A 226,089-nucleotide genomic window follows, 5' to 3' on the forward strand; every position below is an offset into this window, starting at 1 on the left:
CGCCTATGACACGTCGCTGCGCGATCTCAAGCGCTACCGGCTGTCGCTGGTGCTCTTGGCGCTCGGCGCCGTCGTCTTCACCACCGTGGTCGTCGCCTTCGTCGGCTGGAAGATGGCCGGCCTGCCGATCGCGGCGGCGATCGCGCTCGGCGCCATCGTCGCCCCACCGGACGCCGTGGCGGCGAGCGCCGTGCTCAATCAGTTCAAGGTGCCGCACCGGCTCACCGCCATCCTGCAGGGCGAGAGCCTGCTCAACGACGCCACGGCGCTGCTGATCTACCGGATCGCGGTTTCGGCCGCCATCGGCTCGGTCATGCTGAGGGACGCAGTGCCTGTGGTTCTCTTGTCGACGATTGGCAGCGTTGCCGCCGGCTATCTGTTCGGCCGCATCTCGCTGTTGGCGCTGACGCGCATCGAGGATGCGGCAAGCAGCACCGTGGTGCAGTTCGCCGGAACGTTCGCCGTCTGGATCATCGCCGACAGGATCGGCCTCTCCGCCATCATCACCATCGTCGTCTATGCCATCACCATCGCACGCACCGGCCCACGCCGCATGACGGCGAGACGCCGCGTCAGCACCTATTCGGTCTGGGAGTCGGCGGTGTTCGTGCTCAACGTGCTGGCTTTCGTGCTGATGGGCCTGCAGGCACGGTCGATTGTCGGCCGGCTCTCCGGCGACGGGCAGGGCGACGCTTTCCTCTTCGCCGCAACCGTGCTCGCCGCCGTTATCGTGGCGCGTCTCGTCTGGGTGCTGGCCTATGTCGCCATCATGAGACGATTTGCCCGCTTCGACAGCGAGGAGCAAAGGCGGGATGCGCCGACGTTTCGCGGCGCGGTGCTCGTCGGCTGGTGCGGCATGCGCGGGCTGGTGACGCTGGTCGCGGCTATTGCCTTGCCGGCCGGCTTTCCCGGCCGCGACCCGATCGTGCTTGCCGCCTTCGCGGTCGTGCTCGGCACGCTGGTGCTGCAAGGCGTCAGCCTGAAGCCTTTGCTGCGCCGGCTCAATTTCGAGCGGGATACGACGGTGGATCGCGAGGTGGCGCAGGCGCGTGTCGCCATCATGCAGGCCGCGCTCGACGTGCTGAGCCGCAAGACGACGGCCGCCGCGGCGGTAGTGCGCGAGCAGTACGAGGCTCAGCGCTTGATCGCGGAAAATCCGGAGGACGCCCAGGCTGCGACCGAATACGACCGGCTGCGCCTCTATGCCATCAACCGTCAGCGCGACACGCTCGAGGAGCTGCGGCGTAACGGCACGATCGGCGACGAGGCCTATCACCGGCTGGAAGAAGAGATCGACTGGGCCGAGCTGGCCGCGTCGCCGGCGGGACGGTTCCAGCCGCTGACCACTTATTAAGGGGCGGCTCGGGGTACTGGCTGGACCATCCCGAGCGTCGTCGCGGTCCATTGCCACGCCATCGCCGAGACGCTACTGGCGTGGCCATATATTAAGCCGGTTCATCAATGAAGCTGATCAGCTACAACATCCAGTACGGCTATGGCACCGACGGGCGCTACGATCTCACGCGCTGCGCGAAGCTGATTGACGGAGCCGACATCATAGCCTTGCAGGAAGTGGAGCGGCACTGGCAGCGCAGCAATGGCGAAGATCAGCCGGAAATGCTCTCGCGGCTGCTGCCCGACTATCATTGGGTCTATGGTCCGGCATTCGACATGGATGCCAGCGAAAGGCGCGACGGCCGTGTCGTGAACCGCAGGCGCCAGTTCGGCACGATGGTGCTGTCGAAGCTGCCGATCGTCTGGTCGCGACTGCACGCGTTGCCGCTGCGCCGCACGCTGAGGCCGCTCAATACCCGCAATGCCGCACTGGAATGCATGATCCGCACGCCGGCGGGACCGGTGCGGTTCTTTTCGCTGCACCTTGCGCATATCGCTGCGGAGGAGCGGCTGGAACAGATCGACTATCTGCTTGGCGAGCATCGGCGCGCGCCATCCGACGGTGGTCCGTGGAGCGGCGCCGACGATGAGGCGCAGCGCAACTGGAGCAATGGCGAGCCGGAGCCTGAAAGCCCGCTGGCCGCGATCTGGCTCGGCGATTTCAACATGGAACCGGGAAGCACCGAGTACCGACGCATAGTCGGCGGCACGCCTTATCACCGCGGGGCGGCCTATATCGACGGGTTCGTCGATGCCGCCGCTGTCGCCAGCGAGCCGGTGCCGGATTTCCACACGCATGAAAAGATCATCGACGGCAGGCTGGCGAAGCGCCGGCTCGACCATTGCTTCGTCGGCGGCATGCTGGCCGAGCGGGTGCGTAGGGTGAGCGCCGACATCGGCGAGGTCGCTTCCGACCATTTCCCGCTGCGGGTCGATATCGATCTGGAGACGCCAGGCATTGCCTCGGGCCTGGCGGGCAGGTGAACCGCGCATGACGCTGTTCGTTTTCCTCGCGGTGCTCACGGCGGCTGCCATGCATGCGATCTGGAACGCGCTGGTCAAGGTGCATCTCGACCGCTTCCTGTCGATCACGCTGATGACGCTCGGCATGGGGTTCGCGGCGCTGTTGGCGCTCCCTTTCGTCGAGGTGCCGAGGGCCGAAGTATGGCCATTCATTCTGGCGTCGGTGTTCTTCCACATGGGCTACCGGACCTTCCTGATCGGCGCCTACAAGGCCGGCGATTTCGCGCAGACTTATCCGCTGGCGCGCGGCACGGCGCCGCTCTTGTCCGCGCTCGGCGGCATCGTCCTGCTTGGAGAGGTGCCGGCGCCGCTCGCCATCTTCGGCATCGTGCTTCTGTCGGCCGGCACGCTGGTGATGTCGTTTCGTGGCGGCATGCATCTCGAGCGGTTCAATCCTCGCGCGGTCAGTCTCGCGCTCGGCACCTCGATCTTCATCGCCAGCTACACGCTCTCCGACGGCAGCGGGGCGCGGCTTGCGGCGACCGCGCAAAGCTATGCGGCCTGGCTGTTCGTCTGTGACGCGCTCTGGGCCTTGGTGTTGTGCGTCGCCTTTCGCGGGCCGCAGTCGCTGCCTGTGCTGGCGCGCGACTGGAAGGCGGGTCTTTTCACCGGCGTGCTCAGCGGCGCCGCCTACTGGATCGTGATGTGGGCGATGACCAAGGCGCCGATCGCCTCGGTCGCGTCGCTGCGCGAGACCTCGATCCTGTTCGCCATGGTGATCTCGGTGCTGGCGCTGGGCGAGAAGATGACGGCCTGGCGCGCCGCGGCCGCGCTCGGCATCGTCGCGGGCGTCGTCGCTCTCAGGCTGGGTTAGAGCAATTCCTGGAAAAGCCCTGTAACGGTTTCTCGTCAACCGAACACGGTCATCACCTCGCCGCGCTTCTCGGGGCTGAAGCGGATGACGACGATGATGCAGACGGCGACCACGCCGGCAAACAGCGCCAGCGCATGGCCGTAGCTGCTTCCGGGCGCCTCGGCGATACCTGCCTGATAGGGACCGCCATAGGACGCGGCGAGGTTGCCGGCCTGATAAATGAAGCCGGGCAGGGTCGCGCGTACCGAACCGGGCGACAGTTCGTTGAGATGTACCGGGATGACGCCCCAGGCGCCTTGCACCGCCACCTGCATGACAAAGGCGCCGATCGCCAGCATGAAAGGCGTCGTCGTATAGGCCCAGAGCGGAATTGCCGGCAAAGCGATCACGCAGGCGAGCGTGATGGCGTTGATGCGGCCAATCTTCTCCGACAGGGCGCCGAATGCCAGGCCGCCGGCAATGGCGCCGATATTGGCGACGATGGTGATCCAACTCACCGTGTGCGGATCAAAGCCATGCTCCTTCCTCAGGAAGGTCGGGTAGAGATCCTGCGTGCCGTGGCTGAAGAAATTGAAGAACATCATCAGCACCACCGCATAGAGCGCGATGCCCCAATGCCTCCGCAGCGTTTCGAGGAGGCCCGGCCGCACCTGGGCGCGGCCTTCGACGAAAGCCGGCGATTCCGGCACATGCGAGCGGATGAAGAGCACGATCAGCGCCGGCACGAAGCTGAGCAGGAACATGGCGCGCCAGCCGATGGTGAAGTCGCCGATCTTCTGTCCGTAGAGCAGCCCGTACACCACCGCCGCCAGCAAATAGCCGGCCGGATAACCGCATTGCAGGATGCCGGAGACCATGCCGCGGGCGCTCGGCGGAATGGACTCCATGGCAAGCGAACTGCCCAGCCCCCATTCGCCGCCCATGGCGATCCCGAACAAGGCGCGTAGGGCCAGGAATATGCCGAGATTGGGCGCGAAAGCGGCGAGCGCGCCGATCACCGAATAGCTGACGATGTTCAGCATCAGCATGGGCTTGCGCCCATATTTGTCGGCAAGCATGCCGAAGACGAACGCACCGATGAAGCGCGTCGCGAGCGTCAGGAACAGAGCTTTGGAGACCGCCGGGACGTCGGTCTTGAATTCAGCGGCAATATCGACGAGCAGGAATGTCAGAAGGAAGAAATCAAAAGCGTCCAGTGTCCAGCCCAGAAAAGATGCGACGACGGTCTTCTTCTGCTCTGCGGTGAGGCTCAAGGCGTTTCTCCTTTGCACCCCCAGGGGACGATATGTTCCATGCGGTGCAAAAGAGAACGGTCGTTTGCCGGTTTTCGGTCAACCAGCGGTCACATTTCCGTAAACTCGAGGTCGAAGACCAGCAGCCCGTCGGTGCCGCCGTCGAGCGCGGCAACCAGGCGAGCGCCGGCACGCTGGTGCGCTTCGTGGAGCAGATAGGCGTCGCGGGCAGCGGCATCGCGGAAATCGATGGTGAAACCATGCGTGAGGCCGCGCGCGAAGGGCTCCGGGCTGACATTGGCGCTGAAATGTACGCCGCCCATGCCGTCGATGACGGAGCGCAGCGCTTCGAGATCGGCATGGATCGCGGCGCGCTCGGCGGCGGGGACGTCGTCGCGGAAGCGGACAAGGACGCAGTGGCGGATCATCGTTCTTCCTTCAGGCCGCCCGGTTGCCCTTGAACACGGCCGGCGGCAGCGGCTCGCGGCCAAGGATCAGGTCGGCGCCCTTTTCGCCGACCATGATCGTCGGCGCATTGGTATTGGAGGAGGGGACACGCGGCATCACCGAGGCGTCGCAGACTCGCAGGCCTTCTATGCCACGCAGCCTGAGATCTGGCGAGACCACCGCCATTTCATCATGACCCATGCGGCAGGTGCCGACCGGATGGTGGTCGGTCTTCGAGGTTCGGCAGGCATAGTCGAAGAGGTCGGCGTCGCTTTGCAGGGCAGGGCCGGGCAGCACTTCGCGCAGCACGTAGGGGGCAAGCGCCTTCTGGCGCATGATCTCGCGCGCCAGCCGCAGGCCCTTGATCGACATGTCGCGGTCGTACGGATCGGACCAGTAGTTCGGGTCGATCAGCGGGTGGTCGGCCGGATCGGCGCTCTTCAGCCGCACCGTGCCGCGCGAGCGCGGCCGCAGGAAGGCGGAGTTGAGCGTCACGCCGGGGTTCTTCAGCTTCTCGACGCCGGCCTCGATGCCGGAGCCGAGGCCGAGATGAAACTGGATGTCGGGCGAGGCGGCGGTCGGGTCGGCATACCAGAAGCCACCGGTCTCGAAGAGGCTGGAGGCCACCGGCCCCTTCTTCAAAAGCAGATATTGCAGACCCGCCCATAGCGTGCGGTGCAGCTTGGCGTAGTTGTCATAGGTGTGGTCGCCGGTGCATTCGGCGATCACGAACAGGTCGAGATGGTCCTGCATGTTGGAGCCGACGCCCGGCAGGTCGTGGACAGGGGTCACGCCGACCGACTTCAGGTGATCGGCCGGTCCGATGCCGGACTGCATCAGGAGCTTCGGCGAGCCGATGGACCCGGAGGAGACGATTACCTCGCGTTCGGCGCGCAATATGGTCTTCTCGCCGCCCGGCTTGTCGACGATCTCGACGCCGCTGGCGCGGCCCTTCTCGATGACGACGCGGGTGACGAGCACGTCGGTCCTGACCGTCAGATTCTTGCGAGCGCGGATCGGCTTCAGATAGGCGACAGAAGCGGAGGAGCGCCGCGCGTCCTTCTGGGTGAGCTGGTAGTAACCGACGCCCTCTTGGGCAGCGCCGTTGAAATCCGGGTTGAAGGGCATGCCCATCTCCTGGCCGGCGCGGAAATAGGCCTCGCAGATCGGCAGCGGCGAGATCGGGTTGGAGACGCCGAGCGGGCCTTGGTCGCCATGGAAATCGTTGGCGAAGCGCTGGTTGTTCTCGGCGCGCTTGAAATAGGGAAGCACGTCGCGATAGCCCCAGCCGGCGAGCCCTTCTTCCTTCTCCCAGGCGTCATAGTCGCGGGCATTGCCGCGCGTGTAGATCTGGGCGTTGATCGACGAGCCGCCGCCCACCACCTTGGCCTGGGTGTACCAGAAGACGCGATCCTTCATGTTCTTCTGCGGCACGGTCGACCAGCCCCAGGAGGCGATGCCCTTGGTCATCTTGGCGAAACCCGCCGGCATGTGGATCAGCGGATGCCAATCCTTGCCGCCGGCTTCCAAAAGCAGCACGGAATGGGAAGGATCCTCGCTCAGCCGGTTGGCCAGCACGCAGCCGGCCGGACCGGCGCCAACAATGATATAGTCAGCCATTGTTCCACTCACTCACAAGCGAGGCACGGAAAGCGCGCCGTCGACATCGATCACCGACCCGGTCGAAAAGCCGAATTTTCCGCTGGCCAGCGCTGCCACCACCGCCCCGATATCGGCGGCCTCGCCCCAGCGTTTGGCCGGCACCAGGCCGCTATCGATCAGCGCGTCATATTTGGCGGAGACGCCCGCGGTCATGTCGGTGCGGATGATGCCAGGCCGAACCTCGAACACGCCGATGTTTTCCGCGGCGAGCCGCAGCGCGAGGTTCTTGACCCACATCGACAGACCGGCCTTGGACATGCAGTAATCCGCGCGCTCCGGCGAAGCCATCGTCGCGCTGACCGAGGTGATGGTGATGATCGATCTGGTCGAGCCGGCAGGCGTCGCAAGCATGGCTTTGGCGACCGCCTGGCTGAGGAACACCGTGCCGCGCAGGTTGACGGCAAGAGCGCGGTCGAAATTCTCCGGCTTCAGCTCCAGAAGATCGCCGCGCAGCACTGCGCCAATGCCGGCGTTGTTGACCAGGCAGTCGATGCTGCCGAAGGCGTCGATCGCGGTCTCGACAAGTTCGGCGTGGCCAGCGAGATCGGCAATATCGCATTGGGCGTAAGCGAACTTCGCGCCGCGCGCGGCGATGTTCTCGGCAAGCGCATCGGCCGGCTTCTTGGCAAGGTCGGCGACGAGGATGTCGAAGCCGGCGTCGGCCAACGCCTCGGCACAGGCAAGCCCGATGCCGCGCGCGCCGCCGGTGACTATGGCCGCCGGGCGGGTCATTTGAAGCCAGCCTTTCGGATGTCGGCGCTGCCCCTCACCCTTACCCTCTCCCCGTGAAGGACGGGGAGAGGGGGATCTCCGGCGTTACGGCCAACTCCCTTCTCCCCGTCCTTCACGGGGAGAAGGTGCCGGCAGGCGGATGAGGGGCGGCGCCGGCCTGTCATGCCGCAAGCTCCGTCTTGCGGATGTGGTCGGCGACGCGCAGCGCCTGGGCCGCGATCGACAGTGCCGGATTGACCGCGGCCGAAGTCGGCAGGAAGCTGGCGTCGACGACGAACAGGTTGTTGTGGTCGAAGGCACGGCAGAACGGGTCGAGCGGTGACGTTGCAGGGTCATTGCCCATTTTCACCGTTCCGCACTGGTGCGAGGGTGTGCGCTTGTCGAAGGGCCGCGACAGCACGATCGGATAGCCGCAGGCGCGGAAATTCTCGCGCATCACCTTGGTCAGGCCCTCGAGGGACTGCATGTTGGAGCGCCGCCACTGCATGACGATCTCCTTGCCGTCGACCATGATGCGGCTTTCGGGATCGGGCAGATCCTCGCACATCAGGTACCAGTCGACGGCGTGGCCGGCCATGAAGTCGAGCGCGAATTTCGGCGCCAGCTTCACATTGGCCCTCAACATATTGCCGTCGATCTTGCCGAGCAGTTGCACATTGCCGAGCGGCTTGCCGCCCTTGCCGTCCGACAGATAGTAGTCGTTGAGCATCAGCGTCTTCTGGTAGACGGCATCGTTGCGGCGGCGCGGGTCGATCGCGAGCATCGCGCTCGAATTGTGGTTCATGAAGTTGCGCCCGACCTGGTCGGAGCTGTTGGCGAGGCCCTTGCCGCCTGCCTTGCCATTGCCGGTGGAAGGCGAGCGCAGCAGGATGACGGCGGAATTGACCGCGCCAGCCGACAGGATGACCAGCTTCGGCGACAGCGTCTTTTGCGAACCGTTCTGGGTATAGTGGATGGCCACGATGGACTTTCCGTCGGGCGAGGCCTCGAGCCAGTCGACATGGGCGCTGGTCTCGAGGCGGATGTTCTTGTCAGTGAGCGCCGCCGTCAGAGGTCCGGTCTGGGCGTCGATCTTGCCCTGGCCGGTGTTGGGGAAAGCATCCCAGCCGGTCTTGCCTTCCTTCAGCCAGGCTTCGATGTCGACACCCAGCGGCAGCGAGGCCGGATGCAGGCCAAGGCTCTTCAGTTCGGCACGGGCGCGCGCGATCGACGGCTCGTCGGGCACCGGCTTGAAAGCGTAAGGGATCGAGTGGAACGGCTCGGTCGGGTCCTCGCCCAGCGTTCCGCGCACGCGAAAAAGCTGCTCGGCCTTCGAGTACCAGGGCTCGAACTCCTCATAGGAAAACGGCCAGGCGGGAGAGATGCCGCCGAAATGCTCGAGCTCGGAGAAATCCTCCTTGCGGTAACGGATGAGCACGGCGCCGAAGAATTTCGAATTGCCGCCGACATAATAGTAGTTGCCGGGGTTGAAGGCGGCTCCTCCGGCCTCGCGCCACATCTCCTTCGGCCGATAGTGCTCGTCAACGAAGATCGACCGCGTCGAGCGCGCATGCGGCGTCGCCGGCATCGGTTCGCCGCGCTCCAGGATCACGATCGAGGCGCCGCTGCCGGCCAAGCCGGAGGCGATCGTGGCGCCGCCGATGCCGGAGCCGATGATGACGATATCCGGGTTCATGGCCGTCAGAGAATGCGCTTCTCGGTCGCCGGGTCGAAGAACACCGCCTTGCTGAGGTTGAAGGCCAGCGGCGTGCTGGTGCCGGGCTGGATCCTCGCATCGGCGCGCAGCCGCGCCACCACGCCCTTGCCGCCGAGATTGGTGACCGCGAAAGTATCCGATCCCGCCGGCTCTACCACTTCGATGTGGCAGTCGGCGGTGGCGATCTCGGACCCGTTGCGTTCCGCCCCTTCCGGGTCGGTCAGCGCTTCCGGGCGGACGCCGAAGATGACCGGCTTGTCCTTGAAGGCCGCAAGGCCGGCCGGCGCGCCGGGAAGCGACAGCGTGATCGGCTGGCGCGCCTCGCGATCGAGCACGACGGCCAACCCGCTGCCATTGGCGCCGATCTTGGCCGGGATCAGGTTCATCGCCGGCGAGCCCATGAAGTCGGCGACGAACACGTTGGTGGGGTTGTTGTAGACTTCGGCCGGCGTGCCGAACTGCTGCACCTCGCCGTCGCGCATGACGGCGATCTTGGTCGCCAGCGTCATCGCCTCGATCTGGTCGTGGGTGACGTAGACGATCGTCGTGCCGGTCGTGGCGTGCAGGCGCTTGATTTCGATGCGCATGTCGACGCGCAGCTTGGCGTCGAGGTTGGAGAGCGGCTCGTCGAACAGAAAGAGTTTCGGATCGCGCACCAGCGCACGGCCCATGGCGACGCGCTGGCGCTGGCCGCCGGAGAGCTGGCTGGGCTTGCGCTGCAGGAGGTGGCCGATCTGCAGGATCTTGGCCACCTTGTCGATCGCCGCCTGCCGTTCCGCCGCCGGCACGCCGCGCATCTCCATGCCGAAGGCGATGTTTCCAGCCACCGTCATGTTCGGATAGAGCGCGTAGCTCTGGAAGACCATGGCGATGTCGCGCTTCGAGGGATGCAGATCGTTGATCGCGCGCCCGTCGACGCGGATCTGGCCCTCGGTGATGTTCTCCAGGCCGGCGATGGTGTTGAGCAGCGTGGACTTGCCGCAGCCTGACGGACCGACCAGCACGAGGAAGCCGCCCTTTTCGAGCTCGACATTGATGCCCTTCAGGATCTCGACATTCCCGAAGCGCTTCTTCAGCCCATCAATTTCCAAAAAAGCCATGGTCGTTCCTTCAAGAAAGAGGGTCAGCCCTTGACCGCGCCCGCCATCAGCCCGCGCACGAAATAGCGGCCGGCGACGACGTAGACGATCAGGGTGGGGAGTGCTGCGATCATCGCCGCCGCCATGTTGACGTTGTATTCGACGACGCCGGTCGAGGTGTTGACGACATTGTTCAGCGCCACCGTCATCGGCATCACGTCGCCGGTGCCGGCATAGGCCGAGGCGAACAGGAAGTCGTTCCAGATGTTGGTGAACTGGTAGATGACGGTGACGACGAAGATCGGCATCGAGTTGGGCAGCATGATGCGGCGGAAGATCTGGAAGAAGGAGGCGCCGTCGACCTGCGCCGCCTTGATCAGTTCGGTCGGGAAGGCCTCGTAGTAGTTGCGGAAGAACAGCGTGGTGAAGCCGAGGCCATAGACCACATGGACGAAGACCAGGTTCACCGTCGAATTGCCGAGGCCGAAGTTGAACCCGGTCGCGTTCCGCAGGCTGGCGCCGAAGCGGCCGATGCTGCCGAGAATCGTCGCCATCGGCAAAAGCACCGACTGGAACGGGATGAAGCAGGCGAACAGCATCATCGCGAAGACCAGCGTGTGGCCGCGGAAGCGCCATTTGGTCAGCACATAGCCGTTGAGCGCGCCGAGCAGCGTGGAGATCAGCACCGCCGGCACCACCATCTTGATGGAGTTCCAGAAGTAACCCTTGATGCCGGCGCAGGTAAGGCCGACGCAGGTCTGGCCCCAGGCCTTGAACCACGGCTCGATTGTGGGCGACTGCGGCAGCGCCAGCATGTTGCCGTTCTGGATCTCGTCCATGGTCTTGAACGAGGTGACCAGCATGACGAAGAGCGGCATCAGATAGAATAGCGCGAACAGCGCGAGCAGACCGTAGACGACGATGCGGTTTATCGTCCTGGCGCTGACGCCGCTCGAGGCCTGGCGGGCCGGTGAGGCAACAGTGCTCATCGCGGCTTCTCCCTGAGCTCGGAATAGAGGTAAGGCACGATGATCGCTGTCAGCGTCATCAGCATGATCACCGCGCTGGCCGAGCCGACCGCCATCTCGTTGCGCTTGAAGGTGAACTCATACATGAAGTTGGATGGCAGCCAGGCCGAGCCGCCCGGGCCGCCGCTGGTCAGCGCCACGACCAGGTCGTAGGACTTGATGGCGAGGTGGGCGAGCACGATGAAGGCCGAGAGGAACACCGGCCGCAGAAGCGGAATGACGATGCGGCGGTAGAGCTGGAAGGTGGAGGCGCCGTCGATCTGCGCAGCCTTCATGATCTCGCCGTCGATGCCGCGCAAACCGGCCAGGAACATCGCCATGATGAAGCCGGAAGCCTGCCAGACGCCGGCGATCACCACCGTGTAGATGACGAAATCCTTGTTCTTGATCCAGTCGAAATGGAAGCTCGTCCAGCCCCATTGATGCAGCGTCTGCTCGAGGCCGAGGCCGGGGTCGAGGAACCATTTCCAGGCGACGCCGGTGACGATGAAAGACAGTGCCATCGGGTAGAGGTAGATCGGCCGCAGCATGCCTTCGCCGCGGATCTTCTGGTCGAGCAGGATGGCCAGGAACAGGCCGAGCGCCAGGCAGATCAGGATATAGAGGAAGCCGAAAATGCCCATGTTGGTGATCGAGGTGTACCAGCTCGACGGCGGGTCGCTCTCGAAGGTCCAGCGCCACAGCCGCTGATAGGCGCGGGCGCCGGTTATGGCATAGGACGGGAAGGTCTTGGAGTTGGTGAACGACAGATAGATCGTCCACAGGATGAAGCCATAGACGAACACGATCGTCGCCGCGAAGCTCGGCGCAAGAACGATCTTCGGCAACAGATCCTGCAGCCGCGAGCGGACGGTCGCGTCAGGGCGGGCGTCATGCTCCGGTGTCAGCTTGATTTGGGTTTCGGCGACTGTGCTCATCGGCTCATCCAGTACCGGTTGGTCGGGAGCTCTCCGGCGCGAAGCGCGCCAGGATGCATCCCGCACCGTTTGTGACAGGGGACCTCCCCCGCCGAAGCGGGGGAGACCTGTTGGTTTGTTCGCGCAATTCCGGACGGAAAACCGCTTCCTGGAATTGCGCCGGCGAAAAGCCTTACTTGGCGTCGTCGATCGCCTTGACCAGCTCGGTCACGGCCTCGTCCGAGCTCTTGATCTGCCCATGGACGAACTTCGAGATGACGTCCTTGTATGCGTTGGCAACCGCCGGGGGCGCGCCGTAGCCCTGGGCGAGCGAGCCGAACAGCGTGCCGCCCTCATTGGCCTTCTTCAGGTCGGCGATGCCCTTCTTGCCGCAGGCGTCGAAGTCGGTGTCAGGCACGTCGGTGCGGGCAGGAACCGAGCCCTTCACGACGTTGAAGGCAGACTGGAAGCTCTTCGACAGGGTGGCGGTGGCCAGAGCGACCTGGGCGGCCTTGCGGTCGTCCGGAACGTTGAACATGCCGAACATGTCGGAGTTGTAGATCACCGAGCCGTCGGTGCCCGGGAAGCGGTAGCAGAGAAAGTCGGTGCCCGGGGTCTTTTTGGCGGCGTGGAACTCGCCCTTGGCCCAGTCGCCCATGACCTGAACCAGCGCGTCGCCCTTGATGACCATGGCGGTGGCGAGGTTCCAGTCGCGGCCCGAGAAGTTCGGATCTACATAGGTGACGAGCTTGGCGAGGTTGTCGAACGACTTCTTCATCGTGTCGGACTTGAGCGACTCCTCATCGAGGTCGTTCATCGCCTTCTTGTAGAACTCCGGTCCGCCGGTCGACAGCACGACGGAGTCGAACATGGTGGCTTCCTGCCAGTTCTGACCGCCGAGCGCCAACGGGATAACGCCCGCGGCCTTCGCCTTGTCGAGGAGGGCGATGAAGTCGTCGAAGGTCTTCGGCTCGGTGCCGCCGATCTTGTCCATCACCGCCTTGTTGATCCACAGCCAGTTGACGGAGTGGACGTTGACCGGAGCCGCGACCCACTTGCCGTCATAGACGGAGAACTTCTGCAGGGCGGCGGGAACCGATTTGTCCCAGCCTTCCTTCTGGGCCGTCTCGGTCAGGTCGCCCATGACGCCGGCGGCGGCATAGTCGAGCACGGTGTAGCCCAGCATCTGCGAGGCGGTCGGATAGTTGCCGGCCGCAACCATCGCCTTCAGCGCGGTCATGGCGGCGTCGCCGCCGCCGCCGGCCACCGGCACGTCCTTCCAGGCATAGCCTTCCTTGGCCAGATCCTGCTTCAGCACGTTCAGAGCGGCCGCTTCGCCGCCCGACGTCCACCAATGCAGCATCTGCACTTCCTTGACGTCCGCGGCATGCGCCGAGAACGCAAAGCTCGTCGCAAGAGCCGTTCCGATAAGCAGTTTGCGCAACATTTACTACCTCCCTTGTTGCAGTCACATAACCGGCGGGGTGACCGCCGGGGTCTCCCAACTCAGCCGACCCACCAACCGGTGCGCTGGCCGCGATGAAACTGGATGGTCTTTTCCTCGGTATAGTCCTCGACGGCGCGTTTGCCGAGTTCGCGTCCGAGACCGGACTGCTTGTAGCCGCCGAAGGGCAGTTCGGGATAACCTTCCATGAACGTATTTACCCAAACCGTCCCCGAACGCACTCCGCGCGCCACCGACATGCATGTGTCGATGCTGGCGCTCCACACACCCGCAGACAGACCATAGGGCGTGTTGTTGGCGATGTGCAATGCCTTTTCAATCGTTTCAAATGTGAGGACGGACAGCACCGGCCCGAATACTTCCTCGCGGGCGATGGCCATGTCCTCGGTGACGCCCCGCACGATGGTCGGATCGAGATACTGGCCGGCATTGGAGGCGAGCTGTCCGCCGCCGCTGAAGACGCTGCCGCCGTCGGTTTTCGCTGCCGTCACATAGCCGGCTACTTTTTCCATATGGTCGGCGGAGATCATGGCGCCGACCTTGGTGCGGTCGTCAAGCGGGTCGCCGACTTTCACCTTCTCGGCCAGCGCCTTGACGGTCCTGAGGAAGTCATCGGCGATCGCTTCATGCACGATCAGCCGGCTGCCGGCATTGCAGCATTCGCCGGCATTGAAGAAGCCGCCGAACACCGCCGCATCCGCCGCCGCCTCGAGGTCGGCGTCGGGGAAGACGATCTGGCCGTTCTTGCCGCCGAGTTCCATCGACACCTTCTTCAGCGAGTTCGAGGCCGCCGCCATGGTCATCTTGCCGACGCGGGTCGAGCCGGTGAAGGACACCATCTCGACCAGCGGATGGCTGACCATCGGCGCGCCGACATCAGCGCCGAAGCCGGCGAGGATGTTGACGACGCCGGCCGGCAGCCCGGCCTCCAGCAGGATGTCGCCGAGCACGAAGGTCGAGGCCGAGGTCATCTCGCTCGGCTTCACCACCGCCGTGCAGCCGGCGGCGAGCGCGAAGGGCAGTTTCTGGCTGATGATCAGGAAGGGGAAATTCCATGGCGTGATGATCGAGACGACGCCGATCGGTTCGCGCAGCACCACGCCCAGCATATCGTCGCCGAGATTGGCGTAGCTCTCGCCATGCAGCGTGCGGGCAAGCGAGGCGGCGTAGCGCCAGATGTCGACCGCACCGCCGATCTCGCCGCGCGCCTGCGCGATCGGCTTGCCGGATTCCAGCGCGTCAAGCCGCGCGATCTCCTCCAGCCGGGTCTCGATCAGGTCGGCCGCCTTGAGCAGCACGGCCGCGCGCTCGGCAGCCTTCATGCGCGGCCAGGGACCTGTCTCGAAGGCCCGGTGCGCGGCCTGCACGGCCGCCTCGACCTCCGCGGCGCCCGCCTGGGCGTAGCGCGACACGGCAAAACCGTGGCCGGGGCTCATGCGCTCGATGGTGCGGCCGTCGCGGGCGTCGACATGGCTGCCGTCGATCAGAAGCTTGTAGGCCTTCGGCGCCTGGGACGCCTCGGCCGGCATGGAAATCTTGAGTGGTGCGTTCATGGTGCTTTCTCTAGGATCTCGAAAAGGCCGGCTTCCGCTTGGCCTTGAAGGCGCCGACGCCGGCTTTCAGGTCGCCGGTGAGCGCAATGAAGCCGCTGGCCAGCGCCTCGGTCGCCGCGGCATTCTCCTCGCCCTCGGCGACGCCGATCATCAGCTTGGCGGCCTCGGTCGCCAGCGGGCCGCGTTCGGCGATTTTTTCGGCCCAGGCCCAGGCATCCTCCAACGCCTTGCCGGTCTCGACGACGCGGTCGACGATGCCAAGCGCGAGCGCATCGGCTGCCAGAAAAATCTCGCCGCCGAGCGCCATGCGCCGCACCGCCTGCGCGCCGAAGCGGCGCACGGCGCGCTGGGTGCCGGACCAGCCGGGGACCACGCCGATCGAAGTCTCGGGGAAGCCGAGCTTCACTTGCGTCTCGGCGACGCGGAAGTCACAGGCCGCTGCGAGCTCCAGCCCGCCGCCCAGCGCATGGCCGGAGAGCACCGCGATGGTCGGCTGCCTAAGCCGCGCCAGCCGGTCGAAGACGCGGTGGCCGAAGCGGACCCATTGCACCTGGAAATCGGCGGCACTCAACTGTGCCCAGGCCTCGACGTCGCCGCCGGCGCAGAAGCCCTTGCCTTCGCCGCGGATGAGCACGACGCGGACGCCTTCGGCCAGTTCCGCCTCGCCAAGTGCGGCTTCGAGCGCGCGCAGCATCGGGATGTCGAGCGCATTGAACTTTTCCGGACGACGCAGCGTGACGATGCCGACGGCGCCGTCTTGCTCGAAAGTGACGAGGCGTTCAGCCATGTGCGCCTCCGAGCGAGGCACCGCCATTGAGCGACAGGCCGATCGGCCGGTCGTGGTAGAGCGATGACGGCGTGACCCTCAGGTCGTTGGCGACGGCGAGCGGAATATCGGCCTGCGCCAGCACGTCGCGCTCGAGATCGATGCCGGGCGCCAGCTCCGTCACCATCAGCCCGTCGGGCGTCAGCTTCATCACGCAGCGCTCGGTGACATAGGTGATGTCCTGGCCTTGAGCGACGGCGCGTTTTCCCGAGAAGGAGATGTGCTCGACCTCCTCGACGATCTTCTTGACCTTGCCTTCCTGGTCGATGCGGATAGCGCCATCGGCCAACGAGAGCTTCGCGCCGGCGTTGAAGAAGCCGGAGAAGACGATCTTCTTCGCCCGCGCGGTGATGTCGACGAAGCCACCGGCGCCGGCCGTGACATGCGGGCGGGCCGAAAGCTTCGAGACGTTGACCGAGCCGTGGCGGTCGATCTGCAGGAAGGAGAGCAGCGAGGCGTCGAAACCGCCGGCCTGGAAATAGATGAACTGGTGCGGCGAAGGCATGATCGCCTCGGCGTTGGAAGCGCAACCGAACTTGAAGTCGAGCAGCGGCACGCCGCCGACCGCGCCCTGCTCGATCACCCAGGTGACCTTGCCGTGCTGGCCTTCCTCCAGAAGTATGCGCGGCACGTTGGCGGAGATGCCGAAGCCGATGTTGACGGCCATGCCGTCGCGCAACTCCATCGCAACGCGGCGCGCGATCACTTTCTGGATGTTCATCTCCGGCGTGCGGAAGGAAGACAGCGGTCGGAAAATCTCGCCGGAGATCGCCGGATCGTATGGCGTCTGCGTCGTCTGCAACTGGTCGGGCGCGACGACGATATGGTCGATCAGGACGCCGGGCACGCGCACATCATGCGGCTTCAGCGTGCCGTTCTCGACGACGCGCTTGACCTGCGCGATGACGATGCCGCCATTGTTGCGGGCCGCGAGCGCCTGTTCGAGGCCGCCGAGATAGGCGCCTTCATGCTCGTAGGTGAGGTTGCCGCGCTCGTCGGCGGAAGTGGCGCGGATGATCGAGATGTTGGGAACGATGGCGCGGAAATAGAGCCATTCCTCGCCGTCGAACTGCTCAACCGAAACGATCGGCTCGCTGGCCGCCGCGTTCATGGCGCAGCCCTGGTGGCGCGGGTCGGCAAAGGTGTCGAGGCCGACCTTGGTCAGCACGCCGGGCCGTTTGGCGGCCGCCTCGCGATGCATGTCGAACAGGATGCCGGAAGGCACATTGTAGGCGGCGACCGAATTGTCGCCGATCATCTGCCAGATCCGCGGCGGCTCGGCCGAGGAGGGGCCGGAAGGATAGGAGCCGCAGAGCGTGCGCTTCAACAGCCCCGGCTTGGCTAGATGATCGATGCCCTTAATGCCGTACATGTCGCCGGCCGCGATCGGGTGCAGCGTGGTGATGTCCCTCGGATGGCCTTCCGCATCGAAGCGCTCGCCGATCGCGGCAAGCACGGCGTCGGGGCAGCCGAGGCCGCTCGACGACGATACCGAGACGACCATGCCGTCCTTGATCAGGCCGGCGGCATAGGCCGCAGAGACGAGCTTGCTCACGCGAGGCTCCCGAGTTGCGGATCGATGGTCACAGCCTTGCCCGTTTTCGAGGATTGCAACGCGGCTTCGGCGCAAGCGAGCGACCAGATGCCGTCCTCGCCGGTCGCCGATGGATGGCCTTCGCCGCGGATCGCGGCATGGAACTGGCGCAGCGAGCGGGTGTAGAGGTCCTCGCGGTCGAAGCTCAGTTCTTCCTCGCCGCTCGCGGTGCGCAGCAGCACGGAGCCGACCGGCTTCTGCGTCATCACATTGGTGGCGAATAGCGAGCCTTCCGATCCATGCACCTCGAAGCCCGTGCCGGCGAATTTCGTCGTGAAGCCCTCATGCGACTGGGCGATGACGCCGGACTTGAAGCGCCAGACGCACATGGCGCCGTCCTCCAGCCCGCCGCCGGCCATGCCGGCGGCTTGCGTGAAGGCAGAGATCTCGACTGGATCGTCGCCGAGCACGAAGCGCAGCGTGTCGGCATCGTGCACCGTGATGTCGAGCACCACGCCGCCGCCGGCTTCGGGCCTGGCGATGCGCCAGCCCTGCAGGTTTTCCGGCAGGTAGACGGAATGAAAGACACGCGCTGCGATCGGCTTGCCGATACGGCCGGCGGCGATCGCCTCGCGCATCGCCCGATGCGCGCCGGCATTGCGCAGGTGGTGGTTGGTGCCGAACACGATGCCGGCTTGCCCGGCCGCGGCGACCATCCTGCGCGCATCGGCGCTGGTCAGCGCCAGCGGCTTTTCGCACAGCACATGCTTGCCGGCCTTGATCGCAGCCAGACCCTGTTCGAGATGCAATTCGTTGGTGGTCGAGATGTAGACGGCGTCGATGTCCGGGCCAAGCAGCGCGTCCAGCGTCGAGACGGCGGCCGGTATGCCGTTTTCCTTGGCGTAGGCTTCGGCGCGCTCCGGGCTGGAGCTCATCACGGCGGCAACCTCGCCATCACCTTGAGCGCGGATGGCGTTGATCATGAACTGCCTGGCGATCGTGCTCGCGCCGATCAGGCCCCATCTCACACTCATGCCGCGTCTCCCATTCCAGTGCTGCGCGCGTTGCGGCTCGGGCCGCAGCTTTCCCTGACAACGAGGCTGACAGCGCCGATATGGTCCTCGGCGCGCGTGGTGCGCGACTGGATCATCTTCAGCATGACGTGGGCAGCCCGCTCACCGAGGCCGGCGGTGTCGACGGCGACGCTGGTCAGCGCCGGCATGTAGTGCTCGGCCTCGGCCACGTCGTCGAAGCCGACGACGGCGAAGTCGGCTCCGGCTTCCAGGCCGCGCTTGCGCAGCGCGAGCATCACGCCGAAAGCGACGGCATCGTTGAAGCAAAGGGCGGCCGTCGGCGGCTTAGGCGCCGCAAGCGCGGTCTCCAGGCAGGTCATGCCGCCCTTGCGGCTGGTCTCGCCCTCGACGATCGTTCTGTCGGCGACGGGGATGTCCAGCGTTTCGCAAGCCTCCAGAAAACCGCCCAGCCTCTGTCGATAAACGACGAGGTCGGACGAGCCGCCGAAGAAGGCCAGCCGGCGATGGCCCTTGCGGATCAGATGCTCGGTGGCGATGAAGGCGCCGCGATGGTTGTCCGGCGCGATTACCGGAATGCGGCTCTCGGGCAGCCGGCGCATGGTGAAGACGATCGGCACGCCGGCGGTCTCGATGCGGCGGAAGGCGCCGGGCGTGGTGCCGCGCGCCGGCGAGACGATCAGGCCGGCGACGCCCTGCTCCATCAGCGACTTCAGCACCTCTTCCTGCCGCACGGGGTTCTCCGCGGTGTTGGCGATGAAAGGCACGATGCCGGCAGCCTGGAAGACGCGCTCCATGCCGACAGCCAGCTCGGCGAAGAAGGGATTGGTGAGATCGTTGATCACCATGCCGATGACGTTGGAATGGGCCTTGCGCAGATTGGCGGCGCCGCGGTTGTAGACATAGCCGACATCCTCGATCGCCTTGCGCACTTTGACCGCGGTCTCAGGCCGGATCAGCCCGCTGCCCTGCAGCACGAGCGATACCGTCGATTTGGACACGCCCGCCTCGCGGGCAATGTCCAGGATCGTCGCCTTGGCCCGGCTGGCCATATCCGTGACTTCCTCCGCGTCGATATCGAGATCTATTGGAACGTTCTAAACACCTCGGCAATCTGGAGTCAATCGGGATTCTCGTGAAATTCGGAAAAATTGATGGATGCCCCCGTAATGCAAGGGTCTTACACTGAAATTCGACATTGAATCGCTTCAGCCGGCAGAACCATAAAGATCCTTGATTTATTGGAACGTTCCATCTATAGCTGCCGCAAAGGGAGACTTCCATGGACATCATCCTGCCTGCGGAGAATGGCGACCGCGTCAGCTACAGGCTGGTCGGTCAGCCGGTAGAGCCCGTCATCGGCGCGGATTTCCCGCGCATCGCCTATGCCGCGGCCCATGTCGTCGCCAATCCATTCGCCATGACCGATCCCTGGTCTCAGGCTGCGGTCGACTGGGACAAGACCATGGCCTTTCGCCATCATCTGTGGCGGCTCGGTTTCCGCATCGCGGAAGCCATGGACACTTCGCAGCGCGGCATGGGTTTCGACTGGGCGAGCGCGAAGGAACTGATCCGGCGCTCGATCGCCGAGGCACACACGGTGAAGGGCGCCGATCTCGCTTCGGGCGCCGGCACCGACCACCTGGCGCCCTCGGCGGCAAAGTCGCTCGACGACGTGATCCGCGCCTATGAGGAGCAGTTCGCGTTCATCGAGGGCGAGGGCGGCAAGGCGATCATGATGGCGAGCCGCGCGCTGGCGGCGGTGGCCAAGGGGCCGGACGACTATGCGCGCGTCTACGACCGCATCCTCAGCCAAGCTTCCGGCAAGGTCATCCTGCACTGGCTCGGCGACATGTTCGACTCGGCGCTGAAAGGCTATTGGGGAAGCGACGATTTCGAGTCCGCGCTCGATACGGTCGTCGCCATCATCGAGCGGCATGCCGACAAGGTCGAAGGCATAAAGATATCGCTGCTCGACGCCGGCAAGGAGGTACGGCTGCGCGACCGCCTGCCCGAGGGCGTGGTGATGTTCACCGGCGACGATTTCAACTATCCGGAACTGATCGCCGGCGACGGCAAGAAGCATTCGCATGCGCTGCTCGGCATCTTCGACGCCATCGCGCCGGTTGCCAACGCCGCGCTGGCGAAGCTCGGCGCAGGAGACCGGGCCAGCTATGACGCGCTGATGGCGCCAACCGTGCCGCTGTCGCGGAAAATCTTCGAGGCACCGACCGAATATTATAAGGCCGGCATCGTCTTCATGGCGTGGCTGAACGACCACCAGGATCATTTCGCCATGGTCGGCGGCATGCAGTCGGCGCGCGGCATATGCCACTACGCCGACATCTTTCGCCTGGCCGATCAGGCCGGATTGCTGGCCGATCCCGAGCGCGCCATCACCAGGATGAAAGCCCTCTGCTCGGTCGCGGGCGTTTGAATCAGGCAGTCCTATCTTCTACGCGATGGCATCAGCCGCGCTCGACAGTGGAAGGCTGTCCTGGAGCGGCGAAAGAAATCAGGGCCGGCGCCATATCGAGCTCGAACGGGATCGTGTGAAAACTCTGACCGCGGCTTTGCAGCAGGTCGACGATGCGCGCTTCCTCGTCAGGGTCGACGATCCGGTTGACGATCCAGAATTTCTCGCAGTCCGGGAGTTCAGGTTCATTGTCCAGGACGAACCGGACATTGTCGTGTGACTGGCCCTTCCTGTGCCGTGGCTCCAAGTCATTGCCGATGATGCGGACGAGCATGAAGCTGTCCTTCGCGGGGCGGGTTGCGAGGTCTCATAAGCTCACGGGCGGCGTCGACGCGCTGCCGCGCCAGACGATCGCGGGCGGCTTGCTTTGCCGCCCGTTCGCGTATCCGGGCAAGGGTGGCAAGCGGCGCGCTCGCGCGTTTGAGTTCGCGATAGACGCGCAACCAGACCACTCATGTGCCCAGACTTGCGGCTGGACATCGCAGTCCGCGTGCGATTGCCGGCGGACGGAAGAGCGGAGTCTCTATTGGAATTAGGACAATCCTCCCGAAATCGGCTCTGCGTGCCTGTTATTCGGATTGTGTCACAGTTCTATTCAATCGATGCGCTCAAACAGATAGGCAAGGACGCTTGCCCCGCTACGACCGGCACTCCTCCGGTTCGCTAGACAAGCGCCCGGCTCCACGCTTAGCTGCCAGGGCAGTTCAGATCATCAGGGAGCGCTTCAGCGTGAAGGGATACTGGCTCATCGTCGGAACCGAGATTTCGGACCAGGAAGCGCAGGCGGAATACGGCCGGCTCTGGAAGCCGATCGGCGAAAAATACCAGGCGCGAACCAACACGACGAAGCAGCCGCCGCTGCTTGTCGAGGCGCGCGATGCCAAGCGCATGGTGCTTGTGGAGTTTCCGTCGCTGGAGATCGCCAAGGCCTGCTACGCCGACCCGGCCTATGAAGAAGCCATGCGCTTCGCGCTCAAGGCGTCGAGTCGCGTGCTGGTGATGTTCGAAGGGGACCTCGGGTAGCCGGCGGGCGTAGCGCCACTGGAGAACCGCTAACTTGCGCTCGATCCGAGACGGCCATCGCCATGGCCGTCCGCAACAATTCAAGGGACGTCAAAAGCGGTAGTTTAGGCTCAGAGAAACCGTATGGGTGCTGGGCTTGACGAACGTTGGGCCAACCAACGCACTGTCGTCCTCGAAATTATGGTCCGAGAAATGCGCGTAGGCGTAATCAACGCCAACAACCCATTTGTCATTGAGCGCGTAATCTGCGCCAACACCGATCGTCCAGCCGGTATAAGTCCGGTCAAACTTGGTATCCCCAAAACCGAGAATGCTATATCCGGTATCGTGCAGGTGCAGGAAGGCCACGCCGCCCTTAACGTAGGGGAGGAAGTTGCCCATCGCATATCCGGCCCTCGCGACGATATCGCCTTGCCAATCGGCAGCGGTCTCGAACGTTTCACCGTCGATCGTCGGCACTGTCTTCTTGTTGAACACCGCAACCAGACGAGCCTCCGCTCCGAGAACGAAATTGTTGTCGAATTGATACTGGTAGCCTACTTGGCCGCCAATCGATGCCGATGTGCTATCGCCATCATATCCGGTGGGATCATAATTCGGGATCGTCACATCGCCCTTGAGGAAATTGACGCCGGCCACCGCGCCAATATAGGCGCCTGTCCAATTGTAGGACGTGGGCTCGACTGACAATGCATCCGCAGCAAAGGCTGACGAACAAAACCCAACAAGCATTGCCGACGTGAGTAGAACCTTCCCCATAACTCGCCTGTCGCTCCGATCCGCCATTGCACCTAAGAGTTTGATAGCATGGTTTTCAGGAGTTGCGCTGTAACACAGCGGCAACAGTGGCGCTGGATGAGGCGTGGCGAGAGATTGCTTCCGACACCGCGAGCAAGGTTCGGACCCTACAAAAACCCGCAAGCCGGAGCCAGCGGGTGATAGGTTGGCTTTGTCTCGCCCCCGTAGGGAGCTAGCGAACTATAATGGCGCAGCAAGCCGCGTGCACTTTCGCTCATTCCAAGACGTCGCCTGCCCACGCCGCCGCTTGCGCCAGGCAGTGGCGGAAACCGCTGAGTTATTGGAAGGATGGTGGGCGTGACAAGGATTGAACTTGTGACCCCTGCAATGTCAATGCAGTGCTCTCCCGCTGAAGTCGCCTTCGCTCCTATTGAAAGACTGAATAAATTCAGCTGCTTACGCAGTCTACGATCTTTCCTAGCTACACGCAATCCCAAGCAAAGAGGAAGGTCTCCGGCCTTCGGTGTGACCGGAGTGTGACCAACATTGAGAACTTTACACAGCGCTTTAAGTGAGAACGTACATGAGATCGCCACACAGCCCTTCCTTTCCGGGTTGGAAACTTCCTTGAGGCCGGGGGCGACAGGTGACAGGCCCCGGGGGTATCCATGTGTATGTACCGACGACGTGGGCGCCAGTTTTGCAATCTGTAAACTTCTAGCTTGAACGCCCTATCGGGGGGCAGTCCGTTGTTTGGGTTTAGACAGACGTTCCTCAGGCCACAAACCGGTCCCACAGGCGTTTCGCTGAATCAAGCAACCAATTCCCACCAGAGTACGCTGTTCCGGCGCTGGGACCTATCTCTGGAATTGGCTCGTCAGGTGCGTTGCCTGTCCGGTCACCCAGTCTGATCTCAGTGTTCTTCCCTGAAGAATCTGTTTTGGCATGACCAAGCAGCTTCTCCCTCAGACGGTAGCCCTCGTATTCAGGTGCCTCCCGCTTTGCCAGGAAGAGCTTCATGCCAAGGCTATGTCGTTCGTCTCCGTGTAGCTCTTCCTGATCCGCCAGCAGGTCGTCAAAGAGGCTTCTTGAGTGTTTCAAGGATATCGTCCAGCCTCCCATTCTCTGCCGGTAGGCGTCTAGCATCGTAGCGGATAGTTCGTCGGCATAGCCCTCAGTTACGATGAAGCTGTCATGAACGGGAAGGACTGGAACCCCTGTGTCCATCATCGTCATGATCACGTCTTCCGCAATGTCAGAATCCTGCCGTTGAAGCCGAATGCCTTCTCCAGAGCGGAAGAACTTTGCAATTGGTTTGTGCTTCGCAAGGACCGCTTCCTGTAGGTCCTTCCATGACACGCCCTCTGGTAGCTTCGACCTGAGAGGAGCTTCGATGTGTCCCTGAGCGTTGATCATCTTAAGGGTAGTAGTTTTCACAAGGTCACGAAACTCCTGCCCGAAGCCATCGAGAATGTATGCGTCACCTTCAAGCTGTTGGCCCACCTTCGCGTAGAGCATTGCCAACTGCATGTTGGAGAAATCGACCTCGACAGTGGGCATGCCGTTGATCGTTATGAAACGACGATACGCCTTCGGAACATTCTGCCAAAATCCACCATAGAAGCGTCCACCCTGATCAAACCTTCTGTAATTGAAGATACGATGCAGGCTCTTCCCGGAAACTAGATCTATTAGGGGGGACGCCGAGCTGGGCCTACCGAATTCATCGAAGCCGGATTTTGTTTGGTCCGCTAGGGAAGCCATCTCCTTCTCGGAGACGAAGAGATTTAGACGGATGTCTGATATGAATGAATTGTACCTGTGCAAGGAGGCCTCCATGGCCAGAGTTTCAGTCGTATGCTGAAATTCCTCGAATTCGCTCCCGTCCTTTGACGATCCTTTTCGGAGGCGAATTATTGGGAGATTGGCTCTATCGAAAGCTATGTCCCGTATGGCAATGTATTTATTAGTCTCAAATGTGTTCCTATTAATGGGTATGTATTCATTACATATAGATTTATTTATATAGTCATCAATTGACGTAATTAATGAATCCGATGCCATTACTATGGTTGTATATCCTTTTCCTAGCTCTACACCGAAGTTCCCTCCTCGTTTATAAGCTAGCGATGGAGTGGAACCTGTCAGATAGTCAACAACCTTGCGAACGGCTCGAATGCCAAGTTGATATGGGTTGAATTGCCCTTTCTTATAGCCATTGTTGCCGAGATAAATCTGCACACAACGTGATGGATGTAAGGCGTGGGCTCTGAGAAGATTAAATAATATGACGCTGAGAGCCGTTTTAACGTTCTCGACCGCGTCTTTCTTTCGTCGCTTTCCGGCTTTTGCTACTATGCTCTCAGCAATGGGCCAAAGATATGGATCGAACAAGGAAGACAGCTTCTGAGAGCGATCTAGTCTCGGGCAGTTGCGGTCATAGATCATGACTCTACCCGGGCTGGCAGTTGAGCCAATTGGCCTTTGACCTCAGGAGATACGTCCCCGACCTTTTCCCTGATCGCGCGGCATAAACCCGCCTTTGACCTGCAATAGCTCCTTGCCCTCCAAGCTGGCCTTCCGTTGTAAGAACCCTTTCGTTTTTGAAGAATCCACTGGATCCCGTCGTTGCAGACTATAATTCTCCATTCAGCGTTTATTCGAATGACTACCTTAGAGTAATAGTCACTTTTCTATTTTTCACCTGAGCCATCTATATCGGCATTTGTTATTAATTCGATATCCTCCATATTTTTGAAATTTAGCGCAGTTTGCGTGGATCTGATTCCTCTTAAAGTTGAGCGGAAATCTTCCTTTCCGAATAAGCGGGAAAGAACGAAATGCAGCATATTGTTCTCCTGTTAACAGGCGCATGAGAGATGCTGACGAGCGCTTCGGGTGCTCATCGTCGTTTTGATTGGGATCGAACGGAGAACGTCACGTGCTTGACTTGCACGGAAACGCTGAAGAACTCAGCTAAAGCGGCTTCACCGCATCCTGTAGATCATCCCGCTCTAGGCTTTCTAGCCTTCTGCGCTACAGAATTCAGACGATAGATGGGAAGCGCTTTGCCCTGCGCAAGGCAAGCGGTCCAAAATTTTACGCCCGCACCGTATAAGCGCCCGTGTTGGCCAGCCGGAGGCGTTCCCATGATATTTTCCACGCCTCGAAACCGTGCCTGAGGCGCCTCGTAGACCGGTCCCGCACTGCCTTGGAGGGTTCGAGCCTATTTGGATGCGAAGGGTAGGATTGTCCCTCTGTGGGACCGCTCCCAAGGGGAGAGATACGAACGCATCATTGTAGGTATGGCAGCCAGAAGGGGGCGAGATATGCGACTAGTGCGGCCGCACCATACGCTACGGCTAGTGTGCCGGCGACCCATGCACAGACAACCAGAACCCGGGCGATAAAAACGGACAAGCGCCATTGAAACATTTCGTGGCGAGTCAAGGGAATGTTCCAGCCGGGTGGATAGAACAGCTCTTCCTTCTGGGCCTTCTCTGGACGCCTATTGCCAATGCGTAGGTATATGCGAATGGGAAAAAATGACCGGCGCGGTTCGGTTTTGTCGTCGCTCATCAATCTATCGTTGCTCATCGGTTACCCCTCCCGAGACGCGCGTTGGACGGCAGTTCGCTTTGTTCAATATATCGAGGTGCGAATTTTGAGCAACTGGGTTCGCTTCCGGCATGGACTTGCGGGAAGTGCTTGCTGCAAATTTGCGTCGGTTGAGGCACCTAAGGGGGCTGTCTCAAGACGATCTTGCGTACGATGCAGGTGTCAGCCGGAGCTACCTCAGTCAGATCGAAAAGGGCAAATACTACGCAAGCCTAAAGTTCATAGGCAAACTTTCGGTCGTGCTCCAGGTTGAGGCTTGGGAGCTTCTTAAGCCATCAGAGACCAGCCCTAGGGAGTAGCAAGGTGAATGACCTAAGCGATCCTGAATGGCTAAGCGCAATCCGGCCATGATGATGCTCTATGAGCTGGCTCATGCTATAGGCCTATTAAGAGGCTGAGCCCTGAATTATGCGGTCGCCGTACCGCTCTAGTAAAAGACGGATCACGTTAGCGCTTGCGAATGCTGCGTCCCTTTGATGTCCGTCATTCTTGTGTGGATCAGCGTAGTCACAAACGCCCTTGAGCACGAATGCAACAGGCGCTGGCCTGTCGGCCTGGTAGGCGGCGCTGTAGATAGCGTAGGACTCCATATCGATCGCACACGTTTCGCGGTGCTGTGCCTTGATCTCTGCCGTCACCTCCTCATCGGCTATGACGGCGGCACCGGAAGCCATGGGACCGATCGCGACCTTGAACAATCCCAATTTCTGGTCTGGCGCTTCTAAGGATATTTTCGCAAGGGACGCCCTGTCGGCCTTCAGCTGTTCAACATGGGCGCGTACGATGCTTGGCGGAACGTGTTGGTATGCTGCGCCGAGGAACTGGGTAGTATTCTTATCCGTAATATACTTGCCGCATTGCCAATCCCACGAGGGGTCAGCCAGGACTACATCCCCCAAGTTCACCTTTCCCTTGATACCTGCGCAGATGCCGGCCATCACTAGCACCTTGGGCCTCATGCGATCAATTACGCGGGCTGCGGTCAAAGCAGTCGGGACCATCCCCATTCGGCCTATCCCAAACGCCATTACCGAATGTGAAACGCCGCCAACTTCAAATCGCCCACGATGTCCAAACGTGACTTCGTCAATCGGCTCAGCCGCTACAAAAGACCAAGGTAGTCGAAGAACTTCGGAAAGCTCTGGCTCGGCCAGCGCGCAGATGATTGCGACATCAATTCTTGAGTCAGCTGTAGCCCTGTTCTTTGACTGGGCGATCATATATCGGACGCAATTGACTATTTGTGTATACCACTCGTCGGTTGTTTCATCATAGTCAATGATCGTCCACATATTCTTCCGAAATATATCCGACGCGCCCTCAGCAGCTTCCCTGTCCGCAGATATTCCCACGATCCGTTTAGGTCGCTGTATTTCTTCAGAGTCGCCAATCTCCATCAATAGTTGAATTGAATTATCAATAGACGCCTCCTGCTCCGGGAAGAATGGAAGTAGGATATCGATTATTAACAGATCATAAGTCGTAAGTTTCAGACGGTTTATTCCGTCAGACGCGGACGTCACGATGTCGATCGAACCGCGGTCAACACCAACGTCGATCACAGGGGGGAATAGTTTCTCATATTTTCGCGGATTGTCGTCGACAATGAGTATCTTCACGACTTTTCCCTCCTCAACAAAACGGTTCTAATCAGAGCCACTAGGGGGTCTTTCCAATCATCAAAAGCCGAATTGAAATACAAAACCCCCTCGACCATTTCGGGAAACTCTGCCTTCAACTCCGCCTCAAGTTCGCTGATGCCAACGAAGCCAGAGCCTTTCGGGAACGCCTCGTAGCCGGTAACGACTATGATAGGACACGCTATGCCAGAAAATTTCATATGACGGATGACTTCAATGCCACCGAAGCCTTGCGGCCGTCCTCCTCCTTCGCGCTCGCCAATATCAAAGGTGGGAAGGGACATGTCCAACAGCAGTACGTCTGGTATGCGCTCGTCAATTATATCAATAGCTGCGGTAACAGAACGGGCAGTTTCGATACAGGCTGACGGAAAGACCCCCTTCACGTACTGCTCGATGTGGCGCTGCTTAAACGGCTCGTCCTCAACCAACAGGATGACGCAGTCCATCATAACAACCTACTCAGCCAACCAAGAGTATTGCACAAACAGACGGAATCTTCTCTCAGGAATGAACCCGAATTCCAACCTTCCCATACTTGATTGTCGAATTATCGGCGATAACTTTATAAATCCGGAACCTTCGTCGTTTCTAGATCGTTTACCGGTTGCCCCTTTTTTGATCATCTCCCGGATTTCTTTCATCCGGGCTTCGTGCTCTTCTATGTTGAGCTTTGGGGACACGCTATTGATAATCTCAATTCGAAGCGCACTCTTATCGCTATTGAGCGAGCAATTGATGCTCACAAGCGGGTCTGTTAAACCCGCGTTATGCTTGCGCATGTTCCCGAAGGCGACCCATATCGCGTCATTTATAAAAATCAAATCCGACGCGCCAACCACAACATTGTCGCTTACGTTATAGACAATTCGCGGTTGGAGAACTCGGTTCGACTTCAATGCTGATTCCACTGCCACGTCGATTGCTACTCGCAAGGTGAAGCGGTGCTTTGAAGTTTCTGTTTCAGGACGCTCAAACCAGGCCTCCGTCTCTCCTAACGCCGCCTGTAGTTCGGTTGTCGCTTGGGAGATTGACAAGCTGAACTCCTGAAAGGCCGAGTCGTGTAAAACCAAATTCCCGATGTCGATCCGCAGCTTGTTCAGGGCCTCTGAAAGGCCCATCTTCAGATCCTCGGAAATGATTCTCTTAGCGGTCTCCAGACTTCCGGCCAGTACGCCCCAGAAAATGGCAAAAACCGTCCGCAGGAAATCGTCGATAGTCTCATCGCTCCTGGATAGCGCGCGGGTGACCACTAGGAGCGGTGACGAAATCACGATGTCAAAGATGCCATCGGGTTTTTCTGCTGATCGAGCATGGAACCGCCGGTCCTTGATGTCGTTTAGTTTCTCATCGAAGAATTTTGAGAAAGCTTGAAAATGTTCGTCGATCCGGCGGTTGTCCGATAGCGGCGTTAGGCGACCTAGCCAATATGCATTCGGGTTGTAATTTGAATGCCCTGTTGCACGGGTGGTAATTATATGACGGACCTCAAGGGGATCACGCACCCTTCCTACAAACGATTGATGCCGTATACGTTTGCTCACATAGTAATCGAGCCCATATGACGAATTATGCAGAAATTCCTCTTTAATCTCTCCAACCAGAGCTATCAAAAGGCCGTCGGCCTCCCCAACCGGAGTGAAGACTAGCTCACGAGAGACCTTCCCGGACTGAGATATTTCCTTAAGAAGCTGATCATACATGTCGCCATCGTCAACATCGATGTCGTTGAGATCGCGATAACGAAGAAACATTTGTCCTAGAGAACTTTTAGCCCATCGACCTATCGAGTCTGTATCAACATAAATACGATTCCTGTCGATGATCTCCAAGCCTTCATTGATTCGCATTCGGTGAGTGATACTAAATATCTCGCCATCGTATTGAGCAATATTCTTCTCATCAATAGAAGCAAGCACGCCGCAAATCGCTTGTCTCTCAACCATCACCTCTTTCGAATTTTGAAATAAGCCAGAGACGTCGATAGTGCTTGGTACGCAAACGTACCATAAAAAGTAAATCAATATGTCCAACGGGTATTCGCTAACGTGGTCAGCTACAGCAGACGGCTTTTTCCACGTTGTCGATTTTAGGAAGCGCGATGTTGCAAACCTCAAAATGGAGGCATGCAAATCGCTGTTGGAAATCTTGTGAAGATAAAAGATGGCTACGATCGTTTGCATCGTAAGCCCTAGTGCTCGATAGTCGGAAAATTGATACGCTCCAATGGCTTCTACAATCTGCTTTGGGGGCACTGATCCGGGTGCGATGGCCTCATTTGCAATAAGCTCTATGAGGGCTGTGCGATCACCCATGCCATATCGGCACCTGAACAGCAGCGCATCTGCAAAGTGTCGGATGGAGCCGGGAACATCCTGGCTATTGACCGTCGTCACTAGACAGTCGCTAGCCGCGTCGTGCTCCTGAAGCTTCTCTAGCCAAAAAGATTGCGCCCAACTGGACGTTATCGGATTGAGGAGCTTTGAATCGCTCGTTAAACCTGTATCTAAGATGCGCCAGGCGGCGGTCGTGGGACCGGCTTGTGTTGAAAGTCCCTCGCTTTGGAGAGTGACACTCTCGGGTCCCAACACTTCCGAATTCAGATCCACCAGATGTAATGCCGGTTGTGCCGTTATTGACTTTGTCTTCATCTCGGAAATGAAATCGCAGATCCCTTTGAATGGTGCCAAGCCAGAGAGGTTCAAAGCGATGCGCTCAGCGTCAGTCCCTTCCGAAGACGCAAGAAATCCGTTGATGAATGACGCGGATAAAGCCTTCGCAAAACTCAAAGCCCCCGCCTTGCGCCGAATGAACCGTCTATTTGGCAAAGATAGCGCCAGCGCGGCGTAGATAATTTGCCAAGGATCGCTAGCGCCAAACGTCTCCCGAAGGGCAGCTCGCGGGGCATTCTCCGGGGCTGTCCCGAATAGGATATCACCTATTTGTGATTCTCGTGTCTCAAATTGGCTAGTGTCAACCTTCAGGCCAAGGGCAAGACGAACCTTTTCTAGGCGGTAGTCATGGACTTTAAGTAAATCGACAGCAGAGGCGATATGCATCATCTGCTTTTTGTCGAACGACAAACGAATTGATTCTTGGATATACGATATGAAAGTCTCATATATATCGATGATGGGGCCTTTCTGCTCCATCATTAGTATTTTAGACACCTCTTTAGGATCCTCTGGCCATTCGTTAAATAGATGAAACCGAGTGTATGCTGATAATTGTGCGGTTACAAGTTTATCAAACCTCTTATCAACCTCACTTCTGAATGCGGATATAGACGTTCTGTCCTCATTGCGGACACTAATATAGTAAGCTACGTACTGCAAAAATCCACGTCGATGTTGCCGTCTAATATTTGCTACGTATCTCTTATGACCTTCCAGGCCATTGTGTAGATGTTCAAGCGCAATTCTAAGCTTAGTTGACCACAACGAATCGCCAATAAGATTGCTGATTTCATCGACGGCCTGGATCGCTTGGCCTATTTCACTCGTCATTACAAATCTAGTAGCAATGTTTTTTCGGCGAACAAAGTCATCGACAGCTTTTCGCTCGAGATTTATTCTTGAGACCAGCCATAGTAATTCTTTTCTAAGTGCAATTCTGGGACCGCCGGGGCGATGGTGCAAATAGTCTGTATTAATTGGCTTGTTGAAAAAAGACGGTGTCTTGAGGCGAATGTAGTTGTTGGCCCAGTCGAGAAAGTGCGAGAAGTCGCTTTCTCGCAAAAACTTTCGCGCCTCCAAATAGCAGTCGTTTATCGCTATTCGATAGTAACGAAGATCTTCCTCAGGATTTGGAGGTTTTTTAAGCTCTTTCTTGCCGGTTTTGTACCGGGTCTTGCCAACATAATCAGAGACAGCTCCGCGGATGCGATTCTGCATCTCTGCCATGCCATTATATGCCATTCGAATTTGCTCTGAGTCGAGAAATGATTGCACTTTGTTTAGGGCAGATTTGGATCCCCTTCAACACGTCGGTTTATTGCGCGAGTTGAGATGCTGAGACGCGATCAATTTCCCGTCCCATTTAATTGGATGCCGTCTCTTTGAGCCTATCCAACGCGGCAGGGGTCAGCTCGGTTTAATTTAGTTTTTGTGCGAGTTTGCCTCTGTCAGCGTGCGCATATCGCAGCAGCATTCGAATGTCCCGATGCCCACTGATTGACGCTACCTCTGGTACGGTAAGGCCTTTCTCGAAAAACCGGGAAATCGCCTCATGCCGTAGGTCGTGGAAGTGCAAATCGTCAACCTTTGCCCGCTTCGCCAGCTTGTCCCATGCAAGGCGTACTGCAACCGGGGTGATCGGAAAAATACGTGCATTCTGTACTCTGGCCTTGTCGTTCATCGCGGCAATCCTTGTCTCAAGGATTTCCACCGCCAGCAACGAAAGCGGAATGGTCCTTGAATGACCGTTCTTCGAATCCCGAATGGTTGCCGTGCAGCGCTCAATGTCCACGTCACGGAACCGCAGGGCAATAATCTCCCCCCTTCTCATGGCCGTTTCCAGCGCCAGCCTAACGATTGGGATCAGCAGGGGGTTTCTTGTCTTTCGCCCTGCTTCCAGTAGCTTTGCGAACTCGCCTTCCCTTAGCCGTCTATCCCTCTTGTTATCCGTGACCTTCAAGGCAAGGTCGGTAAGTGGATTGCTGCGGAGGGGGAGATTCCAATCCAGCCTTGCGATCTCAAACATGTTGCTGAGCGGAGCGATTTGGCGCTTTAGCGATTTTGTTGTGATCGTTTTCAGCCGCTCGTCTCGATAGGTGGCAAAGTCGGCTGTTGTCAGTTCCGAGAGACGCTTTTTGCAAATCTTGTGCCGCAGGAAGGCTTCGAGAACGATCCTCTCGATTTCGGCCCCTTTCTTAACGGGCACGATTTCGTCAATATATCGCTGGACAAGCTTGGCGAGGGTGATCCTCTCCAATTCCTTTCTGTCAGGTCCAAGCTCTGCCCTGTCTGCCAGTCTCTCTTGGTGCCTTGCCCATTCCTTGGCGTCTGCAAGGAGTGTGAATGTTTTGGTTGAGGGGGCAACGCCCGTCCTGCGAACCTGCACCTGGTATTTGTTGCGGTGCTTCCGAATTGTGGCCATGACGAACCCTTTGCTGTGACCAGAGTGTGACCAGCAGCCAAATCCAGGGTCTTTCGATGGAGTTTCTTGTGATAGCTAACCTTTTGAAAACGCTATCAGAAGAAGGATGGTGGGCGTGACAAGGATTGAACTTGTGACCCCTGCAATGTCAATGCAGTGCTCTCCCGCTGAGCTACACGCCCATCCGAAGCCGCGCATACACCATTTTTGGTCCGGCGCGTCAATAGCGGGAATAAGAAAAGAAAGCTCCGTTTTGCCGCAGCGGCGGGAGGCCGATGCCCGAAGCGCGTCGCGTCGAAAAGGATTTCGAGCGACGCGCCTCAGGTCTCTGTTTCATGCATGTCGTATCCCAAAACCGCGGCACGCTTTTGGGCGACATGCATTGGCCGGAAAATCTCTCAGGCGGCCTGCAACATCTTCTCGACCTCGTTGACGAGGTCGCGCAGGTGGAACGGCTTCGACAGCACCTTGGCGTCCTTGGGCGCCTTGGAATCCGGATTGAGCGCGACGGCGGCAAAGCCGGTGATGAACATCACCTTGAGGTCCGGATCGATCTCGGTGGCGCGGCGGGCAAGCTCGATGCCGTCCATCTCCGGCATGACGATGTCGGTCAGAAGCAGCGAGAAAGGCTCCTCGCGCAGCCGCTCATAGGCGCTGGCGCCATTGTCGAAATCGCTTACCTGGTAACCGGCTCGTTCGAGCGCCTTGACGAGGAAGCGGCGCATATCGTCGTCGTCTTCCGCCAGCAGAATGCGTGCCATCATATCCCGTCCGAATCACCCACCCCAAGCCTGCCGCCGGGCAAGGCCGTTAACCATCCTGTATATGAGGAGGAGACGGTAAACATCAAGTGAACGTTGGGTTGGTGCCTACCACCTCGCGCAGCCTTTTGGTGAGGCCGAAATGCTGGACATGCCGGACGCAAGATGGCAGTTTTGCGTAATGATGCAGTGCTTGATCCTGGTTCGTTCAAATTGAAGACGGCAGCCGAGGATTTTTCGGTCGTACCACCCTTCGAAATCCGATCGGGCGCCGAGCAGCGCGTACCTTTCCTGTTCAATTCGCCGCATAGCGGCCGCCACTATCCCGAGCGCTTCCTGGCCATGGCGCGGCTCGACCGCAACGCCATTCGCCGGTCGGAGGACTGCTATGTCGATGAGCTTTTCGGCGGCGCCGTCGCGCTCGGCGCGCCGATGCTGGCGGCGAACTTCCCGCGCGCCTACCTCGACGTCAACCGCGAGCCATGGGAGCTCGATCCGCGCATGTTCGCGGAGCCGGTGCCGTCCTTCTGCAACATCCGTTCGGCCCGCGTCGCGGGCGGCTTGGGCACGGTGCCGAAGCTGGTGGGGGAGGGGCTCGACATCTATCCCGGGCGCCTGCCTCTGGCCGAGGCCGTGGGACGCATCGAGGCCGTCTACAAGCCGTATCACGAGACGCTGAAGCGGCTATTGACCAGGACTCACGCCAGGTTCGGCTACGCCGTACTGATCGACTGCCATTCGATGCCGGCCAGCATCCGCGTCGGCGACAATGGCGCGCGGCCGGATTTCATCATCGGCGATCGCTTCGGCATTTCAGCGTCCGCGGCTCTGACCGAGACGGCGATCGGCCTGCTCACCGGCATGGGCTACGCGGTCGCGCACAACAAGCCTTATGCCGGCGGCTTCATCACCGAGCATTACGGGCGGCCGGCGCGTCATCTCCACGCGCTGCAGATCGAGGTCAATCGCGGACTTTACATGAACGAGCGGACGTTCCAGAAGTCGGCCGGCTTCGACACGCTGGCCGACAACTTGACGCGGTTTTCGGCCGAGCTGATGTCGATGCCCGACCACAATTTCGTCGACCTGCCGCTCGCCGCGGAATGATCGCAACCCGACGTTTCGCGGCTTAAAAAAAGACCGCATCGCTTTCACGACACGGTCGAAGTCTAGGGAGGAAACGCCCAAGGAGGGCATGGACAGGATAAGCTGTCCGAGAACAAAACTATTGTGCGATGCACAAATGTCAATCGACTTCGGGCTTTTTTAATTCAATATGATGTGCAAATTCCGTTTCGACGGCTGAGGTGTGACATTCGGGCAACAAATGCGCGATGCCTGACCGGCCTTTGCGCCTTTGCTCCGGGCAGAAAACGGCGGCCGCCGGCTGCCGCAAGGGGAGAGTGAGTTGGATATCAGCATCGACTTCATGCGGCGCATCGCGCGTGCCGCCGCCGCGGAGACCTTGCCGCGCTTCCGCAGCCAGGGCGCGGTCGCCAACAAACTGGCGGAAAGCTTCGATCCGGTGACCGAGGCCGACCGCGAGGCCGAGCGGGCGATCCGGGCGCTGATAGCGGCGGAATACCCCGATCATGGCATCCTCGGCGAGGAGCATGGCAGCGAAAACCTGTCGAGCCGGCATGTCTGGGTCATCGACCCGATCGACGGCACGCGCGCCTTCATCTCCGGCTTGCCGGTATGGGGAACGCTTGTCGGGCTGACGGTCGACGGCGATGCCGTCGCCGGCCTGATGTCGCAGCCTTTCACCGGCGAGCTGTTCTATGCCAATGCCTCCGGTTCGCACTACGAAGGCCCGGGCGGTCCGCGCGAGCTCACGACCCGCAAGACGACGGACCTCTCCAAGGCGACGCTGTTCACCACCACGCCGGCGCTGTTCAAGGGCGAGGCGCGAAGCCGCTACGACCAGTTCGAGAAGCAGGTGCAACTCGCCCGCTACGGCACGGACTGCTATGCCTTCGCGATGATCGCGGCGGGAAGCGTCGACATCGTCGCCGATCCGGGCTTGAAACCCTACGACATCGTGGCGCTGATCCCGATCATCGAGAAGGCGGGCGGCGTCGTCACCACCTTCGAGGGCGGGCCTGCGGAAAACGGCGGCGACATATTGGCGGCGGCGACGCCGGAATTGCACGCCGCGGCGATGGCGGCGCTGCGCGGCTGATCATCCGGCGTGCCTCAGTGTCTGTGCGCGGTGGAAACCACAGCGCGGAAGGAGCCGCTCTCTCAGCTGTCGGCGGGCCGGGCGTCGGTGCGACGCAGGCCCCACAAAATGAGCGCGAAGGCGGTGAGGCCGGTCGGCGCGGACGAATAACCGACGACCTTGATCACGGCTTCCTGAAACGCGCTCCCGTGGGAGGCTCCAGCCGCCAAAGGCATCGTCTCGTTGCCGGCTCCCCAGGCGCTGGCGATCACGTAGGCCGCCAGGATGGCCAAGGCCGAATAGATCAGGAGCCAGAACGCGACCCGCGACGTCGCCGCACCGAGATTGAGCCTGGACCATGTGAGACCCAGCGCCAGCAGGAGAACGCCTTGCAGGGCGCTAAGCGTGTGTGCGGACAGTCCGAGCCGCGGCGCGGCGAGGTAGGGTATCGCAAACCCTTCGAACGAGGAAAACAAGAGCAGGGCGACGCCAATCTGCAGCAGACGGTGCCCCTGACGTGACAGCGTGCTCGATGCGTCCATGGCCGTCTCTCCCATCTCCAATTGGCGTCTGACCTCTTTGGGCAGCAACTAGCGCTCGACGGCTGGACGGGAATAAGGCGCCGCGCCGCGCCGAGGGCATGACGGCGGGCTGGGCCAATCGGGTCGTGAAAACTCGCTCGCTGTCGTGACCCGCGGTGCGCCGGCGAAGCGGTCAAACAGCGTCGCCGGTTCCCGGAATGAACGCATCGAAGGCCGCGAGCAGTTGCTCGCGGAATAGATCCTTCTCCTGCAGTATCTCGTGATGCGCGCCGTCGATCATCAAAAGCGAGCCGACGCGCAGCCGCCGGGCATAGGATTCCACCGCCTTGGTCGAGACGACCTGGTCGGCGCCGGCCGCGACAATCAGCATCGGCACCTGGATCCTTGCCATGAAATCGGGATCGCTGACCGCCTCCGCAGCTTCGGCGGCAGCCTTCAGCCAGCGGATGGTCGGGCCACCGAGCGCGAGCTGCGGCCAAGCCCTGTAGATGTCGGTGTTGCGCCGATAACGCTCCGGATCGGACGTCACCTTGTTGGTTTCGAAGGGCGTCGGCAATTTCGGGCGCGGCCCCCAGGCGGCATAGAGGCGGCCGAGGCCCAGCGCGCAGAATACCGCGCAGATGCGCCGCACCGTGGTTATCGAAACCGACAGGTCGGGTACGGCCAGGAAGGGGGCGATCAGCACCATGCGGCGGACCCGGTTGACCATCGAGGGCGAAGCGAGCAGCGCGATCACCGCTCCGGTCGAGTGGGCGAGAATGTAATAGGGGCCGCGGCAATCCGGCAGCACGATCTCCTCGAAGAACTGCTCGAGGTCGCTCGTATAGTCGCGGAAGCTGCGAACATAGCCGCGCTGCCGGTTGCGCAGCAGGCGGCTGGAATCACCCTGACCGCGCCAGTCGAGGATGGCGACGCCGAAGCCGCGCTCCGCGAGGTCGCGGATGGTCTCGAAATATTTCTCGATGCATTCGTTGCGGCCAGTCAGCAGCACAACCGTGCCTTGCAGCGGGCGGGCGACCGCGGCGAAGACGCCGTAGCGAATCTTCCTGCCGTCTCGGGTGGTGAAGAAGCCACCGGCAGCGTTCTTTGGCGGCGGATTGCCTTCAGTCAGATAGAAAAGATCCGTCATTCGGCGCTTCGTGATTGTTCTTTGCCCGAACGGGCCAGGCGTTGCCATGGTGATAGACGGCCATGCGCCAAAAGCAAAGGCGTCGCGGGGATTTGCGCGGCTTTCACAAAACAGCGAGGGCGTGAAACGGTAAGGCCGGAAGCGCCTGCGGCGCGCTTCCGGCCTCTGTCGATCCGGGAGGAAGGGACGTTGCACCCGGTTCGGCCTGGTCGCGGCGTCCCGATCGAGGCGCCGCATGTCCGTAATCCTGGCTGCAGCTTAGCGTCACGTGGCTGAACGGATGCCGAAGCCTCGGTTCATCTGGCGTTCATCGGGCAGACGGATCGAAAGGAACTTGACCGCGCAAAGTTCTTGAAAAGGCCTTTTCCGCTTCCCAAATTGAGATTGCGGCCGCCGATCGTCGGGGCCGCTGGCCCATCCGGAACGCCTTTCGAGGGTTTCGCACCGGGTCAAACGCAAACCATGTTGCTCAACAGGAGAACACCTCATGCGTCACGTTGATTTTTCCCCGCTTTATCGCTCGACCGTCGGCTTCGACCGTCTGTTCACCATGCTCGACTCGCTCGGCCAGCCCGAGAGCGCGCAGACCTATCCGCCCTACAACATCGAGCGCACCGGCGAGAACGCCTATCGCATTTCGATGGCGGTTGCCGGCTTCTCGGAGGACGAGATCTCGATCGAGGCGCACCGTAACGTGCTGACCGTCAAGGGCGAGCGCAAGGAAGAGAACAACGGCGAGGTTTCCGAGCTGCTCTATCGCGGCATTGCCTCGCGGGCCTTTGAGCGCCGCTTCCAGCTCGCCGACCATGTCGAGGTCGAGGGCGCCACGCTGAAGAATGGCCTGCTCTTCGTCGACCTCAAGCGCAACATCCCCGAGGAGTTGAAGCCGCGCAAGATCGCGATCACCTCGTCTTCGGACAAGGCCAAGCAGATCGAGGCCAAGGCCGCCGCGTGATCCGCAGGCTCCATCTGGAATATGTCTCCCTCCCGAGACGGAAGCGGCGCCGAGAGGCGCCGCTTTTTTGTCGGGCCGGCTACGCTTTTTCGCCGAATCGCTCCGAATATGGATTTTCGCGCAATTCCGGACGGAAAACCGCTGCGCATTTTTCCTGGAATTGCTCCCTATTCAACCAGCAAGTGACCAAGCCGGTCGATCTCTTCCGTCGTGGTCGCGAAGCTCGCGACGAAGCGGTAGATCGCTTCATTGTCGCCGAGATGGCCGTCGAAAGCCAGCGGCACGCCCCACTCATAGAATTTGGCGCCGGCGGCCTGCAGCCTGTCGGCAAGAGCGCGGTCGAGGATCGCGAACACTTCGTTGGCCTGCGGCAGCCAGGCGAGCCTGCCTGCAGGGGCGTCCTCGATCGTCTCGGCCAGATGCGCCGCCATCGCATTGGCGTGGCGCGCCATCCGCAGCCACAAATCATCGGCGAGATAGGCTTCGAACTGGGCCGAGATGAAGCGCGCCTTGGAAAAGGTCTGCCCGGCGCGCTGGCGTAGGAGGCGCAGATCGCGGCCGACTTCCGGGTTGAGGATCACCACCGCATCGGCCATCCAGCAGCCATTCTTGGTGCCGCCGAAAGAGATGAGGTCGACGCCGCTCTTCCAGGTCATCTCCGCCGGCGTGACGTCGGTCGCGGCAATCGCATTGGCAAAGCGCGCGCCGTCCATATGCAGCGGCAGTTTGTGGCGATGGCTGACCTCGGCGATCGCCTTGATGTCGTCGACCGTATAGACGGTGCCGACCTCGGTCGCCTGGGTGATCGTCACCGCCATCGGCTGGCCGCCCGGAGCGAGGTCCTGCGAATAGCGTTTGATCGCCTTGTCCAGAGCCTGCGGGTTGATGCGGCCCAGGGGACCTGGAACGGGCGCGACGCGCGCGCCGCCGGTGTAAAAACCCATCGCGCCGAACTCGTCGACATTCATATGCGCTTCGGAATGGCAAAGCGCGATGCCGCCGATACGGTTCAGCGCCGCCATCGAGAGCGCGTTGGCTGCTGTGCCGGTGGCGACGAAAAAAACCTGAACTTCGCGTTCGAAGATCTCGCTGAAGCGGCGGTAGACGGCGCGGTCGAGATCGCCGTCGCCATAGGCGGTCGCGGTGCCGGCGGCATGACGCGACAGGTTCGCCGCAATGTCGGGATGGACGCCCGCCCAGTTGTCGGATGCAAAGAACATCGAAAGGTCCGTGTCGTGATTTGGCAAAAGCGGCGCGACTTGACTGCTTCGGCGCGAGATGCGCAAGGGCCAATCGTTCGCAAAGTGGTGAAGCCAGCCGGCGACCACACCGGCTGGGATCAAAGCTTACGTTTGGCGATGCCGTCACGAAATTTTGTGTCGCGGCGAGGCCAAGATTTTTGTGAATCGGTCTTGTGCGGGTTCCCGATTTCTGTCATAAAAAATTTAGGACAGTAGTGCTGTCTTATTTTGTCGCACAAAACAGGCTGGACTGGCGTATCATCGCTGCCATTCCGGCCATTGTCGCGAGCGGCGGGTAGACGGCTCCGCTCTGACCTGTACGATACCGGATGCGAACCGGGCGTATGGCCGCATGGTTCGGCAAGACTTTCGCGAGACGTGCAGCAAGGATGAAGGGAAGCATTCTCGCTTCCCAAGGCAAACCAGCGCCCTGAGGGAAATCACCGCGCAAGGGTGCGGAATGGAGGATAGGACGATGACGGAACTGACGCCATCTGCGATCAACGGCCAGGCCGCGCAGACGAAAGCGGCAGCCGTCAAAAATCCGACTCGCCCGACCAACCGCTTGACCGCGCAAGGGCTCTACGATCCGCGCAACGAGCACGATGCCTGCGGCGTCGGCTTCATCGCCAACATGAAGGGCGTGAAGTCGCACCGGATCGTCGAGGACGGTCTGGCGATGCTGGAAAACCTCACCCACCGCGGCGCCGTCGGCGCCGATCCGCTGGTCGGCGACGGCGCCGGCGTGCTGGTGCAGATTCCGGACCAGTTCTTCCGCGAGGAAATGGCGGCAAAGGGCGTCGAACTGCCGCCGGCCGGCCAGTACGGCGTCGGCCACTGGTTCATGCCGCAGGACGCGGCACTTCGCGCCCATATCGAAGACATCATCGCCGAATCGGCGCAGTCCGAAGGTCTGCCGCTCATCGGCTTCCGCGACGTGCCGGTCGACAATTCGTCGCTGTCGAAAGCGCCGGAGATCGTCGCGTCCGAGCCGTTCCATCGTCAGGTGTTCATCGGCCGCACGGCCGACATTCCGGACGACGAGGAATATGAGGCAAGGCTCTACCTGCTGCGCAAGGTGATCTCGGGCCGCATCTATGCCGAGAACGACAACAAGGACATCGGGGCCTATTGCGTGTCGCTGTCGGCGCGCACCATCGTCTACAAGGGCATGTTCCTCGCCTACCAGGTCGGGGCCTATTACAAGGACCTCAAGGATCCGGGCTTCGAGACGGCGCTGATCCTCGTCCATCAACGCTTCTCGACCAACACCTTCCCGTCGTGGAAGCTCGCGCATCCCTACCGCATGGTCGCGCATAACGGCGAGATCAACACGGTGCGCGGCAACAACAACTGGATGGCGGCGCGTCAGGCGTCCGTCGATTCCGAGCTGTTCGGCAACAACATCTCGAAGCTCTGGCCGATCTCCTACGAAGGCCAGTCGGACACGGCGTGCTTCGACAACGCGCTCGAGTTCCTGTTCCAGGGCGGCTACAGCTTAAGCCACGCCATGATGATGCTGATCCCGGAAGCCTGGGCCGGCAACAAGCTCATGGACGCCGACCGCAAGGCCTTCTACGAGTACCACGCCGCGCTGATGGAGCCGTGGGACGGCCCGGCTGCGGTCGTCTTCACCGACGGCCGCCAGATCGGCGCCACGCTCGACCGCAACGGCCTGCGCCCGGCGCGTTACATCGTCACCGATGACGATCGCGTCATCATGGCTTCGGAGGCCGGCGTGCTGCCGGTGCCGGAGGAGAGGATCGTGCAGAAGTGGCGGCTGCAGCCCGGCCGCATGCTCCTGATCGACCTCGCCAAGGGCCGCATCGTCTCCGACGAGGAGATCAAGTCGGAGATCGCGACCAGGCACCCCTACAAGACCTGGCTCGCCAACACGCAGCTCATCCTGGAGGATTTGAAGCCGGTCGAGCCGCGCGCCTTGCGCAAGGACGTCAGCCTGCTCGATCGCCAGCAGGCCTTCGGCTACACGCAGGAAGACACCAAGCTTCTGATGGCGCCGATGGCGACCACCGGCCAGGAAGCGGTCGGCTCGATGGGCACAGACACGCCGATCTCGGCGATGTCGGACAAGTCGAAGCTGCTCTACACCTATTTCAAGCAGAACTTCGCCCAGGTCACCAATCCGCCGATCGACCCGATCCGCGAGGAGCTGGTGATGAGCCTGGTATCCTTCATCGGGCCGCGGCCGAACATCTTCGACCTGGTCGGCACGTCGCGCCGCAAGCGGCTCGAAGTGCGCCAGCCGATCCTGACCAATGGCGATCTCGAGAAGATCCGCTCCATCGGCCACACCGAGGACCGTTTCGACACCAAGACGATCGACATCACCTACGGCTCGAACGAAGGCGCGGCAGGCATGCAGGGCGCCATCGACAGGCTCTGCGAGCGGGCCGAGGCGGCGGTCGCCGGCGGCTACAACATCATCATCCTGTCGGACCGTCAGGTCGGGCCGGACCGGATCGCCATTCCCGTGCTTCTCGCCACCGCGGCGGTGCATCACCACTTGATCCGCAAGGGCCTGCGCACCTCCGTTGGCCTGGTCGTGGAATCCGGCGAGCCGCGCGAGGTGCACCATTTCTGCTGCCTGGCCGGCTACGGCGCCGAGGCGATCAACCCCTATCTCGCCTTCGACACGTTGCTCGACATGCACAAGCGCGGCGAGCTGCCGGCGGAGGTCGACGAATATGAAGTCGTCTCCCGCTACATCAAGTCGATCGGCAAGGGCATCCTCAAGGTGATGTCCAAGATGGGCATCTCCACCTATCAGTCCTATTGCGGCGCGCAGATCTTCGACGCCATCGGGCTCAAGTCGGATTTCGTCGAGAAGTATTTCACCGGCACCGCGACGCTGATCGAAGGCGTCGGATTGGACGAGATCGCGACCGAGACGCTCAGCCGCCACACCGACGCCTTCGGCAACGACCCGGTGTTGCGCAACAACCTCGATGTCGGCGGCGAGTACATGTTCCGCATGCGCGGCGAGGCGCATATGTGGTCGCCGGACGCGGTGGCCACCCTGCAGCACGCCGTGCGCCAGGGCTCCTGGGACACGTTCAAGGAATATTCGGCGCAGATCGACAGCGCGACAGCCAGAGCACGGACCATTCGCGGTCTGTTCAAGATCAAGCTGGCCGAGGAAACCGGCCGCAAGAAGGTCGCGATCGACGACGTCATGCCGGCGGCCGAGATCGTCAAGCGTTTCTCGACCGGGGCGATGTCCTTCGGTTCGATTTCCAGGGAAGCGCACACAACGCTGGCGCGCGCCATGAACACCATCGGCGGCAAGTCGAACACCGGCGAGGGCGGCGAAGAGGCCGACCGTTATCTTCCGCTGCCCGGCGGCGGCAAGAACCCGGAACGCTCGGCGATCAAGCAGGTCGCTTCGGGCCGGTTCGGTGTGACGGCGGAATACCTGGTCAACTCCGACGTCATGCAGATCAAGGTCGCGCAGGGCGCCAAGCCGGGCGAGGGCGGGCAGCTGCCCGGACACAAGGTCGACGCCACCATCGCCAAGGTCAGGCATTCGACCCCCGGCGTCGGCCTGATCTCGCCGCCGCCGCACCACGACATCTACTCGATCGAGGATCTGGCGCAGCTGATCTACGACCTGAAGAACGTCAACCCGGCGGCCGATGTCTCGGTCAAGCTGGTGTCGGAGGTCGGCGTCGGCACGGTTGCCGCGGGCGTCGCCAAGGCGCGCGCCGACCACATCACCATCTCGGGCTACGACGGCGGCACCGGCGCTTCGCCGCTGACCTCGCTCAAGCATGCCGGCAGCCCGTGGGAAATGGGCCTCGCCGAGACGCATCAGACGCTGGTGCTCAACGGACTGCGCTCCCGTGTGGCGCTGCAGGTCGATGGCGGCCTGCGCACCGGGCGCGACGTCATCATCGGCGCGCTGCTCGGTGCCGACGAGTTCGGCTTCTCGACCGCGCCGCTCATCGCGGCCGGCTGCATCATGATGCGCAAGTGCCACTTGAACACCTGCCCGGTCGGCGTGGCGACGCAGGATCCGGTGCTGCGCAAGCGCTTCAAGGGCACGCCCGAGCACGTCATCAACTTCTTCTTCTACGTGGCGGAAGAGGTACGCGCGCTGCTCGCCGAAATGGGCTTCACCCACCTCGACCAGATCATCGGCGACACCGACCTGTTGGAGAAGCGCGACGTGATCCAGCACTGGAAGGCGCGCGGGCTCGACTTCTCGAAGATGTTCTTCAAGCCCGACGCGCCGCATGAGGCGCTGCACTGGACCGAGCGGCAGAAGCATCCGATCGACGACGTGCTCGACCGCAAGCTGATCGAGCTGGCGAAGCCGGCGCTGGAAGCCAAGCAGCCCGTCACCATCGAGCTGCCGATCCGCAATGTCGACCGTTCGACGGGCGCGATGCTGTCGGGCGAAGTCGCCAAGCGCTTCAAGCACAAGGGTCTGCGCGAGGATACGATCACCGTCAAGCTCACCGGCACGGCCGGCCAGTCCTTCGGCGCGTTCCTGGCACGTGGCGTCTCCTTCGATCTGGTCGGCGCCGGCAACGACTATGTCGGCAAGGGCCTGTCGGGCGGCCGCATCGTCATCCGTCCGCCGCAAGAGGCCAAGATCATAGCCGCTGAATCGATCATCGTCGGCAACACGGTGCTCTATGGCGCCACCGAGGGCGAGGCCTATTTCGCCGGCGTCGCCGGCGAGCGCTTCGCGGTGCGCAATTCCGGCGTCGTCACCGTCGTCGAAGGCGTCGGCGACCATGGCTGCGAATACATGACCGGCGGCATCGTCGTCGTCATCGGCAAAACGGGGCGCAACTTCGCCGCCGGCATGTCGGGCGGCGTCGCTTACGTGCTCGACGAGAAGGGCGATTTCGCCGAGCGCTGCAACATGGCGATGGTCGAGCTGGAGCCGGTTCCGGAAGAGGACGACCTGATGGAGAAGCTGCTCCATCACGGCGGCGACCTCGACCACAAGGGACGCGTCGACGTCTCCGGCGACATGACCAGCCACGATGAGGAGCGGCTCTACCAGCTGATCTCGAACCACGTCCACTACACGGGTTCGGTGCGCGGCCGCGAGATCCTCGACAACTGGCAGAGCTTCCGGCCGAAATTCCGGAAAATCATGCCGGTCGAGTATCGCCGCGCGCTGATCGAGATGGAACGCATGCGCATGAGCGTGGCGGCGGAGTAGGCTTCGGGCATGGCCGGGGAGACAATGCCCCGGCCGGCATCCTCACCAACAATCCTGACCTCGGAACCAAGGTTGCCATGGCGGCCTTATGAGGTTAACGGGTGCGCCGACAAGCTAGGCTTTCGAGCGTGCCTTCGGACAGCAGGGACTGGACTATGGGCAAGGTAACAGGGTTTCTCGAGATCGACCGGCAGGTGCATAAGTACCAGCCTGCCTCGGACCGCATCCGGCATTTTCGCGAATTCACGCTGCCGATGTCGGACAAGGAGGTCGAGAAACAGGCCGCGCGCTGCATGGATTGCGGCATTCCGTTCTGCCACGGGCCGACCGGCTGCCCGATCCACAACCAGATCCCGGACTGGAACGACCTCGTCTACAATGGCGACTGGGACAGCGCGATCCGCAACCTGCATTCGACCAACAATTTCCCGGAGTTCACCGGCCGCATCTGCCCGGCGCCCTGCGAGGAAGCCTGCACGCTCAACCTCGAGGACATTCCGGTCGCCATCAAGACCGTCGAGCAGGCGATCGCAGACAAGGCTTACGAGACCGGCCACATCCGGCCCTATCCGCCGGAGAAGAAGACCGGCAAGCGGGTCGCCATCATCGGCTCCGGGCCGGCGGGCATGTCGGCGGCGCAACAGCTCGGCCGTGCCGGCCACGACGTGCATGTCTATGAGCGCGAGAGCCGGCCGGGCGGATTGATGCGCTACGGCATTCCCGACTTCAAGATCGAGAAGCATTACATCGACCGCCGCATCGAACAGATGCAGGGCGAGGGCGTGACCTTCCATTGCGGCGTCAATGTCGGCGTCGACAAGCCCGTTGCCGAGCTGCTGGCCGAATACGATGCCGTGCTCTATTGCGGCGGCTCGGAAACGCCGCGCCCCGCCAACATCCCTGGCGACGATCTCAGCGGCGTCTACGATGCGATGCCCTATCTGGTGCAGCAGAACCGCCGCGTCGGCGGCGAGCCGATCCAATCGGTGGCCTGGCCCTCACATCCGATCATCGCCGGCGGCCAGCATGTCGTGGTGGTCGGCGGCGGCGACACCGCGTCCGACTGCATCGGCACCGCCTTCCGGCAAGGCGCGGTGCGCGTGACGCAGCTCGACATCCGCCCGCAGCCGCCGGAGAAGGAAGACAAGCTTGCCGTCTGGCCCTATTGGGCGACCAAGATGCGTACGTCCTCCTCGCAGGCCGAGGGCGCGGAGCGCGAATTCCAGGTGGCGACGCTCGAGTTCATCGGCGAGGACGGCCAGCTGACCGGCGTCCGCTGCTGCGAGGTCGACGAAAAGCGCAAGCCGATCGCCGGTACCGAATTCGTCATCCGCGCCGATCTCGCCTTCATCGCCATCGGCTTTGCCGGTCCCGCGAGCGACAGCGTGATGAGGGAGCTCGAGGGCGAGATAAGGACCGTCACCGACAGCCGCCGCTCGAAGAATGTCGAGGCCAACGACAGCGACTACAAGACCAGCATCGACAAGCTCTACGCAGCGGGCGACGTGCGCCGCGGCCAGTCGCTGGTGGTGTGGGCGATCCGCGAGGGCCGCCAGGCGGCGCGCGCGATCGACGAGGCGCTGATGGGGTCGACGGTACTGCCCCGTTAACGATTGATTGCGGTCGTCGTGTCGGAGGCGGCGGCCGCGGCCGCCGGTTTCGGCGGCCAGGAAAAATCGTCGGCGCGGCCAGGCGAAGCGGCCGGCGCCTTGCCCTCGACGGTCAGCTTTTCACCAGGCAGGTTCGGATCGGCCTTGGCAGGCGGAGCGGCACCTAAAAGTTCCGTGCCGCCGTCGAGCGCCGGATCGCTGAGCAGCATCGGCGGCGTACGGTCGACGATGACCGGAGTTGCGGCGGGCTTCGACGCCTCGACCGGGGCGCCGGCCGGCGCGGAAACCGTCGTGACGCTTCCCGGCGCCGCCAGTCCGAGGATCTTCGCCAGCGGCTTTTCGGTATAGAAGGCAAGCTTGCGCTTGCCGGCCTTGGTGACGTTGATGCCGTCGTCGGAGCGCAGGCGCACCGGTTGGCCGTTGATGTCGGGGCCGGAGGTGACGAAGGCGCCGTTCTCATCGACGAAGCCGTCCCAGACATCGACGAACTCGCCGCCATGAGCCTGGGCGGCCGAATGATAGATGTCGTTGAAGGCCAGCATGTCCGAGGTCATCTTCGCCACCCGGAACGCCGGCATGCCGACCCACAGGAACGGCACCTTGCTATCTTGAATGGCCTTGCCCAGTGCATCGGTGCGGCGCTCGTATTCCTTGGTCCAGTTCTCGGAGCGCGGCTGCTCGCGCACGTCGCCGACACGCATCTGCTGGCGGTCGTTGGAGCCGAGCATGACCACCACCACGGACGGTTTCTCCGTCTCGATAAGCGACTTGATCTCGGCTGGCCAATTGTAGAAATCGTCGCGCACGAAGCCGGACGAGCCGTTGCTGCGCGAAACGATCCTGACGGCCGGATTGTCGGCAAAGGCGGTGTCGAGGCCCTCGGCCAGTCCGCTCGCCAGGAAATCGCCGACCACCAGCACGACGCGGGCATCCGGCGTCTTTTCGACGATCGGCGTCTCCGGTTCGGCCGGCGGGCGCGGCTTGGGTTTCTTCTTTGGTTTCGGCCTTGCCTGCTGGATGTCGGCCGGGGGCTCGATGCGTTCGCTGCGGCGCGGGAACAGGAGGTCGCGCAGCGACCAGCCGCGGCTTTCCTCCTGTGCGAAAGCAGGCGAATGGAAGGCGCTGGAGCCGGCGACGGCAAGCACGGCCACGGCCAGGACGAGGATCGGCAGGCGGCGAACGATCAGCCAGATGCGCGCAACCGAAACCAATCGCTTCTCCATCCCTTGGCGCATGACCATGCAAAATGCGGGAAAGTCATGCGCAAGCCGAAGCGCTGCAGCATCCCTTGCGGTATCTCAAAGGATGCTTGACGCCACGGGCGGCTCTACTGCTTGCGGAGCCATTTCAGCACTTCCAAGCTCGGATAGCCATCCTGTGTCAAGCCGACCTTTGCCTGGTAAGCCATGATGGCGGCCTTCGATCCGTCGCCGATCTTGCCGTCGAACTTGCCGTCATAATAGCCGTGCTCGGAAAGCCGCTTCTGCAACTCCTGGCGTTGCTCGAAGGTGAGCTTGGTGAAGGGCCGCTGCCAGTCCTGCACAAGGCCTGTGCCGCCGGCGATCTCGTCGGCGAGAAGGCCGACGGCCAAAGCGTATTTGTCGGCATTGTTGTAGGCCTTGATGACCGAAAAATTCCTGATCATCAGGAAGGACGGTCCGCCCCTGCCGTCCGGCACCTTCAAAGTCGCCTTGTCCGTCAGGTTCCGGAACGGCTTGCCATTGGCCCTGACGACGCCGAGCGCCTGCCATTGCGCCAGCGTCTTCGATCCGGCGGGCAGCTTGCCGGGCGGAATGGTGACCTCATAGCCCCAGGTCTTGCCGGCCTGCCAGCCGTTCTTCTTCAAGAGATTGGCGGAGGTCGCCAGCGCGTCGGGGATCGAGTTCCAGATGTCGCGCCGGCCGTTGCCGTCCATGTCGACCGCGTAGCGCTGGTAGCTGGTCGGGATGAACTGGGTCTGGCCCATCGCGCCGGCCCAGGAACCCATCAGATGGCTTTCGTCGATGTCGCCGGTCTGCAGGATCTTCAGCGCGGCGATCAACTGGGTGCGGGCATATTTCGACCGCTTCGGGTCGCCATAGGCAAGGGTCGCCAGCGAGCGGATGACATTGCGCATGATGTCGTCGCGCTTGAGGGTCTCGCCATAGTTCGATTCCATCGACCAGATGGCGAGAAGGATGTTGCGGTCGACACCGAACCGCGCCTCGATGCGATCCAGCCACGGCTTCCATTTGCGCGCCATTGCCTGACCGTTGGCCACCGACTGGTCATGCACGCGGTTGTCGAAATAATCCCAGGCGGGAGCGGTGAACTCCGGCTGGGTGCGGGCCTTTTCCAGCACGACCGGGTCGGGCTCGATGCCCCTCATGGCCTGGTCATAGACAGCACCCGAAACGCCGCCCGAAACCGCAGCGGCGCGGAAGCCCGCGACCCACTGGCGGAACCCCGCATCGGCGAAAGCGGGTCCGGCAGGCATCAGCAAGGCAAGCGTCAGGCCGGCGGCCGTCACCATTGCCGTCAGGCGCCTTGCGGTGTTGCGAACGGACATCTTTTCCTCCTTCGTCAAATCAGGAAGGATCATTCAACGCCGAACCGGGTTAGTATTTAGTTTACCATAGGTGCCGCCGAGTACGAAAAGAGCGATCGCGGCTTTATGCCAGCACGTTCAACTCGGCGTTCGGTAGTTCAACATTCCGGCGCGAAAATGTCAGGGGGGATTGCGGAGCACCTCGCCGAGCGGATAATGGGCTCAAAACGGATGGGGTCGAGCATGAAGCGAGTTCGCAAGGCAGTTTTCCCGGTCGCCGGCCTCGGCACACGGTTCCTTCCGGCCACCAAAGCCATTCCGAAGGAGATGCTGACCGTCGTCGACCGGCCGGTCATCCAGTATGTGGTCGACGAGGCGCGCGAGGCCGGTATCGAGCATTTCATCTTCGTGACCGGGCGCAACAAGGCGGTCATCGAGGATCACTTCGACGTCCAGTTCGAGCTCTACGACACGCTGGCCCAGCGCGGCAAGGACGACCAGCTCGCGCGCCTGCAACGCCTGCAGCCGGCACCCGGCCAGACCAGCTTCACGCGCCAGCAAGTGCCGATGGGGCTTGGCCATGCCGTCTGGTGCGCGCGCGAGCTTGTCGGCAACGAACCGTTCGCGCTGCTGTTGCCGGACATGATCATGCAGTCGGAGAAAAGCTGCATGAAGGACATGGTCGAGCTTTACGCCGAGACCGGCAACAACATCATCGCGGTGCAGGAATGCGATCCGGCCGAGGCGCACAAATACGGCATCGTCGGCCGTGGCGAGGACACTCATCACGGCTTCCGCATCACCGGCATGGTGGAGAAGCCGAAGCCGGGCACCGCGCCCTCCAATCTCTTCATCAACGGGCGCTACATCCTGCAGCCGGAGATCTTCGGCATCCTCGAAAGCCAGGAGCGCGGCGCAGGCAACGAGATCCAGCTGACGGATGCGATGCTGAAGCTGGAGAAGCAGCAGCCCTTCTACGGCTATCATTACAAGGGACGCACCTTCGACTGCGGCTCGCCGGAAGGCTTCGTCGAGGCCAACGTCGCCTTCGCGCTCTGGCGCAACGATATGAACGAGAGCATGGCCGGCGTCATCCGCACCCTGCTGGATGAAGTGCGGCCGGCGGAGCGGCGCGGCGCGGCGTTTTAGGCTACACCCTCAGCCGCACAGCCTTCAGCGCTGCACCTTCAGGCCGAGATAGACGCTGTTGGCGACGTAGTCGCGACCGGGCAGGTTGCTGGTCAGCTTTTCCGTCCTCACCCGTGTGGTGAGGCCTGCATAGCGGTTCAGCCACCAAGTCATGCCCGCCTCGGCGCTCAAGATCAGGTCATGGCCGTCGGAGCCGGTGTAATCGCGCCAGTCGAGGCCAAGCGACGAATTCGCCGTCAGGTTGGCGCGGACCTGCCGCTCGCCGGTAAGGCGGCTCGAGTAGAGGACATCGCCGCTCTCGTTTGCCGCGGTCGTGCTCTCGACGGTGGTCCTTCCGGTGAGGCCGATAATGGTGCCGCGCTCGGGCGACCATTTGAGATCGGCATTGACGTATGGGCCGGCATTGGCCGGCAAGCGGTCATCATCGATGGCTTCGCGCAGCCATCCGACGGAAAATTCGCCGGACAGCTTGTCATCCATGTCGAGCTCGAGGCCGGCGCGGGCGCCGAGCCGCGTCGAGGAGCGCTCGAAACCGTTGCTGTCGAGGCGCAGATCATAGATCCGCCGGCCGGCCTCCGCCTCGACGAAGGGCGTGAGGGCCGGCGAGACCTGATAGCCGGTGCGCAAGGTCGCCGAATAGAGCGTGGAGTCGCGATCCTTCTGCGACAGGACGGTGCCGTCCGAGAGTTTGGCGTCGCCGTAGAAGTCGTGCGTGACCGCGCCGGTCAGCGTGTAGCGCATCTTGCCGACGTCCTTCTCGATGCCGAGGCTGCCGTCTACGGTCTGCCGCAGCGGCTGCGAGGTGACACCGGCAATCGCATCGGGCGAAGATGCCGATTCCGGCACCGCTTCATAGCCGAGCTTGGCGATGGCGCGCAGCTCGTTGTCGAGGTCGACATTGAGTTGGCCCTCGATCCGGCCCTGCGCGTCATTGATCTTCTGGCCCGAAAGCGTGTTGCGGAAGATGCCGTAGCCGTCGATGACGGCCGAGTTCTCGCGCCAGTCCGAGGTGGCGGAGAAACGCAGCGCCGTCTCGGACAGCACCGCCGACCTGCCGCCGCTGCTGCCGTCGGCATTGGACGTCGCGGTGAAGCCTTGCTCCAGCGTCGGCCGGAAGACAAAGGTTCCGAGCTTGATGCCGGGGGCGGCGAAGGGATCATCCTCCGGTTTCACCTTCTGGCCTTCGATCGATCCGGTGCGCTCAGCGCCGGGATCGAGCTTCTGCCGGTCGACGCTGTCGATGGTGAGGGCGCGGCGGTTCGTGTCGACATCCTCGGTGGCCGCGGTGTCGGCCCGGTCGTCGGCAGCGGTGGTCTTGGCCGTGCTGTCGTTGGCCTTGCCGGGTTTCTTTTTCACCTTTTTCTTGTCGGCGGCCTTGGTGTCGCCTTTCGTGCCGGCATCGGCTGCGCGCTGCCTGGCGGTCGAAGGCCGGCGCGGCCGGGCCGCGGTCAAATTGTCGGCGAAAGGGTCGTCGATCGCCTGCGGCTGGTCGAAGATGCTCCCCGTCGCGCCCGCTGTCTGGTCGTCGTCGGGCACCGCGCCCGGGCTTGCCGGCTCATATGGGTTAGCAGGTGTCTGGTCCTCGGCCGTCTGAGCTGCCGGAGCCGCCTGATCCGGCGATCCCTGCGCGCGCAACTGTCTCGCTTTGCGCTGCTGGTCGGCCAGAATCGCCGATTCCGAGACCTCGCCGCGCAGCTCGGTTTCCTGCGCGAAGACCGGCGCCGGGCGCAGCAAGGCAAGTACGCTCGCCGCCACCAGCAGCGTGCTGACGGCTATGCCCTTTCGACCTCTTCTCGTTTCAGGCTGGGGCCCCGACATCGTCACCACTGCTTGCGCGGCGCAGGCGCGCCATACTTACCGGACCGTAAATGCGGATGGTTAACGGAGGGTTGAAACGGGCCGGTTCCACCGCCCCCGACGCACGCGGGACGGGAATTCCGTTGGACAGGCGGGCGACATGGCGCTAATGGCTTCTGCCATGCATGCGGGGTCCCCAGGAAGGAAGCAGCCGGACAGGCAGGCTGCGATCGAATCGGCGCTGAGAACGGTGGCGACGGAGCAGACTGGCGTCGCGGCGCTTGCCGCTGCGCTCGGCGATGGCTTGGCCGAGCCGTTCGGGGCCGCGGTGGACATCATCTCGCGGATCGAAGGCCGCGTCATCGTCACCGGTGTCGGCAAGAGCGGCCATATCGGCTCCAAGATCGCCGCCACGCTCGCTTCGACCGGCACGCCTGCCTTCTTCGTCCATCCGGCCGAGGCCAATCATGGCGATCTCGGCATGATCGCCAAGGATGACGCCATCATCGCCATGTCCTGGTCCGGCGAAAGCAAGGAACTGATGGGCATCGTCGCCTATTCCAGGCGCTTTTCGATCCCGCTGATCGCCATCACCTCCGGCGAGACTTCGGCGCTGGCACGGGCCGCGGACGTGATGCTGCTCCTGCCGGTCGTGCCCGAGGCCTGCCCGCACGGGCTGGCGCCGACGACATCGACGCTTCTCCAACTGGTCATGGGCGATGCGCTGGCGATTGCGCTGCTCGAGGCGCGCGGCTTCACGCCGGATCACTTCCGGACCTTGCATCCGGGCGGGCAGCTTGGCGCCAATCTGACCTTGGTGTCAGAGATCATGAGGACCGGCGATCAGGTTCCGCTTGCCCTTCTCGGCACCAAGATGCCGGAAGCGGTGATGACGCTGTCACAGAAGAAAGTCGGTTGCGTCTGCATCGTCGATACGAACGGCAAACTGGTCGGGATCGTCACCGACGGCGACGTCGCGCGCAACCTGCATCGCAATCTGGCCAACGTCACCGTCGACGAGGTCATGACCCGCACCCCCAAGACGATCGATCCTCAGACGCTTGCGGGCACGGCGATCGCGATGCTCAACGAGCACAATATCGGCGCGTTGGTTGTGATCAAGAACAACATGCCGGTGGGCGTGGTTCACTTCCACGATCTTCTGCGCATCGGCGCCGCTTAGGATGCATCGATATTCGAGCGAGGCCGGCCTGCAAATGGCGGCTTTCTGCGCTTTTTGGTCAGACAGCTTCGACGGTCAGCTCCAGGTCGGTATCCGCCGCGCCTGTAACGCGCACTTGCGCGCCCGCCGGCAGGTCCGGGCCGGAGACGCGCCACAGCGTGTCTCCCAGCCTGATGCGGCCGCGGCCGTTCTGGATCGGTTCGGCCAGCGTTGCCGTGCGGCCGACCATCTGCGCGCCGCGACGGTTGAGCAGCGGCTGATCGACCTCGCCGGCGCGCGCTGCCGTCAGCCTCTTGCCGACGAAGGCCGAGATCACGGACAGGACGAGGAAGGCCAGAACCTGAACCTGCCACGTCCAAATGGCGCCGTTCAATTCGGCCTGCCACGGCCAGATGGCGGCATAGCCGATGAGCAGCGAGATCGCGCCGACGATCAGCGCCGCGAGGCCGATCCAGAGCATGAACACGCCAGGCGCCACGATTTCCATCACCAGGAGCACGAAGCCGAGAACCATCCAGTTCCAGGGGCCGAGCTCCGAAACGATGCGGTCGATCATTGACGTTCTCTCCAACCAGACAGCGTCACATCAGTTGTCGCTTGGCCGCACGACCGGCGGGCGCGAGACCTGCCGCTGCGTGCCGGAAGCGCCGTCACCCTTGAAGACCTCGCGGGCGATCTCGCCGATGCCGCCCAGAGAACCGATCAGCGACGAGGCTTCGAACGGCATCAGCACGATCTTGTTGTTGCTGGACGAGCCGATCTTGGCCAGCGCCTCGGTGTATTTCTGCGCGACGAAGTAGTTGATGGCCTGCACGTCGCCCTTGGCGATGGCTTCCGACACCACCTGCGTCGCCTTGGCCTCGGCCTCGGCCGAGCGCTCGCGCGCCTCGGCGTCGCGGAAGGCGGCTTCCCTGCGGCCCTCGGCCTCGAGGATCTGCGACTGCTTCAAGCCTTCGGCCGCGAGGATCTGGGCGCGCTTGTCGCGCTCGGCCATCATCTGGCGACCCATCGACTCCACCAGATTGGCCGGCGGGTTGATGTCCTTGATCTCGACGCGGGTGATCTTGATGCCCCACGGATGCGCCGCCTCGTCGACGACACGCAGCAGGCGCTCGTTGATGGCGTCGCGATTGGACAGCAGTTCGTCGAGGTCCATCGAACCCATGACGGTGCGGATGTTGGTCATGGTGAGGTTGAGGATGGCGTTCTGCAGCCCGGCCACCTGGTAAGCGGCCTGCGCGGCGTTCAGCACCTGGTAGAAGGCGACGCCATCGACGCCGACGATGGCGTTGTCGCGGGTGATGATCTCCTGCGTCGGGACATCGAGCACCTGCTCCATCATGTTCATCTTGGCGCCGACGCGCTCGAAGATCGGGTTGATGATGTTGAGGCCGGGCGTCAGCGTCTTGGTGTACCGCCCGAAACGCTCCACCGTGTAGTTGTAACCTTGCGGCACCGTCTTGATGCCCTTGAAAAGAAGGATGACGACGAGAAGGACAAGAACAATGATTGCAATATCGAAACCGCTGAAGCCCATTTCGTTTCTCCCTCAAAAGGCGGCGACCTCACGAAATCACTTAAGTGTGTTTCCGTAACGTTACAATCAGGTGATCATGAATATTGGTTAGCGGAGCTTTTGCACACCGGTTTCAAGGTCTGTCGGTGAAGACCGTCACACCCAGCCGGACAGCTCGCGCCGCACCAGCGCTTCGATCACCGCCATGCCCTCGGTGCTGTCGTTGAGGCAGGGGATATGAGTGAAGTCCTTGCCGCCGGCATGGTGGAAGGTCTCGGCCGCCTCGCGGCCGATCTCGTCCAACGTCTCGATGCAGTCGACGGAAAAGCCGGGATTGACGACAGCGATCGACTTGACGCCGTCCTTCGCCAGTTTCTCGACGGTGACGTCGGTGTAGGGCTGCAGCCACTCCTGCGCGCCGAAGCGCGACTGGAAGGTGGTGATGAGCTTCTTCTCGTCCCAGCCGAGCCTCGCCCGCAGCAACCGGGTCGTCTCCAGACAATGCGCGCGATAGGGATCGCCCTTGTCGGAATAGGGCTTCGGGATGCCATGGTAGGAGGTGATGACCACCTCCGGCACGAAGTCGAGCGTCGCCAGATGCTTCTCGATCGAACGGGCGAGCGCCTCGATATAGACCGGCTCGTCATAATAGGGCGGCATGCTGCGGATCGCCGGCGCATGCCTGATCCTCATCAGCGCGCGGAACAGCTGGTCATTGGCGGTTGCCGTCGTCGTCGCCGAATATTGCGGATAGATCGGAAAGGTGAGGATGCGCTCGCAGCCTTGCTCGACCAGCCGTCGGGCGACGTCCGCCGTCGAGGGATTGCCATAACGCATCGCCCAGTCGACCACGACGTTCGGCAGGTCACCAAGCGCGCCGCTAAGCTTCTCGGCCTGCGAGCGGGTGAAGGTGCGCAGCGGCGATTCGTTCTTTTCGGTGTTCCAGATCCTGGCGTAATTGGCGCCCGACTTTTTCGGCCGGGTGGTGAGAACCAGCCCGTAGAGGATCGGATACCAGATCGCCTTGTTGAGCTCGATGACGCGCGGATCGGAGAGGAATTCCCTGAGATAGCGCCACATCGGCTTGAATTCGGTGCCATCCGGCGTGCCTAGATTGATCAGCATGATGCCGATCTTGCCCGATTTCGCCGGCGCGGCGCCCGCCAGCGCCGGATCGGCGGCTTTCGCATCGGCAGGGCTGGCAAGCGTCATCAACCGTCTCCGGGCACCGAAGGTTGGGGCAGTTCAGCGTTTTCACGGAAACGCTGAACTGCTCCAGCTGTTTGTTTTTACGCAATTCCAGACGAAAAACCGTGCAAACTCTCCTGGAATTGCGTTGAGCGCCCGCGAAACTAGCGACGCCGCGCCGGTTTTCAATGCTGCGTCTGGCCGCACCGTAGAGCGAGATGCCTATTCATTGAATTGCCGTCTCGCTCTACGATTCTGTTTTTAAGCATGATCTTCTCCGAAAAGTCTGCAACTTTTCGGGATCATGCTCCATCGCGTTCCAGCCTGAAAACGGAACACCCGCCCGGTTTCCTGGGCGGGTGCCATGGATGCCCGAGGGCTTACTTTGCGGCCGGCGGGATGGTCAGCGTCGCGCCGAGCGGCAGACGGCGCGGCCTGTAGTCCTTGTTGGCCTCGGAGATCAGCTTCCATTTGGCGCCGTCGCCATAATTTTTCTTGGCCAAATCCCAGTAGGTGTCGCCGGCGGCGATCACGTGGCTGGTTTCTGGGCTGGTCGCGGCGCTAGCCTGGGCAGGCTTGGCCTCGGCAGGGGCTGGCGCGGTCGTCTCAGCAGGCTTCGCCGGTTCGGCGGCCGGCGCCGCCGGCACTGTCTCGGCCGAAACGGTCGGCGGCGTGCCGGCGATGTCGCCGGAATTGGACGGCAAGTCCGGCATTGCAGGCTCGGCGGTCGCCGGCGCTGTCTCGGCCGGCTTCGCGGGTTCGGCGGCCGGCGCCGTCGTCTCGGCAGGCTTTGCCGGCTCTGCTGCCGCTACCGTCGCTCCGACCTCGGTGATGCGGCCGTCGAGTTTCGGCGTGTAGGGCCGGTGCGCGCCGAGATAATCGGCCACCACCTGCTCCAGGCCCGGGCCGTAGTCATAGGCGTCCGTGGCCTTCTCGGCGAAGACCTTGTAGCCGTCGCCGCCCTGGCGGACGTAGTTGTTGGTGGCGACGAGATACTGCTTGTCCGGGTTGATCGGCGCCCAGGCGCCGTTCTCCATCACCTCGACCGATTTGACGCGGCCGGCATTGGGCGCGACCGACTTGTCGAAGGAGTATTTCAGCCCGGCCACCTGCGGGAAGCGGCCGGCACCGTCCTCGATCTGGCTGAGGCCGCTTTCCAGCCCTGCGACCAGATCCTTGCCGGAGATCTTGAACGTCGCCAGCGTGTTCTGGAACGGGAGGACGGTCAGCACCTCGCCCATGGTCACGGTGCCCTGGTCGATCGAGGCGCGCAGGCCGCCGCCGTTCGAGATGACGATCTCGACGCCCTGGCCCTTGACGCGATCGAGGACGGCGTCAGAGACGAGATTGCCCATTTCGCATTCGCGGGCGCGGCAATTCTCGCGGCTGCCGTCGATCGGCTTGGTGGTCTCGGCGACCTCCTTGTTCTTCAGCGCCTCGATCGGTGCGCCAAGCTCCTTGATGCGGGCAAGAACGGCTGGATCGGGTGTGATCGACTTGTCGAGGAAGATCGGGTCGCCGCTCGCTTCCTTGACGACGCCATTGTCGTCGAACACGACCTTGAACTCGCCGAGATATTTCGAATAGGACGCCGCCTGCACCACCGGCACCTTGTAGCCGTCGGGGTTGTCGACCATCGTCGGATAGGGGCCCGCCGCCTTGGGGTCGGTGTTGGACAGCAGCGTGTGGCTGTGGCCGCCGACCACCACGTCGACGCCCGGGATCTTGGCGATCACGTCGCGCTCGCGGTTGTAGCCGATATGGGTCACCGCGATGATCTTGTTGATGCCCTGCGCCTTCAGTTTCTCGACCTCGGCCGTGATCGACTTGACGTCGTCAGCGATGGCAATGTTCTGACCTGGCGAGGCAAGCTCCGGCGTGTCGTTGGTGACGGCGCCGACAATGCCGATCTTCTGGCCGCCGACCTCGACGACCATCGATGGCTTGATCTTGCCCGCCGCGCCGGATTTGTCGTTGGGCACGACGTTGGCGCTGACGATCGGGAACTTCGCCTTGTCGAGGTAAGGCACCAGCGCGCTCTCGCCGTCGTCGAATTCATGATTGCCGAGCGTCACAGCGTCGGGCTTTATCTGATTGAGAAATTCCTCCTCCGCGGCACCCTTGTAGGTGATGTAGAACAGCGATCCCTGGAAGCTGTCGCCTGCATTGAGCAGCAACACGTTCTGCCCCTCGAGCTTCTTGCGCTCCTGCGCGATCGCGGTGACCAGCCGGCCGGCGCCGCCAATGCACTCGCCTTTGGTTTCCTCTTCGGCAGAACAGGTCGACTCGTATTTGTTGTTGCCTTCGATGCGGCTGTGCCAGTCGTTGAAATGCAGGATGTTCAGCGTGTAGTCGGCAAAGGATGCTCCGGCCGACATGCCAAGCGTCGAGGCAGACAGAGCTAGAACGGCGGCAATCTTCTTCATCTTCGTCTCCCGGATAAGCTGACCTGTAGTGCTTAATGCCCTCGCTTGACTGGAAATAACAGTCAGCTTCGGGTCATGTTCACATCGCGTTTTGGCCGATGCAAGCGGAAATCGGGAAGAGCTTTGCCGGCACAAAAAGAACGGTGGCTCACGCCGCCGACCTCGACAAGATCGATGTCTCCATGGAGCGTTTCTCCGTTTCACGGAAACGCCGAACCGCTCTATCTCGTTGTTTTTACGCATTCCGGACGGAGGCTACGGCGAAGTCGCCGAACCCAACCGTTACATACTTTTCCTGGAATTGCCCTACGCTCAGGCGCGGCGCGTCAGCACGAAATTCTGGCCGCTGGCGCTGGTACAATTGAGCTGGCTGGTGGAGACCATCAGGCAGTTGAAGCTGACCGGCGTCTGGCGGATCAGCGAGGTGCCGTGGATCTCGACCGAGGTCGGGCCGGTCATGGTGTAGCTGCCCTCAGATAACTTCTGGCCGGTGTCGGTCGCCACGGTGGTGAAGCTGCCGGCGGTGAAGGTCGACAGGCCGGTGCCCTTGGCGTCGATCCAGTTGCCCTCGACGCCCTTGGGGGCGGCCGCGATCGGTTCGGAAGGTCCGGTGGTGGTGCAGGCGGCAGCGGCCAGAAGGCTTGCCGCGGCGCCTGCCGAAAGCAATTTGCGCGCAATGGTCATCTGAAAAACCCTCTCCTCTCGCACCGGCCCGAAAATCGACCCGATTTTCGGAAAGCACGATGCGTGCATCCAAAGTGCTAGAGCGTACTTTGTGCGTCCGACTGGATGCACGTCGCTCTAGGCCGCACCTTCTCAATCGCCCGATTTCCGGGCGATTGCAAGGTGGAGACGGCGGTAAGTCTGGCTGCTATCGCACCAGGATGTTGCGGAACTGCCACGGGTCTTCCTTGTCCATGTCCTCGGGGAAAAGGCCGGGACGATTATCGAGCGGGGTCCAGTCGGTGTAATAGCCCCTGACCGGCCCGAGATAGGGCATCTGCACCTCCAGGCAGCGCCTGAAATCCATCTCGTCGGCCTCGACGATGCCGGCCATCGGATTTTCAAGCGCCCAGACCATGCCGGCCAGCACCGCCGACGTGACCTGCAAGCCGGTGGCGTTCTGGTACGGCGCCAGCTTGCGGGCCTCGGCCAAGGACAGCTGCGAGCCGTACCAGTAGGCGTTCTTGTCGTGGCCGTAGAGCAGCACGCCGAGCTCGTCGACGCCGTCGACCAGCTCGTTCTCGTCCAGCACATGATGGACAGGCTGCGCCTTGCCGGCGGCGCCGAACATCTCGTGCAGCGACAGAACCGCGTCATTGCAGGGATGGTAGGCATAATGGCAGGTCGGGCGGTAGTTCACCTTGCCCTTCTTGCCGCGGACGGTGAAGAAATCGGCTATCGAAATCGCCTCGTTGTGCGTCACCAGGAAGCCGTATTGCGGGCCGGGCGTCGGGCACCAGCTGCGCACGCGCGTGTTGGCGCCGGGCTGCTCCAGATAGATCGCCGCCTGCGAGCCATGCCTGTGCTTCTTGCCGTTCTTCGGCATCCAGGTTTCATGCGTGCCCCAGCCGAGTTCGGCCGGCTGCAGGCCTTCCGAGATGAAGCCCTCGACCGACCAGGTGTTCCAGAACACGTCCATCGGCTTCGGCTTCTTGGTGCGCTGGGTGTCGCGCTCGGCGATGTGGATGCCCTTGACGCCGGCCTTCTTCATCAGCTTCGCCCAACCCTCGCGGTCATGCTCCGCCGGCACCACGAACTCGAGCCCGAGATCGGTGGCGAGGTTGACGAGCGCCTGCTTGACGAACCACGAGACCATGCCGGGATTGGCGCCGCAGCAGGAGATCGCGGTGGTGCCTCCCGGGGCCTTTTCCTTTTCCTGGCGCACGCTCTCGCGCAGCGCATAGTTGGTGCGCGAGGCGTTGTCGGCCGTTTCATCAAAATAGAAGCCGAGCCATGGCTCGACCACGGTGTCGATGTAGAGCACGCCGAGCTTGCGGCAGAGCTTCATCAGTTCCAGCGAAGAGGTATCCACCGACAGGTTGACGCACATGCCCTGGCCGCCGCCATGGGTGAGAAGCGGGGTCAGCAGCTTCTTGTAGTTCTTCTTGGTGATTGCGTCCTGCATGAAGGTGATGCCGCGCTCGTCGAGCAGCTTGCGATCGGCGTCGAGCGGGTCGATGACCACCATGCGCGACTTGTCGAACTTGAAATGGCGTTCGATCAGCGGCAGCGTTCCCCGTCCGATCGAGCCGAAGCCGATCATCACGACAGGGCCGGTGATTTCACCGTAAACGGGCCAGTTTTCATTCGCCATTTTTTCGCACACTCCTTCAAACACGCACAAAAACCGGGCACTCTTCGCCCCTGCGGTCAAGCGCTACAATCACAGATCATTGTCACAAACCAGCGAAAACCGCCAATCGCCGGCTAAGCCCGCATGGCGACGTGGTTAAGCGGCCTTGGCCATGCCGTCGAGGTAGGCGACCAGCCGGTCGCGGTCGGCGGTGAGGCCCTTGTAATCGAGCTGCGCCTGGTCGAGGGCGTTGAGCTGTTCGGCGAAAGAGGCCGCCAGCGTCGCCCTGTCAGGGTGCCGGTCGAGCACCGCCAGCGGGTCGAGATGGATACGGATGGTGAAGAGGATGTCGCGCGAGACCGGCAGCTTGCGCAGCGTCTGCCGCTCGACGCGGATGAAGGCGTGGGCGTTGATGTCGCCGTCGGGGAAGCGGGTAGGCCGGTTGGTGGCGCGGTCGATGCGCTCCCCGTTGGAAAGCGGATGATAGAGCGCCTCGCCCGCCTGGATCGACCAGTTGAAACGTTCGACCGCCTGGCCCTGCAGGCCGTCGAACATGCGGTTTATCAAATCGGCGGGCCGCGTGCCCGGGCCGAAGCCCGGCACGGGCGCATGGATCTGCTGCAGCGGCTTGCCGAATTTTTCCCGGAGCGACCAGGACGAAGGAAAGCAGAGCGATCCGGCGGCGAGCCGCCAGCCGTCGTCGCCCCGCCGCATCAGGATCAAATCCTCCTGCACCAGCAAGGATGCCTGGACGAGCGGCGCTTTGCGCAGTCCGGGAGAGAGCTTGCCGATCGCTCCGTCGGGGCCGAACCCCTCGATGGCGGAGCCTGTGCCGTGGTGAGTCCCCGGGTGTTTTTCTCGCAGATGGGCGACGAGGAGGTCGAGCACCTCGTGCTGTGCGTCGCGCGTATCGCCTTGCTCGACAAAGACCTTTTCCGGGATCTCCGTGTAAAGCCGCCGCTTTTCGGCGAGATAGGGCAAGAGGAATTCATCGACCTCGATCCAGCGGTCGAGCTCGAGCGGCCTCAGGCCGATGGTGAACAGTTTCGAGGAGCCGTCATAGGGCGTGTGGGTCGGGAGCGTGTGGGTGGTCATGCTTGCTTCAAACAGAAAATGGCTTCTCTCAAAAGAAAAGGACTGGCGGCTCCAGTGTCAGGCGAGTTGCGCCGGGATCAGCCCGCGCAGCGAATTGCCGACGAAGATCGCCTTCGCGGACTTCAGATCATCAAAGGTGTAGATCGCTTCCGCGGCGCGGCCTTCGTCCAGAAGCTCGCCGCGCAATACTCCAGGAAGCAGGCCGCAGTCGAGCCGAGGCGTCGCGAGCACGCCGTCACCGAAGTCGGCGAAGACATTGGTGATCGTGCCTTCGCAGAGCTCGCCGCGCTCGTTGGCGAGCAGCACCTCGTCGGCTTGCGTGACGAGATATTCGGCACGTGCGTGCGTGTAGACCTGTCGCAGGCTGGTCTTGTGGTGCAGCAGCGTGTTGCCGGAATCGAGTCGGACCCTCGCCAGCTGCAGCCGCCAGACCTTGTCCGCAGCGAGCGGTTCGTAAGGCTGTGCCGATGCCGTCGCCTCGCCATTGCGCTGCAGGACAAGGCGGGTGCGCAGTACGATCTGCTGCCCGCCGACCGCACCCGTCAGCGCCTTGCCGACCCGTTGCGGGTGGCAGGCAAAGCCAAGCTCCGCCGCCGAAGCGTAAAGCCGCGCAAGATGCCGCTCGAAGCGCAGGAAGCCCGAGCCAGGCTCCCAGCGCATGGTCTCGATCAGTTCGAAGTCGGCACGGTTCCCGTCGCGAAGCGCGCTTTCAGAAGACACTCCCGATACTCCTCGTCGGCGGTCGAATCGAAGACGACGCCGCCGCCGACATTGTAGACGGCCTCGCCATCGGCAAAGAGGGAGATGGTGCGGATCGCCACCGAGAACCGCATCGTGCCGCCCGGCGCGACCCAGCCGATGGCACCGCAATAGACGTCGCGCGGCACGCCTTCCAGGTCGTGCAATATCTCCATGGCGCGGATTTTTGGCGCGCCGGTGATCGAGCCGCAGGGAAAGAGCGCGGCGAAGATCTGTCGAATGCCGACATCCGGCAGCAATCTTGCGCGTACCCGGCTCACCATCTGGTGGACGGTCGGATAGGTCTCGATGCGGAACAGCTCCGGCACCTGCAGCGTGCCGACCTCGCTGATCAGCGAGATGTCGTTGCGCAGCAGGTCGACGATCATCCGGTTCTCGGCCTGGTTCTTCTCGTCGTTGCGCAGGAACGCTTTCAGCCGCTCATCCTCGGCCCTGGTCGCGCCGCGCGGCGCCGTGCCCTTCATCGGGTGCGTCTCGATCATGCCCTCGTCATCGATCTCGAAGAAGAGCTCCGGCGAGCGCGACAACACGATCGGATCGCCGAGCGAGACCAGCGCGCCGTATTTCACCGGCTGGCGCCCGGTCAGCGCCTCGAAGGCGGCGAGCGGATCGCCGGACCATTGCGCATGGACCGGGAACGTCAGGTTGCCCTGGTAGCAATCACCCTTGCGGATATGGTCGTGGAGGCGAGCGAAGCGGAGGGCATAGTCCTCGGCGGACCATCCCGCCCTGGCGTCGAAAATCGGGCCGTTGGTCGCCACCACGTTGCTTTTCGGCACGGCCTGTTCGAGCGGCGCGTCGAAGACGCCGAGACAGATCAGCGGCGCGCGGCGGCCCTCCGGCAGCAGCGGCACCAGCTTCGGCTCGAGCAGGTAGCCGGCCTCGTAGGAGAAATAGCCGGCCAGCCATTTGCCGGCGTCGGAGGCGGCCTGCGCTGCTTCGAGTGCCGGCGCGAATTCGGCCGCGGTTCGCGCGATGATGATCTCGAGCGGCCTGTCGAAGACGAGCTGGCGGCCGACCTCGTCATTGCGGAAGATTGCGGAAGGCAGGGACATAAGCCTCGGATACGATCCATTCAGTCGACCGCTCTATATGGGGGCTGGGCGGGGTGCAATCGAGGGAACGGCGTCGGGCGGCGCAAAGGCGTTTTCAGTAACTGATTTTGCAAGGATTGGCGGAGACACCAGAACTTCGTCATCCACGGGCGGAGCGGAAGCGAAGCGGACGCGGAGACCCGAGGATCCATGCCGTGACCTCGCGCGAAGGGTAAAGGCGGTGCAGAATGAAGGCTTTTCTGCACCGCAGCAGCGCTTGCAGGTAACGGAAAGGATCCTATGGTCTGCGCTGCGCCGCTTCGCTCCTCGCTACGCCATAGGATGACGACGCGATGGACGTCTCCGGCCAACCTCCGGCATTTGCGATGCCGGCGAGATGTTCAGGTGTTGCTGGCGGTGCCTGCCGTCGGGAAGCGACGGGCGAATTCGGCCTCGTCACCCGCGGCCAGCAATTTCGCCTGCTCGATCCATTTCTCGCGCTCGATGCGACCATCGAAATTGAGAACCTCCTCGACGCGCTTCACGTCGGCCTCGGTCCACGCGGCGATCTGGGCGTAGGTGGTGACGCCCTGATCCTTGAGCAGCTTTTCGTTGACCGGACCAATGCCGATCAGGCGGCGCAGATTGTCCGCCTTGCCGTTGGGCGCCGTCGGTGCGGCGGCTTTCTTCGGAGCCGGTGCGGCTTTCCTTGGCGCCGCGCTTGCCTTCGGCGCGGTCGCCGTCTTGGCCGCCGCCGGTTTCTTGGCCGGCACGCTCTTGGTCGAGGCCGATTTTGCCGCGGACGATTTCGCGGGCGGCGATTTGGCCGCGGCCGGTGTCGACGACATCAGCGCCGTCGGCGCGGGCGCGGCGGCCTTGTCGGCGCCGGCTGTGGCGGGTGTCCCGCGCAGCTGGCGCTCGAGATCGGCGCGGGCGCGGACACAGGTGTCGAGCTCGCCGCTCAGGCGGTCCGTGTCGGCGCGAAACCGGTCGCGCTCGCTCCTTGCGCGATCGAGATCGCCGCGCAGACTGTCGAACTCGCCGCGCAGGCGGCCCCAGATGAACCAGCCAACCAGGACACCCACAACGAACGCCAGGAGCATGTAGAAGAAAGTGCTCATTTCCCTCTCCAGTCCGATCTGTCGGCCGCGGCCCGAAATGGCGAGCTTGCCGCGACGATCGTCACTCGTTCCGCGTTCGGCGGAACAGCCGCTTCAATAGAGCTGTCGGCGCTTGGCTCTCCTCCGCCCACGGCCGACGGCCATCATCGCATTCGCCGAAGCGCCGCGAGGGGCCGTCTCTGGCCTTGGCGATGCGTCCGGCTGAGCTTGAGGCGGGACGCTATCATATGGCTCGCTGAAAACTAATTGAAAAATGCGGCGGAGTTATTGAAGAACAGCCATTTAGAAAAGAATAAGCTGCTCCTAATATTAATTTTTGCTAAAATACTATGGATTATGCCGTCGGGCGAACGCCCGTCATTTGTCGAGCACTTCCAGCTCGTCGATCAGCGTGCTGATCACGCCAAGGCCGATCTGCCAGAAGGCAGGATCGGTGGCGTCGAGGCCGAAGGGCGCCAGAAGCTCCGAGTGATGCTTGGTACCGCCGGCGCGCAGCATCTCGAAATACTTCTCCTGAAAGCCGCGCTCCGCATTCTGGTAGACGGCATAGAGCGAGTTCACCAGGCAGTCGCCGAAGGCGTAGGCATAGACGTAGAAGGGCGAGTGGATGAAGTGCGGGATGTAGGTCCAGAAGACTTCGTAGCCATCGCGCAGCCTGATTGCCGGCCCCAGGCTTTCGGCCTGAACTTCCAGCCAGAACTGGCCCAGCCTGTCCGAGGTCAGCTCGCCGTTGCGGCGCTCGGCATGCACCTTGCGCTCGAACTCGTAGAAGGCGATCTGGCGCACGACGGTGTTGATCATGTCCTCGACCTTCTGGGCGAGCATCGCCTTGCGTTCGCGCTTGTCGGCGGTCTGGTCGAGCAGCGAGCGGAAAGTCAGCATCTCGCCGAAGACGGAGGCGGTCTCGGCCAGCGTCAGCGGCGTCGAGGCCATCAGCGCGCCCTGGCCGGCGGCCAGCACCTGGTGCACGCCGTGGCCGAGCTCATGCGCCAGCGTCATCACATCGCGCGGCTTGCCCATGTAGTTGAGCAGCACGTAAGGGTGCGCCGACGGCACCGTCGGATGGGCGAAGGCGCCGGGCGACTTGCCAGGCCTGACCGGCGCGTCGATCCACTTGCGGTCGAAGAAGGTCCGCGCGATTTCCGCCATCTCCGGCGAGAAGCGCTGGTAGGCCGACAGCACGGTGTCCCTGGCGTCGTCCCAGCGGATCACCGCTTGCGGTGTCTCGGGCAGCGGCGCGTTGCGGTCCCAGTGGTTCATCACGTCCATGCCGAGCCAGCGCGCCTTCATCGCATAGTAGCGGTGCGAAAGCCGCGGATAGGCATTGCGCACGGCGGCCGCGAGCGCATCGACCACGCCGCGCTCGACGCGGTTGGCGAGATGGCGTGAATCGGCGATGTCCTCGAAGCCGCGCCAGCGGTCGGAGATCTCCTTGTCCTTGGCTAAAGTGTTGGTGATGAGCGTGAAGGTCCGCAGGTTCTTGCGGAAGGTCGCGGCGAGCGCCTCGGAGGCGCGACGGCGCACTTCGCCATCGGAGTCCTGCAACCGGTTCAGCGCCGGCTCCAGCGTCAACTCCTCGCCGTCGACATCGAAGCGCAGGTCGGTCATGGTCTCGTCGAACAGGCGGTTCCAAGCGCCGCGCCCGGTGACCGACTTTTCATGGAACAACTGCTCGACCCGGTCCTCGAGCTGGTAGGGTTTGTCCTTCCGCAGGTCGAGCACCCAGGGCCGGTAGTGGGCGAAGGCCGCGTCGGCCGCAAGCGCGCTTTCGATCACCGCGTCGTCGATCAGGTTGAGCTCCAGCGCGAAGAACAGCAGGTGCGCGCTGGCATCGGTCATCTTCTCCTGGACGTCGCCATAGAGCTTGGCGCGCTGCGGATCGGCGGTGTTGCCGGCATAGACCAGCCCGGCATAGGAGACGATGCGGCCGATCAGTTCCTCCAGCGCCTCGTACGTCTTCAGTGCCTCGCCGAGCCGGCCGGCGGCGCCGCGTTCGGCCTCGGCGGCCAAAGTGCCCTTCCAGCGGCCTTCGAAGGCGATGGCGTCGCTTGCCGCCCGAGCGATGTCGCGCTTCAGCTCCGGCGCCTCCATACCGGAATAGAGATCGGCGAGATTCCATTCCGGCAGATCGCCAAGCTCCGCCGCGCCTTGGCCGGACGCTGGCGCCGCAAGCCGCCGACCAAACATCATGCGCATCAACAATACCTTCTTTGAATCAAGGGACCAAAATCAAAGGGAAAGGAGAAGCCGGTCAAATCCTAAGGAATTCGTTCACCGGGTTTTTTGAAACCTTATTTAGAACCCTGTGCCAAGATGATCCATGGGGATTTCTCAAGGCCGGGCAGCCAACACAGTCATGACAGGTTCCATACTCATAGTCGATGACGATCCCGTGCAGCGCAGGCTGCTCGAGGCGGCGGTGACGAAATTCGGCCACAGCGCCATCGTCACGGAGGGCGGCGAGGCGGGGCTCGACGTGCTCGACGGACCGAACGCGCGCGATGTGTCGGTCGTCATCCTCGACCTGGTCATGCCCGGCCTCGACGGCATCGGCGTGCTGAAGGCGATGCGCGAACGCGCCATCAACCTTCCGGTCATCGTGCAGACCGCGCAGGGCGGCATAGAAACCGTCGTCTCGGCCATGCGCCACGGCGCCTTCGATTTCGTCGTCAAGCCGGCTTCGCCCGACCGGCTGCAGACGTCGATTTCCAATGCCTTGAAGGTCGAGGCGGTCGAGGACGAGATGAAGCGCACGTCGCGGCGGCGCGGCGGCCATCTCACTTTCAAGGACTTGATCACGCGCAGCCCGGCGATGGACCGGGTGATCCGTCTCGGTCAGAAGGCTGCGGCATCCAACATCCCGATCCTCATCGAAGGCGAATCCGGCGTTGGCAAGGAACTGGTGGCGCGCGCCATCCAGGGCAGCGGCGACCGCCGCTCGAGACCCTTCGTCACAGTCAATTGCGGCGCCATCCCGGACAATCTCGTCGAATCGATCCTGTTCGGGCACGAGAAGGGCTCTTTCACCGGCGCCACCGACAAGCACACCGGCAAATTCGTCGAAGCGCATTCGGGCACGCTGTTCCTGGACGAGATCGGCGACCTGCCGCTCGACGTTCAGGTCAAGCTTCTGCGCGCCGTCCAGGAGGGCGAGGTCGATCCGGTCGGCGGCCGGACGACCGTCAAGGTCGACATCAGGCTGATCTCGGCGACGCATCGCAACCTGCTCCAGCAGGTCAAGGACGGCAAGTTCCGCGAGGACCTGTTCTACCGGCTGAACGTCTATCCGATCTTCGTGCCGCCGCTGCGCGACCGGCGCGACGACATCCCCTATCTGGTCAGGCATTTCATGGAAAAGGTGGCGCCGGCCGATCCGCGCCATCGCCTCACCGGCATTTCGGCCAAGGCGCTGGCAATGCTGCAGGCCTATGACTGGCCGGGCAACATCCGGCAGCTTGAAAATGCGGTGTTCAGGGCGTCCGTGCTCGCTGAAGGCGAATTGCTGACCGAAGAGGAATTCCCGCAAATCCGCGCGCAGGTCGAAGGCACGGTAAAGCTCGAAGCCGAACCGGCACTGGCCACTGCCGCGGTCGCGGCCGAGACGCAGCCGGCCGTCGTTTCCAACGGGGCAGGGGCTGCATTTTCCGAGAGCGACGCCCCGGCGCGGCCGCAGCCCCGCTTCGGCACGTTGAGAGCATTGGACGAGCGCGGCAATGTACGGGCGCTGGCCGACGTCGAGCTCGAGATGATCAAGCTTGCGATCGACCACTATAACGGCCAGATGAGCGAGGTGGCGCGCCGCCTCGGCATTGGACGCTCCACGCTCTACCGCAAGTTGAAGGAATATGGCATTGACCCCGAAGCGGGTCGTCTCGACCGGCTTGCGTCATGAGACGCAAGCGCCAATCCAGCTTGCCTTCCTAAGATCCGAGTCAAATTGTCGCTTTTTGATCGGAAGGCGCTGTTTTTCAGTAGCTTGCTCGCCGTCGATCACACATTAAGGCGAACGGTAACAGATCGTGTTTCGGTTCAAGCCGAAATTCTCGATCTAAACCAGCGATTTACCACGAAATACAGTGCATCATTTTTGACGGGATATCGCCACTGTGTTACCGCATTTTGGCTTCAATAAGCGATGATTAACCATTAGGATCGATATTCGGATGTGAGAACCACGCATCCGTTTGGGCAAATCCGGGGACAAACGGCAGCCTGCAAGGCCTTTTGATTTGAACCAAGTCGAACGACACACAAACGGGCGGCATTTTCACATGAGCGTCTGGCCGAGGTGGCTGACGTTTGTGATTTTGGCCGTCGGGTTCCTCTCGGCAGCGGCCTCCGGAGCGAAGGCCGAAGTCCGTTCGCTTAAGCTCTATCACCTGCATACGCACGAAAAGGCCGAGATCGTCTACAAGCGCAATGGCCGCTACGATTCCGAAGGCCTGCGCAAGATCAACATCATCCTGCGCGACTGGCGCCGCAACGAGCCGACCAAGATGGATCCTCGGCTGCTCGACCTGGTGTGGGAAGCTTACCGCGAGAGCGGCGCGACCGACTATATCCAGGTCGTCTGCGGTTATCGCTCTCCGGCCACGAACTCGATGCTACGCAGCCGCAGCCGCGGCGTCGCCGAAAAAAGCCAGCACATGCTCGGCAAGGCGATGGATTTCTACATTCCCGGCGTGCCGCTGAAGAAGCTGCGCAATATCGGCCTCAAGATGCAAGGCGGCGGCGTCGGCTACTATCCGAGGTCCGGCTCGCCGTTCGTCCACATGGATGTCGGCAATGTCCGCCACTGGCCGGGCATCAGCCGCCAGGAACTGGTCAGCCTGTTCCCGAACGGCAAGACGCTGCATGTGCCGAGCGACGGCCGGCCGCTGCCGGGCTATGAACAGGCCTTGGCCGCCTATAAGGCACGCAGGGGCGCCGGCACCCCCAACATCGAACTGGCCAGCGCAGGCGGTTCGACCAAGCGCTCCGGCGGATTGTTTGCGGCCTGGTTTGGAGGCGGCGAAGACGAGGCTGACGACAGCGCCGATGTCGCCAGCGCCGAGCCCGCGCCGCAGCCGAAGGCCGTGAAGCAGGTGGCGACGGCCAAGAGCAGCAACCTGCCGGGCATCGCGATCGTCGCGCCGCGAGACGCCAAGCGCGCCAACATCCCGCAGATCGCGGATGACAGCACCGACGATTCGCAGCAGCCGCAGCAGGACACGCCTGAAACCATCATCGCCGCGTTGCCGCCGAAGGAGATTCCGGTCCCTGCTTTCGCGCCGCGGCCGAAGGTCGATGTCGGCCAGCAGACGCCTGAAAACATGCCGTTCGCCGTGGCGGACGCCTCGGCCACGACCGAGCAGGCGGTGGCAACGGCGCATGCCCCGGTCAATGTGCCGTTCGGCATGGCCGACGCCGCCGGCGCGGCACAGGCCGCGGCCGATCCCGCGCAGGTGGCGGTCAACAACATCCCGCTGCCGACTTGGCGTCCCGACCGCTCGACGCCGGCCGAATTGGCGACCAAGGACAAGAACGTCTTGCTGGCGCTGGCGGAAACGGCCTCGCAGGACAAGAGCGCGACCGATGCCTTCTCGGTGCTGCCGACCGCACGGCCCGACACAAGCAAGCCGGATGAGATCAAGGCTGTGCTCGAACAGGCCAGCGCAACAACCGTGGCCGGCGCGAGCGGCGCCGAATATGAGGTCGCTTCGCTGACGGCGCCGGAGCCGCGCTCGGCGTTCAACGATCCGTCGGGCCTCGATGCGGCTTCGCCGCGTCAAGCCATCGCAGCCCGCCCGGCCGGCACCGATCCGGTGCAGGCGATCGGCGGCGGCGTGAAGACGACGCACAAGGAGGCCAAGCCTTCCGCCAACGACCTGCGGCCGGGGCCGAAGGCGATGGTGGTGGCGACGCCGCCGCAGGCAGCGCGCTGGGCGCTGGGCAGTGGTGAGAACATAGCCACCGTTTCCGATCCGACGACGGCGCCGCGCTATGCCTATAACATCGTTCATACGCCACCGAGCGAGGTCTACACGGCTGGCTTCCAGACAGACCCCCAGACGCCGGATGCCAGCCGGTTCACCGGCAACGCGGTGAAGTTCCTTTCGGTCGCCCGCTTCCAGACGAAATAGCGAGCCCTGCCGGGACAGCAAAGCCGCGTTGGACACCAGCGCGGCTTTCGCTTTTTATGCTGCCTGCCCTGACCGCCGGTCTCCCGCCTGGGGCGGTTCAGTCAACTTCCAGCGCAGGCGCCTCGCCCATTGCCAGAAGCCGCGCGGCGTCGCGCGCCGGGGGCAGGCCGAACTGGCGCGCATATTCACGGCTGAACTGAGAAGCGCTTTCGTAACCGACGGCAAAGGCGACACGCGCTGCGTTGCCCGGCTGTGCGATCAGCAGGTGGCGGGCCTCCAGCAGGCGGATCTGCTTCTGATACTGGATCGGACTCATGGCCGTCGCTGCCTTGAAGTGGCGGTGGAACGCGGCGTTGCTCATATGGGCGAGCGCGGCCAGCTCCGTCACATCGATCGGCTCGTTGTAATGCGCGCGTATCCATTGGGTGGCGCGGCGGATCTGCGACAGGCGTCCGTCGGCGCGCGCAAGCTGGCGCAGTTTCGCGCCTTGCGGGCCTTGCAGCAGCCGAAACGCTATCTCCCGCTCAAGCATGGACGCGAGCACGGGGATCTCGTCCGGCCTGTCGAGCAGCCGCAGCATCCGGCGCCAGGCGTCGAGCAGCTCGTCATCGGCGGGATAGGTCGCGAAGCTTTCGCCACCGGCCGCGGGCTTGTGGTCGATGAGCAATGTGGCGATCACTTCCATATCGAGGCTGAAGGCGATGGCCATGTAAGGATGGGCGGCGCTCGCCTCGATCAACTGGCTAGTGGCGGGCGTCTCGACCGCGTAGACGAAACAGCTGCCAGCGCCGTAGCGAAGCGTGCGATCGCCGATCAGCACCGATTTCGTGCCCTGCAGAACGACCAAGGCCGTCGGCTGACAAAGCTCTGGCAGCGGCGGCGTCGGGGCTTCGCTGCGGCCGATCGTGACGCGAGGAACGGCCGTCCTCGTTCGCCGTCCACGCGCGTGGCGGCCGGCGATTGCGATCAGTTCTTGCAGCGCTTCGTTCATCGGTTCAGCATTGCCGATCCGCACCATCCGCGCAACGAGGTGAGGCGCTTGCGCGCACCTCTGACGCGCAAGCGCGCACTTGAGAGGATTAGGCAAGAGCAAGAGAGATTTCGGCGCGCGAAGTTCCCCGTTTCGCGCCATTTCCAGGCCTCTGCACAGGAGACATTGGACATGACGAAACGAAAGAATGCGCTGGTGACCGGCGCCAACAAGGGAATCGGCCTCGAGACCGCCCGGCGGCTGGCGGCGCTGGGGTTCAAGGTCTGGCTCGGCGCTCGGGATTCGAAGCGCGGCGAGGCCGCGGCCGAAGCATTGCGCAGCGAAGGTTTCGACGTCGAGCCGCTCGAGCTCGACGTCACCAGCGACGAGAGCGTGGGGGCCGCGGTCAGGACCTTCGCTGCGCGAACATCCAGTCTCGACGTGCTGGTCAACAATGCCGGTGTGGCCACCGGATATGTCGATGCGCTCGGCCCCGACGGCCGCTACGAGCGGCCGCCGAGCCAGGAACCTCTCGCGGACATGAAGGCCATCTATGACGTCAATGTCTTCGGTCCGATCCGCGTCACCCAGGCATTCCTGCCGCTGCTTCTGGGCGCACCCGCCGCCCGCATCGTCATGCTGAGCAGCTATCTCGGTTCGATCGCGCGCGCGGTTGGTGGCGGAGTTGGCGAAAGCCAGTCACCCAACGTCATGGGCTATGGCAGCTCGAAGACGGCGCTCAATGCCATTACGGTCGCTTTCGCCAGGGAGCTTGCGCCGAGCGGCATCATGGTCAATGCCGCCGCTCCCGGCTACACCGCGACCGACCTCAACGGGCACAAAGGTCACCGCACGGTGCAGCAGGCGGCCGAGATCGTCGTGCGCCTGGCGACGCTCGACGCGGGCGGGCCGACCGGCGGCTATTTCGACGAGAGTGGCCCGCTGCCCTGGTGATTTTGGGGCGAACTATTTGGCGAGCTTGCTTGCCTCGCGCGCGAGCGCTTCGATCTCGTCCCACTTGCCGGCCTTGATGAGATCGTCGGGCGCGACCCAGGAGCCGCCGACGCAGATGACGTTGGGCAGGCTGAGATAGTCGGCGGCGTTCTTGGCCGTTATGCCGCCGGTCGGGCAGAACTTCACGTCTGCGAGCGGCGATGCGAAGGCCTTCAGCGAAGCGATGCCGCCCGACTGCTCGGCCGGGAAGAATTTCAGGAAGCGCAGGCCGGCTTCGCGCGCGGCCATGATCTCGCCCGGCGTGATGGCGCCCGGCAGCAGCGGCACGGGGCTGTCCTTCGCCGCGTTCAGAAGCTGGCCGGTGATGCCGGGACTGACGATGAATTTCGAACCGGCGGCGGCTGCTTCATCGAATTGTTTCGCATCGAGGATGGTGCCGGCGCCGACGACGGCGTCCTCGACCTCGGCCGCGACGCGGCGGATCGCCTCCAGCGCGTCTGCGGTGCGCAGCGTGATCTCGATTGCCCTCAAGCCGCCGCGCGACAGAGCGCGGGCAAGCGGCACGGCGTCGGCCACGTTGGCGATCTTGAGCACCGGGATGACCGGCTGGCCGTTGAGGAGCGACAGGAGCTTTTCGGTCTTGCTGGTCATTGGCTTGTCTCTCCATTGCGATCGATTTCAACCGATTAGCAGAAGGGTTATTTGAAGTCCACGAAGGCGGGCGTGTCGCGATGTCACGCGGCGGGCCGCTCGGTGCCTCTGCCTTGAAACCGCTTTCAGCACGGTCTAGTGGCATGGCCATGACAACGAGCACAAAAATTCAGCCGGTCCGCGTCGCTGCGCTCTACAAGTTTGCCCGGCTCGACGGCTTCGAGGTCTTGCGCGCGCCGCTTGCCGCCTTCTGCCGCGGACACGGCATCAAGGGCACGCTGCTTTTGGCGCATGAAGGCATCAACGGCACCGTCGCCGGCAGCGAGGAGGCGATCGCCGCGCTGATCGATCATATCCAGGCGATCGAAGGGCTTGCCGGGCTGGAAATCAAATACAGCAGCGCCGCCGATATGCCGTTCCATCGCATGAAGGTGCGGCTGAAGCGCGAGATCGTCACCATGGGCGTCGACGATCTCGATCCGGCGACCAGCGCCGGCACCTATGTCGCGCCGGCAGACTGGAATGCGCTGATCTCGGATGCCGATACGGTGGTGATCGACACACGCAACGCCTACGAAGTCTCGATCGGCACCTTCAGGGGCGCGGTCGATCCGAAGACCGCCAGCTTCCGTGAATTTCCGGCCTGGGTCCAAGAGCACCGCGACGAGCTCGAAGGCCGCAAGGTGGCGATGTTCTGCACTGGCGGCATACGCTGCGAGAAGGCGACTGCCTATGTTAAGTCGCTGGGCTTCGGCAACGTCTTCCATCTCAAGGGTGGCATCCTGAAATACCTTGAGGACGTGCCGGCCGAAGAGAGCCTGTGGCAGGGCGAGTGTTTCGTCTTCGACGAGCGGGTTTCGGTCTCGCATGGTTTGGCCGAAGGCGATGCCGAGCTCTGCCGCGCCTGCCGGCATCCGCTGACAGCCGAGGACCGGCTGTCGCCGAAATACACGGTCGGCGTTTCATGCCCGCACTGCTTCGATGCGCGCTCGGACGAGGATCGTGCCCGTTACGCCGAGCGACACCGCCAGGTGGGGCTGGCGCAAGCGCGCGGCGGCCGGCGCCACATCGGAAGCTAGGGCGCGCCGGCTCCACAAAACGGCCGCCCGTCATTGTAATGTCAACGCGTGGGGCCTACGTCTTGCCGGTCCGAAACCCCGCCCGGGCGCATTCGGCCGGGCCAATTCTGGAGGCATTGATGCTCGACCCCAAGAAGCTGCTCGACGACCTGCTCGGCTCGCAAATTCCTGGCACGGGATCGACCGTTCGTGACAAGGCGGGGCAAGCGGTACAGATGGCGAAGGACAACCCGCTCGCCGCCGGCGCGCTGGCCGCCGTGCTGCTCGGCACGGGCACCGGACGGCAGGTGACCGGAGCCGCCATCAAGCTCGGCGGCCTGGCGGCGATCGGCGGCCTCGCCTACAAGGCCTACCAGAACTACAAGGCCGGAAATGCACCGGCGCAGGAACCCGTGGCTGGCGAGCCGGAGTTGCTGCCGCCGCCCAAGGACACCGCCTTCCATCCCTCTCAAGCGCCGCAGGGCGAGGCCGAATTCACGCTGACGCTGGTGCGGGCGATGATCTCGGCCGCCAAGGCGGACGGCCATGTCGATGACGAGGAGCGGCAGAAGATCGCCGACAGGCTCAAGCTTGCCGGCATCGGCACGGAAGCGGAAAAGTTCCTGATGGAAGAACTCGAACGGCCGCTCGATCTCGACGCGCTGATCGCCGGCGCCAAGACCGATGCGCAGAAGCTCGAGCTCTACACCGCCTCGCGACTCACCATCGATCCAGACACCCGCACCGAGCGCGGTTATCTCGACCTGCTCGCCGGACGCCTCGGCCTGCCGGACGCGCTGGTCGATCATGTCGAGGCGACCGTCGCAGCGGCAAAAGTGCCGGCCGGAGCCGCATCCGATCCGCAGTAGCGAATCGCGTGGTAAACGCGCTTGCGGCATCTTGTTGACCGTTGATCTTTCGTTAACCCAGCAAGCGCATCATTCTAAGCAGTCGGACCGGCTTTTCCTCCTCCCAAGCACGGTTCAGATCAGGGCGGTCGCCAATGACCGCCCTTTTTGTCGGCCCCTCCTTTTTGTCGACAGAGCTGCTTGCCACGGTCTCCATCATTTGCGATGCCTCGTCCCGTTCCAGCAATGACGGGGGAGCGCGTCGATGACCGCCATGCAAGAGAAAACCGCCATCGTTACCGGAGCCGGCACCGGCATCGGCAAGAGCGTCGCCACGGCGCTGCTCAGGGCCGGCTGGAACACCGTGTTCTGCGGCCGCCGCAAGACGCTGATCGAGGACGCGATCGCCGAGGCCGGGAAGACCAGCGCCAAGGCGTTGGCGGTAGCGTGCGACATCAGCAAGGCCGACCAGGTCGACGACATGTTCGAGACCGTGGTGGAGGCCTTCGGTCGCGTCGACCTGCTCTTCAACAATGCCGGCATGGGCTACAAGTCGACGCTGATCGACGAGATCCCGGTCGAGGTCTGGAACGACGTCGTGGGCGTCAATCTCACCGGATCGTTCCTGTGCGCCCGCGCCGCCTTCGGCGCCATGCGCCGGCAGAAGCCGATGGGCGGCCGCATCATCAACAACGGATCGGTGTCTGCCTATGCGCCGCGCCCGGGCTCGGTGCCCTATACGGCGACAAAGCACGCCATCACCGGCCTGACCAAGACGCTGGCGCTCGACGGGCGGCCCTACGACATCGCCTGCGGCCAGATCGATATCGGCAATGCGCTGACCGAGATGGCGCAGCCGATGACCGTAGGCGTGCCGCAGGCCAACGGCTCCATCGCCGCCGAAGCGGTGATGGACGTCCAGCGCGTCGCCGACGCAGTCCTCCACATGGCAAGCCTGCCGCTCGACGCCAACGTGCTGTTCATGACCGTGATGGCGACGAAGATGCCGTTCGTCGGGCGCGGGTAAGGAAATTGAGGCTCTATTTCTTCAGGAACGCTTCGATCCGCTCCAGCGCGCGCAGGATGTTCTCCTCGGAATTGGCGTAGGAGAGCCTGACATAGCCTTCGCCGAGCACGCCGAAATCCGGACCGCCGATCAGCGCGACGCCGGCATCCTCCAGCAACGCCGAGGCAAGCTTCTTCGCCTTCCAGCCGGTCTTCGACACGTTGGGAAAGGCATAGAAGGCGCCTTTCGGCGTGATGCAGGAAATGCCGGGAAGCGCATTCAGGCCCTCGACCACGATCTTCCTGCGGTTGTCGAAGGCGCGCATCATCTTTTCGACGTCGTCCTGCGGGCCGTCTATCGCGGCGATGCCGGCATACTGGCTCGGCGCGTTGACGCAGGACCAGCAGTTGACCGCCAGCTTGCGCACCTTGTCGTAGAGGTAGGCGCCCTTCTCGCCGTTCGGCCAGATCGACCAGCCCATGCGCCAGCCGGTCATCGCCCAGGTCTTCGACCAGCCGTTGAGCACGATCAGCCGGTCGCGGATCTCGGGGAAGTTGAGCAGCGAGCAATGCGTCTCGCCGTCATAGGTCATGACGTCGTAGATCTCGTCGGAGAGGATCGCGACCTCAGGGTGCTTTTCCAGTCCCTTGACCAGCTTCTCGATCTCGGCCCGCGGAGTGACGCCGCCGGTCGGGTTGGCCGGCGAGTTGAGGATCAGCAGCCTCGTCTTCGGCGTGATCAGCGCCAGCGTCTCCTCGGCCGAGAAGGCAAAGCCGTTCTCCTCGCGGATCGGCACGGGAATGGGCGTCGCGCCGGTGAACTCGATCATCGAACGATAGATGGGAAAGCCGGGGTCGGGATAGAGGATCTCCGCGCCCGGCTCGCCGAACATCAGGATCGCGGCGAACATGGTCGGCTTGCCGCCGGGCAGGATCATCACGTTTTCGGGCGAGACCTCGACGCCGGTGGTGGTCAGCGTGCGGCGCACCACCGCCTCGCGCGTGGCCAGCAGCCCGTTGGCCGGCGTGTAGCCGTGATGACCGTCGCGCAGCGCCTTGATCGCAGCCTCGACGATGTGCTGCGGCGTCTTGAAGTCGGGCTGGCCGATGCCGAGGTTGATGATGTCGCGGCCCTGATGGGCGAGCGCGGTGGCCCGCGCGAGCACCGCGAAGGCATTTTCCTCGCCGAGACGGTCGAAGGCCGCGATCGTGTGGAGCATTTTTCCCGTCCCTGTGGTTCTTTCTGTCAGCGAGCGTTTTTGTGAGCGTCCGTCAGGAAAAGTCAAACGGATTGGAGCTTTCGGTGTCGGAAAATCTGAAAAGTTGGCAGCCGCGCCCGCGTCCCGAACGCAGGGCGCTCGAAGGCCGCTATGTCCGGCTCGAGCCGCTGAGCGCGGCAAAGCATGGCGATGGGCTTTACGAGGCATCGTCGGTGCCGGATGCCGCCGGCCGTTTCGCTTGGCTGCCCGACTATCCGCCGCAAACCCGCGCCGCTTTCCAGCCATGGCTGGACAAGGTCGAGGCGAGCGAGGACCCGCTGTTCTTCGCCGTCATCGACAAGGCGAGCGGCAAGGTCGCCGGGCGCCAGACGCTGATGCGCATCGATGCCGCCAACGGCGTCGTCGAGATCGGCAACATCTACTGGGGGCCGCTGATCTCGCGCAGGCCGCAGGCGACCGAAGCGCAGTTCCTGTTCACGAAATATGCCTTCGACGAGCTCGGCTATCGCCGCTACGAATGGAAATGCAACAACCGCAACGAACCGTCGAAGCGCGCGGCGGAGCGCTTCGGCTTCAAGTTCGAGGGCATTTTCCGCCAGCATCTTGTGGTAAAAGGCGAAAACCGCGATACGGCGTGGTATTCGATCATCGACAAGGAGTGGCCGGCCTTGCGCAAGGCCTATGAGGCCTGGCTCGATCCGGCGAATTTCGATGGCGATGGCCGGCAGAGGCGGCGGCTCGAGGATTTCCGCGCCGAGTTCGGCGCGTAGACCAAGATCCGGTCGTCGGACAAAGATCACGGTCGGTAAATAGGAGTTGCCAGGATGGCACACGATCACGCCGCGCATGGACACAGCCACGGCGCGGGCCACGTGCATGGCTCGACCGACAAGAAGCGCGTGCTGATCGCGGCCTGCCTGACCGGCGGCTTCATGGTCGCGGAGGCGCTCGGCGGCCTGCTCACCGGCTCACTGGCGCTGCTTGCGGATGCCGGCCACATGCTCGCCGATTCGATTGCGCTGGGCCTCGCCTGGTACGCCTTCCATCTCGCCGGACGTCCTGCAACCGGCCGTCTCACCTACGGCTCCGCCCGCGTGAAGACGCTGGTCGCCTACACCAACGGCATCGCCATCTTCGCCATAGCGCTGTGGATCGTCTACGAAGCCTGGGGGCGGCTGATGCATCCGGCGCCGGTGCTGGGCGGGCCGATGCTGGTGGTGGCGGTCGCAGGCCTGCTGGTAAACATCGCCTCGTTCTTCGTGCTGCATGGCGGCGACCGCGAGAGTCTCAACATGCGAGGCGCCATCCTGCACGTGCTGGGCGACCTGCTGGGCTCTGCCGCGGCCATCGTCGCCGCCGTCATCATCCTGGCGACAGGCTGGACGCCGATCGACCCGATCCTTTCCGTGCTGGTGTCGCTGCTGATCCTGTCGACGGCGTGGTCGCTGATGCGCGAGGCCGCGCATGTGCTGCTCGAAGGCGTGCCGGCAAGCCTCGACCGCGACCTCATCGCCAAGGATCTGGAAGCTGCCGTCAAGGGTGTGCGCGAGGTGCACCACATGCATGTCTGGTCGCTCGACGGCACCAGCAACATGGCGACGTTGCATGCCTGCCTGGATGACGGGGTCGATCCGCATATGGCGGTGAGCGCCATCAAGAAGCGGCTCGCCACGAAGCACGGCATCGACCATGCAACGGTGGAGCCCGAGTTCGGGCACTGTGCCGACAGCCATGACGAGCACGACCATCACCATGATCACGATCATGCGCATGACGCGCCTCGCGATCGCCGCCATTATCATTGATGCGTGCCGAAGATGAACGAGCCAAGGAACGCCTGCTGATGGATCGCGAGACGCGCAACGCGGCCATCGCCGCGGCCTGCATACTGCTTTTGTTCGGCCTCGCCGCCTATTTCCTGCCGACCATCATGTTGGCCGTCGGCAAGGTCTCGACCGTCCTGGCGGCTGTCATCGCCGCGATCTTCATGGTGGCACTGTTCGTCGTCCTGTGGCTGCGCGGACGCAGCCAGCGCAAGAAGGGTCTCTAAAGATGAGAATTCTGATTACTGGTGCTGCCGGCATGGTGGGCCGCAAGCTGATCGCGCGGCTGGCCAAGGACGGCGCCCTGCGCGGGCGCAAAATCACGGCGCTCGATCTGCACGACATCGTGCCGCCGCAGGCGCCGGTGCTCGCGGGCGTCGAGGCCTCGATCCATACCGGCGACCTTTCCGAGCCCGGCGCGACGGCCACGCTCGTCGCTTCCCGCCCGGATGTGATCTTCCATCTCGCCGGTATCGTCTCGGGCGAGGCGGAAGCCAATTTCGATCTCGGCTACCGCGTCAATCTCGACGGCACACGCGCCTTGTTCGACGCCGTGCGGCTGGCGGCATTTGCGCCGCGCCTTGTCTTCACCTCGTCGATCGCGGTGTTCGGCGCGCCGTTCCCGGACGTCATCCCGGACGAGTTCCACCCGACGCCGCTCACTTCCTACGGCACGCAGAAGCTGATCAGCGAGGCACTGCTCGCCGACTACTCGCGGCGCGGCTTCTTCGACGGCGTCGGCATCCGGCTGCCCACCATCTGCGTGCGGCCTGGCAAGCCGAACAAGGCGGCCTCGAGCTTCTTCTCCGGCATCATCCGCGAGCCGCTCAGCGGCCAGGAGGCGATCCTGCCGGTGCCGCGTTCGGTGCTGCACACCCATGCCAGCCCGCGCTCCGCGGTCAATTTCCTGATCCATGCGGCGGAGATCGACAGCAATGCAGTCGGGCCGCGCCGCAACCTCACCATGCCCGGCGTCGCCGTCACTGTCGGCGAGCAGATCGAGGCGCTCGGGCGCATTGCCGGAGCCGAGGTGGTGAAACGGATCCGCGAACAACCCGACGAAACGATCTGGGCGATCGTCAAAGGCTGGCCCACGCGCTTCGAGGCAAGGCGGGCGAGGGAACTAGGTTTTGCCGCTGAAAAGAATTTCGACGAGATCATCCGCGCGCATATCGAGGACGAGCTCGGCAAAACGGTCGCTTAGGTTGAACTCTAAAGGGTCACCGCCTTCCCGAGTCAACCTTGACCCGCCTCTCTGCAATTAATTCGGTATCGTTCGTCAGATGCTGGATATCGTAATCCGCGAAGTTCTTAATTTGCTTTGCTGCTTTTCGATAAAGGTCGAGCATTGAATGTCGGCCGTATGGCTGCTGGCTGATGAGGCAGGTTTGTTGTGATCAAAAAGTCACCAGTTTGGGATGCCTGAGGCCGTAGGGAGCGAAGGCGAAGGAACGCTAGTCACCCTGCGCTGTCAAAACGTCGTGGTGATGCCACCGTCCACGGCGATTGTCTGGCCGGTGACGAAGGAAGCCGCGTCGCTGGCGAGAAAAACCACGATGCCGGCGATCTCCTCCGGCTTTCCCCAGCGGCCGAGTGCTGTGCGAGTCTTCAGCCAGCGCGCCCAATCCGGATCCTCGACGAGGCCGGCATTCACCTCGGTCGCGAAGGTTCCGGGGGCGACGGCGTTCACGGTGATCCCGTGGCCGCCGAGATCGACGGCGAGCGCCCGAGTCAGGCCGTCGATACCGGCCTTGGCCGCGGGATAGCCGACGTCTCCGGCCCGGCCGAGCTGCGCGATGACGGAGGAAACATTGATGATCCGGCCCGGCGCGCCGCGGCGGATCAAGGCACGGGCGATCGTTTGGCTCATCGCATAGGCGGAAACCAGGTGGTCGTCGAGCATGGCGCCGAATTCCTCCGGCGACATGGCGTCAAAGCCGCGGCGATCGCGACGGCCGACATTGTTGACGAGGATGTCGATGTCGCCCAGCCTGGCAAGCGCCTGCTGCGCGGCTTCGCGCCGAGTGACGTCGAACGGCGCGCCATGCGCGTCCTGACCCTCGTCCCGCATTCTGGCGACGGCTGCCTCGAGCGTGGCGGGCTCGCGCCCGTTCAGGATCACGCGGGCGCCGGCTTCGGCTAGGCCGCGCGCCATCTCGAGCCCGAGCCCACGCACCGATCCCGTCACTAGGGCGGTTCGGCCGGCAAGCGAGAAGCTCATGCTGCGCGCCATCGGATACCTCGACTGAAACGACCGTTTCAGTTACGTATTACAGCGGGTATGAAAGGAGCGCAAGATGGCCGGGCATGAAGCAGTGACTGCCGAACCTTCACTCCGCCGGGCGGAACTGCTCGATGCCAGCTATGCCTATGTACTCGACCATGGCCTCAATGGATTGTCGTTGCGCCCGCTGGCGGCCGCCATCGGCTCCAGTCCCCGTGTGCTGCTCTATCTGTTTGGTAGTAAGGAGAAGCTGCTGCGCGAACTGCTGGTCCGGGCGCGCACCGAACAGATCGCGCAACTGACTGTCGTGCTCGCGGCCGAGGGCCGAAGCCATGGCCTCGAAGAAACGGCCGGGCGACTGTGGGCCTGGTTGTCCGCGCCCGAGCAACGCCCGATGGTCAGGCTCACCTATGAGGCGTTCCTGCTTTCTTTCAGCCATAAGCCCGGTCCGTGGGCGGGATTCGCGGCGGAAGCGGCCCAGGACTGGCTGGACCTGCTGATCGACACCCAGACGCAGCTCCCGCGAGCTGAGGCCGGGGCACGGGCTACCCGTATACTCGCAACGATACGCGGCCTGCTGATCGACCTTCTGGCCAATGGCGATAATGAAAGAATTGCCGCCGCCGTGCGCATGGGCTGGCTCTGAGTTGGACCGGACGCCGCGCGGAGGCGCACCCTCCTTTATTGCGTTGCATACCGACAGCTGTTCCGATCGCGCAACCGGATGACATCGGCACCGCTGTTGCCGCTATATCTGCGAACGTGTCCGGTCAGAACCGCATATCGTGGACGCACCGCTCGGCAAGTCCTCTTAGCTGTCCAGGCTATCGAAGCGATCCACCGCCAGCCTGACATTGACGGCCGCGCGCGTCGTCGGCACTTCAGACGCCGCCCGAAAGGCTAGCCGACAGAAGCAACAGACCGACCAGGAAGATGAAGGCCGCGCCACCGATCTCGACGATCGAATGGATGCGGTTGCCGAGGCGTCCGTCGCCGGCGAAATAGACCGCCCAGTTCTTGGCCGTCACCGCGAGCGTCGCCAGCGCCGAGACGGTGATCGCGGTGCCGATCGACATGGCGAACACCGACAGCAGGCCGCCCATCCAGAGCCCGTTGAGCAGCGCGAAGCTCAGCACGATCAGTGCGCCGGAGCAGGGGCGGATGCCGACGGCGGCCACCGCCGACCAGGCGGTGCGCCAGTCGAAACGGTCGCCCGAAAGCAGCGCCGGGTCGGGCGCGTGCGAATGGCCACAGGTCTCGCAGACTTCGCCTGGACCGTGATCGTGATCATGGCCGTGGTCATGGTCGTGTACGGCATGGTCATGATGGTGGTCATGCGCGCTGTGATCGTGGGCATGCGAATGACCATGGTCGTGATGCGCATGCAGGGCATGCGAATGCGCCGCGTGGGCATGCGCGTGAGCATGCGAGTGTCCGCCATGCGAGTGTCCGGCATGCGAATGGCCGGCATGGGCGGCCGACAGGCTGTAGGCCTGGCCGGCGCCGAACAGTCGAAGGATGGCCGGGCCCGCCTTGCGCCAGAGCAGCCAGGCGCCGAACAGGGTCACCAGCACAAAGCTCGAGATTTCGAGGAACCATGCCGCGTCGGTCATCGACACCGCGGTGCCGCGCAGGACGAAATAGGCAAGCACCATGACGACGACCGCGGTGAGCCCCTGCAGCAGCGCCGAGACGAAGGACAGCAGGATGCCGCGCTTCAGCGCCACTTCGTTGGCGACCATGTAGGACGAGATCACCGCCTTGCCGTGGCCGGGTCCGGCGGCGTGGAAGATGCCATAGGCGAAGGAGAGGCCGACCAGCAGCCAGAGCTTGCTGCCATCCTGGCGCATCGCCTTCATCGCGGCTGCCAGCGAATGGTAGAATTCCTGCTGCCGGACATTGATCCACATCAGGATGTGAGCAAACGGACCGGACGTGGTGGGGGCCGTGCCGTCATTGGTGCCGATGCCGAGCGAGCTCTGGGCATGGGCGAGGCCGGACAGATGCGTGATCACCAGGGTGGCGGCCGCGAGGCCGAGCGCCAAGCGCAGCGACGGTTTCATCACCGGTTATCCTTCTGGCGGGCAGTTCAGTTCGAGCTTGGTGGCGAAGATCTTGCTCATGTCGGTGCCCGTTGGATCGTTGAAGAACGCGTCCGTCAGGGTCTTCTGGTTTTCCTTGATCGCTTCGTCCGGATCGGGACGGATCACCTTCTTGGTGCAGTTCGAGGGCAGGCCCTCGACGGTGAGGTTGGCGTCGTCGGTGAAATCGATCGCCGTATAGAAGGTCGGATCGTAAACGCCGATGTCGATCTTGCCGGCGAGCTTGATCGGCGCCTTCGGTTCGGATTCGAAGAGGATAATCAACTGGTCGTTGTCGAAATTGGCCATCAGATGCGGCGGCGGGACCATGGGCACGTCCTTGCCGTCTTGCGTGACCAGCTGGAAATAGTTGAACTCGGCCAGCGACGAATGGACGGTGTCGGCGACTTCCTTGAGCTCTTTGTCGTCAAGCTTCAGATCGGAGTTCTTGTCGAACTCCATCATCACCGTACTCGAAAAAAGATCGTCGAAACGCCACAGATGACGCAGCGCTTTCACACTTTGGTGATCCTCGCTCAGGATCACGTCGAGGCGGGCCTCGGCAAAGACGTGCGGATGCACCTCGGCCGGCTCGATCCCGGCAAATGTCACTGCCGCGGCCGAAGCCAGCATGGTTGCTTGCCGTTTCAAATGCATTCCGGGCTGCGATTCCATCAACTTCGGGAGTGGACCCCGAGAGTTATCAGAAAGGGGGCGAAATTGGGACGCGCCTTCGGCTGATTTTGATACCCGCCGTTATCCCAGGACCGCCACTTCTTGATGGCATGCATCACGCGCCGTCGCGCGTCCTGAACCAGTGCACCAGGAAATCGACGAAGACGCGGACCTTGGCGGGCAAATAGCGGCGGTGCGGGTAGACGGCAAAGATGCCGCTGCCGGAGAGAATGCGGTCGTCGAGCACGCTCACCAGCCGGCCGGCCGCGAGGTCTGGAGCGGCGATGAAATCCGGCAGGATGGTGAAGCCCAGGCCAGACACGGCAGCTGCTCTCGCCGCCATCGGGCTGTTCACCTCTATCGGACCCGACACGGTGACGCTGACCGAATCCTCGCCATCGCCCTTGAAGCGCCAGTTGGCTAAAGAGCGGCCGTTGGTGTCGACGATGCAGGGCATGTTGGAGAGGTCCTGCGGACGCGTCGGGGTGCCGTGCTTTGCGAGCAGCTCCGGCGACGCGCAAAGCCTGATCGAAAACGGCCCCAGGCGCCGGGCGATCAGCGACGAGTTCTCCAGCCGCGAAATGCGCACGGCGACATCGAAGCCTTCCTCGACCAGGTCGACGAAGCGGTCATCGAGATGGATGTCGAGCACGATGTCGGGGTGCTGCTTTGCGAAGTCGATCAAGGATTGGCCGATCGGTGCGTCGGCGAAGGTGCGCGCCGCCGAAAGCTTGATGCGGCCGCGCACGTCGCCGGAGGATTCGCGCACGGCATCCGCGAGGCTGTCGACCTCGCGCACGATTTCGGAGGCGCGCTGATAATAGGTGTGCCCCGCTTCGGTCAGCGAAAACTGCCGCGTGGTGCGGTTCAACAGCAGCGCGCCGAGCTCGTCCTCCAGCTCGCGCACATATTTCGACAGCAGCGCCTTTGAGCGGCCGATCTTGCGCGCCGCGGCCGAGAAGCCCTCGGCCTCGACCACGTCGATGAAGGCGCGCATGCGGGTCAGTGTATCCATGGTCAGACCTTTCGTGCCGCGTCGAGAATCCTGCGGCCGAGCCGTATCAAAGCGACGTCGCTGCCGGAAGGGCCGAGCAGCGACAGGCCGAAGGGGGCGCCGTCGACACTTCCCAAGGGCAAGGTGATCTGCGGGAAGCCCGACAGGCCGGCCAGGCACAACAGATGCAACGCCCTTTCGCGATAGGCCTGGAACTGTTCCGGCGTGCTGGTCTTCAGCGGCGCCGCGCCTGGAACGGTCGGCAGGACGAGAAAGCCGTCGTCGCCGAGCAGGGCGACGAGCTCGGAACGGAAAGCCAGCCGGCGTGCCGCCTCGGCGGCAACCGTGCCGGCATCGATCGCGCGGCCGAAGCCGAAACGCTCGTCGATGCCCGGGCCAAGGCCGTGGTTGCCTGCGGAGATCCAGCCGCCATGCGCCTGCCAGGCCTCGTGGGCCTGCAGCCGGCGAAAGCACCAGTAGAGGTCATCCGGCGACGAGGCGAAGGCGTATTCCGTCTCGGTCGGCTCGCCGACGACGCCGGCAGCCAATGCCTTCATCCGCGCGTATTCGGCAGCTTCGGCCGGGCCGGCAACGAAAGCATCGAGCCAGCGGAGCGACAGCGGACGGTTGAGCGGATGCCGGTGCGGATCATCGCCGAGCAGCAGCTTGCCGACCGCTTCGTAGGTCTCGATGTCGCCGGCGAACCAGCCGAAGGTGTCGAAGCTCGGCGCGAGCTTCATCGCGCCGTCGAGCGAGATGCGGCCGTGGCTGGTGCGCAGCCCGATCAGGCCGCAGAAGCTCGCAGGCGCGCGGATCGAGCCGCCAGTGTCGGAACCGATGGCGATGTCGGCAAGGCCTCCTGCAACCGCGGATGCCGATCCCGAGGAGGAGCCCCCGGTCACGCGGTCCGGTGCGGCCGGGTTCACCGGAAAGGCGAAATGCGAATTCTGGCCGAACAGCGAGAAGGCGAGCTCGTCGGTCTGCGTCTTGCCGACGAAGCGCGCGCCGGCATCGAGAATCATCTGCACGGCCTCGGCCGTCCGAGCGGCGGCATGGGCCTCCTCGAACTTGCGCGGGTTGCCGCAGCCGGTGCGGTAGCTGGCGACGTCGTAAATGTCCTTGACCGCCAGGCGCAGGCCGGCAAGCGGACCTGATTCCGCATTGGCTACAGGCACTTGGCGCAGATCGAGGAAAGCGTTTAGCGGGCCGTGGGTGTCTGGCATCGTTCGATTTCCGGATACGGTCCACAAACATTGTTCGACGCCGGAATTTTTACAACCGGCGCTTACGATTTTTATTGATTGTGAAACCCTTCGCTCTTATATCGCGGTTGCCCAAAGTCGCACGTGCCTGTGGGTGTCCGCCGATCCTCGAATGGTGAGGGCAACCGGTAAGGTAACTGGAGCTAACCCCTCCAGTCGGTCTAGTGGCCAACCGCCAGACCGAGGACACCTTGAAGCAACGACGGTGCGGGCCTTTCTGGTGTCTGCCGGTCGTCCAAAGACCGGGGTTACTGAAGAGGCACACCTTCATTGCCTGTAGTGCGGACGGGGTCCTCCCATCCAAGCCAAGGCAGACAAAGCGAACCGAGGCCGGGCAAGGCCAGGTTCACCGCCGCGAGACGGCGATTCGTGGTTCCGGGGTCTCCACCGGCTGGTTCCACGGGTTTTCCGTCCCGCCTTTGTCCACCGCGAGTTCGCGAGGCTGAGCGCCCGCGTCCCGCAGCCTTTGTGCGCGCCGAAAGGCGCAGATGGAGAGACCTCGATGGCCACCCAGCGCATCCTCGACTTTCTCGCCACCCGACGTCCGAACGGCCCCTGCCTCGTCGTCGACCTCGATGTCGTGCGTGACAATTTCCGCGCCTTCGAGAAGGCGTTGCCCGATTCCAAGATCTACTATGCGGTGAAAGCAAACCCGGCGCCGGAAATCCTGCGCCTCCTTGCTGCGATGGGCTCGTCCTTCGACACCGCATCGGTTGCCGAAGTCGAGATGGCGATGGATGCCGGGGCGCCGGCGGATCGCATTTCCTTCGGCAACACCATCAAGAAGGAGCGCGACATCCAGCGCGCCTACCAGCTCGGCATCCGCCTCTACGCCGTGGACTGTGTGGAGGAGGTCGAGAAGATCGCCCGCGCTGCCCCCGGCTCGCGCGTGTTCTGCCGCGTGCTCACCGACGGCGAGGGCGCCGAATGGCCGCTGTCGCGCAAGTTCGGCTGCGTGCCGGCGATGGCCGTCGACGTGTTGCGCCATGCCAAGGGCCTCGGCCTCGACGCCTATGGCGTGTCGTTCCATGTCGGCTCGCAGCAGACCGATCTCACGGCCTGGGACCGCGCGCTGGGCGACGCCAAGAAGGTGTTCGCGACGCTCGCCGAGGAAGGCATCGTCTTGAAGATGGTCAACATGGGCGGCGGCTTCCCGACCCGTTACCTGAAGGACGTGCCGGCGGCGCAGGCCTATGGCCAGGCGATCTTTTCGGCGCTGCGCAGGCATTTCGGCAACGCGCTGCCCGAGACGATCATCGAGCCGGGCCGCGGCATGGTCGGCAATGCCGGCGTCATCAAGTCGGAAGTGGTGCTGATCTCGAAGAAGGCCGACAACGACAATGTGCGCTGGGTGTTCCTCGACATCGGCAAGTTCGGCGGCCTGGCCGAGACCATGGACGAGGCGATCCGCTATCCGATCGTCACGCCGCGTGACGGCGGCGAGACCGCGCCTTGCGTGCTCGCCGGCCCGACCTGCGATTCGGCCGACGTGCTCTACGAGAAGACGCCTTATCCGCTGCCGCTGTCGCTGACCATCGGCGACGAGGTGCTGATCGAAGGCACCGGTGCCTACACGACCACCTACTCGGCGGTCGCGTTCAACGGCTTCGAGCCCCTCCGATCCTACGTGATCTGACCGGTTCGCAAAGACCGATCAGATCAACCTGGGCGGATGCCCGTCATCCGCCCGGGCTCGCTTGTGGAACAGATCTCCGCTCGTGAAGGATCGCGGACATGGAATACCTGATCAAATCGGCCGTTGCGGCCACTGAAATTGCCCCCTCGTCCGGACCGTCGGATGAGCTTTTCTCCGCGGGAGAGAAGAGCTCGACGGCAGTGCTGGCGCCCTCCCTTGCCCACCGGGCACAGGCTGGCTCGCGCGGCGCGCCGGACGAGGGGGCCGCACAGGCGCCGGCCTTCGTCATCCTTGCCGAAGGCGCCGGAGACATTGAGGCGCGCGAGGCGCTGCTTGACCGCGCCATGGGGCCGAAGCGCAGGAAGAAATCGTCCGAGAAGCTGCGGCGCGGCCGCCGGCCGTCGGAAGGCCTGGCCTTTGCCGCGCGCGATCCGTCGGGCGCGGTGGTCGGCACGGTCCGGCTGTGGGACGTGACGCTGGGCGAAGGCGGTCCGGCGGCGCTCCTGCTCGGCCCGCTGGCGGTCGAGCCGTCGCTGAAGAGCGCTGGCATCGGCTCGGCTCTGATGCTCCACGCGATCGCCGAAGCGGCGCGGCTCGGGCATGGTGCGATCCTGCTTGTCGGCGATGCGCCCTACTACGGGCGGTTCGGCTTCTCGGCCGACCGCACGGGATCGCTCGCCATGCCTGGCCCCTATGAGCGGCACCGGCTGTTGGCGCTGGAGCTGAAAGAGGGCGCGCTTTACGGCGCCAAGGGCACGATCAAGGCCGCCGGCCGCAAGGTCAAGACGCTTAGTTTCACCGCCTGACGGCTTTCGGTTCGACAAAAAACGCGACGCCGCCCATCGGGCGGCGTCGCGTTTTTGCGAATGATCAGCCGAGCAACTGGCTGAGCGCCATGGCGACGGTCATGTCGCCCTCGACCTTCAGCTTGCCGGCCATGAAGGCCATGGTCGGGTTGAGGTCACCGGCGATCAGCGAGTCGAGATCGTCGAGCGAGAGCTTGATCGTGCAGTCGGTCGGGGCATCGGCGGTCGAGACGGTCGCGCCGTCGATGACGATGACGCCGTCGCTGCCGGTGTCGAACTTGACCGAATGCTCGAAGCCGGCGCTTGCCACGCGCGACCTGATCTTGTCGGCAATCTCCTGAACGCCCATGGCGGTTCTCCTCGTTTGGTTGCGTTTGACGCGCACCGGCCTGGGCCGCTGGGCGAGGCGCCGCGTCGCGCGGGAGCGCGGCCACGGTCACCAACGCATATAGCTTTCGGTTGACGTTTACGTCAACGTGGTCGCCGTGCGGCATGGTGGCAACCATGCGGCATGTCGCATCAGCGGCGGATGGGTGGGGCGAGGCATTCAATCCGGTTGAACACCGGCAGCGCGATCAATGCTGCTTGAAGGCCTTGGTCATTTCCTGGGCCGTTTCGCCGGCATTCTTGCGGCGCCGGATCGCGTTGTCGCGGATCTCGTCCTTGGACAAGAAGTTGACCTGGTCGATCAGCACGTCATGCACCAGTTCGACGCCGACACGGGCGTTCACCGTGTCGCGGATGGCCTTGCGGAAGGCATCGAGATCGATCGTCTCCTTCTTGGTGAAATCGATCTGCGGATTGGAATAGAGGTAGGAATAGACCTGGTCGGTTATCAGCGCCGGCGCCGGGATCGACAGTTTCTTTATCTGGTCCGGTTCCACCGTATAGACGAGCTTGGTGAGAAAGTAGCCGTCGATCTTGGCGTCCTTGATGAGCGGCACGGAAATGATGTCGGTCTTGACGTAGTCGAGGCCACCCAGCATCGGCTTCGGCGGCTCACCGACGCCGCGCTCGCCCGCCGCCTGGAAGGAATAGAACACCGCGCCGAGTGTGGCGGCGCAGATCCAAAGCGCTGCGGCGATGAACTTGATCATACTTTGCCTGATTGTCCGGGCATGATCTTGTCCGAAAACCGGCTTCCATTTTTCGCTGACGCGGTCCTGCGGCTAGGGATCATGCTCGGGCGTATCCGAATTCGCCGGCCGAATAGGTGCCGTCGGTATCGGCGCGCTGGATGGCGTTCTTCAGCAGCGTGGCGACCTCGTTGACGGCGTTGAGATGAGCAAGGATCGCCGCTTCGTTCTTCGCCAGCTTCTGGCGCAGCCGCGCCAGCCCCTCGCGATGCTGCTCGAGGAACTCGATCTCGTTGGCACCCTTCAGGGCGCGGGTCAGTTCGTAGAGATAGCGGCTCTTGCGGGCATTCGAGGCCTTGAGGTCGTAGTCGGTTCCGCTGCGGATACCCGCCGTTTCCTCGTCCACCGCCTCCTCGATGCGGCCGATGATGGCGGCGAGGTTACCGGGCCGCGCAGACGCGGCCGGCGTTTCCATGGCGATGGTCCGTGCAGGCAGATTGGAAAGGTCCGTTTGGTCGGCCATGTAAGTCCCTAGATCTTGATGTCCGTTTTTATGGTTGTGTCGTCACCGGTCATCGACCGGGCGGCTTTACGCTCCAGCTCCTCGATCATCGAGGTCGAAAGCCTGGTCTGCCGGTCGATCTCGGCTTTCTCCGGTCCGCCCCCAACAGGTCCGACCGGTACCTTGCGCTTGCCGTCCAGATAGTGGTCTGCAAGCATGGATTTCGCGATGCCGATGCCGCCGTGCGCGGCCATGACATCCGCCACCTTTTCGGCAAGCTGTGACTTCCACATGTCGCCGGCCAGCCCCTTGCCATAAACGCCTTCCGTGTCCTTGGGCATCATGTTCTGGATGAAGGTCGTCAGCACCATCGCCTCGAAGCGCTGGAATTTCTTTGCCGGGTTTGCCGCTTCGGCCTTGTCGGCGGTGGCGCGCGACAGGACCGAGCCGGCATCGACAGTAGCGGCCTGGTCGACGGAGAACGTGCCTGGGGCGCCTCCCGCCCTTCTGGCGAGCGCGGCACGTGCCGCCTCGACATCGGCCGGCTCCGCCGCGCGGGCAACGTCCATCACGATGTCGCTGGGTGGGGAAATCGCCAAGAAAGTTTCGCCTTTCGCCAGGGTTCGGTCATTGCACAATGCCTCGACAAGCTTGTGGCAGGCTTACCAGGGATTTGGCCAAGGGATTGGATCGTTCATCCGCTGCGCAGGCGCAATCAAGCCATGGAAACCTCGCAGGCCAGCGCTTGCACGTCACGGCCGATGGCGGCGACGGCGACAATCTTGCCGTCCTTCTTGTAGCCGACCAGACAATCGCGATCGGGGATGCTTCCGTCGATCTCGATCGCGTCCCACGACCGGGCGTAGCCGACATAGCGGATCGATACGTCGTAGTGCTCGCTCCAGAAGAACGGAACGCTCGAGAAGGGTTGCCGAAGGCCAAGCATGTTTTGCGCAGCGATCTGGCCTTGACGTTCCGCCACGACCCAATGCTCGACGCGCCGCGATTCAGCCGTCTTCAAGTCAAGCCACTGCGCGACGTCGCCGGCGGCAAATATGCCGGCCACATTGGTCTCGAGGAATTCGTTCACGAGCACACCCCTGTCGACGGCGATGCCCGCATCGGCGGCCAGCGAGATGCGCGGCTTCACGCCGGCGCCAACGACGACAAGATCGGCATCGATTACGCTGCCGTCGCTCAACGCAACCGCCTGGGCGGTTATTCGTTCGGCCGTGGCGCCCAGATGGAAAACGACACCGTGCTCCTCATGCAGCGAGCGGATGAAGCCGCCGAGTTCCGAACCAAGGACTACTCCAAGCGGATAGGCCTCCGGCGCGACAAGGTGGACCGCGATGTCGCGCTTGCGAAGGGCGGCCGCCACTTCCAGACCGATGAATCCCGCGCCGATCAAGACAGCCGTCTTCGAGCTTCGGGCGCGTTCGATGATGGCGCGACTGTCGGCCAGCGACCGTAATGTGAAGACGTGGTCGCGATCGGCGCCGGCGACCGGCAGGCGAACCGGCTCGGCCCCCGTCGCCAGCAGAAGGCGATCGAAGGGAAAAACCCGCCCGTCGCCCGCAATCACCGCCCGGCCGTCGACGTCGATACGCTCACATGTCGTCCGCAACTGGAGATCGATCTTGTTGCGGACGTAGAATTTGGGGCCGCGCAGCGGGATCCATGCCTCCGGCGCCGTCCCGGCAAGATAGTCCTTCGACAGGTTGGGACGGTCGTAAGGCGCGTCATCGTCCGAACTCAGCATGGTGATTTCGCCGGCAAACCGGCTGCGGCGCAGCATTTCGGCGGCAGCGAACCCGGCGGCGCCACCTCCGACAATGACAATGCGACCGGGTTGGCCAGCCGCATCGGGCTGCGACGACGGCGCGGTCTCCTTGTCCGCGGGAACTTTGCCGGTGACGAGGAGACGATCGCCACGGCGCTCGACGCTCCATCGCAGCAGCGGGTCGAAGGCCGGCGCGGCAAGCGCCTCGCCGGTGCGGAGGCTGAAGCAGGCATGGTGCCATGGGCATCGAACCGTGTCCTCGACAACCATCCCTTCGGCCAGTGGCCCGCCGTAGTGGGTGCATTTGCCTGCGACCGCCAGCACTTCCTCGCCGACACGCGCCAGAAGCACCGGCTCCTCGCCGACATGCCCGGCAAGCAGCCCCTTGTCGCCAAACGCGGCAACCGGCACTCCGACCGTCAAGTCTGGGCCCATATCCGGATTTTTCTGCGCGGCCATGGCGGCTCTCCCTTCGGGGCATTTGCCGACGACCCATTCACTCGGGTGTCGCACCCAGAATTGACGCCACGCCAGCCAAAAGGTTCCTGAGATTGGTGGCCAACGCCATTCTTGTCTGGCCGCCGCGTAACGCTCACAGACATCGGCGTCGCGTGGGGAGCGGAATTCTGGACGCTACTCGTCCCGGCGCTTCTGCGTGATCAGGTCGAGGCGCTCGCGATCGGAGCGCTCGCGCTCGTCGCGGCGGCGGACATCCTTGTAGGCGCGTTCGACCATGTTCGTGCGGGCGGTCGCGGTGGCGATCAGCGCCGCTTCCTGCCGGGCGCTCTCAAGGTTCTGCTTCTGGCGACCGAGCGCGTTCGCGATGCGGCGATGATAGAGCTCCGGGAACAAGCCGCCAAGCGAGCTGCCGGTATCGAAATGCTCGATGAGTTCCTTCGCTTCCGATTCCGCCGCGGCGGCGGCCGAGAGGAAGCCGGCATGCCGGGTCTCGTGCAGCGCCTTCAGTTGCTCCTGCACCTTGACCAGCTTCCTCAGGCGATCCTTGCGCGAGGTCATTGCGCTACCTCGCCAGCGTCAGGTCGACAAAGCCGTCGACGAACAGCGACAGCAAGGTGCCGACGGCGAAATAGAAGATGATCATCCCGCCGGCGATGACGAAGGGCAGCGAGATGAAATAGACCGGGATCTGCGGCGTCAGCTTGTTGACGAAGCCGATCGTCAGATTGACCAGGATGGCATAGGCGACGAAGGGGCTGCCGAGCCGGATCACCAGGAAGAAGGCATCCGACACCGTGTCGGTGACGTCGACGAGCGCCGCCTGCGGATTGAAGAAGACGTTGACCGGGGCGACCGTGTAGGAGGCGACGAGCGCACGCACGATCTCGTGGTCGAAGTCGAAGACGAAGAGCAGCAGCAGCGCCGAGAACGAGATGATGGCTGCAAGTGCCGCCTGGGGCTCTGGCTCCTCGATCGCCGGCCCGCCCGAGCCGCCATAGCCGATCAGCATGGCAATGGCCGAGCCCATGAAGCGCAGCGCTTCCATGTAGAGCCTGGTCATGGCGCCGATCAGCCCGCCGACCAGAAGCTCGGAGACGATCATCGGTGCCAGGACCTCAGGGCGCGGGTCGACGTGAGGGTAGATGCGGTCCCACAGGAAGGCGAGCAGGCCTCCGGTGGCGGCGACCGACACGAACAGCCGGACCTGGAGCGGCACGCGGGCGCTGGAAATGCCGGGCATCAGCATGAAGCAGGCGCCGATGCGGCAGAAGGCGAGGAAGGCGGCGATGACGACGCCTTGCGAGAGCGCGTTCACGAGATGGTTCCAAGCACCTTGATCTCGACGCCCTTGGCGATCTCGACATGGGAGAGCACGGGAAGCGTCGTGAAGAGCCGCTCGATGATCATGCGCACATAGGGGCGCGCGTCGGGCGCAGTGACGAGCACGAAGCGCTCGCCGGCCTCGAGATGCTTGCGGATCGCCTTGGTGGCGTCCTGGCCGAACTCCTCGAGCTGGCGCGGATCGATGTCGAACTCGCGCACCTCGCCCTTGGCATCGCGCTTGAGGCTCTGGTGGAAGGCGAGGTCCCAGCGGTTGCCGAGGCGCAGCACCTTGAGCATGCCGCCCTCGGAAAGATCGCCGCAGATCTGCTGCGCCATGCGGATGCGGACATGCTCGACGATCTGCTCGGTGCGGCGCACATGCGGCGCGATCTCGGCGATCGCCTCGATGATCAGATGCAGGTTGCGGATCGAGACGCGCTCGGCAAGCAGAAGCTTCAGCACTGCCTGCAGGCCGGGATAGGAGATGTGCGAGGTGCAGATCTCGTCGGCGAGCTTGCGGTATTCGGGGTCCAGCCGCTCGAGCAGCGCCTTCATGTCCTTGTAGGACAGGAGCTGCGGCAGGTTGTTGCGGATGACCTCCGAGAGGTGGGTGAGCAGCACCGACATGTTGTCGGCGAAGGTGAAATTCTCGCGCTTCAAATCCTCGGCGAAGGTTTCCAGCACCGAATAGGCGCGCATGCCGAAGGCCGGCTCGCGGATCTCCTCGCCGGGAATGTCGGGCACGCCGCGCGTGCCGAGCAGCACCATGACCTCGCCGACCCGCATCTGGTACTCGGCAACGACAGTGCCGTGGACCTTGATCTGATAGCTCTTCGGCGGGATGGCGAAGTCGTCGGCGACGCGCACCTCCGGCACCACGAAGCCGTATTGCTGGGCGAACTTCTTGCGCATCTTCGACATGCGGAACACCAGCTCCTGATGCGCGACCAGCAGCCTGGTCGAGAGCTGCTTGCCGATCAAAAGCTCGATCTCGGCGGTGGCGAGCGATGCCTTGACCGAATTCTTCTCCTCCTCGACCTTGTCGGCCTTTTCCTTGGTCTTCTGCGCTTCGGCGGCGGCCAGTGCCCGGTTGTGGCGCAGCGGGATGACATAGCCGAGGCCGGCCATGGCGCCGGCTAGCGCGAAGAACGGGAACAGCGGCAGGCCGGGCATCAGGCCCAGGATCACCAGCAGCGAGGCGGCGACATAGAGCGCGCGCGGATGCGCGCCGAGCTGGCCGAACACCGCCTGGTTGGCGGAGCCGCGCGTGCCGCCCTTGGAGACGAGCATGCCGGCGGCGAGCGAGACGATGAGGGCCGGGATCTGGGTGACGAGGCCGTCGCCGACGGAGAGCTTGATGAAAACGTCCGCCGCCTGGCCGAGGCCCATGCCGTGGCGCAGGTATCCGATGGCGATGCCGCCGACGATGTTGATGGCGGTGATGATCAGGCCGGCGATCGCGTCGCCGCGCACGAATTTCGAGGCGCCGTCCATGGAGCCGAAGAAGGAGGATTCTTCCTCCAGCTCGCGGCGGCGCAACTGCGCCGTCTTCTCGTCGATCATGCCGGCGGACAAGTCGGCGTCGATCGACATCTGCTTGCCTGGGATGGCGTCGAGGGTAAAGCGCGCGCCGACCTCGGCGATGCGGGTGGCGCCCTTGGTGATGACGATGAAGTTCACCACGATCAGGATCATGAAGACGATGAGGCCGATGACGAAGTCGCTCGACATCACCAGCTTCGAGAAGCCCGAGATGACATAGCCGGCCGCATGCGTGCCCTCATTGCCGTGCGACAGGATCATGCGCGTCGTGGCGATGTTGAGCGAGAGCCGCAGCATCGTGGCGATCAGCAGCACGGTCGGGAAGGACGAGAAATCCAGCGGCCGCTGGATCCAGAGCGCCACCATCAGGATCAGCACCGAGAGAGCGATCGAAAAGGCAAGGCCGATGTCGATGAGGAAGGCCGGGATCGGCAGGAACAGCACCGCCAGGATGACGACGATGCCGAGCGCGAAGAAGACGTCGCGGCCGTTCTTGGCCGCCAGGCCGGACGGAATTGTTTCGCTGATCGCCATGTCGTCCTCAATTCCAGACTTGCCCAGCGCAAAGGCAGGCCCCCAACCGTAACCGGCCAAGCTTGCGCGAAGGTGGGAGAGAGGCGTTAGGCTACAGCTGAGCCGCGTCCGCCGTGGCGACGCCGACCAGCCAGCTGCGGACGGCGCGTTCCTCGGCCGCGGACAGTCCGACCGTCAGCTCGCGTTCAAGCCTCTGCACGCGCTCGCGGCATTTCTTCAGCAATGCACGCCCCTTGTCGCTGAGGTCGAGATGCTGGATGCGGCCGTGCACCGCGTGGGGCTTGCGCACGAGCGAGCCTGCCTTTTCCAGATTGCCGACGATCACACTCACCGTCTGCGGGGTGAGCACCGCAAGCCGGGCGAGGTCGGCGTTGGATATGCCAGGATAGGCCGACAGCATGGTCAGGGTCGCGAATTGCGCCTGCGTCACGCCGAATTCGTCAAGCGCGCGCTCGACCCTGAGCCTGTAGGCGCCGGCCGCCTGGCGCAGCAAATAGCCGATATAGCCTTGCTCGCCGCGCTTGCCTTCACCGGGTGCGGGAATTGCAGGGGAGGTTTTCTGCTTGCGCATGATATCAGAGCTCTTATATGTTGTTCGCACACTGATATTATCGCAAAGTGGAGCAGGAGACGATGGGCTATCGAATCTTTCTCGCCGGCGGTTCCGGCGCGATCGGCCGGCGCCTGATCCCGCAACTGGTCGATACCGGCCACCAGGTGACGGCGACGACGCGCCGAGCCGCGAAGACCGAGGAGCTGAGCGCACTCGGTGCCGATCCGGTGGTTGTCGATGTGTTCGATGCCGGTGGATTGCGCACAGCGGTCGCGGCGGCGAAACCCGAGATCGTCATCCATCAGCTCACCGACCTGCCGCCCGGGCTCGACCCCGCCAAAATGGGTGAGGCGGCTCCCAGGAACGCACGCATTCGCGATGAGGGTACCCGCAATCTCGTCCAGGCCGCGAAGTCGGCCGGCACCCGCCGCCTGATCGCGCAAAGCATCGCCTGGGTCTATGCGGCGGGGCCGGAGCCGCATGCCGAGACCGATCCGCTGGATAGCGGCGCCGAAGGCGGCCGCGGCATCAGCGTCGGCGGCGTGGTCGCGCTGGAACGGCACGTTCTCGAGGCCTCGCCCATGACAGGCATCGTGCTGCGCTATGGCCATCTCTATGGGCCAGGCACCGGAGCGGAGACCGCCGCCGATCCGGCCGTGCATGCCGATGCCGCGGCGTACGCGGCGCTGCTTGCCGTCGAGCGAGGTTCGCAGGGCGCTTACAACGTCGCGGAGCCGAACAGCCATGTCACGACCGGGAGGGCCGTCAGCGAGTTCGGCTGGCGTCCTGACTTTCGCCTGGCTATGTGAAACATGCGAAGAACTTGCCACCATGATTGAAGTCGCGTCGGCGCGAAATCTCGCCTTGCTCGGCGTCGCTGCGATGGAGCCACAGGCCCTCGCGCCGATAAGCAGCCGCTGAAGCTTCACCAATCGGCGCAGCGCCAAAATGGCGCCACAAGCTGTCGGCATTGCGGTTGTCACGCATTGCCGCCGGGCGTATCAGGCACGGCAGCTTCCATCCCGCGCATACCGGCGAGCCGCTCCGTTGCCTGCCAGAAACGAACCGCAAGTCTACGCCCGCCGGCTTCGGGCGGTGCTGATCAATTCGATCCCCGTGCTCGAGGCGCGCGGCATCGTCATCGTGCTTATGGGCGGTGCCGTCGGTGTGATCGCGGGCGCGCTGGTCACCGGCATGAGCGCGCTGGTGCAAGGCATGCACTTCCTGCTCTTCGACGTGCAGCCGGGGGGCCGGCTTTCGGCGATGTTTTCGCTGGCCAATCCGGTGCAGGCGATGTTTCCGGCGATCGGCGGCCTGCTGCTCGGCCTTTCGGTGATCTGGCTGAGAAGGCGAAAGTTCCGAACGCCAGTCGACCCGATCGAGGCCAATGCGCTCTATGGCGGGCGCATGTCGCTCACCGACACTTTCATCATCGTCGCCCAGACCATGATCTCAAGCGGCTTCGGCGCCTCGGTCGGGCTCGAAGCCGGCTACACGCAGATCGGTTCGGGGATAGCGTCTCGACTTGCCCGCGCGTTCCGCCTGCGCCGCAACGACGTTCGCATCCTGGTCGGCTGCGGCGCCGCCGGCGCCATCGCGGCCGCCTTCGACGCACCGCTGACCGGCGCGTTCTACGGCTTCGAACTGGTCATCGGCATCTACTCCGTCGCCAATGTCGCGCCGGTCATGACGGCGGCGATCGCCGCCTCGCTGACGGCGGAGGTGTTCGGCGGCGTGCCGTTTCCGCTGGAACTTTCCGGCCTGCCGACACTGACCGCCAGCCAGTATGTGCCGTTCCTGCTGCTCGGCCTGCTCGGCGGGGCAGCCTCGATCGCCATCATGCATCTGGTGAGCATCGTCGAACGCCTCTTCGCGCGGCTGGCGATCGATGCCTCGGTCCGGCCTTTCATCGGCGGCGTGATTGTGGGGCTGCTGGGGCTGGTCACGCCGCAGGTTCTGTCCAGCGGGCATGGCGCGCTGCATCGCGAGTTCGCGATGAACTACGCGCTTCCCGTGGTGGCGAGCGTCTTCGTGATGAAACTTGCTGCCTCCGCCATCTCGCTCGGCTCCGGTTTCCGCGGCGGCCTGTTCTTCGCTTCGCTGTTCCTGGGCGCGCTGCTCGGCAAGGTCTTTGCCGGGGTCATGGCGCTCGCCACGCCGTCAACGGGCCTCGATCCGGCGGTCGCCGCCGTCGTCGGCATGACCTCGCTCGCCGTCGGTGTCGTCGGCGGTCCGCTGACCATGACCTTCCTGGCGCTGGAATCCACCGGCGATCTCACCCTGACAGGGGTAGTCCTGGCGGCTTCGATCATGTCGGCGATCCTGGTGCGCGAAACCTTCGGCTACTCCTTCTCGACCTGGCGCTTCCATCTGCGCGGCGAGACGATCCGCAGCGCCCATGACGTCGGCTGGATGCGCAGCCTCACCGTCGGCTCGATGATGCGCAAGGACGTCCGCACCATCGATGCCTCGACGACACTGGCCGAGTTCCGCAAGGAGGTTCCACTCGGCTCGGGGCAACGCGTCATCGCCGTCGGAGAGGGCCAGCATTATGTCGGCGTGCTGCTCGTTCCCGAACTGCACAGCGATCTTTCCGATGGCGAGACTCCGGTCCGGTCGCTGGCCCAGTTCAAGGATGCCGTGCTGGTGCCGTCGATGAATGTCCAGTCCGCCGCCGAGACTTTTCAGCGTGCCGGCGCGGAAGAGCTGGCGGTCGTGGAGGATTTCGACGACCGCACCGTTCTCGGCCTGCTTACCGAAAGCCATCTGATGCGGCGCTACGCCGAAGAGCTCGACAAGGCGCGGCGGGATCTCTCCGGCGAGGGGTAGTCAGACGACAGCACCGCCGACACGACGCTCACCTGAATCTATTCTCACCGCTCCCTGGAAATCATTCCATGCAAGTCAAGCGCAACGGCGACATCTCGTTCTGGTATGCTGATCTGGGCGCGGTTCCCGCGCCGCGTCCGCCCTTGCCCGGCGACATCGAAGCGGATGTCGCGATCGTCGGCGCCGGCTATACAGGGCTTTGGACCGCCTATTATCTGAAGAAGGCGAAACCCTCGCTCCGCATCGTGCTCCTCGAACGCGAGTTCGCCGGCTTCGGCGCCTCGGGCCGCAATGGCGGCTGGTTGTCGGGCGGCTTCGGCTGGTCGCGCGAAAAATATCTCAACACCTCGACCAGGCAAGGCGTGACGGCCATGCAGAAGGCGATGGCGGGCTGTGTGGACGAAGTGATCCGCGTGGCCACGGAGGAGGGTATAGATGCCGACATCCGTCGCGTCGACAATCTGACGGTCGCCACCAATCCGGCGCAGCGCGAACGCGTGCGCGAGGAATGCGAGACGATCCGCTCCTGGGACGCCGACCCCGATCGCATCGAACTGCTCGACGCCGCGGCGACACGCGCGCGCATCAACATCAAGAATGTCATGGGCGGCTTCGTTATCCACGGCCAGGCGCGCGTACAGCCGGCCAAGCTGGTGCGCGGGCTTGCGGAAGCGGTCGAGCGGCTCGGCGCGCCGATCTACGAGAAGACCACCGTGACCTCCATCGCCAAGGGCTGCGTGACCACCGACCGTGGCACGGTGCGTGCCGAAACGATCATCCGCGCGACGGAAGGATTCACAGCGGGCATCCCTGGCGAAGAGCGGACCTGGCTGGCGCTCAACAGCGCGCAGATCGTCACCGAGCCCCTATCGCCGGAACTCTGGCGCGAGATCGGTTGGGAAGCGCACGAGCTGCTCGGCAATGCGGCGCATGCCTATTGCTACGCCCAGCGTACGCGTGAGGGGCGCATCACCATGGGCGGACGCGGCGTGCCTTACCGCTATCGGTCGCGCACCGACGTCAACGGGCAGACGCAGCAGGCGACGATCGACCAGTTGCACACGATCCTGACCACGCTGTTGCCGCAGACGGCCGGATGCCGCATCGACCACGCCTGGTGCGGCGTGCTCGGCGTGCCGCGCGACTGGTGCACGACGGTCGGCCTCGACCCCAGGACGCGCATCGGCTGGGCCGGCGGCTATGTCGGTCTCGGCGTGTCGAGCTCCAATCTCTCAGGGCGCACGCTCGCCGACCTGATCCTCGGCCAAGACACCGAGCTGACGCGGCTGCCCTGGGTCAACCGCAAGGTGCGGCCCTGGGAGCCGGAGCCGTTCCGTTGGCTGGGTGTCCACTCGATGTACCAGCTCTATCGTATCGCCGACCAGCGCGAGGCGGCGGGACTCAGTCGCACTTCGAAACTGGCCGCTCTCGCGGATAGCGTCACAGGCCACTGATCATGGAGCCCGATTTGATCGATCTTTCGACTTTCCACGACCTCGCGAAGGCCGACATCGGCGCCTTTTCACCGAAGCCGACCTCTGTCGAAGGGGACCAGGTGGAGGCCGCGCGATCTTTCTTCCAATCGCCGGACGGAACCGTCGACATCGGCATCTGGGAATGCACGCCCGGCCGCTTCACAGCCGATCGTTCAGGCTCGTCGGAAATCTGCCACATCATCTCCGGCTGAGCCGAAGTGAGCCGCGCCGACGGCAAGATGCGCGAGCTCGGGCCGGGAGATCTGCTCGTCCTGCCGCAGGGATGGAAAGGCGAATGGCTGATCCATGAGACGACGCGCAAGCTCTACATGATCCAAAGCGCCGGCTAACCCACATGCGCTTTGGGGTGAGTTCGGACGGACATACCAAGAACCTTTCTACGCTGACGATCCGATCAGGCCTTTCAGCGAGAAGGCCGCGCCTGTTCTGCAGAAGTAAGGTGCATAGAAAGCAATCGATGGGGAGCATTCAAACCCTGGGCAGCAGCTTGCTCATGCTCACGCGCTCCTCGAGCTCATATCCGCACTTTCGGTAGAAGCCAAGGACCGTCGAATTGGAAGCGACAACTTGGAGGTTGATCTTTACACAGCCAAGGTCGGCGAGCCGCCGTTCGGCTTCATGGATTAGAGCTTCGCCGATTCCGTTTCGACGATGGGATTGCAGGACGGCGATCCGCGATATCCATCCTCGGTGGCCGTCATACCCGGCCATGATCGATCCGACGACCTGATCTGCCCCAATCGCCACCAAAAGCAGATTCGGCTGATACCTCACCTTCTCAGGGATTGAAATGTGGGCTGCGTTCCAAGGGGGATCGTTGGGGAATGCGTTCCGCCACAGCGCATCAACGCCGTCAAAGTAACGGTCGGCATATTCAACAATCGAGATCATACAGTCTATCCAGCCGGCGTTCGACGAATTGAACCGGAACATTACCTAAAGTGGGTGCCATTGGAAGTTGTCCCTACGGACACCAGCCTGCGTCCAGGGCAGGTGGCCTAGTGCTCGATCGGCCCCTTGGGTGACACAAGGGCCGTGCCCGCCGTCGTCGGGCGTTCGATCATGCGGCGCACGCGCGGCGGGTTCTCGCCGCTGTGCAGCGCGCGGATGCGCTCGCCAACCACGGCGTCGGCATGGGTAGCGCGCCTGTTGTGGCGGATGTACTCGACCCAGGTCGGCGTGTGGTAGTGCTCGATCCAGATGCCGGGATTTTCGAGATCGCGGGCGAGCGTCCAGTTGCGGGCGCCGTCGCGGCGGCGGATGCGGCCGCGCTCGGCCATGGTGGCGAGGAATTCCGGAACGTCCTCTTCGCGGATGATGTATTCGATCATGATGGCGATCGGGCCGCTGCGCGGCTTCAAATCGAGCGCCAGCATCGGCTCCTTGAACCGGTTGAGCGGATCGAGATTGAGAGCGGTCTGCTGCGGCAGCGGCAGGATGAAGCCGATGGCGCCGCCCGCCAGCATCGCGACCGCCGCGACCATCAAGGCGGTCTCCGCGCCGTGGGCGTCGGCGACGACGCCCCAGATCCAGCTGCCCAGCGCGATGCCGCCGAACGTCGCCGTCTGGTAGATCGACAGCACGCGGCCGACCACCCAGCGCGGCGTCGACATCTGCACCGTGACGTTGAAATGCGAGAGCGCGATCACCCAGCAGGCGCCGCCGACGAGCAGGCCGGCCGACGCCTGCCAGGCATTGTGGCTGACGGCGGCATTGAAGGCACAAAGCGCGAAACCGGCGAAGGCGGCGCGCACCATCGTCTCGCTGGACAGCAATTGCCGCAGCCGCACGCTGATCAGCGCGCCGCCGACCGCGCCGATGCCGAAGGCGCCGAGCATGATGCCGTAGGTCAGCGCGTCGCCCTTGACGACGTCGCGCGCCACCAGCGGCAGGAGCGCCAGCACCGCGCCGGCGCTGAAGCCGAAGGCGAAACCCCGAACCAGCACCTTGGCGATATTGGGCGACATGGCGACATAGCGCAGGCCGGCGCCCATCGCTGCGCCGAGCGCCTCGCGCGGCAGGGTCGGCGCCGGCACCTCCGGCCTCCAGCGGAACAGTACGACGATCAGGCCGATATAGCTGACGGCGTTGGCGGCGAAGGCCGCCGCCGCGCCCGCGGCAGCGACGATGATGCCGCCGATCGCAGGGCCAACGCTGCGTGTGATGTTGAAGCCCATCGAGTTGAGCGCGATCGCCGCCGGCACCTTGGCGCGCGGCACCATGTCGCCGACCGAGGCCTGCCATGACGGGCTGTTCAGCGCCGTTCCGCTGTCGATCAGGAATGTGAAGGCCAGCAGCGTCCACGGCGTCATCCACCCGAACCAGGTGAACACCGTGAGCAGCGCCGAGGCGACCAGCATGAAGGTCTGGGCCACCAGCATGACCTTGCGGCGGTTGAAGCTGTCGGCGATGGCGCCGGCAATGAGCGCGAACAGCATGATCGGCAAGGTGGTCGAGGCCTGGACCAGCGCCACCTGGTAGGAAGAAGTGGCGATGGTGGTCATCATCCAGGCGGCGCCCACGCCCTGGATCAGGCCGCCGAAATTCGACACCAGGCTTGCCGACCAGACGGCACGGAAGATGCCGTGCCGGAACGGCGCCAGCGCCGAAACGCGTTCGCTTTCCGGCTCGTCGTCGATCATTACCGCTGTCCCGCCTTCATCTGCCGTGTTGCATTTCGCCGCGCGCCAGGACCGCGCCGACGACTCGCCAAAGGATCGCGGTCCAACAACAGTAAGGCAAAGGCGAAAATGCGTCGGTGAAGCTTTAAGCCAAGCATCTTGCCGGTCTGGACCAAACTTTTGCTGCTTCGCCCGGGCAGGCTGCCCGCAGCCGTTGGTCAGAATCCGTGCTCGATGCGCTCGAAGATGACGTTGGTGAAGGCCGAGATCTGGCTGCCGATGAACGGCCCGGTAAGCGCCACCACCAGCATGATGGCGACGATCTTGGGCACGAAGGTGAGCGTGATTTCCTGGATCTGTGTCAGCGCCTGGATCAGCGCGATACCGATGCCGACCGCCATCGCCACCAGCACCACGGGGGCGGAGGCGGTGAGCACGGTCCACACCGCGTATTGGACGATATCGAGGGCGTCGGCCTCGTTCATGGGCAGACCCTTATAGAACCGGCCAAAGCAGATCGCGTGAAAAAGGATTCACGCGGTCTGCCTTGGGTTTCTTGATTTTGAGCATGTCTTTCGTCCCGAACCCGGATTCACTTTCGGGAGACATGCTTCAGGCGGCCGGCTTGATCGAGACACCTGCGCCAACGGGGACTTCAGTGCCGTCCTGCAGCACGGCGATCAGGCCGCTGCTGGCGAGCTTCACCGAAGCCACGGTTCCCGTGGTCTTGCCGTCGGCGGATGTGATCGAGCGGCCGATCAGCGCGTCGGCCTGCGACAGCGCCGAGGACTGCATGATCTGGTCGAGCTTGCTGTTGGTCTGAACTGATTGCTCGACCTGCGAAAAGGTCGCGAGCTGGGCGACGTATTGCGTGGAATCCATCGGCTTGGTCGGATCCTGGTTCTTCATCTCGGCGATCAGAAGCTTCAGGAACGACTGGTAGTCGACGGCGGTCTTCGATGTCTGCTGGCTGGCCTGGTTGGCGCCAACGGGGATCGTCGTTGTCATATCCACGGCCATCTTATGCTCCCACAGCCAGCGCGCGCGGCGCTTCCGGAATGTCGTCATTGCCGCCAAGCGCCTGGCGCTCGAGCGGGTAGAGCGCGCGGATCGCCTTCAGCGCATCGTAGATGTGATCCTCGCCGACCATGCGGTCGATCTGCTTCAGCGCGTTGCAGATGTCCTGATTGTCGAAGCTTGCAATCAGCATCGGCAGCGAGCGGCGGAACATGTCGCGCGCCTCGGAGGCGCCCAACGGATTGATCAGCATGATCTGCACGATGAAGTAGAGCTGCCTTAGCGGCGTCGAGGCCTGCTCAGCCTGGATAACGTGGCTTTCCAGAAGGAACTGGACGTCGTTCATCAGCTCGATCGTGACCTTGCGGTCGACGCGGATGACGGCGCCGTTGATGTAGATCTTCTCGTTCGGCTTTAGCGAGATCTTCAGCGTGTTGGTCATTGGATGCCATCTCTGATGATCTGGGAGACCTCGATCAATCCTTCGAAATTGTTGGCGCGGCCCTGCCGGATGTCCTCCGTTTCGCGCAACAGCCACAAGCCGATCGAGATCAGGTTGGCCCGCAGTTCCTTGGGCAGCGCATTGTCGCTGGAGCCGAGATCCTCGACGAAGGTGGTCCAGATGCGGTTGGTGAAGTGCAGCGCCTCGACCGCTTCCATAGACTCCGGCCCGACGGCGGCCGCCGCGGACAGCATGTCGATCGAACGGGTGAGCAGCTGCCGCTCCCGATCCTTGGCGTCGGCGACGGAGTCGGTCTGGATGTCGGCGTAGGAGAATTGATACATCGTCGAAGCTCTGCCGTTCCGGTTTATGTGTTCAGGTAAGGTAGTTCAGCAGGCTGAGCTGCTGCAGGCGCGCGGTCAAGGCGAAGGACGTTTCGATATGCTGGGTCAGATCGGCCACTCGGGTGGCGGCCTCCGCGGGGTCGACGCCCTCGAGGTCGACGATATGCTTCTCGAAGAGATCGACCTGGGTCTTCATGCGGTCGCTCGCATCGGACACGCGCTTCTGGGCAAGGCCGACGTCGGAGCGGACCTGGACTAGGCCGCCGATGGCTTCGCCGACCAGCCCCTGCGCACGGGTGATGATCGTGTTCCGAGCGGCTTCGCTGATGTTGCCGGTAACGAGCGTGCTGACCATGGCGGCCGCCATGGCGAGCTTGCGGATGCCCTGTTCGTTGGCGCTGACGGAGGTCTGCGTGGTCTCGTTCAGCGAAATGCGGCTGGTGATCTGGTCGTCGGTGGCGCTCGACCAGTTGGCCTGCCAGCCGGAACCCAGGAACTGCGGCTCGACCTGAGTGGTGATGAAGTCGTCCATCTGGGCCGCAGTGATGTTGGCGGCTGCCGGGTCGCTCTGGGTGAAGCCGAAATAACTGGTGAAGGCCGCGTCGAACGCTGCCTTGGCGGGCGAGCCGGCGGCGCTGAAATCGTCGATCGGCTTGACGTCGGTGTTCGTGCCGGCAAACAGATACTCGCCGTTGACGCTGGTGTTGAGAATGCCCGTCATCTGCTGCAGCGCCGAGGTGCCGGCAGTCCGCAGCACGCTGGTCGAGGAGTCGCCCGACACGCCCGTGGTCAGCGCGGACAGGAAGTTCTGCGCGACATCGGAGAGCTGGCCGAGCGAGTCCTGGGTCGATGTCAGCCGGGCGCCGACCAGCGCGTTGGAATCGACGATACCGTTCAGCCGGTCGAGGTCGCGCTGGAAGGTGACGGCCTGGGTCGTGCGGCCGCCAAGCGCCAGACCGACATCCGCGACCTGGCCTGTCTGGGATTCCTTCGTCGCTTTGACGAGGTCGGCCTGCATGCGCATCTGCTGATAGCGCAGGGCGTTGGAGATCGCGGCTGAGGAAACGGCCGTGGCTTTCATGGATTATCCCACCGCGCTCAAGAGGGAGTCCAGCATGTCGCTGACGGTCTTCATCATGCGCGCGGACGCCTGATAGGTATGCTCGAGGTCGAGAAGCAGCGACATTTCCTGATCGACATTGACGCCGGTATCGTTCGACAGCGCTTCGGCGGTACGCGTGGCCAGCGCCTCCTTGGCGTCGGCATTGGTCGACGCCTGCTGGCGCACGCCTTCGAACCAGCCGATGGCGTTGGCGGCATAGTCCGAGACGCTGGAGCTGACGGTGATGCCGGCCGACGTGTCGAAGGCCATCGGCTGATCGAGCCGGTTGCCGTAGGCAATCAAAAGGTCCGAGTAGGAAGCGCCGCCGGTGTTCGAAATATAGGCCGCGCCGTTGGCGCCGCCATCGCGCAGCAGCGACGGGTTGCCGCCGGCGCTCGGATCAAACGCGGCATTGACGCTGATCGAGCCGGCCAGACCGTTGACCAGGGTGCCGGCGGCGGGAATGGCCGGGGCGCCGGACCAGGTGAACAGGCCCGTCGCGTTGGGCTGAGAGGGTGCCGTCTCGGCAAAGGCCGTGATCAGGCCACGCGCGATCTCGTCGAGCTGGGCCTGCATGGTCGCGGCGACGTCGTCGCGCAGCTTCAGCATGCCGGCAAGCTTGCCGTCGGCGGTGGCGCTGTCGCCGGTGCCTGCCGAAAGCGGCACATTGTCGATGTAGATCGTGTTGCCGGGCGTGCCGGCGGTGTAGCCGGCCGAAGGCGTGAAGGTCACCGACCGCGGCACCGTCTCGAACAGCGTCGTGCCGTCCTTGGTGGTGATGACCATGTCGTTGTCGCCGCGCGTGAAGGTCGAGACGGGGACATATTCGGCGATCTTCTTCAGAAGCGCGTCGCGCTGATCGAGCGCGTCGGACACATCCGTGCCCGAGCGCGTGCCCGAGATGACGGCCTTGTTGGCGTCCTGGAATTGGCTGAGCAGCGAGTTGAGGTCGTCGACCGCGGTGGCGATCTGGCCATCGGTCTGGGTGCGGAAGTCCTGGATCGCCGTGGTGCCGCCATTGAGCGAATTCACCACCTGCTTGGCGGCATCGATGACGCTGGTGGCGAGGGTCTGGTTCGACGGCGTCGTGGCGTAGAGCTGCAGCTGCTGCTGCAGGTTGGCGATCGCGGTCGACGGGGACGATGCGTTATCGACGCCGTTGACCGAGAGGTCGAGCTGATCCATGCCGCTGTAGAGCGCGCTCTGGCCGCTCCATGCCGACAGCGCGGAAAGGTTCTGCCGGAACAGAAGGTCGTTCGCGGCGCGCTGTATCTCCACCGATCGCGCGCCGGGCGCCGTGCTGGTGACGACGGCGACGCGACGGGCATAATCCGGGTTGGATGCGTCGGCTACGTTGCGCGACACGACGCTGGTTTGCTTGGATGTGGCCAGGAGCGCCGACTGGGCGATGCTTAATGCGGTAGAAAGGGACATGCGGGTCTTTCACGGGCTGGCGCCCGATGGGTTATCTCTTCAGGTTGACGAGGACGTCCATGAGGTCGGAACCGGTCTGGAAGACTTTCGAATTGGCGGTGTAGCTGCGCTGCGCCGCGATCATGTTGGTCAGTTCCTCGGCGATGTCGACGTTGGAATTTTCGAGCGCGCCGGAAACGACCGAACCGAGTTTTCCTTCATTGGCAAAGCCGATGCGAACGGCGCCGGAGTCGGCGCTCTGCACATAGACGTTGCCCGGCATCGCAGTGAGGTTGTCGGGGCTCTGAACGTCGGCCAGCGGTATCTTGTAGAGCGGCTTGGTAGTGCCGTCCTGGTACTGCGCGTAGATGACGCCGTCCTGGCTGATCTGGATTTTCTCGATCGTGCTCGGCGGATTGCCGTTGACCTTGGCGTCGGAGACCGTGAAACCGGTGCCGAGCTGGGTCAGCTTGGAGAGATCGAGGTTGAGGGTCGAGCCGTTCGGCACGGCAAAGGAGATGCCCGTGGTCGCGCCGGTCAGCTTGCCTGTGGTGGTGTCGAAGGTGAGATTGGCCGTACCCAGCGCGCCGCCCGTATAAGGGAAGGATGTGCCGGGGGTCGCCTTCGACTGGTCGAAGACCGAGACCTGCCAGGTGCCCGAACCGGTGTTGGTGAAATAGACGTCGAGCAGCACCTTGTTGCCGAGATTGTCATAGGCGACCAGCGAAGACTTCGAGGTGTATTCGGCGGTCGCGCTGTTGGTGGAGGGCAGGCTGCCCGCTGCGACCGGCGTCGCGCCCGCCGGCAGGTTGCCGGTGAAATTGCCTTCCGTGCTCGGCGTCGCCGTCATCTCCTGATCGGAGATCTGCACCGGCACCAGGCCCTCGAAGCCGTTCGCGGTCGCGGCCGGATCGCCGTTGGCGTAGCTGTAAGCCATCAGCTGGTAGCCGGCGGCATTGACCAGCCGACCCTGGGCGTCCGGAACGAAGGCGCCGGCGCGGGTGAGGTAAGGGGTGCCGCTCGGGTCCTGCACGACGAAGAAGCCGTCGCCGTTGACGGCGAGGTCCGATACCGAGGTGGTGTATTGCAAGACGCCCTGCGAGCTGACGGCGGAACGGATGGTCGTCGTGACGCCGCCCGAATTGTAGGCGCCGCCCGTGCTCGGCATGATGAGCGTCGAGAACTCGGCGGAGGAACGCTTGTAGCCGGTGGTGTCGGAGTTCGCGATGTTGTCGGCCACCGTGGACAAGCGGTTGGCCTGCGCGTTCATACCGGAGACGCCGGTCCGCATCATTCCATAGAGGCTCATCGATACATCTCCTCGGTGCCCTTCTGAGAGGCCACAAAACTAAGCCCCGTGTCTTGCGCGAGGCTGGCGCGGGACGTCGCGGCGGCGGCCATCAGAACACCAGCCGGTAGCCGAGGAACCTCTTGGAATCGATCGGGTCATGGCCAAGCTTCTCGCGCAGTTTCTTGCGCAGCTTCGAGATGTGGCTCTCCACCACGTTCTCCTCGACCTCCTCGTCGAAGATGCCGTAGATGGCGTTGAACACCTGCGTCTTGGTCACGCGCCGGCCGCGGTTGCTGGCCAGATATTCCAGGATGCGCCGCTCGCGACGCGGCAGCGGTAGCGGCTCGCCGTCGATCTCCGGATCGCGTCCGTCCATGAAGATGCGCATCGAGCCGACTTCGGTGTAGGCGGTCTCTTCGTGCGCGCGGCGGCGGATGGCGGTGATGCGGGCGAGAATCTCGCGGATGTGCACCGGCTTGCGGACGACGTCGTCGACGCCGCTCTCGAAAAGCCGCAGCGTGTGTTCCAGCGAATGCTGCTCGCTGAGCGCGATCACCGGCGCGCCGGTGCGGTCGCGGATCTGACGCGGCGAGATGGCGCCCTCGCGGCAATCGCCGATGAGGAAGGCCCTGACGGATCTGAGATCGGTGTCGGCGGCGGAACTCACCCACTCGCCGAACTCGCCCGGCGCGAAGCCCGCTGTCGCAACGCCCTCGCGATCGAAAAGTGAGCTATAGCCCTCAGTTACGAGCTCGCGCTCATCAACGATCACGATCATCGGACCACCCCTCCGAATCAGCTCATCTGCCCCGTGCGGAAAGCGGTACCCGGCTCGGCGAATCCTGAAAAACCGTCATTTCTTGTAGCTATTTTCTTGGGAGTTTTTTTGGGAGCCGTAATAAAGGCGGTTGCAAAGGCGCATCGGCGAAGGCAACGCGCAGCCGATATCGGGCATGGGAAACACGCCGGAAAGGGGCGGACGGCTGCGCTACTTCTGATTGCAGAAGGCGCTGGCGTCAGGCGTCCATTTGCCGAAGCCGGTGGCGACCATGTTGGCAATGACGCGGCAGACATAGATCTTTTGCGCCGGGTCGTTGTCGGGGCCGGCATGATAACGGGCGACGGCCATCGACCAGGTCATATGGCGGGCATGCAGGCTTGCCAGGAAGCGCGCCGCGTAGTCGACATTCTGGTGCGGGTCGAGCATGTCCTCGACGCTGCGGAAATGATCGCCGTGATAGCGATGATTGATCTGCATGCAGCCGAGGTCGATCAGCGTCTTGCCCTCGCGGTAGGCATTCTCGAATGTCGCCAGCGCCTCGTCACGGCTACGCGGGAAAACAGCTTTTCCTTCTATATTCAATGCGTTGGGTTGGAGGGTGCCCTTCTTCCCCGTTTCGGTAAGGCCGACCGCATAGAGGATTCCCGCCGGCACGCCGTAACGGTCGGCGGCGCGCAGGATCTCCGGCTCGCAAGGATTGGAGACGGCGCCAGCCGCGCCGGCGGCGGCCAGGCTAGATATAGATATCGTCGCCAGCGCCTTCGCGAAGAGGCGAAGCAGCGCGGCTGAATTCCTGTGCGTCATTGCCGTCGTTCCTTCCCGGTTGCTGGTCTCCGCCGGCGCTGTTGCCGCCCGAATTCCCCGGTTGGAACGAAGGCTGGTCGCGGCCTGTCGACATCGGCAGAGGGGCGTTTGCATCGGCGCGGCTGGCCGAATGAACTGCTATCGAGGGTTGCAGGATGGTGACATGGTCGACGTCGAAACCAAGACCGCGGAGCGACTTGACGATGGCGTCGCTGTCGGCGGTCAGACGGCGGTACGCCTCATGGGTTTCCGGTTTCATCTCAATCGAAAGTTGCTCGCCGGAAAGCCGCAGGCTCGCAGTCACCATGCCGAGCTCCGAAGGGTGGAGCTCGATCTTGAGGACATGTGTCGGAACGGCAACAGAAGTGGCCGTTTGAGCGGCGATCGAGGCGCTCGAGAAGGCTTGCTGGACGCCGTTGTCCGAAGCGATCGCCTCAACCAGCGCCGATGCCGTCTGGCTGACGGGATTTTGCGGCGGCGCCGGGAAACTCTGCTGGCTGACGACATCCATGCGCCCGGCGGCGGAGGACGGCTTGGCCTGATTGATCGACGCTGTGGACTGCGCCGTCTGCGCTGTCCTCTGGGCGACCGTCGGTCGCCAGCCTTGCGGCGTCGCGGCGTCGGTTTCGGTTCCGGGTGCTCCGGGCCGGGTATCGTCCCTGGGAACCAACGCGGCCGCCCCGGCGCCGGCCGGCTTTTGTCCGAAGCCCGGTCCGGGTTTGTCCACCATCGTTGCCCGACCGGATTGCGGCAACGGTTCGGAGGTGTCTGAAGCGTCGGCCAATGTGGGTCTGCCCTGACGGATCGCCAGCTGCGAAGCGGCGGACTGGCCGATGGAGGGCTGGGCCTCTGCCTCGGCGGCGGATCCGCCGCGATCGGCATTTGTCGACGTTGCGAAATGGCGCATGTCGCCCAGCGCCATCAGCAAGGGCAAGCCATTCTCGGGCTGAGCGGCATCGGACGACTGCGCCGCGGCACTGGCATCGTCCGCTGTGTTCTTGTGGCTGGTGTCCGCGTTGTTCTTGGCGGCTTTGCCGGTCACCGGCTTTGTCGCGACTGTCTTGCTCTGCCCGCCCTGATCGGGCTGTGCCTGGGGCGAGCCGGCGATAGTGCGACGCGCCGGATGCGTGTCGGAGGACGCAGGCTCTGCCGACGGCTTGCCGCGCTGGGCCGACTTTTCGGCGCCATGCACCATCTCGCCGAAGTTCGAGCCTTTTTCCTTGCCGTCGACAGCCTGCCGATGCGGCTTGGCGTGGGCGGGGCCGAATCCCGGCGAGGCCTGACTGGTCATCTGGGCGCTGGTCATTTGGGAGCGGCTCCGAGCAATTGGTCAATCTGGTCGAGTTGGCGGCGCGCGTTGAGCATCGCGGCGTCGGTGGGATCGTGCGGATCAAGGCCTGCCGCGGCGGTCGGCGCGGACGCGGGCAGCACAGGGGGCGTTTCGGGGTGCGTTGGGGCTGAAGCCGCCGCCTGGGCTGTGGCCTCAGCCGTCGGCGGTGGAGCTGGCGGGGCGGGAGCAGCAGCCGGCGAGTCCGCCGGCTTGGCAGCGGCCGCGACAGCCGGCTGCTCGGACGCAGCACCCTCCACCGGCGGCAAGGCTTCGGCGTCGGCCTGGCTCACAGGCTCGGCTTCAGCGGCGGGTTTCGCCGTATCGATCTTCGCTGGTTCCGCGGCCTTGGTCTCATCCTTGCTGGCCGCCGGCACGGGGGCAACAACCTCGCCGGCGACGGCTTGCGCCGCATCGAGCAAGGCGCGGTCGCTCTCCGAGAGCTTGCCGCGATCGATCTTGTCGAGCCTGGTCCGCACGTCGTCGATCGTCGCCGACGTCACCGTGGAGAGGCTCGAATAGAGCACGGCGCGCGGGTCGTCCTGGTTGCCTTTGCCGCTGCGGCCTTGCTCAGCCCGGGCCGAGGCGAAGGCGGAGAGGTCACTCAGCCCGTCGATCGCGGCGCGGCGGGCGATGCGCAGATAGATCACCTTCTCGCGCTCGGGGTCCATCATCGAGGTTATGTCGGCTAGCTTGTCCTGGCTGATCGACATATGCAGTTGAATGATGCCGGAGACGAAGGAATCGGCGAACTGGCTGGCATAGGGGGAATAGAGATAGCCCGCGACATACTGCGTCGAGGCGAGCGCGAAGCGCGCGGCGTCGCCCTGCGCCACGGCGAGGCCGACCGAGCGGCGAAGCGCCGCTTCCTCGACCAGGGTGCCGGGGCTGAGCAGGCGGGCCTCGTCCAGCAAGGTCAGCGCTGCAGCTGGTTCATCGGTAGCAAGCAGCGAACCTTTGACCAGCGCCAGGAAAGCGCCGAGGTCTGGGGGCACGCTCATCGGATCGATGGGCTTCAGGATTTCGATCGCGGCGGCCGGCCGGCCGTTCAGGTAGGCGACGATCCCCTTGGCTATTGCAAGGCTCTGCGGGTCGGTCGTCGCGCGCGAAGCCGCCGCCGCGACGGTTACGGGGTTGCCGCCGCTCATGCCGTAGACGAGCAGAGCGCGGAAATTCTTCGGATCCTTGAAATCCTCGGCATCGGCGGCGCGAAGCCTGGCATCGGTCATTTCGAGGAGCTTGGCCTGCATCGGCATCGCCGCATGATCGCCGCCGGCGATGCGGTCCTGGATCAGCTGCAGCGAACGCACCAGCTGGTAAGGCTGCAAGCCGTCATCCTGGGCGAAAGCCGCCGCCGGCAATCCCGCGGCGAGCAGCAGTCCGACGGCCCGGCCGATGACGGTCCCGCCTCTCATCCGCCGGTCGCCATCAGGATTTCGATGCGACGGTTCGCGGCGGCCAGCGGATCGGACGGGATCTTGGGCTGGCGGTCGGCGAAGCCGGCGACCTCGGTGATGCGGCTTTCGTCGACGCCACCGCGCACCAGCATGTAATAGGCGGAGTGGGCGCGGGCGGTGGACAGCCGCCAGTTGTCGTAGGTGTCGCTGCGGAACGGCCGCGCGTCGGTATGGCCGCCGATGGTGATGGTGCCCTTCTTCTCGTTGACGATGCGGCCGATCTTCTCCATCGCCAGCACCAGCTCGCGGCGCGGCACGGCCGAGCCGATCTCGAACATGCCGAAATCGAGTTGATCGGTGATCGAAATGACGACGCCTTTGTCGGTGGCCTCGACGGAGACGCCCTGCGCCAGCTTTTCACCCGGCGCGAAGGCCTTGGCCAGCTCCTGCTTGATTTCGGCCGCGGCCTTGAGGGCGGCGCTGCTCGGGGCCTTCTCGCCTTCCTGCGTCGCCTCGGCCTTCGTCTCCGCCTCTGCCGCTTCGGCCTTCGCGGTCCCCGGCTTCGCGGCAGCCGTCTCGGCTTTTGCGGCTTCCGACCTTTCAGCTTCCGCCTTTTCAGGCTGGGCGTTCTCGGCCTTGTTCTCCTTGCCGTCGGCTTTCCCGACTTTCGTGTCGCCCGATCCGGTTGCCACCTTGGCACCGGGTTTTTCCGGCGTCGCCAGCGGCTCGAGCGGCGCATCCAACCGCGGCGGCGCAGGCGGAACGGCCTTGACCTTCGGCACTTCGGTTTCGGCGACATTTTCGCCGGGTTTGGCCGGATCGCCTTCGATCTTTCTGCGTTCGGCGCTGGCTTCGGCGCCAGGGGTCGCCACCTGCTGCGACCAGAAATCCGGCGCGAAGGGATCGCGATAGGATTCGCCGCCGGAAGCACCGGTCGCCGGACCGGCGTTCTGGGCGCCGCCTTCCCCCTTGGCGCTGACATTCTGCATCACGCCGGTATCGGTGGCGATCTCGGACAGCACAGCGTAGGGATCGGCAAACAGATGCTCGTCGGAAAGGTCGGATTTCTGCGAGGCCTCCTTGGTCTGCCGCCGGTCGGAAGAGCCGGCGCCGCCCTTGCCGTTCTCGCCGGCCTTGCTGGCGCCGTCCTGCGGGTTGTCGGCGGTCAGCCCGACCTTGCTCGGGCCGTCGCCGAGATCTTCCAGGCCCTTGCGGCTGGAGTTGCGGTCGATCAGCTCGACCGGATTGAAGTAGCTGGCGACCGCGGCCTTGGTCTGCTCGTTGGCGGCGTTGATCAGCCACATGACGAGGAAGAAGCACATCATCGCGGTCATGAAATCGGCGAAGGCGATCTTCCAGACGCCGCCATGATGGCCCTCGTCATGACCGTCGTGATTGCGCTTGACGATGATTATCTCGTGCCTGGCCTCGCCGTGGTCGATGGCGCTCATGTCAGGACCTCCGACAGGCAAGCCGACCATTCGGCGATGCGCGTCTCGAACACGGTGTCATCGATGGTCACGGTCAGGTCGAAGCCCGGGGCTTCGGCGAAATCGAGATTGGCCGCGCGGTCCCCAAGCGCTGCCTTCAGAGGCTCGAACAGCGACAGCGGCCCACTCACGCCAATCCGCACGGCCTCGCTGTCGGCGACCGCGGCGCTGATGGTGCGGGCAAGGGCGTCGAGCGAACGCTTTTGCAGGTCGTCGCTGACGATGCCACCCATGATGCGGGCGATGGTGGCGGCGGTGAGCTCGGCGACGCGCGCCTCCATGGCGTCGATGCGCGTCGCGACCGCCGCACCGAGATCGCCGCCGAAACTCTCCAGGAACGCCTTCGCCGCATCGTCGTTGGCTAGGCGCTCGGCCTCGAGCGCCGCCTCATGGGCGGCCGCGAGGCGAGCCTCGAGCGCTGCCTCCGCATCTGCCACCGCCTCGGCGATCAAGGCGCCAATATCGGCCTGCGGCGGAGATGCCTCCGGCTTGCGCTCGATGTCAGGCGCCGCCGGCGCCTGGCCGGCACGCGGGGCGCGCGAACCGAAATCGGGCAGGAGATCGAAAAGGGCTCCAGAAGCCATGGCTTAACCCGCGGCTTCCGGCGCGGCGGCCCATTTGCGCAGGATCTGGGCGGTACGCTCCTCGTTGAGGTCGACCATGCGTGCCAGCCGTTCCTGCGGCGCCGGCCTGATCTTCTGGCGCAGATCATCGAGCGGGGTGGCGCCGGGACGGGTGCCCGGCAGGGCGCCGACCGGCGCCTCGGAAGCGATCGCGGCGACCGGCGCGTCGGGCGTTGGCAACGAGCGCTGGACATCGTCGAAGCTCGGGCCGGCGATTGCCGCGGGCTTGGCCGATGCCGTCAGCGCGGCCGCCATCGGCCGCAGCCCGAAGAAGGCGACCAGGAACACCACGACGATGAAGGCGCCGGCGTTGATCAGCGTGCCGGTGTACGTGCCGATCGAGGCGAGCATGCCAGGCTGGTCGATCGGCTCGCCATCCAGACCGTCGATGAACTCGACCGCCGAGACGTCGATGATGTCGCCGCGTTTCTCGTCGAAACCGGTGGCGGAGGCCACCATCTTCTGGATGTCTGCAACGCGCTTGGCGATCTGCTCAGGCGTGGTGTCCTTGCCGAGAATGGTCTTGAGCCGATCCTGGTTGACGACGACGGCGATCGACATCTTGGTGACGGAATAGCCGTTGGAGACGGTGGCGATCTTCTTGGAGTTGATCTCGTAGTTGGTGATCTCTTCCTTGCGGTCGTTCTGCGAGGAGGACTGCGGCCCCTCGGTGGTGGTCGTCTGCGTCTCGGGCAGGTTCTGCTCGACACTGGTCGGGGTCGAAGCCTGTTTCTGGTTGCTGGCCTCGTTGGTGCGCACCGACTGCACCGAACGCTCGACGCGGGATTCGGGATCGAAGATCGTCTCTTCGGTCTGGCGGGTGTCGGTGTTGACGTCGGCCTTGACGCTGGCGCGGAAATTGTCGGGGCCGAGATAGGGCGTCAGCGCCCGGCGGATGTTGTCGCCGATCTGCGCCTCGACCGTCTGCTCGACGCCGAGCGTGCGGGCGGCGCTGGTGTTGGAGGTGTCGTCGCCGGCGGCAAGCAGATTGCCGTTGGAATCGAGCACGGTGACCTTGTCGGCCGACAGGCCGGGAACGGCGGCTGCAACCAGGTGGCGGATCGACTGCGCGCTCTTCTCGGCATCGGCGCCGGCGTAGCGGATGACGACCGAAGCCGAGGGCTGCTGCTCGTCGCGGCGGAAATTGGCGCGCTCGGACATGACGATGTGGACGCGCGCCGCCTTGACGCCGGCGATCGACTGGATGGTGCGCGCGATCTCGCCTTCCAGCGCCCGCACACGGGTGATCTGCTGCATGAAGGACGTCAGGCCGAGCGAGCCGACATTGTCGAACAGCTCGTAGCCGGCGTTGGCGCTGGTCGGCAGGCCCTTTTCGGCGAGCAGCATGCGCGCCTGCGCGGTGGTGCCGGCCGGCACCAGCACCGAGGTTCCGTCCGCGCCGACATCGAAGCCGATGCCGGCTTCTCCCAGCACCAGGCCGATCTGGTTCACGTCGTTGCGGTCGAGCCCGACATAGAGCGTCTCGTAGGCCGGACGGTTGAGGTAGACCGAGGCGACGCCGATGACGGCCATGACCAGCGCGGCGATGCCGCCCATGAGAGCGAGACGCCTGACGCCGAATCCCCGCAGATTCGCGATGAGGCCCTGGATCTGTTCCGGCACGATTCAACCGCTCCCAGCATGACTGTCCGCCGGAAGACTAGACCGCGAAGCTTGTGCGAGGATGATAGGGCGTGCCGCCGAGGAGCCTGCAAAGAACTGAAGCGGCGATTTCTTCCCGGCCGACGAAAAAGGCCGCGCTTCGGACGCGGCCTTTCGTCGGTCGATGGTGATCGGGCGGCTCAGCCGTTCTTGAATAGCTGCAGGATCGACTGCGAGGAGCTGTTGGCGATCGACAGGGACTGGATGCCGAGCTGCTGCTGGACCTGGAGCGCCTGGAGGCGGGTCGATTCCTTGTTCATGTCGGCATCGACGAGCTGGCCGACGCCGCGGTCGATGGAGTCCATCAGGCTCTGCGTGAAGGTCTTCTGCAGGTCGATCGAGCTCTTGGCGGCGCCGAGCACGGTGGCGGCGTCGGTGAGCTGACTCATGACGTTGTCGATCTTGGTGACCATCTGCGTGATGATGTCGTCGGTCACGCCCGTCGCCGTGATGTCGAGATTGTAGGCGGAGATGTTGTCGATCTTGACGGGCGTGCCGGTCACGGCGCCCTGGCCGGCGGTGTTGGCGGCGATGTCGGTGGCGCCGCCGGCGATCGCGGCCGCATAGGCGGCATCGTACGCGGACTGGTCCGCGGCCGTGGAGTAGATCGAGGTCTGGCGGTCGAGGATGCCGAAATTCTTGACGTCGGTGGCGAGGCCGGAATCGAACAGCTTGGTGCTCTCGACATCGATGTCGATGGTTCCGAGCGAGATGGCGCCCGACGAGGAACGGTTGAACGAGGAAACGATCTTGGCGTCGGGCTGGACGCCGTCATTGGCGGCGGCGACCTGCTTGGACGTCACCGAGAGGAAATTCGATCCGGAGAAGGTGGCGGCATCGGCAAAGGACTTCATCTGCGCCTGAAGCGCTGTGATTTCGCTCTGCGTCTTTGCCTTGTTGGCATCCGACTGGCCGACGGCCGACAAAAGCTTGGTCTTGATCTTGCCGATGGTGTCAAGCACGTTGTTCATGCCGGTGTAGGCGGTGTCGACCTTCGAAGCGCCGAGGCCGAGCGCATCCTGCACCGTCGACAGCGCCGAATTGTCGGACCGCATCGTGGTGGCGATCGACCAATAGGCGGCGTTGTCGGAGGCCTCGGAGACCCGGTAGCCGGTCGAGATCCGGGCCTGCGTCTGCTCGAGCGATTTGTTGGTGGCGTTGAGGCTTTGAAGTGCAGTCAACGCCGCAGCGTTCGTCATGATGCTCGCCAAGAAACTCGCTCCTTCTCCAAAGCCGGCATGCCATACAGGCCGGATCGGCCCGCCCATCGGTCGCGATCGTGCCGGTCGGGCCGATTCGACAACCTGTCGTAGTCCAATGGTTAACCATAGCTACCGCGATATGGTTAATGGCCTATTAAAAATCAGCCTCGAGAGGTTAAGGAGCGAGGGTTGCGCGAGCCTTGTGCGCGCCGTGTCCGAACGGATTCTGGCGACGCGCTTCAGGTTCCGTTTGATGCACGTCGTTGGGCCAAAACCGCTGCGCGCTTTTGGGCGACACGCATCGGCAAACGCAAATCGGGCCGCGCTTTTGGCGCGGCCCGATCGTGTTGCCTGGACGGTCGGGAGCGATCAGCCGCGGAAGAGCGACAGGATCGACTGCGACGAGCTGTTGGCGATCGACAGCGCCTGGACGCCGAGCTGCTGCTGAACCTGCAAGGCCTGGAGGCGGGTCGATTCCTTGTTCATGTCGGCATCGACGAGCTGGCCGACGCCGCGATCGATGGAGTCCATCAGGCTCGAGGTGAAGGTCTTCTGCAGGTCGATCGAGCTCTTGGCGGCGCCGAGCTTGGTGGCGGCGTTCGTCATGTCCTTGAGCGCGGCGTCGACGACGTTCATCATCTGCTGGATCTGGGCGTCGCTGGCAGCCGTGCCGCCCGAGAAGATGGTCAGGCTGGCGACCGAATAGGTGTCGCCGGCCGCGGGAGCTGCACCCAGGGTCGGGTTCTGCGCCGTGGCCGTCGTGGCGCCGGTGGTGCCGAGGCGAGCCGCGTCGAGGATGCCCTTCGAGGTCGGGGCAGCGCCCGAGTCATAGAGCTTGATGCTTTCCACATTGACGTCGATCGTCGAGATCGAGACCGCGCCGGTGGCGCTGCGGTTGAAGGCCGAGACGATCTTGACGTCCGCCGCCGTGCCCGTAGCCGTCGATACCGACAGCATGTTGGTGCCGGAGAAGGTGGCGCCATCCGCATAGGCCTTCAGCTGGTCCTGAAGGGCCTTGATTTCGACCTGGGTCTTTTCCTTGGAAGCATCCGTCTGGCCGTAGGAAGCGGTCAGCTTCTGCTGAATCTGGTTGATGGTCTTGATCGCGCTGTCCATGCCGGTGTAGGCGGTGTCGACCTTCGAGGCGCCGAGGCCGAGGGCGTCCGAAACGGTGGACATGGCCTGGTTGTCGGAGCGCATCGTGGTGGCGATCGACCAGTAGGCGGCGTTGTCCGAAGCCTGCGAGACGCGATAACCCGTCGAGATGCGGGCCTGGGTGGTGTCGAGGTTCTTCTGGGTGGCGTTCAAGCTCTGCAGCGCGGTCAGCGCCGAGGCATTGGTCATGATACTGGCCATGATACTCGTACCTTGATTTTACATGGATTTTTTTGACATACCGGCATGTCCGGTATGACGGTGCGGCATCATGCCAATGACCGTTGCGACCGGTCACCCGCCATCTGCAGGCGACTATGGCGGCAAGTCCCTACCAAAGGACTAAACTGGACGGTTAATCGAAAATAATATTTGGAAATTCGCGCCGTTGTTCATCAGCCAAAGTCCTCAGGACTTGGGTGAGCTCTCTCGCTGGCCGTTCGGGCGGTATGGTCAGGTAAAGGACCGCACCAGGCTGCCGACCAGAAGATTCCAGCCGTCGATCAGCACGAAAAACAGGATCTTGAACGGCAGGGAGACCACCGTCGGCGGCAGCATCATCATGCCCATGGCCATAGTGACGGTGGCGACGATGAGGTCGATGACGAGGAACGGCAGCACGATCAGGAAGCCGATCTCAAAGCCGCGCCGGATCTCCGAGATCATGAAGGCCGGCACCAGGATGCGCAGGTCGACGGTATCGCGCGAGACGGTCTGGCCGCGCTCGCGGGCGAGATCGGCAAAGAGGTCGAAATCCTTGTCGCGCACATTGTGCAGCATGAAGCTGCGGAACGGATCCGAGATCTTCTCGAAGGCTTCGGCCTGGGTGATCTGATTGTCCATCAGCGGCTTGACGCCGGTGTTCCAGGCCTGGTCGAACGTCGGCGCCATGACATAGAAGGTCATGAACAGCGACAGCGAGATCAGGATCAGGTTGGCGGGCGTCGACTGCAGGCCGATGCCGGCGCGCAGGATCGAGAAGGCGATGACGAAGCGGGTGAAGCTCGTCACCATGATCAGCAGGCCCGGCGCCACCGAGAGCACGGTGAGCAGGCCGAACATCTGGATAAGGTAGCCGACCGTCGTGCCGTCCGCCTTGCCGATGCCGCCGAGATCGAGCTGCTGGGCCGCGGCGACGGAGGTGGTGACGACGATGAGTGCCGTGGCGGTGAGGAGCTTTCTCATTCGAGCAGCATCGTCCTGATGAGAACCTGTTTGACGTGGCCGCCGCTACGCAGCGCCGCGCGCTCGTCGAGATCGGCCTTGAGATGCTGGTAGCCGCTGGCGCCTTCGATCTGATGCAGCTTCAGCGTGCGCACGAACGCCACCAGATCCTGGTGAATCTGGTCGGTCATCTCCGGCGGCTGCGGCGCGTCATAGAGCACCGATGCCTCCAGCCTTATCCAGACCTCGCTCGGCGACGCGATGTTGGTGGTGATCGGGGCCAACTGGACCACCGCGGGCCCGGCTGCCGGTTTACCGCCTTCGGCGGGTTTTTCCGCGGTGCCCGCATTCTCCGGCGCGGCAGGCACAGGCGTCGGCGCCTCTCCCTGCTTGAGATAGCCGCCCGCAACCCAGCCCATGCCGATGGCCGCGCCCGTCATGACCAGAAGCGCGGCGAGCTGGATTATCAGCGAAGGTCCCTTCTTGGGCTGTGCCTGCTCGACATTTGCCACGGACAGCGATCTCCTGGCCTAGAAAGGAAGAACCTGGTCGAGGATCTGCTGACCGTAGGCCGGCTGCTGGACCTCCATCACACGGCCGCGCCCGCCATAGGAGATGCGTGCCTCGGCGATGCGTTCGTAGGGGATCGTGTTCTCCGCGCCGATGTCGGAAGGACGCACCATGCCGGCGATGGTGAGCACCCGAAGCTCGTAATTGACGCGCACTTCCTGCGAGCCCCTGATCATCAGGTTGCCGTTGGGCAGCACCTCGGTGACGACCGCGGCGACATTGAGCTCGAGGTTTTCCGAGCGCTTGATCTCGCCGTCGGCGTTGGTCTCGGTGCTCGAGCTCAAGCCGGCATCGCCCTTGCCGCTGGTGCTCTTGCCGTCCCAGCCGAGCGTGACGTCGTAGCCGAGCTTGCGCGCCGCGGTGCGGCTGCGGTCGTTCTGGTTCTTGAAATTGGCCTTGTCGTTGAGCTTGATGTTGACGGTCAGGATGTCGCCTTCGCGCAGCGCGCGCGGATCGGTGAAGAGCCTGCTCTGGCGGTCGTCCCACAGCGAGAATTTCTTCACCGGCGCGGCCGGCGGCTCCGGATAGCTGTAGGGCGCGCCTCCGCCATTGCCGATGCCGGAGCCGACCGGCGACAGCGCAGGCTCCCGGCCGACCTCCTTGAGATCGGTGCCGCAGCCGGACAGTGCCGCCGCCGCGACAAGGATGAGCAATTTCAACTTCATGACGGATCAACCCTTCGCGCCGCGCTGGCCATGATGCCGGTGAGCGTCGCCGCCGCCTTCTGGTCCATTTCGTTGAGGATGACGCCGGCCTTGCGCGAATCGAGCTTCATCAGGATGGCCGCCGCGAGCTCGGCATTGACCATCGCCAGGCGCTCCGCCGCGGCGTCGGGTTTCATGCCGGAGTAGATCTTGACGACGCTGTCCTCGGCGCGCGCCAGGAAAACCTCGCGGCGCTTCAGCCATTCCTCGTATTCGGCGCGCTTCGCCTCCAGCGCCTTCATGCGCTCGTCGATACCGGCCTGCAGCTGCTTCAGCTCCTCGGCCTGCAAGGCATAGCGGCGGTCGCGCGCGGCGTCGGCGATGTTGGAGCAGAAGCGCTGGATCTCGCTTTCGTCCGGCGCCTTCTCGCGCGTGAGCTGGGCCGGCTGAGCCGGCGCCTGTCCGCCGGGCAGCACCTGGCGCACTTCTTCCGCGCGGGCGGTACCGCCCGCCAGCGTAAGGATTGCGGCAGCGGCGAGGAAGCCCATTCCAGGATGAAGTCTCCGGCCAGGATGAAGTCTCGGGCGACGATGCAGTCTTGAGAAGATCAGCTCGATCATCGGCGCGCCTATTGGAGAACCAGGTCGGCCTGCAGGGCGCCGGCCGACTTGATGCCTTGCAGGATGGCGATGATGCCGTCGGGCTTCACGCCCAGATGGTTGAGGCCGGAAACGAGCGTTTCGAGATCGGGGCCGTCGAGGACGGCAACGCGCGCGTCGGGGCGTGTAGCCTCGATGGCGGTGAAGGGTTCGATCGCGGTTCGGCCCTTGGAGAAGGGTTCCGGCTGGACCACTTTCGGTGCCTCGGTGATGCGCACCGTGAGCGTGCCGTGGCTGATCGCCACGCGCGATATCTTGACGTTGTTGCCGATGACGATGGTGCCGGTGCGCTCGTCGATGACGACGCGGGCAGGGGCATCCGACTCGACGACCAGGTTCTCGATCTCGGCATAAAAGCGTGCGGCGGAGACGTTCTTCGGCCGCCTGATCTGCACGGTGCGGGCGTCGCGCTCGGCGGCGACGCGCATACCGAAGCGCTGCGATGTGTAGTCGTTGATGGCGTCGGCGATGCGGATGGCGGTCGAGAAATCCGGATTGCGCAATTGCAGCGTGAGCACGCCCTGGTCGTCGAACTCGGCGGGCACCGCGCGCTCGACGATGGCGCCGTTCGGCACGCGACCCGCTGTGGGCACGCCTTGCGTCAACTGCTCGGCCTGACCCTTGGCGACGAAGCCGCCCACGATGACCGAGCCTTGTCCTACGGCATAGATTTCGCCGTCGGCGGCCTTCAGCGGCGTCATCACCAGCGTGCCGCCGGCGAGCGAGGTGGCGTCACCCATCGAGGAGACGTCGATGTCGATGCGGGCACCCGACTGGACGAAGGGCGGCATGTTGGCGGTGACGATGACGGCGGCGACGTTCTTGGCGCGCGCGCTGCCGCCTTCGGTGGCGATGCCGAGATTTTCCAACATGGCGCGGATCGACTGTTCGGTGAACGGCGAGTTGCGCAGGCTGTCGCCGGTTCCGGCCAGGCCGATGACCAGGCCGTAGCCGACGAGCTGGTTGTCGCGCGCGCTCTGCAACTGGGCTATGTCCTTGATGCGGGCCGCGACCTGGCCGGGCGGCAATGTGCTCGGCCCCGTCGAGACGCGGAACATGCGCGTGGTGGTGGCCGGATCGTATTCAGGATCGTCGTAGACGCCGCCATTTTTCTGCGCAAGCTCGCGCTTGGCCTTGGGCGTCAGCCCGTCGGCCAGGGCAGGCTGAAGGCCGATGGCCGCGCTCATCAAAAGGGCGAAAGCGCGCATCACGATGCGCCGACCTTGATGGTGCCGTCGGCCATGACGATGCCGGAAATGATCTTGCCGCTGTCGATGTTGCGGACCTTGATGAGATCGCCGGCGGCGCCTGGCTGCAGGGTGACGCAGGCGGCCGAAATGGTCAGCGCGCCGGCGGTGAAATAGACCTGCACGGAGGCGCCCTGTTCGACCAGCCAGGCATCGCGAATGGCGGCTACCGGGATGTAGCGGCCGGGCAGCAGCGTGCGCTTGGCGACCTTGCCCTCCAGTTCCCCCGAGTGCGTCGCCATGCCGTCCGGCTTGTGCTTGCCCGGGACCAGCGTCACCTGCTTCAGTGCCGCAAGCTCGATGGTCTCGCCGGGGTAGATGACGCGGTTGGGGATCAGTACGGCCTCGCCGACCGCCTGACCGGCGGCGATCTGATTGGCCGACTGCGTCTGACTGGCCGATTCCTGCGCAAGCGCCGGCGTGCCGCCGGCCACCAGCGCGATGGCCAGCACGGCGCGGCGGAATGCGGGCCAGAGGATCGGCGTCGCCATCGTCGTTACCTGATGTTCTTGGAGACCACCGAGGCCATGTCGTCGGCGGCCTGGATGACCTTGGAGTTCATTTCATAGGCGCGCTGCGCCGAAATCAGCTCGGTGATTTCCTTGACCGGATCGACGTTGGAGGACTCCAGATAACCTTGCTCGATCGTGGCGAAGCCGGGATCGCCGGGAACGCCGACATTGGCCGGACCGGAAGCGGCGGTCTCCTGGAACAGGTTGTCGCCGAGCGGCGCCAGGCCCGCCTCATTGGCGAAGTTCGCGATCTGGAGCTGGCCGAGAAGCTGGAGGTTGGTCTGGCCGTCGATTCGGGCAAAGACCTGTCCGGTCTTGTTGACGATCACCTCGACCGCGTCGGTCGGCACGGTGATCGCCGGGATGACGCTGGCGCCGTCGACGGTGACGAGCTGCCCGGTGGCGTTGGTGTTGAAGGCGCCGGCGCGGGAATAGAGCGTGCCGCCGTCGGCGCCCTCGATCTGGAACCAGCCCCTGCCGGTCAGCGCCAGATCGAAGCTATTGCCGGTGCTGGTCAGCTCGCCCTGCGTGTGGACGTTGCGCACGGCGGTCGTCTTGACGCCAAGGCCGATCGAGACGCCCTCGGGCACCAGCGAGGTGTTGGAGCGATTGGGCACGCCCTGCGTGCGGTCGACCTGGTAGAGCAGGTCCGAGAATTCGGCCCGCGCCCGCTTGTAGCCGGTGGTGTTGATGTTGGCGATGTTGTTGGCGATGACTTCCAGATTGGTCTGCTGGGCGTTCATGCCGGTCGCGGCGATGGCAAGGGCTTTCATGTCGCGGTCCTAGATACTCATGCGGCTGATTTCGAGATAGGCCGAGACGACCTTGTCGCGGATGGCGATGGTCGTCTGCAGGGCCTGCTGAGCGCTCAGCACCGCATCGACCACCTGGCGGGTGTCGGCATCGCCCTTGAGCGCCTGGATCGACATCTGCTCGGCATTCTGCAGCGTGTTGACGGTCTTCGTCGCGGCGTGGCTGAGGATTTCGGCGAAGCTGCTGCCGACGCTCTCGCTCGCCTGTGTCCCGACACCGCCCTGAAGCAGGCCGGGCGAAGCGGCCTCCGCGCCGTCGATTGTCGGTTTGAACTGGAGTGCCCCGATACCGCCGATCATTACTGGTTCCTCATCAGGTCGATGGTCATGGAAATCAGATCGCGAGCCTGCTTGATGACCTGCAGGTTGGCCTCATAGGAGCGGTTCGCCTCGCTCATGTCCGCCATTTCGACCAGCACGTTGACGTTGGGCATCTTCACGTAGCCCTTTTCGTCGGCGGCTTCGTTGCCAGGCTGGAACTCGATCGGGAAGTCCGACGGGTCGCGCGCGATCGAGCTCACCTCGACCAGCGAACCGCCGCTGGCGCGGTCGAGCTCGGACTGGAAGGTGATCGTCTTGCGCCGATAGGGATCGGCGCCCGGCGTGTTGCCCGTCGACTGCGCGTTGGCGAGGTTTTCCGACACCACGCGCAGGCGCTCCGACTGGGCGCCAAGGCCGGATGCCGCGACTTTGAGGGCTGCGGTCAGCGCATCCATGGTCAGCTCTTCACCACCATCGTCATCATCGAATGGAAGGCTTTGACGATCGCCGTGTTGAGCTCGAAGGAGCGGCGCACTTCGCCGGCCTTCATCAACTCGTCCTCGACCACCACCGTGTTCTTCGACGGCATGATCGAGCCGGTGGGTTCCTCCGGCTTGACGTTGAAGCCCGCATTGGTCGTCGCGGCGCCGAGATGACCGGCCTGGGTAGCGGCCAGCGTCACCGCAGTGCGGTCGAGAACCTTTTCGAACGGCTCGACATCGTTTGCCGTGTAGCCCGGCGTGTTGGCATTGGCGATGTTGGATGCGATCGCCGACTGGCGCACGGCCAGCCATTGCGACTGCCGGGCGGCGAGGTCAAAGAGGTTGACGGGTTCCATGGGACTCTCCGGGCGAGTACGCACAAGACTAGGCCGCCAGTCTTGCGCGGACCTTGCGCGGAACGAGCCGGCGGCCCGTCGCGGCGCAATCACCTGGAAAGCTGGATCACCTTGTCGGCGTCGGTGACGATCACCCATTTGCCGCCGCGCTGCTCGATCGAGGCGACGCGACTGGAATCGGGCAGGACAGAGCCGCGCTGGACGATCCAGAGGCCGGTATCGTCCTCGATCATGGCGCGGCCGTTGGCGACATGCACCATCTTGAATTCCGCCGCCGCGGCCGGGAACGGCTGGTCGCCAGGCACCGGGGCGGGTTCGTCCTGCTGCACCGTTCCGGTGGCAAGCAGGTCGATATCGGCGTTGGGAACGTCCTTGGCCGTCAGCGGTGCGCTGGGTTCGGCCGCGACGCCGCCGCCCTCGCGACCGGAATTGCTGCCGCTGCCGCCAAACCTGATGGCCTGCACGCCGAACTGCTCCTGGTTGAAGAAGATGTACCAGGGAAACAGCGCGCAGATCAGGCCAAGCGTGATGCCGAGCGCGGCGACGACGAAGTCGCTGCGCCGGTCCGCCTTCCTGTCGGCCATGCGTGGGAACTGGGCCGGCGGCGGCTTCGGCCATTCCACCTTCGGGAACAGGCCGTTGATGAGCGAATCGCGGCTGGCTTCGGCCTCCTCGGCGGCCTTGGCCTCGGCGATCATCTCGCGCAGCAGGCGCTCCGTCTGCTGCAGCTCAGTCTCCTTGATCGCCATTTGGCTTCCCCTTGAGATGGCGGGCGAGGTCGGCGAACGGATCGGCCGAAGCGCGATCCCTCGGCGATTGGGTGAGCGCTTCGTAGATCAGCGGCACCTGGCGCACGGCGATGTCGAGCTCGGCGTCGGCGCCGCCCTGATAGGCGCCGAGCAGGCGGATGTCGCGTGTGTCCTCGAAGCGCGCGATCATCGACTTCAGCCTGGTCACCAGCAGGCGCTGCTCCGCGCTCCAGGCCTTGTCGGCGAGACGCGAGATCGACGACAGCGGATTGACCGGCGGGTAGCGCCCCTGCTCGGCGATCGCGCGATCAAGCACGACATGGCCGTCGAGGATGCCGCGCACCGAATCGGCCACTGGATCGTTGTGGTCGTCGCCGTCGACGAGAACCGAGATGATGGCGGTGATAGAACCTTTGCCCTCAGCGCCCGGGCCCGCGCGTTCGAGCAGCTTCGGCAAATCGGTGAAGACCGAGGCCGGGTAGCCGCGCGCTACCGGCGGCTCGCCGGTTCCGGTCGCCACCTCGCGCAGCGCATGGGCAAAGCGGGTGATGGAATCCAGCACCAGCAGCACGCGATGGCCCTGGTCGCGGAAATGCTCGGCCACACACATGGCGGTATCGGGCGCGCGCCGGCGCATCATGGCGCTTTCGTCGCTGGTGGCGACGACGGCAACGGTCTTGGCCATGCTGTCGGCGCCGATTGTGTCCTCGAGGAATTCGCGCACCTCGCGGCCGCGCTCGCCGATCAGCGCGACGACGACGGTGTCGAAAGCCTCGGCGCCGGCGAGCATGGCAAGCAGCGTCGACTTGCCGACGCCGGAGCCGGCGAAGATGCCGAGCCGCTGACCGAAGCAGAGCGGGGTGAAGATATCGATCACCCGCACGCCAGTGAGGAAGCCCGTGCCGACGCGCTGGCGGGCCATGGCGCCGGGCGTCTGTGTGTCGGTGCCATCGGCGGCATTGGGCCTGATCAGCGGCGGACCGCCGTCGATGACGCGGGTCAGCGCGTCGATGGCGCGCCCGCGCCAGGAAAGATGCGGCGTGACGGAAAGCGGGCCGCGCCGGAACACGGCATCGCCGATGCCGGCATCGGCATTGCGCTCGAACGGCGCCACGACGACCTCGTCGCGGCCTATTCTGACGATCTCGCCGCGGCGCGTGCCGGCCTTGCCGCGCTGCTCGACGATGTCGCCGAGCCTTGCGATGTCGGAGAGGCCGCGCACCTTGTAATGGGTGGGCGAAATCTCGACCACGCGGCCGCCGCGGCTGAGCAATGTCTGCGGATTGTCGAACCGCCGCCAGACGCGTTCGAGCGCCGCCAGCCGATCGGTCTGACCGGCCTCGGCAAACCTCTCTGGCGCGCGGAGCAGGGACGAGCCGGTCGCCATCTCGCTACTTCGAGCCGAGCGTCTTGATCGCGTCGTCGGTGGAGGAAGCGCTCTGCCGGATCAGCGCAGCGGTGTTCTCGAAGGCGCGCTGCACCTGGATCAGCCGTGTCATCTCCAGCACCGGATTGACGTTGGATTCTTCCAGGAAGCCTTGCGCGACGCCGACATCGGAACGATCCGTGACCGGTTCGGGGGCACGCGCGGGCACGATGCCAGAATTGCCGTAACGGACAAAATTGTCGCCGGGATCGAACTGATAGACACCGATGGCGCCGACAAGCTGGTCGTTCTGCCTGAGCGAGCCGTCGGCGCCGGCCTTTGGCGGGCCGTTGCGCGGATCGAGCTGGATCGGCGCGCCGCCGCCGTCCAGCACGGGATAGCCTTCGATCGACATCAGCTCGCCGTTCTCGTTCATGGAGAAGCGGCCGTCGCGGGTCATCACCGTTCCGGCCGGCGTCTCGATGGCGAACCATGCGTCGCCCTGGATAGCGAAGTCGAAAGGATTGCCGGTTTCGGTCAGCGAGCCGTGCGCGGTGGAAAGATAGGTCTTGCCCGAAGAGGCGAAGGAGACCGACTTCGGCCCGGTGCCGGAGACGACGTCCTCGAACTTTACGCCGGTGGCGCGAAAGCCGATGGTCGAGGCATTGGCGACATTGTCGGCGATGGTGTCGAGACGGCGCTCGAGCGCGATCTGCGAGGAGAGGGCAACGTAAAGACTGTCCTGCATGGTGTTCTCAGAACTTCAGCTTCTGCATGGCCATCATCAGGTCGGTGGAGATGCCCACCGTGAGCGGCTGCGCGAAGAGCACGCTGACCGATGTCACGGCCGTCGAGGTCGGGTTGTTGATCTCATACATGCTGGTGAAGCGGGTCAGGAACTTGCCGAGCTTCTCGGGATCGGTGAAATCCGAGATGTCGAGCTTCTGCTCGAACAGCTGCGCCTGCTTGTCGATGTCGGCCGTGGCAAAGGAATCGGGCAGGCCGAGCGCGGTGCGCACCACGCTGGCTAAAGCGGTGTCGGCGAGCACGTCGTACCAGCTGGTGATGTCCGGGGCCTTGCGCTCGAAATAAAGCGCCAGCCGGACGCCCTCGTTGGTCTTGCCGGCGTCTTCCTCCAGCGTCTGGCGCATGTATTTGTCGACCGTCGGCTGCTGGGCCGGAACGTAGGTGGTGGCGTTCTCGCCGTACTGCTCGAAGTTGAAGGCCGAGGCCAGCGCCGCATAGGCCGGGTTAGTCTGTTTGTTGGCGACGCTGTCGGGGTCGCGCACGCCGCCTTGCAGGACTTGCTTGATGAGATCCTTGTCTTCGGTCGCCGAATCGAGGCCGAAGGCCGCCAGCGCGTAGGTGTAGAGCCGGCTGTTGCCCATCAGATCGTCGACGGACTTCACCTTGGTGATGTTGGCCAGGTAGTAGGTCGTCTCGCCCTTCACATAGTCCGAATTCGGTTCGAGGCCGGCGATCTGCGCCTGGATGGCGTAGTTCTTCGTTACCAGCTGCTGCGCCTTGTTGTAGACGGTCGCATCGGCGCCATTGGCGGCGAAGTTGAAGGCGGCGACGAACTCGGCGTAGCGCTTGTCGGTGAGCTTGTTGGCGAAGCTGTTGGGATCGGAAACGCCTTCCTTCAGCGCCTTGACCATGAAGGCCTTGGCATAGTCCATGTCCTCCAGCCCGTAGGCCTTCATGGCGTATTTGAACAAGCGGTCGTTGTTGACGAAATCGTCGATCGATTTCACCTTGGTGATGTTGGCCAGATAATATTTGGTATCGCGATCGACCGTCGGCTGTTGCTCGATACGGTCGATCGACTTGTTGATCTCTTTCACGATCAACTGGTAGCTGGTGTAGGTATTGAGCAAAGGACACGCCTCCGGCCGAAGCTATCCCGGCACGATAAGCTGACTTCCTTGCGCGAAACTGAATCGCGTCCATGGGCTTCGATTCAAGCCTCACACAAGGCACGAGGACTATCCCTGATCCACGACGTGACATGCGGAAGGACCTGTCGTGGGTATTCTGATCGGACTTGTAGTGACGCTCGGCTGCGTTCTCGGCGGCTTCATGGCCATGGGCGGCCATCTGCACGTGCTGCTGCAGCCATGGGAAGCCGTCGTCATCTGCGGCGCGGCGCTCGGCACCTTCCTCGTCGCCAATCCGATGAAGACGGTCAAGGACACGGGCAAGGGCATTCTCGAAGCCTTCAAGCAGGCCGTGCCGAAGGAACGCGATTATCTCGAGACGCTGGGCGTCCTGCACAGCCTGATGCGCGAGTTGCGCTCGAAGTCGCGCAGCGAGGTCGAGGTGCATATCGACAATCCGGAAGAGTCCGCCATCTTCCAGGCTTTCCCGACCGTGCTCAAGAACCACGAGCTGACGCATTTCATCTGCGACTATTGCCGCATCATCATCATCGGCAACGCGCGCTCGCACGAGATCGAGGCGCTGATGGACGAGGAGATCCAGACGATCCGCACCGACAAGCTGAAGGCCTATCACGCGATGGTCGCGGTCGGCGACGGCCTGCCGGCGCTCGGCATCGTCGCCGCAGTGCTCGGCGTGGTGAAGGCGATGGGCGCGCTCGATCAATCGCCGGAAATCCTCGGCGGCCTGATCGGCGCGGCGCTGGTCGGAACCTTCCTCGGCATCTTCCTCTCCTATGCAGTGGTCGGTCCGGTCGCCACCAAGATCAAGACGGTGCGCGAGAAGAAGAATCGCCTCTACATCATCGTCAAGCAGACGCTGCTCGCCTATATGAACGGCGCCTTGCCGCAGGTCGCCATCGAGTTCGGCCGCAAGACCATCTCGTCCTATGAGCGCCCGACGATCGATGCCGTCGAGCAGAGTACGATGAACACGGGCAGCGCCGAGAAGAAGGCGGCCTGAGCATGCAGAATTTCAGCCAGGGCCGCCTGCCGTCATGACCAGTCCGGGCAGTCCGTCGCAAACCCGGGCCTTGATCATCGAGCGTCTCGTCGGCGACAGCGGCGAGGCCGCGCAGGTGATCGGCGTCGGTCGCGGCATGGCCGAACGCTCGCTGCCGCTGCTGCAGAAAGCCCTTTCCGGCGACCTTGGTGCGCCGGTCACGGTCGACCTGCAAGCGGTGGAAGTGGGTCGGGTGCCCGATGCGCGCATACGCGCCGGCGAAACCTTCGCCATGACCATCGTCTCCTCGCCGACCTCGGCCGACGCCATGACGCTGGTCATGGACGCGCCGGCGATCGCCGTCATGGTCAGCGCCCTGTTCGGCGGCGACCCGGACCAGCCGGTGGCGCCGATCGAGCGCGACCTGTCGCAGATCGAGACCGACGTCGCGACCAGCGTCTTCCAGGAGGTCGCGGTGGCGCTGAACGGATCGGACAGGCGCTCTCTAAACTTGCGCCTGCCGGTCCCCCGGGCGATGTCCGGCAACGAGGCAAGACGGCGTGTGCTGCGCGATGGCGCGGCGGTTCGCATCGTCTACGGCATCTCGACGCCGACCGACACCGGCACCGTGACGGTCATGATCCCGCAGCGCCTCCTTCTGGCGGCGCGCGGCGCCACCGCCAATACCGACGAGGACGGAACGACGGAGTTCGACTGGCGGGCGCGCTTCTCGGAAGAGGTTATGCGTTCGGCCGTGCGGCTCGAAGCCACCATGCCGCTCGCCCGGCTGACGCTCGGCGAACTCGCCGCCTTCCAGCCCGGCCAGGTGATCGAGTTCGAGGAGAACGCGCAGATCCAGGCCAAGCTCAGCGCGCGCGACAAGACGCTGTTTGTCTGCGAGTTCGGCAAGCTCGGGCAGAACTACACGGTCCGCATCCGGCATCCCCACGATGCCGGGCAGGATTTCATCGACGGGCTCATGCCGGGCTGAGGCCGGGCTTGGGATTATTGGAGACGAGGCATGGCAAAGACCAAGGTGGAAGCCGAACCAGAAGCCGACCAGCCGGACGAGCAGCTCGACCGTGCCATCGAGGAATTGCGCGGCGTGCTCCGGGAAGAGGAGAAGCGTCCGGACGCCGCTCTCCAGGCCGGCGCCAATTCCTCGATCATCATGACGATCCCGGTCGATGTACAGATCATTCTCGGCAGCACCGAAATGCCGGTGTCGGAGCTGATGGCGCTGCAGAAAGGCTCGACAGTGGCGCTCAACCGTCGCATCGGCGAGCCGGTCGACGTGGTGGTCAATGGCCGCAGAATCGCGCGCGGCGAGATTACCGTGCTGGAAAACGACCCGTCGCGCTTCGGCATCAGACTTACCGAGATCATAGCCGCGACGCAGAGCGCTTGAGGATGGACAGCGAGAGCATTCACCGGCAACGGAGCCAGGCACAATGACGTCGTTGACGCTGACGCGCCCGCAAAAGGCCGCCGCCATACTGGTGGCGATGGGCAAGCCTTCGGCCAGCCGGCTGCTCAAATTCTTCAAGCAGGAGGAGCTGAAGGCGCTGATCGAGGGCGCCCGGCTGCTGCGCACCATTCCGCAGAGCGACCTGGAGCGCATCGTCGCCGAGTTCGAGGCCGAGTTCACCGAGGGCGCCGGCCTGCTCGACTCCGCTGACAGGATGGACACGATCCTCAACGAGTCGCTCTCCCCCGAGGAAATGAGCGCCATCATGGGCGACAAGAAATTCGAGCCGACGCCGGAAGGGCCGCCGCCGATCTGGCCGGATCTCGAAAAGCTCGAGCCCGCGCGCCTCGGCACCTTCCTCACCGGCGAGCATCCGCAGACGTCCGCCATGGTGCTGTCGAAGCTCGCGCCGCAGACCGCGGCCAATGTGCTGCTGACGATGGAAAAGCCGATACGCAGCCAGATCATCAAGCGCATGGTGACGATGGCCAACATTCCCGACGCGGCAACAAGGATCGTCGAAAACCAGCTGCGCGTCAGCGTGCTTTCGCAAAAGGCGAGCAGGGACACGTCGGTCGGCCAGGAGCGCGTCGCCAGCGTGCTCAACGAAATGGCCAAGCCCGAGCTCGACGAACTCATGCAGGATCTGGAGGAGGCCGGAACGCCCGACCTTGCCGGCGTCAAGTCGCGGCTGTTCGCCTTCGACGATCTGCCGCTGCTCACCCAGAAGGCGCGCGTGCTTCTGTTCGACGGGCTGTCGACCGAGCTGGTCACGCTCGCGCTGCGCGGCGCGTCGGCGGAGCTTACCGAATCCGTGCTGTCGGCAATCGGCGCGCGCTCGCGCCGCATGATCGAATCCGAGCTCGGACAGGGATCGGAAGGCATCGCGCTCACCGACATCATGAGCGCGCGCAAGACGATCGCAGTGGCGACGATCCGGCTGTCGCGGCAGGGAGCGTTCGAGCTTCCCGCCACGCAGACCGCCGCCGAAGCCGCCTGACGATAGCAATCCGGTCAGAGCACCATGGCTGAAGCGGTCGACAAGGATTCCAAAACCGAGGAAGCCACAGAAAAGAAGATCCGCGACACGATCGAGCAGGGCAAGCTGCCCCACTCGCGCGAAACGGCGATCTTTGCTTCCTTCCTTGCCATACTGGTGTTCACCGTCTTCTACGCCAAGGACGCCATCGTAAACCTCGGCATGTTCCTCGCGATGTTCCTGGAAAAGCCGGAGGCGTGGCCGATGGACACCGAGACCGATGTCATCACGCTCTACCGGCAGGTCCTGGTCGAGATCGGCCGTGCCGTCGTCAGCCTGCTGGTGCTCCTGGTGGTCGCCGGCGTCGGCGCTTCGGTGTTCCAGAACATACCGCAATTCGTCGGCGAGCGGATCAGGCCGCAACTGTCGCGCATTTCGATCGCCAAGGGCTGGAGCCGCCTGTTCGGCGCGCAGGGCTTCGTCGAATTCGCCAAGTCGCTCGCCAAGCTCGCCTTCGCCATCGCAGTGCTCACCTTCACGCTGTCGGAGGATCACCGCAGGCTGCTCGCCGGCATGATCACCAACCCGGTGTCGTTCGGCATGGTCATCCGCAGCATCTTCGTCGACATACTGGTGGCGATCGTCTTCGTCATGGGACTGATCGCGGTCGCCGACATCGTCTGGTCGCGCTTCCATTGGCGGCGCGATCTGCGCATGACCAAGCAGGAAGTGAAGGACGAGCTGAAGCAGTCGGAGGGCGATCCGATCGTGAAGTCGCGCCTGCGCTCGCTGGCGCGCGACCGGGCACGGCGGCGCATGATGACGGCGGTGCCGCGCGCGACGCTCGTCATCGCCAATCCGACGCACTATTCCATCGCGCTGAAATATGTACGCGAGGAGGATTCCGCCCCGGTCGTGCTCGCCAAGGGTCAGGATCTGGTGGCGCTGAAGATCCGCGAGATCGCCAGGGAGCACAACATCCCGATCTTCGAAGACGTTGCGCTTGCCCGCTCCATGTACAAGCAAGTTTCGGTTGATAGCGTGATCCCATCACAATTCTACCAGGCCGTCGCCGAGCTGGTGCGGATCGTCTACTCGAAGAAGGCCGAGCGAAAAGCAACCCAATGAACGGACGCTGCCAGTAATCCATGAACCGGCAACCACACGCCAATTCACGCGAGCAGATCGTCGCCAGCGCCATCCAGGACGTGGTCGGCGAGTTGCGTCTGATCGAGGTCGCCGACTACATCGCCTTCATCCGGCTGGAGCATTTCGCCTGCCTGTCGGACCTGGTGGACTCGGCTGCGGAACTCTACTTCCAGGCGGGCACGCTGCGGCTTGGCCATGGCGGCGAAGCGCATGTCGACTGGAGCGGCAGCCCGCGCATCGTGCTGGATCTAGAGCTCCGGCCGCGCGGCGTCACCGTCTATTTCCAGCTGACGCTGACCGAGCACGGGGCGTCCGTGGTCGTCAACTACGTGTCCTTCGAGAAGCCGGGCGAGACGCCGGAGCACAACACCGCCCTGCTCGAGGACGCGATCGACCAGGCGCGCATCCGCCGGACCGAACCGCTCGCTCATCTTTGAGAATAGATCGAAGAGCGCGGACGCTTGGCCCTGGCGGGCTACTCGATCAGACCGAGACGCAGCGCCTTGGCGACCGCCTGGTTGCGGTTGACCGCATTGAGCTTCTGCGTCGACTGGGTGAGATACTGGTTGGCCGTGTGCACCGACAGTTTCAGGAGTTTCGCGATCTCTTCGCTGGTGTTGCCGTTGGCGGTCAGCTTCAGGCATTCGAGCTCGCGCTTGGAGATCGCGCGGGTCCTGCCGGTTTCGCCTGGGCGGATGCGCGCGACCGCCGCGAACAGCGCAAAGCAGCGCGCGTGGATTTCACAAAGCGTGTCGTCTGATAGCGCGATATCCGGACCCAGGAAGACCACCAGCCCGCATTGGCCGCGATCGGCATGCACCGGAAAGGCGATGCCGTTGGTGCCGGGCGCGAGCGGCGCGGCCGGCTCGCACCACGTCAGGCTCTCCAGCGTCTGGCGCGAGCCGGCGATGTCGTCATCGGTCCACCAGCGCGGCGTCGTCGAGATGCGGCTGTGGCGCACCATCTCCTCGCCACTGGCGCCCGAGATGAATTTGGTCGCGACGGAGGTCGACGGGTAGTCGGAATCGAAGCAGGCGACCAGGCGCGCGCGCTCCAGCGACGGACTGACGAAGAACAGCCCGAAGCCGGAAGCGTTGATGTCGACGGCAATCCAGCGGCAGCGGCGCACCGCGTCCGGGATGGTCACCGCGTGATGCGTCTCCGAACCGAGCGAGAAGGCGCCGAACGGATTGCGCTGTTCGTTGAAAAGGGCGGCCGCGGCCTCCTTGATTTGCGCGTGCTTCAAATGATGCCGCTCCTGATCGCCGTCGCAATCGCCATCGCGCGGTTGCTGGCCGCGAACTTCTGGATGGCATGCGTGATGTAGCTGTTGACGGTGTTCGACGAGACGCCAAGGATCAGGGCCACCTCGTCGGTGGTCTTGCCTTCCGACACCCAGAACAGGCATTCGCGCTCACGATCCGAGAGCGGATCCTGCATCGATGCGGCAGCGATCAATTGCGGGATGCCGGACAGCGCGTAGCAGCATTTGAGCTGCGCCTTCATCAGGGCGGTCAAGTCGATCTTGCCGGGCTCGGCGGCGGAAAACAGCACGAACAGGCGCTGGCGGCCGACATTCAACCTCAGCGAATAGATTTCGGCATGACCGAGCACATCGAGCAGCTTGGCTTCCTCGCCGGTCAGCAGCGCGCCGGCATCGGGCGCGTGGGCGGCGACCAAGGGCCTGGGGCGCACGCCCGGTGGCGCCGTCAGCGGTCCCAGCGCAAGGTTGGCGATCAGCCTCTTGCCGATCAGCTCGATGGCGTCGAAGATCCAGTTCGACGACACGATGCGCGCGTCGTTGCGGTCCTGGTCGTGCACGATGGCGACCAGCATGTAGCTGTCGGCGCCGATGTCGGCGGCAAGCTGCATGAAGAAGCTGGTGAGATCGCCGCGGGACGCCAGGCGCGAGCCTGATGCGTCGGATTGAAGAAGCGCGGCGGGATTGCTCATCTTGATATTCTGGCCGGAATCGATCCCTGTGCCCGGTGCTGGCAAAAGCCAACGGCCGGACCCGAAACGCGTCACGTTCACGAAGACACACTCGATGGCGCGCACAGCACCCAATCGAGCCGAATCCTTTCAGGGAACGCGCAGCCATCCGCGTCAGGTACCGGCCGGATGCCGGAACTTGAGACTTTGGGTGATCGCCGCGCCCCCCGTGGACCGGCTGATTCGGGTCTAATCTACCCGCAGATGAATCCGACATCAAACGCGATTTGACAAAATCGAATCTGGTGGACTCGTGTTGCGACTCAGTGGCCGCTCTTCGCGTTACTTTGCGAGTTGAATTGAGCCGATGATTTCCCGGCAAGGTCGCAAAAAATACGCCCCCGGTTGCCTCCCGGGGGCGTATGTCCGTTCGGCTGGATGCGGCTCAGCGATCCTCGAAGCCGGTCAGCACGCCGATGGCATTGATGCCGATCTCTTCCACCGCGTAGCCGCCTTCCATGACGAACAGCGTCGGCAGGCCGAGCTCGGCGATGCGGCGGCCGATCTTGGGGTAATCGACGCTCTTCAGCTTGAACTGGCTGATCGGGTCCTTCTCGAAGGTGTCGACGCCGAGCGACACCACTACGACGTCCGGGGCATAGGCGGCAAGCCTGGCGCAGGCGTCTTCGAGTGAGGCGCTCCAGCCGTCCCAGTCGGTGCCGAAGGGCATCGGATAGTTGACGTTGAAACCTTCGCCCTCGCCCTCGCCGCGCTCGTCGGCATGGCCGAGGAAGAAGGGGTATTCGACCATCGGGTCGCCATGCAGGTTGAGCACCTGGACGTCGCCGCGCCGATAGAAGATCTCCTGCGTGCCGTTGCCGTGATGGTAGTCGACATCGAGGATGGAGACACGGCTTGCGCCCTGATCGCGGAACCATTGCGCGACGACGGCGGCGTTGTTGATGAAGCAGTAGCCGCCCATGAAGGCGGCGCCGGCGTGGTGGCCGGGCGGACGGCAGAGCGCGAAGGCCGTCCGCTCGCCGCCCTTCACCAGTGCCGCCGCCGTCAGCGCGACGTCGTAGGACGACTTGATCGCCGCCCAGGTGCCTTCGACGAAGGTGGCGCCGGCATCGAAGGAATAGTAGCCGAGCAGGGCGTCGATGCGCTTCGGCGGCACGTCGCCGCGCAAGCCGCGCGTCGGCCAGGTGAAGCCCATGGCCGAGCCCGTGAAACCGGCGGCGATCCATTCCGGCCAGACCGTCGGCAGGAAATCGATGTATCGCGCGTCATGGACCCGCTTGGCTGCGGCGAGGTCGTGCTCGACCGGCCCGATGATCGGCCCAAGCTTCTCGCTTTCCACCCGCGCCTTGATGAATTCGGCCCGCGACGGCTTCTCGAAACCCGGCACGATGGCCGAGGTGACCAGTTCCATCTGTCCCGAATGACCGGCGTGGAGAGGCGAAAAGACAGTCTTCATAGAATTCCCCTGGAAGTGCGAAAAATCAGTTGGAAATGCGAAATCAGTCGAGGTTGAGATAGGGGTTCACGAGAGCCAGCCACATGGCTTCCACATCGTCCTCGATGAGGTCGAATGTCTTGCGGTCTCTCTTCAGTCCGACAAGCCTGCAGGCGTGCCCGACCTCCATCATCACAAGGCCCAACCGTTTGGCGGTCTTTTCTTCAAGGGCCGGGTTCACATGCTGCAACCAGGCTGCGTAGAGCGCGATGATCTCTTTGTCATATTCGTCCTGGATCGGCCTGAGGTCGGCGTTGCCGGATATGGCCTCGATCACCGGCATCAGCGTGACGTTGTCCAGATACAGCCTCGACGTGTCGATGAAGAGCTTGCGCACTTCGCGCCGAAACTCGTCACGGTTAGTTGGCCGGGGGACGTTGATGCGCTTCCGGATGACCTCAGGAAAAGATGACAGCCAGCGCCGGGCCAGATCCAGAAGAATGGCTTCCTTGTTGGGAAAGTACTGATAGACCGAACCGACCGACAGCCCCGCGCGCTGCGCGATGGCAAGCGTCGTCGGTGTCCTGGTTCCCTGTTCCCGCGTCAGGATCAGCGCCGCGTCGAGAATCCTGTCGACCACCTTGCTCGACCGTTTTTGCCGCGGCTGCTTGCGCGGTTCGAGCGCTATCCTGGTCTTGCGGTCGAGACTGCGCTTCACTTTTCGGTCCCCTGGTTCCCCGCCAGGCCTCAACACAGACGTGGGGTGCTGTCCACTATACATTCCAAATTCCGGCAGTTGACAAACGCGAATAAACAGTCGCATTCTTTATCCACGCTGTCTTCAACGATAACAAGGGGAATTTCGAAGGCGCGCACCGGCATCAGCTTTTGTCCCATGGCGCCGCTCCGATGGAGCGGCAGGTCGCTGGACTTGGCGCTGTCGGCAGCAAAATGTGGAGTCGCGATGTCGGTTGCGGGTGGTGGTGCGGATCTCATGGTCGTCAACGGCCATGTGCTGACCATGGACGAGGACAATCCCGTCGCCGAGGCCGTTGCCGTCAAGGACGGCACCATCGTCGCCATCGGTAGCCGGGCCGCTGTCGAACAGCTCAAGGGACCGGCAACAAAGGTCATCGACGCCAAGGACGGCTCCGTCCTGCCTGGTTTCATCGAAGCCCACATGCATCTGTTTTCAGGTGCGGCCGAGCTTGCCCATTTGCAGCTCGCCGGCGTCCACGGCTTCGAAGCGCTGCAAAGCGCGATCCGCGATCACGCGCAGACGCGTCCCGATGCCAAGATGCTGGTCGGGCAGGGTGTCGACTACACCGTTCTCGGCAGCGAGCGGGTGACGCGTCACCATCTCGATGCGATTGTGCCGGACCGGCCTTTTGCCATGGCCGCTCCCGACCACCACACGATGTGGGCCAACACCATGGCCTTGGAGATGGCGGGGATTTTGCAGGGGCGGCGGCTCGGCCCGGGCAACGAAATCGTCATGGGGGATGACGGCCTGGCCACCGGCGAATTGCGCGAGGGCGAAGCGTTCGGCCCGGTGCTCGACCTTGCCGGCGAAAGCCGTGTACGGCTGGGGCTGGCGACCGGCGGTGAGCCGGATCCGACGCCGTCAGCGGAAGAACGTGCCGCCGATCGCGATATCATGCGGCGCGGACTTGCCTGGTGCGCGCGCCACGGCATCACCTCCATCCAGAACATGGATGGCAACCTCTACCAGCTCGAACTGCTGGCCGAGATCAAGGCCGAGGAGGGCCTGGCTTGCCGCGTGCAGGTCCCGTTCCACTACAAGAATTTCATGACGCTCGACATGCTCGACAAGGCGTCAGTCATGGCCGAGCGCTACGATGGCGAATGGCTGTCGTCGGGCATCGTCAAGGTGTTCTATGACGGCGTGCTCGATTCCTGGACGGCTGTCATGATCGAGCCCTATGCCGACCGTCCGGACTGGGTAGGGGAGCCGCTTTTCACGCCGCAGCAGTTCATCGACCTTGCGGTCGCCATCGACAAGCGCGGCCTGCAAATCGCGGTGCATTCGATCGGCGACGGCGCCGTGCGCGCGGTGCTCGATGGTTATGAGGCGGCCGAGAAGGCCAACGGCAGGCGCGACAGCCGGCATCGGGTCGAGCACATCGAGGTGATCACCGCTGCCGACGTGCCGCGCTTCCAGAAGCTCGGCGTCATCGCCTCGATGCAGCCGCCGCATCCGCCGGGCGCCATGGGCTTTCCTTTGGAGCCGACGGTGTCGCGCATTGGCGCCCCCCGCTGGCCGCTAAGCTATGCCTGGCGGACGCTGAAGAACGCCGGCGCGCGCATCGTCTTCGCCTCGGACTGGCCGGTATCGCCGATCGATCCGATCCTGGGCATTCAGGCGGCAGTGCTGCGCAAGCCCTGGGCGGAGACCGATCCTGACCAGAGCTTCTCGCTGTATGAGTCGATTGCCGCCTACACCGTCGAGGGCGCCTATGCCGAGTTCATGGAACATCGCAAGGGCAGGCTGAAGACCGGACATCTCGCCGATATCGTGGTTTTGTCGGCTGACATCGAGGCGACGGCGCCGGAGGCGCTGCACACGGTGCGGCCAGTGACCACGATCTGCGGCGGAAAGGTCACTTACCAAACCTAAGCATGGCCAAACCCGAGGTTGTGGCATGGGAATTGCGTCAAAAAGTCGAGTAGCAGCTCCGCAGTTGCCAAGCCGGCAGGCTTATGGTGACAATCAAACAGGAACAAACCTGCCGCCAAGAGCAGGCTCTCTCAATGGGGTAATCGTGCCGGAACAACCGGATAAGAAAGCGATCGAAGTTCGCGGTGTACGCAAGGTATTTGGAACCGGTGAAAACCAGGTAGCCGCTCTCGACACGGTTTCGGTGTCGATCCGCGAGAACGAATTCTTCACGCTGCTCGGCCCGTCCGGATGTGGAAAGACGACGCTGCTGAGATTGATTGCCGGCTTCGATTTTCCAAGCGCCGGCGAAATCCTGCTGCACGGCCAGGACATCGCACCGCTGCCGCCCTTCAAGCGCCCGGTCAACACGGTCTTCCAGAGCTATGCGCTGTTCCCGCACATGACGGTGGCGCAGAATATCGGCTTCGGGCTGGAGATGCTGGGCAAGCCGAAGGCCGAGATCGAGGCGCGCGTCGCCCAGATGCTGAAGCTGGTCAAGATGGAGGCGCTGAAGGCGCGCCGCACCAGCCAGATTTCCGGCGGCCAGCAGCAGCGCGTGGCGCTCGCCCGGGCGCTGGCGCCGCAGCCGAAGGTGCTTTTGCTCGACGAGCCGCTGTCGGCGCTCGACTACAAGCTGCGCAAGGAAATGCAGATCGAATTGAAGCGCCTGCAGCACGAGACCGGCATCACCTTCATCTTCGTCACGCACGACCAGGAAGAAGCGCTGACCATGTCCGACCGTATCGCGGTGATGTCGGCCGGCAAGATCCTGCAGGTCGGCACGCCCTGGGATATCTACGACAAGCCGGCGGAGTGCTTCGTCGCCGACTTCATCGGCGAGACCAACTTCCTCACCGCGGCCATAGACAGCATGGGCAATGGCAAGGCTCGCGCGACGCTGAAATCCGGTGCGACGATCGACGCGACCGTGGCTGAGGGTTTCGCGCCGAAGGGCAATGCCACGGTCGTGGTCCGGCCGGAGCACGCGAAACTGACCAGCGGTAAGGGCGACCTGTCAGGGACGGTCGAGAATATCGTCTATTTCGGCACCGACACGCATATCCATGTCCAACTGGACAGTGGCGAAGCGTTTACCGTGCGCCAGCAGAACACGCGCAGCGCGGGCTGTGGATTCGAACGCGGCGACAAGGTCGGCATCGTGATCGGCAACGATGCCGCGCAAGTGCTGAGGGACTGATGGCAACCGCGGAACAAGTCGCCAAAGAGGCGGAACGGCGTGACATCCGCACACGCTGGCTGCTTTCGGCGCCGGCGCTGATCATCATCTTCCTCGCGGCCACAGGGCCATTGCTGATCGTGCTGGTCTATTCGGTGCTGACGCCCGGCCCCTACGGGGACGTGAAATGGCAATTCTCGCCGGAAGCCTGGGTGTCGGTGGTCATGGAGCGTGACATCTTCGACGACACACTTTCGCTCGCTGCCGCCCATGTCACCATCTTCTGGCGCTCCATCAAGCTGGCAGTGGTGACAACGATCGCTACTTTGGCGCTCGGATTCCCCACCGCTTATTTCATGGCCACACGCAGCGAGAAAACGCGCGACATCTGGCTGTTCCTCATCACCATTCCGTTCTGGACCAACCTGCTCATTCGCACGTTCGCGGTGCTGCAGATCATCCGCAACGAGGGCATCATCAACACTATCCTCATCAAGCTGGGAGTCGTCTCGGCCCCGATCCAGATCCTGTTCACCGATACCGCGATCCTTATCGGCATGGCCTATGTCTACCTGCCGCTGATGGTGCTGCCGATCTATGCCAGCATGGAGAAGCTCGACTTCCGGCTGGTCGAGGCGGGCTACGACCTTTATGCCAATCGTTTCCAGGTGCTGAGGCGCATCATCTTCCCGCTGGTCAGGCCTGGTGTCATTGCCGGCTCGATCCTGGTCTTCATTCCGGCGATCGGCGCCTATGTGACGCCCAGCGTGCTCGGCGGCGGCAAGAACATGATGCTTTCGAATCTGATCGAGCTGCAGTTCGGGCAGGGCCGCAACTGGCCGCTCGGTTCGGCGCTATCGATCACCGTCATGATCATTGTCATGGTGGCGCTGCTGGCCTATGTGCGAAACGCCGGGCGGATGGAGGTGCGCCATGGCTAATTTCTCCATCAAGCACCAGCCCGGCTTCACGGCCGTCGCCACGACCTGTTTCGTCGTTCTCTACATGCCGATCGTCGTGCTGGTCGTCTACGCGTTCAACGCTGCGACATCGACCTCCGAGTGGGGCGGCTTCTCGCTGAAATGGTTCCAGTCGGCGTGGCAGAATACGCAGGTCATCGATGCGACCCTGCTATCCTTCCAGATCGGCTCTGTAGCCGCCGTGCTTGCAACCATCGCTGCCACGATGGCCGCGCTGGCGACCACACGGACGGTGCCGTATCGTGGACTGACCTTCAAATATGCGGCGATCAACCAGCCGCTAATGGTGCCGGAGATCGTTACCGGTGTGGCGCTGCTGATCTTCTTCTCGCGTATCAAGATATCCACCGGCTACTCCGGCCTCGGTTATCTCATCGCTGCGCATACGGCGTTCTGCATTCCCTTCGCCTATCTGCCCATCCGGGCGCGACTCGAAAATATGGACCTGACGCTGGAGCGCGCCGCGGCCGATCTTTATGCGACGCCCTGGCAGGTCTTTCGGCGCATAACGCTGCCGCTGCTGTGGCCCGGAATCCTGGCAGGGCTGATGCTGGCCTTTGTCATCTCGCTCGACGACGTCGTCATCACCGAGTTCGTCAAGTCCGGCGGCCAGGACACCCTGCCCACCTACATGCTCGGCCAGATACGCCGAGGCATAACGCCCGAGATCAACGCGATATCGACCGCTTTCCTGCTGCTTTCGGTCGCGATCGTCACGTTGTTTTTCTTCGTCAGCAGGAAACAAGACTGAACCGATAATGGGAGACAAAGCATGAACTGGAAGACAACAGCGACCGCAATCGGGCTGACGTTGCTCGCCTCAACAAGCCTCGCTCGCGCTGACGGCGTTCTGAACATCTACAATTGGGGCAACTACACCAGCCCGGACGTGATCAAGAAGTTCGAGCAGAAATACAACGTCAAGGTGACCATCACCGACTACGATTCCAACGACACGGCGCTGGCCAAAGTCCGCCAGGGGGGCACCGGGTTCGATATAGCGGTGCCGTCGCAGACCTTTGTTCCGATCTGGATCAAGGAGGGCCTGCTGCTCGAGACCGATCCCGGCAAGATGGAAAACTTCAAGAACGTCGCGCCGGAATGGGCCAATCCCGAATTCGACCCCGGCCGCAAATATTCGGTGCCGTGGGCCTGGGGCACGGTCGGCGTCGTCGTCAACACCGATGTCTACAAGGGCCCGTCCGATACCTGGGGGATCGTGTTCAACACGCCCGACGAGCTGAAGGGCAAGGTCAACGTCGTTCCCGAAATGAATGACGTCATCTTCGCGGCGATCAAATATGTCGGCGGCCAGCAATGCACCGACGACAAGGCGGTGCTGAAGAAGGTGCGTGACCTCCTGGTGGCGGCCAAGCCGAACTGGATCGCCATGGAATACAATACCATCGAGAAGATGGGCGCCGGCGATTTCAAGGCGACCAGCGACTGGAACGGCTCGGCGCTGCGCCAGCGCCTGGCCCACCCGGCCATCCACTACTTCTATCCGAAGGAAGGCTTCGGCCTGTGGAGCGACAATGTGGTCGTTTTGAAGGAAGCCAAGAATGTCGAAAACGCCAAGCTGTTCCAGAACTTCATCATGGATCCGGAAAATGCGGCCGGGCTCTCGGCCTTCCATCGCTATGCCAACGGCATCGCCGGTTCCGACAAATACATGCCGGCTGATATGAAGGATGCGCCGGAAGTGATCATTCCGGCCGACGTGAAGGCGAATGGCGAATTCCAGAAGATGTGCCCTCCGGAAACGCAGGAACTCTACACCAAGATCTGGACCGAACTGCAGAAGTGAATGCGTCCCGACGGACCCGGCGGCGCATGCCGCCGGGTCGTGTCCATCTCGTCGGGAAGTTCATCATGACCTCTTATCGCAACTCCGATCCGCGGCCGCCGATCATGCAGGGCTCGCCGCCGAAGCTGATCCCTCCGAAGCTCGATTGGGACAGAGGCCCTTGGAATCGCTGGGCCTTTCAGAACATCCGCGAGGTCCTGCCGACCGTCGAGGTCTGGCGCGGCCACGGCCACCGCCATCGCCTCGACCGTGCCGAGGTCGATCTCGACGATCTGCCGGTGATGGACAGCGCGGGCGCCGCGACGACGCTCGCCGGCCTGCTCGACGAGACCTACACGGACGGCTTCCTGGTGCTCAAGGACGGCAGGATAGCCTATGAGCGTTACTTCAACGGCATGGACGAGCGCACGCTGCATCTGTCGCAGTCGATGGCGAAGTCGGTCACCGGATCGGTGTTCGGCATCCTGGTCGGACGCGGCCTGATCGACCCGGCCAAACTGGTGACCGATTATCTTCCGGAGCTCGGCGCGACCGCTTGGGCCGGCGCCACCGTGCAGCAAGTGCTCGACATGACGACGGGCGTTCGCTTTTCCGAGGAGTATACCGATCGCTATTCCGAAATCGGCCAGGTCGATGTCGCCAGCGGCTGGAAACCGGTGCCGCCGGGCAGCGATCCCGACTTCCAGTGGCCTTCGCATATGTTCGAACTGATCCTGCGGCTGAAGGACAAGGTCAGGCCGCATGGCGAGGCTTTCGAATACCGCTCGATCGAGACCGACGTGCTGGCCTTCATCATGGAGCGAGTGACCGGCAAGCGCCTGGCGCAGCTGGTCTCGGAAGAGCTCTGGCAGAAGCTCGGCGCCGAGGAGAGCGCCTGCTTCACCGTAGACAGCGCCGGCTATGCGCTGGCCGAGGGCGGCTTCAACGCCACGCTGCGCGACTACGGCCGCTTCGGCCAGCTGATCCTCGACAATGGCGGCGGGGTGATCCCGCCCGACTGGATCGAGGCGACGCGCACCGGCAGGCACGGACCGGATTTCAGCCCCAGCCTGCCGGACGGCAGCTATCGCAACCAGTTCTGGATTGAGGATCCGCGCTCGCGCGCGCTGATGTGCAAGGGCGTGTTCGGACAGATGATCCATATCGGCTGGGAGCACAGGATGGTCGTGGTGAAGCTCTCGACCTATCCGGATTTCGTCAACGCCGCCTATTCGGTGGCGACGCTGAAGGCGGTGCACGCCATCGCGGCGGCGCTCGCCTGAAAATCTGCGATAAAACACCGGAGACAATCGTGACCGGCAAGACTGCGTTCGAGACCAAATACGGCTTTGCCCGCAAGGATGTGCGGCTCGACAACTGGCGGCTGAGGCCGTTCAGCCAATGGTCGTTCCAGAACGTCGGCGAGCTTGTCCCGTCGGTGCATGTTGCCGCGGCGCCCGGCGGAGAGGCGCAGGCGAAGCCTCTCGGTGCGCTGCTCGAAGAAAAGGTCTCGCTTGCCGGCGGGCCCGAAACCGTCGAGGCTTTCCTCAAACGCTCCGACACCGACGGGCTGGCGATCATGAAAGGCGGCAAGCTGGTCGGCGACTGGTCGGCACCGCAGATGGCGTTCGGAGCGCGGCACATCATCTTCTCGATCAGCAAGTCGGTGACCGCCATTCTGGCCGGCATTCTGGAAGGCGAGGGGGTATTCGATCCTGAAGCGCCGGTAACGCGGTACATCCCCGGGGCCAAGGGGTCGGCCTATGGCGATGCCAGCGTGCGCAACGTGCTCGACATGACGGTCAGCCTGGATTTCGAGGAGGCCTATCTCGATCCGGAAAGCGCCTTTGCCCGCTATCGCCGCGCGACGCTGTGGAATCCCGGCGGTGGAGCTGAAAGTCTCGCGACCTTCCTGTTGACGCTACAGCGTCTGGCCGAGCCGCATGGCCAGACCTACCGCTACCGCTCGCCCAATTCAGATATGCTCGGCATCCTGGTGGAGCGGGCATCCGGCAAGCGCGTCAGCGACCTGCTCGGCGAAAAACTATGGCTGCCGCTTGGTGCTGCTAGCGAAATGTCGGTGACGGTCGACATGGAAGGCACGGCGCGCACCGCCGGCGGCATGTCGATGACGCCGCGCGATCTTGCCCTGATCGGCGAGATGATGCGGCAGGGCGGGGTGGCCAATGGCCGCCGCATCGTGCCGGAGGCCTGGGTACGCGATACGGTTGCCGCCGGCGGCAGCTATGAGGCGTGGCGGCGTGGCACGATGGCGTTCCTTTTCCCCGAAGGCCGCTATCGCAACAAGTGGTACCAGGCGGGCACGGCAAGCGGCGCCTTCTGCGGCATCGGCATCCACGGCCAATGGATCTACGTCAACCCCCGGGACGAGGTGGTGGTCGCCAAGATGTCGTCGCAGCCGGAGCCGGTGGACGACAAGCTCGACCTCGATATCGTTGCGTTTTTCGAGGCGCTGAGCGGCATGGTCTGAGGGGCGTGATCGCTGATGTCGGCCGATTGTCGATGTCGGCGCTGCCCCTCATCCGCCTGCCGGCACCTTCTCCCCGTATAGTGACGGGGAGAAGGTGAGCTGGCCGCTACCTCTGTGCTTATTTTCCAACGCTGCCGATTGGCGAAGCCGGCGATGGGAGCGACCCTCTCCCCGTCACTATACGGGGAGAGGATGCCGGCAGGCAGGTGAGGGGCAGCGCCAGCCTTCGGCAGTAATCGTTCCGCGCAGTAGTCGAGAGACCTGGTTTAGCGCAGTCACGGCAACGCGCTTTCCTGTGGACCTTTCCGCCGGCTGAGAACAGCGCGGTTGGCGGGCGGGGTGTCCCGGCCTATGGTCACCGCTCTTTTTCGACAGGGACCGGCATGGCATCGGATATCAAGCGCATCGCAGCAATCATCGCGGCCGAGATCGGCTCGCGGCCGGAGCAGGCGGCAGCGGCGATCGGGCTGCTCGACGAAGGCGCTACGGTGCCGTTCGTGGCGCGCTACCGCAAGGAGGTCACCGGCGGGCTCGACGATACGCAGTTGCGCGATCTTTCCGAGCGGCTTGCCTATCTGCGCGAGCTCGATGCGCGCCGCGAGACGATCCTCGGCTCGATCCGCGAGCAGGGCAAGCTGACCGAGGAGCTCGAGGCCAAGATCACGGCGGCGACGACCAAAGCCGAACTGGAGGACATCTACCTGCCCTATAAACCCAAGCGCCGCACCAAGGCGGAGATCGCCAAGGAACGTGGGCTCGGGCCGCTCGCCGAGGCGATCCTTGCCGACCGTTCGGCGGTGCCGACAGAACTCGCGCTCGCCTACGTCACGGAAGAGGTGCCGGACGCCAAGGCGGCGCTCGAAGGGGCGCGCGACATCCTGTCGGAGCAGTTCGCCGAGAATGCCGACCTGGTCGGCAAGCTGCGAGGCTATATGAAGGAACGCGCCTTCCTGCGTGCCAAGGTCGTCGACGGCAAGCAGGAAGCCGGCGCCAAATTCTCGGACTATTTCGACCATGTCGAGCGTTGGGCGGGCGTTCCCAGCCACCGCGCCTTGGCCATGCTGCGCGGCCGCAACGAAGAGGTGCTGTCGCTCGACATCGAGGTCGATGCCGACGACGCCTCGCCGGTGAAGCCGGTCGAGCGCATGATCGCCAACGCCTATGTGATCGGCGCCAGCCTGCCGGGCGACAAATGGCTGATGGAGGTGGCCGGCTGGACCTGGCGGATAAAGCTGTCGCTGCATCTGACGCTCGATTTGATGCGCGACCTGCGCGAACGGGCCGAGGAAGAGGCGATCCATGTCTTCGCCCGCAATCTGAAGGACCTGCTGCTCGCCGCTCCCGCCGGCTCGCGTCCAACCATGGGTCTCGATCCGGGTATTCGCACCGGCGTCAAGGTGGCGGTGGTCGATGGCACCGGCAAGCTGGTGGCGACGACGACGGTCTATCCGTTTCCGCCGAGGAACGATGTGCGCGGCACCCAAGCCGAACTCGCCGCGCTCATCCGCCAGCACAAGGTGGAGCTGATCTCGATCGGCAACGGCACCGGCAGCCGCGAGACCGAGAAGCTGGTGGCCGACATGTTGTCGGACCTGCCCGCCGCTTCCGGACCGAAACCGCTCAAGGTGATCGTCAGCGAGGCGGGCGCCTCGGTCTATTCCGCTTCTGCCACGGCGGCAGCCGAATTCCCCGGCCTCGACGTGTCGCTGCGCGGCGCAGTGTCGATCGCGAGACGCCTGCAGGATCCGCTGGCCGAGCTGGTCAAGATCGAACCGAAGTCGATCGGCGTCGGCCAGTACCAGCACGATGTCGACCAGTACCGGCTCGGCCGCTCGCTGGAAGCGGTGGTTGAAGATGCGGTCAACGCCGTCGGCGTCGATCTCAACACCGCCTCGGCTCCGCTTTTGGCGCGCGTTTCGGGGTTGGGACCGTCGCTTGCCGAAGCGATCGTCGCGCATCGTGACGCCGGTGGTCCCTTCGCTACGCGCCGCGATCTGTTGAACGTGGCGCGCCTCGGACCACGCGCGTTCGAGCAATGCGCCGGCTTCCTGCGCATTGCAAACGGCACCGAGCCGCTCGATGCTTCCTCGGTTCACCCGGAAGCCTATGGCGTGGCGAAGAAGATCGTCGCCGCCTGCGGCCGCGATGTGCGCTCACTGATGGGCGACAGCGCCGCGCTGAAGGCGCTCGACCCGTGCGTCTTCGTCGACAAGCGCTTCGGCCTGCCGACGGTGCGCGACATCATTGCGGAATTGGAAAAGCCTGGACGCGATCCACGCCCCGGCTTCAAGACGGCGACCTTTGCCGAAGGCGTCGACGACATCAAGGATTTGAAGCCCGGCATGCTGCTCGAAGGCACGGTCACCAATGTTGCGGCCTTCGGCGCCTTCGTCGACATCGGCGTGCATCAGGACGGGCTGGTGCATGTCTCGCAATTGGCCGACCGCTTCGTCAAGGACGCGCACGAGGTGGTGAAGGCGGGCGACGTCGTCAAGGTGCGGGTCGTCGATGTCGACATCAAGCGCAAGCGCATCGGGCTGTCGATGCGCAAGGATGGTGGCGAGGGCGCGTCACGCGGCGGTCAGCGCGATCAGGGCGGCAAGCCGGCGCCGCGCTCGTCGGCACCGCATCGGCAACAGGAACGAACGGCGCACCAGGGCGCCTTCGGTGCTGCTTTGGCGGAGGCGATGAAGCGCAAATAGCTACCACGCCAGAACAGCCGGTTCCTTCTCGACTTGACCCAGCAGCCAGTCGCGGAAACTGGCGACCGGCGGGTGGCCGCGCTTGTCGTGCGGCACGACGAGGTAGTAGGCGCTGCGGCTCTGCATCGGCAGGCCGGGCGCCGGCACGAGCTGTCCGCGCTGCAATTCGCCCGATATCAGGATCTCCGGCAGCAGCGCCACGCCGAGCCCGGCCATGCAGGCTTGAGCGACGGTGCCGAACTGCTCGAACTGCATGCCTGGCCCGGTCGGTGCGCTGAGGCTCTGCGCTTCGAACCATTCGCTCCAGGCGCCCGGGCGCGTCGCCATGTGCAGCAGCGGCAAGCGGCTGATATCGGCCGGCGTGGCGATCTCGCGGCTGGCCAGGAATTCGGGCGAAACGACGGGCATCACCGTCTCGCGCATCAAAAGCGTGCAATCGGCGTCCGGCCAGTCGGGCATGCCATGGTGGATCGCGGCGTCGAGGCGCTCGCGCGCGAAGTCGAAGCGGCCGATACGGGTGGCGAAGTTGATGGTGATGTCCGGGTGGCGGGCGACGAAATCCGGGATCAGCGGCATCAGCCAGCGCGTGCCGAAGGTTGGCAGGATGGCAAGGTTGAGGACGCCGCTATGCCGATTGCTCATCAATCCAAGTGCGGCATCGCGCAACAGGCCGAGCGCCGAACGAACCGCCTCGGCATAGATCTCGCCGGCCGTCGACAGCCTGACGTTGCGGCTGTCGCGCTCGAACAGCCGGCGGCCGAACTGTTCCTCGAGAAGACCGATCTGCCGGCTGACGGCACCTTGGGTCAGATCAAGCTCGCGGGCGGCGGCGGTGAAGGAGCCGAGGCGCGCCACCGCCTCGAAGGCGGCAAGCGCGGCGGTGTTCGGCAGCAGACGGCGCTGGACGTTCATAATCTATTACTAACGCTCATTGATCCGTGATGCAATTTCGTTTGATTTTTTCCATGTGGAGGCGGATAAGCCGGGCACCTCAAAATATTGCCGGGAGAGCGGGCCATGGCCGCCGAGAAGAACGCCTTCGTCTGGAACGATCCTTTCCTGATCGAGGACCAGCTTTCGGAAGACGAACGCATGGTGCGCGACGGCGCGGCCGCGTTCGCGGCCGACAAGCTCGCGCCGCGGATCGAGGAAGCCTATGCCGACGAGAAGACCGATCCGTCGATCTTTCGCGAGATGGGCGAGGCTGGGCTGCTCGGCATCACCATTCCGGAGGAATATGGCGGGCTCGGCGCCAACTACGTGACCTACGGGCTGGTCGCGCGCGAGGTCGAGCGCATCGATTCCGGCTACCGCTCGATGATGAGCGTGCAGTCGTCGCTGGTCATGTATCCGATCCATGCCTACGGCTCGGAAGAGCAGCGCAAGAAGTACCTGCCGAAGCTTGCCTCCGGCGAATGGATCGGCTGCTTCGGCCTGACCGAGCCGGATGCCGGCTCCGATCCGGGCGGCATGAAGACGCGCGCCGAGAAGACGGCGGATGGCTACAAGCTTTCGGGCTCCAAAATGTGGATTTCCAACGCGCCGATCGCCGACGTCTTCGTCGTCTGGGCAAAGTCGGCGGCACATGACAACCAGATCCGCGGCTTCGTGCTGGAAAAGGGCTTGAAGGGGCTTTCGGCGCCGAAGATCGGCGGCAAGCTCAGCCTCCGCGCGTCGATCACCGGCGAGGTGGTGATGGAAGGCGTCGAGGTCGGCGAGGAGGCGCTGCTGCCCAACGTCTCGGGCCTGAAGGGGCCGTTCGGCTGCCTCAACCGGGCGCGCTACGGCATTTCCTGGGGCGCGATGGGCGCGGCGGAGGATTGCTGGCACCGGGCGCGGCAATACGGCCTCGACAGAAAACAGTTCGGCAAGCCGCTCGCCGGCACGCAGCTCTTCCAGAAGAAGCTCGCCGACATGCAGACCGAGATCGCGCTCGGCCTGCAGGGGTCATTGCGCGTCGGCCGGCTGATGGACGAAGGCAAGATGGCGCCGGAGATGATCTCCATCGTCAAGCGCAACAATTGCGGCAAGGCCCTCGACATCGCCCGCCAGGCACGCGACATGCATGGCGGCAACGGCATCCAGATCGGCTATCACGTCATGCGCCACGCGCAAAACCTGGAGACGGTCAACACCTATGAAGGCACGCATGACGTGCACGCGCTGATCCTGGGACGCGCGCAGACGGGCATCCAAGCGTTCTTCTAAGCCGGCAACGCTGCTTAAATTAGGTGCAGCGCAACATCTCTGCTTGGAGAATGGCCAGGACTTGTGTCAGATTCGGCGAATTGAAACGCCGAACTCCGGGGCACCATGGCGATACTGGCAGCCGTCCACCACCTGACCCACTATAAATATGACCGGCCGGTGGTGCTCGGTCCCCAGGTGATCAGACTGCAGCCGGCGCCGCATTCGCGCACCAAGGTGCTCAGCCACTCGCTGAAGGTCGAGCCGAAGAACCACTTCGTCAACCTGCAGCAGGACCCGTACGGCAACTTCCTCGCCCGTTTTGTCTTTCCCGAGCCGGTAACGGAGCTGAAGATCGAGGTCGACCTCGTCGCCGACATGACGGTCTACAATCCGTTCGACTTCTTCGTCGAGGAATCGGCCGAGAACTTTCCGTTCGAGTATCCGGAAGAAATCAGGCAAGACCTCGCCATCTATCGGGCGCCGGAGCCGGCCGGGCCGTTGCTGTCGAAATTCCTGGAAAGCATCGACCGCAGCCCGACAAACACCGTCAATTTCCTTGTCGGCCTCAATGCACGGCTGCAGCGCGAAATCGCCTACATCGTGCGCATGGAGACGGGCGTCTATTCGCCGGAAGAGACGCTTGCCGCGGGCAAAGGTTCGTGCCGGGATTCGAGCTGGCTTCTGGTGCAGATCCTCAGGAATCTCGGCATCGCCGCCCGCTTCGTCTCCGGCTACCTGATCCAGTTGAAGCCCGACCTCGTCTCGCTCGACGGGCCGCCGGGCACCTCGGTCGATTTCACCGACCTGCACGCGTGGTGCGAAGTGTACATTCCGGGCGCCGGCTGGATCGGCTTCGACCCGACCTCGGGCCTGCTTACCGGCGAGAGCCATGTGCCGTTGGCGGCGACGCCGCATTTCCGCAATGCCGCGCCGATCTCCGGCATGGCAAGCTTCGCCAATGTCGATTTCAGCTTCGATATGCGGGTCGATCGCATCGCCGAGCATCCGCGCATCACCAAGCCGTTCTCGGACGAGAGCTGGGAAGCGCTCGATGCGTTGGGCAACAAGGTCGATGCGGTTCTGCAAGCGCAGGACGTGCGGCTCACCATGGGCGGTGAGCCGACCTTCGTGTCGATCGACGATTTCGAGTCCGCCGAATGGAACACGGCCGCCGTCGGTCCGACCAAGCGCGACAAGGCGGACCAGCTGATCCGCCGGCTGCGCGAACGCTTCGCGCCGGGCGGTTTTCTCCACTACGGCCAAGGCAAGTGGTATCCGGGCGAGAGTCTGCCGCGTTGGACCTTCTCGCTCTACTGGCGCGCCGACGGCGAGCCGGTGTGGCGCGATCCGTCGCTGATCGCGCGAGAGAACGGCAATATCGAGGTCGGGCCGGAGCAGGCCGAAAGCCTGCTCAAAGCGATCGCCGGCGAGCTCGGCATCGAAAAGTCGATGGTCAGCGAGGCTTACGAAGATCCGGCCGAATGGCTGCTCAAGGAAGGCAAGCTGCCGGACAATGTCGATCCGTCGAATTCGAAGCTGGAGGATCCGGAAGAGCGCAGCCGCATGGCGCGCGTCTTCGAGCGCGGCTTAACCAAGCCGTCGGGCTACGTGCTGCCGGTCCAGCGCTGGAACAGTCAGGCCGCCGGGCAACGCTGGCGTTCGGAGAAATGGAAGACGCGCCGCGGCCGCCTGTTCCTGGTTCCGGGCGATTCTCCCGTCGGCTACCGCTTGCCGCTCGGGGCGCTGCCTTACGTGCCGCCGGCGCAATTTCCTTACATCGTGCCGGTCGATCCGTCGGTGCCGCGCGGCGCGTTGCCGGTGCGGGACGCCATTCTGCAGGAGGCTCCGGCAGGTGGGGCGGACGACATCGCCCGGCAGCAGCCGGAGGCCTCGTTCACGGCGGCTACCGCGCAGCAGGACCGCGTCGAGCAGCAGCTGACCGAAATCGGCGGCGCGGTGCGCACCGCGCTCACCGTCGAGCCGCGCGACGGGCGGCTCAGCGTGTTCATGCCGCCGGTCGAGGCGCTGGAAGACTATCTCGAATTGGTGGCGGCGGCCGAGAACGCGGCCAAGGCCATCGGCCTGCCGGTGCATATCGAGGGCTACGCACCGCCGCACGACCCGCGCCTCAACGTCATCCGCGTCGCGCCCGATCCCGGCGTCATCGAGGTCAACATCCACCCGGCCGCCAACTGGCAGGAATGCGTCACCACGACGACCGCTATCTACGAGGAGGCCAGGCAGTCGCGGCTCGGCACCGACAAGTTCATGATCGATGGCCGCCATACCGGCACCGGCGGCGGCAATCATGTCGTGGTCGGCGGAGCGACGCCCAATGACAGCCCGTTCCTGCGCCGGCCGGACCTGTTGAAGAGCCTGGTGCTGCAGTGGCAACGGCATCCTTCGCTTTCCTACCTGTTCTCCGGACTGTTCATCGGCCCGACCAGCCAGGCACCGCGCATCGACGAGGCGCGGCACGATTCGCTCTACGAGCTCGAGATCGCGCTGGCGCAGGTGCCACACCCGGACAAGGGTGAGGCGCCCTTGCCGTGGCTGGTCGACCGGCTGTTCCGCAACCTCTTGACCGACGTGACCGGCAACACGCATCGCTCGGAAATCTGCATCGACAAATTGTTCTCGCCGGACGGTCCGACCGGCCGGCTCGGCCTAGTCGAGTTCCGCGGTTTCGAGATGCCGCCCAATGCGCGCATGAGCCTGGCGCAGCAATTGCTTGTCCGCGCCATCATCGCGCGCGCGTGGAAGAACCCGCTCGACGGCCGTTTCGTGCGCTGGGGCACTTCGCTGCACGACCGCTTCATGCTGCCGCATTATGTCTGGGCGGATTTTCTGGACGTGCTCGAGGATCTGAAGCTCAACGGCTTCGACTTCCGCCCGGAATGGTTCGCCGCCCAACTCGAATTCCGCTTCCCGTTCTGCGGCGAAGTGCAGCATGCCGGCGTCAAGCTGGAGCTCAGGCAGGCGCTGGAGCCCTGGCACGTGATGGGCGAGCAGGGCGCCATCGGCGGCACGGTCCGCTTCGTCGATTCCTCGATCGAGCGGCTGCAGGTGAGGACCGAAGGCCTCAACCCGGAGCGCCACGCCATCGTCTGCAACGGCCGCATCGTGCCGATGAAGGTGACCGACAGCAGAGAGGTCGCGGTGGCGGGCGTGCGCTTCAAGGCCTGGCAGCCGGCATCCGGCCTGCATCCCGCCCTGCCGGTCAACACGCCGCTGGTCTTCGACCTCTACGACCGCTGGTCGGGACGCTCGGTCGGCGGCTGCGTCTATCACGTCGCGCATCCGGGCGGTCGCAATTACGACACCTTCCCCGTCAACGGCAACGAGGCCGAGGCGCGGCGGCTTGCCCGCTTCGAGCCGCGCGGCCATACGCCGGGCGGCTATGTGCTGCGCGACGAAGAAGGCTCTGAAGACTTCCCGATGACCCTTGACCTGAGGCGGCCGGCGAGATTCTGATCGACCATGGCCAAGGGGAATCAGAAACGGGCGGGCGGAAGGCCGCGGGCGCAGAACCTGCTGGAGCACTATCGGGCGATCGACGGCGTCGTCGACGAGATGGTCGACGCGGCTGGCAATCCGCGCCCGGCCTGGCGGTCCTTCATCGAGGCGCTGGACGGTCTGGGGGCTGAAACGCTCGGACAGCGTTTTACCCGCGCCGACCAGTATCTGCGCGATGCCGGGGTCTACTACCGCGTCTACGACAAGGCAGGCGCCAACGAGCGCGAATGGCCGCTGGCGCATGTCCCGCTGCTGATCGATGAAAAGGAATGGGCCGAGATCAGCGCCGGCCTCGTCCAGCGCGCCGACCTATTCGAAGCGATCCTGGCCGATATCTACGGGCCGAGCCGGCTGATCGAGACCGGCATCCTGCCGGCCGGGCTGATCGCGGCGAGCCCCGAATACCTGCGCCCTGTCGTCGGCATCCGGCCGGCCAGCGGTCATTTCCTGCATATGGTCGCCTTCGAGCTCGGCCGCGGGCCGGATGGCCGCTGGTGGGTGCTGGGCGATCGCAACCAGGCGCCGTCAGGCGCGGGTTTCGCGCTGGAGAACCGTGTCGCGACGACGCGCGCGCTGTCGGACATCTATGGCGAGCTGCATGTGCACAGGCTCGCCGGCTTCTTCCGCCGCTTCCGCGACGCGCTGAACGGCATGGCGAAGGAATCCGGCGGTCGCGTCGCCATCCTGACGCCGGGACCGCTCAACGAAACATATTACGAGCACGCCTATATCGCGCGCTATCTCGGCATCATGCTGCTCGAAGGCGAGGACCTGACGGTGTCCGGCGGCCGGCTGGTGGTGCGTACCGTTTCGGGCCTGATGCCGGTCGGCGTGCTGTGGCGGCGGCTCGATGCGGCCTTCGCCGATCCGCTCGAGCTCAAGCCGGACTCGCAGATCGGCACGCCCGGGCTGGTCGAGGCGGTTCGGCGCGGTACCGTCTCGGCCGTCAACGCGCTGGGTTCAGGCCTGATGGAAACGCGGGCGCTGCTTTCCTTCCTGCCGCGAATTGCGCGGGAATTGCATGGCGAGGAGCTCAAGCTGCCGAGCATCGCCACCTGGTGGTGCGGGCAGCAGACCGAACGCGACCACGTGCTGGCCAATGTCGACCGCATGGTGATCGGTCCTGCGCTGTCGACGCGGCTCGCCTTCGAGGACGACGGCGCAACGCGGCTGGGCTCGGCGCTGTCGGCCGGGGAGCGGACGGAGCTGATCGCGCGGATCGAAGCCGACGGCGACGCCTTTGTCGGCCAGGAAGCGGTGACGCTTTCGACGACGCCGGTCTTCGTCGGCGGCCGGCTGGAGCCACGGCCCGCCAGCCTGCGCGTCTATCTGGCGCGGACGCCGGACGGCTGGACGGTGATGCCCGGCGGTTTTGCCCGCGTCGGCTTCTCGCTCGACCCGACGGCGATCGCCATGCAGCGCGGCGGCCAGGCGGCGGATGTCTGGGTGGTCAGCGACAGGCCGGTCGAGCGCGAGACGCTGCTGCCGCAGGAGACTGACGGCTTCACCCGCACCATGCCCGGCAGCCTGCCAAGCCGTGCGGCGGAGAACCTGACCTGGCTCGGCCGCTACATAGAGCGCTCCGAAGACACGGTGCGCGTGCTTCGCGCCTATCACGTGCGACTTGCCGAAACGTCCGACCCCGAGATGCCGCTGCTCGCCGACATCCGGGACTATCTCGAACCGTTCGGCATCGAGGTCGAAACGGCGATCCCGCCAGGGTTGATCAGCACCTTGGACAGCGCCTTCTACAGCGCCGGCCAGATCCGCGACCGCTTCTCGCCGGACGGCTGGCTGGCGCTGAAGGACCTGTCGAAGACGATCCACAAATTTGCCGACAGGGTGGCGCCCGGCGACGACGCGACGCGGGCGATGACGGTGATGCTGCGCAAGCTTGCCGGGTTCTCGGGACTGCTGCACGAGAACATGTACCGCTTCACCGGCTGGCGCTTCCTGGAGATCGGCCGGCGGCTGGAGCGCGGCATCCAGATCGCCCGCACGCTGGCGCGGCTGACCAGAAACGGTGCGCCGGAAGGCTCGCTCGACATGATGCTGGAGATCGGCGACAGCGTCATGACGCACCGCCGGCAATATCCGGTGCAGGCCGGGCGTCGAACAGTGATCGACCTTCTGGCGCTCGATCCGCTCAACCCGCGCTCCATCCTGTTCCAGCTCGAGCGGTTGAAGGCCGAAATCGGCATGCTGCCTTCGGTCGGCGGCGAGGGGCACATGTCGGCCGCAGCGAAAGAGATCCTGCAGCTCAACACGGCGATCGCCGTGATGGAGCCCCAGGACATGACCGCGAAGGTGCTCGACGAACTCGCCAACCAGATCGGCGATCTCTACAGCAGTCTCGCCAAGGCCTATTTCGGGTAGGCGGCAATGCTTTATGACATCAGACTCCATCTGCATTACGACTACGCGGCCGCAGCCGGTGGCGGCCGGCATCAGGTGCGCGTGCTGCCGCAGACGATCGCCGGCGTGCAGCGAGTGATCGCCGCCTCGTTGTCCTTTCAGCCCAATCCGGCCGAACGGGCGGATTTTTCCGATTTCTTCGGCAACAGCGTCACCGCGATTGCCTTTCGCGACGCGCATGAGGAGCTCGACGTCAGGATGAGCGCAAGGGTGTCGGTCTCGCGGCCGGAACCCGGCCTCGATGTCTCGCCCGACATCCATGGCTTGAGGGCGGAACTCGACGCGGTGCGTTCGCTGTCGCCCAACGCGCCGCATCATTTCCTTGCCGCCAGCGATCATGTCGGCATCGATACGGCGATCACCGCCTATGCGCGGGAGAGCCTTGCCGGTTCGGCGGTCGCCACGGCCGTCGATCTCTGCAATCGCATCCACCGTGATTTCACCTATGACGGCAAGGCGACGACCGTGCAGACGCGGGCCAGCGACGCCTTCGCGCTGAAACGCGGGGTGTGCCAGGATTTTTCCCACATCATGATCGCCGGCCTGCGTGGGCTTGGCATCCCCGCCGGTTATGTCAGCGGCTTCCTGCGCACCATTCCGCCCAAGGGCAAGCCGAGGCTCGAAGGCGCCGACGCCATGCATGCCTGGGTGAAGGCCTGGTGCGGCCGCGATGCCGGCTGGCAGGAATTCGATCCGACCAACGGCATGCGGGCGAGCAACGACCATATCACCGTCGGTTACGGCCGCGACTATTCCGATGTCGCGCCGATCGTCGGCGTCCTGAAAACCACCGGCGGCCAAGTCGGCGAGCAAGCGGTCGACGTCATCCCGGTCGCTGCCTGAAGGCATGCCGTCGGTCGCGCGGGCTGCTTCTCAAATCACGATCCGGCCGCTATCTTGCCGACCGGGTGTCGCCGGTCGGGCACTGGCGTGGAGTTCAATTGTTGACTGCGGTCAGTGTCATCATTCCAGCACATAACGCGTCGGCGACCGTCGCCGACACGCTGGCAACGTTGCGTCCGGAGGCCGAGGTCATCGGCGAAGTGATACTGGTCGACGATTCCTCGACGGACAACACGGCGGCGGTGGCCGCGGATGCAGCCTCGCGACTGGCCTTGCCGCTCCGCATCATCCAGTCGAGCTGTCGGGACGCGGGCGGCTCCCGCAACCTTGCGCTGGCCGCGGCACGCTTTCCCTGGATCTACATGATCGACGCGGACGATTTGCATCTCGATGGTGGATTGCGGGCGCTGCTGTCCAAGACCAGGACAAAGCCAGGTGCGGATATGGTGGTCGGCGCCTACCGCCGACGAACCGACGGTCAGAACCGGCAGTTCAAAATGCCGTGCGGCTATACGGCCGCGGGGCTCGCCAACGCATCCGCCTATCTGGCGGGCAGGGTGCGGTCGATCGCCGTCGGCAGCGCGCTGGTCTCGCGGCGCGCGGTCGGCGATACGCGCTTTCCGACCGGGCTTGCCTATGATGAGGACACTTTGTTCTGGGCGCGGGTGATGAGCAAGGCATCGCTCGAGGTCGTGACGCAGCCCATCATGGTCTATTTCGTATCGTCGGGGCGCTCGGACGACCGCTTCACCATCAAGCCTGAGCGACGCTTCCTCGAATGGCGCCTGGCGCTGCGCGAACTCCTCGAATGCGGCATCCCCAAATCATCGCTGAAGGCGCGGGAGGGTCTTGTCGCGCTCAAGATCGCCCGTGTCCACTACGCACGGGGCGATCTCGAAACGGCGGCAAAATTCCTGGCGATTGCCAACGCCGCTCCCAAGGTCTCCGTCGATATCTGGCGCTGCATGCGCTATCGGCTGAAAATCGCGGCGTGGCGTCGTTTCTCCGACCATCAAATCCAGCTGCAAAGTGCGTGATGGCCGATGGGCCCGAGCTCGCAGTTGTGGTCATCGGTTTTCGGGCGCCAGCTGAGCTGGTGGCGGCGGTGAGGTCTCTGCTTGCCCAGAACATTCCGATCGAGGTCGTGGTCGTGAATTCCGGCGGGGGGAATGCCCAGGCGCTTCTGGCCGACGCCGGGCTCGCTGTGCCTGTCATCGAATTCGAGCAGAGGCTGTTCGCCGGCGCAGCGAGAAATAGCGGCATAGCGGCTACGAAGGCTCCTTTCGTCGCCTTTCTCGCGGATGATTGCCTGGCCTGCCCGCGATGGGCCGAAGTCCGGCTGCGGCATCATCGGGAAGGCGCAGCGACTGTCGCGAGCGCCGTCGTCAACAGCCACCCGCGCAACCTGGTCGCTTGCGCGGCGCATCTCGTTACCTACATGCGACGCCTGCCTGGCCTCCCCGACGAAAAGGCCCAGCGCTACGGCGTTTCCTTCGACCGTAGACTGTTCGATCAATACGGATTGTTCGATGAGCGACTGGCGTCGGGAGAAGACACCGAATTCATGGCCAGGTTGCCTGAGGCGATGCGGCCGGTCTGGGAACCGCGTATCCTCACCATCCATCGCAACGAGACGCGCCTGCTCGACATGCTGGCCGACCAGTATCGGCGTGGACGCCGCTACGGCGCCTATCTCGGGTCCGTCGATGCCGAAAGACCGCAGCGCCCCTTTCGCAAGGTGTTCCGCGACCGACGCAACGTCGCCAAGCTGGCGAGAGCGGGGCTGTCCGGAACGGAGAGGACTTTCGCGATGATGTCGCTGCCGATCGTGTGGCTGGCGTTGTTCGCCAAATCGCTCGGAGCCGTCGCCGGCGCCAAATATGGCGACAAGGCGGGCCGACGCCAATGATCACCGTCGAGATGAAGCAGCCGCGTCGGCGACGCGGCCGATGGCTTTGGTCGCGGCAAAGGATCATCGCCGTCTTCAGCTATCGGTACGACGCGCATCTGGTGCCCGACCTCCTTGCCAATCTCGACCCTATCGTCGATGGCTGGATCGCCTATGACGACAGGGCAACGGATGAGATTTTCAGCAGCGAACCGCGAAGACGGCGCGCGCTTATCGCCGCAGCCCATGAGGCGGGCGCCGATTGGGTTCTGGCAATGGACCCCGCCGAAAGGATGGAAAATGCCGTCGCCGGCCGTATCGGCCAACTGACCGGCGGATCCAGACGCATCGTCTGGGGTTTTCACTGCCGGGAGATGTACACGCCGACAAGCTACAGGATCGACGGAACCTGGGGCCGGAAGATGCAGCACAGGCTTTTCGGCGCCTACCATCCGGATCGGTACCGGTCGAAGGATCTCCATGGCGCCTGGTTCCCCGAGGACCTCGGTCTCAAGCTCAGGGACAGCGGTCTCAACCTCTATCATTTGAAGATGATCGAGCCGAAACGGCGCGCGGCGCGTCGGGATCTCTACAACCGTCTCGATCCCGATCGCCGGTTGCAAGAGATCGGCTACGACTATCTGGCGGACGAAACCGGAGCGGTTCTCGAGACGATACCGGCCGGGCGAAATTATTTTCCCGCCCATGCCGACAACGGCGGGCTCTGGATGGCGGATGTGTCGGCCAACAGGCAGGGCTGAGGGCTGTCCCCAAGGAAGCAACAAACAAGCACGGAACCAGCAGCCCGCTGTGCGGCTTATCCACGGACACGTTCCGTGGAGCCATCATGCTGCAGCGATCACACCCGTCCCCCGGCCGTTCGGCTAGCGCGGACGAAGCCCGCGAGAACGGTGCGCAAAATTCGGCCGAGCGCGCGTCGCTCAGCTATGTCAGCGATGCCGATCCCGGCATTCGCCGATTGAGAAAAGGTAAGGGATTTCGTTACGTCGACCCGAACGGGAAACCGGTGACCGCACCGACGCTTGACCGCATCAAGGCGATCGTCATCCCGCCGGCGTGGACCGATGTGTGGATCTCGCCCGATCCGAACGGCCATATCCAGGCGACCGGCCGGGATCAACGCCGACGCAAGCAGTACCGCTATCACCCGCAATGGACGGAGGAACGGGACGGCGTCAAATTTTCCAGTCTTGTCGCTTTTGCCGAGGCGCTGCCTAACCTCCGGCGCCGGATCGATGCCGACCTGCGGCGGCACGGGCTGCCGCTGGAACGTGTAGTCGCTGCGATCGTTTGGCTGCTCGACAACACCATGATCCGCATCGGCAATGCCGCCTATGCCCGCGACAACAAGAGTTTCGGCCTAACCACTCTGCGCGACCGCCATGTCGAAATCACCGGCTCCAGCCTGCGCTTCGCCTTCAAGGGCAAATCCGGCAAGGAATGGAAGCTGAAGCTGGTCGATCGCCGCATAGCAAAGATCGTGCGCGGCGCGCAGGACCTGCCCGGCCAGAAATTGTTCCAATATCTCGACGAAGACGGCGATCGGCGGCCGTTGCGGTCGGAGGACGTCAACCGCTACCTCCGCGAGGCGTCCGGCCCGGAGTTCAGCTCCAAGCATTTCCGCACCTGGGGTGGCACCATTCATGCGGTAGCGCTGTTTGCGCAAGCGGAGCTCCCAGAAAGCATGACCCAGCGAAAGCGGGTGATGAACGGCATCGTCGACAAGGTTGCTGAACGGCTCGGCAACACGCGAGCCGTCTGCCGCCGGTGCTACATCCACCCGCTCGTCTTCGAGGCGTGGGCGCAAGGCACGCTGCTCAGCGAAATGACCGAGGCCAACAAGCGAAAGCGTCTCATACCGGGCCTCGACGAGGAGGAGACGCTGGTGCTCAGATGGCTCGAGGCGCGCGGAGCCTGACGAACGGTAGGCGGCCGAGGGTAAGCCCGTGATCGCCCTACAAATATTTTTATCGACGTTGTGTCGGGAAGGGTCCTACTGTCGCGTCCTTTGATACGGAAAGGACCAGACCATGCTCTATGCCATCCTCTGCTACGCCTCCGAAGACGTCGTCTGCTCCTGGAGCAAGGAACAAGACGACGAGGTGATGGCAAAGCTCCTCAACGTACAGGACAAATACGCCAAGGCAGGCCGGCTGGGACCGGTGGCGCGTCTCTTGCCGACCACCGCAGCGACGACTCTCCGCAAGGTCAAGGGCGAATCGATGGTGCTCGATGGGCCTTTCGCCGAGACCAAGGAGCAGTTCCTCGGCTTCTACACGCTCGAATGCCAAGACTTGGATGAGGCTGTCGAGTTCGCCCGCGAGCTCTCCGAGGTCAATCCGAGCGGCGGCTCCTACGAGATCAGGCCGATCTCCGTCTTCAATCCGACCAAGGTTCCCGCATGACCGACCTGGCCTGGATCAGCAATGCGATCAGCACCGCCCGTCCGCAGGCGATGGGCGCGCTGCTGCGCTATTTCCGCGACCTCGATGCCGCGGAAGAAGCTTTCCAGGATGCTTGCCTGAGGGCATTGAAGAATTGGCCGAAGAACGGTCCGCCGCGCGATCCGGCGGCCTGGCTGATCTTCGTTGGCCGCAACAGCGGCATCGACGCCGTGCGCAAGCGCGCCAAGCAGGCGCCGATGCCGGAAGAGGACCAGATTTCCGATCTCGAGGATGCCGAAGGCGATATGGCCGAGCGGCTGGACGGCGCGCATTATCGCGACGATATCCTGCGGCTCCTGTTCATCTGCTGCCATCCCGACCTGCCGGCGACGCAGCAGATCGCGGTCGCGCTGCGCATCGTCTCCGGCCTGACCGTCAAGCAGATCGCGCGCGCCTTTCTCGTCGGAGAGAGCGCCATGGAGCAGCGTATCACCCGCGCCAAGGCGCGCATTGCGGACGCCGGCGTGCCGTTCGAGACGCCCGGCGCGGTCGAGCGCTCCGAGCGCCTCGCGGCGGTTGCGGCCATGGTCTATCTCATCTTCAACGAGGGCTATTCGACCAATGGCGGCGAGGCGCCGGCCCGCGCGCCGCTTTGCGAGGAAGCGATCCGGCTCGCCCGGCTGCTGCTCAGGCTGTTTCAGCAGGAACCGGAGATCATGGGGCTGACCGCGCTGCTTTTGCTGCAGCATGCGCGCGCGCCGGCGCGTTTCGACGAGAATGGCGAGATCGTGCTGCTCGAGGACCAGGACCGGTCGCTCTGGAGCCGCAAGATGATCGACGAGGGCCTGGCCCTGGTCGACAAGGCGCTCCGCCACCGCAAGCCCGGTCCCTACCAGGTGCAGGCGGCGATCGCGGCGCTGCATGCGCGTGCGGCAACGCCCGAGGACACGGACTGGACAGAGATCGACCTGCTTTACGGCCTGCTCGAGCAGATGCAGCCGTCGCCGGTGGTGACGCTCAACCGCGCCGTTGCGGTAAGCAAGGTGCGCGGGCCGGAGGCCGCGCTCGCCATGATCGAGCCGCTGGAAGACCGGCTGTCCGGCTATTTCCACTTCTTCGGCCTGAGGGGTGGCCTGTTGATGCAGCTTGGCCGGGACGAGGAGGCGCGCGTCGCCTTCGACCGCGCCATCGCGCTAGCCAACACCGCCGCCGAGGCCGCTCATATCCGCATGCATATCGACCGGCTGATCAAGGAAAGCGGCCAGCGGACCTCCGCCAAAAAAGCGCACTGATCCGCCGATTCGCCGGCTGGCCCAATTTTGCGCGCCGGGCTTGGACCATGCCGGGGTGGCGGTTTTTCCCTGAAACGAGTAATGCCACGCATCAAAGGCGCCCGGACGTGCCCATGGCGCGCCAAGACGTGGCGCAAGGCTTCGACGCTCGCCATATCCAAGGCGGGATCTGAAAGGGATAAAAATGACGATAGCGAAGGAAACGGCCTCACTTCTGGAGAAACTGGCTGTCGCCAAGGACGCGCTTGCCGGCGGCGAACTCATCGTGCGCAGCCCGGTTACGGGCGAGCAGATCGCGGCGTTGAAGTCGATTTCGGCGGCCGATGCCGGCAAGGCCATCGATGCCGCGCACAAGGCCTTCCAGGCCTGGCGGCTGGTGCCGGGGCCGAAGCGCGGCGAGCTGGTGCGCCTGCTCGGCGAAGAATTGCGCGCGCACAAGGCGGAGCTTGGCCGGCTGGTGTCGATCGAAGTCGGGAAGATCCCGTCCGAGGGCCTCGGCGAAGTGCAGGAGATGATCGACATTTGCGATTTCGCCGTCGGCCTTTCCCGCCAGCTCTACGGTCTGACCATCGCCACCGAGCGTCCCGGACACCGCATGATGGAGACCTGGCATCCGCTCGGCGTCGTCGGCGTGATCTCGGCCTTCAATTTCCCGGTCGCGGTGTGGTCGTGGAACGCGGCGCTTGCGCTCGTCTGCGGCGACGCGGTGGTGTGGAAGCCGTCGGAAAAGACGCCGCTGACGGCGCTTGCCTGCGAGGCGATCTTCACGCGTGCCGCCAAGCGTTTCGGCGCCGATGCGCCGGAGGGCCTGCTTCAGGTGCTGATCGGCGACCGTGCCGTCGGCGAGGTGCTGGTCGACCATCCGAAGGTGCCGCTGGTTTCGGCTACCGGCTCGACCCGCATGGGCCGCGAGGTCGGTCCGCGGCTCGCCAAGCGCTTTGCGCGCGCGGTGCTGGAACTCGGCGGCAACAATGCCGGCATCGTCTGCCCGACCGCCGATCTCGACATGGCGCTGCGCGCCATTGCGTTCGGCGCCATGGGCACGGCCGGGCAGCGCTGCACGACGCTCAGGCGCCTGTTCGTGCATGAGAGCGTCTACGACGCGCTGCTGCCGCGCCTGAAGAAGGCCTATCAGAGCGTCTCGGTCGGCAATCCGCTGGAGACGTCGGCGCTGGTCGGTCCGCTGATCGACAAGACCGCCTTCGACAACATGCAGAAGGCGCTCAAGGAGGCGCAGGCGCATGGCGGCAAGGTGACCGGCGGCGCGCGGTTCGAGAACGGGCACCCGGACGCCTACTACGTCCATCCTGCGCTGGTCGAGATGCCTGCCCAAGTCTCGCCGGTGACGGAAGAGACCTTCGCGCCGATCCTCTATGTGATGAAATATTCCGATTTCGACGAGGCGCTCGAGGCGCACAATGCGGTGGGCGCCGGCCTGTCGTCGTCGATCTTCACGCGTGACCTGCAGGAATCGGAACGCTTCCTCGGCGTCGACGGTTCGGACTGCGGCATCGCCAACGTCAATATCGGCACCTCGGGCGCCGAGATCGGCGGCGCGTTCGGCGGCGAGAAGGAAACCGGCGGCGGTCGCGAGAGCGGCTCGGACGCCTGGAAGGCCTATATGCGGCGCGCCACCAACACGGTGAACTTCTCCAAGGCGCTGCCGCTGGCGCAGGGCGTGTCGTTCGATATCGACTGAGGGTACCATCGCCGGCTGAGGCTGAGATGTAAGCGCTGCTGCGCTCAGCCTTCGCCCGCGGAAAAGCAGGCAGCGAAGGCCGCGTCGATAATGGCGAGCTTGGCTGCCTGAACGGCCATGTACTCGTCGAAGAACTGCCGCGAGACCCACATTACGGAATGTCCGCGCTGGCCGACCCAGCCGATGCTGCCGAGCGCTTCGGCGTCATGCAGCTTTCGCGCCAGATGGGTGCGCGACAGCTTCAGCCAATGCGCGAACTCGCTGATCGAAATGACGCTGGTCGGAATCTTGTCGAGGTTGGCATCCTCCGGATCGATGCCCGACATCAGCCAGTCCATGACGATACCGCCGTTGTTCAGCCAGATAAACAGGGAGAAGGTTCGTTCAGGTTCCCGCACCGGAACGGATGTCAGCAAGCCGTCGCAGATCAACGGCTGCAGCTTTGCCAGCATGTCGGGTCGCTCGAGGAAGGTCGCCAGCCGGTTTCCACCATCGATGCGATCGAGCGTCCTCAAATGGGCATAAATCCAGTTGGTGAAGGTCTCGATGGTGGCCTCGGTCACCCGCAAGGGGTGGGCGCGGCCATCACCGCTCGGCGAAACATGTTCGGCGATGTTGTAGTGCAGCATTTCCTTGACGAACGCCTCGGCGGTGTTGCGGCTGGCGACCGAGTTCCGGCGCACGACCTCGATGAAACGCGCCACCGTCATGTCGGTGCGGCGGTCATTGGGGTCGCGCCTGAAATGCAGAGCGAGCCCGACATGGCCGAGCAGCCAGCGCTGCTGGGTGGCAAAGACGGCGGCAAGGCGCGGACTGGTTTCGTAGACATGGATGAGCGCGCGCGACTGTTCCTGCACACTGCGAAGTGCTTCAGGATGACTGGCGATTTCTTCGGCGCTCAGCGGCATTTCCTGCGGCACTCCATTCGATTCCAAGCAACGACAATGAAGATTTATAGCCTTCGCCGGTAGTGTCCAGTTTGCCTATTGGAACAACGGCAGATGTTTCGGCGCGTTCCTAGTTAACCCGTTGCGCTGGTTTCGAAAATCCGTCCCGACAATAGTCTGGACCGCAACCTTGCGCACGTGCCTTTCGCAGCGCGGCCGACCCGTCGCCGAAGCGTGGCCTTTGCAACGTTGCCGGCGACGCCCTATCGTGGCGGCTTGAAACCATCGCCTCAGGCCGCCGCCGAGTGAAACGATGCCGAGAACGATAAGGACGCTGACCGCCAACGACGTGGAAACGCTCGTCGACTGGGCGGCCGGGGAGGGTTGGAATCCGGGCATCGGCGATGCCGCCGCGTTGCGCGCGGCCGATCCGGAAGGGTTCATCGGCGCCTTTGTCGGCGGCGAGATGGCGGCCGGCATTTCGGCCGTCGCCTACGGCGCGGGTTTCGGTTTCATCGGCTTTTACATCTGCCGGCCCGACCGGCGTGGCGAGGGCCACGGCAAGGCAGTCTGGGATGCCGGCATGACCCGGCTCGGCAATCGCATCATCGGCCTCGACGGCGTGGCCGAGCAGCGGGCCAACTACCAGCGCAAGGGCTTCGTGCCCGCCTACGAGACCGTCCGCTACAGCGGAGCTCTCGGCCTGGCCCGCGGCAGCGACTTACGACCAGTTGCCAGCATGGCGGAGATATTTGCCTACGACCGCCAGTGCTTTCCGGCGCCGCGCGAGGCGTTCCTGCGCGAATGGCTGCAGCCGCCCCGGATCGCGCTCATGTCCGCGGGCCCGGCCGGCATCGCCGGCTATGGCGTGGCGCGCCGGTGCCGGGAGGGATTCAAGGTCGGGCCGCTGTTCGCCGACGATATGGACATAGCCTTGGCGTTGGCGGCAGGACTGGCGGGCGAGGCGGGAGGCGAAGCGCTGCATATCGACGTGCCGGCCACCCAGGTCGGCTTCACCGCCATGCTTCAGGCCGCCGGCATGGTTGCGGGCTTCACGACGACCCGCATGTACAAGGGCGGCAAGCCCGGAAATGCCCCGTCGAAGGTTTTCGGCATCACGACGCTGGAACTGGGGTGATCGTGGGCCGCGTCGTCTCCTGTGATCATTGTTTGTCCGGCGTGGCGCATGCGACATGTCTGCGGGACATGGTTCGCATGGACGGGACGGTGTTTGGTGGAGATTTCCGAATGGCTGGCAGGACGGTCCTGATCGCAGGCGGCACCGGGGGAATGGGCCTGGCGACCGGTCTTCGCCTTGCGGCTGACGGCGAGCTGATCGCGCTTGCCGACCTTCCCGGTGCGAAACTCGACGAGGCCGTGGCGAAGATCGCCGCCACCGGTGCAAACGCGATCGGCCTGCCGCTCGACATCCGCTCCGTCGCCGCTTGCCGGGAAGTGGTGGACAAGGCACGCGAGTGGGGCGGCGGCCTGGACATTCTCGTCAACGCCGCAGGCGTCTGGCTGGAGGGAGCGGCAGGCGAGGTCCGTGAAGAGCAATGGGACCTTGTGCTGGACGTCAATCTGAAAGGTGCGTTCTTCCTGATCTCGGCCGCCATTCCGCATCTATCGGCGACGCAAGGCGTGATCATCAATATCGCCTCCGACGCGGGCATCGTCGGCAACAACGGCGCGGCGGTCTATTGCGCCTCGAAGGGCGGGCTGGTGCTTTTGACCAAGGCGCTCGCCCTGGAGCTTGCCCCACATGGCATCAGGGTCAACGCCGTCTGTCCCGGCGACACGGCGACGCCGATGATCGAGTATCAGGCGAGGACCTATGGCGGAGATGACCCCGACGGCTACAAGCGAAGGCTCCTGGGGCACTATCCGCAGGTGGAAAGAGCACGGTTCATCACCGTGGAAGAGATCGCCTCCTTCATCCACTATCTTTGCCAGCCCGGCGCGGCCCCGATCACCGGGGCCGCGCTCTCGATCGATTTCGGCATCAGTGCGGGATACTGAATTGCGGCGGCCTCGGCTTGATCGCCTGGAGGGTCCATGACCGTGTTTCGCAAATCCCGCAGGGCGCTGGTGACCGGCGCGGGCGCGGCCGACGGCATCGGCATCGCGGTCGCGCGTGCGCTCGGCGAAGCCGGGCTTTCGGTCGCCATTACTGCCTCGTCGCAGCGTGTCGAGCAGCGCGCCGAAGAGCTGCGGGCCGACGGGCTCGACGTCCGCGCCGTGGTGGCCGACCTGACGCGCGCGGCGGATGTCGAGCGGCTATGCTCGGAGGTCGGCGAGGTCGATATCCTCGTCAACAATGCGGGGATGGGGACGGTCGCCCAGCCGGCGCTGCAGCGCCGCTTTCTCGATCTCTGTGAGAGCGACTGGGACCGCGGCATCGATGTCAGCCTGAAGACAACATTTCTTGCCACACGCGCGTTTCTGGCCGGCATGGTTCAGCGCGGCCATGGACGCGTGGTGAACATGGCTTCGGTCACCGGACCCTACGTCTCCAACGAAGGAGAGGCCGCCTACTCCGCCGCCAAGGCCGGCATGGTCGGGCTGACGCATGCGCTTGCACTCGAGGTCGGCCGCAGCGGCGTCACGGTGAATGCCGTGGCGCCGGGCTGGATCGCGACTGGCGCCTCGACGCCGGAAGAACTCGTCGCCGCGCAAAACACGCCGCTTGGACGCGCCGGCACTCCGCAAGAAGTCGCCGCCGCCGTGCTGTTCCTGGCATCCGACGGCGCCAGCTATATCAACGGCGCCGTTCTCGTCGTGGATGGCGGCAACATCCTGCAGGAGCGCAAGGGCTGACCGCGAAGGTCAACCGTCAGCCGCCGCCATCGACCGTTATTTGCTCGTGTCCGTCATCGCGTCCGGCACCACCACCAGCTTGCCGACGAAGTCCTTGGCCATGAAGTCGGTCTGGGCACGGTGGAAATCCGACAGCTTGTAAACACCGCCGACCAGCGGCTTGATCTTCTTCTCCTCGATGTAGCGCACGATGCGGCGGAAGTCCGCGCGTGTCCCTTGGCTCGAGCCATGCAGCTGCAGCTGCTTCAGATACATGGTGCGGAGGTCGAGCTGCACGACTGGACCCGCGATGGCGCCGGCCGTGGTGTAGCGGCCCTCGGGCCGCAGGATGCGCAAGAGGTCGTTGAAGATGGCGCCGCCGACAAGGTCGGCGACCACGTCGATGGGCTTGCCGCCCGTCGCCTCGTTGACGGCGACCGGCAGGTCGGCCACACCGCGCGTGATCACCTTCTCGGCGCCGATGTCGAGCACCGCCTGCTCCTTGCCCTTGCCAACAAGCGCATAGGGAATGGCGCCGCGCGCCCGCGCCAGCTGCACGATGCCCGAACCGACGCCGCCCGAGGCGCCGGTGACCAGCACCCGCTCGCCGGCCTTCAGCGCGGCGCGTTCCAGCATCTGCTCGCCGGTGAGATAGGCGCAGCAGAAGGTGGCGAGCTCGACATCGCTGAGGTCGGTGTCGACGACATGCGCGTTCTCGGCCGGAAGCGCCTGGTATTCGGCGTATCCGCCGTCGCGGCCATGGCCCATATAATCGATATCGGCAAGCGAATCGTCGTCGCGGTTGTAGATGGAGAAGTCCACCATCACGCGCTCGCCGATACGGCTGGCAGGCACTCCGTCGCCGACGGCAATGATGGTGCCCACGGTGTCGGTGCCCTGGATGCGCGGAAAGGTCAGCGTGTTGCCTTGCCGGCGCCAGGTCGAAACCGCCCCGGCATCCTCCTCAGTGCCATAGGCGCCCTGGCGCACCCATACATCGGTGTTGTTCATGCCGCAGGCGCTGACCTTGACCAGCACCTCGCCGGCGGCGGGCGAGGGCACCCTCACATCGGTGCGGTAGACGAGCTTTTCCATGCCGCCATGGCCGGTGAGCTGCACGGCGGCCATGGTTGCGGGAACGGTGGGATGGGACTTCATAGATGTTACTTCCAATTGTGCAGGTTTGCGCTGCCCCTCACCCTTACCCTCTCCCCGTGAATGACGGGGAGAGGGGGCGCCGGGGCTGGAGCTTGTCCCTTCTCCCCGTTTTTCACGGGGAGAAGGTGCCGGCAGGCGGATGAGGGGCAGCGCCAACGGTCAAAGATCAGAGAGCTGAGAACACGCCGTTCACCGCGTCGGCGGTCTTGGCGACGATGGTGTCTGCCTCCTCGCGCGTCAGGCAGAGCGGCGGCGCGAAACCGAGGATGTCGCCCTGCGGCATGGCGCGGCCGATGACGCCACTGGCTGCCAGCGCCGTGGCGATCTGCGGTCCAACTTTAAGCGCCGGATCGAAGAAGACGCGATCGTCGTGATCCTTCACGAACTCGACCGCTGCCAGCAGGCCGTCGCCACGGACCTCGCCGACATTTTTGTGGCCGCCGACGGCCTTGGCGAGCTCAGCGCGAAAGTAAGCGCCGGTCTCGCCGGCGTTCTTCACCAGGTCCATCTCGTCGATCAGTTCGAGATTGGCGACGCCCGCGGCAACGCAGATCGGGTGCGCCGAATAGGTCCAGCCATGGCCGAGCGAGCCGAGCTTGTCGGAACCCTTGACCAGCACCTGCCAGACCTTGTCGGAGACGATGACGCCGGAAAGCGGCGCATAGGCCGAGGTCAGGCCCTTGGCGATGGTGATCAGGTCCGGCTTGATGCCGTAATGATCGGAGCCGAACATGGTGCCGAGACGGCCGAAGCCGGTCACCACCTCGTCGGCGACGAGCAGCACGTCGTGCTTGTTCAGCACCGCCTGGATCTTCTGCCAATAGCCGGCCGGCGGCGGGACGATGCCGCCGGTGCCGAGGATCGGCTCGCCGATGAAGGCCGCGACGGTGTCCGGGCCCTCGGCAAGGATCATTTCCTCGAGCTTGTCGGCGCAATATTGCGAGAACTGCTCCTCGCTCATGGAGCGGTCGGCGCGGCGGAAATAATAGGGCGCCTCGGTGTGCATGATCGGCGCGCGCGGCAGGTCGAAGGCGTTGTGGAACAGCTCCAGCCCGGTCAGCGACCCGGTCATGACGCCGGACCCGTGATAGCCGCGCCAGCGCGAGATGATCTTCTTCTTCTCCGATCGTCCGAGAACGTTGTTGTAGTACCAGATCAGCTTGATGTTGGTCTCGTTGGCGTCGGAGCCGGAGAGGCCGAAATAGACCCTCGACATGCCCTTCGGCGCGCGGTCGATGATCATCTTGGACAGCCGAATCGAGGCCTCGGTGCTGTGGCCGACATAGGCGTGGTAGTAGGCAAGGTTCCTAGCCTGTTCAGCAATCGCATCGGCGATCTTCTGGCGGCCATAGCCGACGTTGACGCAATAGAGGCCGGCGAAGGCGTCGATGCTCTTCCTGCCGGTGTTGTCCCAGACGGTGACGCCTTCGCCGCCTGCCATGATGCGGGCCGGCGATTCACCGCGCGCGTGCGTGCCCATATGCGTCGAGGGATGGAAGAAGTGGTCGCGATCCCAGGCCGAAAGTTCGTTGGATTGCTCGAGCATCTTTTTTCTCCTTGCAGGGAATTCTTCCGGCGTGCGCTAGGCGACGTCCAGACAAACGTATTTCAGATCGGTGAAGGCTTCGAGGCCATGGCGTGAGCCTTCACGGCCAATGCCGGATTGCTTGACGCCGCCGAACGGGATCGGCGCGCCGGTGATCTTGACCCGGTTGATCGCAACCATGCCGTAGTCCAGCGCGCGGCCCAGGCGTGCCTGCCGCGCGCCGTTCTCGGTCACGACATAGGCGACGAGGCCGTATTCGGTGGCGTTGGCGCGGGCGACGACTTCCGCTTCGTCGTCGAACGGCGTCACGGCGGCGACCGGACCGAAGGTTTCCTCATGCATGATCAGCGCCTCGTCCGGCACGTCGACGAGCAGCGTCGGCTGGTAGAACAGCGGTCCGGCCGCGTGGCGCTTGCCGCCGGTGAGGCAGCGCGCGCCGCGGGCGAGAGCGTCGGCCACCTGCTCCTCCACCTTCTTGACGGCGCGCTCATGCATCAGCGGTCCGATGTCGGCGTCGCCGGAGAGCCCGTTGCCGGTGCGCAGCCGCTCGATGCGGCGGGCGAAGGCGGCGCAGAACCGGTCGTAGATCTGGCGCTGCACGTAGATGCGGTTGGCGGCAAGGCAATCCTGGCCGGAGGTGGCGAATTTCGCGTCGAGCGCGATCGCCACCGCCTTCTCGATATCGGCATCGTCGAAGACGATCAGCGGCGCATGGCCGCCGAGCTCCATGACCAGCCGCTTCATCGTCGGCGCGCTCTGCGCGGCGATCAACCGGCCGACTTCGGTCGATCCGGTGAAGCTCATGGCGCGCACGCGGGCATCGGCACACATCGTTCCGACGATCGTTCGTGCATCACCGGTGACGACGTTGAAGACGCCGGCCGGCAGTCCGGCGCGCTCGCCAAGCTCGGCCAGCGCCAGGGCCGACAGCGGCGTTTCGGAGGAGGGATGCGCCACCACGGTGCAGCCGGCGGCGAGCGCCGCGGCAGCCTTGCGAGTGAGCATGGCGGATGGAAAATTCCACGGGGTCACGACGCCGACGACGCCGAGCGGCTCGCGGCGCACGGTCATCTCGGCATTGGGCAGGTGGCTGGTTACGCTCTCGGCGTTGATGCGTTTTGCCTCCTCGGCATACCATTCGACGAAGGAGGCGGCGTAGTCGATCTCGCCGAGCGATTCCTTGAGCGGCTTGCCTTGTTCCAGCGTCATCAGCAGCGCCAGATCGTCTTTGGCAGCGATGATCAGATCGAACCATTTTCGCAAAATTCTGGAGCGCTCCTGCGGCAGGGCCGAGCGCCAGGCCGGCAGGGCGTGCGCTGCGGCGTCAACCGCTTCTGTCGTCTGCCCGGCACCGAGCGCGGCGACGAAGGCCACTGTGGCGCCGGTGGCCGGGTCGGTCACTTCGAAGCTGGCGGCCGAATGGCCGGCCGTCCAGTGACCGCCGACATAGCCGAGATCGCGCAATAGCCGGCGATCGGCAAGACGGTCGAGTGCTTCGTGGCGGTGCGGGCGTGCAAAATGCGCGGACATTGATAGCTCCCTCACTTGGGATGTTCCCTCGATTGGGCGAAGCATCGGACGTGCCGGGCAAAAAAGGAGACTGTTTCGGCGTCCGTCCGTAGAGAGATTGTCTCTATTGGATTGCCCGGGGAGACGATCTCTCTGCCCTGAAGCGCGCCGTGATGTCTCAGAATCGCTTCGCGCGCTTTAGGTTTTTGATCTTCCGCATGTCTTTGTCCCGAAACCGGTTCGCACTTTCGGGAGCCATGCTTCACGCTTGCCCCGGCAGCAGATCGGCCACGGGCAACACGGTGTCTTCCTTCACCGTCTTGGTGACGATGTAGGTGAAGTAACGGTCGATGCCGATCTCGCGTTCCAGCAGGCTATCCACCAGCCGCTGATAGGCATCGATGTCGCGCGCCATCACCTTCAGCACATAATCGACGCCGCCGCCGACCGACCAGCAGGCGACGATCTCCGGGATGTCGCGGATGACCCGCTCGAAGCGGTCGAAATCGGCCTGGCGGTGGCTGGCCAATGTCACTTCCATCAGCACGGTCGCCACCGGCGCGATGACGCGCATGGCGATCGCGGCGTGGTAGCCGGAAACGATGCCGGCCTTCTCCAGCTTGCGCAGCCGCATCCAGCAAGGGGTCGGCGACAGGCCGACCTTCTCGGCCAGCGCCAGCTTGGTGATGCGCCCGTCGCGCTGGATGGCGTCCAGGATCTTGAGGTCGATCGGGTCGAGTTTCGCTGCCGCCATGCCGGCTCCGTTTTTTGCTCGGGACACCATGACGATGCATTATTTCGATTGTCAATTGCACTGATTTCGATCTCTAATAAGTCATGACATTATGGCAGCCAGATCCAGCGCTCATTCGACGACCGGCCTATCTCTCGCTGGCCGACCAATTCGCCCGCGCGATCCATGACGGGCGGCTCGCCAACGGCGCGCGGCTGCCGACGCACCGCCGCCTTGCGGACGACTTGAAACTTTCGGTGCAGACCGTCAGCCGCGCCTATGAGGAACTGATCCGCCGCGGCCTGATCTCCGGCGAGGTCGGACGCGGCAGCTTCGTGCAGACGCAGCGCCGCGAGCCGGAGCCTCCCTACCTCCCTGAGCGGCTGGGCGAGGTCATCGATCTCTCCATCCTGAAGCCGGTTTGCGAGCCGATGCATCTGGAGAAGCTGAAGCAGGCGCTCTCCTGGCTGGCCGAAAACCTGCCGTCGAGCTCCGCGCTGTCGTTCCGGCCGAACATGGTGTTCCCGCGCCACCGCGCGGTGGCGGTCGAGTGGCTGAAGCTCTGCGGCCTGGAAGCCTCGCCGCAGAATATCTGCCTCACCAATGGCGCAACGGCCGGCATGACAGTGGCGTTGATGAGCGTCGCGCCACCCGGCTCGACTGTCGCCACCGAGGCGATCGGCCATCACACGCTGGTGCCGCTGGCCCGCTATCTCGGCTTCAATCTCGAGGGTCTGCCGATCGACGGCAACGGCCTGATCCCGGAAGCGTTGGACGAGGCCTGCCGGCTCTCGGACATCCGTGCCGTCTTCGTCCAGCCCTCGGTGATCAACCCGACGGCCACCTTGATGGACGCCACTCGACGCGAGCAGATCGCGGCGGTCGCGCGCAAGCACGACATCGCCATCATCGAGAACGACGTGCTTGGGCCTCTCGTCGAAGGTCGGCCGCCGGCCGTCGCCGCCTTCGCTCCAGAGCGAACCCTCTACGTCACCTCCTTCACCAAGATCGTCGTGCCGGGCCTGCGCATTGGCTATCTCGCGGTGCCGGACCGCTACGTCGCGGCCGTCGCCAACCGCCATCTCGTCTCGAACTGGATGGCGACACCGATGGTGGCGGAGATCGCGACGCGCTGGGTGAACGACGGCACGGCGATAGAGCTGGTCAACTGGCAGCGCGGCGCGCTGAGACGCCGGCAGGAGATCGCCGCCGAGGTGCTCACGGGGATCGACTACCGCGTCCATCGCGACGGGCTGCATCTCTGGCTTGAATTGCCGGGCGACCGCGCCGAGGAGAGCTTCGTCGCGCAGGCGCGCCTGCGCGGCGTGGCGATCGCGCCGGGCACTTCCTTCCGCATCGCCGACACGCCCTGGCATCCGGCCGTTCGTATCTCGCTCGGATCGACCACCGAAGGGGAACTGCGCGCCGGCTTGAGCGTTGTCGCCAAGCTCCTGCTTGGCGATCCGGAGCATCTCCTGCTCGCCATTTGATGCACAACAGAAGCGCAGATTGCCCTGAAATTGTGCCGCCCGAAATATTGTCATGATATTATTTTCCTAATTGACATGATTTGGCGCGTTTCGCATCGTTAAGGGCACAGGCTGCTCCAGAACGGGGAAATGTATTGCCCGCGCCCATCATCAAGGTCGATGCCATTTCGAAGAGCTTCGGCACCTTCAAGGTGCTGGACGGCCTGTCGATGCAGGTCATGCCAGGCGAGAAGCTGGCGCTGATCGGCCCGTCCGGATCCGGCAAGACGACGATCCTGCGCATCCTGATGACGCTGGAGAAGATCGACGGCGGCCACATCCAGATTGACGGCGAGCAGCTCTATCACATGGAGCGCAACGGTCAGTTGCTGCCGGCCGACGAGCGGCACCTCGCCAAGATGCGCCAGAAGATCGGCATGGTCTTCCAGCTCTTCAACCTGTTCCCGCACAAATGCGTCATGGACAACGTCACGCTGGCGCCGATGCTGACCAAGGGCGTCGCGCGCGCTGCCGCCGAAAAGCGGGCGATGGAGCTGCTCGACATGGTGGGGCTGGCCGACAAGGCCAAGGCGATGCCGGCGCAGCTTTCCGGCGGCCAGAAGCAGCGCGTCGCGATCGCCCGGGCGCTGGCGCTGTCGCCCAAGATCATGCTGTTCGACGAGGTCACCTCGGCGCTCGATCCCGAACTGGTCGAGGAGGTGCTCAACGTCATGCGCAAGCTCGCTGCCGAGACCGACATGACGATGCTGCTCGTCACCCACGAGATGGGCTTTGCCCACGACTTCGCCGACAGGGTGCTGTTCTTCGACCGCGGCAGGATCGTCGAGGAAGGCAAGCCCGATGAGATTTTCCGCCATCCCAAGCAGGAACGCACACAGGGTTTCCTGAAGAAGATCATCGCGGCCGGACATCGCGTCTGACCGCAATGCAAACGGGCGACGAAGTCGTCCCGGGCAACGAGCCGTCCTCGGGGTCCAAACGCCCAGGTGGGCAAACCAAGAAGATAGAAACTAAGGAGTTGGGAACGATGAAGAAACTTGGCATTCTGGCTGGCGTCGCCGGCCTCGCAGTGGCCGCGGTGTTGGTCGCCTCCGGTGCGCGTTCGGCCGACGACGCCAAGCTGGAGCAGCTCAAGCAGCAAGGCTTCGCCCGCGTCGCCATCGCCAATGAGCCGCCCTATACGGCGGTCGCCGCCGACGGCAAGGTCTCGGGCGCGGCGCCGGATGTGGCGCGCGAGATCTTCAAGCGCCTCGGCGTCAACGACATCGTCGCCTCCATCTCCGAATACGGCGCCATGATCCCCGGCCTGCAGGCCGGCCGCTTCGATGTCGTCACCGCCGGCCTGTTCATGAAGCCGGAGCGCTGCGCGGCGGTCGCCTATTCCGAGCCGGTGCTGTGCGATGCCGAGGCGATGCTGGTGAAGAAGGGCAATCCGAAGGGCTTCAAGAGCTATGAGGACATCGCCAAGGACAGCTCCGCCACCGTCGGCGCGCCCGGCGGCGGCACCGAGGAGAAGCTGGCGCTCAATGCCGGCGTGCCGCGTGATCGCGTCATCGTCGTGCCGGACGGCCAGAGCGGCCTGAAGATGGTGCAGGACGGTCGCATCGACGCCTATTCGCTGCCCGTTCTGTCGATCAACGACCTGGTCAAGAAGGCCAATGACCCGAACCTCGAAGTGATCGCGCCGGTGCAGGGCGCACCCGTCTATTGCGACGGCGCCGCCTTCAAGAAGGGCGACGAGGCGCTGCGCGACGCCTATGACGTCGAGCTCGCCAAGATGAAGAAGTCCGGCGAGTTCGCCAAGATCATCGAGCCCTACGGCTTCTCCGCCAAGGCGGCGATGTCGACGACGCGCGAGAAGCTCTGCGCGGCGAAGTAGTGCTCTTTGCCTTCTCCCCGCTTGCGGGGAGAAGGTGGCCCGAAGGGCCGGACGAGGGGCGGCGCCAGCATTTCAAGGTTAGCGCTGCCCTTCACCTGCCTGCCCGTCCTTCGCAGCAGCTGCGGAGGGTGAACCGGCATCTTCTGCCCGTTCAACGGGGAGAAGGAACCTAAACCGCAAACGTTGGAACCCAATGACCCAGTGGTCCGGCTATCTCGGCCTGATATTGCAAGGAGCGCTTGTCACCATCGAGCTGACGCTGATGGGATCGGTGCTGGCGCTCGTCATGGCTTTCCTCGCCGGCATGGGCCGCGTGTCGCGCTTCTTCATTATTCGGGCGTTGGCCACGACCTATATCGAGTTCTTCCGCGGCACGTCGATCTTCGTGCAGCTGTTCTGGGCCTATTTCGTGCTGCCCTTCGCCGGCCTGTCGCTGACGCCGCTCCAAGCCGGCGTGCTGGCGCTGGGGCTCAATGTCGGCGCCTATGCCGCCGAGGTCGTGCGCGGCGCCATACTGTCGATCGGACGCGAGCAGTACGAAGCCTGCACGGCGCTCAATCTCGGCCGCTGGCAAGGCATGCGCCACGTGATCCTGCCGCAAGCGCTGCTGGTCATGCTGCCGACCTTCGGCAACAATGCGATCGAACTGCTCAAGGCGACCTCGGTCGTGTCGCTGATCTCGCTCGCCGATCTCACCTTCCAGGCGCAGGTGGTACGCTCGCAGACCGGCAGCACGCTGATGCCCTTCGTCTCGGTGCTCGTCATCTATTTCGTGCTGGCGCTGATCATTTCCTGGGGCGTGCGTTCGCTGGAGCGCCGCATGGCGCGCGGCCTCGACGGAGTGCGTGTCTGATGGAGTGGGCCAAGTAATGGAATGGGATTGGGACTTCGTCCGGCAGATCATGCCGACCCTGATCCAGGGCGTGAAGATCACGATCCTGGCGACGGTGCTCGGGTCGGTCCTGGCCGCCATCGTCGGCCTGGCAATAGCGCTGGCGCGGCGCTCGCCGAACCGGGCGGTGTCGCGCAGCGTCGGCTGGTTCGCCGAATTCATCCGCGGCACGCCGCTCCTGGTGCAGCTCTACTTCATCTTCTACGTGCTGCCCGATTTCGGCATCCTGTTGCCGCCTCTGGTGGCCGGCGTCATCGGGCTTGGCCTGCACTACGGCACCTATACGGCAGAGGTTTATCGCGCCGGCATCGACAATGTGCCGCGCGGCCAGTGGGAGGGCGCCAAGGCCTGCAACCTGAGTGGCCACCACACCTGGACGCATGTCATCCTGCCGCAGGCGATCCCGCCGATGATCCCGGCTCTGGCCAACTATTTCATCGCCATGTTCAAGGAGACGCCGCTGCTTTCTGCGATCACCGTGCTGGAGCTGATGAACCAGGCCAAGAGCGTGGCCAACAGCTACTATCGCTACATCGAGCCGATGACGCTGGTCGGCGCCTTCTTCCTCGTCATCAGCCTCTGCTCCGTCGTATTCTTGCGCTGGCTGGAGCACCGCTACGGCAGGATCGAAAGATGAAAGTCATGAAACCGTTGCCCGAAATCCGGCTGGCGCCGAGCCGGCCCGCCCTCGATGCGCGTCCGCTGGAAAAACGTGTCGGTCTGATAGCTCTAGCCACCGACCACACCAGCGAGGCCGACTTCCGCCGCATGGTGGCGAGCGAACGGATCGGCGTCTATGTCGCGCGCATTCCCTATGCCAATCCGACGACGCCGGAGAATTTGCGCAAGATGCAGCCGCAGCTTTCGGCGGGCGCGGCGCTGATCCTGCCGGACGAGCCGCTCGACGCCATCTGTTACTCCTGTACCTCGGCCTCCGTGGTGATCGGCGACGCCGAGATCGAAGCCGCGATCCAGGCGGCCAAACCGAACGTTCCCGTGGTCACGCCACCGATGGCGGGCGTACGCGGCCTTAAGGCTTTCGGGGTGAAGCGGATCAGCATTCTCACGCCTTACACCGTCGAGACCAGCCGGCCGATGGCGACCTATTTCGCCGCGCACGGCTTCGATATCGAGAGCTTCACCTGCCTCGGATTCGAGGACGACCGCGAGATGGCGCGGATCAAGCCTGCCTCCCTCGTCGAGCTGGCGCGCAAGGCCATGCATGCCCAGGCCGACGCGCTGTTCGTCTCGTGCACGGCATTGCGCGCGGCGCTTGCCGTTCCGGGCATGGAAGAGGCGATCGGACGCCCGGTTGTCACCAGCAACCAGGCCAGCGCCTGGAATTGCCTGCGGCTCTGCGGCGATGACGCGCCGCGGCCGGAGTTCGGCCGGCTGATGACAAAGCCGCTTGGACAGTAAAAATTATGTCCTGCGTACAAGAGCGACCCCTTCTGGCCTGCCGGCCATCTCCCCCTCAAGGGGGGAGATTAGCTGCTGCTACGCTTTCGCCAATCATCGACATTGCAGGAAGAGAGACGGTGCCGAAGCTGCGGATCACCCCCCTTGAGGGGGAGATGGCCGGCAGGCCAGAGGGGGTCGCCCGATGACGCGCGCCGTCGCCCTCGCGGACATCCGTACCGCCCGCGAGCGTATCGCCAACAAGGTCGAGCGTACGCCGGTCGTGCTGTCGCAAAGCCTCTCCGATCGCGCAGGCCATCCCGTCCACCTCAAGCTGGAGCATCACCAGACCACCGGCGCGTTCAAACTGCGCGGCGCGTCCAACGCCATCGCCGCGCTGAGCCCGCAGGAGAGATCGCGCGGCGTCGTCGCGGCATCGACCGGCAATCACGGCCGCGCGCTCGCGCATGCGGCCATGCTCGAATGCATGCGCGCGGTGATCTGCATGTCGAAGCTGGTGCCCGAGAACAAGCTCGATGCCATCCGTCGTCTCGGTGCGGATATCCGCATCGTCGGCAACAGCCAGGACGATGCACAGCAGGAGGTCGACAGGTTGGTCGCGGAGGAGGGCCTCGTCATGCTGCCGCCCTTCGAGCACCCGGACATCGTCGCCGGGCAAGGCACGCTGGGATTGGAGATCATGGAACAGGTTCCGGACGCGGCAAGCGTGCTGGTGCCGCTCTCCGGCGGTGGATTGGCGGCCGGCGTCGCCGCGGCCGTCAAGGGTGTGAGCCCGAGCACCAGCGTCATCGGCATCTCGATGGAGCGAGGCGCCGCAATGAAGGCGAGCCTCGATGCCGGCCGGCCGGTGCAGGTCGAGGAACTGCCGACGCTCGCGGATTCGCTAGGCGGCGGCATCGGCCTCGACAACCGCCTGACCTTTGCCATGTGCCGCGACCTGCTCGACGACGTCATCCTGCTCTCAGAGGAGGAGATCGCCGCCGGCATCCGCCATGCCTATGAGGAAGAGCGCGAGATCATCGAAGGCGCGGGCGCCGTCGGCATCGGCGCGCTGCTTGCCGGAAAGGTGAAGGCGAAAGGCCCGATCGTCCTCATCCTGTCCGGCCGCAATATCGACATGAGCCTGCATCGCCGCATCGTCTGCGGCGACCCTGCACCGGAGGAGAGCGCCGTATGAGCCGCATGACCATTCTCACCGAAGCGGAACTGCGCAAGATCGTGACGCTCGATCTCGACGCCGTCGCCTGCGTCGAGAATGCCTTCCGCGCTCTTGCCACGAAGCAAGTGGTGATGCCGCCGATCTTGAGGCTCGACATTCACGAGCATCGCGGCGAGGTCGACGTGAAATCCGCCTATGTGCCCGGCATAGACGGCTTCGCCGTCAAGATAAGCTCCGGCTTCTTCGACAATCCGAAGCTCGGCCTGCCGAGCGGCGGCGGCATGATGGTGCTGCTTTCAGCAAAGACCGGCGTAGTCGAGGCGCTGCTGCTCGACAACGGCTATCTGACTGATGTCCGCACGGCGGCCGCCGGCGCTGTCGCGGCCAAGCATCTGTCGCGCGAAGAGTCCAGCGTAGCCGCGATCTTCGGTGCCGGCTTGCAGGCCGGCCTGCAATTGGAAGCCTTGCGCCTTGTCAGGCCGATCGAGGAAGCGCGCATCTGGGCGCGCGACGCCGCCAAGGCCGAGGCGACCGCCGCCCGCCTGCGCGAAAGGCTGGGCATCATGGTGCGCGCCGAGCCGGACGCAGCGAAGGCGGCGGCCGATGCCGACATCATCGTCACCACCACGCCGTCGACCGAACCGCTGATCAAGGCCGGGTTCGTCTCGGCCGGCCAGCACATCACCGCCATGGGCTCGGACGCCGAGCACAAGAACGAGATCGCGCCGGCGATCCTTCGCCTGGCCGATCTCTATGTCGCCGACAGCGCGAAGCAGACGCGGCGTCTCGGCGAACTCCACCACGCCATCGAGGCCGGCGTGATGGCCGCCGACGCCGAAGTCACCGAACTCGGCCAGATCATCGCCGGGAAGAAGCACGGCCGGCGCTCGGCCGGCGACATCACCATCGCCGACCTCACCGGCACCGGCGTGCAGGACACCGCGATCGCCACCTTGGCCCGCGACCGCGCGCGGGCGGCGAAGGCCGGAACGATTTTGGAAAGCTGATGCTGGCCGTAAAGGCCCAAAAACGAGGACCAACAAAATGCAGCCAAACCTGAAATTCTCGCGAAGCGAATTTGCCGATCGCCTCGCCAAGACGCGGAAAGCCATGCAGGCCAAGGGGGTCGATCTCTTGATCGTCAGCGATCCCTCCAACATGGCCTGGCTGACCGGCTATGACGGCTGGTCCTTCTATGTGCATCAAGCGGTCATCGTGCCGCCTTCGGGCGAGCCGGTCTGGTATGGCCGCGGCCAGGACGCCAACGGCGCCAAGCGCACCGCCTATCTCGCGCACGACAACATCATCGGCTACGCCGACCATTATGTGCAGTCGACTGAACGGCACCCGATGGACTACCTCGCCAGCGTGCTGGCGGAGCGCCGCTGGGACAAGCTCACCATCGGCGTCGAGATGGACAATTACTGGTTCTCCGCCGCGGCCTTCGCCTCGCTGCAGAAGCACCTGCCCAACGCCCGGTTCGTCGACGCCACCGCGCTGGTCAACTGGCAGCGCGCGGTGAAGAGCGCGACCGAGATCGACTACATGCGCAAGGCGGCGCGCATCGTCGAGGCCATGCATAAGCGCATCGTCGACAAGATAGAGGTCGGCATGCGCAAATGCGATCTGGTCGCCGAGATCTACGATGCCGGCACGCGCGGCGTCGAAGGCATCGGCGGCGACTATCCGGCGATCGTGCCGCTCTTGCCGTCGGGCGCCGACGCTTCGGCACCGCATCTCACCTGGGACGACAAGCCGATGAAGGCGGGCGAGGGCACGTTCTTCGAGATCGCCGGCTGCTACAATCGCTACCATTGCCCGCTGTCGCGCACCGTCTTCCTCGGCAAGCCGACGCAGGCCTTCCTCGACGCCGAGAAGGCGACGCTGGAAGGCATGGAAGCAGGCCTTGCCGCGGCGAAGCCGGGCAACGCCTGCGAGGACATCGCCAACGCCTTCTTCGCGGTGCTGAAGAAGTACGGCATCGTCAAGGACAACCGCACCGGCTACCCGATCGGCATCTCCTATCCGCCGGACTGGGGCGAGCGTACGATGAGCCTGCGCCCCGGCGACTGCACCGAGCTCAAGCCCGGCATGACCTTCCATTTCATGACGGGTCTGTGGCTGGAGACGATGGGACTGGAGATCACCGAGTCGATCCTGATCACCGAGACCGGCGTCGAATGCCTGGCCAACGTGCCGCGCAAGCTGTTCGTGAAGGATTGAGGCAATGTCAGCTCTGCGTCCATCTCCGATCACGCCGACCGTCGACTTCGAGCGCGACGGCGTGCAGCACGGCTTCCTGCGCCTGCCTTACAGCCGCGACGATTCGGCCTGGGGTTCGGTGATGATCCCAACCTGCGTGATCCGCAACGGCAAGGGGCCGACGGCGCTGCTCACCGGCGGCAATCATGGCGACGAATATGAGGGGCCGCTGGCGCTCTACGAGCTCGCCCGCACCCTCGACCCGAAGAACGTCACCGGCACGGTCATCATCGTGCCGGCGATGAATTATCCGGCGTTCCGCGCCGGCACGCGCACGTCGCCGATCGACAAGGGCAACATGAACCGCAGCTTCCCTGGCCGGCCCGACGGCACGGTGACGGAGAAGATCGCCGACTATTTCCAACGCGAATTGCTGCCGCGGGCGGACATCGTGTTCGACTTCCACTCCGGCGGAAGGACGTTGGATTTCGTGCCGTTCTGCGCCGCGCACACGCTGCCCGACAAGGCGCAGGAAAAGAAAGCCTTCGCGGCGGTCGAGGCCTTTTCGGCGCCGTTCTCGATGCGCATGACCGAGATCGACACGGTCGGCATGTATGACACGGCGGCCGAGGAGATGGGCAAGGTCTTCGTCACCACCGAACTCGGCGGTGGCGGCACGTCACGGGCCGAGACGGTGCGCATCGCCCGGCGCGGCGTGCTCAACGTGCTGCGCCATGCCGGTATCGTTGCTGGTGCGGTCGAGAAGACTCGAACTCAATGGCTCGACATGCCCTCGGGCGATTGCTTCGCTTTCGCCGAGGACGACGGCATGATTGAGACCATGGTCGACCTTGGCGAGAAAGTGGACGAGGGGCAGGTCGTGGCGCGCATCCATTCGACCGGCCGTACCGGCATGGCGCCACAGGAGATCAGGGCCAGGATGTCGGGCCTGCTGGCGGCGCGCCATTTCCCTGGCCTGGTCAAGGCCGGCGATTGCGTCTCGGTGCTTGCCGTCGAGGTCGATTGATGCCGATCGCGGCCCCAGACCACGCATCGTGCTGAGCGGTTGAAGAAGAGATGTCGTACGCAGGCCAATTGCCTGCGTACGACTCGCGTTCAACCGTGGAACTGGTAGGCGGCAATGGACTCCGGCTTCATCTCGATCGAGAAGCCCGGCGCCGCCGGCGGCATGTAGGCCGCGTTCTCGATGACGCAGGGCTCGAGGAAATGCTCGTGCAGGTGGTCGACATATTCGATCACTCGGCCGTCCTTGGTGCCTGATACCGCGACATAGTCGATCATCGAGAGATGCTGGACATATTCGCACAAGCCGACGCCGCCGGCATGCGGCCAGACCGGCAGGCCGAACTTGGCGGCGATCAGCAGGACGGCCAGCACCTCGTTCAGCCCGCCCATGCGGCAGGAATCGATCTGCACGACGTCGATGGCGCCGCCGGCGATGAACTGCTTGAACATGATGCGGTTCTGGCACATCTCGCCGGTCGCGACCTTGATCGGCGCAACCGCCTTGCGGATCTTGGCATGGCCGGCGACGTCGTCCGGGCTGGTCGGCTCCTCGATGAAGAAGGGCCTGGCGAAGGCGAGATCGCGCAGCCAGCCGATCGCCTGGTCAACCTCCCAGACCTGGTTGGCGTCGATCATCAGGTAGCGGTCCGGACCGATCACTTCGCGGGCGATCCTGAGGCGGCGGATGTCGTCGGCGCGGTCGCGGCCGACTTTCAGCTTGACGTGATTGAAACCCTGGTCGACCGCTTCCTGGCAGAGCCGCCGCAGCTTGTCGTCCGGATAGCCGAGCCAGCCGGCCGAGGTGGTGTAGCAGGCATAGCCTTCGCGCTCGAGCGTGGCTATGCGCTCGGACTTCCCCGCTTCGGCTCGCTTCAGAATCTCCAGCGCCTCGCCCGGCGTGATCGCATCGGTGAGATAGCGGAAGTCGACGATGCGCACGATCTCTTCCGGGCTCATCTCGGCGACCAGGCGCCAGACCGGCTTGCCGGCTTCCTTCGCCCATAGGTCCCAGACCGCATTGACCACCGCGCCGACGGCGAGATGCATGGCGCCCTTGTCCGGGCCGATCCAGCGCAACTGGCTGTCGCCGGTCACGTGATGCCAGAAACGGCCGGGATCCTCTCTGACCCAGTCGAGGTCGAGTCCGACGACGAGATGGCGCAGCGCCTCGATCGCCGCGCAGCAGATCTCGTTGCCGCGGCCGATGGTGAAGGTGAGCCCGTGGCCCTTCAGCGAGGGCACGTCGGTGTCGAGGATGACGTAGGCTGCGGAATAATCCGGGTCGGGGTTCATCGCATCCGACCCGTCGAGGTTTTGCGAGGTTGGAAAGCGCAGGTCGAAGACGCGAAGATCGGTAATGCGGGTCATGCTCGGTGCCTCATCAGATCGACCAGCCGCCGTCGATATTGTAGGCCTGTCCGGTCGTATAGGTGGCGCCGGCGAGATAGACTGCAAGATCGGCAATCTCCTCAGCCGTGCCCAGCCTGCCCATCGGCTGGCGGGCGATGAAGGCCGCGCGAGCCGCTTCGTAGTCGCCCTGCGCGCGCATGCGGCTTTCGAGCGACGGGCTCTCCACCGTACCGGGGCAGATCGCGTTGCAGCGGATGCCCCTCGCGACGTAGTCGGCCGCGATCGACTTGGTGAGGCCGATCACGGCCGCCTTGGTCACGCCATAGGCGAAGCGGTTCGGCACACCCTTCGGCGCGCCGGCGACCGAGGACATGTTGATGATCGCGCCGTCGCCGCGCTCCAGCATACCGGGCAGCACGGCGCGGATGGTGCGGATCATGGCGCGCACATTGAGATTGAAGGCGAAGTCGAGGTCCTCGTCCTTCATGTCGAGGATCGAGCCGGAATGGACGAAGCCGGCGCAGTTGAACAGCACGTCGACGCGGCCGATCTCGGCGAAGGCGGCCTTCACGGCCTCGTCGTTCAGCACATCGAGCTTGCGGGTTACGATTCCTTTATGGCCGCTGAGCTCGGCCAGCGCGGCTTCGTTGATGTCGGTGGCGTGGACAGTGGCGCCAGCCTCGGCAAAGGCCAGCGCGCTTGCCCGACCGATGCCCTGCGCCGCCGCGGTTACGACAACGATTTTCCCCGTAAGATCAGCCATGTTGTTTGTCTCCGTCTTTCAGCCGAGCCGGGGGCGCCGCTCGACGATGTAGATATGATCGGCGGCGAGTACGACTTCGTCGCGCTGGTTGATGACCTCGACGCGCTCGATGACGCGCCCTGAGTCCGGCCGTTTCGGATCGTCTTCTTTTGCTGCGATCGTCGTGCGCGTGCGGATCGTGTCGCCGATGAAGACCGGCTTGATGAAGCGCAGCCTGTCGTAGCCATAGGAGAAGGCCACCGGGTTGATCACGTTCGCCGTCAGGCCGACGCCGACCGAGAAGACGAGCGTGCCATGCGCGATGCGCTGGCCGAAGGGCGTCGTCTTCATGAACTCGGCGTCTATGTGGTGCGGAAAGAAATCGCCGGTGTGACCGGCGTGGACGACGAAGTCCGTCTCGGTGATGGTGCGGCCGCTGGTCAGCCGCGACGAACCGATCTCGTAGTCCTCGAAATAGATGACCCGTTCCATCTCGTGCCCTACGGTTTTGCGGCGAGCGGCGTCGCCGGCGCGGCGCTCGATTTATAGGCGGCCTCGACCAGCGCCATCGTGTTCCAGGTGTCCTCGACGGAACTGACCAGCTCGGCGTCCTCGCCAGACGCGAAGCGCTGGACATTGGCCATGCGCCCGACAAAGGCGTCGGGGAACCATTCGCCAATGAGCGGCACGCCGACCCAGTCGGAGCCGCCTTTGGGATAGATCTCGAGCACGTCGGGCTCGCCGCGCGGATAGTCGAGATTGAGGCCGAGCTTGACGTAGGCGGCGCCCTCGGTGCCGCAGACGCGGAACTCGCAGGCCTGATGCCGCCGGCCGAACTTGTGGTCGTGGTTGATCGAAAGCGCGCAGCGCACCGTGTCGCCATAGTCGAGGATGGCGCTGGTGCGTGTCTGCGCGACCTGGTGATCGGGGTGACCGAGCGTCTTGGCATGCACGCCCTTCGGGTCGCCCAACAATTGCCGGATCAGGTCGAGATAGTGGATCGAGTGCATGGCGATCTCGACGCGCGGCGCCGTGAGCAGAAATTCCCAGAGCTGCCACGGCGTCGCGAGCGCCAGCCAGGCGTCGAAGTCGACGACCTCGCCGAGCCAGCCCTTGGCGATCGCGTCCTTCAGCGCGAGCATCATCGGCGCGAAGCGGAGCTGGAAATTCACGGCAGCCTTGAGTTTCTTGGCGCGGCAGATTTCGAGGATCTCGGTCGCCTCGCCGAGATAGTTGCCCATCGGCTTCTGGATCAATGCGACCGCATCGTCGGGCAGAGCCTTCAGCACCTCGGCGTGCCGGCCGGGCGGCGTCGCCAGATCGAAGATCGCGTCCTTGACGGCGGCCGCCTCGTCCACCGAGCGGAACGCCGTCACGCCCCATTGCTCAGCCAGTTTTCCGGCCTTGGCATGGTCGGGATCGTAGAGGCCGGCAACCGGAAAGCCGGCCCTGCGATAGGCCGGAAAATGCGCGTCGCCGACGATCGAGCCGGCACCGAAGGTGACGATTGGGCGCGGCTTCGCAGGAGCCGGCCAGGACTGCGCCAGCGATGCGGGATCGAAAGCGTCAGTCATGGTGGAAGACTTCATCCATCATCGCCCACCATTCGCCTTCCTGCCTGGTCGGCAAAGGCTGCTGGCAAGGCATGCAGACCGCCCACCATTCCTGGGTCGTGGGGTCCGCGGCCATCTTGGCCATGTCGGCGGCGTAGTCGGTGCCGTGATACTCGAAATAGGAGAACAGCAGGTTTTCCGGCCGCTTGAGGTAGATCGAGTAGTTCTTGATGTTGCAGGCCGAGATCATCTTGAGCACGTCCGGCCACACGGCGGCGTGCAGGCGCGCATATTCCTCGACCTTCTCCGGCTTGAGGCCGAGCACCATGCCCATTCGCTGCATCTCAATCCCTCCGTTCGGTGACGGTGACGTCGAATTCGGCGATGCTGCGCGACTTGAGCGCATCGAAATCCCAGTCGATGCCGAGGCCCGGCTCGCCCGGCGCCAGCGCATGGCCGTTTTCGATCACCATCTTCTTGCCCGTCAACTCGTCCAGCTGCGGAATGTATTCGACATATTTGCCGTTCGGCACCGCGCAGGCCAGGCTGACATGCAGTTCCATCAGGAAATGCGGGCAGATGGGCATGTCGAAGGCTTCCGCCATATGCGCCACCTTCAGCCAGGGCGTGATGCCACCGATGCGGCCGACATCGACCTGCACGACGTTGCAGCCGCCCTTCTGCATATATTCGCGGAAATGACGGATCGAATAAAGCGACTCGCCGACGGCAATAGGCGTGGCGGTCGAATTCGACAGCCGTACATGGCCGTCGATGTCGTCGGCCGGCAGCGGCTCCTCGATCCAGGCGAGATCGAGATCGCGCAGCCGCTCGGCGCGCCTGATGGCCTCGTCGACGGAAAAACCCTGGTTGCAGTCGGTCATGATCTCGTAGCCGTCGCCGACAGCCTTTCGCACAGCCGAAAGCCGGGCGAAGTCCTCCGAGCCGTGCGGCTTGCCGATCTTGACTTTGGAGCCGGTGAAGCCTTTCGCCTTGGCGGCTGACGCGTCCTCGACGAGCGCTTCCATCTCGATGTGCAGCCAGCCGCCTTCGGTGGTGTAGAGCGGACAGCGGTCCTTGGCGCCGCCGGCAAGCTTCCAGAGCGGCAGTTTCTGCTTCCGCGCCCGCAGATCCCAGAGCGCGGTGTCGATCGCGGCGAGCGCGATGGCCGTGATGGCGCCGATCGTCGTGGCATGGGTCGCGAATTCGAGATCGTGCCAGATGGCCTCGATCCGGTCGGCATCCTCACCGATCAGGCGCGGCGCCAGGTGATCGGCCAGAAGCCGCATCACCGAAGAGCCGCCGGTGCCGATCGTGTAGGAATAGCCCATGCCGACCGCGCCGTCGGCGTCGGTGATGGTGACGATCGGGGTTTCCTGGCTGACGAAACTCTGGATCGCGTCGGTGCGCTTCACCTTCGGCGCCAGATCGACCATTGCAAGCTCGACCTTCTCGATCTTCGCCATCGTCAGCTCCTCAAGGATTTACCGGTTTCGGCGGAAAAGAGATGCGCCTGCGACAGGTCGAAGTGCATCACGACACGGTCGCCCGCCTTCAGAGGCCTGGGGTTCAGCATGCGCGAGACCCAGTCGCGGCGGTCGAAATCGGCGAATACCAGCGTTTCGTTGCCGAGCGGCTCCGTCACCGTCACCGGCAGCTCCGTCTCATAAACGTCCGCCGCGTCGCCGGAATGCAAGCCGTGGCCGGCCGGATAGAGATCGTCGGGGCGCAGGCCGAACACCACCTTGTCGCCGGCGCTTACCCTGGCCTTGAACCGGCCGGGCAACGGCAGGCTCTGGCCGCTGGCGAAGACGACCTTGCCGTCGGCGACGGTCGCCTCCTGCAGGTTCATCGGCGGTGAGCCGATGAAGCCCGCGACGAAGCGCGTCGCCGGACGCTGGAAGACTTCGTCCGGCGTGCCGACCTGCTCGATATAGCCGTCGCGCATGATGACGATGCGGTCGGCCAGCGTCATCGCCTCGACCTGGTCGTGCGTGACGTAGATAACGGTGGATTTCACCTTGGCGTGCAGCTTCTTGATCTCGGTGCGCATCTGGGTGCGCAGCTTGGCGTCGAGATTCGAGAGCGGCTCGTCGAACAGGAAGACGTCAGGATCGCGCACGATGGCGCGGCCCATGGCGACGCGCTGGCGCTGGCCGCCGGAGAGCTGCGACGGGCGGCGCTCCAGCAGCGCGTCGAGGCCGAGAATGGCCGAGGCCTCGGCGACGCGGCGGTCCATCTCCTCCTTCGGCGCACCGGCGATCTTCAGCGAGAAGCCGAGATTCTCGCGCACGGTCATGTGCGGGTAGAGCGCGTAGGACTGGAACACCATCGAGATGTTGCGCGAGCGCGGCGGCAGGTCGTTGACAACGCGGCCGCCGATCTCGATCGTGCCGCCGGAGATGTCCTCCAGCCCCGCGATCATGCGCAGCGTGGTCGACTTGCCGCAGCCCGACGGCCCGACCAGCGCGATGAACTCGCGGTCGGCAACGTCGAGGTCTATGCCGTGCACGATCTCCATGTTGCCGTAACGCTTGGTGAGTTTCTTGAGCGAGACAATCGCCATCGGATCAACCTTTCACCGCGCCGGAGGTCAGGCCGCCGACGAGGTGTTTTTGCACGATGAAGGTAAGGATAAGCGCCGGAATGATCATCACCACGGCCAGCGCGCACATGCCGCGCCAGTCGATGGTGAATTCGGCGGTGTAGTCGAGCAGCCCGACGGGCAGCGTCTTGGAATTGATCGAGCGCGTCAGCTGCGAAGCCAGCGCAAACTCGTTCCAGGAGGTGAGAAAGGCGAAGATGCCGGCCGAGGCGATTCCCGGTCCAGCGAGCGGGAACTCGACCTGCCAGAAAGCCTGCCAGCGCGTGCAGCCGTCGATCTGCGCGGCCTCGGCGAGGTCCTTCGGCACCTGGCGGAAGAAGCCGTCGATCAGCCAGATGGTGAAGGGCACGTTTAGCGCGACATAGGCCAGGATCAGGCCGAAATGCGTGTCGATGATGTCAAGCCGCGCATAGACGAAGAACAGCGGCAGCGAGAGTGCGATGCCCGGCACAGTGCGCGTCAGCATCAGCCCGAGGAACATCGCCGACTTGCCGCGGAAGCGGTAGCGCGCGAAGGCGTAGCCGCCGGCCATGCCGATGGCGATGGCAATGACGGTCGACGTCACCGAAATGATCAGCGAGTTGCGGAAATAGTCGAGGACGGGAATGCCGCCCTTGCCGACGCCGCTGAACATGGCGATGTAGGCGTCGAGCGAGACCTGCTGCGGGATCCAGACCGGCGGCTTCGCGAGGATCTCGACCGTCGGCCGCAACGAGGACAGCACGATCCAGATGCCGGGCAGGCAGATGAAAAGCATGGCCAGAAACAGACCGACGCGGTGCGCGACGGTTGCAGCGCGGCGCTTCAGGCGGGCGGATGCGTTGGCGTCCATTCTCACCACTCCGCGCCGATCTGGGTGCGCGCCGCGGCGAGCTTCTTGAAGAAATAGACGGTGAAGACGATCGACAGCAGGATCGAAAAATATGCCATCGCATTGGCGACGCCCATGCGCGCGTCGCTGTAGGCGGTGCGCGCGACCAGCGTCCACAAAAGTTCCGTGCGGCCGGCAGGGCCGCCGTCAGTCATAATCTTGACGATGTCATAGGCGCGCGCGACGTCGAGCGAGCGGATGGTCATGGCGATATAGGCGAAGGGCATGATGAAGGGCCAGGTCACATAGCGGAAGGTCTGCCACGGCGTGCAGCCGTCGACGCGCGCCGCCTCGACCGGCTCCTTCGGCATGGCGAGCAGGCCGGCCAGGATCAGGATCGCGAAGATCGAGGTCGACGACCAGATCTCGGCGATGGAGATGGCGATGAAGGCGAGATGGCCTTCGATCAGCCAGGGGATCGCGTCCTGCGTGATGCCCAGCGACTGCAATGCGTTGTTCACCAGCCCGATATTGTCGTTGAACATGAACTTGAACTGGAAGCCGACAAGGATCGGCGAGAACATCATCGGGAACATCATGATGGTGCGCAGCACCCGCTGGCCGCGGCTGGCCTTCTCGACCAGCAGCGCCAGGCCGAGCCCCAGCAGCATTTCGAGATTGAGCGCTATGGTGAGCAGAAGCACGGTGCGGCCGAAGGCCCACCAGAAATTCGCGTCGGACAGAATGTTGCGATAGTTGCGCAGCCCGATGAAGGTGAAGAAGGTCTCCGGCCGCGTCAGCCTGAACGGCGTGAAGCTGGAATAGAAGGACAGGCAGAGCGGCACGACCACCACGGCCGCCAGCACGAGCACGGCCGGCAGCAGAAGAAGGGTTGGCGCGGAAAGCCGCTTGGCCGTCATGCAATGTTCCAAAATTGCTTGCGCGGCCGGCGATCCAATCGCAGGGCGGCCGCATCGGTCAAAAGCGGCGCCGGCCACAAGACCGGCGCCGCAGGGAGGATGGTTCCTTAAAGCGCGTCGTGCTGAAACGGATTCAGGCGACGCGCTTTAAGTCCTTGTTCTTGTGCGTGTCGTTTTCGCAAAACCGCTGCACACTTTTGCGCGACATGCATCAGAGCTTGCCGGCGTCCTCGAGAATCTGCGTCGCCTTGGCGGCAGCATCGTCGAGCGCCTGCTTGGAAGTCTTGTCGCCGAGGATGGCGGCCTGGAGCTCCGGATAGACGGCGTTGGAGATCTCGATCCACTCCGGCGTCTGCGGCACCGGGAAGGCGTTCTTGGCGGCTTCCTGGAAGGCCTGCAGCACCTCGGTCTTGTAGGGATCGGACTTCGCCTGCTCGAGGTCCCATTCCCAGACCTTGGTGCGGGTGGGCAGCGGGCCGGCGGCTGCCTCCAGCTTCTGGCTGTCCTCATTGGTCAGCCACCAGACGAGCGAGGCGGCGGCTTCCTTGTTGGCGCAGTTCTCGGTCACCGAGAAGCCGTGCGCGCCGGACCAGCCCGAGCGCTTGCCGGACGAGCCCTTCGGCTGGACCTTGACGCCGACATTGCCTGCAATCTTCGACGACTTCGGGTCGTTGAAGAAGCCAGCCCAGCCCGGCCAGTCGAGGTTGATCGCCACGGTGCCGGAAGCGAAGCCCTGGCCGAGATCGTCCCACAGATAGTTGGTCGTGCCGGCCGGCACGGCCTTGGCCTTGTAAAGCTTGACGAACCAGTCGAGCGCCTTGACGCCGGCGTCCGAGTTGAAGGCCGGCTTGCCGTCCTTGTCGAGATATTCGCCGCCGTCGGCAATCACCATCTCGTAGAAGCGGCCGTTGATCGCCTCTTCCTTGCCGGCATATTGCGTGCCGTAGAAATCGGGCGGGCTGGCGAAGAATTCCGCCTGCTGGGCCATCTCGTCGAAGGTGTCCGGGGGAGCGAGGTCCTCGCCGTATTTCTCCTTATAGGCCTTCTTCTTGGCTTCGTCCTGATAGAGGCTCTTCTGGTAGTAGAGCGCCGAGACGTCGAACTGCGCGCGCGGCAGCATCACCAGCTTGCCGTCTAGCGTCCCCGCCGCGATGTTGGCCGGGACGAAGGCGTCGATCTCCTCCTTAGGCAAGAGCTTGGCGAGATCGGTGTAGATGCCCGGATATTGCGGCGCGAACGAGGTGTGGTTGGAACCGACGCACCAGGTGATCGAATTGGAGGCGATGTCCGACTTGATCTCCTTGTCGAGATCGAAGTGATTCTTCTTGGAGATGACGTTGACCTTGGCGCCGGTCGCCTTCTCCCACTCGCCGATGCGCTCGTAGAGCTTTTCGTATTGCTGGCCGCCGATCAGCTTGGCGTCGATGGTGACGCCGGGAAACTTGCCCGGCAGGTCGGCCGCGAATGCAGCGCCCGATGCCATGAGCAATGCGCCGGCGGCGACGCCGGAAAGCAGTCTGTTCATGAATTCCTCCCTGGACGGCCGGTGGCCGTCATGACCTGAAGCTCAACCGCTTCATTCATATGCAAACAAAATATTCATAAGTCGTCAAGCCGAAACTTCTTCCCAATGAAGGCACTCTTGCGTATATGAAGATGAAAATTCACCAGAGAGGCATCCGGTGCAGGACGACGAGGAAGACCGCTATCGCGCGCCGGCTCTGGACAAGGGGCTGGATATCCTGGAGCTGCTCGCTAGCGTCGACGGCGGCCTGACGCAGGCCGAGATCGCCAAGCGGCTCGACCGCAGCCCGAACGAGTTCTACCGGATGCTGGACCGGCTGGTGAAACGCGGCTACGTCACACGCCCCGACGGCGACCGTTACTCGCTGACGCTGAAGCTCTTCGGGCTCGGCCAACTGCATGCGCCGGTGCGCAGGCTGGTTTCCTACGCCACCTCGATCATGCGCGAGCTGGCCGAAACCGCATGGCAGGCGAACCAGCTCGTGGTGTTCGATCGCGGCAGCGCCGTCGTCATCGCGCAGCAAGAAGCGCCGCGATACTGGGGAATCTCCATCCGCGTCGGCTCGCATATCAGCCTGTTCGACACCGGGTCGGGACATGTGCTGCTGGCCTTCCGCTCGCCGGAAGAGCGCGAGATGATGATCGCCGAACACTTGCGCAGCAACGAGGAGATGAAGCTGTCGCCCGACTTCTTCGCCCGCCTCGACCAGGTGCGCGACCGCGGCTATGAGATGATGGCTTCGCTGCAGACGGCCGGCGTCTACAATCTGTCGGCGCCGGTGCTCGGTCCCGACGGGCGCGGCATCGCCGCGCTCACCATACCCTACATCACCCTGGTCAACGCGCCAGCCGCGCCCGATATCACCAGGACCATCACGCTGCTCCAGGCGGCGGCGGCTCGTCTGTCGCAACTTGCCGGATCGGATGTGAGGCCCAAGGAGTAATTCTTATTTGAATGATCAATTCTCCCGTGAGATGATCTTTGGGTAACATGCATAAGCGCGACAAGGGAGGAAGCCATGATCGTCGACACGCATCTGCATCTCATCGACAAGGCGGCGCTGCGCTATCCGTGGCTGACCGGCGTGCCGGCGCTCGACCGCGACTTCTCCCACGATGAATACGCAACCGAAGCGCGCCGCGCCGGCATAGAACTGGCGCTGCATATGGAAGTCGACGTCGACCCGGCCGATATCGAGGCCGAGACGGCCCATGTCGAAGGATTGTCGAGGAAGCCGGGCAGCCTGGTGCAGGGCGCGATCGTGTCGTGCCGGCCGGAAGAGGCCGGCTTCGCCGCCTGGCTGGACAAGGTGAAAGCCGATCCTTTCGTGAAGGGTTTTCGCCGCGTGCTGCATGTGGTGCCCGACGACGTTTCCGAGGGTGTGCTTTTTCGTGAAAACATCCGGCGTATCGCCGGCAGCGGGCTGACCTTCGATCTCTGCGTGCTGCCGAGACAGATGAGCCAGGCGATCACGCTGGTCGATCTGGCGCCGGACGTACAGTTCGTCCTCGATCATTGCGGCGTGCCCGACATCAAGGGCAAGGCCGAGCACCCCTGGCGCGAGCAGATCGCCGCGATCGCGCGGCGCCCCAATGTCGTCGGCAAGATCTCCGGCGTCGTCGCCTATGCCGATTCCGCGACCTGGACCGCCGAGACGCTGCGACCCTATGTCGAGCACACGATCGAAAGCTTCGGCTGGGACCGCGTCGTGTGGGGCAGCGACTGGCCGGTCTGCACGCTGGGCGGCGGACTGCTCGGCTGGGTGGCTGCGACGCATGCGCTGATCGCGGGCGCGAGCGAGACCGAGCGCGCCAAGCTGCTGTCCGGCAATGCGAAGAAGCTCTGGCGGCTCTAGGCTACGACACTACTGCGCAGCCCGAGAGACATGGATTAGCCGGCGACGGCCGGCGCGAAACTCTCGCGGAACAGGCGGTTGATGTCGGCAACGACACGGCTGGCGTCCTGCCGGCCGGCAAGGCCCGCGTTGAGGCAGTCGGATGCCACCTGCTGGAACGCCATGTAGCCGTCGTGACGCGGGCGCACCCAGGCGCCCTCCAGCGTCGCCCGCGTGGCGCGATAGAAGTCGCCGGTCGCGGCGTTGACGGCCGCATCCTCCCAGGCGGCGGCATGGCCCGGCTGGCCGCCGGCGGCGGCATAGGGTCCGCGCTGCACGTCGCCGCTGGCGATCCAGTAGGCGAAGTCGATTGCTTGCCGGCCGGCAGCGGAGAAGGCCGAGACGGCAATGCCGGTGCCGCCGAGCGCGGAGCCGACCGGGCCGTTGCCGCCCACGGACGGCATGTCGCAAAAGAAAAGCCGGTTCGGACGGAAACCGGCCGTCGCGTAAGGCACATAGCCATAGATCAGCGGCGCGCAGGCGATGCGCGAGCCGGCCTCGGCCATCTTCTCGAACACCGCGATCGGGTCCATCGTCAGGCATACGGGGTCGACCAGCGCCGCGATCTCGCTTAGCATCTCGATGACGGTTTCGCCGGTCTCGGGATCGACCAGATCGCCCGGGCCTTCGACGGCGCATGGCCGGCCGAGATCGGCCGCAAGCGTGAAGAAGCACATCAGCGAGTGCGGCGGCCTGAGCGGCAGGAGCACGCGGCCCTGTTCGGCAAGCTCCAGCACCTCGGTCCAGATCGCCGGCGCGGCCTCGATCAGATCGGGCCGCCAGGCCTGGACCTGGGTCGCGGCATCGATCGGAAACGCCCATTGCCGCCCTTGCCAGGTATAGCTCGGATAGGATCGACCGACGCTTGCCCTCGCCAGCGCGTCGCGTTCGGCCTCGCGGCCCGGCACGTCGAGCGGCGCCAGGCATTTTTCGGCGGTGATCTGGCCGACATGCGGGTGATCGATGACGATCAGGTCATAGGCGCGGGCGAGTTCTTCCACCGGGAAGGATTCGAAATCCTGCAGCGAGCGTTTCTCCCATTCGATCGAAACGCCGGTCTTTTCCTGCCACAGCCTGGAACAGGCGACCATCGGATCGTAGCCGCGCGGATGGTTCCAGGTCATGCCCTTGAGCGACGTCATAGACCGAATTCCTCGCGGATTTTTGCGCTGTGCTCGCCGACGCGGGGTGCCGCCTGCTCGACCTTGGCGCGCACGCCGTCGATCCTCAGCGGCGACCGGGTGGTGTGGATCGCCACGCCGTCCTCGCGCGTCACCGTCTGCAGGAGGTCGAGCGCCGTGAAGCCGTCGCTCTCCAGCACCTCCTTCCAGTTCAGCACCTTGGCGCACCAGATGTCGGCGGGCTCGAGGATGGCTAGCCATTCGTCGACCGATTTCTGCGCGATGCGCTGGGCGATGATCGCCTTGATCTCGTCGCGGGCGGTGAACCAGGTCGACGGCTGGTCGCGGTAGGGCGCCAGCGCCTCGATCTCGAGCAGGTCGGCAAGCTTCGGGATCGGTGTCATGGCGATCGCCAGGAAACCGTCCTTGGCCGGATAGACGCCGTAGGGTGCCGCCAGATAGGCATGGGCGCTGCGGAAGGACGAGCGGCGCGGCAAGCGCCGGCCATCGTTGAGGTGGGTCGTCAGGACCTCGAACTGGAAGTCGATCAGCGCCTCGAACAGGCTGGTCTCTACGTGGCCGCCTTGGCCGGTGATGCCGCGCCGGACCAGCGCTGCAAGGATGCCCTGCGCGCAGGCCGCGCCCGCCAGCATGTCGGCGATCGCCAGGCCGAACGGCACCGGCCCCTGATCTTCGTCTCCGTTCAGCCACATCACGCCGGAGCGCGCCTGGGCGAGCAGGTCCTGGCCGGGGCGCTTCACCCACGGGCCGTCCTCGCCATAGCCGCTGATCGAGGCATAGACCAGGCGCGGGTTGAGCGAACGCACATGCTCGTAGTCGAGGCCGAGCCGCTCGATGACACCGGGGCGGAAATTCTGGATCAGCACGTCGGCTTTCGCGAGCAGCCCGCGCAGCGCTTTCAGGTCGTCCTCGTTCTTCAGATCGACGGCAAAACTTTCCTTGGCGCGGTTGATGGCGTGGAAGATGGTGGAATCGCCGCCGATCTCGGTGTCGCTGAGATAAAGCCGGCGCGAGAGGTCGCCGCCATCGGGCCGCTCGATCTTGATGACGCGGGCGCCGAGGTCCAACAGCCTCAGCGAGCAGTAAGGTCCCGACAGGAACTGGCTCATGTCGACGACGACAAGGCCGGACAGCGGCAGGTCGGCGACCATCGTCACTTCTCCGTCTTGCCGGCGAAGTCGGCCGGATTCTTGTACTTCACGGTCTGCAGGTGCTCGCAGTAGAGGACCAGCTCGCCTTCGCCCTTGAACACCTCGTAGCTGGCGCGGATCAGCCCCATCTCATGATAGCGGGGTTTCTTTTCCATGTTGGTGCGGATCGAATAGATGGTGTCGCCGATGAAGACCGGCTTGATGAAGCGGAGCTTGTCGTAGCCGTAGGAAAAGGCGTTGACGCAATTGGTGGCGACAAGGCCGAGCCCGGCGGAGAACACGAACGCGCCGGCGACCAGGCGCCTGCCGAAAATGCCTTCGCGCTCGGCGAACATCTGGTCCTGCACGTAAGGGTGGATGTCGAGCACCAGAGTGTTGAAGAGATGGCTGTCGCCTTCGGCCATGGTGCGCCGGAGCGAGCGGATCTTCTGGCCGACCGGCCAATCCTCATAAAACCAGTTTTCGGCGTTCCACACCGGCAGCTCGGCGTGATCGGCCGGCATGTCGGAAGGGTGTGTCGAGGCGACGCCGACGGTGGGCGGGAAGCTGGTCATCATCCTGTTCGTCCGCTGCCGGAGAATAGGCCGCGCCGTCCGGGTCAGGCCGGAGCCAAACGCGATCGATCCTCCCCAAATCTTCTCTTGTGAAGATTATATTCACATATGAGATTTGGGTACAAGCGGGTTGGGCAGAAATTTTACCCGCCCGGCCGAACCGTCGACGGCGCCGTATCGATCGTGGGAAGCGGTAACGTGCCGCAGGAACGCAAGGGTTGATAGCGAAGGCTAGGCCCGGGCAACCAGGAAAACGCGTAGCGACTTTCCGCCTGAATCACGCAGAAATAAATGGTTATTAGGCAACTCTACAACGTCCAATACCCTTATCGGTTGTAGGATTCGGAAGATCAGTTGTGGCAGGAGAGCGCCGCAGGGTGCCGTGAGACATGGCCAATAAAATTGGCTTCGATGGCAGTGTAATTCGTTAGTAATCGATCATCAGGATAATACGGGTCTCGACCATATTTTGTGCCTTTTTTCTTGAGTCCACTATGGCTGTTCTCGGTGCGTTTCCTCCCGGTGTCGGCTGCCGACCCTTCGATGAGGAGGATTGGGAAGGCGTCGCGGATTGCCTGCGCAGGGGCTTTCCGGAACGCAGCCGCGGCTATTGGATCGAGGCGCTGACCCGCCTGTCGCGGCGGCCCGCGGTCGCCGATTTCCCGCGATATGGTTTCGTCCTCGAGAAGTCGGGCAAAATCGTCGGCGCCGTGCTTACGCTCTATGCCAGGCACAGGGGCGTGGACGGCGACGAAATCCGCTGCAATCTCTCGAGCTGGTCGGTGGATGCGGAGTTCCGGCCCTATGCCAGCCGGATGATCGCGACGGTCATCGCGCGCAAGGACGTTGTCTACACCAACATTTCCCCGTCACCCGGAACATTGAAGCTCAACAAGGCATTCGGCTTTCGCCTGTTTTCCGGCGGACAGGTCGCCTTCCTCCCCGTCCTGAACGCGATGCCGCGCCCGGACCGCGTGCTGGAAGCCGGTTCGGACCTCGCCGAGATGGCGCAGCTCACCGACAATGAAAGATACATACTCCTGGAGCATGCGGCGCTGGGCTGCCTGTCGCTGATCTGCATTTGCGACGGCCTGGCGCTGCCGCTCGTGCTGAAGCCGCGGCGCATATTGCACGGTCTCATTCCGTGCTGTCAGATCGTCTACTGCCGCTCCCACGCGGATCTGGTCCGGTGCGCCGGGGCCGTGGGGCGCTTTCTCCTGCGGCGCGGCAAGCTGCTTTGCCTCGTCGATGCCATGGGCCCGGTTCCCGGTCTGGGCGGCCGGTATTTTCCGAAGAAGGGCCTGAAGTATTTCAAGGGCCCGAAGTCGCCCTCGCCAGGAGACCTGACGTTCACCGAGATGGTGCTGTTCGGCTCCTGAACGACGTCGCGAAGCCGGCCGATCCTTGAAATCAGTCCAGTGCCCCGGCCCTTGCCGCCGCGGTTATGCGCCAGCGTGTTCCGAGCGAGATACCCACCAGCAACAGGCAGAAGGCGAGGGCAAGAGGGGAGTAGAACGCCTCCTCCTGCAGCACGGCGTTGGCCGAGATGGTGGCGATGCCGACAAAACCGAACAGGAAATCCGAGTCGCCGGTTTCGACGAGCTGCCGGCGCAGCGCCACCAACAGCGCCGCCAGGAAGCCGAAGAAGACGAGGCTGCCTACGCCCATCTGGTAAAGCATGACACCAACCGCGCTCTCGACCGGCACCGAGGCGGCACCCTCGGCCTGAGCGCTTTGCCAGTTGAGATTGATGCTCGTGCTCGACAGGTTGCCGCCGAGCCCCAATCCTTGTCCCAGCGGGTCGGCCAGGAAGTCGCGCATGCCTGCGATCAGGCCGAGGACGTGATAGTCGCCATGCGTCGCGCCGTAGCCGATCGCCGCCGTCGTCCAGACCACGGCCAGCGCTATCACCGCCATGAGCGCCAGGCCGGTGCGCGAGGGCTTGTAGATCAGTCGCGCGGCAATCGCGACGAAGAGCATGAACGTCGCCCCCTTGGAGCCGATGACGAGCAACAGCGGCAAGGCTGCGACAGGCAGCAACCACCGTCCTCTGAACAGGAGCCAGGCCGAAATGGTGCTCAAGGCGTAAGCATAGCTGATCGGATGGAAGTTCGGGCCGCCGATGCGAAACACGCTCGGCAGGATGTCGTTGAACAGCGGCGTGTTGAAGAAGGTCGTGGTCATCACGTCCTCGATGCCACGATAAACGAAACCGGTTTCCTTCAGCGCTTGCTCCCACACTCCCGTCTCGACCTGCCGCGATATGCTGCGCTCGACGTAAAGGTCGCCATGGAAGAGGCCGAGGAAATCCATCGTGAAGATCAGTTCGGCGTAGCCATAGATGATCGCGCCGGCGCCGAGCCAGAGCATGCTCTTGCGCAGATCGACGGGATAAAGGCTGGCGGCGAGGACCGCGACGTGAAAGCAGGCGAGCGGTGTGATCGTGTTGCGGAAATAGACGACCGCGTCCTTGGGGCCGCCATGCACGACGCCGAGGGCGAAATAGAAACAGACCGTTCCGCACAGCGCCATGTTGAGCAGCAGCCATGGACGCAATTCGGTCAGCGCGCGGACGCGGTGCTGAAACGAGGCGGCGAGGAAGATGCCGAACGCGGTCATCAGGATGATGAAGTTCGTGCCGCGCAGCGCGTCGAACGTGTCGTTGTCGGGAATGTACGGGGTGAACCAGGCGACCACGAGGTTCTGATAGAGGAAGGCGCAGATGATCAGCACGGGAACGCCCGAAGGCACCGCGTTCGCAATGATCAGCGTCAACACGAAGGTCGCGGCAACCCCGAACGGGGTCCAGACAGCAAAGGAGGAGACGGCGAGCGCAACGACAAGCAAGGCCGTGCCGACATGCAGCAGGGCTTCGGGCATGTCGCGGCCCGGCAGTCCGACAGGCGAATAGGCCTGCGTCGTGCTCATCGGCGGCCCCCTCCTGTCGTTGCTCGCCCCAGCAAGCGTCTATGGCGCCTGTCGTCCACGTCCGCTAACCTCCAAGGAGCGCGGCGATCATCGAGCCGTCGAAGCCTTCGACGCTCCGCCGGTTCTTGATGAAGCCGAAACCCTGATCGAGCTCCCAATAGGTCCATGCGACCTGATTCGTTTCCGCCGCCTTGCGCACGGCGCGCACCCAGGAAGCGCGGCTTTCGGCATCCACGCAGAAATTGAGCACGCCGAATTCGTTCAGCATCGCCGGGCAGTCATGGGTCGCGGACCAACGCGCCAGATCGGCAAAATCGGAGGCGATCCGTGCCTCTGTCCAAGGCGCCGACAATCCGTCCTCAACGAGGTTGGCGGCCTCCTCGTCGCCGGCCGCGCGCAGTTTGGAAAGCAGCTGGTTCACCGCCGCCGTTTCCTTGCTTGCGGGAAAGGGCAGGCCCGCGATGCGGGCGAGCGGCGACGCATCCCAGTTTTCGCACTGATGGGTGAATGCCATCGGAGCGTAGTAGTGAACCGCGGCAATCTGATTGTCGTCGGCGAGCGGCGGCGTATCGGCGATTTCCCAGATGCCCTGAAACCGTGCCGGTCCCCAGACCAGCGTGTGGAGCGGACACTTCGCTCGCAACCTTGCGGCGATCCGTTCGCGCAGCGCCAGCCATGCGTTCCGTTCCATCGGTGGCTCGTTCAGCAGCTCCGGGTAGACCGATTCCATCGGCAGGTCGGCGACAACGACACGCAAGGAGGTCCAGGCCCGAAGCACCTGCCCGCCCGCGGCTTCGGGATCGTTTCGGAAAGCCGCCACCAGCTCGCCCGAGGGATGCATGTCGAGGAGGACCGAAAAGCCCAACCCGACAAGATCCCGGATCCCATTCTGGATGCGGCGAAGCGTTGCCGGATGGCCGCTGGAGACGAGGTCGCCGTTCACCGGCAGCCGAATGGTTTCGAAGCCCGCCTGGCGCAGCTTTTCAAGCGTGGCCGTGGCGGGGGCAGGTCCACCGTCGCGGTCGAACCATCCTGGAAGGTTGAAGCCGCGCGACGGGACGCGGACGCCGCCCGTCGCCAGCGCGGCCGACCGTGGCAGAGGGGAGGTGGCGAGCAGGACTCCGGCGGCAAGTGCCAGCGCATGTCGCCGTGACATCTTGGACGGCGATGTCATCGATGCATCGCCTCCACTGCCTATCCCCGGGCGGCGGCGCTGCGGCGCTGTTCGCCCACCGCTCGCGGACCGTCCATCGCCTCGGCCGGCCGTGCGCCGTCCGGCGCGACGACAAGAGTGGCGCTGCGGCCGATCTGGCCGGCGCCGAATTTTTGCGCAAGCAGCTTGGCGGCTTCCGAAGGCTGCTCGAACGGGCCGAGCGCAAGAAGCGCAAGGTCGGCTTTGGCGAAGAGTTCCGGAATCCAGCCATTCTCATTGAACGAAGGGGCGATCACGAGCACGAAATCGAACGCGCTCCCGGCTTCCGCCAGAATGCCGCGGAAGGTGTTGCGATCCGGCACGCCAGGACCTTTCTCCATCACGGAGCTGCAGACGACCGTCCGCAGGCCGGTCGCGCCGTCGATGAACAATCCGGCTCCGTCTGTCGTCGAGCTAGACAGATGATCGCCGATTTCCACCATCAGCACATTCTGATCGGCCCGTTGCATGCCGATGCCCAGCATCGCGCCCGCGATCCTTGCCTCGAAGCTGCTGCGGATCGAGGACACGAGGATGACAAAGGGTTTGCCGTGGTCGTTCAGGTGCAGGACCATCTGCCGCATGATCTTCAGGACGTCGAGCGACAGCGTTTCGTTTCCGGTCTGGAACAGCTGCTTCCTGATCGCCTTGATGTTGGAATAGGCGGTTCCGCCGGCGACGCCGGGCAGGCGGTATTCGCCGAAATTGGCGGGCATCGGCAGTGGCCGGGGGCTGACGGGCGCGCTGTCCTTGCGGTCCACGACCGGCTCCTGTGCGGCATGCTTCGGCGCCTGCGGATCCTCTTCCGGCTGCGGGACCGGACCAAGCGCCAAGGCAAGGCCGCATCCGGCGAGAAGCCCCAGCACGACGCTCACCAGGAGAAGCAGGACCGGCTTCGGCCATGTCGGCTGGACCGGCGGCGAGGCGACGCCGATCTTGCGCGCCTCGGACGTCTGCACGCCCTGCATCTGGGACGTTTCCTGGGCGCGCTTGAGATAGTCGTCGAGCACGGCGCGCGCGGCCTGCGCCTTGGATTCCAGTTGCCGCAGCTGCACCTGCGCGATGTTCGAGTCCGTGGACTGCTGACGCAGGGCTTCGAGCTTGTCCTGCAGCTTGCCGACATTCTGCACGGCAAGATCGTAGCTGGCCTTCAACTGCTGCCTTATCCGATCGGCCTCGGCCGCCATCAGTCGCTGCAACCGCTCCAGTTCGGACTGAAGCCGTCCGATCGTCGGGTGACGCGGCCCGTACATGGTTTGCAGGCTGGCAAGCTCGGTGGCGCGCTGGTTGTAGTCGTCGCGCAATTTGCTGGCGGAGGTGGAGGTAAGAATATCCGCGAGCTTGGCGAGTCCGGCCGGTGAATTGCCCGCCGCCAGCGCCTGGTTGTAGCGGTCCTTGGCCCGATCGGCGTCACCCTGGGCGGCTATCAGCTGCGCCGTGAGCTGATCGAGCTGCGACTGCAGCGTGCCGCCATCCGTCGAATTCACGATATTGTGTTTCGTCTTGAAATCCTCGACCGCGCGCTCGGCGTCGCTGACATCCTTCTGCAGGCCCGAGATCCTGTCCGTCAGCAGCGTGTTCACGTCGCTGTTGGCGGTCTCGCGTTCTCCCACGAGGCCTGCCCGGTACTGGTCGACGATGGCATTGGCGATGCGCGCTGCCTTTTCCGGCGACGGCGAGGTGAAGCTGACATTGATGACATAGGTAAGTCCTTCGCGCTCCACCGACACCTTGCTCTGGAAGCGTTTGAAGGCGGCATCCTGCGTAGGGGTCGCGCCGGCTCCGAACAGCGACAGCAGACGCGACGTCATACCGGCGCCGGCGAATTCCGGATCGCTGTCGAGCTTCTGGCTTCTGAAGACCGCGCCCAGCAGGTCGGGCGACTGGATGACGAAGACCTGGCTGGCGATGGCGGCGCTGTCGGACCCGATCCCCGGAAGCACGTTGTTGAAATTGGTCGCGCGCGTGTCGCGGGGGTCGATCAGTATCGAGGCCGTCGCGGTATAGCTCGGTTTCGTCACCGCAAGATAGGAAAGCGCGAGCAGCAATGCCGCGCCGGCGATGGCAAGCACCATCAAGCGGCGCGCCCAAAGAATGGCCCACACGGCACCTATGTCGAACAGCGGCGGAAGAGTGCGCTCGTCGATCCTGGCTGGCTTCATCAATGTTCCTCGTGCGGAGCCGCGACCTAACGACCTCACTCGTCTCCACATTATTAAGGATTATCGTTAGCCATCCGTTAAGCGTGGCGGCGTGACGATGAGCTCGGCGTGGGCGATGCCGGTAACCATGCGAAGCGTTCGCGCTGGCGCGGTTGCGGCATTTTGCTTATGCAGGATCGGGTTTTGAGCGTCGTCGTAGGTGCTGGGTAGGCCCATCGCCGATCGTCTCAGGAGGCGACGTTGAAGGACAATACAGGGAACCGCGAGGCCGCCCAGGGGGCAGCGGCCAGCCCGGCGACCGACATGCGCATGTCGATCACAGCCCTCGCCAAGAGCGGCGCCGTGGCCGGCATCATCAAGCTTGCCAGCGCGGGCCTGTCCTTCCTCATGTTCGTGGCCGTGGCGATGGTGACGGACGAACGGGGGTTCGGCCTTTACAGCGCGACCTATGCCGGCGCGAGCCTGGTTTCCTTCTTCGCTTCTGTGGGGCAGCAGAGCACCGTGCTCAGGTTCTGGCCCCAATATGCCGGATTGGGCGATCTCGCCTCGGCTCACGGGCTGATGGCCCGCGCCATTCTCGTGGCGCTGGCCGGGCTTGTCGGCACCAGCCTGCTCATCATCGTGGTGGGTTTCCTGCCTTTCGTCGGCAGGGGAACGCCGGAATGGCTCCCGCTGTGCGTGGCGGCCGCGGTGCTGTCCTTCTCGCTCGGCTGGTCGGAATTTACCTCCGGCGCTTTCCGGGCCAAGAACGCGCTGATATCGGGCCTGTTGCCGCGGGACGTCATCTGGCGCGCGGCGACGATCGCGGCCGTTCTGGTGCTGCATTTCATGCATGTGAGGATGGATGCGGTCGCCGCGACGTATCTGACGGCGCTGCTGCTCATCCTCTCGGTTGTCCCGCAAACAATCATCCTGGTGCGCGACACGATGGGGGCCGATCGCGGCGGTCTCACCGAAGGGCAGAAGCGGGAATTCAAGACCGTGACGCTCGGCCTGTGGGGCGTCACCTCGCTGCCGCCAGCGCTCGGCCAGGTCAGCACCCTGCTCGTGGCGATGATCCTGGGGCCTGAGGCGGCAGGCGCGATCTTCGTGGCGGACCGGACCACCCGTTTCGTCACCCTTGCGCTCAACGGCATCAACCAGGCGCTGGCGCCGCAGATATCGGCCGCCTTCTACAGCGGCGACAGGGCTCACGTGCAGCGCATCACCAGCCTCGCCGCGCTTGGCGGCTCGGCCATTGCGCTGTGCGTGCTGGCATCCTTCTGGATATTCGGCTACCTCATCCTGTCCATCTTCAATCCGGCCTATGCGACGCCGACCATGAGGGCGACGCTCGTCATCTTCGGCATAGGGGCGACGTTCGGCACCGCCTGCGGTCCGATCGAAATCCTGCTGCAACTGACCGGTCTCCAGCACGCGCTGTTCAAGGTGCTTGTCGTCGTCAACATCGCCGGGCTTTGCGTGACGGCGGTGGCAACCTATTACCTCGGACCGGTGGGTGCTGCGCTCAGCATTGCCGGAACCGTGATCGCCTGGACGGCGTTCGGAGTCTCGATCGCCCGGCGCAGAATCGGTATCAATCCATCGGTCCTTGGCTTGTCTTTCGACAGGATCGGTCTCGGGCCCCACCTGCTCCCGAGAGAGCGCACGTGAAGATCGTCCAGGTGCAGACCCAGGCGGAGGCGGCCGGGGCGCAACGCATCTCCGACATGGTGGGCGAAGGATTGCGGGCGCGCGGACACGAAGTGCGCACCGTCTTCATGTATCGTAAGACCGATGCCTATGACCGCGATCCCAACGCGGATTTCATCCTCAAGGAACGGCCGCGAGGATTGCCAGGGCAGATCCGGGCAAGCGTCGGCCTGGCGCGATATCTGCGCGGGGCACGCCCCGACGCGGTCATCACCTACCAGCACTATGGCAACATCTTCGGCACGATCGGCGCCCGTCTGGCCGGTGTCAGGCATATCGTCGCAAACCAGAGTGGCGCCCCGCACAGCAAGGGGGTCATGGGTCTTCTCTCGCAGATCGACAAGCTGATGGGCATGGTCGGCCTCTACCAGGCGAATGTCGTCAATTCCGGCTGGACGGAAGCGCAGTTCGATCGCTATCCGCAATCCTATCGGCGGCGTATGCGCCGCATCGACCATGGCGTTCCCATACCGGGCGAGGAATTCGACAAGGCAGCGGCGCGCGCCGCCTTCGGCCTGCCGCAGGACGTATGGCTGGCCGTGTCGTCCGGCCGGCTGACGCGCATGAAGAACCAGATCGCGCTTGTCGGGGCGCTCGACCAACTGCCTGACGTCCATCTCGCGCTTGCCGGCGCGGGGCCGGAGCGCGAGGCACTCGTCGCCTTTGCCGAGAACCACGGCGTGGCGAACCGCCTGCATCTCGTCGGCGAGGTTCCTCCGGCACGCATCTTCGAATTCCTCGCGGCCGGTGACGCTTATGCGTTCGCCTCGATGAACGAGACCTTCGGCCTCGCCTGCGTCGAAGCGGCGATCTCCGGCCTGCCGATCGTTGCGAGCAACCTCGACGTCATGCGCGAGGTGCTGACCGCCGAGGACGGCTCACCCGCCGCGCTGTTCGTCGAGGCCGACGCCGCCGGCATGGCCAAGGGGCTTGCCGATTTGTTCGCCCGGCCGGAATTCAAGGCGAGGCTTTCGGCGGCGGGGCGACGGCTCCGCGACAAATATTCGCCGGCCAGGATGTGCGCGGGCTACGAGGCGCTACTGCTTGCCTGAGAGCCCGTTTGGAAACTTTACTCCTGCGGCCATCTGAAGGCGTTTTCTGCGCTTCCGGTGCTCACGTACTCAAAGGTACGCTCCGCTCCGGCCTTCGCCGACCGAAGCCCTCGTAAGTGTCGCCGCTCTATGAAGGCTACGGCCGGCGTAGGCCGGTTCTCGAAAGCACCTTCATATGACTCGTAGGAGCGAGTTTCGAAACAGTCTCTGACTACTTCCGCACCGCGGCGATCCCGTCGATCACCTCCAGGCGGCCCGCCCGATTGAGCGTGTGGATCTTCGGATAGGGCCAGTCGCCGGCCGCATCGATCGGCCGCGGCGCCGAAAGCCGCACCGTCTGCTGGTCGAGTTGCAGCAGCTCGGACAGGCCAAGCCCGCCGCCATAGCCCAGCGTTCCGTCCTGCACCGGAAGGAGGACACGGCCGTCGCGGTTGCGGACGAAGGCTCCGCCGGGGCGGGCCATGCGATGGTCGATCAGGATCGGGTTCGCCGGATGTGGCAGCCATGGGCCGGCGAGCGCGGGGGCCGAGAAGACCACCAGCATGTCGGAAGTGCTTCCGTGGCCGTCCCGGTCCGTGGCGAACAGCCAGAGCGTGCCTTCATGCTCGAACAAGGTTGCATCGGAAATCTCGCCCTCGACCAGCACGGTCTCGGCAATCCAACCGTCCGGGAAGCCCGAGGCGCGGTAGAGCGTGAGCCTGCCGCTGGCGCTCGCCTCGGGCAGCATCCAGACCGCGCCGTCGCGCTCGAACACTTGCGGGTAGGAGAGGTGGTGGGCTTCCTCCAGCACGACCCGAGGCGTGCCGGGGACACCGCCGGCATCGAACGGAACAACGGAGATGACCGCCTTGCCGGTGGCGTGCGGATAATCCTCGACGAAGACGAAGGGCTGGTCCTGCCACCAAAAAGGAAACGGGTCGGCATAGAAATGGTCGCCCATATCCGGCAGCACCGACCAACCGGTCCCGAGCTTGCCGGTGTCGGCGACGCCCGGCGCATCGGTGAAGCGGTAGCCGACACGCCAATGCGCGTGGCGGAAGCGTGCGCGTCGCAGCGCCTCGCGGCCGAGCCGCGGCAGCGCCGTGCCGAGATAGGCGGATGTGAAACGGCCTCGCTCACCACGATCATGGCTCTCCGCGATCGGCTCCCGCAGCAGCCGGCCGGCAGCGAACGCGCGGGCGACCGACTGAACCAAAGTGACGGCCCGGGCGAACACGTCGTCGGTGCCGAGCGCGGTGGACTCACGCTTGTCGACCATCGGCCGCGCCTGGCCCACCACCGTCTTCCTGTCGAGCACGGCCTCGATCACCGGCAGCCTGCCGGCCGCGACGGCAATTGCTGCCGAGAGATCGGCGCTCGATCCGTCGAAGCGGAGGCCGATGGTCGGAACATCCGATGGGACCGCGTCGCCGGCAAGGTCGAGCCTCAGCGCGGCAGGGCGATTGCCGGGCCGAGCCTGTATTTCTTGCACCGCGGAGCCGAGAAGCGGGCCACGCCGGCGGAAAAGACGTTGCTCGAACTGGAAGGCGGCTTTTGCCGCGGCCGGCCAGCCTGCCGGCCCGGGCTGATGCGCTACCGCGACATCGTGGCCGTCCGCCTCCAGCCGCTCAATGGCAACCTGCTGCCAATGGCGCGGCGCCGATTGCGGAACGATGACTTCGATCGCCAGCATGTCTTGCCGTCCGCGTCTATTTTCTATTCGGGTTTTCGTAGTTCCGACAATGAGGAGCGAAAGACTAGCCCTAAATGCTTACATCAGCGTTACACGCAAAATCCAATTTCGACTTCGACGTTCACGGCGAAGATTCTCGACTTGCGATCCCGAACCGGCCGAGTGGGCGGGGCGCCCGGCCGCTTTTGCAACGCAACATTAGCATTTTACGCATATACCAAGATTCCAACTATCCCGGCGATCGATCTTGACCTGAAGGCCAAGACGTCGTCGATAGGCCGCTGTCCCGCCGGTTCGGATCACATGTTTGAAGTCACTGCCGAGGATGCGTTCGATTTCCGTTCGACGGAATACGCCGAGCTCTTCGCCAGCTCGGCGGCGACCGCCTTTCAGCACCCCATATGGCTCGCGCAACTGTATGAGAGGCTCGTACGACAAGGCGCCGCCACGCCGCTGATCATCGTCGTACGTCTGCGCGCAAGCGGAAAGCTTGCGATGGTCCTGCCTCTGGTGAGGCGCCGCTACACGCTGCTGAAGGTCGTGGAATTCGCGGATATGCGGGTTTCCGACTATGTCTCGCCCGTCGCCGATGAGGAGACTTTCTCCCGCATCCTCGCGGACAGCCGCACGGTCGCCGCCATCCGCAAGCATCTGCGGCCATACGATCTCTTGCGCATCGGCAAGCTGGCGGACCGCTCACTGGCGATGGAGCGCCTGTTCGGCATCGACAAGCGCGACAGCATGGGCATGAGCGCCTATACCAGCAAGCTGGAGCCGACATTCGCCGGCTGGCGCGAGCATCGGCTGGACCAGTCCTACCGCAAGGAGCTCGACAAGAAATCCCGGCAGCTCAACCGCATGGGGGAGGCGCGCTTCGAACGCGTGGACGACCCGGCCGCCATCCGCACGACATTCGATGCCCTCAAGCTCTATCGCGGCAAACGCTTCGACGGGAGCGATGGCCCCGCCGACCTTTTGCAAACGTCCTCCTATTTCGATTTCTATCTGGCTGTCGCCAATGAAGGATCCCGCGGCTTTGCCCGCACCTACGTGTTCTGGATGAACGGCCGGCCGATCGCGGGCGCGCTCGGGCTCGAGCATCGCGACTCCCTCCTGATCATTCTCGGCGGCTTCGACGAGGCAGGCTACAGGAAGCAGTCGATCGGCAGCCTGATGTTCGAGCAGATCGCCCGCGACTGCATCGAGCGCGGAGATCACTATCTCGATTTCACCATCGGCGACGAGCCCTACAAGCGCATCTTCGGCGGCCGGCCTTCACCGATGTGGCAAGTCTACCATGCGGGGAGTCCGCTCGGCTATGCGGCGCATCTGACGGTGGAGAAGTTGCCGGCAGCCAAGGCGCTGGCACGGCATATCCTGGAGGCCGCGCATGTCAAGAAGGCCAAGCCTTCCGCCATCATCGTGCCGGCTCCCGATGAGGCTGCCGAATCTTCCTGATTGAAAACGCGTTGGATACCTGTGTCGGGGAACTAGAGCGGTTCACCGTTTCACGGAAACGGCGAACCGCTCTAACTCTTTGTTTTTACGCAATTCCGGACGGAAAACCGCTGCGCACTTTTCCTGGAATTGCTCTAACCTCGATCAGTTGACGGCTTCGATCCGCGGCTGCTTGAGACCGCGCAGCCTGGCGGCAAAGCTCGGGCTGAATTTGTCGATCTCATGCAGGATACGGCGGCGGCTGAAGTGAACCTGCCGGCGCGCGCGCCAGCGCAGGTCGGTGTCGATGGTCAGGCTGCGGCGGAAGTTTGCCAGTTCGAGCCCCCGCTCGTCCATCTGCCGTTTCATGGGATCGTCGTAGAAAGTGGCGATCTTTGCCGCCGCCATGCCGGGCGAGGCCATCCATTGCGGCACGTGCACCATGCACAAGCGTTCGACGTCGGTGAGCAGGCGGCTGACGCCCGTTCCGGCGGCCGGACAGGATGTCTGGTAAGCGTCCCCGATCAGGACGACGCCGTCGCGCTTGCAATTCTCGGCGACGGTGATGTCGGTGAGCCAGCTCGAGACACGGTCGATGACCTCGAAATCGCCGAATGTCTTGAGGAGCCCGGGAAGCGTTTCGACGAGCGTCTCGCGAGGGCGGTCGCGCAGCGCCTTGACCCAAGGGTCGGTATGCTCCCGGAAAACAAAGAGATTGGCGCGAGTGACGCCGCCGGCCGGGAAAAAGTTCAGGTAGTCGATCCCGTCCGACACCCGCTCGCCGTAATAGGTCAATGCCGGATGCTTGAAGGCACGTGCGCCCGCCGGCCGTACATTGAAGCCGAAGGTCAACGATTGCCGCTGGTGGACGAACCGCCGCTCGATACCCACGTCGCGTCGCAGGATATCTCCCATGCCGGTGGCGAGCACGAGGAGGCGAGCCGTCACATCCGGCTGGCCGATGATCGATACACGCTGCCGCTCCGGACCCGCTTCCACCGCGCTCACCCGACCGGCGACGAAGCGCACGGTCTTGGGCAGTTCGGCCCGCATCACCGCGACGAGGTCGTCGTAGAAAATGCCGTAATGAGGGGCGCGCGTGCGGTCGAGCACACGCCCCTTGCGCACGTTGACGATCTCGTCGAATGCCGCGGCCGCTGCAGAAAGACTATCGAGGAGACCGATCCGGCGCAGTTTGTCGATCTGGTCGCCGGCGATCTTCTCGACGCGGAACTCGCGCGGAAAAACGGGGTGGCGGTCGATCAGCGTGACATGGTAGCCCGACCGCCCGAGCAGGGTCGCGGCAAGCGTTCCGGAGAGTCCGCCGCCGACGATGGCGATCTCCGTGTCGGTCCCCTCCGGCAGCGGACGAAGCGAATGTTCGGCGGTCATTGCGAATACCTCAACAGGGCATAGAGAGCACGGGGATTGGTGGTGAAATAGCGCCAGAAGAGCCGGCGCGGCTCCATCAGCATGCGCCAGAGCCATTCGAAGCCGGCCTTCTGCACCCAAAGCGGCGCGCGCCGGACCTTGCCGGCGATATGATCAAAGAGCCCCCCGGATGTCTTGATCACGCCGACATTCGAGAGCCGCGACGCAAAATCGCGAACAAAAATCTGCTCGCGCGGAACGCCGAGGCCCAACCACAATATGTCCGGTGCGAGCGCGTTGATTTCATCGAGCTTTTTCTCGAGCGCCTGGCCGGAAAGATATCCGTGGCTGTGGCCGACGATGCGCAGGCGCGGGTAGCTGGCCTTGATCGCGGCTACGGCCTTGGCGTTCCCGGCCTCGGTCGATCCGAGCAGGTAGAAGGTCGCGGCCTCGTTCTCGGCGAGCCTTGCCACGTCATGGAACAGGTCGGTGGTGGCCACCCGTTCCGGCAGCGGCGTGCTGCACAATAGGCGCGAGGCGAGAACGAGCGGCTGCCCATCGGCGAAAATCTGGTCGGCTTCGCGGAAGAGGGCGGCTATCTCGGACTTCGCGCGCGCCTGGGCGATGACCTCGCCGTTGGCTGAGGTGAAATAATACGGACGGCTGCCGTGGCGGTGCTGCCGCGCCGCCGCGATCATCAGACGGGCGGCGCCTTGCCGGTCGATCACCGTGACAGGAAGTCCGCCGAGTTGCACCGTCGGCAATGCAGCCAAGTCCTGCGGGGAAGGCGCTGCCTCCAGCTTCGCCACGGCGGTCACGCTTGGGTACCCGGTCGAAGTCTGATGCTGCAACCGGGGAAAATGAGAGGTCTCATGGTTAGCGGGCGTCACATATTGGCTGGAGTGGAGCGGATCCGATCCGTTGGTGGTAACGCAGTCTTGTTCAAAATCTCTTTTTGAACTTTCTAAAACTTTTCGCATAGGAGAAGTCGCCCCATTCTCCGATATTCAAGCTACCCCCTTCATCGTCATCATAAGTAAAAAAATCAAAACGTTAAGTGAATTGTTAATAGTTAGTTAATATGTAAAATTTGAATTGAAATTCAAATTGATTTTGTTCTTTCGATTGCAACTGCGACTTGTTTTTTGTCGATTTGAAGTTGTATTCTTTCCAGGCGTTTGCGGTGCGATTGCTGTTGATCGTAGCCACATCGGGGCGCCAGCTCGCATCCTGGATAGCGGCGGGTTGTCGATTGCAGCCGGGGTCCGGGATGTGGCGGCTCTACCGGCCCCCATCAGCCGCACTGCGGCGGCGCCCACGGCTGTCCGTCACATGATGCCGAAAGTCTTGTAAGCGTCGACCGCGCTCATCCCTTCGCGGATCGCCTTGGCGACGAGTTTTTCTCCGCGGACTTTCTCAAGGGCCAGCCGCACCACCTCTTCCTCGGCCTGCCGCGGAATGACGAGGACGCCTTCCTTGTCACCGAAAAGCAGCGTTCCCGGCTCTATGCGCACGCCACCGATCTCGAGCCCGCAGCGATAGTCCATGACCTTGCCGCGCACGCCCTGATCCTGCGCGTAGTAGCCGGTGCAGAAGCAGGGAAACCCCAGCGCCTTGATGCCATCCGTATCGCGGGCGAAGCCGTCGACCAGTGCGCCGCGCGCGCCGAGGATTTTCGCGCGCGTCGACATGAGTTCGCCCCACAGCGCGTAGCGGGGCGAGGCGCCGCTGGCGACATAGATCTCACCGGGCTTCAGATCGTCGAGCGCTTCGAACATCAGCCCTCAACGGGTTCCGTGTCGCCTCGCCGGATGGAAAAATGTCGGCCTCGAGCACCGGCATGGCCCGACCAAGCAATCGCGTCTTCTCATCGACAGGCCTGAATACGGGCGGCAGGAACTGATGCTGCAGCCCAAGCGTGTCCATCACGTCGCCGACCACAGCGACGAAAAGCTCCGCTTCGAACAGGCGGTACATCTCGGCATCGTCGGCATAGAGGCCCGTCGATCCCGTCATCAGGCTTCTATCCCGATGTTGGTGGGTTGAGCGGTGCGGCAAGGCCCGAGCGCCGAGGCATTCTGCACCAGCGCGCGCATATAGCCGAGCGCGAAGGCCTTTCCCGCGTGCCAGGGCGCGTCGCAGGACATTTCCGGCGTATGGTCGGGGATAATGACGCCGCCATAGTTTTCATCGCGCAGGATGCGGACGATCTCGGCCATGTCGATGTCGCCGTCGTCGACGAAGGTCTCGTGATAGTTCGGCACCTTGCCGCGGACGTTGCGGAAATGGATGTAGCCGATCCGCTTTCGCCGGGCGAAGCGCCGGACATGTCCGTAAATCTCGTCGGTGCCCGGCATCTCCTGCAACGAGCCGAGGCAGAGTTCCAATCCGTTGGACGGGGAATCGACGATATCCATCAGCCGGTCGTATTTCCGCGGCCGGTTGACGAGCCGCGCGGTACCGCGCAGCGTCTCGGCCGGCGGATCGTCGGGATGTGCTGCGAGCACGACGCCGGCTTCCTCGGCCACCGGAACCAGCTCCCGCAAGAAGGCGCCGAGCCGCTGCCAGAGTTCGTCACTGCTCACCGTCACCGGGCTGGCGTCCGGCCGGCCGGGGCGGTAGCGCATGTTCCAGACGACACCGTCGGGCAGCGGCAGATCGGGATCGATGGCCGCAAGGTCGAGTCCCACCGACATCGCCTCGCCGCGCGCGAACGGTCCGCGCGACCAGCCCCAGACGCCGGCAACGGAGAAGTTGTAGCCGATGCAGGGAATGCCGGCGCGCCCGGCATCGCGGACCAGCCGCTTCAACCCTTCGATCTGCTTCGCCCGATCGGGGCCGTCGAGCAAAACGTCGGACCAGAAACGCGGCGAAAAATTCTCGATCGCGGCGATTTCCAGTCCGTTGTCGCGCACGGTCTTCACCAGGCCGGCGAAGTCCTCATAGCTCCAGAGCTCGTCGGTGGAGCAGTCGCCCCAGCCTTCCTTCTCGCTGCCGGCGGACAGCGAAGGATCGCGCCCGCGAAAATAGTTGGTGAGATGAGCAACGATGTGCGTGGCGCCCGCCTGACGGGCGAAGCGGAAATTGTCTGATGTCAGCGATTCCCGGTAGAGGCCAAGACCGATCTTCATGGTTACTTCACGCCGATCCCGGCGCTCAGGCCGCCGTCGATTTTGTAGTCCGCGCCGGTGCAGAAGCTCGCCTTTGACGAGCACAGAAAGGCGATGAGCTCCGCCACTTCCTCCGGCTCGCCGATGCGGCCAAGCGGATGCGCAGCGCCGAAGCGCCGGTAGGCCTCCTCGACATCGGCATCACTGCCATTTTCGCCGCGTGCGGCCTTCTCGAGAATCGGCGTGCGGATCGAGCCCGGACTGACCGAATTCACCCGGATGCCGGCCGCTGCGTAGTCGAGCGCGAGCGAACGCGTCAGCGTGTGGATGGCGCCCTTGGTCGTGGCATAGGCGGCGACGTTCTGCTGGCAGGCGAAACCCTGCACCGAGGCGACGTTGACGATGGCGCCGCCACCCCGGCGGATCATTTCGGGGACGCCGAAATGGGCGGTCAGATAGATCGAGCCGACATTGACAGTCATCGCCTTGTTCCAGGTTTCCCAGTCGGTCGTCGTCGCCGTTCCGTACGGATGGACGGCGGCCGAATTGACGATCACGTCGAGGCCGCCGAAGCGCGCGACGCCGGCTGCGACGGCGTCGCGGACCTGGTCCGGCACGGAGACGTCGGTGTCCACGACCAGCGCGACGGCTTCAGACCTTTCCAGTTCCGCTCGCATTGCCGCATTGGCCGAGCGGTCGATACCGCAGGCGACGATCGCAGCGCCGCCCGCGGCAAGGCGCCTTGCGGTCGCAAGGCCGATACCGGTCGTCCCGGTCACCAGGGCGACCTTGCCGTCGAAATCCTTCATTGCGGGAACTCCTTCAATCACGTGGCGGAAGCCGGCTCTTCCGGCAGGAATCGCAGGGCGAAATCGAGATGGCGGCTCATCAGGTAGGCGTAGGCCAGCCTGTCGCGCGCGCGCAGCGCGGCGATGATCTCGCCATGCGCGGCGCGGGTATCGGCCAGTACCGGGCGCATTTCCTTGCCGATGGTCATGATCCGCAGGATCACCGGGGCAAGGAAGGAATACATGTCCGTCAGCATGCGATTGTCGGCCAGCGCGACCAGCGCCATGTGGAAATTGAAATCGTTCTCGGCGGCTTCCTCGATCGAGCGGCTGTCGACGATCCGGGCATTGATCTCGTCGAGCGCCTCGATCTGCTCGCTCGTGGCATTGAGCACGATGTGGTCGCCGATGCCGACTTCGATGATGCGCCTGAAACCCTGGATGTCGGCAAAGGACGAGCGCGAGACATCCATATGCGCGGCGAAGAAATTCTGGATGGCGATGCTCTGCCCGTCGGCCAGGACGGCGCCGACGCGTGGTTTCGGTTCGATCAGCCCGTAGGTCCGAATGGTGCGCAACGCCTCGCGCACCGTGTTGCGGCTGGCGCCGGTGATCTCGCTGAGCTCGCGTTCGGTCGGCAGCACGTCGCCGACATTCAGCTGCCGCGCCCGGATGAGGTCGAGGATCCGCCCGGCCGCGGCGTCAACCGCAGAGCTGCCGCCGGCGCGACGGCGGTCGGCATTGTCACGCACGGCCTGAGGGTTTTCCAATGAGCTGCTCCTAAATTGTTGGACCAACATATCGCAAGATTTGGGGAAAACAACCAACTTCGGCCCTGCATTGGTTGATTTTGCAGACATAATGCTGGCCGGCGGCCTCCGCAAACGACGATATTTTTAATTTGACTCCTATCGTGGTCCAACAATAAGTTGCTGCTCTCTCGAAAAGGAAACGGCGATGGAACAGTGCTGGCGTTGGTACGGCCCGGACGATCCGGTGACACTCGATCATGTCAAGCAGGCGGGCGCGACCGGCGTCGTCTCGGCCCTGCACGACATCTATGACGGGCGCGCCTGGCCGCTTGAAAATATCCTGGAGCGCAAGCGGATCATCGAGGCGGCGGGGCTGACCTGGTCGGTCGTCGAGAGCATCCCCGTCCACAATTCGATCAAGATCGGCTCGCCGGAACGGCTTCGTTATGTCGGCTTCTACAAGGATACGATCCGCGCGCTGGCGAAGGCTGGCATCGCGACGATCTGCTACAATTTCATGCCGGTAGTCGACTGGACCCGCACGGATCTGGCGTACCGGCTTCCGACGACCGGTTATGCATTGCGCTTCGACGCCATCGATTTCGCGACTTACGACCTGTTCGTACTGAAGCGCAAGAATGCCGAGGCCGGCTACACATCCGCCCGCATCGCCGCAGCGCAAGCGCGGCTGAAGGAACTCGGCGAGGAGAAGATCGACAGGATAGAGCGCAACCTCATCGCCGGCCTGCCCGCCACCGAGCGCAGCTACGACCGCGACAGTTTTCGCGAGGCGCTGGCCGAATACGATGCGATCGGGCCGAAGGAATTGCGCGAAAACCTCGCCTGGTTCCTGCGCGAGATCATTCCGGTCGCCGAACAGGAAGGGGTGCGCATGTGCATCCATCCCGACGACCCGCCCTTCTCGCTCTACGGCTTGCCGCGCATTGTCTCGACGGCCGAGGACGCGCGCTTCATCCTCAATGCCGTCGACAGTCCGGCAAATGGGCTGACGTTCTGCACCGGCTCCTACGGCACGCGCGCCGACAACGACATCGTCGCCATGGTCAAGGAATTCGCCGACCGCATCCATTTCGTCCATCTGCGCAACATCACCATCGAGGATGACGGCTCCTTCTATGAAGCCGAGCATCTCGAGGGCGGCACCGACATGGCGCATGTCATCCTTGCCCTGATGCAGGAGGAGGCGCGGCGTCGGAAGGAGGGCCGCGCCGATTGGCGCATTCCGATGCGGCCGGATCACGGGCATCTGCTCGCCGACGACATCGGCAAGACCAGGATCAATCCCGGCTACTCGCTGATCGGTCGGCTGAAGGGTCTCGCCGAACTGCGCGGCATCATGCGGGCCGTCGAGCGGTTTGGCCTGGCTTGAGGCCGGTCCGGGAGAATGCACGGTTTGCGTATGTAAAAACTATTTGCTCAGGTAAAAATACCTGCTACTGGTTTGCGGGCCGGGCGCAAGTCCGGTTCCAGGGAGGAATTGCCAGATATGACAAGACTGCGCGGTCTTGCGTGGGATCATCGACGTTGCTGGGGTCCGCTCGACGCCAGCGTCGGGCCGTATTGCGCCGCCAATTCCGGCCTCGAAATAGAATGGGACCGCCGCAGCCTCTACGAATTCGGCGAGGGCGCGCTCGGCCCGGTGCTCGGCGCGTATGATCTGGTCGTGTTCGACCATCCCTTCATCGGCGACATCGCGCAGGACGAGCTGATGGTGCCGTTCGACGACTATCTGTCGGCCGAGCAGATCCGCTTCTTCGAGCGGGATTCGGTCGGTCCGTCCTGGCGGTCCTACGGCAGGAATGGTCGCCAATGGGCATTGCCGATCGATGCCGCCTGCCACGTCGCCTCATATCGTCCGGACCTCCTGGAGCGCTACGGGCCGGTGCCCAATATGCATGAAGAAGTCGTCGCGCTCGGCCGGCTCGCGCGCAAGGACGGCAAATGGCTCGGCCTGCCCTTCGTGCCGACGGATGCCATGTGCATGCTCCTGACGCTCACGCACCCGCAGGAGAACGGCGAGCAATTCATCGCAACGGACATGATCGAGCGGGCAATCGCGCAACTGCGCGAGCTGGCGGCGCTGTCGCATCCAAGCTCGTCCAGATGGAATCCGATCCGCTGCTACGACCATATGGTCGCGCATGACGACGTGGTCTATGTGCCGTTCGCCTTCGGCTATGTGAATTACGCCTCGAAGACCGACCGGCCGTATCTGCGCTTTGCCGACGTGCCGACCGCGCGATCGGCCGGCGCCTTGCTCGGCGGCGCCGGCATCGGCATCAGCGCCCAGTCGAAACACAAGCAGGAAGCGATCGACTACGCGCTGTTCCTGTGTTCGCCCGAGTATCAGCGCGGTGACTATGTGAGATCGGGCGGCCAGCCGGGATCGCTGGCGGCCTGGAAGGATGCGAACGTCAACGGCCTTTCAGGCGATTTCTTCAATTCCACGCTGCGCACGATCAGCTCGTCCTATTTGCGTCCGACGCATCCGGGCTTCATCGCCTTCTTCCGCGAATGCGCGCCGCGTGCGGCCGCCGCCATCGCCGGCGACATCGCGCCGGCCGAACTGGCCGAGCACGTGAACCGCCTCTACCGCCAGACCAGGCAACCGGAACGGAGCGTCGCGTGATGGCAGCCGGCATTGCCGAAACGATCGAGGAAGGCGAAAGCGGCCGCAACGGATATCGCGTGCCGGCGGTGGAGAAGGCGCTCGACGTCCTGGAGTTCATGGCCTCCAGCGCCGAAGCGCTGACCCAGACCGAGATCGCGACCGGCCTCGGGCGATCCATCCACGAAATCTACCGCATTCTGCTTCTGTTGGAGAAGCGGGGCTACATCTTCCGCACGCAATCGGATCGCTTCCGGCTGTCGCTGAAGCTGTTCGAGCTGGCGCATATGCATCCGCCAGTGAACCGGCTGATCGAATGCGCGTTGCCGGTGATGCGCGAACTCACCACCAATGCCGATCAAAGCTGCCACTTGGTGGTGCGCGAGGGACAGAACGCGCTGGTGGTGCTGCAGATCGATTCACCGCTGCCGATGCGCTACTCGGTCGCGCTGGGATCGCATTTCCCGATCCTCGAGACCAGTTCCGGCGCGGTGCTGCTTGCCCATTCAAGCCGGGCCGAGCGCGACCGCATCGTCGAGCGCATCGTGGCCGCCGGCGAAGGCCAGGGAACGCGGGAAGAAATCGAGGCGCGGCTGAACGAAGTGGCCAGGCTCGGCTACGAGATGCGCGCGTCGCTGGCCGTCGAAGCCTGCACCAACATCTCCATGCCGGTGCGCGATCACACCGGCGCCGTCATCGCGGCGCTCACGGTGCCGCTCTTGCCGCAGAAGGCGGCGCGCTTCGACCGTGGGACCGTCTTCGAACGAGCCCGCGCCGCAGCCGAGAAGATATCGGCGGCACTCGGCTGGGGTGAATCCACTTCGTTACGTGCCGACCCGGAACGGCGGGACTACCCGTTCAGCGACTGACAAAAGCAATAACCTGGGAGAAGGAAATGCACTGGTCCAAGTCAATTCTGTTTGCATCCGCGGCCATACTAGCCCTGGGCACCGCCGCGGCGCATGCCGAGAACATGCCCAAGCGCATCGGCTACGTCACCAACTACGCCACCCATGAGTGGTACCAGAACGTCATCAAGGGCATGAAGGCGCGCGCCAAGGATCTCGGGATCGAGTTCGAGGTGCAGGACGCCAATCTCGACATCGCCAAGGAAGTGTCGGCCGCGGAAGACTTCATGGCCAAGGGCGTCGACGTGCTGATCATCACGCCCGTCAACGAGGAGGGCGTGGTGCCGCTGCTGCGCCAGGCGAAGTCCAACAACATACCGGTGGTGCTCGAGGGCAATCCGGTCAAGGGCATGACCACGATGGTCGCCATCTGCGACTACGACACCGGCTACATGTCCGGCGTCGAGGCGGGCAAATACGCCAAGGAAAAGCTCGGCGGCGTCGCCAAGGTGATGAATGTCGGCCTGCCGCTGCTTTCCGCCACGGTGCTGCGCTCGCACGGCTTCATGGACGGCCTGAAGACCATCATCCCCGACGCGGTCATGGTCCACGACCTCGACGGCGGCGGCAATCCGGACCGCGCGCTCGAGGTCTCGTCGGCGGCGCTGGCCAAGAATTCCGACATCAACATCATCTACGGCATCAACGATTCCTCATCGCTCGGCGGCTTGCAGGCCTGGAAAGCGGCCGGCAAGTCGCAAGACGGCCTGCTGACGGTCGGCACCGGCGGCGAGGGGCTCGCCTTCATCAACGCCATGCAGAACGAGCCGTCCTACCGCATCGAGGCCGCGATGTTCCCGGAGAAGGAAGGGTTCACCGCCATCGATGCCGCGGTCAAGCTCTTCAACAGCGAGGAAGTGCCCGAGCACATCGTCAGCCCGACCGCGCCGATGACCGGCGAGGACTGGAAGAAGTTCTATGACTACGACGGCACCACCCGCACCATCAAATGGGACGCCGTCAATGCGCTGCAGCCGCCGGCAAAGTGCATGAAGACCTCAGCCGATCTCAAGAAGTAGGCTGATCGACACGGCCCTTCCCGCGAGGTGGGAAGGGCCGCCCGGCTAGGCGCCGTTGGCGGCAAAGACACCGACACCGGCGCCTGACCCCCGAGCGACGGGAATGGATTGAGATGAGCGAGCTTACACACGCCCCCGCGCAAAGACGTTCCATCGGCGGCCAGCTTCTGGGCGGCAGCCAGCTTGTGCTCGGCGTCATCCTGGCGGTGCTGTGCATCGCCATATCCCTCGCTGCGCCGCAGTTCTATTCGGAGGCCAACATCATCGCCATCCTGCGCCAATGCGCGCTGGTGCTGATCGTCGCCTCGGGCATGACCATGCTCATCATCACGGCGGAGGTCGACCTGTCGGTAGGAGCATCGCTCGCCTTCGTCGGCTGCATCGGTATGGCGGTGCTCAATTCCACACACAGCCTTGCGCTCGGCATGCTGGCGGCGCTTGCCTTCGCCGGCGGCGTCGGCTTGTTTAACGGGCTGGTCGTCACCAGGCTCCGGGTGAACTCGCTGATCGCCTCCATCGGCACGATGATGATGCTGCAGGGCGGCGTCTACCTGTTCACACGCGAGGCTGTGCAGAACCACAATCAGCTGGCGAGCTTCACCGATCTCGGCGCCGGCTATGTCGGCGCGGTGCCGGTTCCCGTCATCCTGGCGGCGCTGATCTTCGCGGTCGCCTATGTGACGCTGCGCTTCACCACGCTCGGCCGCTATCTCTACGCGGTGGGGGCCAATGAAAGGGCGGTGCGCCTGTCCGGCCTGCGCTCGGAACGCCTCAAGCTGTTCGCTTTCGTGGTCACCGGCCTTTGTGTCGGCGTCGCCGGCATGATCCTGTCGTCGCTGATGAATGCCGGCCAGCCGACCGCCGGCCGCGGCTTCGAACTGACGGTCATCGCCGCCGTCATCCTCGGCGGCACCAGCCTGCTCGGCGGCCGCGGCTCGCTGTTCGGCACGCTGCTCGGCGTGCTGGTGCTGAAGGTGATCGACAACGGCATCATCATTCTCGGCTGGAACCAGGATTTGCAGATGGTGGTGCCTGGCGTCGTCATCATCCTGGCGACTTATCTCGACATCATCCGGAACAAAGCCAATGTCCGTTGATTTCCTGCATCCCGGCGAAGGCACGGCCATCGACACGAATGTGCCGGCGCTGGAACTGCGCGGCATCGGCAAGCGCTTCCCGGGTGTCGTGGCGCTGGACAATGTCGACTTCACCCTGGAGCCCGGCAAGATCCACGCCCTGATGGGCGAAAACGGCGCCGGCAAGTCGACGCTGATCAAGATCATGGCCGGCGTCTACGGCAAGGATGCCGGAACCATCCGCATGCGCGGGCGCGAGGTCGACATCAGGTCGCCGCGCGACAGCCTGAAAGAAGGCATCAAGGTCGTGTTCCAGGAGATCGCGTTGATCTCCGAGTTCACCGTCGCCGAAAACATCTTCCTCGAAGGCTATCCGACCGGCAAAGCCGGCTCGATCGACTGGAAGAAGATCCGTACCGATTCAGCAGCGCTGTTCAACCGCATAGGCTTCGATGTCGATCCGGCGGCGCGGACCGGATCGCTGCCCGTCAGCCAGCAGCAGATGGTCGAGATCGCCCGCGCGCTTGCCCACGAGGCGCGCGTCGTGGTGATGGACGAACCGACGTCCTCGCTGACGCCGAACGAAGTCTCGTTGCTGTTCACCGTCATCCGCCGTCTGGCGGCCCTCGGCATCGCGGTGGTCTATGTCAGTCACAAGCTCGACGAGGTGTTCGAGATCGCCGACACGGTGACCGTGCTGCGTGACGGACGCCACATCTCGACCAAGCCGGTCGGCGAGCACAGCAACGACACGCTGATCCAGGACATGATCGGCCGGCGCATCGACAATCTGTTCCCCCGCAAGCGCGGCGCGCCGGGCAGCAAGGTGGCGCTGTCGGTAAACAATCTCAGCACGGCGAAGAAGCTGAACGACGTCTCCTTCGAGGCGCGCGCCGGCGAGGTGCTCGGCTTCTTCGGATTGATGGGGGCGGGCCGCACCGAGCTCGCCAAGGCGATCGTCGGCTACGATCCGATCACGTCCGGCGCGATCACGGTCGACGGCCAGCGCCTCGCGCCGCATGACACGCGCACCGGCGTCAAGCTCGGCATCGGCCTGCTCACCGAGGATCGCAAGAGCGAAGGACTGATGAGCGAGCTGCCCGTCTACCAGAATGCCAGCCTCGCCTCGCTCGGCGCGTTCGCCCGCATGGGCTTCGTCGACAAGGCGAAGGAGCACAGAGCGGTGCAGGACTATGTCGACCGTTTCCGCATCAAGACACCCAGCCTGTTCCAACAGGTGAAGAACCTGTCGGGCGGCAACCAGCAGAAGGTGCTGATCTCGCGCTGGCTGATGCGGGGTCTGAAAGTCATCGTCGTCGACGAACCGACCCGCGGCATCGACGTCGGCGCCAAATCGGAAATCTTCGCGCTGATCGACCGGCTTGCCGGCGAGGGTCTGGCGGTCGTCATGATGACGTCGGAGATGCCCGAACTGCTCGGTCTCGCCGACCGGATCGCGGTGATGTGCGAGGGCCGCCTGACCGCGATCATGTCGCGCGAGGAAGCCACGCAGGAGAAGATCCTCAATGCGGCGATCGGGTGAGGTCATGACGCTTCGCTGCGGTATTCCCTGCGTTCAGTCCTTCGAAGGGAGCAAGCGATGAGCCTTACAAGCATGGCTTCCGCAAAAGCCGAGCCGTCCATGCTGGGGCGGCTCTTTGCCCGGCAGGAACTGGCGCTGCTGGTCTGCCTTGTCCTGGTGCTGGTGTTCTTTTCCGCCACGGTCGAGAATTTCCTCTCCGTGCGCAACATGACCAACGTGCTCGGCCAGGCCTCGCTCGCGCTCACTGCCGGCATCGGCTGCGCCATCGTCTTCATTTCCGGCGAGGTCGACATTTCGATCGGGTCGCTGCTGGCGACCATCGCCCTGCCGCTGATCATCATCATGAACGACACCAACTCGCTGCTGCTCGGCGTCGGCGGCGCGCTACTGTTCGGGCTGATCATCGGTGTGGTGAACGGCTATCTCACCGCCTATGCCGGCATCAACTCGCTGATCGTGACGCTCGGCACCATGTTCATCATGCGCGGCGGCGTCTATCTCTACACCGGCCAGCGCGCGATCCCCGACGATGCCGCCCTCGACAGCTTCATCGCGCTGTCGGACGGCCGCCTGTTCAACATCATCCCCTATTCGGCGGTCATCGCTATCGTCCTGCTCGCCGCATTCGGCTACATGATGCAGCACCGGCCGTTCGGGCGGCAGATCTATGCGGTCGGCGGCAACCAGGAAGTGGCGCGGCTGGCGGGCTACGACGTGCGGCGCGTCAAGTTCGTCTGCTTCATCGTCAGCGCACTGCTGGCGACGGTTGCCGGCATCATCCTGGCGGCGCGCGTCGGCTCGGCGCAGCATACGGCCGGACTGAACTTCGAATTCCAGGTCGTCGCCGCGACCGTGCTCGGCGGGGTGAGCCTCGCCGGCGGCATCGGCAGCCTGACCGGCATGGCGCTCGGCGTCCTGATCCTGCAGTTCCTGTCCAACGGGCTGCGCGGGCTCGGGCTGCCGACCGAATGGCAGCTGGTCATCACCGGCATGATCATCATCGCCGCGGTCGCCTTCGACGAGGCGAAGCGCAGGCGTGCGATTGGAGGCTGACATGGCTCGTCTTGAAGGAAAAACCGCCGTCATCACCGGCGCCGCCGACGGCATCGGCCATGCCATCGCCGAGGCGATGGCGAGGGAAGGGGCGCATGTCTTCCTCGGCGACATCGCAGACAAGGCGGGCGAGGATTTCGCGGCAGCGCTGCGCGCCGCCGGCCACCTGGCCGACTATGTCCATTGCGACGTTTCGCAGGAAGCCGATATCGCCGGCCTTATC

205 protein-coding genes, 1 tRNA gene and 1 pseudogene (2 of these 207 running past the window's edge) are annotated in these 226,089 nt (G+C 64.0%); 82 read left to right on the forward strand and 125 right to left on the reverse strand.

The features are described 5' to 3' along the window. The 3 genes from QAZ47_RS11440 to QAZ47_RS11450 form a co-directional block, all read left to right on the forward strand. A protein-coding gene (locus QAZ47_RS11440) for a sodium:proton antiporter (protein WP_278206857.1) crosses the window boundary here: on the forward strand, positions 1-1,354 show its 3' portion. The gene continues 200 nt to the left of window position 1, outside the view; the window shows 1,354 of its 1,554 coding nt (coding positions 201-1,554); its start codon lies off the left edge, out of view; its stop codon occupies positions 1,352-1,354. Positions 1,355-1,461: 107 nt separating this feature from the next. Continuing rightward, complete coding sequence (locus QAZ47_RS11445) at positions 1,462-2,379, forward strand: endonuclease/exonuclease/phosphatase family protein (RefSeq protein ID WP_278206858.1); 918 nt, start codon at positions 1,462-1,464, stop codon at positions 2,377-2,379. Between the two features lie 7 nt (positions 2,380-2,386). Beyond that, positions 2,387-3,232, forward strand: a complete 846-nt coding sequence (locus QAZ47_RS11450; RefSeq protein ID WP_278206859.1) for an EamA family transporter — start codon at positions 2,387-2,389, stop codon at positions 3,230-3,232. Positions 3,233-3,267: 35 nt separating this feature from the next. On the opposite strand, the gene QAZ47_RS11455 is transcribed toward QAZ47_RS11450, so the two are convergent. The 14 genes from QAZ47_RS11455 to QAZ47_RS11520 all read right to left on the reverse strand — a co-directional run bounded on the left by QAZ47_RS11455 (position 3,268) and on the right by QAZ47_RS11520 (position 19,465). Further along, on the reverse strand, positions 3,268-4,485 hold the full coding sequence (locus QAZ47_RS11455) for an MFS transporter (protein WP_278206860.1): 1,218 nt from the start codon (positions 4,483-4,485) through the stop codon (positions 3,268-3,270). 89 nt (positions 4,486-4,574) lie between these two features. Beyond that, positions 4,575-4,892 (reverse strand): Dabb family protein, encoded by a 318-nt coding sequence (locus tag QAZ47_RS11460; protein ID WP_278206861.1) that lies wholly within the window; start codon positions 4,890-4,892, stop codon positions 4,575-4,577. Between the two features lie 10 nt (positions 4,893-4,902). Further along, positions 4,903-6,531, reverse strand: coding sequence for a choline dehydrogenase (locus QAZ47_RS11465; protein WP_278206862.1), 1,629 nt, complete (start codon positions 6,529-6,531; stop codon positions 4,903-4,905). 12 nt (positions 6,532-6,543) lie between these two features. Next, positions 6,544-7,305: a 3-ketoacyl-ACP reductase gene (locus QAZ47_RS11470; protein ID WP_278206863.1), complete on the reverse strand. Its 762-nt coding sequence runs from the start codon at positions 7,303-7,305 to the stop codon at positions 6,544-6,546. Between the two features lie 160 nt (positions 7,306-7,465). After that, the gene (locus tag QAZ47_RS11475; RefSeq protein WP_278206864.1) at positions 7,466-8,980 is read right to left on the reverse strand and encodes a GMC family oxidoreductase; all 1,515 of its coding nucleotides are present in this window, start codon (positions 8,978-8,980) and stop codon (positions 7,466-7,468) included. A gap of 5 nt (positions 8,981-8,985) precedes the next feature. Further along, positions 8,986-10,101 (reverse strand): ABC transporter ATP-binding protein, encoded by a 1,116-nt coding sequence (locus QAZ47_RS11480; RefSeq protein WP_278206865.1) that lies wholly within the window; start codon positions 10,099-10,101, stop codon positions 8,986-8,988. A 23-nt stretch (positions 10,102-10,124) separates the two neighbouring features. Then, positions 10,125-11,069, reverse strand: coding sequence for a carbohydrate ABC transporter permease (locus tag QAZ47_RS11485; protein WP_278233298.1), 945 nt, complete (start codon positions 11,067-11,069; stop codon positions 10,125-10,127). Next, a complete protein-coding gene (locus QAZ47_RS11490; RefSeq protein ID WP_278206866.1) occupies positions 11,066-12,025 on the reverse strand; it encodes a sugar ABC transporter permease in 960 nt (319 codons plus the stop codon). The genes QAZ47_RS11485 and QAZ47_RS11490 overlap by 4 nt, the downstream gene beginning before the upstream one ends. A 172-nt stretch (positions 12,026-12,197) precedes the next feature. Beyond that, positions 12,198-13,451, reverse strand: a complete 1,254-nt coding sequence (locus QAZ47_RS11495; RefSeq protein WP_278233299.1) for an ABC transporter substrate-binding protein — start codon at positions 13,449-13,451, stop codon at positions 12,198-12,200. Between the two features lie 59 nt (positions 13,452-13,510). Further along, positions 13,511-15,022 carry an aldehyde dehydrogenase family protein gene (locus QAZ47_RS11500; protein ID WP_278233300.1) on the reverse strand — a complete coding sequence of 504 codons (1,512 nt, stop codon included), beginning with the start codon at positions 15,020-15,022 and terminating at the stop codon, positions 13,511-13,513. 10 nt (positions 15,023-15,032) lie between these two features. Continuing rightward, positions 15,033-15,809 (reverse strand): enoyl-CoA hydratase/isomerase family protein, encoded by a 777-nt coding sequence (locus QAZ47_RS11505; RefSeq protein WP_278233301.1) that lies wholly within the window; start codon positions 15,807-15,809, stop codon positions 15,033-15,035. Beyond that, positions 15,802-17,403, reverse strand: a complete 1,602-nt coding sequence (locus QAZ47_RS11510) for an acyl CoA:acetate/3-ketoacid CoA transferase (RefSeq protein WP_278233302.1) — start codon at positions 17,401-17,403, stop codon at positions 15,802-15,804. The genes QAZ47_RS11505 and QAZ47_RS11510 overlap by 8 nt, the downstream gene beginning before the upstream one ends. Beyond that, positions 17,400-18,416 (reverse strand): Gfo/Idh/MocA family oxidoreductase, encoded by a 1,017-nt coding sequence (locus QAZ47_RS11515; RefSeq protein ID WP_278233303.1) that lies wholly within the window; start codon positions 18,414-18,416, stop codon positions 17,400-17,402. Before QAZ47_RS11515 ends, QAZ47_RS11510 begins: the two co-directional genes overlap by 4 nt. Continuing rightward, entirely contained in the window at positions 18,413-19,465 is a 1,053-nt protein-coding gene (locus tag QAZ47_RS11520; RefSeq protein ID WP_278206872.1) for a LacI family DNA-binding transcriptional regulator, read from the reverse strand. Before QAZ47_RS11520 ends, QAZ47_RS11515 begins: the two co-directional genes overlap by 4 nt. Positions 19,466-19,695: 230 nt before the next feature. On the opposite strand from QAZ47_RS11520, the gene QAZ47_RS11525 reads away from it, so the two are divergent. After that, positions 19,696-20,850 carry a dihydrodipicolinate synthase family protein gene (locus tag QAZ47_RS11525; protein ID WP_278233304.1) on the forward strand — a complete coding sequence of 385 codons (1,155 nt, stop codon included), beginning with the start codon at positions 19,696-19,698 and terminating at the stop codon, positions 20,848-20,850. A gap of 31 nt (positions 20,851-20,881) precedes the next feature. On the opposite strand, the gene QAZ47_RS11530 is transcribed toward QAZ47_RS11525, so the two are convergent. After that, the gene (locus tag QAZ47_RS11530) at positions 20,882-21,163 is read right to left on the reverse strand and encodes a hypothetical protein (protein ID WP_278233305.1); all 282 of its coding nucleotides are present in this window, start codon (positions 21,161-21,163) and stop codon (positions 20,882-20,884) included. A 455-nt stretch (positions 21,164-21,618) separates the two neighbouring features. Here QAZ47_RS11530 and QAZ47_RS11535 point away from each other — a divergent pair, with 455 nt between their 5' ends. Further along, entirely contained in the window at positions 21,619-21,912 is a 294-nt protein-coding gene (locus QAZ47_RS11535; RefSeq protein WP_278233306.1) for a DUF1330 domain-containing protein, read from the forward strand. Positions 21,913-22,002: 90 nt separating this feature from the next. Here QAZ47_RS11535 and QAZ47_RS11540 read toward each other — a convergent pair whose 3' ends face one another. The 4 genes from QAZ47_RS11540 to QAZ47_RS11555 form a co-directional block, all read right to left on the reverse strand. After that, the gene (locus QAZ47_RS11540; protein WP_278233307.1) at positions 22,003-22,671 is read right to left on the reverse strand and encodes an outer membrane protein; all 669 of its coding nucleotides are present in this window, start codon (positions 22,669-22,671) and stop codon (positions 22,003-22,005) included. A 753-nt stretch (positions 22,672-23,424) separates the two neighbouring features. Beyond that, on the reverse strand, positions 23,425-25,098 hold the full coding sequence (locus QAZ47_RS11545; protein ID WP_278233308.1) for a hypothetical protein: 1,674 nt from the start codon (positions 25,096-25,098) through the stop codon (positions 23,425-23,427). A gap of 245 nt (positions 25,099-25,343) precedes the next feature. Beyond that, entirely contained in the window at positions 25,344-25,499 is a 156-nt protein-coding gene (locus QAZ47_RS11550) for a hypothetical protein (RefSeq protein ID WP_278233309.1), read from the reverse strand. A 445-nt stretch (positions 25,500-25,944) separates the two neighbouring features. Beyond that, a complete protein-coding gene (locus QAZ47_RS11555; RefSeq protein ID WP_278233310.1) occupies positions 25,945-26,247 on the reverse strand; it encodes a hypothetical protein in 303 nt (100 codons plus the stop codon). 92 nt (positions 26,248-26,339) lie between these two features. On the opposite strand from QAZ47_RS11555, the gene QAZ47_RS11560 reads away from it, so the two are divergent. Further along, positions 26,340-26,567: a helix-turn-helix transcriptional regulator gene (locus QAZ47_RS11560; RefSeq protein WP_278233311.1), complete on the forward strand. Its 228-nt coding sequence runs from the start codon at positions 26,340-26,342 to the stop codon at positions 26,565-26,567. 87 nt (positions 26,568-26,654) lie between these two features. On the opposite strand, the gene QAZ47_RS11565 is transcribed toward QAZ47_RS11560, so the two are convergent. The 6 genes from QAZ47_RS11565 to QAZ47_RS11590 form a co-directional block, all read right to left on the reverse strand. Continuing rightward, positions 26,655-27,887 (reverse strand): hypothetical protein, encoded by a 1,233-nt coding sequence (locus QAZ47_RS11565; protein WP_278233312.1) that lies wholly within the window; start codon positions 27,885-27,887, stop codon positions 26,655-26,657. Further along, positions 27,884-28,357, reverse strand: coding sequence for a response regulator (locus QAZ47_RS11570; RefSeq protein ID WP_278233313.1), 474 nt, complete (start codon positions 28,355-28,357; stop codon positions 27,884-27,886). The genes QAZ47_RS11565 and QAZ47_RS11570 overlap by 4 nt, the downstream gene beginning before the upstream one ends. A 9-nt stretch (positions 28,358-28,366) precedes the next feature. Beyond that, on the reverse strand, positions 28,367-31,825 hold the full coding sequence (locus QAZ47_RS11575; protein WP_278233314.1) for a hypothetical protein: 3,459 nt from the start codon (positions 31,823-31,825) through the stop codon (positions 28,367-28,369). 175 nt (positions 31,826-32,000) lie between these two features. Next, positions 32,001-33,005: a site-specific integrase gene (locus QAZ47_RS11580; RefSeq protein ID WP_278233315.1), complete on the reverse strand. Its 1,005-nt coding sequence runs from the start codon at positions 33,003-33,005 to the stop codon at positions 32,001-32,003. Between the two features lie 107 nt (positions 33,006-33,112). After that, positions 33,113-33,187: transfer RNA gene (locus QAZ47_RS11585), tRNA-Val, on the reverse strand. Between the two features lie 216 nt (positions 33,188-33,403). Further along, positions 33,404-33,766 (reverse strand): response regulator, encoded by a 363-nt coding sequence (locus QAZ47_RS11590; RefSeq protein ID WP_006199474.1) that lies wholly within the window; start codon positions 33,764-33,766, stop codon positions 33,404-33,406. A 165-nt stretch (positions 33,767-33,931) separates the two neighbouring features. Between QAZ47_RS11590 and QAZ47_RS11595 the strand changes: the two genes are divergently transcribed. Next, entirely contained in the window at positions 33,932-34,873 is a 942-nt protein-coding gene (locus QAZ47_RS11595) for an N-formylglutamate amidohydrolase (protein WP_278233316.1), read from the forward strand. A gap of 301 nt (positions 34,874-35,174) precedes the next feature. After that, entirely contained in the window at positions 35,175-35,948 is a 774-nt protein-coding gene (hisN, locus tag QAZ47_RS11600; RefSeq protein WP_278233317.1) for a histidinol-phosphatase, read from the forward strand. 62 nt (positions 35,949-36,010) lie between these two features. On the opposite strand, the gene QAZ47_RS11605 is transcribed toward hisN, so the two are convergent. After that, positions 36,011-36,469, reverse strand: coding sequence for a hypothetical protein (locus QAZ47_RS11605; RefSeq protein WP_278233318.1), 459 nt, complete (start codon positions 36,467-36,469; stop codon positions 36,011-36,013). A 172-nt stretch (positions 36,470-36,641) separates the two neighbouring features. Further along, positions 36,642-37,598, reverse strand: coding sequence for an alpha/beta hydrolase (locus tag QAZ47_RS11610; protein ID WP_278233319.1), 957 nt, complete (start codon positions 37,596-37,598; stop codon positions 36,642-36,644). Positions 37,599-38,085: 487 nt separating this feature from the next. Between QAZ47_RS11610 and QAZ47_RS11615 the strand changes: the two genes are divergently transcribed. Beyond that, positions 38,086-38,553, forward strand: coding sequence for an Hsp20 family protein (locus QAZ47_RS11615; RefSeq protein ID WP_278233320.1), 468 nt, complete (start codon positions 38,086-38,088; stop codon positions 38,551-38,553). Between the two features lie 167 nt (positions 38,554-38,720). On the opposite strand, the gene QAZ47_RS11620 is transcribed toward QAZ47_RS11615, so the two are convergent. Next, positions 38,721-39,773: a low specificity L-threonine aldolase gene (locus QAZ47_RS11620; protein WP_278233321.1), complete on the reverse strand. Its 1,053-nt coding sequence runs from the start codon at positions 39,771-39,773 to the stop codon at positions 38,721-38,723. Between the two features lie 496 nt (positions 39,774-40,269). Between QAZ47_RS11620 and gltB the strand changes: the two genes are divergently transcribed. Both gltB and QAZ47_RS11630 read left to right on the forward strand, forming a co-directional pair. Continuing rightward, the gene (gltB, locus tag QAZ47_RS11625; protein WP_278233322.1) at positions 40,270-44,991 is read left to right on the forward strand and encodes a glutamate synthase large subunit; all 4,722 of its coding nucleotides are present in this window, start codon (positions 40,270-40,272) and stop codon (positions 44,989-44,991) included. 155 nt (positions 44,992-45,146) lie between these two features. After that, positions 45,147-46,601 carry a glutamate synthase subunit beta gene (locus QAZ47_RS11630; RefSeq protein ID WP_278233323.1) on the forward strand — a complete coding sequence of 485 codons (1,455 nt, stop codon included), beginning with the start codon at positions 45,147-45,149 and terminating at the stop codon, positions 46,599-46,601. Here QAZ47_RS11630 and QAZ47_RS11635 read toward each other — a convergent pair. After that, positions 46,598-47,812, reverse strand: a complete 1,215-nt coding sequence (locus QAZ47_RS11635) for a DUF459 domain-containing protein (protein WP_278233324.1) — start codon at positions 47,810-47,812, stop codon at positions 46,598-46,600. The two genes, QAZ47_RS11630 and QAZ47_RS11635, sit on opposite strands and share 4 nt — an antisense overlap. Before the next feature lie 116 nt (positions 47,813-47,928). Continuing rightward, positions 47,929-49,149 carry a lytic murein transglycosylase gene (locus QAZ47_RS11640; RefSeq protein WP_278233325.1) on the reverse strand — a complete coding sequence of 407 codons (1,221 nt, stop codon included), beginning with the start codon at positions 49,147-49,149 and terminating at the stop codon, positions 47,929-47,931. 222 nt (positions 49,150-49,371) lie between these two features. On the opposite strand from QAZ47_RS11640, the gene galU reads away from it, so the two are divergent. Continuing rightward, a complete protein-coding gene (gene galU / locus QAZ47_RS11645; RefSeq protein ID WP_278074549.1) occupies positions 49,372-50,277 on the forward strand; it encodes a UTP--glucose-1-phosphate uridylyltransferase GalU in 906 nt (301 codons plus the stop codon). A 24-nt stretch (positions 50,278-50,301) separates the two neighbouring features. Here galU and QAZ47_RS11650 read toward each other — a convergent pair whose 3' ends face one another. Further along, positions 50,302-52,095 (reverse strand): outer membrane beta-barrel protein, encoded by a 1,794-nt coding sequence (locus tag QAZ47_RS11650; RefSeq protein ID WP_278233326.1) that lies wholly within the window; start codon positions 52,093-52,095, stop codon positions 50,302-50,304. 160 nt (positions 52,096-52,255) lie between these two features. Between QAZ47_RS11650 and QAZ47_RS11655 the strand changes: the two genes are divergently transcribed. Next, positions 52,256-53,257, forward strand: a complete 1,002-nt coding sequence (locus QAZ47_RS11655; protein WP_278233327.1) for a KpsF/GutQ family sugar-phosphate isomerase — start codon at positions 52,256-52,258, stop codon at positions 53,255-53,257. A 58-nt stretch (positions 53,258-53,315) separates the two neighbouring features. Here the strand turns inward: QAZ47_RS11655 and QAZ47_RS11660 are convergent, their stop codons facing one another. The 11 genes from QAZ47_RS11660 to QAZ47_RS11710 form a co-directional block, all read right to left on the reverse strand. Next, complete coding sequence (locus tag QAZ47_RS11660; protein ID WP_278233328.1) at positions 53,316-53,813, reverse strand: NfeD family protein; 498 nt, start codon at positions 53,811-53,813, stop codon at positions 53,316-53,318. A 30-nt stretch (positions 53,814-53,843) separates the two neighbouring features. After that, positions 53,844-54,794: an SPFH domain-containing protein gene (locus tag QAZ47_RS11665; RefSeq protein WP_278074545.1), complete on the reverse strand. Its 951-nt coding sequence runs from the start codon at positions 54,792-54,794 to the stop codon at positions 53,844-53,846. Positions 54,795-54,929: 135 nt separating this feature from the next. Continuing rightward, positions 54,930-55,985: a ferrochelatase gene (gene hemH / locus QAZ47_RS11670; protein ID WP_278233329.1), complete on the reverse strand. Its 1,056-nt coding sequence runs from the start codon at positions 55,983-55,985 to the stop codon at positions 54,930-54,932. Positions 55,986-56,341: 356 nt separating this feature from the next. Then, positions 56,342-58,387, reverse strand: a complete 2,046-nt coding sequence (locus QAZ47_RS11675; protein WP_278233330.1) for a 5'-nucleotidase C-terminal domain-containing protein — start codon at positions 58,385-58,387, stop codon at positions 56,342-56,344. A 312-nt stretch (positions 58,388-58,699) separates the two neighbouring features. Further along, positions 58,700-59,071 (reverse strand): hypothetical protein, encoded by a 372-nt coding sequence (locus QAZ47_RS11680; protein WP_278074542.1) that lies wholly within the window; start codon positions 59,069-59,071, stop codon positions 58,700-58,702. 187 nt (positions 59,072-59,258) lie between these two features. Beyond that, complete coding sequence (locus QAZ47_RS11685; protein WP_278233331.1) at positions 59,259-60,704, reverse strand: homospermidine synthase; 1,446 nt, start codon at positions 60,702-60,704, stop codon at positions 59,259-59,261. Between the two features lie 135 nt (positions 60,705-60,839). Then, a complete protein-coding gene (locus QAZ47_RS11690) occupies positions 60,840-61,778 on the reverse strand; it encodes a DUF3445 domain-containing protein (RefSeq protein WP_278233332.1) in 939 nt (312 codons plus the stop codon). Positions 61,779-61,835: 57 nt separating this feature from the next. Further along, a complete protein-coding gene (locus tag QAZ47_RS11695) occupies positions 61,836-62,498 on the reverse strand; it encodes an aminotransferase class IV family protein (protein ID WP_278233333.1) in 663 nt (220 codons plus the stop codon). Then, positions 62,447-63,592 carry an aminodeoxychorismate synthase component I gene (locus QAZ47_RS11700; protein WP_278233334.1) on the reverse strand — a complete coding sequence of 382 codons (1,146 nt, stop codon included), beginning with the start codon at positions 63,590-63,592 and terminating at the stop codon, positions 62,447-62,449. Before QAZ47_RS11700 ends, QAZ47_RS11695 begins: the two co-directional genes overlap by 52 nt. Before the next feature lie 380 nt (positions 63,593-63,972). After that, on the reverse strand, positions 63,973-64,692 hold the full coding sequence (locus QAZ47_RS11705) for a proton-conducting membrane transporter (RefSeq protein WP_278233335.1): 720 nt from the start codon (positions 64,690-64,692) through the stop codon (positions 63,973-63,975). A 357-nt stretch (positions 64,693-65,049) separates the two neighbouring features. Next, positions 65,050-66,888, reverse strand: coding sequence for a M3 family oligoendopeptidase (locus QAZ47_RS11710; RefSeq protein WP_278233336.1), 1,839 nt, complete (start codon positions 66,886-66,888; stop codon positions 65,050-65,052). A 160-nt stretch (positions 66,889-67,048) separates the two neighbouring features. Between QAZ47_RS11710 and QAZ47_RS11715 the strand changes: the two genes are divergently transcribed. Then, complete coding sequence (locus tag QAZ47_RS11715; protein ID WP_278233337.1) at positions 67,049-68,584, forward strand: sigma-54 dependent transcriptional regulator; 1,536 nt, start codon at positions 67,049-67,051, stop codon at positions 68,582-68,584. A gap of 379 nt (positions 68,585-68,963) precedes the next feature. Then, on the forward strand, positions 68,964-70,814 hold the full coding sequence (locus tag QAZ47_RS11720) for a DUF882 domain-containing protein (RefSeq protein ID WP_278233338.1): 1,851 nt from the start codon (positions 68,964-68,966) through the stop codon (positions 70,812-70,814). A 97-nt stretch (positions 70,815-70,911) separates the two neighbouring features. On the opposite strand, the gene QAZ47_RS11725 is transcribed toward QAZ47_RS11720, so the two are convergent. Then, positions 70,912-71,805, reverse strand: coding sequence for an AraC family transcriptional regulator (locus QAZ47_RS11725; protein WP_278233339.1), 894 nt, complete (start codon positions 71,803-71,805; stop codon positions 70,912-70,914). Between the two features lie 171 nt (positions 71,806-71,976). Here QAZ47_RS11725 and QAZ47_RS11730 point away from each other — a divergent pair, with 171 nt between their 5' ends. Then, positions 71,977-72,738, forward strand: a complete 762-nt coding sequence (locus tag QAZ47_RS11730) for an SDR family oxidoreductase (RefSeq protein ID WP_278233340.1) — start codon at positions 71,977-71,979, stop codon at positions 72,736-72,738. Between the two features lie 12 nt (positions 72,739-72,750). Here QAZ47_RS11730 and QAZ47_RS11735 read toward each other — a convergent pair whose 3' ends face one another. Then, complete coding sequence (locus QAZ47_RS11735; RefSeq protein ID WP_278233341.1) at positions 72,751-73,389, reverse strand: 2-dehydro-3-deoxy-phosphogluconate aldolase; 639 nt, start codon at positions 73,387-73,389, stop codon at positions 72,751-72,753. Positions 73,390-73,538: 149 nt separating this feature from the next. Between QAZ47_RS11735 and QAZ47_RS11740 the strand changes: the two genes are divergently transcribed. The 3 genes from QAZ47_RS11740 (at position 73,539) to QAZ47_RS11750 (ending at position 76,322) form a co-directional block, all read left to right on the forward strand. Next, a complete protein-coding gene (locus tag QAZ47_RS11740; protein ID WP_278233342.1) occupies positions 73,539-74,468 on the forward strand; it encodes a rhodanese-related sulfurtransferase in 930 nt (309 codons plus the stop codon). A gap of 119 nt (positions 74,469-74,587) precedes the next feature. Further along, positions 74,588-75,316 (forward strand): tellurite resistance TerB family protein, encoded by a 729-nt coding sequence (locus QAZ47_RS11745; RefSeq protein ID WP_278233343.1) that lies wholly within the window; start codon positions 74,588-74,590, stop codon positions 75,314-75,316. Positions 75,317-75,560: 244 nt separating this feature from the next. Then, on the forward strand, positions 75,561-76,322 hold the full coding sequence (locus QAZ47_RS11750; RefSeq protein ID WP_278233344.1) for an SDR family oxidoreductase: 762 nt from the start codon (positions 75,561-75,563) through the stop codon (positions 76,320-76,322). 13 nt (positions 76,323-76,335) lie between these two features. Here QAZ47_RS11750 and QAZ47_RS11755 read toward each other — a convergent pair whose 3' ends face one another. Next, entirely contained in the window at positions 76,336-77,520 is a 1,185-nt protein-coding gene (locus tag QAZ47_RS11755; RefSeq protein WP_278206906.1) for a pyridoxal phosphate-dependent aminotransferase, read from the reverse strand. An 83-nt stretch (positions 77,521-77,603) separates the two neighbouring features. On the opposite strand from QAZ47_RS11755, the gene QAZ47_RS11760 reads away from it, so the two are divergent. The 4 genes from QAZ47_RS11760 to denD are packed head-to-tail and all read left to right on the forward strand — an operon-like array spanning position 77,604 to position 80,547. After that, on the forward strand, positions 77,604-78,290 hold the full coding sequence (locus QAZ47_RS11760; RefSeq protein ID WP_278233345.1) for a GNAT family protein: 687 nt from the start codon (positions 77,604-77,606) through the stop codon (positions 78,288-78,290). A gap of 54 nt (positions 78,291-78,344) precedes the next feature. Then, complete coding sequence (locus tag QAZ47_RS11765) at positions 78,345-79,325, forward strand: cation diffusion facilitator family transporter (protein WP_278233346.1); 981 nt, start codon at positions 78,345-78,347, stop codon at positions 79,323-79,325. A gap of 38 nt (positions 79,326-79,363) precedes the next feature. Beyond that, positions 79,364-79,570 carry a hypothetical protein gene (locus tag QAZ47_RS11770; RefSeq protein ID WP_278233347.1) on the forward strand — a complete coding sequence of 69 codons (207 nt, stop codon included), beginning with the start codon at positions 79,364-79,366 and terminating at the stop codon, positions 79,568-79,570. Positions 79,571-79,572: 2 nt separating this feature from the next. Next, complete coding sequence (gene denD, locus QAZ47_RS11775) at positions 79,573-80,547, forward strand: D-erythronate dehydrogenase (RefSeq protein WP_278233348.1); 975 nt, start codon at positions 79,573-79,575, stop codon at positions 80,545-80,547. 267 nt (positions 80,548-80,814) lie between these two features. On the opposite strand, the gene QAZ47_RS11780 is transcribed toward denD, so the two are convergent. Next, complete coding sequence (locus tag QAZ47_RS11780) at positions 80,815-81,576, reverse strand: SDR family oxidoreductase (RefSeq protein ID WP_278233349.1); 762 nt, start codon at positions 81,574-81,576, stop codon at positions 80,815-80,817. Between the two features lie 64 nt (positions 81,577-81,640). Between QAZ47_RS11780 and QAZ47_RS11785 the strand changes: the two genes are divergently transcribed. After that, positions 81,641-82,213 carry a TetR family transcriptional regulator gene (locus QAZ47_RS11785; RefSeq protein WP_278233350.1) on the forward strand — a complete coding sequence of 191 codons (573 nt, stop codon included), beginning with the start codon at positions 81,641-81,643 and terminating at the stop codon, positions 82,211-82,213. A gap of 235 nt (positions 82,214-82,448) precedes the next feature. Here QAZ47_RS11785 and QAZ47_RS11790 read toward each other — a convergent pair whose 3' ends face one another. The 4 genes from QAZ47_RS11790 to QAZ47_RS11805 form a co-directional block, all read right to left on the reverse strand. Then, the gene (locus tag QAZ47_RS11790) at positions 82,449-83,630 is read right to left on the reverse strand and encodes a nickel/cobalt transporter (RefSeq protein WP_278233351.1); all 1,182 of its coding nucleotides are present in this window, start codon (positions 83,628-83,630) and stop codon (positions 82,449-82,451) included. 6 nt (positions 83,631-83,636) lie between these two features. Further along, positions 83,637-84,305 (reverse strand): DUF1007 family protein, encoded by a 669-nt coding sequence (locus tag QAZ47_RS11795; RefSeq protein ID WP_278233352.1) that lies wholly within the window; start codon positions 84,303-84,305, stop codon positions 83,637-83,639. Between the two features lie 133 nt (positions 84,306-84,438). Then, on the reverse strand, positions 84,439-85,338 hold the full coding sequence (locus tag QAZ47_RS11800) for a LysR family transcriptional regulator (protein ID WP_278206915.1): 900 nt from the start codon (positions 85,336-85,338) through the stop codon (positions 84,439-84,441). A gap of 2 nt (positions 85,339-85,340) precedes the next feature. Next, positions 85,341-86,540 (reverse strand): amidase, encoded by a 1,200-nt coding sequence (locus tag QAZ47_RS11805; RefSeq protein WP_278233353.1) that lies wholly within the window; start codon positions 86,538-86,540, stop codon positions 85,341-85,343. A 541-nt stretch (positions 86,541-87,081) separates the two neighbouring features. Between QAZ47_RS11805 and odc2 the strand changes: the two genes are divergently transcribed. Together odc2 and QAZ47_RS11815 are read left to right on the forward strand one after the other, a co-directional pair. Beyond that, positions 87,082-88,215 carry an ornithine/lysine decarboxylase gene (gene odc2 / locus QAZ47_RS11810; RefSeq protein ID WP_278206917.1) on the forward strand — a complete coding sequence of 378 codons (1,134 nt, stop codon included), beginning with the start codon at positions 87,082-87,084 and terminating at the stop codon, positions 88,213-88,215. A gap of 98 nt (positions 88,216-88,313) precedes the next feature. After that, positions 88,314-89,021, forward strand: a complete 708-nt coding sequence (locus QAZ47_RS11815; RefSeq protein WP_347567194.1) for an N-acetyltransferase — start codon at positions 88,314-88,316, stop codon at positions 89,019-89,021. 64 nt (positions 89,022-89,085) lie between these two features. On the opposite strand, the gene QAZ47_RS11820 is transcribed toward QAZ47_RS11815, so the two are convergent. From QAZ47_RS11820 to QAZ47_RS11860, 9 genes are all read right to left on the reverse strand, one after another. After that, the gene (locus tag QAZ47_RS11820; protein WP_067002744.1) at positions 89,086-89,370 is read right to left on the reverse strand and encodes an SCP2 sterol-binding domain-containing protein; all 285 of its coding nucleotides are present in this window, start codon (positions 89,368-89,370) and stop codon (positions 89,086-89,088) included. A 226-nt stretch (positions 89,371-89,596) separates the two neighbouring features. After that, positions 89,597-90,118, reverse strand: coding sequence for a hypothetical protein (locus QAZ47_RS11825; RefSeq protein ID WP_278074514.1), 522 nt, complete (start codon positions 90,116-90,118; stop codon positions 89,597-89,599). A 79-nt stretch (positions 90,119-90,197) separates the two neighbouring features. Then, positions 90,198-90,620, reverse strand: coding sequence for a hypothetical protein (locus tag QAZ47_RS11830; protein ID WP_278206918.1), 423 nt, complete (start codon positions 90,618-90,620; stop codon positions 90,198-90,200). Between the two features lie 8 nt (positions 90,621-90,628). Next, positions 90,629-91,198, reverse strand: coding sequence for a rod-binding protein (locus QAZ47_RS11835; RefSeq protein WP_278233354.1), 570 nt, complete (start codon positions 91,196-91,198; stop codon positions 90,629-90,631). A gap of 116 nt (positions 91,199-91,314) precedes the next feature. Beyond that, positions 91,315-92,841: an FAD-dependent oxidoreductase gene (locus QAZ47_RS11840; protein WP_278233355.1), complete on the reverse strand. Its 1,527-nt coding sequence runs from the start codon at positions 92,839-92,841 to the stop codon at positions 91,315-91,317. Positions 92,842-93,015: 174 nt separating this feature from the next. Beyond that, positions 93,016-93,399 (reverse strand): hypothetical protein, encoded by a 384-nt coding sequence (locus tag QAZ47_RS11845; RefSeq protein WP_278233356.1) that lies wholly within the window; start codon positions 93,397-93,399, stop codon positions 93,016-93,018. A gap of 4 nt (positions 93,400-93,403) precedes the next feature. After that, positions 93,404-94,156 carry a flagellar biosynthetic protein FliR gene (gene fliR / locus QAZ47_RS11850; RefSeq protein WP_278206923.1) on the reverse strand — a complete coding sequence of 251 codons (753 nt, stop codon included), beginning with the start codon at positions 94,154-94,156 and terminating at the stop codon, positions 93,404-93,406. After that, complete coding sequence (flhA, locus tag QAZ47_RS11855) at positions 94,153-96,240, reverse strand: flagellar biosynthesis protein FlhA (protein WP_278074508.1); 2,088 nt, start codon at positions 96,238-96,240, stop codon at positions 94,153-94,155. Before flhA ends, fliR begins: the two co-directional genes overlap by 4 nt. Before the next feature lie 91 nt (positions 96,241-96,331). Further along, positions 96,332-96,811: a MarR family transcriptional regulator gene (locus tag QAZ47_RS11860; protein WP_278233357.1), complete on the reverse strand. Its 480-nt coding sequence runs from the start codon at positions 96,809-96,811 to the stop codon at positions 96,332-96,334. Between the two features lie 62 nt (positions 96,812-96,873). Between QAZ47_RS11860 and QAZ47_RS11865 the strand changes: the two genes are divergently transcribed. The 4 genes and pseudogenes from QAZ47_RS11865 to QAZ47_RS11880 all read left to right on the forward strand — a co-directional run bounded on the left by QAZ47_RS11865 (position 96,874) and on the right by QAZ47_RS11880 (position 101,447). Then, a complete protein-coding gene (locus QAZ47_RS11865) occupies positions 96,874-97,602 on the forward strand; it encodes an NAD(P)-dependent oxidoreductase (RefSeq protein ID WP_278233358.1) in 729 nt (242 codons plus the stop codon). Positions 97,603-97,840: 238 nt separating this feature from the next. Then, a complete protein-coding gene (locus QAZ47_RS11870) occupies positions 97,841-99,622 on the forward strand; it encodes a chloride channel protein (protein ID WP_278233359.1) in 1,782 nt (593 codons plus the stop codon). Positions 99,623-99,690: 68 nt separating this feature from the next. Beyond that, positions 99,691-101,076, forward strand: a complete 1,386-nt coding sequence (locus QAZ47_RS11875; RefSeq protein ID WP_278233360.1) for an FAD-binding oxidoreductase — start codon at positions 99,691-99,693, stop codon at positions 101,074-101,076. A gap of 2 nt (positions 101,077-101,078) precedes the next feature. Then, positions 101,079-101,447: pseudogene (locus QAZ47_RS11880) on the forward strand (cupin domain-containing protein). 139 nt (positions 101,448-101,586) lie between these two features. Here the strand turns inward: QAZ47_RS11880 and QAZ47_RS11885 are convergent. From QAZ47_RS11885 to QAZ47_RS12040, 32 genes are all read right to left on the reverse strand, one after another. Continuing rightward, positions 101,587-102,009: a GNAT family acetyltransferase gene (locus tag QAZ47_RS11885; RefSeq protein ID WP_278233361.1), complete on the reverse strand. Its 423-nt coding sequence runs from the start codon at positions 102,007-102,009 to the stop codon at positions 101,587-101,589. 107 nt (positions 102,010-102,116) lie between these two features. Then, on the reverse strand, positions 102,117-103,760 hold the full coding sequence (locus tag QAZ47_RS11890; protein WP_278233362.1) for an MFS transporter: 1,644 nt from the start codon (positions 103,758-103,760) through the stop codon (positions 102,117-102,119). 197 nt (positions 103,761-103,957) lie between these two features. After that, positions 103,958-104,224, reverse strand: coding sequence for a flagellar biosynthesis protein FliQ (fliQ, locus tag QAZ47_RS11895; protein WP_027165133.1), 267 nt, complete (start codon positions 104,222-104,224; stop codon positions 103,958-103,960). Between the two features lie 127 nt (positions 104,225-104,351). After that, positions 104,352-104,759, reverse strand: coding sequence for a flagellar hook assembly protein FlgD (flgD, locus tag QAZ47_RS11900; protein WP_126098093.1), 408 nt, complete (start codon positions 104,757-104,759; stop codon positions 104,352-104,354). 1 nt (position 104,760) lies between these two features. Beyond that, on the reverse strand, positions 104,761-105,198 hold the full coding sequence (flbT, locus tag QAZ47_RS11905; protein ID WP_278074501.1) for a flagellar biosynthesis repressor FlbT: 438 nt from the start codon (positions 105,196-105,198) through the stop codon (positions 104,761-104,763). After that, a complete protein-coding gene (gene flaF / locus QAZ47_RS11910; protein WP_040969359.1) occupies positions 105,195-105,542 on the reverse strand; it encodes a flagellar biosynthesis regulator FlaF in 348 nt (115 codons plus the stop codon). The genes flbT and flaF overlap by 4 nt, the downstream gene beginning before the upstream one ends. Positions 105,543-105,573: 31 nt before the next feature. Then, positions 105,574-106,623: a flagellar hook-associated family protein gene (locus QAZ47_RS11915; RefSeq protein ID WP_278206932.1), complete on the reverse strand. Its 1,050-nt coding sequence runs from the start codon at positions 106,621-106,623 to the stop codon at positions 105,574-105,576. Positions 106,624-106,626: 3 nt separating this feature from the next. Then, complete coding sequence (gene flgK / locus QAZ47_RS11920; RefSeq protein ID WP_278233363.1) at positions 106,627-108,078, reverse strand: flagellar hook-associated protein FlgK; 1,452 nt, start codon at positions 108,076-108,078, stop codon at positions 106,627-106,629. Positions 108,079-108,109: 31 nt separating this feature from the next. After that, entirely contained in the window at positions 108,110-109,366 is a 1,257-nt protein-coding gene (locus QAZ47_RS11925; protein WP_278233364.1) for a flagellar hook protein FlgE, read from the reverse strand. A 91-nt stretch (positions 109,367-109,457) separates the two neighbouring features. After that, positions 109,458-110,126 carry a response regulator transcription factor gene (locus tag QAZ47_RS11930; protein ID WP_278233365.1) on the reverse strand — a complete coding sequence of 223 codons (669 nt, stop codon included), beginning with the start codon at positions 110,124-110,126 and terminating at the stop codon, positions 109,458-109,460. A gap of 210 nt (positions 110,127-110,336) precedes the next feature. Beyond that, positions 110,337-110,933, reverse strand: coding sequence for a transglycosylase SLT domain-containing protein (locus QAZ47_RS11935; RefSeq protein ID WP_278233366.1), 597 nt, complete (start codon positions 110,931-110,933; stop codon positions 110,337-110,339). Continuing rightward, on the reverse strand, positions 110,863-112,239 hold the full coding sequence (locus QAZ47_RS11940) for a flagellar hook-length control protein FliK (protein WP_278233367.1): 1,377 nt from the start codon (positions 112,237-112,239) through the stop codon (positions 110,863-110,865). Before QAZ47_RS11940 ends, QAZ47_RS11935 begins: the two co-directional genes overlap by 71 nt. Then, on the reverse strand, positions 112,236-113,675 hold the full coding sequence (locus QAZ47_RS11945) for a chemotaxis protein MotC (RefSeq protein ID WP_278233368.1): 1,440 nt from the start codon (positions 113,673-113,675) through the stop codon (positions 112,236-112,238). Before QAZ47_RS11945 ends, QAZ47_RS11940 begins: the two co-directional genes overlap by 4 nt. After that, a complete protein-coding gene (locus QAZ47_RS11950; protein WP_278233369.1) occupies positions 113,672-115,108 on the reverse strand; it encodes a MotB family protein in 1,437 nt (478 codons plus the stop codon). Before QAZ47_RS11950 ends, QAZ47_RS11945 begins: the two co-directional genes overlap by 4 nt. Then, positions 115,105-115,731, reverse strand: coding sequence for a hypothetical protein (locus QAZ47_RS11955; protein ID WP_278233370.1), 627 nt, complete (start codon positions 115,729-115,731; stop codon positions 115,105-115,107). Before QAZ47_RS11955 ends, QAZ47_RS11950 begins: the two co-directional genes overlap by 4 nt. A 3-nt stretch (positions 115,732-115,734) precedes the next feature. After that, the gene (gene fliF / locus QAZ47_RS11960) at positions 115,735-117,393 is read right to left on the reverse strand and encodes a flagellar basal-body MS-ring/collar protein FliF (protein WP_278233371.1); all 1,659 of its coding nucleotides are present in this window, start codon (positions 117,391-117,393) and stop codon (positions 115,735-115,737) included. Between the two features lie 179 nt (positions 117,394-117,572). Next, positions 117,573-118,643, reverse strand: coding sequence for a flagellin (locus QAZ47_RS11965; protein ID WP_278206942.1), 1,071 nt, complete (start codon positions 118,641-118,643; stop codon positions 117,573-117,575). A 360-nt stretch (positions 118,644-119,003) separates the two neighbouring features. Next, entirely contained in the window at positions 119,004-119,990 is a 987-nt protein-coding gene (locus QAZ47_RS11970) for a flagellin (protein ID WP_278206943.1), read from the reverse strand. A gap of 252 nt (positions 119,991-120,242) precedes the next feature. After that, positions 120,243-120,974, reverse strand: a complete 732-nt coding sequence (gene fliP, locus QAZ47_RS11975) for a flagellar type III secretion system pore protein FliP (RefSeq protein WP_278206944.1) — start codon at positions 120,972-120,974, stop codon at positions 120,243-120,245. Next, positions 120,971-121,465: a flagellar basal body-associated FliL family protein gene (locus QAZ47_RS11980; RefSeq protein ID WP_278233372.1), complete on the reverse strand. Its 495-nt coding sequence runs from the start codon at positions 121,463-121,465 to the stop codon at positions 120,971-120,973. Before QAZ47_RS11980 ends, fliP begins: the two co-directional genes overlap by 4 nt. An 18-nt stretch (positions 121,466-121,483) precedes the next feature. Then, positions 121,484-122,188 (reverse strand): flagellar basal body L-ring protein FlgH, encoded by a 705-nt coding sequence (gene flgH / locus QAZ47_RS11985; RefSeq protein ID WP_278233373.1) that lies wholly within the window; start codon positions 122,186-122,188, stop codon positions 121,484-121,486. Further along, on the reverse strand, positions 122,185-122,715 hold the full coding sequence (locus tag QAZ47_RS11990; RefSeq protein ID WP_278233374.1) for a MotE family protein: 531 nt from the start codon (positions 122,713-122,715) through the stop codon (positions 122,185-122,187). The genes flgH and QAZ47_RS11990 overlap by 4 nt, the downstream gene beginning before the upstream one ends. An 80-nt stretch (positions 122,716-122,795) precedes the next feature. Further along, positions 122,796-123,884: a flagellar basal body P-ring protein FlgI gene (locus QAZ47_RS11995; protein ID WP_278233797.1), complete on the reverse strand. Its 1,089-nt coding sequence runs from the start codon at positions 123,882-123,884 to the stop codon at positions 122,796-122,798. Between the two features lie 149 nt (positions 123,885-124,033). Further along, complete coding sequence (gene flgA / locus QAZ47_RS12000) at positions 124,034-124,564, reverse strand: flagellar basal body P-ring formation chaperone FlgA (RefSeq protein ID WP_278206947.1); 531 nt, start codon at positions 124,562-124,564, stop codon at positions 124,034-124,036. 5 nt (positions 124,565-124,569) lie between these two features. Beyond that, positions 124,570-125,358: a flagellar basal-body rod protein FlgG gene (flgG, locus tag QAZ47_RS12005; protein WP_278074482.1), complete on the reverse strand. Its 789-nt coding sequence runs from the start codon at positions 125,356-125,358 to the stop codon at positions 124,570-124,572. 9 nt (positions 125,359-125,367) lie between these two features. Continuing rightward, the gene (locus tag QAZ47_RS12010; RefSeq protein ID WP_278233375.1) at positions 125,368-125,697 is read right to left on the reverse strand and encodes a flagellar hook-basal body complex protein FliE; all 330 of its coding nucleotides are present in this window, start codon (positions 125,695-125,697) and stop codon (positions 125,368-125,370) included. Then, positions 125,697-126,113 (reverse strand): flagellar basal body rod protein FlgC, encoded by a 417-nt coding sequence (flgC, locus tag QAZ47_RS12015; protein WP_278074480.1) that lies wholly within the window; start codon positions 126,111-126,113, stop codon positions 125,697-125,699. The genes QAZ47_RS12010 and flgC overlap by 1 nt, the downstream gene beginning before the upstream one ends. Positions 126,114-126,115: 2 nt before the next feature. Further along, a complete protein-coding gene (flgB, locus tag QAZ47_RS12020; protein WP_278233376.1) occupies positions 126,116-126,496 on the reverse strand; it encodes a flagellar basal body rod protein FlgB in 381 nt (126 codons plus the stop codon). Positions 126,497-126,585: 89 nt separating this feature from the next. Beyond that, positions 126,586-127,245 carry a hypothetical protein gene (locus tag QAZ47_RS12025; protein ID WP_278233377.1) on the reverse strand — a complete coding sequence of 220 codons (660 nt, stop codon included), beginning with the start codon at positions 127,243-127,245 and terminating at the stop codon, positions 126,586-126,588. Beyond that, a complete protein-coding gene (fliI, locus tag QAZ47_RS12030; RefSeq protein ID WP_278233378.1) occupies positions 127,226-128,632 on the reverse strand; it encodes a flagellar protein export ATPase FliI in 1,407 nt (468 codons plus the stop codon). The genes QAZ47_RS12025 and fliI overlap by 20 nt, the downstream gene beginning before the upstream one ends. A gap of 4 nt (positions 128,633-128,636) precedes the next feature. Beyond that, complete coding sequence (gene flgF, locus QAZ47_RS12035) at positions 128,637-129,359, reverse strand: flagellar basal-body rod protein FlgF (RefSeq protein WP_278074476.1); 723 nt, start codon at positions 129,357-129,359, stop codon at positions 128,637-128,639. A 7-nt stretch (positions 129,360-129,366) separates the two neighbouring features. Continuing rightward, on the reverse strand, positions 129,367-130,488 hold the full coding sequence (locus QAZ47_RS12040) for a DUF1217 domain-containing protein (protein WP_278233379.1): 1,122 nt from the start codon (positions 130,486-130,488) through the stop codon (positions 129,367-129,369). Between the two features lie 148 nt (positions 130,489-130,636). Between QAZ47_RS12040 and motA the strand changes: the two genes are divergently transcribed. The 6 genes from motA to QAZ47_RS12070 are packed head-to-tail and all read left to right on the forward strand — an operon-like array spanning position 130,637 to position 135,524. Further along, positions 130,637-131,512, forward strand: coding sequence for a flagellar motor stator protein MotA (gene motA / locus QAZ47_RS12045; RefSeq protein ID WP_278233380.1), 876 nt, complete (start codon positions 130,637-130,639; stop codon positions 131,510-131,512). Positions 131,513-131,546: 34 nt separating this feature from the next. Beyond that, positions 131,547-132,482: a FliM/FliN family flagellar motor switch protein gene (locus QAZ47_RS12050; protein WP_347405179.1), complete on the forward strand. Its 936-nt coding sequence runs from the start codon at positions 131,547-131,549 to the stop codon at positions 132,480-132,482. Positions 132,483-132,512: 30 nt separating this feature from the next. Beyond that, positions 132,513-132,899: a flagellar motor switch protein FliN gene (fliN, locus tag QAZ47_RS12055; protein WP_278074472.1), complete on the forward strand. Its 387-nt coding sequence runs from the start codon at positions 132,513-132,515 to the stop codon at positions 132,897-132,899. A gap of 43 nt (positions 132,900-132,942) precedes the next feature. Then, positions 132,943-133,959 carry a flagellar motor switch protein FliG gene (locus tag QAZ47_RS12060; protein ID WP_278233381.1) on the forward strand — a complete coding sequence of 339 codons (1,017 nt, stop codon included), beginning with the start codon at positions 132,943-132,945 and terminating at the stop codon, positions 133,957-133,959. Between the two features lie 24 nt (positions 133,960-133,983). After that, a complete protein-coding gene (gene flhB, locus QAZ47_RS12065; protein ID WP_278206956.1) occupies positions 133,984-135,066 on the forward strand; it encodes a flagellar biosynthesis protein FlhB in 1,083 nt (360 codons plus the stop codon). Between the two features lie 20 nt (positions 135,067-135,086). Beyond that, positions 135,087-135,524, forward strand: coding sequence for a hypothetical protein (locus tag QAZ47_RS12070; protein WP_278233382.1), 438 nt, complete (start codon positions 135,087-135,089; stop codon positions 135,522-135,524). Positions 135,525-135,562: 38 nt separating this feature from the next. Here QAZ47_RS12070 and QAZ47_RS12075 read toward each other — a convergent pair whose 3' ends face one another. From QAZ47_RS12075 to QAZ47_RS12090, 4 genes are all read right to left on the reverse strand, one after another. Continuing rightward, the gene (locus tag QAZ47_RS12075; protein ID WP_278233383.1) at positions 135,563-136,333 is read right to left on the reverse strand and encodes a LuxR C-terminal-related transcriptional regulator; all 771 of its coding nucleotides are present in this window, start codon (positions 136,331-136,333) and stop codon (positions 135,563-135,565) included. Then, a complete protein-coding gene (locus QAZ47_RS12080) occupies positions 136,330-137,040 on the reverse strand; it encodes a LuxR family transcriptional regulator (RefSeq protein ID WP_278233384.1) in 711 nt (236 codons plus the stop codon). Before QAZ47_RS12080 ends, QAZ47_RS12075 begins: the two co-directional genes overlap by 4 nt. A gap of 424 nt (positions 137,041-137,464) precedes the next feature. Further along, positions 137,465-138,496: a histone deacetylase family protein gene (locus QAZ47_RS12085; RefSeq protein ID WP_278233385.1), complete on the reverse strand. Its 1,032-nt coding sequence runs from the start codon at positions 138,494-138,496 to the stop codon at positions 137,465-137,467. 43 nt (positions 138,497-138,539) lie between these two features. Next, entirely contained in the window at positions 138,540-139,193 is a 654-nt protein-coding gene (locus QAZ47_RS12090) for a TetR/AcrR family transcriptional regulator (protein WP_278233386.1), read from the reverse strand. Positions 139,194-139,439: 246 nt separating this feature from the next. Here QAZ47_RS12090 and QAZ47_RS12095 point away from each other — a divergent pair, with 246 nt between their 5' ends. The 8 genes from QAZ47_RS12095 (at position 139,440) to QAZ47_RS12130 (ending at position 150,291) form a co-directional block, all read left to right on the forward strand. Beyond that, positions 139,440-141,113 carry an amidohydrolase gene (locus QAZ47_RS12095; protein ID WP_278233387.1) on the forward strand — a complete coding sequence of 558 codons (1,674 nt, stop codon included), beginning with the start codon at positions 139,440-139,442 and terminating at the stop codon, positions 141,111-141,113. A gap of 145 nt (positions 141,114-141,258) precedes the next feature. After that, entirely contained in the window at positions 141,259-142,353 is a 1,095-nt protein-coding gene (locus tag QAZ47_RS12100) for an ABC transporter ATP-binding protein (RefSeq protein ID WP_278233388.1), read from the forward strand. Beyond that, on the forward strand, positions 142,353-143,273 hold the full coding sequence (locus QAZ47_RS12105) for an ABC transporter permease (protein WP_278233389.1): 921 nt from the start codon (positions 142,353-142,355) through the stop codon (positions 143,271-143,273). Before QAZ47_RS12100 ends, QAZ47_RS12105 begins: the two co-directional genes overlap by 1 nt. Further along, the gene (locus tag QAZ47_RS12110) at positions 143,266-144,063 is read left to right on the forward strand and encodes an ABC transporter permease (protein ID WP_278233390.1); all 798 of its coding nucleotides are present in this window, start codon (positions 143,266-143,268) and stop codon (positions 144,061-144,063) included. The genes QAZ47_RS12105 and QAZ47_RS12110 overlap by 8 nt, the downstream gene beginning before the upstream one ends. A gap of 21 nt (positions 144,064-144,084) precedes the next feature. Then, positions 144,085-145,119 carry an extracellular solute-binding protein gene (locus tag QAZ47_RS12115; protein WP_278233391.1) on the forward strand — a complete coding sequence of 345 codons (1,035 nt, stop codon included), beginning with the start codon at positions 144,085-144,087 and terminating at the stop codon, positions 145,117-145,119. Positions 145,120-145,184: 65 nt separating this feature from the next. Next, positions 145,185-146,381 (forward strand): serine hydrolase, encoded by a 1,197-nt coding sequence (locus tag QAZ47_RS12120; protein WP_278233392.1) that lies wholly within the window; start codon positions 145,185-145,187, stop codon positions 146,379-146,381. Between the two features lie 29 nt (positions 146,382-146,410). After that, positions 146,411-147,589 carry a serine hydrolase gene (locus QAZ47_RS12125; protein WP_278233393.1) on the forward strand — a complete coding sequence of 393 codons (1,179 nt, stop codon included), beginning with the start codon at positions 146,411-146,413 and terminating at the stop codon, positions 147,587-147,589. A 383-nt stretch (positions 147,590-147,972) separates the two neighbouring features. After that, entirely contained in the window at positions 147,973-150,291 is a 2,319-nt protein-coding gene (locus QAZ47_RS12130) for a Tex family protein (RefSeq protein ID WP_278233394.1), read from the forward strand. Here QAZ47_RS12130 and QAZ47_RS12135 read toward each other — a convergent pair whose 3' ends face one another. Next, positions 150,292-151,203 carry a LysR family transcriptional regulator gene (locus tag QAZ47_RS12135; protein ID WP_278233395.1) on the reverse strand — a complete coding sequence of 304 codons (912 nt, stop codon included), beginning with the start codon at positions 151,201-151,203 and terminating at the stop codon, positions 150,292-150,294. Positions 151,204-151,308: 105 nt separating this feature from the next. On the opposite strand from QAZ47_RS12135, the gene QAZ47_RS12140 reads away from it, so the two are divergent. From QAZ47_RS12140 to QAZ47_RS12190, 11 genes are all read left to right on the forward strand, one after another. Next, positions 151,309-152,499, forward strand: coding sequence for an acyl-CoA dehydrogenase (locus QAZ47_RS12140; RefSeq protein WP_278233396.1), 1,191 nt, complete (start codon positions 151,309-151,311; stop codon positions 152,497-152,499). Positions 152,500-152,604: 105 nt separating this feature from the next. Then, entirely contained in the window at positions 152,605-155,955 is a 3,351-nt protein-coding gene (locus QAZ47_RS12145; protein WP_278233397.1) for a transglutaminase family protein, read from the forward strand. A gap of 6 nt (positions 155,956-155,961) precedes the next feature. Next, positions 155,962-158,373, forward strand: coding sequence for a circularly permuted type 2 ATP-grasp protein (locus QAZ47_RS12150; RefSeq protein ID WP_278233398.1), 2,412 nt, complete (start codon positions 155,962-155,964; stop codon positions 158,371-158,373). A 6-nt stretch (positions 158,374-158,379) separates the two neighbouring features. Then, positions 158,380-159,255, forward strand: coding sequence for a transglutaminase family protein (locus tag QAZ47_RS12155; protein ID WP_278206974.1), 876 nt, complete (start codon positions 158,380-158,382; stop codon positions 159,253-159,255). Between the two features lie 101 nt (positions 159,256-159,356). Next, a complete protein-coding gene (locus tag QAZ47_RS12160; protein WP_278233399.1) occupies positions 159,357-160,292 on the forward strand; it encodes a glycosyltransferase family 2 protein in 936 nt (311 codons plus the stop codon). Further along, the gene (locus tag QAZ47_RS12165) at positions 160,292-161,164 is read left to right on the forward strand and encodes a glycosyltransferase family A protein (RefSeq protein WP_278206976.1); all 873 of its coding nucleotides are present in this window, start codon (positions 160,292-160,294) and stop codon (positions 161,162-161,164) included. The genes QAZ47_RS12160 and QAZ47_RS12165 overlap by 1 nt, the downstream gene beginning before the upstream one ends. Next, on the forward strand, positions 161,161-161,904 hold the full coding sequence (locus tag QAZ47_RS12170) for a hypothetical protein (protein ID WP_278206977.1): 744 nt from the start codon (positions 161,161-161,163) through the stop codon (positions 161,902-161,904). The genes QAZ47_RS12165 and QAZ47_RS12170 overlap by 4 nt, the downstream gene beginning before the upstream one ends. A gap of 86 nt (positions 161,905-161,990) precedes the next feature. Beyond that, entirely contained in the window at positions 161,991-163,082 is a 1,092-nt protein-coding gene (locus QAZ47_RS12175; protein ID WP_278206978.1) for a DNA topoisomerase IB, read from the forward strand. Between the two features lie 112 nt (positions 163,083-163,194). Further along, positions 163,195-163,569, forward strand: coding sequence for a YciI family protein (locus tag QAZ47_RS12180; RefSeq protein ID WP_059184386.1), 375 nt, complete (start codon positions 163,195-163,197; stop codon positions 163,567-163,569). Beyond that, positions 163,566-164,840, forward strand: a complete 1,275-nt coding sequence (locus QAZ47_RS12185; protein ID WP_278233400.1) for an RNA polymerase sigma factor — start codon at positions 163,566-163,568, stop codon at positions 164,838-164,840. The genes QAZ47_RS12180 and QAZ47_RS12185 overlap by 4 nt, the downstream gene beginning before the upstream one ends. 184 nt (positions 164,841-165,024) lie before the next feature. Further along, on the forward strand, positions 165,025-166,539 hold the full coding sequence (locus tag QAZ47_RS12190; protein ID WP_278233401.1) for an aldehyde dehydrogenase family protein: 1,515 nt from the start codon (positions 165,025-165,027) through the stop codon (positions 166,537-166,539). A gap of 44 nt (positions 166,540-166,583) precedes the next feature. Here the strand turns inward: QAZ47_RS12190 and QAZ47_RS12195 are convergent, their stop codons facing one another. Continuing rightward, positions 166,584-167,447, reverse strand: a complete 864-nt coding sequence (locus QAZ47_RS12195) for a hypothetical protein (protein ID WP_278233402.1) — start codon at positions 167,445-167,447, stop codon at positions 166,584-166,586. 292 nt (positions 167,448-167,739) lie between these two features. On the opposite strand from QAZ47_RS12195, the gene QAZ47_RS12200 reads away from it, so the two are divergent. The 3 genes from QAZ47_RS12200 to QAZ47_RS12210 all read left to right on the forward strand — a co-directional run bounded on the left by QAZ47_RS12200 (position 167,740) and on the right by QAZ47_RS12210 (position 170,243). Beyond that, positions 167,740-168,564, forward strand: a complete 825-nt coding sequence (locus tag QAZ47_RS12200; protein ID WP_278233403.1) for a GNAT family N-acetyltransferase — start codon at positions 167,740-167,742, stop codon at positions 168,562-168,564. Positions 168,565-168,674: 110 nt separating this feature from the next. After that, positions 168,675-169,445 (forward strand): SDR family NAD(P)-dependent oxidoreductase, encoded by a 771-nt coding sequence (locus QAZ47_RS12205; RefSeq protein WP_278233404.1) that lies wholly within the window; start codon positions 168,675-168,677, stop codon positions 169,443-169,445. 36 nt (positions 169,446-169,481) lie between these two features. Then, positions 169,482-170,243 carry an SDR family NAD(P)-dependent oxidoreductase gene (locus QAZ47_RS12210; RefSeq protein ID WP_278233405.1) on the forward strand — a complete coding sequence of 254 codons (762 nt, stop codon included), beginning with the start codon at positions 169,482-169,484 and terminating at the stop codon, positions 170,241-170,243. A gap of 36 nt (positions 170,244-170,279) precedes the next feature. Here the strand turns inward: QAZ47_RS12210 and QAZ47_RS12215 are convergent, their stop codons facing one another. The 4 genes from QAZ47_RS12215 to QAZ47_RS12230 all read right to left on the reverse strand — a co-directional run bounded on the left by QAZ47_RS12215 (position 170,280) and on the right by QAZ47_RS12230 (position 175,189). Beyond that, positions 170,280-171,380 (reverse strand): alcohol dehydrogenase family protein, encoded by a 1,101-nt coding sequence (locus QAZ47_RS12215; protein WP_278233406.1) that lies wholly within the window; start codon positions 171,378-171,380, stop codon positions 170,280-170,282. A 166-nt stretch (positions 171,381-171,546) separates the two neighbouring features. Then, positions 171,547-172,926: an aspartate aminotransferase family protein gene (locus QAZ47_RS12220; protein WP_278233407.1), complete on the reverse strand. Its 1,380-nt coding sequence runs from the start codon at positions 172,924-172,926 to the stop codon at positions 171,547-171,549. A gap of 36 nt (positions 172,927-172,962) precedes the next feature. Then, complete coding sequence (locus QAZ47_RS12225) at positions 172,963-174,456, reverse strand: NAD-dependent succinate-semialdehyde dehydrogenase (RefSeq protein ID WP_278233408.1); 1,494 nt, start codon at positions 174,454-174,456, stop codon at positions 172,963-172,965. Between the two features lie 241 nt (positions 174,457-174,697). Further along, positions 174,698-175,189, reverse strand: a complete 492-nt coding sequence (locus QAZ47_RS12230; RefSeq protein WP_278074440.1) for an Lrp/AsnC family transcriptional regulator — start codon at positions 175,187-175,189, stop codon at positions 174,698-174,700. An 83-nt stretch (positions 175,190-175,272) separates the two neighbouring features. On the opposite strand from QAZ47_RS12230, the gene QAZ47_RS12235 reads away from it, so the two are divergent. The 10 genes from QAZ47_RS12235 (at position 175,273) to doeB (ending at position 185,236) form a co-directional block, all read left to right on the forward strand. Then, positions 175,273-176,658 carry a PLP-dependent aminotransferase family protein gene (locus QAZ47_RS12235; protein ID WP_278233409.1) on the forward strand — a complete coding sequence of 462 codons (1,386 nt, stop codon included), beginning with the start codon at positions 175,273-175,275 and terminating at the stop codon, positions 176,656-176,658. 134 nt (positions 176,659-176,792) lie between these two features. Then, a complete protein-coding gene (gene ehuA / locus QAZ47_RS12240; protein ID WP_278074438.1) occupies positions 176,793-177,578 on the forward strand; it encodes an ectoine/hydroxyectoine ABC transporter ATP-binding protein EhuA in 786 nt (261 codons plus the stop codon). Between the two features lie 107 nt (positions 177,579-177,685). Then, on the forward strand, positions 177,686-178,537 hold the full coding sequence (gene ehuB, locus QAZ47_RS12245; protein WP_278074437.1) for an ectoine/hydroxyectoine ABC transporter substrate-binding protein EhuB: 852 nt from the start codon (positions 177,686-177,688) through the stop codon (positions 178,535-178,537). 193 nt (positions 178,538-178,730) lie between these two features. Beyond that, complete coding sequence (gene ehuC / locus QAZ47_RS12250; protein WP_278206995.1) at positions 178,731-179,390, forward strand: ectoine/hydroxyectoine ABC transporter permease subunit EhuC; 660 nt, start codon at positions 178,731-178,733, stop codon at positions 179,388-179,390. 16 nt (positions 179,391-179,406) lie between these two features. Further along, the gene (gene ehuD, locus QAZ47_RS12255; RefSeq protein ID WP_278233410.1) at positions 179,407-180,066 is read left to right on the forward strand and encodes an ectoine/hydroxyectoine ABC transporter permease subunit EhuD; all 660 of its coding nucleotides are present in this window, start codon (positions 179,407-179,409) and stop codon (positions 180,064-180,066) included. A gap of 5 nt (positions 180,067-180,071) precedes the next feature. Further along, a complete protein-coding gene (gene eutA / locus QAZ47_RS12260; RefSeq protein ID WP_278233798.1) occupies positions 180,072-180,848 on the forward strand; it encodes an ectoine utilization protein EutA in 777 nt (258 codons plus the stop codon). Positions 180,849-181,032: 184 nt separating this feature from the next. Continuing rightward, on the forward strand, positions 181,033-182,025 hold the full coding sequence (eutB, locus tag QAZ47_RS12265; protein ID WP_278233411.1) for a hydroxyectoine utilization dehydratase EutB: 993 nt from the start codon (positions 181,033-181,035) through the stop codon (positions 182,023-182,025). After that, entirely contained in the window at positions 182,022-183,014 is a 993-nt protein-coding gene (locus QAZ47_RS12270; RefSeq protein WP_278233412.1) for a cyclodeaminase, read from the forward strand. Before eutB ends, QAZ47_RS12270 begins: the two co-directional genes overlap by 4 nt. Before the next feature lie 37 nt (positions 183,015-183,051). Beyond that, on the forward strand, positions 183,052-184,230 hold the full coding sequence (gene doeA, locus QAZ47_RS12275; RefSeq protein ID WP_278233413.1) for an ectoine hydrolase DoeA: 1,179 nt from the start codon (positions 183,052-183,054) through the stop codon (positions 184,228-184,230). Between the two features lie 4 nt (positions 184,231-184,234). Next, a complete protein-coding gene (doeB, locus tag QAZ47_RS12280) occupies positions 184,235-185,236 on the forward strand; it encodes a N(2)-acetyl-L-2,4-diaminobutanoate deacetylase DoeB (protein WP_278233414.1) in 1,002 nt (333 codons plus the stop codon). An 89-nt stretch (positions 185,237-185,325) separates the two neighbouring features. On the opposite strand, the gene QAZ47_RS12285 is transcribed toward doeB, so the two are convergent. The 10 genes from QAZ47_RS12285 to QAZ47_RS12330 all read right to left on the reverse strand — a co-directional run bounded on the left by QAZ47_RS12285 (position 185,326) and on the right by QAZ47_RS12330 (position 194,741). After that, a complete protein-coding gene (locus QAZ47_RS12285; protein ID WP_278233415.1) occupies positions 185,326-186,603 on the reverse strand; it encodes an L-fuconate dehydratase in 1,278 nt (425 codons plus the stop codon). Between the two features lie 13 nt (positions 186,604-186,616). After that, positions 186,617-187,348: an SDR family oxidoreductase gene (locus QAZ47_RS12290; RefSeq protein ID WP_278233416.1), complete on the reverse strand. Its 732-nt coding sequence runs from the start codon at positions 187,346-187,348 to the stop codon at positions 186,617-186,619. Positions 187,349-187,366: 18 nt separating this feature from the next. Further along, positions 187,367-187,819: a MaoC/PaaZ C-terminal domain-containing protein gene (locus tag QAZ47_RS12295; RefSeq protein ID WP_278233417.1), complete on the reverse strand. Its 453-nt coding sequence runs from the start codon at positions 187,817-187,819 to the stop codon at positions 187,367-187,369. An 8-nt stretch (positions 187,820-187,827) separates the two neighbouring features. Further along, entirely contained in the window at positions 187,828-188,901 is a 1,074-nt protein-coding gene (locus QAZ47_RS12300) for a Gfo/Idh/MocA family oxidoreductase (protein WP_278233418.1), read from the reverse strand. Further along, a complete protein-coding gene (locus QAZ47_RS12305; protein ID WP_278233419.1) occupies positions 188,894-189,223 on the reverse strand; it encodes an L-rhamnose mutarotase in 330 nt (109 codons plus the stop codon). Before QAZ47_RS12305 ends, QAZ47_RS12300 begins: the two co-directional genes overlap by 8 nt. A 1-nt stretch (position 189,224) precedes the next feature. Next, positions 189,225-190,346 carry a mandelate racemase/muconate lactonizing enzyme family protein gene (locus QAZ47_RS12310; protein ID WP_278233420.1) on the reverse strand — a complete coding sequence of 374 codons (1,122 nt, stop codon included), beginning with the start codon at positions 190,344-190,346 and terminating at the stop codon, positions 189,225-189,227. Positions 190,347-190,348: 2 nt separating this feature from the next. Then, positions 190,349-191,446 carry a sn-glycerol-3-phosphate ABC transporter ATP-binding protein UgpC gene (gene ugpC, locus QAZ47_RS12315; protein ID WP_278233421.1) on the reverse strand — a complete coding sequence of 366 codons (1,098 nt, stop codon included), beginning with the start codon at positions 191,444-191,446 and terminating at the stop codon, positions 190,349-190,351. A gap of 4 nt (positions 191,447-191,450) precedes the next feature. After that, the gene (locus QAZ47_RS12320) at positions 191,451-192,317 is read right to left on the reverse strand and encodes a carbohydrate ABC transporter permease (protein WP_059184364.1); all 867 of its coding nucleotides are present in this window, start codon (positions 192,315-192,317) and stop codon (positions 191,451-191,453) included. A gap of 2 nt (positions 192,318-192,319) precedes the next feature. Continuing rightward, positions 192,320-193,216 (reverse strand): sugar ABC transporter permease, encoded by an 897-nt coding sequence (locus QAZ47_RS12325; protein ID WP_278233422.1) that lies wholly within the window; start codon positions 193,214-193,216, stop codon positions 192,320-192,322. A gap of 211 nt (positions 193,217-193,427) precedes the next feature. Further along, positions 193,428-194,741 carry a sugar ABC transporter substrate-binding protein gene (locus QAZ47_RS12330; RefSeq protein ID WP_278207013.1) on the reverse strand — a complete coding sequence of 438 codons (1,314 nt, stop codon included), beginning with the start codon at positions 194,739-194,741 and terminating at the stop codon, positions 193,428-193,430. A 157-nt stretch (positions 194,742-194,898) separates the two neighbouring features. Here QAZ47_RS12330 and QAZ47_RS12335 point away from each other — a divergent pair, with 157 nt between their 5' ends. Beyond that, positions 194,899-195,684, forward strand: a complete 786-nt coding sequence (locus QAZ47_RS12335; protein WP_278074420.1) for an IclR family transcriptional regulator — start codon at positions 194,899-194,901, stop codon at positions 195,682-195,684. 75 nt (positions 195,685-195,759) lie between these two features. Continuing rightward, positions 195,760-196,596 carry an amidohydrolase gene (locus QAZ47_RS12340; RefSeq protein WP_278233423.1) on the forward strand — a complete coding sequence of 279 codons (837 nt, stop codon included), beginning with the start codon at positions 195,760-195,762 and terminating at the stop codon, positions 196,594-196,596. A 35-nt stretch (positions 196,597-196,631) separates the two neighbouring features. On the opposite strand, the gene QAZ47_RS12345 is transcribed toward QAZ47_RS12340, so the two are convergent. From QAZ47_RS12345 to QAZ47_RS12355, 3 genes are read right to left on the reverse strand one after another with little or no spacing between them, the layout of a single operon-like run. Next, positions 196,632-197,777, reverse strand: coding sequence for an extracellular solute-binding protein (locus QAZ47_RS12345; RefSeq protein WP_278233424.1), 1,146 nt, complete (start codon positions 197,775-197,777; stop codon positions 196,632-196,634). Further along, a complete protein-coding gene (locus QAZ47_RS12350) occupies positions 197,774-198,934 on the reverse strand; it encodes a CaiB/BaiF CoA-transferase family protein (protein ID WP_278233425.1) in 1,161 nt (386 codons plus the stop codon). The genes QAZ47_RS12345 and QAZ47_RS12350 overlap by 4 nt, the downstream gene beginning before the upstream one ends. After that, a complete protein-coding gene (locus tag QAZ47_RS12355; protein ID WP_278233799.1) occupies positions 198,931-199,482 on the reverse strand; it encodes a MaoC family dehydratase in 552 nt (183 codons plus the stop codon). The genes QAZ47_RS12350 and QAZ47_RS12355 overlap by 4 nt, the downstream gene beginning before the upstream one ends. 494 nt (positions 199,483-199,976) lie before the next feature. Between QAZ47_RS12355 and QAZ47_RS12360 the strand changes: the two genes are divergently transcribed. Continuing rightward, complete coding sequence (locus tag QAZ47_RS12360) at positions 199,977-200,861, forward strand: hypothetical protein (protein WP_278207019.1); 885 nt, start codon at positions 199,977-199,979, stop codon at positions 200,859-200,861. Positions 200,862-200,892: 31 nt separating this feature from the next. Here the strand turns inward: QAZ47_RS12360 and QAZ47_RS12365 are convergent, their stop codons facing one another. From QAZ47_RS12365 to QAZ47_RS12375, 3 genes are all read right to left on the reverse strand, one after another. Beyond that, positions 200,893-202,410: a hypothetical protein gene (locus tag QAZ47_RS12365; RefSeq protein WP_278233426.1), complete on the reverse strand. Its 1,518-nt coding sequence runs from the start codon at positions 202,408-202,410 to the stop codon at positions 200,893-200,895. Between the two features lie 64 nt (positions 202,411-202,474). Further along, positions 202,475-203,584 (reverse strand): cellulase family glycosylhydrolase, encoded by a 1,110-nt coding sequence (locus QAZ47_RS12370; RefSeq protein ID WP_278233427.1) that lies wholly within the window; start codon positions 203,582-203,584, stop codon positions 202,475-202,477. 20 nt (positions 203,585-203,604) lie between these two features. Then, positions 203,605-205,764: a GumC family protein gene (locus QAZ47_RS12375; protein ID WP_278233428.1), complete on the reverse strand. Its 2,160-nt coding sequence runs from the start codon at positions 205,762-205,764 to the stop codon at positions 203,605-203,607. Between the two features lie 240 nt (positions 205,765-206,004). Here QAZ47_RS12375 and QAZ47_RS12380 point away from each other — a divergent pair, with 240 nt between their 5' ends. Continuing rightward, positions 206,005-207,417: a lipopolysaccharide biosynthesis protein gene (locus QAZ47_RS12380; protein WP_278233429.1), complete on the forward strand. Its 1,413-nt coding sequence runs from the start codon at positions 206,005-206,007 to the stop codon at positions 207,415-207,417. After that, the gene (locus QAZ47_RS12385; RefSeq protein ID WP_278233430.1) at positions 207,414-208,508 is read left to right on the forward strand and encodes a glycosyltransferase family 4 protein; all 1,095 of its coding nucleotides are present in this window, start codon (positions 207,414-207,416) and stop codon (positions 208,506-208,508) included. The genes QAZ47_RS12380 and QAZ47_RS12385 overlap by 4 nt, the downstream gene beginning before the upstream one ends. A 211-nt stretch (positions 208,509-208,719) precedes the next feature. Here the strand turns inward: QAZ47_RS12385 and QAZ47_RS12390 are convergent, their stop codons facing one another. Continuing rightward, positions 208,720-210,180, reverse strand: coding sequence for a hypothetical protein (locus tag QAZ47_RS12390; protein ID WP_278233431.1), 1,461 nt, complete (start codon positions 210,178-210,180; stop codon positions 208,720-208,722). On the opposite strand from QAZ47_RS12390, the gene QAZ47_RS12395 reads away from it, so the two are divergent. After that, positions 210,076-211,638 (forward strand): GNAT family N-acetyltransferase, encoded by a 1,563-nt coding sequence (locus tag QAZ47_RS12395; RefSeq protein WP_278233432.1) that lies wholly within the window; start codon positions 210,076-210,078, stop codon positions 211,636-211,638. The genes QAZ47_RS12390 and QAZ47_RS12395 overlap by 105 nt on opposite strands. A 144-nt stretch (positions 211,639-211,782) precedes the next feature. Here the strand turns inward: QAZ47_RS12395 and QAZ47_RS12400 are convergent, their stop codons facing one another. From QAZ47_RS12400 to QAZ47_RS12430, 7 genes are all read right to left on the reverse strand, one after another. Then, positions 211,783-213,009: an NAD(P)/FAD-dependent oxidoreductase gene (locus QAZ47_RS12400; protein ID WP_278233433.1), complete on the reverse strand. Its 1,227-nt coding sequence runs from the start codon at positions 213,007-213,009 to the stop codon at positions 211,783-211,785. After that, entirely contained in the window at positions 213,006-213,968 is a 963-nt protein-coding gene (locus tag QAZ47_RS12405; RefSeq protein WP_278207033.1) for a WecB/TagA/CpsF family glycosyltransferase, read from the reverse strand. The genes QAZ47_RS12400 and QAZ47_RS12405 overlap by 4 nt, the downstream gene beginning before the upstream one ends. 348 nt (positions 213,969-214,316) lie before the next feature. After that, on the reverse strand, positions 214,317-214,766 hold the full coding sequence (locus QAZ47_RS12410) for an RraA family protein (protein ID WP_278233434.1): 450 nt from the start codon (positions 214,764-214,766) through the stop codon (positions 214,317-214,319). Next, the gene (locus QAZ47_RS12415; RefSeq protein ID WP_278233435.1) at positions 214,732-215,004 is read right to left on the reverse strand and encodes a hypothetical protein; all 273 of its coding nucleotides are present in this window, start codon (positions 215,002-215,004) and stop codon (positions 214,732-214,734) included. The genes QAZ47_RS12410 and QAZ47_RS12415 overlap by 35 nt, the downstream gene beginning before the upstream one ends. Then, complete coding sequence (locus QAZ47_RS12420) at positions 215,004-216,119, reverse strand: mannonate dehydratase (RefSeq protein ID WP_278233436.1); 1,116 nt, start codon at positions 216,117-216,119, stop codon at positions 215,004-215,006. The genes QAZ47_RS12415 and QAZ47_RS12420 overlap by 1 nt, the downstream gene beginning before the upstream one ends. 2 nt (positions 216,120-216,121) lie before the next feature. Further along, entirely contained in the window at positions 216,122-216,907 is a 786-nt protein-coding gene (locus QAZ47_RS12425) for a glucose 1-dehydrogenase (RefSeq protein ID WP_278233437.1), read from the reverse strand. Positions 216,908-216,924: 17 nt separating this feature from the next. After that, positions 216,925-217,656 (reverse strand): FCD domain-containing protein, encoded by a 732-nt coding sequence (locus tag QAZ47_RS12430; protein ID WP_278207037.1) that lies wholly within the window; start codon positions 217,654-217,656, stop codon positions 216,925-216,927. A gap of 187 nt (positions 217,657-217,843) precedes the next feature. Here QAZ47_RS12430 and uxuA point away from each other — a divergent pair, with 187 nt between their 5' ends. From uxuA to QAZ47_RS12470, 8 genes are all read left to right on the forward strand, one after another. Beyond that, the gene (uxuA, locus tag QAZ47_RS12435; RefSeq protein ID WP_278207039.1) at positions 217,844-219,028 is read left to right on the forward strand and encodes a mannonate dehydratase; all 1,185 of its coding nucleotides are present in this window, start codon (positions 217,844-217,846) and stop codon (positions 219,026-219,028) included. A 117-nt stretch (positions 219,029-219,145) separates the two neighbouring features. After that, positions 219,146-220,288, forward strand: a complete 1,143-nt coding sequence (locus QAZ47_RS12440; RefSeq protein ID WP_278207040.1) for an extracellular solute-binding protein — start codon at positions 219,146-219,148, stop codon at positions 220,286-220,288. Beyond that, positions 220,288-221,136, forward strand: a complete 849-nt coding sequence (locus QAZ47_RS12445; protein ID WP_278207041.1) for an IclR family transcriptional regulator — start codon at positions 220,288-220,290, stop codon at positions 221,134-221,136. Before QAZ47_RS12440 ends, QAZ47_RS12445 begins: the two co-directional genes overlap by 1 nt. Before the next feature lie 26 nt (positions 221,137-221,162). Then, complete coding sequence (locus QAZ47_RS12450) at positions 221,163-222,194, forward strand: sugar ABC transporter substrate-binding protein (protein WP_278233438.1); 1,032 nt, start codon at positions 221,163-221,165, stop codon at positions 222,192-222,194. A gap of 113 nt (positions 222,195-222,307) precedes the next feature. Beyond that, positions 222,308-223,291, forward strand: a complete 984-nt coding sequence (locus QAZ47_RS12455) for an ABC transporter permease (protein ID WP_278233439.1) — start codon at positions 222,308-222,310, stop codon at positions 223,289-223,291. After that, entirely contained in the window at positions 223,281-224,813 is a 1,533-nt protein-coding gene (locus QAZ47_RS12460) for a sugar ABC transporter ATP-binding protein (RefSeq protein WP_278233440.1), read from the forward strand. The genes QAZ47_RS12455 and QAZ47_RS12460 overlap by 11 nt, the downstream gene beginning before the upstream one ends. 57 nt (positions 224,814-224,870) lie before the next feature. Next, entirely contained in the window at positions 224,871-225,866 is a 996-nt protein-coding gene (locus tag QAZ47_RS12465) for an ABC transporter permease (RefSeq protein WP_278233441.1), read from the forward strand. Position 225,867: 1 nt separating this feature from the next. Next, positions 225,868-226,089, forward strand: the beginning of a protein-coding gene (locus QAZ47_RS12470; RefSeq protein WP_278233442.1) for an SDR family oxidoreductase. 564 nt of this gene lie beyond the right edge of the window; 222 of the gene's 786 nt are visible here — the first part of the coding sequence; it begins with the start codon at positions 225,868-225,870; its stop codon lies off the right edge, out of view.

The sequence above is a fragment of the Mesorhizobium sp. WSM4904 genome (assembly GCF_029674545.1).
Taxonomy (GTDB): Bacteria; Pseudomonadota; Alphaproteobacteria; order Rhizobiales; family Rhizobiaceae; genus Mesorhizobium.

What these genes read in the sequence shown, in the direction of transcription:
- QAZ47_RS11745 (WP_278233343.1), top strand. Translation starts at nt 74,588, where the DNA reads ATGCTCGACCCCAAGAAGCTGCTCGACGACCTGCTCGGCTCGCAAATT.
- QAZ47_RS12450 (WP_278233438.1), top strand. Translation starts at nt 221,163, where the DNA reads ATGCACTGGTCCAAGTCAATTCTGTTTGCATCCGCGGCCATACTAGCC.
- QAZ47_RS12070 (WP_278233382.1), top strand. Translation starts at nt 135,087, where the DNA reads ATGAACCGGCAACCACACGCCAATTCACGCGAGCAGATCGTCGCCAGC.
- QAZ47_RS11705 (WP_278233335.1), bottom strand. Translation starts at nt 64,692, where the DNA reads ATGAGCACTTTCTTCTACATGCTCCTGGCGTTCGTTGTGGGTGTCCTG.
- QAZ47_RS11595 (WP_278233316.1), top strand. Translation starts at nt 33,932, where the DNA reads ATGGCAGTTTTGCGTAATGATGCAGTGCTTGATCCTGGTTCGTTCAAA.
- flhA (WP_278074508.1), bottom strand. Translation starts at nt 96,240, where the DNA reads ATGGCGATCAGCGAAACAATTCCGTCCGGCCTGGCGGCCAAGAACGGC.
- QAZ47_RS11755 (WP_278206906.1), bottom strand. Translation starts at nt 77,520, where the DNA reads ATGCTCCACACGATCGCGGCCTTCGACCGTCTCGGCGAGGAAAATGCC.
- QAZ47_RS12460 (WP_278233440.1), top strand. Translation starts at nt 223,281, where the DNA reads ATGTCCGTTGATTTCCTGCATCCCGGCGAAGGCACGGCCATCGACACG.
- QAZ47_RS11710 (WP_278233336.1), bottom strand. Translation starts at nt 66,888, where the DNA reads ATGCGCATGATGTTTGGTCGGCGGCTTGCGGCGCCAGCGTCCGGCCAA.
- QAZ47_RS12405 (WP_278207033.1), bottom strand. Translation starts at nt 213,968, where the DNA reads ATGCGAAAAGTTTTAGAAAGTTCAAAAAGAGATTTTGAACAAGACTGC.
- QAZ47_RS12115 (WP_278233391.1), top strand. Translation starts at nt 144,085, where the DNA reads ATGAACTGGAAGACAACAGCGACCGCAATCGGGCTGACGTTGCTCGCC.
- QAZ47_RS11995 (WP_278233797.1), bottom strand. Translation starts at nt 123,884, where the DNA reads ATGTTCCGCGTCTCGACGGGGCCGAGCACATTGCCGCCCGGCCAGGTC.
- QAZ47_RS11780 (WP_278233349.1), bottom strand. Translation starts at nt 81,576, where the DNA reads ATGGCGCGCAGCATGAGCTTCTCGCTTGCCGGCCGAACCGCCCTAGTG.
- eutB (WP_278233411.1), top strand. Translation starts at nt 181,033, where the DNA reads ATGACGCGCGCCGTCGCCCTCGCGGACATCCGTACCGCCCGCGAGCGT.
- QAZ47_RS12010 (WP_278233375.1), bottom strand. Translation starts at nt 125,697, where the DNA reads ATGATCGGCGGTATCGGGGCACTCCAGTTCAAACCGACAATCGACGGC.
- QAZ47_RS11640 (WP_278233325.1), bottom strand. Translation starts at nt 49,149, where the DNA reads ATGTCCGTTCGCAACACCGCAAGGCGCCTGACGGCAATGGTGACGGCC.
- QAZ47_RS12095 (WP_278233387.1), top strand. Translation starts at nt 139,440, where the DNA reads ATGTCGGTTGCGGGTGGTGGTGCGGATCTCATGGTCGTCAACGGCCAT.
- QAZ47_RS11555 (WP_278233310.1), bottom strand. Translation starts at nt 26,247, where the DNA reads ATGAGCAACGATAGATTGATGAGCGACGACAAAACCGAACCGCGCCGG.
- QAZ47_RS12370 (WP_278233427.1), bottom strand. Translation starts at nt 203,584, where the DNA reads ATGACATCGCCGTCCAAGATGTCACGGCGACATGCGCTGGCACTTGCC.
- QAZ47_RS12365 (WP_278233426.1), bottom strand. Translation starts at nt 202,410, where the DNA reads ATGAGCACGACGCAGGCCTATTCGCCTGTCGGACTGCCGGGCCGCGAC.
- QAZ47_RS11480 (WP_278206865.1), bottom strand. Translation starts at nt 10,101, where the DNA reads ATGGCTTTTTTGGAAATTGATGGGCTGAAGAAGCGCTTCGGGAATGTC.
- QAZ47_RS11765 (WP_278233346.1), top strand. Translation starts at nt 78,345, where the DNA reads ATGGCACACGATCACGCCGCGCATGGACACAGCCACGGCGCGGGCCAC.
- QAZ47_RS12130 (WP_278233394.1), top strand. Translation starts at nt 147,973, where the DNA reads ATGGCATCGGATATCAAGCGCATCGCAGCAATCATCGCGGCCGAGATC.
- QAZ47_RS11550 (WP_278233309.1), bottom strand. Translation starts at nt 25,499, where the DNA reads ATGCTGCATTTCGTTCTTTCCCGCTTATTCGGAAAGGAAGATTTCCGC.
- QAZ47_RS12355 (WP_278233799.1), bottom strand. Translation starts at nt 199,482, where the DNA reads ATGACCAGCTTCCCGCCCACCGTCGGCGTCGCCTCGACACACCCTTCC.
- QAZ47_RS11490 (WP_278206866.1), bottom strand. Translation starts at nt 12,025, where the DNA reads ATGAGCACAGTCGCCGAAACCCAAATCAAGCTGACACCGGAGCATGAC.
- ugpC (WP_278233421.1), bottom strand. Translation starts at nt 191,446, where the DNA reads ATGGCGATTGTCTCGCTCAAGAAACTCACCAAGCGTTACGGCAACATG.
- QAZ47_RS11740 (WP_278233342.1), top strand. Translation starts at nt 73,539, where the DNA reads ATGACAACGAGCACAAAAATTCAGCCGGTCCGCGTCGCTGCGCTCTAC.
- QAZ47_RS12305 (WP_278233419.1), bottom strand. Translation starts at nt 189,223, where the DNA reads ATGCAGCGAATGGGCATGGTGCTCGGCCTCAAGCCGGAGAAGGTCGAG.
- QAZ47_RS11560 (WP_278233311.1), top strand. Translation starts at nt 26,340, where the DNA reads ATGGACTTGCGGGAAGTGCTTGCTGCAAATTTGCGTCGGTTGAGGCAC.
- QAZ47_RS12205 (WP_278233404.1), top strand. Translation starts at nt 168,675, where the DNA reads ATGGCTGGCAGGACGGTCCTGATCGCAGGCGGCACCGGGGGAATGGGC.
- QAZ47_RS11720 (WP_278233338.1), top strand. Translation starts at nt 68,964, where the DNA reads ATGAGCGTCTGGCCGAGGTGGCTGACGTTTGTGATTTTGGCCGTCGGG.
- QAZ47_RS11665 (WP_278074545.1), bottom strand. Translation starts at nt 54,794, where the DNA reads ATGGGCTTCAGCGGTTTCGATATTGCAATCATTGTTCTTGTCCTTCTC.
- denD (WP_278233348.1), top strand. Translation starts at nt 79,573, where the DNA reads ATGAGAATTCTGATTACTGGTGCTGCCGGCATGGTGGGCCGCAAGCTG.
- QAZ47_RS11820 (WP_067002744.1), bottom strand. Translation starts at nt 89,370, where the DNA reads ATGGGCGTTCAGGAGATTGCCGACAAGATCAGGTCGCGCGTGGCAAGC.
- gltB (WP_278233322.1), top strand. Translation starts at nt 40,270, where the DNA reads ATGACGGAACTGACGCCATCTGCGATCAACGGCCAGGCCGCGCAGACG.
- QAZ47_RS12120 (WP_278233392.1), top strand. Translation starts at nt 145,185, where the DNA reads ATGACCTCTTATCGCAACTCCGATCCGCGGCCGCCGATCATGCAGGGC.
- QAZ47_RS11605 (WP_278233318.1), bottom strand. Translation starts at nt 36,469, where the DNA reads ATGGACGCATCGAGCACGCTGTCACGTCAGGGGCACCGTCTGCTGCAG.
- QAZ47_RS11750 (WP_278233344.1), top strand. Translation starts at nt 75,561, where the DNA reads ATGACCGCCATGCAAGAGAAAACCGCCATCGTTACCGGAGCCGGCACC.
- QAZ47_RS11885 (WP_278233361.1), bottom strand. Translation starts at nt 102,009, where the DNA reads ATGATCTCGATTGTTGAATATGCCGACCGTTACTTTGACGGCGTTGAT.
- QAZ47_RS11890 (WP_278233362.1), bottom strand. Translation starts at nt 103,760, where the DNA reads ATGATCGACGACGAGCCGGAAAGCGAACGCGTTTCGGCGCTGGCGCCG.
- QAZ47_RS12110 (WP_278233390.1), top strand. Translation starts at nt 143,266, where the DNA reads ATGGCTAATTTCTCCATCAAGCACCAGCCCGGCTTCACGGCCGTCGCC.
- QAZ47_RS11485 (WP_278233298.1), bottom strand. Translation starts at nt 11,069, where the DNA reads ATGAGCACTGTTGCCTCACCGGCCCGCCAGGCCTCGAGCGGCGTCAGC.
- QAZ47_RS12210 (WP_278233405.1), top strand. Translation starts at nt 169,482, where the DNA reads ATGACCGTGTTTCGCAAATCCCGCAGGGCGCTGGTGACCGGCGCGGGC.
- QAZ47_RS11795 (WP_278233352.1), bottom strand. Translation starts at nt 84,305, where the DNA reads ATGCATTTGAAACGGCAAGCAACCATGCTGGCTTCGGCCGCGGCAGTG.
- QAZ47_RS11845 (WP_278233356.1), bottom strand. Translation starts at nt 93,399, where the DNA reads ATGACCTCGCGCAAGGATCGCCTGAGGAAGCTGGTCAAGGTGCAGGAG.
- QAZ47_RS11520 (WP_278206872.1), bottom strand. Translation starts at nt 19,465, where the DNA reads ATGGCCAGCCGGGCCAAGGCGACGATCCTGGACATTGCCCGCGAGGCG.
- QAZ47_RS11945 (WP_278233368.1), bottom strand. Translation starts at nt 113,675, where the DNA reads ATGAGAGGCGGGACCGTCATCGGCCGGGCCGTCGGACTGCTGCTCGCC.
- QAZ47_RS11830 (WP_278206918.1), bottom strand. Translation starts at nt 90,620, where the DNA reads ATGGCCGACCAAACGGACCTTTCCAATCTGCCTGCACGGACCATCGCC.
- QAZ47_RS12440 (WP_278207040.1), top strand. Translation starts at nt 219,146, where the DNA reads ATGACAAGACTGCGCGGTCTTGCGTGGGATCATCGACGTTGCTGGGGT.
- QAZ47_RS11865 (WP_278233358.1), top strand. Translation starts at nt 96,874, where the DNA reads ATGGGCTATCGAATCTTTCTCGCCGGCGGTTCCGGCGCGATCGGCCGG.
- QAZ47_RS12375 (WP_278233428.1), bottom strand. Translation starts at nt 205,764, where the DNA reads ATGAAGCCAGCCAGGATCGACGAGCGCACTCTTCCGCCGCTGTTCGAC.
- QAZ47_RS11445 (WP_278206858.1), top strand. Translation starts at nt 1,462, where the DNA reads ATGAAGCTGATCAGCTACAACATCCAGTACGGCTATGGCACCGACGGG.
- QAZ47_RS12105 (WP_278233389.1), top strand. Translation starts at nt 142,353, where the DNA reads ATGGCAACCGCGGAACAAGTCGCCAAAGAGGCGGAACGGCGTGACATC.
- QAZ47_RS12360 (WP_278207019.1), top strand. Translation starts at nt 199,977, where the DNA reads ATGGCTGTTCTCGGTGCGTTTCCTCCCGGTGTCGGCTGCCGACCCTTC.
- ehuD (WP_278233410.1), top strand. Translation starts at nt 179,407, where the DNA reads ATGGAATGGGATTGGGACTTCGTCCGGCAGATCATGCCGACCCTGATC.
- QAZ47_RS12215 (WP_278233406.1), bottom strand. Translation starts at nt 171,380, where the DNA reads ATGAAGTCCCATCCCACCGTTCCCGCAACCATGGCCGCCGTGCAGCTC.
- QAZ47_RS12195 (WP_278233402.1), bottom strand. Translation starts at nt 167,447, where the DNA reads ATGCCGCTGAGCGCCGAAGAAATCGCCAGTCATCCTGAAGCACTTCGC.
- QAZ47_RS11840 (WP_278233355.1), bottom strand. Translation starts at nt 92,841, where the DNA reads ATGGCCGCGCAGAAAAATCCGGATATGGGCCCAGACTTGACGGTCGGA.
- QAZ47_RS12085 (WP_278233385.1), bottom strand. Translation starts at nt 138,496, where the DNA reads ATGAAGACTGTCTTTTCGCCTCTCCACGCCGGTCATTCGGGACAGATG.
- QAZ47_RS12230 (WP_278074440.1), bottom strand. Translation starts at nt 175,189, where the DNA reads ATGGCGGCAGCGAAACTCGACCCGATCGACCTCAAGATCCTGGACGCC.
- QAZ47_RS11690 (WP_278233332.1), bottom strand. Translation starts at nt 61,778, where the DNA reads ATGACCACCCACACGCTCCCGACCCACACGCCCTATGACGGCTCCTCG.
- QAZ47_RS11925 (WP_278233364.1), bottom strand. Translation starts at nt 109,366, where the DNA reads ATGAGCCTCTATGGAATGATGCGGACCGGCGTCTCCGGTATGAACGCG.
- QAZ47_RS11465 (WP_278206862.1), bottom strand. Translation starts at nt 6,531, where the DNA reads ATGGCTGACTATATCATTGTTGGCGCCGGTCCGGCCGGCTGCGTGCTG.
- QAZ47_RS11475 (WP_278206864.1), bottom strand. Translation starts at nt 8,980, where the DNA reads ATGAACCCGGATATCGTCATCATCGGCTCCGGCATCGGCGGCGCCACG.
- QAZ47_RS12420 (WP_278233436.1), bottom strand. Translation starts at nt 216,119, where the DNA reads ATGAAGATCGGTCTTGGCCTCTACCGGGAATCGCTGACATCAGACAAT.
- QAZ47_RS11940 (WP_278233367.1), bottom strand. Translation starts at nt 112,239, where the DNA reads ATGACCAGCGCCCAGATGACCAGTCAGGCCTCGCCGGGATTCGGCCCC.
- QAZ47_RS12425 (WP_278233437.1), bottom strand. Translation starts at nt 216,907, where the DNA reads ATGAAGGATTTCGACGGCAAGGTCGCCCTGGTGACCGGGACGACCGGT.
- flgB (WP_278233376.1), bottom strand. Translation starts at nt 126,496, where the DNA reads ATGGAACCCGTCAACCTCTTTGACCTCGCCGCCCGGCAGTCGCAATGG.
- QAZ47_RS11930 (WP_278233365.1), bottom strand. Translation starts at nt 110,126, where the DNA reads ATGATCGTGATCGTTGATGAGCGCGAGCTCGTAACTGAGGGCTATAGC.
- QAZ47_RS11590 (WP_006199474.1), bottom strand. Translation starts at nt 33,766, where the DNA reads ATGGCACGCATTCTGCTGGCGGAAGACGACGACGATATGCGCCGCTTC.
- QAZ47_RS12340 (WP_278233423.1), top strand. Translation starts at nt 195,760, where the DNA reads ATGATCGTCGACACGCATCTGCATCTCATCGACAAGGCGGCGCTGCGC.
- QAZ47_RS11615 (WP_278233320.1), top strand. Translation starts at nt 38,086, where the DNA reads ATGCGTCACGTTGATTTTTCCCCGCTTTATCGCTCGACCGTCGGCTTC.
- QAZ47_RS12415 (WP_278233435.1), bottom strand. Translation starts at nt 215,004, where the DNA reads ATGACGGGATCGACGGGCCTCTATGCCGACGATGCCGAGATGTACCGC.
- QAZ47_RS12310 (WP_278233420.1), bottom strand. Translation starts at nt 190,346, where the DNA reads ATGGCGAAGATCGAGAAGGTCGAGCTTGCAATGGTCGATCTGGCGCCG.
- QAZ47_RS12395 (WP_278233432.1), top strand. Translation starts at nt 210,076, where the DNA reads ATGCGCTACCGCGACATCGTGGCCGTCCGCCTCCAGCCGCTCAATGGC.
- ehuC (WP_278206995.1), top strand. Translation starts at nt 178,731, where the DNA reads ATGACCCAGTGGTCCGGCTATCTCGGCCTGATATTGCAAGGAGCGCTT.
- flgA (WP_278206947.1), bottom strand. Translation starts at nt 124,564, where the DNA reads ATGGCGACGCCGATCCTCTGGCCCGCATTCCGCCGCGCCGTGCTGGCC.
- QAZ47_RS11460 (WP_278206861.1), bottom strand. Translation starts at nt 4,892, where the DNA reads ATGATCCGCCACTGCGTCCTTGTCCGCTTCCGCGACGACGTCCCCGCC.
- QAZ47_RS12175 (WP_278206978.1), top strand. Translation starts at nt 161,991, where the DNA reads ATGCTGCAGCGATCACACCCGTCCCCCGGCCGTTCGGCTAGCGCGGAC.
- QAZ47_RS12400 (WP_278233433.1), bottom strand. Translation starts at nt 213,009, where the DNA reads ATGACCGCCGAACATTCGCTTCGTCCGCTGCCGGAGGGGACCGACACG.
- QAZ47_RS12155 (WP_278206974.1), top strand. Translation starts at nt 158,380, where the DNA reads ATGCTTTATGACATCAGACTCCATCTGCATTACGACTACGCGGCCGCA.
- flbT (WP_278074501.1), bottom strand. Translation starts at nt 105,198, where the DNA reads ATGACCAACACGCTGAAGATCTCGCTAAAGCCGAACGAGAAGATCTAC.
- QAZ47_RS12330 (WP_278207013.1), bottom strand. Translation starts at nt 194,741, where the DNA reads ATGAACAGACTGCTTTCCGGCGTCGCCGCCGGCGCATTGCTCATGGCA.
- QAZ47_RS12300 (WP_278233418.1), bottom strand. Translation starts at nt 188,901, where the DNA reads ATGACTGACGCTTTCGATCCCGCATCGCTGGCGCAGTCCTGGCCGGCT.
- flhB (WP_278206956.1), top strand. Translation starts at nt 133,984, where the DNA reads ATGGCTGAAGCGGTCGACAAGGATTCCAAAACCGAGGAAGCCACAGAA.
- QAZ47_RS11735 (WP_278233341.1), bottom strand. Translation starts at nt 73,389, where the DNA reads ATGACCAGCAAGACCGAAAAGCTCCTGTCGCTCCTCAACGGCCAGCCG.
- odc2 (WP_278206917.1), top strand. Translation starts at nt 87,082, where the DNA reads ATGGCCACCCAGCGCATCCTCGACTTTCTCGCCACCCGACGTCCGAAC.
- QAZ47_RS11630 (WP_278233323.1), top strand. Translation starts at nt 45,147, where the DNA reads ATGGGCAAGGTAACAGGGTTTCTCGAGATCGACCGGCAGGTGCATAAG.
- QAZ47_RS12060 (WP_278233381.1), top strand. Translation starts at nt 132,943, where the DNA reads ATGACGTCGTTGACGCTGACGCGCCCGCAAAAGGCCGCCGCCATACTG.
- QAZ47_RS11505 (WP_278233301.1), bottom strand. Translation starts at nt 15,809, where the DNA reads ATGGCTGAACGCCTCGTCACTTTCGAGCAAGACGGCGCCGTCGGCATC.
- QAZ47_RS12285 (WP_278233415.1), bottom strand. Translation starts at nt 186,603, where the DNA reads ATGACCCGCATTACCGATCTTCGCGTCTTCGACCTGCGCTTTCCAACC.
- QAZ47_RS12200 (WP_278233403.1), top strand. Translation starts at nt 167,740, where the DNA reads ATGCCGAGAACGATAAGGACGCTGACCGCCAACGACGTGGAAACGCTC.
- QAZ47_RS12145 (WP_278233397.1), top strand. Translation starts at nt 152,605, where the DNA reads ATGGCGATACTGGCAGCCGTCCACCACCTGACCCACTATAAATATGAC.
- QAZ47_RS11580 (WP_278233315.1), bottom strand. Translation starts at nt 33,005, where the DNA reads ATGGCCACAATTCGGAAGCACCGCAACAAATACCAGGTGCAGGTTCGC.
- QAZ47_RS11525 (WP_278233304.1), top strand. Translation starts at nt 19,696, where the DNA reads ATGGACATCATCCTGCCTGCGGAGAATGGCGACCGCGTCAGCTACAGG.
- flgF (WP_278074476.1), bottom strand. Translation starts at nt 129,359, where the DNA reads ATGCAGGACAGTCTTTACGTTGCCCTCTCCTCGCAGATCGCGCTCGAG.
- QAZ47_RS12320 (WP_059184364.1), bottom strand. Translation starts at nt 192,317, where the DNA reads ATGGACGCCAACGCATCCGCCCGCCTGAAGCGCCGCGCTGCAACCGTC.
- QAZ47_RS12025 (WP_278233377.1), bottom strand. Translation starts at nt 127,245, where the DNA reads ATGGCGATCAAGGAGACTGAGCTGCAGCAGACGGAGCGCCTGCTGCGC.
- QAZ47_RS11860 (WP_278233357.1), bottom strand. Translation starts at nt 96,811, where the DNA reads ATGCGCAAGCAGAAAACCTCCCCTGCAATTCCCGCACCCGGTGAAGGC.
- QAZ47_RS11500 (WP_278233300.1), bottom strand. Translation starts at nt 15,022, where the DNA reads ATGAACGCACCACTCAAGATTTCCATGCCGGCCGAGGCGTCCCAGGCG.
- QAZ47_RS12180 (WP_059184386.1), top strand. Translation starts at nt 163,195, where the DNA reads ATGCTCTATGCCATCCTCTGCTACGCCTCCGAAGACGTCGTCTGCTCC.
- QAZ47_RS12410 (WP_278233434.1), bottom strand. Translation starts at nt 214,766, where the DNA reads ATGTTCGAAGCGCTCGACGATCTGAAGCCCGGTGAGATCTATGTCGCC.
- QAZ47_RS12220 (WP_278233407.1), bottom strand. Translation starts at nt 172,926, where the DNA reads ATGCTCGAGCAATCCAACGAACTTTCGGCCTGGGATCGCGACCACTTC.
- QAZ47_RS11650 (WP_278233326.1), bottom strand. Translation starts at nt 52,095, where the DNA reads ATGTCGGGGCCCCAGCCTGAAACGAGAAGAGGTCGAAAGGGCATAGCC.
- QAZ47_RS12150 (WP_278233398.1), top strand. Translation starts at nt 155,962, where the DNA reads ATGGCCAAGGGGAATCAGAAACGGGCGGGCGGAAGGCCGCGGGCGCAG.
- fliP (WP_278206944.1), bottom strand. Translation starts at nt 120,974, where the DNA reads ATGAGAAAGCTCCTCACCGCCACGGCACTCATCGTCGTCACCACCTCC.
- QAZ47_RS12170 (WP_278206977.1), top strand. Translation starts at nt 161,161, where the DNA reads ATGATCACCGTCGAGATGAAGCAGCCGCGTCGGCGACGCGGCCGATGG.
- QAZ47_RS11790 (WP_278233351.1), bottom strand. Translation starts at nt 83,630, where the DNA reads ATGAAACCGTCGCTGCGCTTGGCGCTCGGCCTCGCGGCCGCCACCCTG.
- QAZ47_RS11785 (WP_278233350.1), top strand. Translation starts at nt 81,641, where the DNA reads ATGGCCGGGCATGAAGCAGTGACTGCCGAACCTTCACTCCGCCGGGCG.
- QAZ47_RS12390 (WP_278233431.1), bottom strand. Translation starts at nt 210,180, where the DNA reads ATGCTGGCGATCGAAGTCATCGTTCCGCAATCGGCGCCGCGCCATTGG.
- eutA (WP_278233798.1), top strand. Translation starts at nt 180,072, where the DNA reads ATGAAACCGTTGCCCGAAATCCGGCTGGCGCCGAGCCGGCCCGCCCTC.
- galU (WP_278074549.1), top strand. Translation starts at nt 49,372, where the DNA reads ATGAAGCGAGTTCGCAAGGCAGTTTTCCCGGTCGCCGGCCTCGGCACA.
- fliN (WP_278074472.1), top strand. Translation starts at nt 132,513, where the DNA reads ATGGCAAAGACCAAGGTGGAAGCCGAACCAGAAGCCGACCAGCCGGAC.
- QAZ47_RS12140 (WP_278233396.1), top strand. Translation starts at nt 151,309, where the DNA reads ATGGCCGCCGAGAAGAACGCCTTCGTCTGGAACGATCCTTTCCTGATC.
- ehuB (WP_278074437.1), top strand. Translation starts at nt 177,686, where the DNA reads ATGAAGAAACTTGGCATTCTGGCTGGCGTCGCCGGCCTCGCAGTGGCC.
- QAZ47_RS11470 (WP_278206863.1), bottom strand. Translation starts at nt 7,305, where the DNA reads ATGACCCGCCCGGCGGCCATAGTCACCGGCGGCGCGCGCGGCATCGGG.
- QAZ47_RS12270 (WP_278233412.1), top strand. Translation starts at nt 182,022, where the DNA reads ATGAGCCGCATGACCATTCTCACCGAAGCGGAACTGCGCAAGATCGTG.
- QAZ47_RS11805 (WP_278233353.1), bottom strand. Translation starts at nt 86,540, where the DNA reads ATGCCAGACACCCACGGCCCGCTAAACGCTTTCCTCGATCTGCGCCAA.
- QAZ47_RS12190 (WP_278233401.1), top strand. Translation starts at nt 165,025, where the DNA reads ATGACGATAGCGAAGGAAACGGCCTCACTTCTGGAGAAACTGGCTGTC.
- QAZ47_RS11570 (WP_278233313.1), bottom strand. Translation starts at nt 28,357, where the DNA reads ATGGACTGCGTCATCCTGTTGGTTGAGGACGAGCCGTTTAAGCAGCGC.
- QAZ47_RS11575 (WP_278233314.1), bottom strand. Translation starts at nt 31,825, where the DNA reads ATGGCATATAATGGCATGGCAGAGATGCAGAATCGCATCCGCGGAGCT.
- flgH (WP_278233373.1), bottom strand. Translation starts at nt 122,188, where the DNA reads ATGAAGTTGAAATTGCTCATCCTTGTCGCGGCGGCGGCACTGTCCGGC.
- QAZ47_RS12165 (WP_278206976.1), top strand. Translation starts at nt 160,292, where the DNA reads ATGGCCGATGGGCCCGAGCTCGCAGTTGTGGTCATCGGTTTTCGGGCG.
- QAZ47_RS11915 (WP_278206932.1), bottom strand. Translation starts at nt 106,623, where the DNA reads ATGAAAGCCACGGCCGTTTCCTCAGCCGCGATCTCCAACGCCCTGCGC.
- uxuA (WP_278207039.1), top strand. Translation starts at nt 217,844, where the DNA reads ATGGAACAGTGCTGGCGTTGGTACGGCCCGGACGATCCGGTGACACTC.
- QAZ47_RS11950 (WP_278233369.1), bottom strand. Translation starts at nt 115,108, where the DNA reads ATGAGCGCCATCGACCACGGCGAGGCCAGGCACGAGATAATCATCGTC.
- QAZ47_RS11530 (WP_278233305.1), bottom strand. Translation starts at nt 21,163, where the DNA reads ATGCTCGTCCGCATCATCGGCAATGACTTGGAGCCACGGCACAGGAAG.
- QAZ47_RS11825 (WP_278074514.1), bottom strand. Translation starts at nt 90,118, where the DNA reads ATGATCAAGTTCATCGCCGCAGCGCTTTGGATCTGCGCCGCCACACTC.
- QAZ47_RS11700 (WP_278233334.1), bottom strand. Translation starts at nt 63,592, where the DNA reads ATGTCCCTGCCTTCCGCAATCTTCCGCAATGACGAGGTCGGCCGCCAG.
- flgK (WP_278233363.1), bottom strand. Translation starts at nt 108,078, where the DNA reads ATGTCCCTTTCTACCGCATTAAGCATCGCCCAGTCGGCGCTCCTGGCC.
- QAZ47_RS12445 (WP_278207041.1), top strand. Translation starts at nt 220,288, where the DNA reads ATGGCAGCCGGCATTGCCGAAACGATCGAGGAAGGCGAAAGCGGCCGC.
- QAZ47_RS11935 (WP_278233366.1), bottom strand. Translation starts at nt 110,933, where the DNA reads ATGACGCACAGGAATTCAGCCGCGCTGCTTCGCCTCTTCGCGAAGGCG.
- doeA (WP_278233413.1), top strand. Translation starts at nt 183,052, where the DNA reads ATGCAGCCAAACCTGAAATTCTCGCGAAGCGAATTTGCCGATCGCCTC.
- QAZ47_RS12185 (WP_278233400.1), top strand. Translation starts at nt 163,566, where the DNA reads ATGACCGACCTGGCCTGGATCAGCAATGCGATCAGCACCGCCCGTCCG.
- flaF (WP_040969359.1), bottom strand. Translation starts at nt 105,542, where the DNA reads ATGTATCAATTCTCCTACGCCGACATCCAGACCGACTCCGTCGCCGAC.
- QAZ47_RS11715 (WP_278233337.1), top strand. Translation starts at nt 67,049, where the DNA reads ATGACAGGTTCCATACTCATAGTCGATGACGATCCCGTGCAGCGCAGG.
- QAZ47_RS11495 (WP_278233299.1), bottom strand. Translation starts at nt 13,451, where the DNA reads ATGTTGCGCAAACTGCTTATCGGAACGGCTCTTGCGACGAGCTTTGCG.
- QAZ47_RS11770 (WP_278233347.1), top strand. Translation starts at nt 79,364, where the DNA reads ATGGATCGCGAGACGCGCAACGCGGCCATCGCCGCGGCCTGCATACTG.
- QAZ47_RS11620 (WP_278233321.1), bottom strand. Translation starts at nt 39,773, where the DNA reads ATGTTCTTTGCATCCGACAACTGGGCGGGCGTCCATCCCGACATTGCG.
- flgD (WP_126098093.1), bottom strand. Translation starts at nt 104,759, where the DNA reads ATGGCCGTGGATATGACAACGACGATCCCCGTTGGCGCCAACCAGGCC.
- QAZ47_RS11815 (WP_347567194.1), top strand. Translation starts at nt 88,314, where the DNA reads ATGGAATACCTGATCAAATCGGCCGTTGCGGCCACTGAAATTGCCCCC.
- QAZ47_RS12345 (WP_278233424.1), bottom strand. Translation starts at nt 197,777, where the DNA reads ATGACGTCGCTCAAGGGCATGACCTGGAACCATCCGCGCGGCTACGAT.
- fliQ (WP_027165133.1), bottom strand. Translation starts at nt 104,224, where the DNA reads ATGAACGAGGCCGACGCCCTCGATATCGTCCAATACGCGGTGTGGACC.
- QAZ47_RS12325 (WP_278233422.1), bottom strand. Translation starts at nt 193,216, where the DNA reads ATGACGGCCAAGCGGCTTTCCGCGCCAACCCTTCTTCTGCTGCCGGCC.
- QAZ47_RS11660 (WP_278233328.1), bottom strand. Translation starts at nt 53,813, where the DNA reads ATGATCGACCGCATCGTTTCGGAGCTCGGCCCCTGGAACTGGATGGTT.
- QAZ47_RS11685 (WP_278233331.1), bottom strand. Translation starts at nt 60,704, where the DNA reads ATGGCGAATGAAAACTGGCCCGTTTACGGTGAAATCACCGGCCCTGTC.
- QAZ47_RS11515 (WP_278233303.1), bottom strand. Translation starts at nt 18,416, where the DNA reads ATGAGTGTGAGATGGGGCCTGATCGGCGCGAGCACGATCGCCAGGCAG.
- QAZ47_RS12465 (WP_278233441.1), top strand. Translation starts at nt 224,871, where the DNA reads ATGAGCCTTACAAGCATGGCTTCCGCAAAAGCCGAGCCGTCCATGCTG.
- QAZ47_RS11610 (WP_278233319.1), bottom strand. Translation starts at nt 37,598, where the DNA reads ATGACGGATCTTTTCTATCTGACTGAAGGCAATCCGCCGCCAAAGAAC.
- QAZ47_RS11990 (WP_278233374.1), bottom strand. Translation starts at nt 122,715, where the DNA reads ATGGGCTTCCTCGCCGCTGCCGCAATCCTTACGCTGGCGGGCGGTACC.
- QAZ47_RS11730 (WP_278233340.1), top strand. Translation starts at nt 71,977, where the DNA reads ATGACGAAACGAAAGAATGCGCTGGTGACCGGCGCCAACAAGGGAATC.
- QAZ47_RS12225 (WP_278233408.1), bottom strand. Translation starts at nt 174,456, where the DNA reads ATGTCCGCGCATTTTGCACGCCCGCACCGCCACGAAGCACTCGACCGT.
- fliI (WP_278233378.1), bottom strand. Translation starts at nt 128,632, where the DNA reads ATGGCGACCGGCTCGTCCCTGCTCCGCGCGCCAGAGAGGTTTGCCGAG.
- flgG (WP_278074482.1), bottom strand. Translation starts at nt 125,358, where the DNA reads ATGAAAGCCCTTGCCATCGCCGCGACCGGCATGAACGCCCAGCAGACC.
- QAZ47_RS11655 (WP_278233327.1), top strand. Translation starts at nt 52,256, where the DNA reads ATGCATGCGGGGTCCCCAGGAAGGAAGCAGCCGGACAGGCAGGCTGCG.
- QAZ47_RS11800 (WP_278206915.1), bottom strand. Translation starts at nt 85,338, where the DNA reads ATGGATACACTGACCCGCATGCGCGCCTTCATCGACGTGGTCGAGGCC.
- QAZ47_RS11545 (WP_278233308.1), bottom strand. Translation starts at nt 25,098, where the DNA reads ATGATCTATGACCGCAACTGCCCGAGACTAGATCGCTCTCAGAAGCTG.
- QAZ47_RS11450 (WP_278206859.1), top strand. Translation starts at nt 2,387, where the DNA reads ATGACGCTGTTCGTTTTCCTCGCGGTGCTCACGGCGGCTGCCATGCAT.
- QAZ47_RS12290 (WP_278233416.1), bottom strand. Translation starts at nt 187,348, where the DNA reads ATGGCTGATCTTACGGGGAAAATCGTTGTCGTAACCGCGGCGGCGCAG.
- QAZ47_RS12295 (WP_278233417.1), bottom strand. Translation starts at nt 187,819, where the DNA reads ATGGAACGGGTCATCTATTTCGAGGACTACGAGATCGGTTCGTCGCGG.
- QAZ47_RS11725 (WP_278233339.1), bottom strand. Translation starts at nt 71,805, where the DNA reads ATGAACGAAGCGCTGCAAGAACTGATCGCAATCGCCGGCCGCCACGCG.
- QAZ47_RS12080 (WP_278233384.1), bottom strand. Translation starts at nt 137,040, where the DNA reads ATGAGCAATCCCGCCGCGCTTCTTCAATCCGACGCATCAGGCTCGCGC.
- QAZ47_RS12455 (WP_278233439.1), top strand. Translation starts at nt 222,308, where the DNA reads ATGAGCGAGCTTACACACGCCCCCGCGCAAAGACGTTCCATCGGCGGC.
- QAZ47_RS12135 (WP_278233395.1), bottom strand. Translation starts at nt 151,203, where the DNA reads ATGAACGTCCAGCGCCGTCTGCTGCCGAACACCGCCGCGCTTGCCGCC.
- hemH (WP_278233329.1), bottom strand. Translation starts at nt 55,985, where the DNA reads ATGACGCTTGCCAGCCCTGCCGATGCGAAAGCCGCCGATCCGGCGCTG.
- QAZ47_RS11675 (WP_278233330.1), bottom strand. Translation starts at nt 58,387, where the DNA reads ATGAAGAAGATTGCCGCCGTTCTAGCTCTGTCTGCCTCGACGCTTGGC.
- flgC (WP_278074480.1), bottom strand. Translation starts at nt 126,113, where the DNA reads ATGGATGCGCTGACCGCAGCCCTCAAAGTCGCGGCATCCGGCCTTGGC.
- doeB (WP_278233414.1), top strand. Translation starts at nt 184,235, where the DNA reads ATGTCAGCTCTGCGTCCATCTCCGATCACGCCGACCGTCGACTTCGAG.
- QAZ47_RS11680 (WP_278074542.1), bottom strand. Translation starts at nt 59,071, where the DNA reads ATGACCATTGCGCGCAAATTGCTTTCGGCAGGCGCCGCGGCAAGCCTT.
- QAZ47_RS12235 (WP_278233409.1), top strand. Translation starts at nt 175,273, where the DNA reads ATGACATTATGGCAGCCAGATCCAGCGCTCATTCGACGACCGGCCTAT.
- QAZ47_RS12050 (WP_347405179.1), top strand. Translation starts at nt 131,547, where the DNA reads ATGACCAGTCCGGGCAGTCCGTCGCAAACCCGGGCCTTGATCATCGAG.
- QAZ47_RS11540 (WP_278233307.1), bottom strand. Translation starts at nt 22,671, where the DNA reads ATGGGGAAGGTTCTACTCACGTCGGCAATGCTTGTTGGGTTTTGTTCG.
- QAZ47_RS11875 (WP_278233360.1), top strand. Translation starts at nt 99,691, where the DNA reads ATGCAAGTCAAGCGCAACGGCGACATCTCGTTCTGGTATGCTGATCTG.
- QAZ47_RS11970 (WP_278206943.1), bottom strand. Translation starts at nt 119,990, where the DNA reads ATGGCCAGTATCATGACCAATGCCTCGGCGCTGACCGCGCTGCAGAGC.
- QAZ47_RS11955 (WP_278233370.1), bottom strand. Translation starts at nt 115,731, where the DNA reads ATGGCTTCTGGAGCCCTTTTCGATCTCCTGCCCGATTTCGGTTCGCGC.